Annotated in this window: 213 protein-coding genes, 3 tRNA genes and 1 riboswitch (2 of these 217 only partly in view); of the genes, 116 read left to right on the forward strand and 100 right to left on the reverse strand. The window is 67.8% G+C overall.

The features are described from left to right. A protein-coding gene (locus AVL48_RS05155) for an acyltransferase family protein (protein ID WP_061984764.1) crosses the window boundary here: on the reverse strand, positions 1-945 show its 5' portion. Its footprint begins 234 nt before the window's first position; 945 of the gene's 1179 nt are visible here — the first part of the coding sequence; its start codon is at positions 943-945; its stop codon lies beyond the left edge, outside the window. Positions 946-1041: 96 nt separating this feature from the next. Then, entirely contained in the window at positions 1042-2376 is a 1335-nt protein-coding gene (locus AVL48_RS05160) for an FAD-binding oxidoreductase (RefSeq protein ID WP_061984766.1), read from the reverse strand. Positions 2377-2446: 70 nt separating this feature from the next. On the opposite strand from AVL48_RS05160, the gene AVL48_RS05165 reads away from it, so the two are divergent. After that, complete coding sequence (locus AVL48_RS05165; RefSeq protein WP_061984768.1) at positions 2447-3331, forward strand: LysR family transcriptional regulator; 885 nt, start codon at positions 2447-2449, stop codon at positions 3329-3331. Here the strand turns inward: AVL48_RS05165 and AVL48_RS05170 are convergent. From AVL48_RS05170 to AVL48_RS05180, 3 genes are all read right to left on the reverse strand, one after another. Beyond that, positions 3300-4397 (reverse strand): methyltransferase, encoded by a 1098-nt coding sequence (locus AVL48_RS05170; protein WP_061984770.1) that lies wholly within the window; start codon positions 4395-4397, stop codon positions 3300-3302. The genes AVL48_RS05165 and AVL48_RS05170 overlap by 32 nt on opposite strands. Before the next feature lie 108 nt (positions 4398-4505). Continuing rightward, positions 4506-5345, reverse strand: a complete 840-nt coding sequence (locus AVL48_RS05175) for an NAD(P)H-binding protein (protein ID WP_061984772.1) — start codon at positions 5343-5345, stop codon at positions 4506-4508. Continuing rightward, complete coding sequence (locus tag AVL48_RS05180) at positions 5342-5956, reverse strand: antibiotic biosynthesis monooxygenase (protein WP_244162407.1); 615 nt, start codon at positions 5954-5956, stop codon at positions 5342-5344. The genes AVL48_RS05175 and AVL48_RS05180 overlap by 4 nt, the downstream gene beginning before the upstream one ends. Before the next feature lie 52 nt (positions 5957-6008). Here AVL48_RS05180 and soxR point away from each other — a divergent pair, with 52 nt between their 5' ends. Continuing rightward, complete coding sequence (soxR, locus tag AVL48_RS05185; protein WP_082857559.1) at positions 6009-6455, forward strand: redox-sensitive transcriptional activator SoxR; 447 nt, start codon at positions 6009-6011, stop codon at positions 6453-6455. Here the strand turns inward: soxR and AVL48_RS05190 are convergent. Then, positions 6445-7665 carry an RNA polymerase sigma factor gene (locus AVL48_RS05190; protein WP_061984776.1) on the reverse strand — a complete coding sequence of 407 codons (1221 nt, stop codon included), beginning with the start codon at positions 7663-7665 and terminating at the stop codon, positions 6445-6447. The two genes, soxR and AVL48_RS05190, sit on opposite strands and share 11 nt — an antisense overlap. Continuing rightward, the gene (locus AVL48_RS05195) at positions 7653-8021 is read right to left on the reverse strand and encodes a YciI family protein (protein WP_061984778.1); all 369 of its coding nucleotides are present in this window, start codon (positions 8019-8021) and stop codon (positions 7653-7655) included. The genes AVL48_RS05190 and AVL48_RS05195 overlap by 13 nt, the downstream gene beginning before the upstream one ends. 161 nt (positions 8022-8182) lie before the next feature. On the opposite strand from AVL48_RS05195, the gene AVL48_RS05200 reads away from it, so the two are divergent. The 3 genes from AVL48_RS05200 to AVL48_RS05210 are packed head-to-tail and all read left to right on the forward strand — an operon-like array spanning position 8183 to position 10004. Next, positions 8183-8515, forward strand: coding sequence for a PadR family transcriptional regulator (locus AVL48_RS05200; protein WP_061984904.1), 333 nt, complete (start codon positions 8183-8185; stop codon positions 8513-8515). Next, the gene (locus AVL48_RS05205) at positions 8512-9324 is read left to right on the forward strand and encodes an ATP-binding cassette domain-containing protein (protein WP_061984780.1); all 813 of its coding nucleotides are present in this window, start codon (positions 8512-8514) and stop codon (positions 9322-9324) included. Before AVL48_RS05200 ends, AVL48_RS05205 begins: the two co-directional genes overlap by 4 nt. Next, entirely contained in the window at positions 9321-10004 is a 684-nt protein-coding gene (locus AVL48_RS05210) for an ABC transporter permease (RefSeq protein ID WP_061984782.1), read from the forward strand. The genes AVL48_RS05205 and AVL48_RS05210 overlap by 4 nt, the downstream gene beginning before the upstream one ends. Here AVL48_RS05210 and AVL48_RS05215 read toward each other — a convergent pair. After that, positions 9991-10794, reverse strand: a complete 804-nt coding sequence (locus tag AVL48_RS05215) for an SDR family NAD(P)-dependent oxidoreductase (protein ID WP_061984784.1) — start codon at positions 10792-10794, stop codon at positions 9991-9993. The genes AVL48_RS05210 and AVL48_RS05215 overlap by 14 nt on opposite strands. Before the next feature lie 81 nt (positions 10795-10875). Here AVL48_RS05215 and AVL48_RS05220 point away from each other — a divergent pair, with 81 nt between their 5' ends. Together AVL48_RS05220 and AVL48_RS05225 are read left to right on the forward strand one after the other, a co-directional pair. After that, entirely contained in the window at positions 10876-11430 is a 555-nt protein-coding gene (locus tag AVL48_RS05220) for a TetR/AcrR family transcriptional regulator (protein ID WP_061984786.1), read from the forward strand. A gap of 111 nt (positions 11431-11541) precedes the next feature. Next, positions 11542-12309: an SDR family oxidoreductase gene (locus AVL48_RS05225; protein ID WP_061984788.1), complete on the forward strand. Its 768-nt coding sequence runs from the start codon at positions 11542-11544 to the stop codon at positions 12307-12309. On the opposite strand, the gene AVL48_RS05230 is transcribed toward AVL48_RS05225, so the two are convergent. Beyond that, a complete protein-coding gene (locus AVL48_RS05230; RefSeq protein ID WP_061984790.1) occupies positions 12300-12860 on the reverse strand; it encodes a TetR/AcrR family transcriptional regulator in 561 nt (186 codons plus the stop codon). The two genes, AVL48_RS05225 and AVL48_RS05230, sit on opposite strands and share 10 nt — an antisense overlap. An 84-nt stretch (positions 12861-12944) precedes the next feature. Here AVL48_RS05230 and AVL48_RS05235 point away from each other — a divergent pair, with 84 nt between their 5' ends. Continuing rightward, positions 12945-13427, forward strand: a complete 483-nt coding sequence (locus AVL48_RS05235; RefSeq protein WP_061984906.1) for a DoxX family protein — start codon at positions 12945-12947, stop codon at positions 13425-13427. Between the two features lie 51 nt (positions 13428-13478). After that, positions 13479-13640, forward strand: coding sequence for a hypothetical protein (locus AVL48_RS38900; protein WP_156515758.1), 162 nt, complete (start codon positions 13479-13481; stop codon positions 13638-13640). A 17-nt stretch (positions 13641-13657) separates the two neighbouring features. On the opposite strand, the gene AVL48_RS05240 is transcribed toward AVL48_RS38900, so the two are convergent. The 6 genes from AVL48_RS05240 to AVL48_RS05265 form a co-directional block, all read right to left on the reverse strand. Next, entirely contained in the window at positions 13658-14365 is a 708-nt protein-coding gene (locus AVL48_RS05240) for a hypothetical protein (protein WP_061984792.1), read from the reverse strand. A 291-nt stretch (positions 14366-14656) separates the two neighbouring features. Continuing rightward, a complete protein-coding gene (locus tag AVL48_RS05245; protein ID WP_061984908.1) occupies positions 14657-15889 on the reverse strand; it encodes an HNH endonuclease signature motif containing protein in 1233 nt (410 codons plus the stop codon). Positions 15890-16353: 464 nt separating this feature from the next. Then, positions 16354-20340 carry a TIGR02680 family protein gene (locus AVL48_RS05250; RefSeq protein WP_061984794.1) on the reverse strand — a complete coding sequence of 1329 codons (3987 nt, stop codon included), beginning with the start codon at positions 20338-20340 and terminating at the stop codon, positions 16354-16356. Continuing rightward, the gene (locus tag AVL48_RS05255; RefSeq protein ID WP_061984796.1) at positions 20337-21569 is read right to left on the reverse strand and encodes a TIGR02678 family protein; all 1233 of its coding nucleotides are present in this window, start codon (positions 21567-21569) and stop codon (positions 20337-20339) included. Before AVL48_RS05255 ends, AVL48_RS05250 begins: the two co-directional genes overlap by 4 nt. Then, entirely contained in the window at positions 21566-23059 is a 1494-nt protein-coding gene (locus tag AVL48_RS05260) for a TIGR02677 family protein (protein WP_061984798.1), read from the reverse strand. The genes AVL48_RS05255 and AVL48_RS05260 overlap by 4 nt, the downstream gene beginning before the upstream one ends. 87 nt (positions 23060-23146) lie before the next feature. After that, on the reverse strand, positions 23147-23473 hold the full coding sequence (locus AVL48_RS05265) for a hypothetical protein (protein WP_061984800.1): 327 nt from the start codon (positions 23471-23473) through the stop codon (positions 23147-23149). A 109-nt stretch (positions 23474-23582) separates the two neighbouring features. Between AVL48_RS05265 and msrA the strand changes: the two genes are divergently transcribed. Continuing rightward, positions 23583-24077 (forward strand): peptide-methionine (S)-S-oxide reductase MsrA, encoded by a 495-nt coding sequence (gene msrA, locus AVL48_RS05270; RefSeq protein ID WP_061984802.1) that lies wholly within the window; start codon positions 23583-23585, stop codon positions 24075-24077. Positions 24078-24535: 458 nt separating this feature from the next. On the opposite strand, the gene AVL48_RS05280 is transcribed toward msrA, so the two are convergent. Beyond that, positions 24536-26086, reverse strand: a complete 1551-nt coding sequence (locus AVL48_RS05280) for a DUF2075 domain-containing protein (RefSeq protein ID WP_341865668.1) — start codon at positions 26084-26086, stop codon at positions 24536-24538. Between the two features lie 84 nt (positions 26087-26170). Here AVL48_RS05280 and AVL48_RS39940 point away from each other — a divergent pair, with 84 nt between their 5' ends. Continuing rightward, on the forward strand, positions 26171-26485 hold the full coding sequence (locus AVL48_RS39940; RefSeq protein WP_244162423.1) for a hypothetical protein: 315 nt from the start codon (positions 26171-26173) through the stop codon (positions 26483-26485). A 219-nt stretch (positions 26486-26704) separates the two neighbouring features. Next, entirely contained in the window at positions 26705-28444 is a 1740-nt protein-coding gene (locus tag AVL48_RS05285) for a DNA/RNA helicase domain-containing protein (RefSeq protein ID WP_061984910.1), read from the forward strand. Between the two features lie 487 nt (positions 28445-28931). Here AVL48_RS05285 and AVL48_RS05290 read toward each other — a convergent pair. Continuing rightward, positions 28932-29004 (reverse strand) — tRNA-Arg (locus AVL48_RS05290). Between the two features lie 355 nt (positions 29005-29359). Between AVL48_RS05290 and AVL48_RS05295 the strand changes: the two genes are divergently transcribed. The 6 genes from AVL48_RS05295 to lspA all read left to right on the forward strand — a co-directional run bounded on the left by AVL48_RS05295 (position 29360) and on the right by lspA (position 33822). Further along, positions 29360-30013, forward strand: a complete 654-nt coding sequence (locus AVL48_RS05295; RefSeq protein ID WP_061984808.1) for a response regulator — start codon at positions 29360-29362, stop codon at positions 30011-30013. Next, a complete protein-coding gene (locus AVL48_RS05300) occupies positions 30013-30627 on the forward strand; it encodes a trimeric intracellular cation channel family protein (protein WP_037317604.1) in 615 nt (204 codons plus the stop codon). The genes AVL48_RS05295 and AVL48_RS05300 overlap by 1 nt, the downstream gene beginning before the upstream one ends. Positions 30628-30712: 85 nt before the next feature. Further along, complete coding sequence (locus AVL48_RS05305; protein ID WP_061984811.1) at positions 30713-31405, forward strand: response regulator transcription factor; 693 nt, start codon at positions 30713-30715, stop codon at positions 31403-31405. Then, entirely contained in the window at positions 31402-32826 is a 1425-nt protein-coding gene (locus tag AVL48_RS05310) for a HAMP domain-containing sensor histidine kinase (protein ID WP_061984813.1), read from the forward strand. The genes AVL48_RS05305 and AVL48_RS05310 overlap by 4 nt, the downstream gene beginning before the upstream one ends. After that, complete coding sequence (locus tag AVL48_RS05315) at positions 32826-33326, forward strand: carboxymuconolactone decarboxylase family protein (RefSeq protein WP_061984814.1); 501 nt, start codon at positions 32826-32828, stop codon at positions 33324-33326. The genes AVL48_RS05310 and AVL48_RS05315 overlap by 1 nt, the downstream gene beginning before the upstream one ends. Further along, positions 33304-33822, forward strand: coding sequence for a signal peptidase II (gene lspA / locus AVL48_RS05320; RefSeq protein WP_061984816.1), 519 nt, complete (start codon positions 33304-33306; stop codon positions 33820-33822). The genes AVL48_RS05315 and lspA overlap by 23 nt, the downstream gene beginning before the upstream one ends. On the opposite strand, the gene AVL48_RS05325 is transcribed toward lspA, so the two are convergent. Continuing rightward, positions 33800-34183 (reverse strand): VOC family protein, encoded by a 384-nt coding sequence (locus AVL48_RS05325; RefSeq protein WP_061984818.1) that lies wholly within the window; start codon positions 34181-34183, stop codon positions 33800-33802. The two genes, lspA and AVL48_RS05325, sit on opposite strands and share 23 nt — an antisense overlap. A gap of 82 nt (positions 34184-34265) precedes the next feature. Between AVL48_RS05325 and AVL48_RS05330 the strand changes: the two genes are divergently transcribed. The 3 genes from AVL48_RS05330 to AVL48_RS05340 all read left to right on the forward strand — a co-directional run bounded on the left by AVL48_RS05330 (position 34266) and on the right by AVL48_RS05340 (position 37660). Further along, a complete protein-coding gene (locus tag AVL48_RS05330; RefSeq protein ID WP_061984820.1) occupies positions 34266-35066 on the forward strand; it encodes a DeoR/GlpR family DNA-binding transcription regulator in 801 nt (266 codons plus the stop codon). Beyond that, positions 35063-36145, forward strand: a complete 1083-nt coding sequence (gene galT / locus AVL48_RS05335) for a galactose-1-phosphate uridylyltransferase (protein WP_061984822.1) — start codon at positions 35063-35065, stop codon at positions 36143-36145. Before AVL48_RS05330 ends, galT begins: the two co-directional genes overlap by 4 nt. A 72-nt stretch (positions 36146-36217) precedes the next feature. Continuing rightward, entirely contained in the window at positions 36218-37660 is a 1443-nt protein-coding gene (locus AVL48_RS05340) for a S1C family serine protease (protein ID WP_061984824.1), read from the forward strand. Positions 37661-37765: 105 nt separating this feature from the next. On the opposite strand, the gene AVL48_RS05345 is transcribed toward AVL48_RS05340, so the two are convergent. From AVL48_RS05345 to AVL48_RS05365, 5 genes are read right to left on the reverse strand one after another with little or no spacing between them, the layout of a single operon-like run. Further along, positions 37766-38182 carry a hypothetical protein gene (locus AVL48_RS05345; RefSeq protein ID WP_061984826.1) on the reverse strand — a complete coding sequence of 139 codons (417 nt, stop codon included), beginning with the start codon at positions 38180-38182 and terminating at the stop codon, positions 37766-37768. Next, positions 38179-39258 carry a molybdopterin-dependent oxidoreductase gene (locus AVL48_RS05350; RefSeq protein ID WP_061984828.1) on the reverse strand — a complete coding sequence of 360 codons (1080 nt, stop codon included), beginning with the start codon at positions 39256-39258 and terminating at the stop codon, positions 38179-38181. The genes AVL48_RS05345 and AVL48_RS05350 overlap by 4 nt, the downstream gene beginning before the upstream one ends. After that, a complete protein-coding gene (locus AVL48_RS05355) occupies positions 39255-39863 on the reverse strand; it encodes a class I SAM-dependent methyltransferase (protein WP_061984830.1) in 609 nt (202 codons plus the stop codon). Before AVL48_RS05355 ends, AVL48_RS05350 begins: the two co-directional genes overlap by 4 nt. Beyond that, positions 39860-40516 carry a TIGR04282 family arsenosugar biosynthesis glycosyltransferase gene (locus AVL48_RS05360; protein WP_061984832.1) on the reverse strand — a complete coding sequence of 219 codons (657 nt, stop codon included), beginning with the start codon at positions 40514-40516 and terminating at the stop codon, positions 39860-39862. Before AVL48_RS05360 ends, AVL48_RS05355 begins: the two co-directional genes overlap by 4 nt. After that, positions 40513-41169, reverse strand: coding sequence for a glycosyltransferase family 2 protein (locus tag AVL48_RS05365; RefSeq protein WP_061984912.1), 657 nt, complete (start codon positions 41167-41169; stop codon positions 40513-40515). Before AVL48_RS05365 ends, AVL48_RS05360 begins: the two co-directional genes overlap by 4 nt. A gap of 143 nt (positions 41170-41312) precedes the next feature. On the opposite strand from AVL48_RS05365, the gene AVL48_RS05370 reads away from it, so the two are divergent. From AVL48_RS05370 to AVL48_RS05385, 4 genes are read left to right on the forward strand one after another with little or no spacing between them, the layout of a single operon-like run. Then, positions 41313-42653 (forward strand): hypothetical protein, encoded by a 1341-nt coding sequence (locus AVL48_RS05370; RefSeq protein ID WP_061984834.1) that lies wholly within the window; start codon positions 41313-41315, stop codon positions 42651-42653. Positions 42654-42663: 10 nt separating this feature from the next. Then, positions 42664-43362 carry a response regulator transcription factor gene (locus AVL48_RS05375; protein WP_061984836.1) on the forward strand — a complete coding sequence of 233 codons (699 nt, stop codon included), beginning with the start codon at positions 42664-42666 and terminating at the stop codon, positions 43360-43362. Beyond that, a complete protein-coding gene (locus tag AVL48_RS05380; RefSeq protein ID WP_061984838.1) occupies positions 43359-44408 on the forward strand; it encodes a sensor histidine kinase in 1050 nt (349 codons plus the stop codon). Before AVL48_RS05375 ends, AVL48_RS05380 begins: the two co-directional genes overlap by 4 nt. A gap of 54 nt (positions 44409-44462) precedes the next feature. Beyond that, a complete protein-coding gene (locus AVL48_RS05385; RefSeq protein WP_061984840.1) occupies positions 44463-45653 on the forward strand; it encodes a serine hydrolase domain-containing protein in 1191 nt (396 codons plus the stop codon). 468 nt (positions 45654-46121) lie between these two features. Here AVL48_RS05385 and AVL48_RS05390 read toward each other — a convergent pair whose 3' ends face one another. Both AVL48_RS05390 and AVL48_RS05395 read right to left on the reverse strand, forming a co-directional pair. Beyond that, a complete protein-coding gene (locus AVL48_RS05390; protein WP_061984842.1) occupies positions 46122-46925 on the reverse strand; it encodes an MBL fold metallo-hydrolase in 804 nt (267 codons plus the stop codon). Positions 46926-46994: 69 nt separating this feature from the next. Beyond that, a complete protein-coding gene (locus AVL48_RS05395) occupies positions 46995-48056 on the reverse strand; it encodes an NAD-dependent epimerase/dehydratase family protein (RefSeq protein ID WP_061984844.1) in 1062 nt (353 codons plus the stop codon). A gap of 128 nt (positions 48057-48184) precedes the next feature. On the opposite strand from AVL48_RS05395, the gene AVL48_RS05400 reads away from it, so the two are divergent. Beyond that, entirely contained in the window at positions 48185-48685 is a 501-nt protein-coding gene (locus tag AVL48_RS05400; protein ID WP_005155592.1) for a MogA/MoaB family molybdenum cofactor biosynthesis protein, read from the forward strand. A gap of 209 nt (positions 48686-48894) precedes the next feature. Then, entirely contained in the window at positions 48895-49080 is a 186-nt protein-coding gene (locus tag AVL48_RS05405; RefSeq protein ID WP_061984845.1) for a hypothetical protein, read from the forward strand. A gap of 6 nt (positions 49081-49086) precedes the next feature. Here AVL48_RS05405 and mscL read toward each other — a convergent pair whose 3' ends face one another. From mscL to AVL48_RS38090, 3 genes are all read right to left on the reverse strand, one after another. Then, positions 49087-49491 (reverse strand): large-conductance mechanosensitive channel protein MscL, encoded by a 405-nt coding sequence (mscL, locus tag AVL48_RS05410; RefSeq protein WP_061984847.1) that lies wholly within the window; start codon positions 49489-49491, stop codon positions 49087-49089. 87 nt (positions 49492-49578) lie between these two features. Further along, on the reverse strand, positions 49579-50220 hold the full coding sequence (locus AVL48_RS05415) for an SAF domain-containing protein (RefSeq protein WP_061984849.1): 642 nt from the start codon (positions 50218-50220) through the stop codon (positions 49579-49581). A 117-nt stretch (positions 50221-50337) separates the two neighbouring features. Then, positions 50338-50649 carry an FmdB family zinc ribbon protein gene (locus tag AVL48_RS38090; RefSeq protein WP_061984851.1) on the reverse strand — a complete coding sequence of 104 codons (312 nt, stop codon included), beginning with the start codon at positions 50647-50649 and terminating at the stop codon, positions 50338-50340. A 256-nt stretch (positions 50650-50905) separates the two neighbouring features. On the opposite strand from AVL48_RS38090, the gene AVL48_RS05420 reads away from it, so the two are divergent. The 3 genes from AVL48_RS05420 to AVL48_RS05430 all read left to right on the forward strand — a co-directional run bounded on the left by AVL48_RS05420 (position 50906) and on the right by AVL48_RS05430 (position 53190). After that, a complete protein-coding gene (locus AVL48_RS05420; RefSeq protein WP_061984853.1) occupies positions 50906-51358 on the forward strand; it encodes a hypothetical protein in 453 nt (150 codons plus the stop codon). Positions 51359-51802: 444 nt separating this feature from the next. Next, on the forward strand, positions 51803-52609 hold the full coding sequence (locus AVL48_RS05425; RefSeq protein WP_061984855.1) for a hypothetical protein: 807 nt from the start codon (positions 51803-51805) through the stop codon (positions 52607-52609). A gap of 20 nt (positions 52610-52629) precedes the next feature. Further along, positions 52630-53190, forward strand: coding sequence for an HD domain-containing protein (locus tag AVL48_RS05430; RefSeq protein WP_061984857.1), 561 nt, complete (start codon positions 52630-52632; stop codon positions 53188-53190). Here the strand turns inward: AVL48_RS05430 and AVL48_RS05435 are convergent. Both AVL48_RS05435 and AVL48_RS05440 read right to left on the reverse strand, forming a co-directional pair. Then, a complete protein-coding gene (locus tag AVL48_RS05435; protein WP_061984859.1) occupies positions 53181-53651 on the reverse strand; it encodes an NUDIX hydrolase in 471 nt (156 codons plus the stop codon). The two genes, AVL48_RS05430 and AVL48_RS05435, sit on opposite strands and share 10 nt — an antisense overlap. Before the next feature lie 10 nt (positions 53652-53661). Continuing rightward, positions 53662-54546 carry a DUF5919 domain-containing protein gene (locus AVL48_RS05440; protein WP_074975811.1) on the reverse strand — a complete coding sequence of 295 codons (885 nt, stop codon included), beginning with the start codon at positions 54544-54546 and terminating at the stop codon, positions 53662-53664. Between the two features lie 161 nt (positions 54547-54707). Here AVL48_RS05440 and AVL48_RS05445 point away from each other — a divergent pair, with 161 nt between their 5' ends. The 9 genes from AVL48_RS05445 (at position 54708) to AVL48_RS05480 (ending at position 63260) form a co-directional block, all read left to right on the forward strand. Then, complete coding sequence (locus AVL48_RS05445) at positions 54708-55166, forward strand: hypothetical protein (RefSeq protein WP_061984863.1); 459 nt, start codon at positions 54708-54710, stop codon at positions 55164-55166. 295 nt (positions 55167-55461) lie between these two features. Further along, the gene (locus AVL48_RS05450; protein ID WP_085939640.1) at positions 55462-55731 is read left to right on the forward strand and encodes a hypothetical protein; all 270 of its coding nucleotides are present in this window, start codon (positions 55462-55464) and stop codon (positions 55729-55731) included. Next, positions 55709-55963 (forward strand): AMED_5909 family protein, encoded by a 255-nt coding sequence (locus AVL48_RS40490; RefSeq protein ID WP_061984865.1) that lies wholly within the window; start codon positions 55709-55711, stop codon positions 55961-55963. The genes AVL48_RS05450 and AVL48_RS40490 overlap by 23 nt, the downstream gene beginning before the upstream one ends. 179 nt (positions 55964-56142) lie before the next feature. Then, positions 56143-56271: a helix-turn-helix domain-containing protein gene (locus AVL48_RS40785; RefSeq protein ID WP_425266096.1), complete on the forward strand. Its 129-nt coding sequence runs from the start codon at positions 56143-56145 to the stop codon at positions 56269-56271. A gap of 348 nt (positions 56272-56619) precedes the next feature. Then, the gene (locus AVL48_RS05465) at positions 56620-58203 is read left to right on the forward strand and encodes an FtsK/SpoIIIE domain-containing protein (RefSeq protein WP_061984869.1); all 1584 of its coding nucleotides are present in this window, start codon (positions 56620-56622) and stop codon (positions 58201-58203) included. Next, complete coding sequence (locus AVL48_RS05470; protein ID WP_061984871.1) at positions 58200-59864, forward strand: replication initiator; 1665 nt, start codon at positions 58200-58202, stop codon at positions 59862-59864. The genes AVL48_RS05465 and AVL48_RS05470 overlap by 4 nt, the downstream gene beginning before the upstream one ends. A gap of 13 nt (positions 59865-59877) precedes the next feature. After that, positions 59878-60081 (forward strand): helix-turn-helix transcriptional regulator, encoded by a 204-nt coding sequence (locus tag AVL48_RS38095; protein ID WP_061984914.1) that lies wholly within the window; start codon positions 59878-59880, stop codon positions 60079-60081. After that, positions 60078-61466, forward strand: coding sequence for a tyrosine-type recombinase/integrase (locus tag AVL48_RS05475; RefSeq protein ID WP_061984872.1), 1389 nt, complete (start codon positions 60078-60080; stop codon positions 61464-61466). The genes AVL48_RS38095 and AVL48_RS05475 overlap by 4 nt, the downstream gene beginning before the upstream one ends. Before the next feature lie 423 nt (positions 61467-61889). Then, a complete protein-coding gene (locus AVL48_RS05480; protein ID WP_061984874.1) occupies positions 61890-63260 on the forward strand; it encodes a pyridoxal phosphate-dependent decarboxylase family protein in 1371 nt (456 codons plus the stop codon). Here the strand turns inward: AVL48_RS05480 and AVL48_RS05485 are convergent. Continuing rightward, positions 63224-64486 (reverse strand): FAD-binding protein, encoded by a 1263-nt coding sequence (locus AVL48_RS05485; RefSeq protein WP_061984876.1) that lies wholly within the window; start codon positions 64484-64486, stop codon positions 63224-63226. The two genes, AVL48_RS05480 and AVL48_RS05485, sit on opposite strands and share 37 nt — an antisense overlap. Positions 64487-64618: 132 nt before the next feature. After that, positions 64619-66037, reverse strand: a complete 1419-nt coding sequence (locus AVL48_RS05490; protein ID WP_244162408.1) for a (2,3-dihydroxybenzoyl)adenylate synthase — start codon at positions 66035-66037, stop codon at positions 64619-64621. A 212-nt stretch (positions 66038-66249) separates the two neighbouring features. Between AVL48_RS05490 and AVL48_RS05495 the strand changes: the two genes are divergently transcribed. The 11 genes from AVL48_RS05495 (at position 66250) to AVL48_RS05545 (ending at position 80553) form a co-directional block, all read left to right on the forward strand. Next, positions 66250-71541 (forward strand): type I polyketide synthase, encoded by a 5292-nt coding sequence (locus tag AVL48_RS05495; RefSeq protein WP_074038167.1) that lies wholly within the window; start codon positions 66250-66252, stop codon positions 71539-71541. 82 nt (positions 71542-71623) lie between these two features. Further along, positions 71624-72877 carry a cation:proton antiporter domain-containing protein gene (locus AVL48_RS05500; protein WP_061984878.1) on the forward strand — a complete coding sequence of 418 codons (1254 nt, stop codon included), beginning with the start codon at positions 71624-71626 and terminating at the stop codon, positions 72875-72877. Between the two features lie 87 nt (positions 72878-72964). Continuing rightward, positions 72965-73372 carry a VOC family protein gene (locus AVL48_RS05505; RefSeq protein ID WP_061984918.1) on the forward strand — a complete coding sequence of 136 codons (408 nt, stop codon included), beginning with the start codon at positions 72965-72967 and terminating at the stop codon, positions 73370-73372. Between the two features lie 293 nt (positions 73373-73665). Then, entirely contained in the window at positions 73666-74079 is a 414-nt protein-coding gene (locus AVL48_RS05510; protein ID WP_061989383.1) for an SgcJ/EcaC family oxidoreductase, read from the forward strand. A gap of 4 nt (positions 74080-74083) precedes the next feature. Continuing rightward, on the forward strand, positions 74084-74884 hold the full coding sequence (locus AVL48_RS05515) for a TIGR03084 family metal-binding protein (protein WP_061989384.1): 801 nt from the start codon (positions 74084-74086) through the stop codon (positions 74882-74884). 51 nt (positions 74885-74935) lie between these two features. Next, the gene (locus tag AVL48_RS05520) at positions 74936-75946 is read left to right on the forward strand and encodes a methyltransferase (protein WP_061989386.1); all 1011 of its coding nucleotides are present in this window, start codon (positions 74936-74938) and stop codon (positions 75944-75946) included. Next, on the forward strand, positions 75946-76887 hold the full coding sequence (locus AVL48_RS05525; protein WP_061989388.1) for a PDR/VanB family oxidoreductase: 942 nt from the start codon (positions 75946-75948) through the stop codon (positions 76885-76887). Before AVL48_RS05520 ends, AVL48_RS05525 begins: the two co-directional genes overlap by 1 nt. 16 nt (positions 76888-76903) lie before the next feature. After that, a complete protein-coding gene (locus AVL48_RS05530) occupies positions 76904-78139 on the forward strand; it encodes a cytochrome P450 (protein WP_061989390.1) in 1236 nt (411 codons plus the stop codon). Positions 78140-78288: 149 nt separating this feature from the next. Next, positions 78289-79785: an MFS transporter gene (locus tag AVL48_RS05535; RefSeq protein WP_061989391.1), complete on the forward strand. Its 1497-nt coding sequence runs from the start codon at positions 78289-78291 to the stop codon at positions 79783-79785. A 92-nt stretch (positions 79786-79877) separates the two neighbouring features. Further along, complete coding sequence (locus tag AVL48_RS05540) at positions 79878-80171, forward strand: DUF1905 domain-containing protein (RefSeq protein WP_061989393.1); 294 nt, start codon at positions 79878-79880, stop codon at positions 80169-80171. Positions 80172-80196: 25 nt separating this feature from the next. Further along, positions 80197-80553 carry a VOC family protein gene (locus AVL48_RS05545; protein ID WP_061989395.1) on the forward strand — a complete coding sequence of 119 codons (357 nt, stop codon included), beginning with the start codon at positions 80197-80199 and terminating at the stop codon, positions 80551-80553. 772 nt (positions 80554-81325) lie between these two features. Here AVL48_RS05545 and AVL48_RS05550 read toward each other — a convergent pair. Beyond that, on the reverse strand, positions 81326-82186 hold the full coding sequence (locus tag AVL48_RS05550) for an alpha/beta fold hydrolase (protein ID WP_061989397.1): 861 nt from the start codon (positions 82184-82186) through the stop codon (positions 81326-81328). 28 nt (positions 82187-82214) lie between these two features. After that, the gene (locus AVL48_RS05555; RefSeq protein ID WP_061989399.1) at positions 82215-83462 is read right to left on the reverse strand and encodes a cytochrome P450 family protein; all 1248 of its coding nucleotides are present in this window, start codon (positions 83460-83462) and stop codon (positions 82215-82217) included. Positions 83463-83707: 245 nt separating this feature from the next. Here AVL48_RS05555 and AVL48_RS05560 point away from each other — a divergent pair, with 245 nt between their 5' ends. From AVL48_RS05560 to AVL48_RS05570, 3 genes are all read left to right on the forward strand, one after another. Continuing rightward, positions 83708-84160 carry a VOC family protein gene (locus tag AVL48_RS05560; protein WP_061989402.1) on the forward strand — a complete coding sequence of 151 codons (453 nt, stop codon included), beginning with the start codon at positions 83708-83710 and terminating at the stop codon, positions 84158-84160. Between the two features lie 4 nt (positions 84161-84164). Next, the gene (locus AVL48_RS05565) at positions 84165-84959 is read left to right on the forward strand and encodes an SDR family NAD(P)-dependent oxidoreductase (RefSeq protein ID WP_061989403.1); all 795 of its coding nucleotides are present in this window, start codon (positions 84165-84167) and stop codon (positions 84957-84959) included. A 114-nt stretch (positions 84960-85073) separates the two neighbouring features. Next, a complete protein-coding gene (locus AVL48_RS05570) occupies positions 85074-85886 on the forward strand; it encodes an alpha/beta fold hydrolase (RefSeq protein WP_061989405.1) in 813 nt (270 codons plus the stop codon). A 70-nt stretch (positions 85887-85956) separates the two neighbouring features. Here the strand turns inward: AVL48_RS05570 and AVL48_RS05575 are convergent, their stop codons facing one another. Both AVL48_RS05575 and AVL48_RS05580 read right to left on the reverse strand, forming a co-directional pair. After that, positions 85957-86265 (reverse strand): hypothetical protein, encoded by a 309-nt coding sequence (locus AVL48_RS05575; RefSeq protein WP_061989408.1) that lies wholly within the window; start codon positions 86263-86265, stop codon positions 85957-85959. Between the two features lie 15 nt (positions 86266-86280). Beyond that, the gene (locus AVL48_RS05580) at positions 86281-87447 is read right to left on the reverse strand and encodes an epoxide hydrolase family protein (protein ID WP_061989410.1); all 1167 of its coding nucleotides are present in this window, start codon (positions 87445-87447) and stop codon (positions 86281-86283) included. A 237-nt stretch (positions 87448-87684) separates the two neighbouring features. Between AVL48_RS05580 and AVL48_RS05585 the strand changes: the two genes are divergently transcribed. Next, positions 87685-89118, forward strand: a complete 1434-nt coding sequence (locus tag AVL48_RS05585; protein WP_061989412.1) for an FAD-dependent oxidoreductase — start codon at positions 87685-87687, stop codon at positions 89116-89118. A gap of 113 nt (positions 89119-89231) precedes the next feature. Continuing rightward, positions 89232-90644, forward strand: coding sequence for an MFS transporter (locus tag AVL48_RS05590; RefSeq protein WP_244162410.1), 1413 nt, complete (start codon positions 89232-89234; stop codon positions 90642-90644). Between the two features lie 97 nt (positions 90645-90741). Here AVL48_RS05590 and AVL48_RS05595 read toward each other — a convergent pair whose 3' ends face one another. After that, complete coding sequence (locus AVL48_RS05595) at positions 90742-92322, reverse strand: tryptophan halogenase family protein (protein WP_061989416.1); 1581 nt, start codon at positions 92320-92322, stop codon at positions 90742-90744. A 209-nt stretch (positions 92323-92531) separates the two neighbouring features. Beyond that, positions 92532-94199, reverse strand: coding sequence for a (2,3-dihydroxybenzoyl)adenylate synthase (locus AVL48_RS05600; protein ID WP_061989417.1), 1668 nt, complete (start codon positions 94197-94199; stop codon positions 92532-92534). Positions 94200-94450: 251 nt separating this feature from the next. On the opposite strand from AVL48_RS05600, the gene AVL48_RS05605 reads away from it, so the two are divergent. After that, positions 94451-99772, forward strand: coding sequence for a type I polyketide synthase (locus AVL48_RS05605; RefSeq protein WP_074038169.1), 5322 nt, complete (start codon positions 94451-94453; stop codon positions 99770-99772). 187 nt (positions 99773-99959) lie between these two features. Here AVL48_RS05605 and asnB read toward each other — a convergent pair whose 3' ends face one another. Genes asnB through AVL48_RS39465 form a run of 7 tightly spaced genes read right to left on the reverse strand, consistent with a single transcriptional unit; the run spans position 99960 to position 107552 of the window. Then, positions 99960-101789 (reverse strand): asparagine synthase (glutamine-hydrolyzing), encoded by a 1830-nt coding sequence (gene asnB, locus AVL48_RS05610; protein ID WP_061989419.1) that lies wholly within the window; start codon positions 101787-101789, stop codon positions 99960-99962. Between the two features lie 3 nt (positions 101790-101792). Further along, positions 101793-102698 carry an LLM class flavin-dependent oxidoreductase gene (locus tag AVL48_RS05615; protein ID WP_061989420.1) on the reverse strand — a complete coding sequence of 302 codons (906 nt, stop codon included), beginning with the start codon at positions 102696-102698 and terminating at the stop codon, positions 101793-101795. A 1-nt stretch (position 102699) separates the two neighbouring features. After that, positions 102700-103941: an MFS transporter gene (locus tag AVL48_RS05620; RefSeq protein ID WP_061989422.1), complete on the reverse strand. Its 1242-nt coding sequence runs from the start codon at positions 103939-103941 to the stop codon at positions 102700-102702. Continuing rightward, complete coding sequence (locus AVL48_RS05625) at positions 103938-104513, reverse strand: thiamine pyrophosphate-dependent enzyme (protein WP_063054080.1); 576 nt, start codon at positions 104511-104513, stop codon at positions 103938-103940. The genes AVL48_RS05620 and AVL48_RS05625 overlap by 4 nt, the downstream gene beginning before the upstream one ends. Further along, positions 104510-105037 (reverse strand): thiamine pyrophosphate-binding protein, encoded by a 528-nt coding sequence (locus tag AVL48_RS38905; protein ID WP_061989426.1) that lies wholly within the window; start codon positions 105035-105037, stop codon positions 104510-104512. The genes AVL48_RS05625 and AVL48_RS38905 overlap by 4 nt, the downstream gene beginning before the upstream one ends. After that, positions 105034-106191 (reverse strand): GNAT family N-acetyltransferase, encoded by a 1158-nt coding sequence (locus AVL48_RS40700; RefSeq protein WP_061989428.1) that lies wholly within the window; start codon positions 106189-106191, stop codon positions 105034-105036. Before AVL48_RS40700 ends, AVL48_RS38905 begins: the two co-directional genes overlap by 4 nt. Continuing rightward, entirely contained in the window at positions 106191-107552 is a 1362-nt protein-coding gene (locus AVL48_RS39465; RefSeq protein WP_061989430.1) for a DUF6002 family protein, read from the reverse strand. The genes AVL48_RS40700 and AVL48_RS39465 overlap by 1 nt, the downstream gene beginning before the upstream one ends. 320 nt (positions 107553-107872) lie before the next feature. Here AVL48_RS39465 and AVL48_RS05645 point away from each other — a divergent pair, with 320 nt between their 5' ends. From AVL48_RS05645 to AVL48_RS05675, 6 genes are all read left to right on the forward strand, one after another. Further along, on the forward strand, positions 107873-108229 hold the full coding sequence (locus tag AVL48_RS05645; protein ID WP_061989432.1) for a hypothetical protein: 357 nt from the start codon (positions 107873-107875) through the stop codon (positions 108227-108229). Further along, positions 108226-109059, forward strand: a complete 834-nt coding sequence (locus AVL48_RS38105) for a hypothetical protein (RefSeq protein WP_244162412.1) — start codon at positions 108226-108228, stop codon at positions 109057-109059. The genes AVL48_RS05645 and AVL48_RS38105 overlap by 4 nt, the downstream gene beginning before the upstream one ends. A gap of 375 nt (positions 109060-109434) precedes the next feature. Next, positions 109435-112848 carry a helicase-related protein gene (locus AVL48_RS05655; protein WP_061989433.1) on the forward strand — a complete coding sequence of 1138 codons (3414 nt, stop codon included), beginning with the start codon at positions 109435-109437 and terminating at the stop codon, positions 112846-112848. After that, positions 112848-113441 (forward strand): DUF1643 domain-containing protein, encoded by a 594-nt coding sequence (locus tag AVL48_RS38915; RefSeq protein ID WP_061989435.1) that lies wholly within the window; start codon positions 112848-112850, stop codon positions 113439-113441. The genes AVL48_RS05655 and AVL48_RS38915 overlap by 1 nt, the downstream gene beginning before the upstream one ends. After that, the gene (locus AVL48_RS38110; protein ID WP_074038171.1) at positions 113419-116190 is read left to right on the forward strand and encodes a DUF1156 domain-containing protein; all 2772 of its coding nucleotides are present in this window, start codon (positions 113419-113421) and stop codon (positions 116188-116190) included. Before AVL48_RS38915 ends, AVL48_RS38110 begins: the two co-directional genes overlap by 23 nt. A 1-nt stretch (position 116191) precedes the next feature. Then, positions 116192-119530 carry a DUF499 family protein gene (locus tag AVL48_RS05675; RefSeq protein WP_061989441.1) on the forward strand — a complete coding sequence of 1113 codons (3339 nt, stop codon included), beginning with the start codon at positions 116192-116194 and terminating at the stop codon, positions 119528-119530. 476 nt (positions 119531-120006) lie between these two features. Here AVL48_RS05675 and AVL48_RS39950 read toward each other — a convergent pair whose 3' ends face one another. After that, positions 120007-120165 carry a hypothetical protein gene (locus AVL48_RS39950; RefSeq protein WP_248846470.1) on the reverse strand — a complete coding sequence of 53 codons (159 nt, stop codon included), beginning with the start codon at positions 120163-120165 and terminating at the stop codon, positions 120007-120009. Between the two features lie 161 nt (positions 120166-120326). Here AVL48_RS39950 and AVL48_RS39955 point away from each other — a divergent pair, with 161 nt between their 5' ends. From AVL48_RS39955 to AVL48_RS05690, 3 genes are all read left to right on the forward strand, one after another. After that, positions 120327-120794 (forward strand): tyrosine-type recombinase/integrase, encoded by a 468-nt coding sequence (locus tag AVL48_RS39955; protein ID WP_244162413.1) that lies wholly within the window; start codon positions 120327-120329, stop codon positions 120792-120794. Further along, positions 120791-121126 carry a helix-turn-helix domain-containing protein gene (locus AVL48_RS05685; protein WP_061989443.1) on the forward strand — a complete coding sequence of 112 codons (336 nt, stop codon included), beginning with the start codon at positions 120791-120793 and terminating at the stop codon, positions 121124-121126. Before AVL48_RS39955 ends, AVL48_RS05685 begins: the two co-directional genes overlap by 4 nt. Positions 121127-121407: 281 nt before the next feature. Then, positions 121408-122577: a site-specific integrase gene (locus tag AVL48_RS05690; RefSeq protein WP_061989445.1), complete on the forward strand. Its 1170-nt coding sequence runs from the start codon at positions 121408-121410 to the stop codon at positions 122575-122577. Between the two features lie 839 nt (positions 122578-123416). On the opposite strand, the gene AVL48_RS05695 is transcribed toward AVL48_RS05690, so the two are convergent. The 4 genes from AVL48_RS05695 to glp form a co-directional block, all read right to left on the reverse strand. Next, positions 123417-123489: transfer RNA gene (locus AVL48_RS05695), tRNA-Ala, on the reverse strand. Positions 123490-123559: 70 nt separating this feature from the next. After that, positions 123560-124369: a divisome protein SepX/GlpR gene (sepX, locus tag AVL48_RS05700; RefSeq protein ID WP_061989447.1), complete on the reverse strand. Its 810-nt coding sequence runs from the start codon at positions 124367-124369 to the stop codon at positions 123560-123562. A 161-nt stretch (positions 124370-124530) separates the two neighbouring features. After that, positions 124531-125202 (reverse strand): GNAT family N-acetyltransferase, encoded by a 672-nt coding sequence (locus AVL48_RS05705; RefSeq protein WP_061989450.1) that lies wholly within the window; start codon positions 125200-125202, stop codon positions 124531-124533. Further along, a complete protein-coding gene (glp, locus tag AVL48_RS05710; protein ID WP_061989452.1) occupies positions 125202-126473 on the reverse strand; it encodes a molybdotransferase-like divisome protein Glp in 1272 nt (423 codons plus the stop codon). Before glp ends, AVL48_RS05705 begins: the two co-directional genes overlap by 1 nt. A gap of 218 nt (positions 126474-126691) precedes the next feature. Here glp and AVL48_RS05715 point away from each other — a divergent pair, with 218 nt between their 5' ends. Beyond that, a complete protein-coding gene (locus tag AVL48_RS05715; RefSeq protein WP_061989488.1) occupies positions 126692-127261 on the forward strand; it encodes a 5-formyltetrahydrofolate cyclo-ligase in 570 nt (189 codons plus the stop codon). Here the strand turns inward: AVL48_RS05715 and AVL48_RS05720 are convergent. The 3 genes from AVL48_RS05720 to AVL48_RS05730 are packed head-to-tail and all read right to left on the reverse strand — an operon-like array spanning position 127258 to position 129749. Further along, positions 127258-128253: a mevalonate kinase family protein gene (locus tag AVL48_RS05720; RefSeq protein ID WP_061989454.1), complete on the reverse strand. Its 996-nt coding sequence runs from the start codon at positions 128251-128253 to the stop codon at positions 127258-127260. The genes AVL48_RS05715 and AVL48_RS05720 overlap by 4 nt on opposite strands. Further along, on the reverse strand, positions 128234-128620 hold the full coding sequence (locus tag AVL48_RS05725) for a cupin domain-containing protein (protein ID WP_061989456.1): 387 nt from the start codon (positions 128618-128620) through the stop codon (positions 128234-128236). Before AVL48_RS05725 ends, AVL48_RS05720 begins: the two co-directional genes overlap by 20 nt. A 13-nt stretch (positions 128621-128633) precedes the next feature. Next, on the reverse strand, positions 128634-129749 hold the full coding sequence (locus tag AVL48_RS05730) for a radical SAM protein (RefSeq protein WP_061989490.1): 1116 nt from the start codon (positions 129747-129749) through the stop codon (positions 128634-128636). Positions 129750-129854: 105 nt separating this feature from the next. On the opposite strand from AVL48_RS05730, the gene AVL48_RS05735 reads away from it, so the two are divergent. Then, positions 129855-131213 carry a UTP--glucose-1-phosphate uridylyltransferase gene (locus AVL48_RS05735; RefSeq protein ID WP_061989492.1) on the forward strand — a complete coding sequence of 453 codons (1359 nt, stop codon included), beginning with the start codon at positions 129855-129857 and terminating at the stop codon, positions 131211-131213. 1 nt (position 131214) lies between these two features. On the opposite strand, the gene AVL48_RS05740 is transcribed toward AVL48_RS05735, so the two are convergent. The 9 genes from AVL48_RS05740 to AVL48_RS05780 form a co-directional block, all read right to left on the reverse strand. Next, positions 131215-132672, reverse strand: a complete 1458-nt coding sequence (locus AVL48_RS05740) for an alpha/beta fold hydrolase (RefSeq protein ID WP_061989458.1) — start codon at positions 132670-132672, stop codon at positions 131215-131217. A 48-nt stretch (positions 132673-132720) separates the two neighbouring features. Continuing rightward, on the reverse strand, positions 132721-133446 hold the full coding sequence (locus AVL48_RS05745; RefSeq protein WP_061989460.1) for a class I SAM-dependent methyltransferase: 726 nt from the start codon (positions 133444-133446) through the stop codon (positions 132721-132723). Continuing rightward, the gene (locus AVL48_RS05750; RefSeq protein WP_061989462.1) at positions 133439-135646 is read right to left on the reverse strand and encodes an MMPL family transporter; all 2208 of its coding nucleotides are present in this window, start codon (positions 135644-135646) and stop codon (positions 133439-133441) included. Before AVL48_RS05750 ends, AVL48_RS05745 begins: the two co-directional genes overlap by 8 nt. Before the next feature lie 130 nt (positions 135647-135776). Then, on the reverse strand, positions 135777-136046 hold the full coding sequence (locus AVL48_RS05755; RefSeq protein ID WP_061989464.1) for a hypothetical protein: 270 nt from the start codon (positions 136044-136046) through the stop codon (positions 135777-135779). Next, complete coding sequence (locus AVL48_RS05760) at positions 136043-136393, reverse strand: ArsR/SmtB family transcription factor (RefSeq protein WP_061989494.1); 351 nt, start codon at positions 136391-136393, stop codon at positions 136043-136045. Before AVL48_RS05760 ends, AVL48_RS05755 begins: the two co-directional genes overlap by 4 nt. Positions 136394-136421: 28 nt before the next feature. Continuing rightward, positions 136422-137177 carry a GNAT family N-acetyltransferase gene (locus AVL48_RS05765; RefSeq protein ID WP_082857553.1) on the reverse strand — a complete coding sequence of 252 codons (756 nt, stop codon included), beginning with the start codon at positions 137175-137177 and terminating at the stop codon, positions 136422-136424. A gap of 105 nt (positions 137178-137282) precedes the next feature. Further along, positions 137283-138017 (reverse strand): DUF2786 domain-containing protein, encoded by a 735-nt coding sequence (locus AVL48_RS05770; protein WP_061989466.1) that lies wholly within the window; start codon positions 138015-138017, stop codon positions 137283-137285. A 132-nt stretch (positions 138018-138149) separates the two neighbouring features. Continuing rightward, positions 138150-138707, reverse strand: a complete 558-nt coding sequence (locus AVL48_RS05775) for a TetR/AcrR family transcriptional regulator (RefSeq protein ID WP_061989468.1) — start codon at positions 138705-138707, stop codon at positions 138150-138152. Continuing rightward, positions 138686-139486, reverse strand: coding sequence for an SGNH/GDSL hydrolase family protein (locus AVL48_RS05780; protein ID WP_061989470.1), 801 nt, complete (start codon positions 139484-139486; stop codon positions 138686-138688). Before AVL48_RS05780 ends, AVL48_RS05775 begins: the two co-directional genes overlap by 22 nt. A 91-nt stretch (positions 139487-139577) precedes the next feature. Here AVL48_RS05780 and AVL48_RS05785 point away from each other — a divergent pair, with 91 nt between their 5' ends. Beyond that, positions 139578-140177 (forward strand): DinB family protein, encoded by a 600-nt coding sequence (locus AVL48_RS05785; RefSeq protein WP_061989472.1) that lies wholly within the window; start codon positions 139578-139580, stop codon positions 140175-140177. Positions 140178-140189: 12 nt separating this feature from the next. On the opposite strand, the gene AVL48_RS05790 is transcribed toward AVL48_RS05785, so the two are convergent. After that, positions 140190-140774 (reverse strand): TIGR03086 family metal-binding protein, encoded by a 585-nt coding sequence (locus AVL48_RS05790; RefSeq protein WP_061989474.1) that lies wholly within the window; start codon positions 140772-140774, stop codon positions 140190-140192. Between the two features lie 39 nt (positions 140775-140813). Here AVL48_RS05790 and AVL48_RS05795 point away from each other — a divergent pair, with 39 nt between their 5' ends. Together AVL48_RS05795 and AVL48_RS05800 are read left to right on the forward strand one after the other, a co-directional pair. After that, positions 140814-141512, forward strand: coding sequence for an MOSC domain-containing protein (locus AVL48_RS05795; protein ID WP_061989476.1), 699 nt, complete (start codon positions 140814-140816; stop codon positions 141510-141512). Further along, on the forward strand, positions 141502-142113 hold the full coding sequence (locus tag AVL48_RS05800; protein WP_061989478.1) for a TetR/AcrR family transcriptional regulator: 612 nt from the start codon (positions 141502-141504) through the stop codon (positions 142111-142113). Before AVL48_RS05795 ends, AVL48_RS05800 begins: the two co-directional genes overlap by 11 nt. 58 nt (positions 142114-142171) lie before the next feature. Here AVL48_RS05800 and AVL48_RS05805 read toward each other — a convergent pair whose 3' ends face one another. Continuing rightward, positions 142172-143764, reverse strand: coding sequence for a beta-N-acetylhexosaminidase (locus AVL48_RS05805; RefSeq protein ID WP_061989480.1), 1593 nt, complete (start codon positions 143762-143764; stop codon positions 142172-142174). A gap of 109 nt (positions 143765-143873) precedes the next feature. After that, positions 143874-145745, reverse strand: coding sequence for a propionyl-CoA synthetase (locus AVL48_RS05810; protein ID WP_061989482.1), 1872 nt, complete (start codon positions 145743-145745; stop codon positions 143874-143876). Between the two features lie 184 nt (positions 145746-145929). Here AVL48_RS05810 and AVL48_RS05815 point away from each other — a divergent pair, with 184 nt between their 5' ends. After that, entirely contained in the window at positions 145930-147693 is a 1764-nt protein-coding gene (locus AVL48_RS05815; RefSeq protein WP_061989484.1) for a serine/threonine-protein kinase, read from the forward strand. An 88-nt stretch (positions 147694-147781) separates the two neighbouring features. Here the strand turns inward: AVL48_RS05815 and AVL48_RS05820 are convergent, their stop codons facing one another. Continuing rightward, a complete protein-coding gene (locus AVL48_RS05820; protein WP_061986349.1) occupies positions 147782-148090 on the reverse strand; it encodes a hypothetical protein in 309 nt (102 codons plus the stop codon). 22 nt (positions 148091-148112) lie between these two features. Between AVL48_RS05820 and AVL48_RS05825 the strand changes: the two genes are divergently transcribed. Then, a complete protein-coding gene (locus AVL48_RS05825; RefSeq protein WP_244162414.1) occupies positions 148113-148391 on the forward strand; it encodes a hypothetical protein in 279 nt (92 codons plus the stop codon). Between the two features lie 36 nt (positions 148392-148427). Here the strand turns inward: AVL48_RS05825 and AVL48_RS05830 are convergent, their stop codons facing one another. After that, positions 148428-149471: a DUF3558 family protein gene (locus tag AVL48_RS05830; protein ID WP_063054084.1), complete on the reverse strand. Its 1044-nt coding sequence runs from the start codon at positions 149469-149471 to the stop codon at positions 148428-148430. A gap of 84 nt (positions 149472-149555) precedes the next feature. Further along, positions 149556-151127 carry a dolichyl-phosphate-mannose--protein mannosyltransferase gene (locus AVL48_RS05835; RefSeq protein ID WP_061986345.1) on the reverse strand — a complete coding sequence of 524 codons (1572 nt, stop codon included), beginning with the start codon at positions 151125-151127 and terminating at the stop codon, positions 149556-149558. Between the two features lie 68 nt (positions 151128-151195). Here AVL48_RS05835 and rsmI point away from each other — a divergent pair, with 68 nt between their 5' ends. Beyond that, a complete protein-coding gene (rsmI, locus tag AVL48_RS05840; RefSeq protein WP_061986343.1) occupies positions 151196-152029 on the forward strand; it encodes a 16S rRNA (cytidine(1402)-2'-O)-methyltransferase in 834 nt (277 codons plus the stop codon). Between the two features lie 4 nt (positions 152030-152033). On the opposite strand, the gene AVL48_RS05845 is transcribed toward rsmI, so the two are convergent. Continuing rightward, positions 152034-152588 (reverse strand): QsdR family transcriptional regulator, encoded by a 555-nt coding sequence (locus AVL48_RS05845; RefSeq protein WP_061986341.1) that lies wholly within the window; start codon positions 152586-152588, stop codon positions 152034-152036. 100 nt (positions 152589-152688) lie between these two features. Between AVL48_RS05845 and AVL48_RS05850 the strand changes: the two genes are divergently transcribed. Next, a complete protein-coding gene (locus tag AVL48_RS05850; RefSeq protein WP_061986339.1) occupies positions 152689-153648 on the forward strand; it encodes a quinone oxidoreductase family protein in 960 nt (319 codons plus the stop codon). A 1-nt stretch (position 153649) separates the two neighbouring features. Here the strand turns inward: AVL48_RS05850 and AVL48_RS05855 are convergent, their stop codons facing one another. The 5 genes from AVL48_RS05855 to AVL48_RS05875 all read right to left on the reverse strand — a co-directional run bounded on the left by AVL48_RS05855 (position 153650) and on the right by AVL48_RS05875 (position 158194). Further along, a complete protein-coding gene (locus tag AVL48_RS05855; RefSeq protein ID WP_061986337.1) occupies positions 153650-154927 on the reverse strand; it encodes an aminodeoxychorismate synthase component I in 1278 nt (425 codons plus the stop codon). A 120-nt stretch (positions 154928-155047) separates the two neighbouring features. After that, on the reverse strand, positions 155048-155662 hold the full coding sequence (locus AVL48_RS05860; RefSeq protein WP_061986382.1) for a glycoside hydrolase family 25 protein: 615 nt from the start codon (positions 155660-155662) through the stop codon (positions 155048-155050). A gap of 92 nt (positions 155663-155754) precedes the next feature. Continuing rightward, positions 155755-156519, reverse strand: coding sequence for an ABC transporter permease (locus AVL48_RS05865; RefSeq protein ID WP_061986335.1), 765 nt, complete (start codon positions 156517-156519; stop codon positions 155755-155757). Then, positions 156509-157519: an ATP-binding cassette domain-containing protein gene (locus AVL48_RS05870; RefSeq protein ID WP_061986333.1), complete on the reverse strand. Its 1011-nt coding sequence runs from the start codon at positions 157517-157519 to the stop codon at positions 156509-156511. The genes AVL48_RS05865 and AVL48_RS05870 overlap by 11 nt, the downstream gene beginning before the upstream one ends. 87 nt (positions 157520-157606) lie before the next feature. After that, complete coding sequence (locus AVL48_RS05875; protein WP_061986331.1) at positions 157607-158194, reverse strand: PadR family transcriptional regulator; 588 nt, start codon at positions 158192-158194, stop codon at positions 157607-157609. A gap of 62 nt (positions 158195-158256) precedes the next feature. On the opposite strand from AVL48_RS05875, the gene metG reads away from it, so the two are divergent. From metG to AVL48_RS05890, 3 genes are all read left to right on the forward strand, one after another. Further along, entirely contained in the window at positions 158257-160050 is a 1794-nt protein-coding gene (gene metG / locus AVL48_RS05880) for a methionine--tRNA ligase (RefSeq protein WP_177242332.1), read from the forward strand. Between the two features lie 7 nt (positions 160051-160057). Next, positions 160058-160894, forward strand: a complete 837-nt coding sequence (locus AVL48_RS05885) for a TatD family hydrolase (protein ID WP_061986327.1) — start codon at positions 160058-160060, stop codon at positions 160892-160894. A gap of 412 nt (positions 160895-161306) precedes the next feature. After that, positions 161307-162683: a resuscitation-promoting factor gene (locus AVL48_RS05890; protein ID WP_061986325.1), complete on the forward strand. Its 1377-nt coding sequence runs from the start codon at positions 161307-161309 to the stop codon at positions 162681-162683. A gap of 59 nt (positions 162684-162742) precedes the next feature. Here AVL48_RS05890 and AVL48_RS05895 read toward each other — a convergent pair whose 3' ends face one another. Beyond that, positions 162743-163807: a DUF222 domain-containing protein gene (locus tag AVL48_RS05895; protein ID WP_061986323.1), complete on the reverse strand. Its 1065-nt coding sequence runs from the start codon at positions 163805-163807 to the stop codon at positions 162743-162745. 330 nt (positions 163808-164137) lie between these two features. On the opposite strand from AVL48_RS05895, the gene rsmA reads away from it, so the two are divergent. The 5 genes from rsmA to AVL48_RS05920 all read left to right on the forward strand — a co-directional run bounded on the left by rsmA (position 164138) and on the right by AVL48_RS05920 (position 171200). Next, positions 164138-164974, forward strand: coding sequence for a 16S rRNA (adenine(1518)-N(6)/adenine(1519)-N(6))-dimethyltransferase RsmA (gene rsmA / locus AVL48_RS05900; RefSeq protein WP_061986321.1), 837 nt, complete (start codon positions 164138-164140; stop codon positions 164972-164974). Between the two features lie 243 nt (positions 164975-165217). Continuing rightward, a riboswitch (SAM riboswitch) is annotated at positions 165218-165308 on the forward strand. A gap of 211 nt (positions 165309-165519) precedes the next feature. Next, positions 165520-166530, forward strand: a complete 1011-nt coding sequence (locus AVL48_RS05905) for a methionine ABC transporter ATP-binding protein (RefSeq protein ID WP_061986380.1) — start codon at positions 165520-165522, stop codon at positions 166528-166530. A 121-nt stretch (positions 166531-166651) separates the two neighbouring features. Continuing rightward, positions 166652-167617, forward strand: a complete 966-nt coding sequence (locus tag AVL48_RS05910) for a 4-(cytidine 5'-diphospho)-2-C-methyl-D-erythritol kinase (protein WP_061986319.1) — start codon at positions 166652-166654, stop codon at positions 167615-167617. A gap of 67 nt (positions 167618-167684) precedes the next feature. Beyond that, a complete protein-coding gene (locus AVL48_RS05915; RefSeq protein ID WP_061986317.1) occupies positions 167685-169457 on the forward strand; it encodes an ABC-F family ATP-binding cassette domain-containing protein in 1773 nt (590 codons plus the stop codon). 51 nt (positions 169458-169508) lie between these two features. Next, entirely contained in the window at positions 169509-171200 is a 1692-nt protein-coding gene (locus AVL48_RS05920; RefSeq protein WP_061986315.1) for a fatty acyl-AMP ligase, read from the forward strand. Between the two features lie 66 nt (positions 171201-171266). Here the strand turns inward: AVL48_RS05920 and AVL48_RS05925 are convergent, their stop codons facing one another. From AVL48_RS05925 to AVL48_RS05940, 4 genes are all read right to left on the reverse strand, one after another. Next, complete coding sequence (locus AVL48_RS05925) at positions 171267-171596, reverse strand: DivIVA domain-containing protein (protein WP_061986313.1); 330 nt, start codon at positions 171594-171596, stop codon at positions 171267-171269. Beyond that, complete coding sequence (locus AVL48_RS05930) at positions 171596-171955, reverse strand: DivIVA domain-containing protein (protein ID WP_061986311.1); 360 nt, start codon at positions 171953-171955, stop codon at positions 171596-171598. The genes AVL48_RS05925 and AVL48_RS05930 overlap by 1 nt, the downstream gene beginning before the upstream one ends. A gap of 158 nt (positions 171956-172113) precedes the next feature. Then, positions 172114-172710, reverse strand: a complete 597-nt coding sequence (pth, locus tag AVL48_RS05935; protein WP_061986309.1) for an aminoacyl-tRNA hydrolase — start codon at positions 172708-172710, stop codon at positions 172114-172116. A gap of 10 nt (positions 172711-172720) precedes the next feature. Beyond that, entirely contained in the window at positions 172721-173326 is a 606-nt protein-coding gene (locus AVL48_RS05940; RefSeq protein ID WP_061986378.1) for a 50S ribosomal protein L25/general stress protein Ctc, read from the reverse strand. Between the two features lie 340 nt (positions 173327-173666). Here AVL48_RS05940 and AVL48_RS05945 point away from each other — a divergent pair, with 340 nt between their 5' ends. Beyond that, complete coding sequence (locus AVL48_RS05945) at positions 173667-174788, forward strand: hypothetical protein (RefSeq protein ID WP_082857554.1); 1122 nt, start codon at positions 173667-173669, stop codon at positions 174786-174788. Between the two features lie 94 nt (positions 174789-174882). Beyond that, positions 174883-175500: an NAD(P)-dependent oxidoreductase gene (locus tag AVL48_RS05950; RefSeq protein ID WP_061986307.1), complete on the forward strand. Its 618-nt coding sequence runs from the start codon at positions 174883-174885 to the stop codon at positions 175498-175500. Here the strand turns inward: AVL48_RS05950 and AVL48_RS05955 are convergent. From AVL48_RS05955 to AVL48_RS05975, 5 genes are all read right to left on the reverse strand, one after another. After that, positions 175494-176363 carry a TIGR03621 family F420-dependent LLM class oxidoreductase gene (locus AVL48_RS05955; protein WP_061986305.1) on the reverse strand — a complete coding sequence of 290 codons (870 nt, stop codon included), beginning with the start codon at positions 176361-176363 and terminating at the stop codon, positions 175494-175496. The two genes, AVL48_RS05950 and AVL48_RS05955, sit on opposite strands and share 7 nt — an antisense overlap. A gap of 129 nt (positions 176364-176492) precedes the next feature. After that, positions 176493-177473 carry a ribose-phosphate diphosphokinase gene (locus AVL48_RS05960; protein WP_061986303.1) on the reverse strand — a complete coding sequence of 327 codons (981 nt, stop codon included), beginning with the start codon at positions 177471-177473 and terminating at the stop codon, positions 176493-176495. After that, positions 177470-178957, reverse strand: coding sequence for a bifunctional UDP-N-acetylglucosamine diphosphorylase/glucosamine-1-phosphate N-acetyltransferase GlmU (gene glmU, locus AVL48_RS05965; protein ID WP_061986301.1), 1488 nt, complete (start codon positions 178955-178957; stop codon positions 177470-177472). Before glmU ends, AVL48_RS05960 begins: the two co-directional genes overlap by 4 nt. A 44-nt stretch (positions 178958-179001) precedes the next feature. Then, entirely contained in the window at positions 179002-180759 is a 1758-nt protein-coding gene (locus AVL48_RS05970) for a GGDEF domain-containing protein (RefSeq protein WP_061986299.1), read from the reverse strand. Positions 180760-180802: 43 nt separating this feature from the next. Continuing rightward, positions 180803-180874 (reverse strand) — tRNA-Gln (locus AVL48_RS05975). A 174-nt stretch (positions 180875-181048) separates the two neighbouring features. Between AVL48_RS05975 and AVL48_RS05980 the strand changes: the two genes are divergently transcribed. From AVL48_RS05980 to AVL48_RS05990, 3 genes are all read left to right on the forward strand, one after another. Then, entirely contained in the window at positions 181049-181999 is a 951-nt protein-coding gene (locus tag AVL48_RS05980) for an acyl-CoA desaturase (protein WP_061986297.1), read from the forward strand. A 98-nt stretch (positions 182000-182097) separates the two neighbouring features. Then, positions 182098-182691, forward strand: coding sequence for a TetR/AcrR family transcriptional regulator (locus tag AVL48_RS05985; RefSeq protein ID WP_061986295.1), 594 nt, complete (start codon positions 182098-182100; stop codon positions 182689-182691). A gap of 82 nt (positions 182692-182773) precedes the next feature. Continuing rightward, entirely contained in the window at positions 182774-183406 is a 633-nt protein-coding gene (locus AVL48_RS05990) for an LppU/SCO3897 family protein (protein ID WP_061986293.1), read from the forward strand. Between the two features lie 4 nt (positions 183407-183410). On the opposite strand, the gene AVL48_RS05995 is transcribed toward AVL48_RS05990, so the two are convergent. Then, complete coding sequence (locus tag AVL48_RS05995) at positions 183411-183803, reverse strand: NUDIX hydrolase (protein ID WP_061986292.1); 393 nt, start codon at positions 183801-183803, stop codon at positions 183411-183413. Between the two features lie 3 nt (positions 183804-183806). Beyond that, positions 183807-184328 carry an isochorismatase family protein gene (locus tag AVL48_RS06000; RefSeq protein WP_061986290.1) on the reverse strand — a complete coding sequence of 174 codons (522 nt, stop codon included), beginning with the start codon at positions 184326-184328 and terminating at the stop codon, positions 183807-183809. A gap of 32 nt (positions 184329-184360) precedes the next feature. On the opposite strand from AVL48_RS06000, the gene AVL48_RS06005 reads away from it, so the two are divergent. Further along, positions 184361-185086 carry an SDR family NAD(P)-dependent oxidoreductase gene (locus tag AVL48_RS06005; protein WP_061986288.1) on the forward strand — a complete coding sequence of 242 codons (726 nt, stop codon included), beginning with the start codon at positions 184361-184363 and terminating at the stop codon, positions 185084-185086. On the opposite strand, the gene AVL48_RS06010 is transcribed toward AVL48_RS06005, so the two are convergent. Genes AVL48_RS06010 through AVL48_RS06020 form a run of 3 tightly spaced genes read right to left on the reverse strand, consistent with a single transcriptional unit; the run spans position 185083 to position 188108 of the window. Further along, positions 185083-186267, reverse strand: a complete 1185-nt coding sequence (locus AVL48_RS06010) for a PQQ-dependent sugar dehydrogenase (protein WP_061986286.1) — start codon at positions 186265-186267, stop codon at positions 185083-185085. The genes AVL48_RS06005 and AVL48_RS06010 overlap by 4 nt on opposite strands. Before the next feature lie 21 nt (positions 186268-186288). Beyond that, entirely contained in the window at positions 186289-186945 is a 657-nt protein-coding gene (locus AVL48_RS06015; RefSeq protein WP_061986284.1) for a response regulator, read from the reverse strand. Further along, the gene (locus tag AVL48_RS06020) at positions 186942-188108 is read right to left on the reverse strand and encodes a sensor histidine kinase (RefSeq protein WP_061986282.1); all 1167 of its coding nucleotides are present in this window, start codon (positions 188106-188108) and stop codon (positions 186942-186944) included. Before AVL48_RS06020 ends, AVL48_RS06015 begins: the two co-directional genes overlap by 4 nt. Before the next feature lie 131 nt (positions 188109-188239). Here AVL48_RS06020 and AVL48_RS06025 point away from each other — a divergent pair, with 131 nt between their 5' ends. Further along, a complete protein-coding gene (locus AVL48_RS06025; protein WP_061986280.1) occupies positions 188240-188842 on the forward strand; it encodes a class I SAM-dependent methyltransferase in 603 nt (200 codons plus the stop codon). 18 nt (positions 188843-188860) lie between these two features. Here AVL48_RS06025 and AVL48_RS40495 read toward each other — a convergent pair whose 3' ends face one another. Then, on the reverse strand, positions 188861-188989 hold the full coding sequence (locus tag AVL48_RS40495) for a hypothetical protein (RefSeq protein WP_279626629.1): 129 nt from the start codon (positions 188987-188989) through the stop codon (positions 188861-188863). A gap of 17 nt (positions 188990-189006) precedes the next feature. After that, a complete protein-coding gene (locus tag AVL48_RS06030; RefSeq protein ID WP_061986374.1) occupies positions 189007-189771 on the reverse strand; it encodes a helix-turn-helix transcriptional regulator in 765 nt (254 codons plus the stop codon). 86 nt (positions 189772-189857) lie between these two features. Here AVL48_RS06030 and AVL48_RS06035 point away from each other — a divergent pair, with 86 nt between their 5' ends. From AVL48_RS06035 to AVL48_RS06075, 9 genes are all read left to right on the forward strand, one after another. After that, the gene (locus AVL48_RS06035; protein ID WP_061986278.1) at positions 189858-190772 is read left to right on the forward strand and encodes an LLM class flavin-dependent oxidoreductase; all 915 of its coding nucleotides are present in this window, start codon (positions 189858-189860) and stop codon (positions 190770-190772) included. 56 nt (positions 190773-190828) lie between these two features. Then, complete coding sequence (gene mfd / locus AVL48_RS06040; RefSeq protein WP_061986276.1) at positions 190829-194383, forward strand: transcription-repair coupling factor; 3555 nt, start codon at positions 190829-190831, stop codon at positions 194381-194383. 67 nt (positions 194384-194450) lie between these two features. Continuing rightward, on the forward strand, positions 194451-195455 hold the full coding sequence (locus tag AVL48_RS06045) for a hypothetical protein (RefSeq protein ID WP_061986274.1): 1005 nt from the start codon (positions 194451-194453) through the stop codon (positions 195453-195455). Further along, entirely contained in the window at positions 195452-196378 is a 927-nt protein-coding gene (locus AVL48_RS06050; protein ID WP_061986272.1) for a nucleoside triphosphate pyrophosphohydrolase, read from the forward strand. The genes AVL48_RS06045 and AVL48_RS06050 overlap by 4 nt, the downstream gene beginning before the upstream one ends. A 201-nt stretch (positions 196379-196579) precedes the next feature. After that, positions 196580-197122, forward strand: a complete 543-nt coding sequence (locus tag AVL48_RS06055; protein ID WP_061986270.1) for an RNA polymerase sigma factor — start codon at positions 196580-196582, stop codon at positions 197120-197122. Beyond that, complete coding sequence (locus tag AVL48_RS06060; RefSeq protein ID WP_061986268.1) at positions 197119-197934, forward strand: zf-HC2 domain-containing protein; 816 nt, start codon at positions 197119-197121, stop codon at positions 197932-197934. The genes AVL48_RS06055 and AVL48_RS06060 overlap by 4 nt, the downstream gene beginning before the upstream one ends. Positions 197935-197951: 17 nt before the next feature. Next, positions 197952-198755 (forward strand): ABC transporter ATP-binding protein, encoded by an 804-nt coding sequence (locus AVL48_RS06065; protein WP_061986372.1) that lies wholly within the window; start codon positions 197952-197954, stop codon positions 198753-198755. Then, positions 198752-200128, forward strand: a complete 1377-nt coding sequence (locus tag AVL48_RS06070) for a hypothetical protein (RefSeq protein ID WP_061986266.1) — start codon at positions 198752-198754, stop codon at positions 200126-200128. The genes AVL48_RS06065 and AVL48_RS06070 overlap by 4 nt, the downstream gene beginning before the upstream one ends. Positions 200129-200139: 11 nt before the next feature. After that, a complete protein-coding gene (locus AVL48_RS06075) occupies positions 200140-200691 on the forward strand; it encodes a hypothetical protein (RefSeq protein ID WP_082857568.1) in 552 nt (183 codons plus the stop codon). 20 nt (positions 200692-200711) lie between these two features. Here AVL48_RS06075 and AVL48_RS06080 read toward each other — a convergent pair whose 3' ends face one another. Next, entirely contained in the window at positions 200712-201026 is a 315-nt protein-coding gene (locus AVL48_RS06080; RefSeq protein WP_061986262.1) for a putative quinol monooxygenase, read from the reverse strand. Between the two features lie 64 nt (positions 201027-201090). On the opposite strand from AVL48_RS06080, the gene AVL48_RS06085 reads away from it, so the two are divergent. After that, the gene (locus AVL48_RS06085) at positions 201091-201438 is read left to right on the forward strand and encodes a MerR family transcriptional regulator (protein WP_061986260.1); all 348 of its coding nucleotides are present in this window, start codon (positions 201091-201093) and stop codon (positions 201436-201438) included. A gap of 26 nt (positions 201439-201464) precedes the next feature. Here the strand turns inward: AVL48_RS06085 and AVL48_RS06090 are convergent, their stop codons facing one another. From AVL48_RS06090 to efeU, 4 genes are read right to left on the reverse strand one after another with little or no spacing between them, the layout of a single operon-like run. After that, positions 201465-201875 (reverse strand): PPOX class F420-dependent oxidoreductase, encoded by a 411-nt coding sequence (locus tag AVL48_RS06090; RefSeq protein ID WP_061986258.1) that lies wholly within the window; start codon positions 201873-201875, stop codon positions 201465-201467. 34 nt (positions 201876-201909) lie between these two features. Further along, a complete protein-coding gene (efeB, locus tag AVL48_RS06095) occupies positions 201910-203175 on the reverse strand; it encodes an iron uptake transporter deferrochelatase/peroxidase subunit (RefSeq protein WP_061986257.1) in 1266 nt (421 codons plus the stop codon). Beyond that, a complete protein-coding gene (gene efeO / locus AVL48_RS06100) occupies positions 203172-204302 on the reverse strand; it encodes an iron uptake system protein EfeO (RefSeq protein ID WP_082857569.1) in 1131 nt (376 codons plus the stop codon). Before efeO ends, efeB begins: the two co-directional genes overlap by 4 nt. Before the next feature lie 2 nt (positions 204303-204304). Beyond that, complete coding sequence (efeU, locus tag AVL48_RS06105; protein WP_061986253.1) at positions 204305-205147, reverse strand: iron uptake transporter permease EfeU; 843 nt, start codon at positions 205145-205147, stop codon at positions 204305-204307. Between the two features lie 273 nt (positions 205148-205420). Between efeU and AVL48_RS06110 the strand changes: the two genes are divergently transcribed. Then, positions 205421-206128, forward strand: coding sequence for a lysozyme family protein (locus tag AVL48_RS06110; protein WP_061986251.1), 708 nt, complete (start codon positions 205421-205423; stop codon positions 206126-206128). On the opposite strand, the gene AVL48_RS06115 is transcribed toward AVL48_RS06110, so the two are convergent. Then, positions 206101-207021: an NAD(P)/FAD-dependent oxidoreductase gene (locus tag AVL48_RS06115; RefSeq protein WP_061986249.1), complete on the reverse strand. Its 921-nt coding sequence runs from the start codon at positions 207019-207021 to the stop codon at positions 206101-206103. The two genes, AVL48_RS06110 and AVL48_RS06115, sit on opposite strands and share 28 nt — an antisense overlap. Positions 207022-207075: 54 nt before the next feature. Here AVL48_RS06115 and AVL48_RS06120 point away from each other — a divergent pair, with 54 nt between their 5' ends. Beyond that, the gene (locus tag AVL48_RS06120; RefSeq protein ID WP_061986247.1) at positions 207076-207645 is read left to right on the forward strand and encodes a helix-turn-helix domain-containing protein; all 570 of its coding nucleotides are present in this window, start codon (positions 207076-207078) and stop codon (positions 207643-207645) included. 45 nt (positions 207646-207690) lie between these two features. On the opposite strand, the gene AVL48_RS06125 is transcribed toward AVL48_RS06120, so the two are convergent. Beyond that, positions 207691-208104 (reverse strand): tetratricopeptide repeat protein, encoded by a 414-nt coding sequence (locus AVL48_RS06125; RefSeq protein ID WP_061986245.1) that lies wholly within the window; start codon positions 208102-208104, stop codon positions 207691-207693. Positions 208105-208176: 72 nt separating this feature from the next. On the opposite strand from AVL48_RS06125, the gene AVL48_RS06130 reads away from it, so the two are divergent. The 12 genes from AVL48_RS06130 (at position 208177) to AVL48_RS06185 (ending at position 221095) form a co-directional block, all read left to right on the forward strand. Then, on the forward strand, positions 208177-208665 hold the full coding sequence (locus AVL48_RS06130; RefSeq protein ID WP_061986370.1) for a VOC family protein: 489 nt from the start codon (positions 208177-208179) through the stop codon (positions 208663-208665). 91 nt (positions 208666-208756) lie between these two features. Beyond that, positions 208757-210043, forward strand: a complete 1287-nt coding sequence (gene eno, locus AVL48_RS06135; protein WP_061986243.1) for a phosphopyruvate hydratase — start codon at positions 208757-208759, stop codon at positions 210041-210043. Positions 210044-210232: 189 nt separating this feature from the next. Then, positions 210233-210592, forward strand: a complete 360-nt coding sequence (locus AVL48_RS06140) for a septum formation initiator family protein (protein ID WP_143104850.1) — start codon at positions 210233-210235, stop codon at positions 210590-210592. A 61-nt stretch (positions 210593-210653) separates the two neighbouring features. Beyond that, positions 210654-211130 carry a DUF501 domain-containing protein gene (locus tag AVL48_RS06145; protein ID WP_425266097.1) on the forward strand — a complete coding sequence of 159 codons (477 nt, stop codon included), beginning with the start codon at positions 210654-210656 and terminating at the stop codon, positions 211128-211130. 184 nt (positions 211131-211314) lie between these two features. Continuing rightward, positions 211315-212481: a lytic transglycosylase domain-containing protein gene (locus AVL48_RS06150; protein ID WP_061986237.1), complete on the forward strand. Its 1167-nt coding sequence runs from the start codon at positions 211315-211317 to the stop codon at positions 212479-212481. A gap of 9 nt (positions 212482-212490) precedes the next feature. Beyond that, entirely contained in the window at positions 212491-213444 is a 954-nt protein-coding gene (locus AVL48_RS06155; RefSeq protein WP_061986235.1) for a Ppx/GppA phosphatase family protein, read from the forward strand. 257 nt (positions 213445-213701) lie between these two features. Beyond that, entirely contained in the window at positions 213702-215318 is a 1617-nt protein-coding gene (locus tag AVL48_RS06160; RefSeq protein ID WP_061986368.1) for a peptide ABC transporter substrate-binding protein, read from the forward strand. 116 nt (positions 215319-215434) lie between these two features. Further along, positions 215435-216361, forward strand: a complete 927-nt coding sequence (locus AVL48_RS06165; RefSeq protein WP_061986233.1) for an ABC transporter permease — start codon at positions 215435-215437, stop codon at positions 216359-216361. After that, the gene (locus AVL48_RS06170; RefSeq protein WP_061986231.1) at positions 216354-217307 is read left to right on the forward strand and encodes an ABC transporter permease; all 954 of its coding nucleotides are present in this window, start codon (positions 216354-216356) and stop codon (positions 217305-217307) included. The genes AVL48_RS06165 and AVL48_RS06170 overlap by 8 nt, the downstream gene beginning before the upstream one ends. Before the next feature lie 6 nt (positions 217308-217313). Then, a complete protein-coding gene (locus AVL48_RS06175) occupies positions 217314-218306 on the forward strand; it encodes an ABC transporter ATP-binding protein (RefSeq protein WP_061986364.1) in 993 nt (330 codons plus the stop codon). Further along, a complete protein-coding gene (locus AVL48_RS06180; protein ID WP_061986366.1) occupies positions 218299-219303 on the forward strand; it encodes an ABC transporter ATP-binding protein in 1005 nt (334 codons plus the stop codon). The genes AVL48_RS06175 and AVL48_RS06180 overlap by 8 nt, the downstream gene beginning before the upstream one ends. A gap of 139 nt (positions 219304-219442) precedes the next feature. Further along, entirely contained in the window at positions 219443-221095 is a 1653-nt protein-coding gene (locus AVL48_RS06185) for a S8 family serine peptidase (protein WP_061986362.1), read from the forward strand. Between the two features lie 86 nt (positions 221096-221181). On the opposite strand, the gene AVL48_RS06190 is transcribed toward AVL48_RS06185, so the two are convergent. Together AVL48_RS06190 and AVL48_RS06195 are read right to left on the reverse strand one after the other, a co-directional pair. Next, a complete protein-coding gene (locus AVL48_RS06190; protein WP_061986229.1) occupies positions 221182-222150 on the reverse strand; it encodes a hypothetical protein in 969 nt (322 codons plus the stop codon). A 124-nt stretch (positions 222151-222274) separates the two neighbouring features. Further along, positions 222275-223771, reverse strand: coding sequence for a S10 family peptidase (locus AVL48_RS06195; protein ID WP_061986227.1), 1497 nt, complete (start codon positions 223769-223771; stop codon positions 222275-222277). A 28-nt stretch (positions 223772-223799) separates the two neighbouring features. Between AVL48_RS06195 and nfi the strand changes: the two genes are divergently transcribed. From nfi to AVL48_RS06210, 3 genes are all read left to right on the forward strand, one after another. After that, complete coding sequence (gene nfi / locus AVL48_RS06200; protein ID WP_061986224.1) at positions 223800-224480, forward strand: deoxyribonuclease V; 681 nt, start codon at positions 223800-223802, stop codon at positions 224478-224480. Continuing rightward, positions 224477-225169: a uracil-DNA glycosylase gene (locus AVL48_RS06205; RefSeq protein ID WP_061986222.1), complete on the forward strand. Its 693-nt coding sequence runs from the start codon at positions 224477-224479 to the stop codon at positions 225167-225169. Before nfi ends, AVL48_RS06205 begins: the two co-directional genes overlap by 4 nt. A gap of 84 nt (positions 225170-225253) precedes the next feature. Continuing rightward, positions 225254-225802, forward strand: partial view of an NAD(P)/FAD-dependent oxidoreductase gene (locus AVL48_RS06210; RefSeq protein WP_061986220.1) — the start only. Its footprint extends 780 nt past the window's final position; the window shows 549 of its 1329 coding nt (coding positions 1-549); the start codon lies at positions 225254-225256; its stop codon lies beyond the right edge, outside the window.

Below are 225802 nucleotides of genomic sequence, written 5' to 3' on the forward strand. Positions count from 1 at the left end.
GTGCACCGGGCCCTGCAGCAGGTAGAGCGAGTACGACCGTTCACCGACGAAGCGCATCGGCTTGGTCGCCAGCAGCCAGCGCAGCGGGCCCGGTGAGACCAGCACGACCAGCAACAATGCCGAAAGCAGACCGTAAGCGAGCAGCAGCCCGAGGTTGCTGCCGGTCTCCCGCCACAGGCTTTCCATGTTGACGTGCAGCACGGCGAACGCGCCGAACACCGGGATCGCCGCGAGCGGATGGGTCAGCGGTTTGACCACCGCGTAGGACCGGCGGTAGTGCATCGCGACCGCCAGCACGCAGCCGATCAGCAGGATCGCGTAGTGCACGGTCGACTCGTAGATCGGCGCGTTCGGCCCGGGGACCCAGCCGCCGGTGACCCCCACCAGCCCGGCCATCACGGCGAACGCGGCGAAGGCCAGCGCCAGTTTGCGCCAGGCCGCGGCCAGCCCGACGGCGCCCGCGACCACCAGCAGGAACGGCCACACCAGGTAGAACTTCTCCTCGATGCCCAGCGTCCACGAGCCGCTGAAGAAGTTGTCCGCGCCGTCCGGCTTGCTGCCGGGCAGGAACTCGTTGAAGAACGTCAAGTAGTACTTCAGCGAGTGCGGGAACTCGCGGGCGAAGAACTCGCCGCGCAGCCACACGAACACGATGATCCCGCCGAGGATCACCAGGTACGGCGGCAGGATCCGGAACACGCGGCGCAGATAGAACGCCGAAAGCGAGATCCGTCCTGTCCGGTCCTGCTCACGCAGCAGCAACGTCGTGATCAGGAACCCGGACAGCACGAAGAAGATGTAGACACCCACCCAGCCGGACAGCCAGCTCCACTTCGGACCCGCGAAGTGGAAGAGGATCACGGTGGTGGCCGCGATGGCGCGCAGCCCGTCAAGCGCGGGGAAGCGACGCATGGCGAGGAACTCGTCATGGCCCAATGTGCGCACAGTGCCCCTAATGGCGGTGTCGGCCCGGAAGTATACGGGGACCGCACACTGTGCCTTCGCCCCGGCTGGAGGCCTTCTACCTGCGGATTTCGGAGATCACCCAGCGTCACGCGCCGGTTTGACGTTATGCGTCAGCCGAAACCGGTTCGCCGGGTCGACGGCCGCCTTGACCTCGGCGAGGCGCCGCAGATCCGCCGGGGAGTACACCTTGGACACTTCCTCGCCCGCGTCGCTCTCGCCGTAGACGAAGGTCAGCAGCTTGCCGGTCGACCAGGCCTTCAGCGCGTCGAACAGCTTTCCGTGCGCGGCCTTGATCTCCGGCAGCGCCGCGTCATCCACTACGGACAGTGCGCGCACGGTGAAGGCGGCTTCGCGGTCCCAGCCGACGCCCGGGTGCTCGGGCGCGTCGGACAGCGCGCCGCCGAGCAGGTCCAGCAGGATGACCGTCGGCACCGCGGCGCCGGGACCGGCGTGTTCGAGGATCGCGTCGAGCATCGTGTCGTTCAGTTCGGACACGGTGACGTTGTCGGCGCGGTAGCCGTGCGGGAACGGCGGCTCGTTCGCGATCGAGCCGGATTCGGTGAACGGGATCTCGGCGATCGTGTCACCCAGCACGGGGGCGGCGGCGCGCAGCGGCGCGACGAGCCGTTCGCCCTCGGCGGCGTCGCCGAGGTAGGCGATCCGGATCTGGGCGACGTGCTCACCGCGCAGCGGCTCGGGCACCATCGGCAGATCCGGCATCGGGACCATGCCCAGCGACGACGTCATCTCGCGTGGCATCTCGGCCGCCCAGTCGCGCCAGGCGCGGAGCACCGTCGCGAGCGATTCGGTGCCGAACTGCAGGCTGCCGCCATACAGCCGGGTGACGGGGACGAGCCGGAATTCGAGCGCGGTGACGATCCCGAAGTTGTCGCGGCCGCCGCGCAGTGCCCAGAACAGGTCCTGTTCGGTGTCGGGGGTGGCGCGCCGGAGTTCGCCGTCGACGGTCACGACCTCGATCGCGGTGACGTGGTCGGCGGCGAGACCGTACTTGCGGCCGAGCAGGCTGAACCCGCCGCCGAGGGTGTAGCCGACGACGCCGACGCCGGGGAACGAACCGCTCAGCGGCGCGAGCCCGTGCTCGGCGGCCGCCTCGATGACCGCTCCCCAGCGCACGCCGGCGTCGACCCTGGCGATCTCGCCGTCGACGCGGATCCCGGTCATGCGGTGGGTGGTGACCAGCACGCCGCCTTCGAAGGGCACGCCCACCCCGTGCCCGGTCGAGTGGACGGCGACCGGGAGGTCGTGCTCGGCGGCGTAGCGGACCGCCTCCACGACGTCGGCGGCCGAAGCGGCGGCCACGATCACATCGGGGCGCCGGGGTACCGCGGTCTGGAAGCCGGAAAGTTCGTCGTCGTAGCCGGAGTCGCCGGGGCGGAGCATCGTGGTCATGAGACCAGCCTGATCTCGATCCGGCCAGAAGTCCAAGATCTAGTTGGTCTGACAACTAGAATCGTTGGTTATGGAACTGCGTCAGCTCGAATACTTCGTCGCGGTGGCCGAGGAAGCGAACTTCACTCGCGCGGCCGAGCGGCTGCACGTCGCCCAGCCCGGCGTCAGCGCCCAGATCCGTCGCCTCGAACGCGAACTCGGGCAGCCGCTGCTCGACCGGTCGGCCCGCGCGGTGCGGCTGACCGAGGTCGGCGCGGCCGCGCTGCCGCACGCGCGGGCCGCGCTCGCCGCCGTCGCGGGGGTGCGGCAGGCGGTCGACGAACTCACCGGGCTGGTCCGCGGCCAGGTCTCGATGGGCATGGTGTCCTCGCGCGGGCCGGTCAACCTGCCGGATCTGCTGGCGCGGTTCCACGAACGTCATCCCGCGGTGGACATCACGCTCGCCGAGGCGACCTCCGACATCCTGCTCGCGGGCGTCGCCGACGGCCGGTTCGACATCGCGCTGATCGGGCTGTCGGGCGAACCGCCGCCAGGGATCGGCTTCGAGGTCGTCCTCGACGAACCACTCGTCGCCATTTCCGGGCCGGACGATCCGCTCACCTCGCGTGCCTCGATCACCCTGTCGGAGCTGGAAAGCCGGTCCCTGGTGAGCCTGCCGAAGGGCACCGGGATGCGCGCGATCGTCGACGCGGCGTTCCTCGCCGACAGCGCGCAGCCGCGCGTGACGCTGGAGGCGGGCGACCCGAACGTCGTCGCCGAACTGGTCGGCCGCGGGCTCGGTGTCGCCGTGGTCCCGATGTCGCTGGCGACCCACTACACGGAACTGCACGCCATGGAGATCACCCGGCCCGCCGGGCTGCGGGCGAAACTGGCGCTGGCCTGGCGGACGGAGGGGCCGGTCAGCCCCGCCGCCCGCGTGTTCATCAGTCAGGCGCGGGCTCTGCTCGCGTTGTGAGCCGCCACAGCGAGGTCACCTCCTTCGCGCGCGCGGCGTGCAGCGGATCGCGTGGATCGGTGGCTCGCGGGTGCTTCGGCCGGGTGTCCTTTCGTCCGAGCACTTCGAGTCCGGAGCGCCGGAACGCCGCGAGCAGCTGGTCACGCGTGCGCAAGCCCAGTAGTTCGGCGAGATCGGACAGGATCAGCCAGGCCTCCCCGCCGGGGGTGAGATGCCGGGGCAGCCGGTCCAGGAAGGCGTGAAGCATCCGGCTGCCCGGGTCGTAGACGGCTCGTTCGAGCGGGGTGTGCGCGCGGGCCGGCAGCCAGGGCGGGTTGCAGACGATCAGCGGCGCGCGTCCTGGCGGGAACAAATCCGTCTCCAGGGTTTCGATCCCCGCGAAGCCCAGGCGCTCGAAATTCTCGCGTGCGCAGGCGAGCGCGCGCGGTTCCGTGTCCGTCGCCACGACTCGTTGGACCCCGCGACGGGCGAGAACCGCGGCGAGCACACCCGTCCCGGTGCCGATGTCGAAGGCCAGTTCCGTCGCGGGTAACGGGCTTTTCGCCACCAAGTCGACGTACTCGCCGCGGACGGGGGAGAAGACCCCGTGATGCGGGTGGATCTTCGCGCCGAGCGCCGGGATTTCGACGCCCTTGACCCGCCACTCGTGCGCGCCGACCACGCCGAGCAGTTCGGGCAAGGACACCAGCGACGCGGTTTCGGACGGTCCGTAGACCTCGGTGCAGGCCGCGCGGACATCCGGACCGCGACGCAGCGGCAGAACGTGTCCCGAGTCCAGCGGGACCAGCAGCCTGCCGAGGATCCGCGCGCGACGTGATTGATGGTTTCGCTTGTCCTGAAACGATTTCCCGGCCGCCGACGGGCAGCGGCGGCCCATCGCGGCGAGCAGGTTCCGTGCGTTCGGGAAATCGCCGTGCCAGGTGAGGCCGGTGCCCGACACGGCGAGCCGATACGCCTCGTCGGCGGTGAGTTCGTCGTCGACGTCGACGACGCGGCGTGGTGGATTCATGCCGGTGGTGGTCAGCCAGCGTCGACCACCACCATCCATTATGGACAGGGAGTTCATGGGGTCCGTTCCTGTAGTCCGCCCACGGCGAAGAGACCCGCGGGCGTTGTTCCGTCGGGCGTTTCAGGAACGGCGGCTAGTGAACGGCCGCGGCATGAACCGGTGTCGTCACGAATCCGATGCTACTCCGAAGGCGGCGGCGTGGTCGGCCGCCCAGACCTCGAAGTCCAGTGCCGGCCTGCCGGTGACCTCCTCGACGGTCGAGGTGACCTCGCCGGGCCGGTCCCCCAGTGCGCGGTATCCGGTCAGCATCGTGTCGACGATGAAGTCCGGCATTTTGGCGAGCATGGCCGCTCTGGCGTCGGCCAAGGGAATCTCCTCCCAGCGTGCCGGACGTCCGGCGGCCTCGCCGATGATCCGCACTTGTTCGATCTGGGTGAGCGGCCGCGTGCCCGTGAGGACGTACTTCGCTTGCGCGTGTCCGTCGCCCGTCAGCGCCTCGACGGCCACCGCGGCGATGTCGCGTTCGTGGATCAACGGCATCGCCGCCTCGCCGTACGCCCCGCGGACGACGCCGTCCGAGCGGATCGACGGCGCCCAGCCGAGGGTGTTGGCCGCGAATCCGTGCGGCCGGAGGAAGGTCCAGTCCACGCCGGAGTTTTCGATCGCCTCCTCGACCATCCGGTGCCAGGCGCCGATGGGATTCTCCTGTTCCGCCAAGGAATCGTCGACGGCGCCGGAGGACAGGAACACCACGCGTTTCACGCGTTCGCCCAGCAGCGACACCGTGGGCAGGAGCGCTTCGGCGGAGCCGGAGAGCATCAGGAACACCGTGTCGACGCCGTCGAGCACCGGGGCGATCGTTTCGGGTTTCGCCAGGTCGCCGCGGACGCTGTCGGGCGGCGGGTTCCGGCTCAACGCCCGGACCGGAATGTCCCTCGCCCGCAATCGGCCGACTATCCGCGCGCCGACGTTGCCCGTCGCACCGGTGACCAGGATCGGCTTCATGCCGCCACCGCCGAAACGAGCGGGCGGTACCGCTTGACCGACCCGCCCGACATCCCCGGGAAGGTCTGCACCTTCTTCCACACGTCGGTCGTGCCGATGCCGTCGGCGCCCGGTGCCGCGAGTGCGGCGAGGTGTGCTTCGGCGCTGATCCACTCGGCGTAGTTCAGCACGCGCGTCCCGTCGGTGCTCACATGGAAGTACCCCGAGAGCCCGCCTTCCGGCCGCGCGGGTTCCGAGGCCATCGCGGTGAAGACGAGGTCGATCCACTCCCGTTGCCGCTGTTCGTCGGGGCCTTCGAACTCGACCGAGACGACCACCAAGCAACCAGGCACGCCTTCACCACGCTGCCCGCGGTAGAGGTGGTACACGGGTGCGCCGTCGAGGTTCCGGATCGCGTCTTCGCTGGTCCACTGCTCGTAGGTGAAGGCGCCGTCGTGGTCGATTCCCTCGTAGGCGGTGAAGGAGACAAGCCCTTCGCCCTCGCGCTTTTCGAACGCCGCCCGCGCCGCTTCGGCACTCGGCCATTCCCGCGCCACCGCGACCATCCCGTCCGCCGGGGTCGGCCAATATCCCTTGTGGATGGTCATTTTCGCGATCCCCTGTTCTGTCATGCCTCCAGCTTCGAACTTAAACAAGGGTTTAAGTCAAGCTAAGATGGCGGACATGTCCGAACCGCCGGCCGAACTCACCATCGGCGAGCTGTCCCGGCGCAGTGGTGTCGCCACCTCCGCCCTGCGGTTCTACGAACGCCAGGGCCTCATCGGCAGCAGGCGTACCAGTGGGAATCAGCGCCGGTACCCGCGGGCGACCCTCCGCTTGGTCGCGTTCATCCGCGCGTCGCACCACCTCGGCATCCCCTTGGAGGTGATCGGCGACGTGCTCGCCTTCCTGCCGGAGGGCGCCGCACCGGACCAGGCGTTCTGGCAGCGCGCCTCCGAATGCTGGAGTGCCGAACTGAACAAGCGCATCGAGCAGCTGGAGTGCATGCGCGACCGGTTCACCGAATGCATCGGCTGCGGCTGCCTGTCCTTCGAGCAGTGCGTGCTGGTCAATCCCGGCGACTTCCTCGCGGCGAAGGGGCCGGGTCCGGCACGACTGCTCAAGGACTGATCGCGGCCAGTTTCCGTTCCAGCAGACGGCGTTCGGCGCTGTTCTCCGCTTGCCGGATCGCCGCCTCGTACGCCAGCGCCGATTCCGCCTCGCGGCCGAGCCGGTGCAGCAGATCGGCGCGGATGGCATGGTACAGATGGTATTTCTCCAGCGGCAGGCCGTCGACGACGTCGAGTGCCGCGCCGGGACCGGCCACTTCGGCCACCGCGACGGCCCGGTTGAGCGCGACGACCGGGGTCGGGTTCATCGTCAGCAGCAGGTCGTACAGCTGGACGATCTGCGACCAGTCCGTGCTTTCCGCGTCGGCGGCGTCGCTGTGGACGGCGTTGATCGCGGCCTGGACCTGGTACGGCCCCGGCTGATTCCGCCGCAGGCAGGCACGGACCAGCGTCTGCCCTTCGTCGATCAGCTCACGGTTCCATCGCGACCGATCCTGTTCGGCCAGCAGTACGACGTCACCGTCCGTGCCGGTGCGGGCGGCGCGCCGGGACTCGGTGAGCAGCATCAGCGCCAGCAGCCCGGTGACCTCGGGTTCGTCGGGCATGAGTTCGGCCAGCAGCCTGGCGAGCCGGATCGCTTCGGCGCACAGGTCCTCCCGCACCAGCGCCTCACCGGAACTCGCCGTGTAACCCTCGTTGAACACGAGGTACACCACGGCGAGCACCGAACGCAGCCGATCCGGCAGGTCGGCGTCTTCCGGGACGCGGTACGGGATCTTCGCGTCGCGGATCTTGCCCTTCGCCCGGACCAGCCGTTGCGCCATCGTCGTTTCGGGAGTGAAGAAGGCGTGCGCGATCTCGCCGGTGGTCAGCCCGCCCAGCAGTTTCAGCGTCAGCGCGACCTGCGCGGTGACGGCCAGCGCGGGGTGGCAGCAGGTGAAGATCAGCCTCAAGCGGTCGTCGCGCACGGGACCCTCCTCCTCTGCTTCGTCGCCCGCGTGGATCAGCGCGGCCTGGGCGTGCTTGTCCTCGCGCGCGGCCTCCCGGCGCAGTCTGTCGATCCCCTTGTTGCGGGCGGTCGTGATGATCCAGCCAGCCGGGCTCGGTGGCAGACCGGTGGACGGCCACCGGTCCACGGCCGCGGCGAAGGCGTCCTGGACCGCCTCTTCGGCGACGTCGATGCTGCCGAAGACGCGGACCAGGACCGCGACCGCGCGCCCGTACTCCTCGGTGAAGATCCGGCCGATGTCCTCGGTGCTCAGGGAACGCACGAAGGGTCTTCCTCGCCTTGGAACGGCCGGACCTCGATCGGCAGGTAGGTGATCTCGGCGATCCGGCGGCCCCATTCGAGCGCGGCGTCCAGATCCGGCGCCTCGACGATGGTGAACCCGCCGAGATGCTCCTTGCCCTCGACGTACGGGCCGTCCGTCATCACGATGTCGCCGCTCTCCTTGGCTTGGAGCACCGTCGCCGTGGTCGGCGGGTGCAGCCCGGCGGCGAACACCCAGGCACCCGCTTTCCGCATCTCTTCATTGAGCGCCTGGAGCTTGCGCGCGATCGGTTCGAGGAACTCCGGCGGCGGGGTGGGACCGTCGGGCTGGTAGAGGCTGATGAGGTATTGGGTCATGGCGTCCTCCTCGCTCGGAGCGGCTTGTCACCCCCTATACGAAGGGCGTCCCACCGATTCGACAGCGGGGGCGATACTTTTCCGGTTTTCGTCGTCGACGTATTGTCGCAGGTCAGACTAGCTTGTAGTGCTATCTAGATAGTGCTGCTACATTGCTCGTCGTGGATCAGGACCGGCGAGGCCAGTGGTTGCGAGGAGTGCTGGCGCCGTGCGTGCTGGCGCTGGTCGCCGAGCGCGAGTCCTACGGCTACGAGCTGGCACAGTCGCTCGACGCCGCCGGGCTCGGCCCCATCCAGGGCGGCACGCTCTATCCGGTGCTGTTGCGGTTGCAGCGGTTCGGCCTGGTCACCGCGAGCTGGCGGGACGGCACGGCCGGGCCCGCGCGCAAGTACTACCGGATCACCGCGGCAGGCCGGGAAACGCTGCGGCACGCCACCGCCGACTGGCAGGAGTTCTCCACCGGCGTGGCCTCGATCTTGCTGGAGGGAAAATGAACCACGACGCATGGCTTGCCGCGCTGGCGCACGAACTGCGCCGCCGCGGCGTCGGGGAGAACGCCGCGCGGCAGGTGGTCGCGGAGGCGTCGGTGCACCTGCGGGAAAGCGGCGGGGATCCGATGCGGGTCTTCGGCCCGCCGCCCGCGTACGCCTCGGCCGTGGCCGAAAGCGTGGGACGGCCACGGCGCCGTCCGGGTGAGGTGCTGCTGGAAGCGCGCGGCATCACGAAGAAGTACGGCCGCCAGACGGTGCTGGACGGGGTCGACCTCGTCGTGCGGTCGGGGGAGGTCGCCGCGGTGATCGGCGCGAACGGCTGCGGCAAGAGCACGTTCCTGAGCATCTGCGCCGGGCTGACCGGTGCGGACAGGGGCGAGGTCCGCGTCCGCGGTTCGCTCGGCTACTGCCCGCAGGACGGGGGCACGGCGGACTTCCTCGACGCGGGCGAGCATTTCGTCCTGATCGGCGCGGGCCGCGGGATGAGCCGCGAGGAGTCGGTCCGGATCGGCGGTGCCCGCGCCTCGGCCCTGGACTGGACGCCGGGACGGGGAAAACAGGCGCGACACCTTTCGGGCGGGACGCGGCAGAAACTGAACCTGGTGCTGGCCGGGCTCGGCGAACCGGACGTCCTCCTGCTCGACGAGCCCTATCAAGGGTTCGACAAAGGCACCTACCTCGACTTCTGGCATCAGGTCTGGCAATGGCGGGAGGCGGGCAAGGCCATCGTCGTGGTCACCCACCTGCTCAACCAGCTCGACCGGGTGGACACCGTGCTCGAACTCTCCCCGGCCCGGAAGGCGGTCGCGTGAAGAAGGTACTGACGGTCGCCGAAATGGCGCTGCGCGAACTTCTGCGCCGCCGGACGGTCCTGTTGATCCTCCTGCTGCTGCCGCTGGTGTTCTACCTGAGCAGGCGTGGTGACCACCTCGGCCAGTCGATCCGGTTCGTCTGCCTCGGCCTCGGCTGGGCGCTGAGCACCGCCGCGCTGTTCGCCGGCAGCGCGAGCCGTGCCATGGAACCCCGGCTGCGGCTTTCGGGCTACCGCTCCCATCATCTGTACCTCGGCCGGTTGAGTGCACTGTGGACGGTCGGACTGGTCTTGTCCGCGCCGTACTTCGTGCTGATCCTCGTCGACCAGCACGACGTCCGATACGGCTCGGTCGGCCTGATCATGCTGCTGACGCTCGCCGTGTCGGCGCCGTTCGGGCTCGCGCTCAGTTCGGTGCTGCCGCGCGAACTCGAAGGGACGCTGGTCCTGCTGGTGGTCGTCGGCCTGCAGATGATGGCCGATCCGTCGAGCCTGATCGCGCGGCTGCTGCCGTTCTGGTCGAGCCGGGAGATCGGGACCTACGCCATCGAACACACCGACTCCGGGTACCTGACCAGGGGGATCGCGCATGGCGTGATCTCGATGGCGGTGCTGCTCGCGGCGGTCGCGGTCGCTTCGGGATTCCGGCTGCGGCGCCGCTCGCATCTCAAGTTCGGTTAGCGGGTTTCTCCAGTAGCCGGGCGGTTTCCCGATGGAGCCGCTCGGCTTCTGCGGAGGTAGCGGTGTCGAGTTCGACGCGCTTGCCGCGTAGGTAGGCGCTCAGCGGTGTTTCCGGACGGTTCTCGATGAGGTCGAGCATCGGCCGGATGGCCTTCTCCGGTGGAGTGCCGAGGACCTTCGCAAGGATGCCGACCATCGCGCGCGACGTCTTGCCGAGCGCGCCTTGATGGCTCGTGCGGACGAAGCCGGGGTTGTAGAGCACGTACCGCACGTGGTCGGACGCCAGCCGGAGCGCGGACAACAGACCGAGCCGACGGCTCTGGAGATTCGCGATCTTCCAGGTATAGCCCCGTTCCAGCTGGAGATCGTCCCAGTGGACGGCGTCTTGCGGCGCGCCGGGGACGGTGGTGTCGAGGACCAGCGGTCGCTCGGCGGCGCCGAGGACTTCCTGGAGTCGCGACGCGAAGATGTGGCGGCTCAGGTAGTAGAGCGCGAAGTTGTGTTCGAAGCCTTCGCTGGTCACCTGGCGGTCTCGATGTACGTACGCGGCGCCGAGCACCAGCGTGTCGACAACGGGGAACCGTGCGGCGATCTCCTTGGTGACGCGCAGGTTTTCCGCGACTTCGCGAAGGTCGGCCTGGAAGAAGTGCGCGTCGCCGTTCCTTGCCAGCTCGCGGAATTTCGCTTCGCTGCGGCCCACCACGATGACGGTGTGGCCTGCCCCGAGCCGGTCGGCCGCCAGTGCGCGGCCGAGGCCGTCGGTTCCCCCGGTGATCACGATCGTGGACATGGTCTCCTCCTGTTCCGGAACCTGTGTTCCGGAACGCACTGTATCCGAAACATTCGTTCCGGAACAGCTAGGATCATCGACATGACCACTTCGCGACGTCAGCGCTGGGACGCGGCGCGGAACCGGGCACAGGTGCTGGACGCCGCGCGCGAGTCCTTCGCCGAACGCGGTCTCGCGACCGACGTCCGGGAGATCGCGCGGCGGGCGGGCGTCGGCGTCGCCACCCTGTACCGGCACTTCCCGACCAAGGACGACCTGGTCGAAGCCGTGCTGGCGGAGGACGTCGCCGAATGGACAGCCGTCTCCGAGCGCGCGAAGGCCGCCGAGGACGCGTGGGAAGGGATCGGCCTGTTCGTCGAGCGGACCCTGGCGATGATGGCCCGTCACCGCGCGTTCCTCGACGGGCTCACCGTCACCGAAGGCGCCCTCGAAGCCTGCCGGGCGCACCTCGCCGAGAGCCTCGATGGCCTGGTCGAACGCGCGCACCGGGAGGGCCGCCTGCGGGCCGGGATCACCTCCGCCGACATCGGCCTGCAGATCCTCGCGCTCGGCCGGATCGTCGAACTGACCTCGTCGCAGGGCGATGACGTCTGGCGCAAGCACGCCGCTCTCGTGCTGGGCGCGCTCGCGACCTGAGGTCCTGGCTGGTACTGCCGGACCTAGGTCGAACAGACCGTTCCACCTCTCCGCCCTAGCGGGTTTCCTGGACTCAGAACGCGACAACGAGTCCACTTAGGAGAGACAGAGATGACGAACTCCCCGGCACGGCACGCGAACAGGGTCGCCGTCGTCACCGGCGCGTCCAGCGGCATCGGCGAGGCGACCGCACGGCGGCTCGCCGCCTCCGGTGCGGCGGTCGCGCTCATCGCCCGCCGGGCCGACAAGCTCGAGACGCTCGCCAAGGAGATCGAGCAGGACGGCGGTACCGCGCTGGTGCTCGCGGCCGACGTCGCCGACGCCGACGCGATGCGGGCCGCGGCGGCCGAGGTCGAAGCGAAACTGGGCCGCGCGGACCTGCTGTTCGACAACGCCGGCGTGATGCTGGCCGCGCCGATCGACGAACTCGCGACCGGCGACTGGCAGCGCATGATCGACGTCAACATGTCGGGCCTGATGAACGCGATCGGTGCCTTCGTCCCACAGCTGGTCGCTTCGGCGGATGAAAAGGGCGTGGCCGACCTGGTGAACACCTCGTCCATCGGCGCGCAGGCCGTTTTCCCGTCCTTCGCCGTCTACGTCGCGTCGAAAGCTTTCGTCACGCACCTGTCGAAGAACCTTCGCGCGGACCTCGGCCCGAAGGGCGTGCGGGTCGCGGCGGTGGAGCCCGGACTGGTCAAGACCGAGCTGCAAGGCCACGTCACCGACGCCGGCGCGCTCGAATGGCTGGACGGCGTGCGCGAGACGCTGACCTGGCTGGAGCCGGACGACATCGCCGAGACCGTCGCGTTCCTGACCTCGCTTCCGGCGCGGGTGAACCTCCAGCAGGTCACCGTGATGCCCACCTGTCAGGTCTGAGCCGAGGGCCCGGGAAAGAGGATCCGGGCGATCGCGCGGGCGGCGGTGTCCGGATCCTCGAGATGCTCGGCGCGCAGGGCGCCGGTGAGCCACAGATTCGCGAAACCGTGCATCAGCGACCACGCGGCGACTCCCGCCATCGCGTCGTCGCTGACCGACGACGCGCCGCTGGTCAGCAGGTCACCCGCGCGGTCGCGGGCGGCGACCAGCGCCACGTCGTCCTCGCGGTGGAGTTCGGGCCGGAACATCACCTCGAAATGCGCGCGGTGCTTGATCGCGAACCGCACGTAGGTCACCCCGACCTCCACGAAGTCGCGCGTGCGCTCTTCGGCGGCGGCGAGGGCGTCCGCGAGGAGTCCGAACCCCTCGGCGGCCAGTGCGGTGAGCACTCCGGCCTTGTCGCCGAAGTGGTGCACCGGACCGGCATGGGAGACACCCGCGCGCCGCGCCAGGTCGCGGAGGCTGACCCCCGCCGGGCCGTGTTCGGTGATGGCCGCGATGGCGGCGTCGAGGACGGCCCGACGGAGGTCGCCATGGTGGTACGGACTCATGCCGACGAATCTAGTCATTGACAAGATAGGGTGCAACAACGCATCTTGTCAGTGGAAAGTTTCACCGTCAGGAAGGCTTCGGTCATGGATCCCGGTCTCGTTCCCGTCCTCATGTTGGTCGTCGTCACGGCGACGTTGTTCCTGCTCGGGGTGGCGGGCGTGCGACGTTTGCGGCCCTGGCCGGTGGCCGTGCGCGGCGGCGTCGCGGCACTTTTCGTCACCACCGGACTCGCGCATTTCATCGGCATGCGCGAAGAACTCGTCGCGATGGTGCCGCCCGCGTTGCCCGCACCCGAGTTGCTGGTCACCGTCACCGGTGTCCTCGAACTGGCGGGCGCCGCGGGAGTGCTGTGGTCGCGCACGGCGCCGTGGGCGGCAGGCGGGCTGACCGTCCTGCTGCTGGGGATGTTCCCGGCGAACGTGTACAAAGCCCTGAACGGGCCGGTGACTTCGACGATGGGCGAACTGGTGCCGCGGAGCCTGATGCAGGTCGTCTTCCTGGCCGCGACGGTATCGGTGGTCGCGCATTACGTGCCGAACAGTCCCTTTGCCCAAAGGAGACCTTAAGTCTTTCCCAAGTTCGGGCCCGGTACTGGAAAACGGCCCTACCATCTGGGAATGAAGATCTCATTGTGGATCGGATTCTGTGGGCTGTGCATCCTCGCCGGGCACATGCTTCTCGGTGCGGTCGGTCTCGTACTGCTGATGGGCTGTCTCCCGGCGGGGCACGATCACGAATCCGGTGACAGAAAAGAGAAAACGCCCGTACGGCTGGCCTGAAGGCCGCACGGGAGGTTTCACCCCATGGTGCTCGCGAAAGCGAGCGCGCCCAGTGCCGGAATGGCCAATGCCGTCAACCACACCGTCTTCCGGTTCGGTTTGGGACTTTCCAGTAATGCTCGGATGCCGGTCGGAACCAACGCGACACAAAGTCCGGCGGTGCCGATGATCGACATGGTTTCGGTTCCCTTCAGCACGCCCAGCGGCAGAAATCCCATCGTGGCCAGCGCTATCGACCGCACGATGCCGAGCACTTTCGCCCGATAGGCGGCGAAGGCGAGTAGATACCAGCCGAACAAGATGGTGAACGAAAGAAAACTGAACAGGTGCAGGTCCTGATACGACTCGCTGACCACGCTCTCGGCGAAGCCGGCGCCGCGACGTTCGGCGAGGCCCAACGCGGCCTGGTCGATCCCGGCGTGGAAGGTCCGCTCGAACAGTCCAATGAGGACAAAGACGCCGGCCCACGCGGCCAGCGCCGGTCTGCTCCGCCCGATCTTCGTGGCGAGCGCGACGATCGCGGGCCACAGCAGGACCGTGCCCGCCAGGAAACAGGTGTAGGCGGCGGTCATCAGCCCGGGGTGTTCGCTCATCGCCCTGAGCTGGCTGGGGAAGAAGAAGTCGAACCGCGCGCGCAGCAGCGTTCCGGTGAGCAGCAGAATCGGACCCAGCACCATCGAGACCGCGGCGACGCGGCGGCCGGGGAAGACGTAGTCGGTTTCCATACCGGGAAGCCTGCCGACTCGGGCGTCCGCGCGGATCGGCCCGCGGTCGGACTCCGGCGGCTCAGACCGTGGGTGGACTGGTGTCCGTCCGGTGGGGCTGTCGCCGTTTCCCGGCGACGGATACACCCGTTGGTCGAGAACCGACGCGTCTTCGAGCGCGCCGAAGCTGTCGTCGTTATCCGGCGACGGGACGCTCCCCCGGTGTCTTAGGAGAGGCCTATCTGGTCGGAAGCCGGCACCTCTAGTCACCAATGCCCTGTTGGAGCTGTCGCCGTTTCCCGGCGACGGGGCTCAGAACGGCGGCGGTTCGTCGGTCAAAGGGCTTTGCGTGCGGGGCTCGTGGAGCGGTGGTGGTGTGCTGTCGTAGCCGTGCCCGGTCGGGGTGGTGATGGTCAACGTCCCGTCAGCCGCGAGACGGTAGGTCCAGCCGGGTTCGTCTTTGAGCCGGTGATCGCGGCGGCACAGGTCGACCAGCTCCTCGGCGTTGGTGTGGCCGCCGAACTGCCACGGCACCACATGGTCCAGATCGCAGGCCTGCGCGGGACGATGGCAGCCGGGTCTTCGGCACTCCCGATCCCGCACCCGCACAAACTCACCCAACCCCGCCGACGGCCGATACCGATCCCGCCCCAAATCCAGCACCTGCCCCGACAACGGATCAGTGATGATCCGCCGCAACACCGTGTCCGGCCCCGTCGCGATCTGCCGTGCCAGCCCCGCCGGGATAGAGCCATGCCCGGCCAGTTCCGCCGGATCGTTGTTCATCCCGAGGTAGGTGAACAGGTCCATATAGAGGAACACCTCGGTGCGTTCATTCGCCCCGCCCTGTCCGCCGAGCAGCAGATCGAGTGCGATATCAGCACGCAGCTGGTCCAGCGTCCGGGTCTCCCCGCTTTTCCGCAGCGCACGGGCTTCGCGGTCGATCCGGCGGTAGGCGGCGGTGACTTTCTCCACCGGGCCGTCTTCGACCTCGATCGACGCCACCCCCATCTCGCCCTGCCGCAGGGTAAGACGGCGACCTTCCCGATGCCGCCGAGCACGCCTGTCCGCACCATCCCGGTCGACGGTGATCGCCGCGTGATTCGCCGCTTTCCGGATCTGATCGGCATTCCGGCCCGGCAACCGATCCTCCAACACCGCATCCGCGGCACGCGCGTTCTCCTCCGACAACCACGCCGTCGCCGCGACCACTTTCATCGCACCGAAACCACTTAGCTTCCCCTGATCCATCAACGCCAGCGTGCGAGGTAGCCGCGTCATCAACGCCTCAGCGGCGGCGACCATCGAACCCGCGTGACTGTCCACAAGAGACAACTCCAACGCGACCTCCTGCACGACACTTCCCGCACCCCCACGATGCCGGTTCAGCTGAGCCGGCGCCCGGAACCGGACCGCCTCCAGTCGCGCGATCCCCGCCGACGCCGCCTTCGCGACAGCCACGGAATCCTTGTCGTCCAACGAATCTACCGAAGCATTGACCAACTCCAAAAGATCAGGATCAGTGAGTTCTTCGAGAAGGGCCACCGGCGCAGCCTGATAAGTGTCCACGCCACGAACATACGATCGACCACCGACAATTTCCGATCACGCGGCCGCCGCGAAGCGTCGCCGATTTCCGGCAACGGGGAGTTGAGGGATGAGGCAACGTGGCGCGCGGCGGTAAGTCGCACCCTGTCGTGGTTTGTGGCCGCGGATTCCATCGCCATTCTGTGGCGACGGCAACGACGACACGGCCGGACCAGGTCGACCCGGCCTGTTCATGAAGGAATCGGGACACTCAACGTCCCGATTCCTTCATGCACACGGGCACCAACCGCGGCCCCAGCGGAAGCGGGTAGTCGACAGCACGTCGTCGTCGGCGCCGATGGCGAGCATCGCTCAGCACCTGCATCCACACTGCCGTGGGCGCCATCGGCGTGAACCCATCCTGCGCCGCACAAGGACGAAGCGCGGAAAGCCCTGCCGCGCCCGGCTTTCGACCGCTCAGGCTAACCCGGTTCGGCGGGGTGGAGGTCGTGCCCGTTCCAGGTGAACCGGGCAGTGGTCACCGCGTCGTCGCCGTCACCGCCGGTGATGAGCTGGTGAATCCCGACGCCGCTGAGTTCGGCGTAGGTGCACCATTCGTGGTCCGACGTCAGCATCAGGTCGAGGTCGAGCGCGGACAGCAGCCCGAACACCTGCCCCCGGTTGGTGGTGTCGACGCCGACGAACACCTCGTCGAGCAGGATCACCCTCGGTGCCTCGGGCACGGCCTGATAGTGCGCGGCGACGGCGGCGAACAGGGGCAGGTGCAACGCGATCGCTTTCTCCCCACCGGAAAGGGCGCCGTGCAGTTTCTTCGTCAGCAGCTGCCAGCCCGCCCCGTTGGCGCGGTCCACCTTGACCACGAACCGGTGCCACGAGGTGTAGTCGAAGACCTGCGCGAGTTGCTGCTCCCAGCTGGTGGCGGTGTCGTCCGCCTTCGCCTGTTCGACGCGTTCACGGAAGAACTTGTGCAGTGATTCGCGGTCCTCGGCCCTCAGCTGGTCCGGATCCTTCAGCAGCAGATCCCGCGCGGTCTTGGTGCCCGGCGGCAGATCCGGGGAGACCTGCCACACCAGCCGGACGGCGACCCGCGACGCGGTCCGCACCCGTTCCAGGCGCGCGTTCATGCCGTCGACGAGGTCGTTGGCCTGCCGGATGCGGGCCGCGAGATGACGGCGGGTGTCGCCGGTCAGCGTCTTGTCGAACAGGTCGCTCTCGCGGTCGGTGATCTCGTGCCTGCTCTGTTCCGCCTCCGCGTACAGGATCTTCAGCAGTTCGGCCGCGCCGACCCGCAGTCCGTCGACGACGGCGGTGAAGATCTGGACGTCTTCGTCGGTCTCCAGGTCGAGTTCCGCGCGCGAACTGAGCGTGTTCCGGCAGGTGTGTACGGCCTCGGAAAGGCGGTGCAACGCCTCGCCGAGGTTGCTCGGGGCGTGCGGCACGGACGGCCACGCCGCGGCGACGAGGCGGGCCGTATCGAGCGCGGACCGCACCCCTTCCGACGCGGACAGGGTGGCCTGGAACTTCGGCAGGTCCTCGATCCCGCCGTCCGCCGGGAAGACGCCGGTGGCGAGCTTCCGGAACCGGTGCGCGGCCGCGTCCTGCTTGGCGGCGGCGTCTTCGCGGGCCTGCGCGTCGGTCGTGCGCTGGACACCGAGCGCGCCCAGCCGCACGGCCAGCTCCGTGACCGTCCGGTTCGCGGTGCGCAGTTCGTCGCCGAGTTCCCGCAGTTTCGTGCGCAGGCCGTCGATTTCGGCGAGCACCTCGCGCTGGCCGGTGTCGGCGGTGCCTTCGATCGCTTCCAGCATCGCGGTGAGCTTGGTGCGCTCGGCCTCCGCCTCGGCGGCCTCCTTCTCGCGCCGGGCGGCGTTCGCCTCCGAGCGTGCCGCCTGTTCGGCGAACGTTTCGGCGCGCTGGGTCGCGGTGAGCAGGGCACCGTGTTCGTACAACCAGTTCTCGCCCTGGTCGGAGTAGGTGCGCAGCGCCGTGGCGAGCGCGGTCAGCGGTGCGCGTTCGGTCGGCAGCCCGCTTTCCGAAGCCTGTGCGGTCAACTCGTGCAGGGCGGTCTTGGCCTCGATCTCCAGTGCGGAGACGGTCGCCTCGCGCTGCCGGACGGCGGTGTCCGCGGCGGTCAGGTCGGCCTCCGCCCTGGTCAATTCTCCAGTCGCGGCAAGAAGATCTTCGTGACCGGGCCGAGCGGCGCGTTCGATCTTGATCAGCTCGCGCCTGCCGCGCAGCCCGGCCAGATCGCCTTCCAGCTCGGCGATCGTCTTCTCCCGGGCGGAAATCTCATCCCGCAGTTCGGCGATCCGGAGTTCTCGCGCGTGCAGCCGAGCCGGGGAACCGATGTAGGTGGCCCTCTTCTTCTCCCAGCTCCCGGCCAGGCTCCCCATCCGCCAGCTGCCGTCGGCGCCGATCGCGGCCGGCCCCGCGGGCAGCGTGTCGTCGAACGCGATCACCTCCAGCACCCGCCGGATCTTCGCCGGGGAGAGTTCGGCGTCAGGTTCCGGCACCAGGACGTCGGCGAGCGAACGACCCGAAACCACCGGCAGCGTCCCGGTTTCCGCGAGTACGTCATGTCCCTCGACGACGCCGTGGGAGTTGATCCAGGCGTCCAGCAGACCGGCGCCCTCGAGCGCGGCTTCGATGCCGGCGTGGGTGTCTTCGCCGACGGTGGCGGCGAAATCGACAAGCCGCCACAACGGCGCGCCGCTCATCTCGGCCCGGTCCGCCGTCCGGGTACGCGGCGACGCGGGGGCGAGGACGTCCTCCGTTTCGAGCGCACCGGCCTCGACGAGGAGTTCGTCGTGCTCGGTGCGCACGGTGGCCAGCGCGGCGCCGGTCGCCGCCTCCTGCCGGATGATGTCTTCGAGCACGGTCTCGGCGACCGCGCTGACCTTGTCCAGCAGCGCGGCTTCCGCTTCGGCCTCCCGCACGAGCGCTTCCACGTCGGGGAAGCGCAGCTCGCGGCAGCCGATCGCCCACTCGGCGAGCCTGGTGCGCAGATCGCTCAGCGCGAGTTCGCGAGTGGCCGTCGTGAGATCCAGTTTGTCCTGCGCTGCCGAGAACTCCGACCTCGCCTGGTCCAGATCCGCCTCGGCCTGGTGACGGCGGCCGACGGCGCGTTCGTGTTCGTCCAGCGTCTTCGCGACGGCCTCGACCTGGTCGCGTTTGCCGCGGATCGCGGCCTGCAGCAACGGACGGAGCCGGGCCGGTTCGTCCAGTCCCGCGACGAGTTCGTCGTGTACCCCCGCCAGATTCGCGCGGGTCGCGGCGGCACGGACCTCGGTCTCCTGCGAGCGGACGAGGTCCGCCTGCCGTTTCGCGACCTGCCGCGCGGCGCGCGACCGTTCCTCGTCGGCGTCCGCTTCGGCCCGGAGCCGGTCGGCGTCCGCGCGGAGCGTTTCCGCCTGTTCGCGCGCGGAACGGGTCCGCTGCCGCAGCTTGTCGAGTTCCTGACCCTTTTGGTACGACTCGGATTCGGTCAGCCCCGAAAGACGGGCCTCGGCTTCTTCGACGTCCTTTTCGAGCCGCGCCGCGCGTTTCTCGGCGGCCTCCTTCTTGGCGGCGACCTCGTCGTACTCCTCGGCCGAACGGCGGGCGGCCGCGGCCAGTTCGTCGAGTTCGGTGGTCACGGCGATGAGGTTCGCGGCACCCGCGCGAAGGACACGCTGGGCGTAGGTCTTCTGCCGCGCCGCGAGCGCGCGGGTCGCGTCGACCTCGGTCTCCAGCGAACCCAGCCGTTCGCGCTGCGCGTCGAGCCGTTCGAATCCTTCGGCCAGGTCCGCGATCTCCTGCTGCCCCAACGGCGGGAGCGCGCGGGACAGCAGGTTGGACAGCAGGCTCGGGTCGAGTCGCTGCGAGAGTTTCGGCATCCGTAGCTGGAGTAGCGCGGTGATCAACGCGTCGTAGCGCTGCTCGCTCAAGCCGGGGAACAGTTTCGTGCGGATCTCGGTGCGGTATTCGGCCGCGCCGGCGTGTACCGTGCCGCGTTCGCCGAGGTGCTCTTCGAGCGCATTCTTGGTCAGCGGCTGACCCGATTCGTTGACCAGCGGAAGACCGTCGCCGACGCGCTGCCCGGTGGTGAAGAAGTCGGCGTGCACCGTGCTGGTGTGCGTGCTCGCCTGCAGCCGCGCGCCGCAGGTGAACCACTTGTCCTCGCCCATCCGGAATTCGAGCCAGACGAACCCGACACGCGTGGCGCCGGATGCGCCTTCGCCCATCAGGTTCCAGTGCATGCTGCGCTCGCTGGTGCCGAAGGTCGACAGCCGGTTGGCGCGCAGGCTCGCGTCGAACAGGAACGGCAGCAGCAGCTCCAGCGCCTTGGACTTCCCGCTCCCGTTGGGGCCGCGCAACAGCAGGCGCCCGTCGTGGAATTCGAAGATCTCGTCGTAGTAGCGCCAGATGTTGAGGATGCCCGCGCGGGACGGGATCCACCTCGTCACGGTCACGTCGCCTCCTCTTTTCGGCCGGGGTCCCGGTCGGTGTATCTCGCGGCGGCCGGGAGCGGCCGGACGAGTTCGGCGTCGACGCGGACCAGCCCGAAACCGGTCAGCACCGCGAGCGCGTCCACGGTCAGCCGTCGCACGCCGTCCTTGCCGCGGTAGGTCTTGGCCCAGCGCGGGAACCGTTTCAGCAGTTTCGCGGTGGCCTTCTGCAGGTATTCGGTCGTTCTCGGCTCGTCGAGCGCGTCCAGCAGCAGGAGTGCGGCGACCTTGGCGTTGCTGCCGTCGTCCGGGAACTTCTCGTCGGTGGCCAGCCCGTCGACGTCGACGAGCAGCACCCCTTCGGCCCGCTCCTCCAGGACGAATCCGCCCTGTTCCGCGGCGCGCCGCAGCAACTGGCGTCCGGTCGGCGACGCGAGGTACGCGCGCTCCTCCGCGGTCAGCTCGGCGAAGTACAGCACGGGATCGTCGACGAGACGGCGAAAGACCGAATGCCGGAGCCATAGGTTCCGCTGGACGTCGGACGCGTTCGGCGTGTCCTCGTGGCGGCCCGAGGAGAGGCCGTAGCGCTGCTCGTGCGACACCGCGTCCAGCAGTTCCTCGAACCGCAGCGCGACGTCGTCGGCGGGCACGGCGAGCTGCGACGGCCCGACCGGGGCCGCGAGCATCCGCAGCAGCAACGTCGCGTCGACCCGGAACAGCACCTTAGCCGTCACTTCGTCCACAAAGGACTCCGGATCGCCGTCGGCGACGTCCAGGACCCCGAAGGACTCCAGCAGTTTGAGGACGTCCACGAACGCGATGCGCTCGGCCCTGGCGGCGACGTCGAACGTGGTGACGAGGTCGTCGGCGGCACTCGCGCGGCCGACGCGGTCGGCGAGCAGGCCGATGGTGGTCACCGGCACCGTGAGCAGTTCGGCCGCCACCACGCAGAGCAGGACGTAACGCCGCCGGTCGAACGGCGCGCGGCCGGACCGCAGCCGCCGGGCGGGACGGCTGGGATCGGTGGCCGCGCGGACCTTGACCAGCCGGGCGTAGCCGAGCCGGGGTTCGACGGTGAGCGTCCAGCCGCAGTAGTAGTCGAACCACTGCCGGATGGGCTCGCGACGGCGGCGGACGAGGTCGAAGGTCTCCGGGGAGCCGCGTTCGCCGATCAGCGGCGTGGCCAGCATCGCCCGGATCCCGCGGGCGACCTCTTCGCGCTCCGCGATGACCAGTTGGTTCGTCAGGCTCACGCACCGCCTCCGGCCGTGCTGATCTCGATCTCGTAGTCGGGTCCGCGGAAGACGCCGCTCGTCGTGGTCAGGCGCGCGACCGCGCCGTTCCGCGGCGGCCGCAGGATGATCTCGATCTGACCGTCGGACGTCGTGCTCCGCCGGGCGCCGCCGGTGCCGGGAGTGCTGCCGAGCGCCTGCCCCAGCAGATCCAGGAGGCGCTCGAAAACGGTGTGGTCCAGCTTCTCGAACGCCGAAAGCCGCACCACGCCGCCGGTGTCGAGCATGCTCCACGCCGCTTCGAGTTCGGCGCGTTCTTCCACCGCTCTTTCCGCTCTCGCCGCCCTGATCGCGGAGACGTCGCGGACCCTGCCGGTCCGGGTGAACCGCTCGGTGCGGCCCGCGGACCGGAGCAGCTCGGAGACCTCGACCGCAGGCGCGTCGAGCCACGACGCCGTCGTGCTGACCACCTCGGGGTCCGCGTGGGCGAGATGCGCGTGCCGCGCGGAGCTGAGCCCGAACATCGTCGACCACAGGCGATGCAGATCCTCCTGCGCCGGGACGACGGTGAACCACCGCGCCAGCTCCCGGAAATCGGCGACCGCGCTGCTCGCCCGCCGCCGCGATTCGGTGATCCGGTCCAGGACCTGGAGGAGCGTGATGATCGCCCGTCGCGCGACCTGATGCAGGTCCTCGACCCGCGGCGTCGCGCCGTCTTCGGACAGAAACCACGCGCGGAGCCCGTCCCAGCGGGCCTTGCGCACTTCGAGCCAGCGCTGATCCGGGCGCGGAAGGGCAGCGCCGTTGAGCGCGCGCCGGTGCAGCAGCGTGACGCCGTACTCGTCGATCTCCTTGATGTGGGTGGCGATGGCGTGCGTGTGGTGCTCCAGGTCGTTGAGGAACCCCTGGAGATACGCGACCGTGGAGGCCTTGACCTCGTGAAACGTCGAGAGGTCGGCTTCGGCGCGCAGCAGGCGTTGCAGGTCGCCGTTGAACCGCTTCGTGTTGTCGCGGAATGCTTCGAGGTGACTCTCGGCTTCGGACAACGTGCTGAAGACGCGCCTGTCGGTGCCGTCTTCGAGCTGCTTCACCAGCTCGCCGAGCCGCTCACCCAGCGCGTCGAGCGTCGCTGTCTGGAGCGCGCCGGTGGAGTTGAGCACTTCGTTCGCGCGAACGATCCCCGCGTACGCCGCCTCACCCTGGCGTGTGAGCGAATACTGAAGGTTCCGGCGCTCGTACTCGGAGGCCGTCCGGTAGTCGCCCGCGTGATTCTGGACGACGTCGAGCTGGCCGTGGCTCCGCAGCTGATCCAGCGTCTTGACCAGCTCGTCGTCGTCCAGCGTCTCCAGCCAGCCGACCGCGCGCAGCCTCGTGCGGAGGTCGTCGATGCCGAGGGCGGTCTCGAGCCGCTCGTTCGCCTCGCCGAAGGCGTGCAGAATCGCCAGGGGAAGCCCGGACCTGCTGCCGTCGGTGAAACGGAACATTTCGGGCGGTACACGGATCGGATCCATGCGGCCTCCGGCGGATGGTGCGTGGAGCTACACGTTAGGGGGTCACCCAGGCGAGTCCGAACGGACCGTCTTTTTCACGCAGCGTGCTCAGGTCGTGAAGAGTTCGAGGTGCACGGTCGTGCCGTCGACCTTCACCTTGCGGTAGACATGGCGACCGTTGACGAGCCGGTCGTCCTCCTGGACACCGGGGGCGAAGTTCGACGCCCGGAGCAGCTCGGGAACGTCCTCCGCCGGAAGCGTGAGGACGACCTGGTACCTCATGTCGATACCCCGGTCGGACTTCGTCTCCAGCACCTTCCCGCTCGCGGGCATCGAGATCCCGCCGAACCGGAAGGCCTCCTCGGGCGACGGGGCGGGCGTGGTCGTGGTGCAGCCGACCGACAGGAGGGCGAAAGCCGCGATGAGGAGCTTCACCTCCGGTGAGACGTGCGGGCCGACGTAAGCGTTCCGTCACACTTGGGCGGGGATGACAGCGGCGTCCTGGCGCGTTCTACTGGGTGTCAACGACCAGAGGAGATCTACAGTGACGGAAAAGGCTGTTCTCGCGGGCGGCTGCTTCTGGGGTATGCAGGACCTGTTCCGACGGCACCCCGGAGTCGTCTCCACCAGGGTCGGCTACACCGGTGGCGACGTGCCCAACGCGACCTACCGCAACCACGGCTCGCACGCCGAAGCGATCGAGATCGTCTTCGACCCGGCGAAGCTGTCGTACCGGCAGATCCTGGAGTTCTTCTTCCAGATCCACGACCCGACGACGCGCAACCGCCAGGGCAACGACATCGGCACCAGCTACCGCTCGGCGATCTTCTACACCGACGACACCCAGAAGCAGATCGCCGAACAGACGATCGCCGACGTCGACGCCTCCGGCAAGTGGCCCGGTAAGGTCGTCACCGAGGTGACCCAGGCCGGCGACTTCTGGGAAGCCGAGCCCGAGCACCAGGACTACCTGGAGCGCATCCCGAACGGCTACACCTGCCACTACGTGCGGCCGGAATGGCAGCTGGGCGAGCGCTGATCGTCGCGCTGCACGTCTCATCCGTGCACGCGTACGAGGGCCGTCCTTCTTCGGGGCCGCGCCCTGCTCCGGTCTCGCACGACCTCGTCGAGGTGCGCGCGGGGCTGGGGCTGGTGGGGGACCGGTACTTCAACCATCCCGCGCATCGCTCGGCCGCGGTGACGCTGTTCTCGGCTTCCGTACCCGGTGACCCGCTTTTGGCTCGGCGGAACATCGTGCTGTCGGGGTTTGACGTGGACGCTCTGCCGCGGGGTTCTGTCGTCACGCTGGACTCTGGCGATGGTCCGGTGCGGTTCGAGATCCATCGGCCCGCTAATCCGTGCGCTTGGATGGACGTTGTCTACCCGGCTGGGACTTTCCGGGCTTTGCGGGGGCGCGGCGGGAAGCGGTGCGTGCCGCTGGATGACGGGGTCCTACGGGTAGGGCCGGTAGAGATCTCCGTGGGCGACTGACAGAAGCTACCGAGTCATTTCTTCCAGGAACTCTTGAGTTTCGGGATCTTCCGAGAAGATGGCCGTACCGCGCATCCCGCGAGTGAGCAGAACCTTGTAGGTGTTCTTGATCAACGCGCCGAAATGCAGTTCGTCCGCCTTCTTGACCTCGGAGTCCCTGGAGTTCTCGCGCACCGGACACCACATGCCGTCACGGCGGACAAGGTCCTTGCCGAAGATCACGCCCGACCAGTCGTACTCGAAGCCCTGAGCGGTGTAGATGCACCCCACCTGCCCGAAACCACGTTCGTCCGTCGCCCAGTAGCTGGAACCGGGAACGTCAGGCACCGTCTTGTCGCCTTTGGCGTTCCACGGCCGTTTCCAGGCTCCGATCCGGACGTCGTCCACCAGGCGAAGACCATCGGAGGTCTCGACCGGATTGCTCCACGGCCAGCAGAAACCGGCCGCGAGCCGCCCGACCCCACCATGTCGCGCCTGCTGGTGCAGTACCCAGGATTCCAGCGCTTCGGGTGATGCGGCGGTGGTCAAGGTGATGCCTTCGTCGAGTGGCCCGGCCAGTTTGCTCCAAGGAATCGGCGGTTCGGCGGAACCGAGGCCGAGCAGTCTGGCGACCCAGGTGTCGTAGGAGACCGAGCCGCCGCACCGCAGCTGGTCGTGTAGCCGGACGACCTCCACTTCGCACCCGAGCGCGCGGGCAGCGGTGGAGATCTCCTTGAGAGAACCCATTTCCCCTGGGCGCACGACCTGGTGTTCGTCGAGAAGGAAAACGGGGACCGTTGCCACGTTGACGAGTTCGTTGACCTGGCGGTCGGCGCGTTCGCGGCGCTCCTTCTTCGTGAACCTGTCGACGCCCTTTTCCCGGATACGGTGCGCTTCATCGCAGATGAGGACGTCCAGCTCGCGAGGCTCGCTGCCTACGTAGGCGTTGAAGTACTTGAAAAGGCTCTGGACTCGAGTGTTGCCACGGCCCGCGTACTTGCGCATGGTCATGGTGAACGACTTCGAACCGGTCGCGTGATGTACCGCGAGACCTCGGCGAGCCAGTTCGCCGAGCAGGCTCAGCGCGATGACGCTTTTGCCCGAACCTGGGCCGCCTTCGACGATCACGACCGTGCGCGTCTGCGCCGCCCGGGACCGCTCGACGGCGTGCAACACCAGTTCGTACGCGACCTTCTGTTCGTCCAGCAGAACGAACTGCTCGCGATCCTTGATCTCGGCCGCGGCCAGCTCCAGCAACGGCTTGGTGGGACGGTGAGAGAAGCCGCTGAACTCGTCGCCGACCGCTACGTTGGCCCGCCTGGTGACCGAGGAATCGAGTACGGCGTTGAGGTGCGCGCCCATCGCCGCTTTGTCGTCCATGGTGAACACACGGTCGTCGGGACTGGGGTTGTGCTGCAGGAGGCCGGCCACGTCGGGTCGACGCGCGTTGTGCAGGTATGCCATGCCGTGCACCGCTTGGGGCCGATCCGCGAGCGCGGGGGTGTGGTCCACGAAGTACTGGCGGTATCCGTGGACCTGCTCGGCCGGATGAAGGGGCCGTCCGTCAAGCCCGGGCACATTGATCACCTCGGACAGGTATGACTCGGCCTTGGACCACTGTTTCAGTTCGATGAAGACGAATGAACTCTGGCCGGAACGAGGATGGATACCGCAAAGCACGACGTCGATGCGCTGCTTGCTGTGCGGCAACTGATGCTCGAGAAGGACTTCGACGTCGCCGAGGCCAGCGTCCGCAAGATCCGCCAACAGGATGGGCAGGCTTTTCCGCCAGGAAGCCACCTCGCTGGTCCCGACCCTGCTCTCAAGTACGAAGCCGGCCTGCTCCTGCAAACGGCTGTGCAGGTGTCCCGCGCGAGCTTCGATCAAGAGATCGGCCGCGCCGCCGCGCACAAGAGCCACTCGTCCCTCCCCTGGGCGTGCGGGTCGCTCGAATGCTTCCCCGGCTGTCGATCATAACCCGCTAGAGTGATGCTTGCCTTCACGCAACAGTGTGGAGGGCCAAGTGACGGGAACAGCCCTGGGGAGGGTGGCTTGCCGGTCAGCAAGACTGCGGATGACCTGCGGAAAGAACTTCAGCACGAACGCATTCTCCTGGAATTGGCCCGACATACAGGAGTCACCTACAAGGCGTCGGAACAGCGTGGTGAAGTCGGTTCATGGCGCCGGAGTCTTCCGGTGCTCGCCGATCTGTTGTGCGGCGCCGGCCTGGGGCATGTCCAGGTCTTGCTCGAATACCGGCTTCCGTACAGTCCGAAACGTGTGGACGCCATCCTCTGCGGAGTCCACCCGGAAACCAAGAGGCCTTCCTACGTACTCGTCGAACTGAAGCAATGGAGTGACGCGAAGACGGTGGGCGCCGGCCTGGTAAGGGTTCGCGGCGGAAGGCGTCAGCCTTACCTGCATCCTGCTGAACAGATCAGGCGGTACTGCCGCCAGTTGCTCGACTTCATCCCCGCCTTCGCCCGAGTTCCCGGTCAGGTCAAGGGGATCGCGTTTCTGCACAACGCCGTACGGGGCAAAGACTGGACGCTGGACGATTTCGAGTTCGACGATTTCGGCCAGCTCTACACGTCAGACCTGCAAGGAGATCTACTGGCCGATCTGTGGTCGGTACTCGACACGGATCCTCGCACTGCCGACGCCGCGATGGCGGCGGCTCACGAGTTGATCTCCGCGCCGCCGGCACCGGCTCGGAACCTGCTCAAGACAGCCGCGGACGCCTTCTTCGCGAGGGACGACTTCGTTCTGCTCGATGAGCAGCAGGTCGCTTACAAGACGGTGCTCGACGCGGTCGCGGACGCGGAGTCCGGCGACGGGAACAAACGGAAGAAGGTCGTCGTCGTCAGTGGGGGCCCGGGATCCGGCAAGAGCGCTATCGCGGTGACGCTCCTGGCCGCCCTCGCGAGGCAGAAGCGAAAGGCACTGCACGCGACCGGTTCGAAAGCCTTCACCGAAACCTTGCGGGAGAAGGTGACCGGCGACGACGAGCGATACGGCGAGATCTTCAAATACTTCAACGAGTTCGGTTCCGCTCCGGCGAACGCACTGGACGTGCTGATCTGCGATGAGGCCCACCGTGTCCGAGGTATGCCGGCCCGGCTGCACGGGCGGGTACGGAGTCAGATCGACGAATTGATCGAGGTGGCCAAGGTGCCGCTCTTCCTGCTGGACGAACACCAAGTGGTGCGTCCAGGGGAGATCGGGACCAAGGGTGACATTCTCGCCATCGCCGACATCAAGGGATGCGATGTGATCGAGATCAGCCTCGACGGCCAGTACCGGTGTGGTGGGTCGGCGAGCTTCGACGAATGGGTGGTCCGCCTGCTGGGCCTCGGGTCGGGGCCGCCGGTGGCCTGGTCGGAGCTGGTCGAGGGAAGCGAAGACGAATACGTGGTCGACTCGGTCGGATCGCCATATGAACTGGAGAACTGGCTTCTCCGGCAGGCGAAGACCTTCTCAGGCACGGCGAGGATGGCAGCCGGCTTCTGCTGGGATTGGCGCGATCCGATCGAGGTCGACGGAGAGCTGCGGCTGGTCGACGACGTTCAGATCGATGGATGGCGCCGTCCGTGGAACACCAAGCGAGGATTCGAGGTTCCCGGAGTTCCGTCGGCTTCTTTGTGGGCCTCGGAGCCCGAGGGATTCGGGCAGGTGGGGTGCATCTACACCGCTCAGGGCTTCGAATACGACTGGGCCGGTGTCATTTTCGGGGACGATCTGGTCATCCGCGGCGGGAAATGGGCCGCCCGTCGAGAGTTTTCTTTCGATCGTTCCGTGAAGGACGCCGAAGCGCCGAAATTCGACCGATTGGTACGGAACACCTACAAGGTGCTCATGACGCGTGGCATGCAAGGGGTCTGCGTCTACTCGAAGGACGATGAGACGAACGATTTCCTGCGGAAGTTCGCGAGATAGCCGAGATGGCCGAGGCTGGGGCGGCCGACCGTGTCAGGCTGCCCGGAAGGGGGAGAATTCCAGGCTCTGTGGCTCGGTGAGGCTATCAGCGTCGCGGGCGACCAACTGGCGAAGGTCACCGTCGTGATGTCGGTGTACTCCCGCCGCATCAGGCCCGGCCTTGCAGCACGGGCCCGACGTGGTCGATGAACTCGGCGAAACTGGTGGAAGCACCACATAGTGCAGATTGATGCCGTCCACCCCCACTCGCTGCCAGGCAGCGACGTCATCGGCGAGCTGTTCCGGGGTACCGGCGAACCTCGCACCGAATCAGATGCGAGGCAGGGGCAGGCGAGGAGTGGGTCACGCCTCGCGGTCGCCCGGGTGAGAGGTTTCACGGTCGCCGAAGAAGTAGCCCCTCATGCTGTTCGCCTCCACGGTCTAAGCCGGATATGAGAGGACTTGGGGATACGAACAGCAGGGAATATGTCGTATGAAGTCGATGAAGTGCCCCCGGCAGGATTCGAACCTGCGACACCCGCTTTAGGAGAGCGGTGCTCTATCCCCTGAGCTACGAGGGCATGTACTGCCACGCGCAGCTTACCGGGTGACTGCCCCCGGTCGAGCACGAGGGCTCAGTCACACCGGCAGGACAGAGCACCCGAACGGCGGTAGCGCTCAGGCGAGCGCCGAGCCCGGGCCCGTGAGCAGGCCGAACCCGGACACTGGCTGTCTAGTGACACTCGACCTGCGGATCCGCCAAGGAGCAGCGACACTCTCCAGCAGCGAATCAGGGACTGAATCGAGCCCTAGATCGACACAGATGACCCGCAGGGGTCACTCGTACGTGTCTGGTTTCGAAACCCTGAACAACAGTAGGTAATCTTCGTTAACGGGACGCGGTACCCACGCTCCCCCGGCTGCCGGAGGGCTTAGTTGATCAAGCTCATGTTCGCCGACGACGAGGAACTTGTCCGTTCGGGCCTGCGTGCCATGATGTCGGGCGCTGCCGACATCGAGATCGTGGGCGAGGCGAGCGACGGGAGATCAGCGGTCGAGGTCGCCCGGCGGTACCACCCTGACGTCGCACTGCTCGACATCAAGATGCGGTCGCCTGACGACGGTATCCGGGCGCTGAGGGCCATCCTCGCGTTGCCGGATCCGCCGACCGTGGCCATGTTGACCACGTTCGACATCGACGATTACGTCAGTCTCGCGCTCAGGCTCGGGGCCAACGGCTTCCTGCTGAAAGACATCGACCCGGCGGCTCTCCTCCGGGCAGTGAGGGACCTCGCTAGGGGCGGCGCGGTGCTGGATCCGGGGGTCGCGGCGCGCATGGTCCAGTCGCATCGGGACGAGCAGCGGGCCGCGCAGCCGGCGCGCAAGCTGCTCGCGTCGTTGTCCGATCGGGAGCGTGAGGTGGTCGGGCTGATCGGGCAGGGGCTGTCCAACGCGGAGATCGGTGGGCGGCTTCATCTGTCCGAGGCCACGGTCAAGGGTTACGTCTCGGCTGTCCTGTCCAAGATCGGCGCGGCGAACCGGGTGCAGGCCGCGCTGCTGGCCTATCGCGGTGGCCTGCTCGACCAGTAATGATCCTCACCGCGCTCGAGTTCCTCGGCTTGATCGCGTTCGCGGCTTCGGGTGCGCTCGCGGCGGTGCGGTCCAGGTTGGACGTGTTCGGAGTGGTCGTCGTGGGGCTCACGACGGCCCTCGGCGGCGGGATCATCCGTGACGTCCTGCTCGGGATCACGCCGCCGACCACCCTGCGGACGTGGCCGTACCTCGCGGTCTGTGGCGGGACGGCGCTGGTCGTGTTCGTCTTCCATCCGCAGATCGCGAAGCTGCGGCGTGGCGTGCTCCTCGCCGACGCGCTCGGGCTCGGGGTGTTCGCGACGGCGGGCACCACGATCGCGTTGAACGCGGGCGCCACTCCCTACGCGGCGTGCCTGATCGGGATGACGACGGGTATCGGCGGTGGCGCGGTGCGTGATCTTCTGCTGCGGGAAATCCCGCTCGTGCTGCGGAAGGAGATCTACGCGGTCGCGGCTCTGGCGGGGGCCGTGCTGGTCGTGATCGGTCACGCTCTGCGACTGCCCCCGGGACCGGTGACGGCCGTAGCAGCCGCGGCCGTCGTGGGGGTTCGCATGCTCGCTTTGTGGCGCAGATGGAACGCTCCCGTTGCAAAAGGGCCCGAGACCGGCTGAAACGTCTTGCGGACTGCCGGATTTCCTTTGTTTGTTCTGTGTGTGTTCTTAGGCGAGTCTCAGCACGCTGCGTAAGACTGTGGCCATGCGCATCCTCGTAGTGGACGACGACAGGGCCGTCCGTGAATCACTCAGGCGATCCCTTGAGTTCAACGGCTACCAGGTCGAACTGGCCGGGGACGGTGCGCAGGCCCTGGAAGCGATCATCGCCAACAGACCCGACGCGATGGTCCTCGACGTGATGATGCCGCGGCTCGACGGCCTGGAAGTCGCCCGGCGGTTGCGCAGCACCGGTGACGACCTGCCGATTCTCGTCCTCACCGCGCGGGACACCGTCTCCGACCGGGTGTCCGGTCTCGACGCCGGCGCCGACGACTATCTCCCGAAGCCCTTCGCGCTCGAAGAGCTCCTCGCTCGCCTTCGCGCGCTTCTGCGCCGTGCCATCCCGGATCCGCAGGCGGGGCAGAACGCCGAGCTTCTGTCGTTCGCGGACCTCACTTTGGACCCGGGGACGCGTGAGGTGCGCCGGGCGGGCCGGGAGATCAGTCTCACGAGGACCGAATTCGCGCTGCTGGAGCTGTTCCTCTCCTACCCGAAACACGTCCTGACTCGCAGCAGGATCCTGGAGGAAGTATGGGGATACGACTTCCCGACGTCGGGCAACGCGCTGGAGGTCTACGTCGGCTACTTGCGCCGAAAGACCGAGGCTGGGAACGAACCGAGGCTGATTCACACGGTCAGGGGAGTGGGGTACGTGCTGAGGGAAACCCCGCCGTGACCGATCCGGCCCAGGTCGCCGAGGGGTCCGAAAAGGATCCGCGCGGCGACCGGTGGGGCACGCGGCGCTTCTCGCTCCGCGGCCGGGTGACGCTGCTCGCGGCCGCCTCGGTGGCGGGCGCGGTGGCGTTGGTGTCGCTCGGCGCGTATCTCGTCGTGAAGGAGAACCTCTACCAGCAGGTCGACGACAACCTGCTCGCCCGCGCGCAGGCCGCGGTCGACTCACCGCAGGTACAGACCGAGCTGCAGCAGGTGCCCGGCGCCTTCCTGGCCAGCGCGGACCTGCAGATCGGCCAGCTGACGGTCGGGGAGAAGATCCGGCTGACCTATCCGCAGTCCGGAAGCCGCCCGCCCTACGGCGCGGACGAGATCGCGGTCGCTTCGGGGACTTCGCCGTTTTCGCTGCGCACTGACCCGAGGACCGACAGCCGGGTCGTCGCCCTCCCGCAGGGGCCCGGGCAGGCGATGGTGCTCGCCCAATCTTTGGGCCCGACCAAACGCACCCTGAACGAGCTTTCGGTGGTCCTGTTCCTGATCGGTGGCGCCGGCATCCTGGTCGCCGCGGTGGCGGGGACGGCCGTCGCGAGAGCCGGTTTGCGGCCGGTCGACAGGCTGACGTCGGCGGCGGAACGCGTCGCGAGCACGGGTGACCTGCGGCCGATCCCGGTCAGCGGCGACGACGAACTCGCCCGCCTCACCCAGAGTTTCAACACGATGCTGGGCACGGTCGCCGAGTCGCAGGAACGGCAGCGGCAGCTCGTCGCGGACGCCGGTCACGAACTCCGGACCCCGCTGACGTCGCTTCGCACGAACCTGGAACTCCTGCTGTCCGCCAGCAGGCCCGGTGCGCGGACACTGTCCGACGAGGACCGCAGCGACATCGAGGCCGACATCCGCGGCCAGCTCGACGAGCTGACCCAGCTGATCGGCGACCTCGTCGAGCTCGCCCGCCAGGACGAGCCGCGGATCGAGCACGAGCGGGTCGAGATGGTCGACGTCGTGGAGCGCGCGCTCGACCGGGCGCGCCGCCGCGCGGGCGAGATCGAATTCGACGTTTCGCTGCAGCCGTGGGTGCTGACCGGCGACACCAGCGCGCTGGAACGCGCGGTGCTGAACCTGCTGGACAACGCGGTCAAGTTCTCGCCGGAGGGCTCGACGGTCGGGGTCCGGCTGTACCCGGTCGGCGACGGCACCGCGGTGCTCGAGGTCGAGGACGCCGGGCCGGGGATCGCCGACGAGGACCTGCCGAAGGTGTTCGACCGCTTCTACCGTTCGTCCGAGGCCCGGACGTTGCCCGGTTCGGGGCTCGGCCTCGCCATCGTTCAGCACGCCGCGCAGCGGCACGGCGGCGACGTCTACGCGGGACGCGCTCCCGCGGGCGGTGCGCTCATGACCCTGCGACTTCCGGGAGCCCCTGCCTGATGGGTGATCACGACAAGGGACTGGAACTGCTGCGCCTGCTCGGCGGCGGCGAGGACCCGGCCGTGCTGGAGCTGTTCGAAAGCGTCGGTGCGACGGACTTCGGCGCGGAGGCCGTCGCTTTCGTCTACGGCGGCGTCTACCGGCGTCCGGGACTTTCGCTGGCGCAGCGGCAGCTGGTGACGGTCGCGGCGCTGGAAGCCCTGGGGTACGCGGAGGCGCAACTCCGGTTCCATCGGACCGCCGTGGCGAAGGTGGGCGGCGACCTGGACTCCGGCGACGAAACGACCCGGCGCCTCCAGCGGATCGCGGTGTACACGGCGAAGGGCGGGGTGGCGCCGGAGCTTGCCGACGTCCTCCGGGAAGCACGGGACGCGGGTGAGTTCGGAGAGGCTGTCGAAGCGATCCTGCATCTCGCCGTCTACGTGGGTTTCCCCGCCGCGCTCAACGCGTTGGGCATCGCCCGTACCCTGACGAGTGATGAGCACCGAGAACGCGCCTGAGCCGCCGCCCCGCCGTCTGCTTTGGACACTGCTGGTGGCCGCGGTGCTGCTGACGGCCGATCAGCTGACCAAGTGGTGGGCCGTCGACGCCCTGACCGACCGGGCGCCGATCCCGGTGATCGGCGACTTCATCCGCTTCCGGCTGCTTTACAACCCGGGTGCGGCCTTCTCGCTGGGCGCCGGTTCCACCTGGATCTTCGCGATCCTGGCCGCCGTCGCGGTGCTCGCGCTCCTGTGGATTTCGCGCAAGGTCCGCTCGGCGGGTTGGGCGATTTCGCTCGGGCTGCTGCTCGGTGGCGCGACGACGCATCTGGGAGACAGGCTGTTCCGTGAGCCGGGCTTCGCCCGTGGTCACGTCGTCGACTTCATCGACTACAACGGCTGGTTCGTCGGGAACGTCGCGGACATCGCGCTGTTCTTCGGCGCGGTTTCGCTGTTCGTGCTCAGCTTCCGCAATGTGCCGATCGACGGTGTCAAGCAGACGGCGTCGGAGTAGCCAGGCAGAACTCGTTTCCTTCGGGGTCGGCGAGTACGACAAGCCCGTCTTCGGGCTGTGTGAGCACCTTCGCGCCCAGTGCGACGAGCCGTTCGACATCGTCGCCGGTCAAGTCCAGGTGCACGCGGTTCTTGGCGACCTTCCCTTCGGGGACCAGGTTGAAGAACAGCCGCGGTCCCGTCGGTGCTTCGACGAGCACCGAAGGATCATCTTCTAGGCTAGAGAATCCCAGTGAGCGAAGCCGATCGAGCTCTTCTTCGTCGTAGGTTGCGACTTCGTAGCCGTCGAGTACCGCCGCCCAGAAGCGGGCCAGCGAAGCCGGATGGTGGCAGTCGAAGACGACGTCGCGAAGCAGGGCCATGGCCCCATGCTGGCAGGCGGTCCTGCTCGTCGCGCCATGTTTATTCGTGTAGGATTTTGTGCAGTTGATTCAGGGAGGATGCGTGCTCGCGCGGCAACGACAGGCGGTGATCCTCGAAGAGGCGCGCCGGACCGGGGCGGTCCGGGTCAGCGACCTCGTCACGAAGCTCGGTGTCTCCGACATGACGGTGCGCCGCGACCTCGACGTGCTCGCCGGTCGCGGCCTGGTCGAGAAGGTCTACGGCGGGGCCACCTCCATTGTCGGCAAGAGCACCGACGAGCCCGGTTTCGAGGCCAAATCCGTCCGTCAACGCGTGCAGAAGGAAGCCATCGCCGCCGTCGCGGCCGGGCTGGTCCGGCCGGGCACCGCGATCGGCATCTCCGCCGGCACCACCACCTGGACGCTGGCCAGGGCGCTCGACGGAATCCCGGGACTGACCATCGTCACCAACTCCATCCAGGTCGCCGACGTACTGCGCGGTGACAGTCAGCCGGAGCGCACGGTGGTCCTCACCGGCGGTGTCCGCACCCCGTCGGACGCGCTGGTCGGGCCGGTCGCCGTGCAGAGCCTGCGCTCGCTGCACCTGGACGTCGTCTTCCTCGGGGTGCACGGGATGGCCGACGGCCCGGGCTTCACCACGCCGAACCTCACCGAATCCGAGACCGACCGCGCCCTGGTCGAAGCGGGCCGCAGGCTGGTCGTGCTCGCCGACCACACCAAATGGGGGATCGTCGGGATCTCCACCATCGCCGGGCTCGAAGAGGCCGACGTCGTCGTCTCGGACGACGGTTTGTCCGACCAGGCAAGGGAAACGCTCACCGAACAGGCGGGTGAGCTGATGATCGCCGAAACGGCGGAGACGGCTGAGGCGGAAGAAGCGTGAAACGCACGGTAAGGCATCTGGCCGACGGCCGGGAAATCATCTACTTCGACTCACCCGGCGCGCCCGAGCGCACCGCCGAAGACACCCGTGCCCTGCCGCGGGTCGCGGCGGCGTCGGAGATCCGGCGCGATCCGCTGACCGGCGAGTGGGTGGCGATGGCCGCGCACCGGCAGACGCGGACCTACAAACCGCCTGCCGACCTGTGCCCGTTGTGTCCGACGAAACCCGGGAAGCCCAGCGAGATCCCGGAGCCGGACTACGACGTCGCGGTGTTCGAGAACCGCTTTCCCTCCTTCGCCCGCGACGTCATCGGCGACTCGTCCACAGTGGATGGGGCGGGTCTCGTGCCCATCGCGCCGGGGGTCGGCCGCTGCGAGGTCGTCTGCTTCACCAGTGATCACGACGGTTCTTTCGCCGGGCTGACGGCCAAGCAGGTCCGCGCGGTCGTCGACGCCTGGGCCGACCGCACCGCCGAACTGTCCGCGATGGACGGCGTCGAACAGGTCTTCCCGTTCGAGAACCGCGGTGAAGAGATCGGCGTGACGCTGCACCATCCGCACGGCCAGATCTACGGCTACCCGTTCGTCACGCCGAAGACCGAGAGGACGCTGGAAGTCGCCCGCGCGTACGAGGCCGAGCACGGCCGTCCGGTGATGGGCGACGTGCTGGCCGCCGAGCGGGCCTCCGGCATCCGGGTCGTGGTCGCGGGAGCGCACTGGACGGCGTTCGTGCCACCCGCCGCGCGCTGGCCGGTGCAGGTCCAGATCGTGCCGCATCGCCAGCTGCCCGACATCCCGGCGTTGTCGGACGAGGAGCGTGACGAGTTCGCCGACGTCTACCTCGAGGTCCTTCGTCGCTGCGACGGGCTCTACGACCGGCCCCTGCCCTACATCGCGGCCTGGAACCAGGCGCCCGCCAAACGCGATCGCGAACTCGGCTGGCTGTACCTGGAGGTGTTCTCGGTACTGAGGTCGAAGGACAAGCTGAAGTATCTGGCCGGTTCGGAGTCCGGGATGGCCGTGTGGATCAACGACGCCACCCCCGAGCAGATCGCCGAGAGGCTGCGCGCCACCCACTGATGAGGCCATACTCATGAGCGACGCACAGCTTCGGCTCAGGAACCTCTCAGGACCATCCCGCAAGGTAGAGACATGACCGAGAACGATCCCAGCGGCCAGAACGCCGAGCAGGCGCGGCCCGCCGGCGCTCAGCCGGACGCGGAACAGAGCGCGAGCTGGGCGGCTCAGCCCGCCTCTTCGCCGCCTGACGCGACCGGCCTCGGCGGCCACGCCGCTTCTCAAGGTGGACAGGCCTACCCCACGGAACAGCAGTACAACCCGTGGTCGCCCCAGGCGCAGCAGACCCAGACGCAGCAGGCGGCGACCTCCGAGCACCAGGCGCAGGGCACCTACACCCAGGGACATCAGATCCCGGGGCAGCAGACGCCCTATGGGCAGCACGCCCAGCCGGGCCCGTCGGTCTACGCGGTCCCGCAGCAGCGACAGGCGTCGAAGTCCACTTCGGGCAAGCTTCTCGCCGGTGTCGCGGCGATCGCGCTGGTCGTCGGCGGGGTCGCGGGCGGCACGGTCGGCTACCTGACCGGTGACGCCTCCGGCGGCAACTCCGTCAACGCGCTCGACGCGCCGAAGCCCGCCCAGCAGACGGGCAACGTCCCGGCGGGGTCGGTCGAGTCGGTGGCGCAGAAGCTGTCGCCGAGCGTGGTCGAGCTGCAGGTTTCCGGCCGGGCCGGTGCGGGTGAGGGCTCCGGCTTCGTGCTCAGCACCGACGGCTACGTGCTGACCAACAACCACGTCGTCGAGGTCGCCGCGGGCGGCGGGCAGATCCAGGCGGTGTTCCAGGACGGCAAGAAGGGCGCGGCGACGATCGTCGGGCGCGACCCCACGACGGACATCGCCGTGGTGAAGGTCAGCGGCGTCAGCGGGCTGACCCCGGTGGAGCTGGGCCGGTCCGACGACCTGCGGGTCGGGCAGCCGGTGGTCGCCATCGGTTCGCCGTTCGAACTCGCGGGCACGGTCACCTCGGGCATCGTCAGCGCGCTGAACCGGCCGGTGAGCGCCGGTGGCAACGGTGACCAGACCACGGTGATGTCGGCGGTGCAGACCGACGCGGCGATCAACCCCGGCAACTCCGGCGGCCCGCTCGCGAACATGTCCGGCCAGGTCATCGGGATCAACTCGGCGATCTACAGCCCGAAGTCCGCGCAAAGCCAGGGCGGCGAGAGCGGCGGCAACGTCGGCATCGGCTTCGCCATCCCGATCGACCAGGCGCGCCGCACGGCCGACGACATCATCAACACCGGCCGGGCGACGCAGACCTTCATCGGCGCGCGGGTACAGACAGTGCCGACAGGCGGAGCACAGCTCGGTGAGATCTCGCCCGGCAGCCCCGCGGAGAAGGCTGGTCTCAAATCCGGCGACGTCGTGACGAAGCTGGACGACCGGCCGATCCCGGACGCGGACGCGCTCGTCGCCGCGATCCGCACGCGGGCACCGAACGACAAGGTCAAGTTCACCCTCAGCGGTGACAGGGTGGTCGAGGTGACCCTCGGCGGCCAGCCGGTCACCCCGAACTAGCTCTCCCTCAACGCTCGGCCGCAGTGCGCGGCCGAGACCAAACCCCGGCTCGAACCCCCAGCGGGCCGGAACCAGAGGCCACGCGTGACCGGCTGCCAATCCCGGTCACGCGTGGCCCTCTTTGTGCGGGATCAGCGCGGCCACGAGCACGCCGAGCCAGACGACGCCCAGGGTCACCAGCAGCCCGGTGCCGGTGTCGGCATCGTGCAGCCCCGGATTCGAGGCCCCGCCGAAAGGTCGCCACAGCAACGGAACCGCGAGCAGCGCGAGCACGCCGGTGAGTGCCGCGCCCGTCTTCACCGGGGTCCTCCAACGTTCCGGCAGGAATTCGCTCAGCGCGAGCCCGACGGCGCCGACCAGTGGCGCGACCAGCAGGTCGTGCGACAGCGGACCGCCGACGAGCCAGGCGAACGTCCCGAAGACGTCGGGCCGTAAGGGGAACGCGTATTCGGCGAAGAGCACCGCGCCCCAGGCTAGTGCGCCCAGACCGGGCAGGAACAGCAGCAGCCGCAGCGTTTTCACAGCGTCTCCAAGCGGGTGACCCATTTGGTCTGCAGGACACCGGGCCGGTTCGGGGCGATGATCCGGCACGGGAAGCCGTGGTCGGCGTCGAGGATCTCGCCGTTGAGTTCCAAGGCCAGCAAGGTGAGTTCGTCCTCGGTGTGTCGGCCGGGCAGTTCGCTGATTCCGTAGATCCCGGTCTTCTCCAGCGAGAACACCCGAACCGGTGTTCCCGGTGAGCTTCCGGCGTGCCGTAACAACTCCGGCAGTGAGACACCGCTCCAGCGCGCGGACTGGCTCCAGCCCTCGACACAGGCGATCGGTAATCCGGCCGAGGTCTGGGGCAGGGAACGGAGTTGGTCCAGCGAATAGGTTTTCGTGCCGTTCGGCGTCACCACCGACAAGCGCCAGTTCGGATCACGGACGGCGTCGAGGACACCGGCCGCCGCGGCCGTCCGGTTCACGGGCAAGCCTTGCGGTCCCTTGCCGCTGCGCCAGGACAACCCGGAAACGTTACGCAGCAAAGGAACGGTCGCGCCCGCTGTCGCGACGACGGCGACGCCCGCGGTCAGCCAGGTCGTCCGGAGGAAGGCGCGTCGTGAGGGTTCGGGCTCCGTGGTGAGCGCGCGACGGACCACCGGCAGTTTCACCGCGACGTGTACCAGGATCGCGCCGATCGCCACCCACCCGACGGCGTAATGCAGCTGCGGGAAGTAGAACGTCCACGGGTAGTTCTGCGCGACGTTGAACAGGCCGGTGACGAGTTCGAAGAACGCGGCTGCGGACAGCACCAGGATCGAGAGGCGTTCCAAGGCGTGCGGCAGGCCGCGAAGCACCGGGCGCTCGAACAGTTTCGGGAAGACGCTCCACAGCTTGGCCAACAGCAAGGGAATCGACGCGATCCCGGAGAGCACGTGTGTGCCCTGCGTGACCCGGTACAGCCAGACCGGGCGGCTCGGCCAGCCGAACCACGACGGTGGATGCTGGATCAGATGGCTGATGAGGCCGGTGACGAAACACAGGGTGAACGTGACGGCGAGCGCGAGTCCGATCCGGGCCGTCACCCGGTCCGAATGCGCGGGGGAGCGGAACCTCATGATTTCTCCAGGCAGGCGAACCAGCGGTGGCCGCGGCGGGTGGCCCAGGTGACGCGGAACGCGGTCCTGGCGGCGAGTTCGGCGATGGCTTCGACGCCGACCCACGCCCAGGTGAACCAGGCGCCGTCGTCGGGACGCAGGCGGACCCGGTCCTGACGGACGCCACGGCCGGGTGGGTCGAGTTCGACGAGCACCGTCCCGCCGTCGGCGACCAGTTCGGCCGTTCGCGACAGCAGGCGCAGTGGGTCCCCGCCGATGCCGATGTTCCCGTCGGCGAGCAGGACATGCCTCCACCGGCCTTCGCCGGGGACGCGGTCGAAGACGTCCCGGCGGAGCGCGACGGCGCCCCTGGCGTGGGTGAGCCGTACGGCGGTCGCCGAGATGTCGACGCCGAGCGCGGCGATGCCTCGTCCGGTCAGCGCGGCGGTGAGCCTGCCCGGGCCGCAGCCGATGTCGAGGGTCGGGCCGGAGCAGGCGTCGAGGAGAACGTCGTCGCCGTCGCCAGGAACGGCCGTCCAGCGTTCCACCGGCAGCTCGACGCGTTCCCCGGTCGCCAATTCCAGCCAACAGCGGTGTCCGAGCAGACCGATGTCGAAGGCGGTCACCGGACTTCGACGACCGCTCGAGCGAACCGGCCGTGCGGATTCGCCGCCGCCACCCGGCGCGCGTCCGTGATGGTGTCCACATCGGACAGGGTGGGCAGGGCGCGGGGGCACAGGCCGACGTCGGTCAGCGCCCGCAGGGTTTCCCGGCCGGTGTCGTGCCGGGACATCGGCACCCCGGCGAGTGCCTTGGCGTGCGCGGGATCGGCCAGGCCGAGCGCCCACCAGCCACCGTCTTCCGCGAGTCCGAGGACGGAATCCCGGGTGGTCAGCGGTTCCGCGGCCGCGGCCAGTGAGTCCGGCGTGACCTGCGGGGTGTCCATGCCGATCTGCAGCACCGGAAACCCGGGATGGAGGGCGGCGGTGTCGGCATGCGCGTTGGCGAGACGGACGTCGAAGCCGTTGCCACGCTGCGGGATCACGTCCGTGTTTTCCAGGACCGCGGCGATCTCCTCGCCGCGCGCGGCATCGCCGAGTTCGCCGGTCAGCGCGACGACTATCCGCGCTCGGTGCGTCAGCAGCGCGGCGTCGAGGGTGTCGAGCAAGGAGGCGGCCGCGATCCCGGCGGCCTGTTCCGGCGTCGCGGGCGGGCAGAGCCGCGTCTTCGCGAAACCGGGTACGGGCGCCTTGGCGACGATCAGCAGGCAGAAGGTCATCGGCTCAGCACCCGCCCGAAATCCCGTGCGGCTCGCAGCGTTCCGCGCAGCGAACCGGAGACCTTCGACTTCGTGCCCTTGGCGCGTTCGCCGTAGGAGACGTCGAACTCGACGACCCGCCAGCCCGCGCGCCGGGCCTTGATCAGCAGTTCGAGCGGGTAACCGAAGGCGCGGTCGGTGACGCCGAGATCGAGGAGCGCCCGCCGCCGGACGGCCCGTAGCGGCGCGACGTCATGAACCGGAAGACCCTTGAGCCGCAACAAGGACGAGACCACCGTGTTGCCGGCTCTCGCGTGCCATGGCCAGACGCCCGAGCCGGTCGGCACCCGTCGTCCGACCGCCAGATCGGCTTCGGCGAGGCCGTCCACCAGCATCGGCAGCTCGGCGAGATCGAGGGAACCGTCGGCGTCGGCGAAGCAGACGACGTCGCTCGTCGCCGCTTCCAGCCCCGTGTGCACCGCGGCGCCGTAACCGCGCCGGGGTTCGTGGACGACCTTCGCCCCGAGCCCGGCCGCCACTTCGGCGGAACCGTCGCCGGAACCGTTGTCGACCACGATCGCCCGATAGCCTTCGGGCAGGGCCGCCAGCACCCCCGGGAGCGCGCCGGCCTCGTCGAGACAGGGAAGTACGACGTCAACTTCGTCATCGTTCACGAACAGCACGGTAAGTCCGGGGTGGACGGTCGAAAACCCTTGCCATGCTTACCGAATCATGACGTCGTCGAAGTTCTTACCGAGTTCTGACGGTTCTCTTCTTCAGCCCGTCGGACGTCGTGGACCCGGCTAGGGTGCCGGTGATGTCCACTGTCACCGCCCCCGCCCGTACGGGTCACCGGGCCGATCTGATCGCCGTCGGCCTGGCGATGCTCGTCGTCGGCGCGGCGATCGCCGTCGGTCTCCACTACAACCGTCCCGGTTCCGGCGTGGTGATCTATGCCTTCGCGCCGCCGCTGTTCGGGCTGTGGCTACCGCACGTCGGCCCCGGGACGGTCGCCGCCGTCGTGCTCGCGCTCGTGGTCGTCACCAAAGGTCCCTCGCTCGCCGCGCGGCTGCGCTGGCGTCCGCTGCTCGCGGCCGGTTACGCGGCGGCACTGGCGTGGACGTTCTCGCTGGCGATGATCGACGGCTGGGCCAGGGGGTTCACGGGCAGGCTCGCTACGGAACACGAGTACCTGCACGAGGTGCCCGGGATCACCGGCATCCCGCGGATGCTGAGTGAGTTCTCCTCGCGCATCCTCGATTTCCAGCCGAACTCGTGGACGACGCATGTCTCCGGGCATCCGCCGGGCGCGACGCTGGTCTTCGTCTGGCTCGACCGGCTCGGGTTGCACGGCGGCGCCTGGGCTTCGATGTTCGTCGTGCTGGTCGGCTGCCTGGTGGTCGTCGCCGTCCCGGTGACGCTCTCCGCGCTGGGCAGACAGGACGCGGCGCGGACGGTCCTGCCGTTCGCCGTTCTGACGCCCGGCGCGATCTGGATCGGTGTCTCGGCGGACGGCCTTTTCGCCGGGGTGACGGCCACCGGCGTCGCGCTCCTCGCTCTCGCGGTACGGCGGCGGATCCTCGCGCTCCCGGCCGGGCTGCTGCTCGGGTTCGGGTTGTTCCTGTCCTACGGGCTGGTGCTGCTGGGGTTGATCGCGCTGGCCGTCGTCGCGCTGACCCGTCAGTGGCGGATTCTGCTCCTCGCCACACTCGGGGTGGCCGCGGTCGTCGTGGTGTTCGCGTGGGCCGGGTTCTGGTGGCTCGACGGCTATCACCTGGTGGTCGAGCGCTACTACCAGGGGATCGCGACGCTGCGCCCGTACTCCTACTGGGTGTGGGCGGATATCGCGGCGCTCTTGATCGCGATCGGACCGGCCGTGATCGCCGGGACCCGGCGGGCGGGCGCGGAGTTCCTCGCCGGGCCGAAGAGGTCGTTCCGTGATCCGGTCACGCTGATCGTGACGGCCGCGGTCCTGACGATCGGGTTCGCCGACCTGTCCGGCCTGTCGAAGGCGGAGGTCGAGCGCATCTGGCTACCGTTCGCGGTGTGGCTGCTGCCCGCGGTCGCGCTGCTGCCGTCGCCGTCGCGGCGATGGTGGCTCGCCGCGCAGGCGGCCACGGCGCTGGTGGTGAACCATTTGGTGCTGACGAGCTGGTGAGGTGGATGTGATGGCCGAACAGGGCCGCGTACTCGTGGTCGACGACGACGAGACCGTCCGGGACGTCGTCCGGCGGTACCTGGAGGTCGCGGGCTTCGACGTCGACGTCGCCGGGGACGGCACCGAGGGGCTGCGGCTGTTCGCCGAGACCGGTCCGGACCTGGTGGTGCTGGACGTGATGATGCCCGGTCTCAACGGGCTCGAGGTGTGCCGTCGCCTGCGGCAGCTGAGCCAGGTGCCGATCGTCATGCTGACCGCGCTCGGCGAGGAGGAGAACCGGATCGCCGGGCTCCAGCTCGGCGCCGACGACTACGTCACGAAACCCTTCAGCCCCAAGGAACTCGCGTTGCGGGTGAGCTCGGTCCTGCGCCGGGCGCGGATGCCCCGCCCGGCCCCGGCGGCCACCGAACTAGCCGACGGTGACCTTTCGCTGCAGATGACCGCGCGGCAGGCGAGTATCGGAGGCGTGGAACTTCCCTTGACCAGCCGGGAATTCGACCTCCTCGCGTTCTTCCTCGCGCATCCGGGGGTGGCGTTTTCCCGGGCGGACCTGCTGGAAAAGGTGTGGGGCTGGGACTTCGGCGATCAGTCCACGGTGACCGTCCACGTGAGACGGTTGCGGGAGAAGATCGAGAAGGATCCGGCGAAACCCGTCCGGGTCGCCACGGTCTGGGGTGTCGGCTACCGGTACGACCCGGTGCGGCCGTGATCGGCGCGGGCGAGTCGTTCGCCGGGATGCTGGCGCACGCCTGGCACATCCTGCCGTTCGCGCTGCTGTTCACGCTGCCGGTGGTCCTGCTCGGCGGGCTGGCGTTGTACCTGCTCAGACGCGGTTCGCTGGCCAGCACGATGACGGTGCTCGTGCTGATCCCCGTGCTCGCGACCCTGGTCGCGGTGCTCGGCGTCAGCGGGTTCATGTTCACCCCCGCGCTGACCACGATGACCCTGGTCTGTCTGCTGGTCGCGCTGGTGACCGTGCCGGCGGCACTCGTGCTCGGCCGTTTGATCGCGCGCCGCAGTGTGTGGGAGCGCGAGGCGCGGGAACGGGAGCGCGCGGCCGAGGCGTCGCGACGCGAACTCGTCGCGTGGATCAGCCACGATCTGCGGAGCCCGCTGGCCGGGATCCAGGCGATGGCCGAGGCCGTCGCGGACGGCGTCGTCGCCGATTCCGGCGAGATCACGGACTACGCCCGGCGGATCAGCGGGGAGACGACGCGGCTTTCGGGCATGGTCGGCGACCTGTTCGAGCTGTCGCGGATCACCGCCGGCGCGCTGGAACTGACCATGGCCGCCGTGCCGCTGCGTGACGTGGTGAGCGACGCCGTCGCCGCGCAGGCGCCGCTCGCGGGGCGGAAACGGGTGCGGATGGTCGAGCAGGCGGACGCCTGGCCGGTCGTCTCCGGAAGCGACCCGGAGCTGGCGCGGATCGTCCGCAACCTGGTGTCCAACGCCGTCCGGCACACGCCGCCGGACGGGACGGTCGCGGTCCAGCTCGGTATCGACGGCGGCGAGGCGTTGCTGGCCGTCGACGACGGGTGCGGAGGGATCCCCGACGACGAGATAGGGCGCGTCTTCGACGTCGCGTTCCGCGGGACGCGGGCGCGGACGCCCGAGCGCGGTGGGCTGGCGAGCGGCGGCGGGCTCGGGCTGGCGATCGCGAAAGGGCTCGTCGAGGCCCATCGTGGCCGGATCGGCGTCCGCAACCACGGACCCGGTTGCCGCTTCGAAGTCCGGCTGCCCCTCTCGACGTCCTGACCGTGTCAGTGCCGTGTCACCGCCGTGTCAGCACGGACGGCGAGTGTTGCCGCCATGACGACTTCAGCGAGCACAGCCAGGAACGACAAGAGCCGGGCCTTCCGGCGAGTGGGGATCACGGCGTCGGCGGCGGCGTTGCTCGCCGGGGCGGCCATACCCGGCGTGGCCGCCGCGGAACCCGCCGGAAAGGATCGTCCGGACCTGCGGGCGATGGTCCAGGAGATCACCGGCTCCGGTTTCGCCGGGGTGCAGCTCCGGGTCCACGACCGACGGGGCGACTGGACCGGTAGCGCCGGGGTGCGCAAGCTGGGCGAGACCGCGAAGCCGCCGACGAACGGGCGGTTCCGCATCGGCAGCAACACCAAGACCTTCGTCGCCACCGTGGTGTTGCAGCTGGTCGGTGAGGGCAAGGTCGGCCTGGACGCACCGGTGGCCGGGTACCTGCCCGAATTCGGCCTTGACCGGCGGATCACCGTGCGGATGCTGCTGCAGCACACGAGCGGGTTGTTCGACTACACCGGCGGACTGCTGCCCGACGGCACGGTTGTGCCGGGAATCCCCTTGCAGGGCAAGGAATTCCTCGACAACCGGTACCACACCTACCAGTCGGAGGAGCTGGTGCGGTTCGGCCTGTCCAAGCCGCCGCTGTTCGCGCCGGGAACGGACTGGACGTACACGAACATCAACTACGTGCTGGCCGGGCTCTTGATCAAGAAGGTCACCGGCAACCACTACGGCGACGAGCTCCAGCGGCGGATCCTGCGGCCGCTCGGCCTGCGGGACACCGTGGTGCCGGGCACGCGGCCGGGCATCCCGGGGCCGCACGCCCACGGCTACTACCGATACGAGGAGGCAGGGCAGTGGAAGACCGTCGACATCACCGAGCAGAACCCGTCGTGGGCGTCGAGCGCCGGTGAGCTGATCTCGACGACCAAGGACCTGCACACGTTCTTCTCCGCGCTGCTGGGCGGAAAGCTCCTGCCCGCCCCGCTGCTGGCCGAGATGCGCAAACCGCATCCGAAGGGCGGTTACGGGCTCGGGTTGTACGTCCAGGAGGCGAGCTGCGGGACCGTCCTCAAGGGTATGGGCGGCTTCCACGGCTACGGGACGCTGATGGCCAGCACGCCCGACGGCAACAGGGCCTATGAGCTGTCCATGACCTATGGAGATTCCGCGGCGGACCTGGGGCAGGCGTACTTCAACGCGGACAAGCTGCTCACCGACAGGGTGCTCTGCGGCAAGTGACGCTTCGGTACAGCGGGTCGTGAGTGGCGATTCGGGTTACTGAGGGGTAAGGCAAACGTGGCGTGCCCCGGGGCGGGTTCGGCCTGGCTGACGGAAGCCGGGACGAGGGTCGAGTTGTCCGCAAAGGACACTTTTCGTAGGTCAAGTGTCCGACTTGGGCAGTATGTGTGGTTCGCGAGGGGTCGTGAGTGCTAAGTGGGGTTCTAACCCGAATCGTCACTCACGACCCCGCCCGAAACCGTGCAGGTAGGCATCAATCGGACACGGAGTTGGGTAACGGTATCCCTTATGGACAATCAAGGGTGCGCCATGTCTCAGCAGCGAGCCGATCACGCTGCGGCCAGGTAGTGAAGGCCCCGTTCACTACCTTCAGGGTAGCGAACGGGGCCTTCACGGCACTGAGCCGAGCACGCCATATTTGCCTTACCTATCAATAACCCGAATCGCCACTCACGACCGACCGGGCGATCAGAGGCGGCGGAACCCCATGTCCGGGAAGTGGGCGGGTGCGATGATCGCGCTGGTCTCTTCGGCCTCGGCGAGGAGCCGCTGCCGGGTGCGGAGCGCGAGGTCCGGGTCGAGGTCGCCGAGGAACCCGATCCTGGCGTCCGTCAGCTGCGCGGGCGTGTGCAGGACATCGCCGAGCAGCAGCAGGCGCTCGTCGTCCGCGGTGATGTCGAGGATGTAGTGACCCGGGGTGTGGCCGGGAGCGTGCCGCGCCACGATGCCGGGGGCGATCGGGACATCGTCGCCGCTGATCGCCTCGATCAGGCCCGCGCCGCGGGCGGTCTCCATGCCGACGCGGCCCCATTCGTCCGTCCCGGCGGGCGCGATCAGGGCTTCCCAGTCGAGTTGCCCGAAGACGACCCGCACGCCGGGGAAGGTCAGGTCGCCTTCGGGGGCGATCCAGCCGATGTGATCGTTGTGCAGGTGAGTGAGGAAGACGGTGTCGATCTCGCTCACCGGGCAGCCCGCCTTGTCCAGCGCGGCGGCGAGGTCGCCTCCCGTACCCATCGGCGGGGTGGGGTCGCCCTTCGCGGGTGTCATCCCCTTGGGGAAAGCGAACTCGCGCGGGCCGAGGCCGGTGTCGACGAGGATCGTGCGCCCGTTGCCGCGAATCAGGTACGCGCCGGTGGGGACGTGGACGGTGCCGTCTTCGTCGAACACCTCCGGGTGGGCGTCCGGGTCGAGGCCGGGGAAGAAGGCGAGTGGCAGCCTGATCAGCCCGTCGCCCAGTGCCTCGATCTCGATGTCGCCGACGGTGATGCCCACAAAACCCCCAAGGTCGTTTCACTTTGTCCGGGAACGACAACCTCGTGAGGGCCCGGTCTGTTCCCGATTTCAGAGACCCGCCGGTTCCCGCAGTTCAGCGGTGGCGAAGCCGGCGATGCCCTCGGCGAAACCGGTCTCCGCCGTGAACCCCAGCAGCCGTTCCGCCCGTGCCGGGTCGGCGACCACGTGCCGGACGTCGGCGGGCCTCGCGCCACCCGCGATCACCGGCGCCGGACCGGCGCAAGCCTTCGCGAGCTCTTCGGCCAGTTCGCCGACGGTGTGCGGCTGTCCGGAGCAGATGTTCAGTGGCGTGAGTTCGCCTTCGGGTCCTTCGGTGTGAAGCGCGAGGGCGTTCGCCCTGGCGACATCGTGGACGTGGACGAAGTCGCGTTGCTGCTTTCCGTCCTCCAGCACAGTGGGTGCTTCACCGCGCTGCAAGGACGAACGGAACAGCGACGCGACACCGGCGTACGGGGTGTTCTGCGGCATTCGGGGTCCGTAGACGTTGTGGTAGCGCATCGCCCAGACCGTTCCGCCGGTCTGCCGGGCCCACGCGGCCGCGAGATGTTCCTGAGCGAGCTTCGTTGCGGCGTAAGTGCTTCGCGGCTGTAGCGGCGCGTCCTCGGGGACGAGCCGCCAGCCGAGTTCGGCACCGCAGGCGGCGCAGGTGGGCTCGAAGTGTCCAGCGTCCAGATCGGACCGCGTTCGCGGCGACGGCGGCACGATCCCGTGTTCAGCGCACGCGTAGCGGCCCTCGCCGTAGACGACCATCGACGACGCGAGCACGAGTTTCCGCACCCCGGCGGCGTGCATCGCGGCGAGCAGCACGGCGGTGCCGTAGTCGTTGTTGAGCGCGTACGATGGTGCGTCGGACGGATCGATCCCATGTCCGACGACGGCGGCCTGGTGGCAGACCGCGTCGACGCCGTCCAGCAGTTCGGCGACCAGTTCCGGGTCGGTGACGTCGCCCCGCAGGAACCGGTGACGTCCGGTGTAGCCGGGAGGACGCGACGAGCCGTGCGCGGTCCGCAGGAGGTTGTCGAGGACGACGACCTCGTGGCCCTGATCGGACAGCAGATCGGCGATGTGGGAGCCGATGAATCCGGCCCCGCCGGTTACCAGTGTTCGCACCCTTCCGACGCTAGGGGCGATCTCCGCCGCCGGCCCCGGATCCGCCGCTCACGTCAGGGAATCGTCACAACTCGTGGCCCGTGCCACCGCGGGAGCGAAGATCAGCCGAAACCGGATACGGTGTGCGTATGGAACGGAGCGCACAACGGCTGGGCCGCGCACTGGTGGTCATCGTGGACGATCGTGTCGCCCACGGCGAACACGAGGACAACACGGGACCGCTGGTCACGGAGCTGCTCGAAGAGGCGGGCTTCATCGTCGACGGTGTCGTGGTGGTCGAGGCCGAGACGGCCGCGATCCGCAACGCGCTCAACACCGCGGTGATCGGCGGTGCCGACCTGGTGATCACCGTCGGCGGCACCGGGGTCTCCCCGCGCGACCGCACGCCCGACGCGACGGCCGGGGTACTCGACCGCCCGATCCCGGGCATCGGCGAGGCATTGCGCGCGTCCGGTCTCGCCGCCGGCGCGGTGGACGCGGGTATCTCCCGCGGGCTCGTCGGTGTCTCAGGCAGCACGCTGGTGGTCAACCTCGCGGGTTCGCGCGCGGCGGTCCGCGACGGCATGGCGACACTCTCGTCGCTGGTGCCGTACGTGATAGACGAGCTTTCCGGACTCGAAGAGGCCTAGCTCTTGGCGGCGGGTCCGGACTCCGTCCCGGGCTCGCCCTTTTTGTCCTGGTGCAGCACCCCTTCCACTTTTGCGGTGACCTTGCCGATCTTGTCTCGAAGCGGCCACCGGGGGCCTTCTCAGCCAGCCCCTTCGCTTTGTCGACAATGCTCATGCGTTGATGGTCCCACCGGTCGGTGTGCCCGGCGGCCGGTGCGAAAATGGACGTCATGCCAGGTGAAGACGAAGACAAGCGTCCGTCGGCGGCCTCTTCCGCGCGGAAGCGGCGCCGGGTCGACGAGATCTTCGGCGACGTCCTGCCGGACACGACCTCCGACGAGCGGGAGCCGGGCCGGCGCTCCCCGGACTCCGACTCGTGGTACCTGGAGAACCGGCCGCCTCATCACGACCGGTGACCCGGCTCAGCCATGGCGGTTCTGCTGCGCTCGAAGCAGGTCGCGGATCTCGGTGAGCAGTTCGACGTCGGTCGGCTCCGTCGGACCCGCCTCTTCACCGCGCTTGCGCCGCTCCTGGATGTGTTTGACCGGCAGCACGATCACGAAGTAGACGACGGCGGCGACGAGCACGAAGTTGATCGCCGCGTTGATCACGCCGCCGAAGTCGAGGAACGTGGCGTCGTTCGCGCTGAGGATGTTGAAGCCCAGCCCCTTGGCGGCGTCCGAACCGCCGATGGTGTTGATCAGCGGCTTGATCAGGCCGTTCGTGAACGCGGTGACGATCGACGTGAACGCGGCACCGATGACCACCGCGACCGCGAGATCGACGACGTTCCCGCGCATCAGGAAGTCCTTGAAACCCTTGAGCAAGACGCTCTCCTCTTCACCTGGGACGGTTGCCGACCGCCCCTTTTTCCGTACCAGGGGGACGCAGGCGCCCGCCGGGGCATGCGCGAGCTAGCGGAGGGTAACCGTTAAGGACCGTTCCAGCGAAGTGGCCGCCACCCGTGTCGCGATCGCGGTGGGCAGGGAGAGCAGCACCAAAGGTCCCTTGCTCCCCGCTCTGGGATGCTTCGCTTCGGCGGTCTCCTGCTCACCGACGGCGGCCACGACGGCCGTGCTGGCCAGCACAGACGCCTCACGGCCCGCTTCGGCCGCCGCGACGACGTCGACCCGCTGGCCCGGCCGCAGGAGTGCGGCGATCCCGGCGTCGGCGAGCCTCACCGGCACGGTCGAACTTTCCGGATCACCCGTTCCGGGGACGGCCGCGTTCACCACGCGGACGTCGGTCAGCGGCTCACCCGCCCGTGCGGCCCCGACGAGCAGCCGACCCTCGACCGAGGTGGCCTGGCCGGTGGCACCCTGTGGACGGACGTCCTCCGGGACGTCGACGAGTTTGAGGTCTCCGGTGCGCAGCAACGTCCCGGCGGGCAGGTCGCGGGCGGAAACCACCGTCGGGGTGCCGGGCGCGCCGCGGGCCGAGGCCGGCAGGAAGAGCGCGACCAGGCCGCCTAGCAGCAGGGAGAGGGCGAGCCAGCGGCGGAGCAGTCGCGCTGGCCTGCCGTGGAGTCTTCGCAGGACGGGCAGATCGTGGAACACGGGATTTCCCCCTCGTCGATCGGTGATGCTCTCGACGCTAGGGGCGGTGCCGAACCCGGGGAAAGAACGAAAACCCCCGGCTGTGGATAACCGGGGGCCTGTGGACAACTCGGGACGTCAGGAAGCGGCGGCGGCCGTTTTCGTCGTACCCGTGGAGGAGGATGCCGCGCTCTTGGTCTCCGACTTCGACTCGGTCTTCGACTCCGACTTGGTCTCGCTCTTGGCCGGCGCCGAGGTCGTGCTGGCCTTCGAGTCGCGCGAATCGGTGCGGTAGAAACCGCTGCCCTTGAAGACCACGCCGACCGAACTGAAGACCTTGCGAAGCGGACCCGAGCACTGGGGGCACACGGTCAAGCTGGCGTCGGAGAACGACTGCACGGCCTCGAAAGCGTGGTCGCATTCCTTGCAGGCGTACTGGTAGGTGGGCACTGCTGCTCCTTCGTGCATTGGCACTCAGCCGACAAGAGTGCTAACACAACACGGTACCGGGGCATTCCGGCGCAGGTCAAACAAGGTTTCCCAAGGTCACATGACGACCTGGTCACGCACTCTGTTCCGTACCTGTTCCGTGCCGGACCGAGATCGGCTCCGGTCCAGGGTACGAGCCGTCATGAGCTGGGCGGTCTCCGAGCGTGCCGCTTTGACCGGCCTGGAGACGGCCGACGTACGCGCCTAGGCTTCTTGGATGGACCTCGGTTGGGTTGGGCAGATTGCCCCCGTTGTCGTGCCACTGGCGACCGCCGCGTTTGCAACTGCGCGGGGACAGCAGCGCTTGCGAGCCAACCTTCGTCATGATGCTGAGACCGCCAAAGTGCTAGCCGAGGGCTCCTCTGCACAGGAGAAGCTTCTTGAGCACATCAACTGGCAGATCGATCAGCTTCGACGCACTGAGGGCAAAGGCAGGAGAGACGTAGCGGGGAGCGTCCTCGGCTTCACTCTCGCTGTCGGGTTCGGCTACCTCGCCTACTGGCTTCTGTCGCAGGACGGATGGTGGCGCTGGTTCGGCGTCGTCTCCATGGTGATCGCTATCACAGGGTTGTACGGCATCGCCGAATCGGTTGGCGTCGCGGAGAGAGATCACAAGGGCAGGCGGATTAAGGCCTCTGGGGGGTCTTCCGAGGAAGACGACCACAAGTGACCTCTTGTCGTGTGCCTGCTCTCTCTCCGCTTCCCTCGCCCCTGCCATCTCTAGCGCCGGTTCGGTCGCGTCAAGGTACGCTTTCCCGCCTTGATGCGGGCGGGCCGGTGTTAGACGCTGAGAAGCGAGGGACCTCTTGGTGACCACTGCGCGTCGGCCGGGTGGGTCGGGTGATCTGGCCGTGTGGCTCCTGGGTCTCCGTCGTCGGCGGCGCGCTGCGGGTGCTGCCCTGCGGCGGGCTCGCCCGGCGGCGCCTGCCGGAGCGGAGCGGGAGGCCGGCGTCGCCTCACGGGCGTAGCCTGCCGGACGGGTGGTGACCCGCGCGCCGCCGACGGCGGCGCCTTGATCCCATAGAGCCAAATTCGGCAACGGATGTCCCGCTCTTCTGCTGTTGCGGGACTGCAAGTCGACGTTCATGAATTTGGTGGCGCGTATCCTGATCGGATGGTGGACTCCCTACAAGGGGCTGATGACACGGCCGACGGTGAGGGCACAGCTACGAGTAGGCACGAAGCAGCGTCGGACTTTAGGTTCGTCGGCCGGTTTGCTGACCTGGCGGCGAATATGCCGAAGGTGAACTCGGCGGGGCTGTTGGCGGGCTTGGCGGGTGTGAACGCGGCTGGGCCGCTGGTGAACTTGCCGAAGGTGGATTCGGTCGGACTTCTGGCGAATATGCCGCCCGTGAACACAGTCGAGCTGATGATGAAGTTTGCTGGGCCAATTAGGACGTCGCATCTTTTTGCTGATTTATATGCGCCGTCTGCGATTGCGAAATTAAACACAGAGAAGCTCACAAGGGGCCTCGGTCCCCGCAATCTTGCGGTCGGCCTTCGTGTCGCTGAAGCCTTGGCAGGAATTGATGGGAACAAGATACTAGACGAGCACGCGGGTCATAGTGCGAGTGATCTGTCCGTCGAGCTTGCGGCGCCACAGAATGCGACCGCAGTTGTTGGCGCTTTGAGCGATTTGACGGCCGATGTCTCGGATAGGTCTGAGCTTGAGATTCTTGACTTGTTGGGTGCTAGGGCTGCGGAGGCCCTAGCGCGATTTGGTGACATGTTCGCGACCACGCTACGCGGGATCACATTTCGAAGTTCGCAAAGGTATATAGCGCTTGCGCTCTTGGCGGAGCTTCAATTGATCATGTTCATTAGTGATCGGAACTTGTTCGAATATATTAGCGACCACTTTGGCTTCCAAGCCAACATATTAGCAGTCTGGCTTTTTTTGCGGGCTGGGAAACGTTCTTAGTGGGCTTATGTGGTGAATGAATGGAGTTGACAAAGTGGGCCAACGGACTGGCGGATCTGCGGCTGGCTGAGCGGCTGCCGCTTCGTTGGAAGCATGTTCAAGGCGTTCGTAAGCGATTGCGAGTAACGGAGCAATTATTTTCCACTTACGATGTGGACCTGCTTGCGGCTGCTGGCATCCTTCATGACATCGGATATGCGCCCGAACTGGCAGGCGCGGGATTGCATGCTTTGGATGGCGCGCGGTACCTCCGTGAGGTCGAGGCTCCGGAGCGGCTGTGCGCGTTGGTCGCGCATCATTCTGCGGCTTATCTGGAGGCAGAACTACGGGGGCTGGCGGACGAACTCGGAGACTGGACCGACGAGAGGACGCCTCTGAGGGACGCCTTGTGGTGGGCTGATATGACCACTTCGCCAGATGGGGAAGTCGTCACCTTCGAGGAGCGAGCGGCAGAGATTCAGGAGCGGTACGGACCGGATGATGTCGTGTCGACATTCATCCAGCTAGCGCGGCCGGAGCTGGCGGGTGCCGTTGAGCGGACGGAAGCCCGGTTACGGGCGGCGGGCATCGATTATGTGTAGAACGGCTGGTCAGAACCGTCGAAGCCGCGGTCGATCCTGAGCCGGATGGCGGGATGGATATTGAGGCCGTCCAGCTTGGCTGGTTCGACCCACAAAACCTCTTTGCTCTCGCTGCTCGTGCGAAGGTCACCGGACAGGGGGCGGGCACGGAAGCAGAGCGAGAACTCCTGGCGGACCTCGCCGTCGTCATACTCGATGACGTAGTCGGGGTCGGAGAAGATTCCGATGAAGCCAGTGACGTCGACGGTCAGGCCTGTCTCTTCCTCGACCTCGCGGACCACGGCCTGTGCCACTGACTCGCCGAACTCCTGTCCGCCGCCGGGGATGGCGTACCGGTCGTTGTCGGTGCGCCGGATCATCAGCAGCCGGCCAGCCTCGTCGAGTATGAACGCGCTGACGGCGACCCGTAGTGAGTTCGCCTCCGGCGCGTTCGGTTCGTGGTAGTGGTCTCGGCGTGCCATAGCTCCTTGCCTACCAGGTCAGCGGCTTGGCGGCAGTCCAGACGGCCTGGAAGCTCTCCATGTACGTCTCGAACATGTCGCCCTCCGGCGTCTGCCGGAGGTGCAGAGCGGGGGCGTGTGCTCCTGGAAGGCCGTACACGTGGGTGTTGATGACCATCTCGTCGTCGAACCGGAACACCGAGTTGTACAGCGTGGTGGTGTGCAGCCGCGCCTCGACGCCGGGTACGCCATCAAGCGGGCGCAGGAACGCTAGTGCGTTGCGGATGCGAGCGGAAACGGTGCGTGCGTCGAGCCGTTCTTCTTCGCTGCGCTTGGTGGCCTCGTCTGCATCGGGATCGCCGAACAGAAGCCGAATTTTGGCCCCATCAATGGCTTTCTGCTTGATCTGCTTTGCAAACGTCGGTCGTTCAACGAGGAACAGGGCGGCCAGGCAAAGAATGTCGATGCGCTCCCCGCTGTCGTCCAGAAGCCGAGTCCACAGGTCGGCCGGGATCGCGCTCCGGTGCGAGAAGACTTCAACGACTTCCGGGTTGCTGCGCGGTTCCATCGCGGAGCTTGGCGGAATAATGGTTTGGCTCCTCGGCGACGCAGTCGGTTCGGGGACGAACTCGATTCCACCGTCGTGAAACTCGAAGAGTTGTTCGGCTTGCCAGCCGGGAAGCATTGCTTCAAGGATTCGGCAGTGGTCGGCGTAGGGCAGGCCGACGAGTTCGCCGGATAGCCATCGGTAGAACTGCGCTTTGCTGGGAAAGCTGCCCCGCAGGCTCTTGTCGACCTTCTCGGCCACCTTGTCGTACTCGCGGCAGAACGCGCGGTAGCTCTGCAAGTGTCGTCCTCTGAGCAGGACTTTGAGGACGATCGGCCGGGCTTCCTGAGCTGTGGTGTCGGGGCTCATGAGACCAACGTAGCACGGGAGACGAGACAAGACGAGACAAGGTGAGTGCGAGACGCTGTGAGGCGAGACCTAGACGGTGTCGTGACGGGACACTCATTTGGCCGATTGTTGTAGGTACGCCGGTAAAGGCGTATCCGACAAGCGGGAAGGTTCACTACGACATGGCGATCGAAAAGGGCATCCGATTCAGCGTTGACCACGATGACGCGTTTCCGCAGGGTCTTGTGATGGTGGGCGAGGTGTCGCCGGACAACGAATATCAGTCGCGTGAGGAGAGGGCGCAGGGGCGGCCGACGAGGCAGCGGGTGGACGAGGTGACCGGGAAGCGGCAGTGGAAGTTCATGGCGACCGACCCCGGTGAGACGAAAGCGAAGCGGGCTTCGTTCGAGATCACGTTGCTGGCCGATGTGCAGCCGGTGCCGACGACGGCTGAGGTGATGCCGGGTATGCGCCCGGTGGAGCTGGACGGGTTGACCGCTGAGCCGAAGGTGGCCGGGCAGGGTGAGTACAAGTACCTGTCCTACGTGTTCCGCGCTACCGGATTCAAGGCGGCGGGAAGTGGCGCGGGCGGGAAGGCGGCCCGGTCGACGGCGGGTGAGTCCTCGGCCAAGGCCGCGTGACGGCACTGACTTCTAGAGGGAAGTGGTGTCGTGACGTCGAAAAAGCAGGTGTCCGCGTGGGAGTCGGCGTATCGCGTTTATCGGGACGCGGCGGACGTGGATGCACGGTCGCGGGGCGCGAATCCGGTTGTTGCGCGAGAGATGGCGGCGGCGTCGCGGTTGGTCGCTCAGGCATGGCGAGCGCTGGGCAGTGATCCCGACCTGCCGTGGTGGGTGGTCGCCGCCGTGGGGTCCGCCGCGCAAGCCTTCGAGGACCAGGCACGGCAGTGGGAACGCAAGGCGGGAGGTGACGAGTATGCGGGAGGGGTTCGGCCCAACGTGGGTGATCAGCCCGTGGGACGAGGTGACGGTGGAGGAAACTGGTTCGGGTCCGGGGTCGCCCCCGGCGCTGGTGCTGTCGGGCACAGCGGGATCGCTGACGATCCGTCCTCCCGAACATCGGGGCGACTGGCTGAGCCGGGCCGTCTTCCTTCGCCGACTCCGCGATTGCGCGGACGAACTGGCGGCACTGCTCGAAAGCCGCGCACGGACCGGGGCCTGTGATGACGACTCCGGGCAGGAATGAGCCGCAAACACTCAAGGAGGCGCACGACGTCGCGGCGTCCACCCGTCCGTTGCCGGGTGCGAGTCTTGCAACGTGGCTGAAGTGGCGGCAGGCCAACGCAAGAATGTACCGCGCGGTGTCCGATGTGGACAGGTTTCATCATCACGAGCTGCGGTACTGGGTCTCACATGAGGAAGACAAGGCGGAGGAGCTGGCAGCGAGAATCGCGGAAGAGAAGGCGGAGACTCGCTGATGGTGCACGGTCCGGAAATTGCCGCTGAGCTCGCCGACCGCTACGCGAATGAAGGAAACACTATCGAGGGTTTGGCGGAGCGGTATCAGCTCAGCTATCGCGCGGTGCGTATCGCGCTCCTGCGGGAGGGTGTCACGCTCCGGCCCCCAAAGATCCCGCTGCCACCAACGCCTCCGGGAATGGTCAACGCCTACAACGGCGGTCGTTCGATCCGGCAACTGGCTGCCATACATGGCATGAGTTACTGCCAGACCCGGCGGGTTCTACTGGCTGAGGGGGTTCAGCTTCGCCCGCGCGGTAGGCAGTAGGAGCCGTCGGCACACAACAGACGAAAAATCGACATAGAAACAAGAAACGCGCGTGGGGACGTGCGAAATAGAAACACGTCCCCACGCGGCTAAAAATGTCCCTAAAACGCAGAACCGGCCCTTGGCTACCAACCTGTTCCGGTTCTGCGCCTGTCCACTGGAGCAGTGAACAATGAAGAAGATAAATGACGGCACACAGTGCGAGTCAACGGGGGTCACCCGAACGCGCTGTACGGAATGCAAGCGGTTCGCTCGGCTGCTGCCGGGTGAGGAGAAGTGCTCCCCGTGTATGGGGATGCTGCCGCTGCCGATCGTGGTTCCCGCTGCTGGTCTGCGGGGTGGTCGGTGATGAACACGCAGGAGATCATGACCACCCTTGCGGTCGGTGGTGGCCTGGCGGTGGTGTTGTGGGTGCTGGCCAAAGTCGGACGAGTGCTGGCGAGTGTGTTCGAGGCGCTGGCCGCGTTGGCGGTGCTCGGTGTGGCGCTGTGGGGTCTGCTGCGGGCGGTCGGCTGGATTGTTCGGCAACTCGTCGGGCACTGGCGTACCTGCCTGGCGCTGCTGGCGTTGTGGGCCTGGTGCACGGTGCTGGGCTGGGTGTCTCTCGTCGTCACGGTCGGCGTGCTTGCGGCGGTGCTGCTGATGTGGTGGCGCTGGGACGCGGTCGGCTACGACCTGTGGTGCGGGCGGTGGCTGCGGGCGTGGTGGCTGCGCTGGGCGCTCTATGGGCGCAAGCTCGCCGGTTGGCTGCACGCCTGCGGCCTGACGGTTCGCGATGACGCGATTCCCGTTGATGTGACGGTGAATCTGGTATCTCGTCGGCGCAAGCGTGAGGCGGTCGCGAAGGCTCGTCAGGCGTCCGGGGTGGCGGTGCCGAAACTGCTGTCGGTCCGCTCCGGCCCGTCGTGGGATGAGGTCCGGGTCCGGCTGGTTCCTGGGCAGAAGCCGGAAGACTTCGATGAGGTCGCGCGGGAGCTGGCGGTGGCGCGCAAGGTCCAGCGGTGCCAGGTGCGGGAGCTTGAGCCGGATGTGGTGTCCATCGACTTCATGCGCCGTGACCTGTTGGACACGGCGGTGACGTGCCTGCCGGTCCCGGAGATGGTCTCCGTGGACGGCTCGGGGGTGGACCTGCGGACTGTCTATGCGGGCTCGACCGAGTACGGCACGCCGTGGACGCTGCCGCTGGTCGGTGGTGGCGCGCACACGCTCGTTGCTGGTGCGTCGGGGTCGGGGAAGGGCTCGGTCCTGTGGGCTCCGCTGGTGTCGGCTGCGGCTCCGATCCGCGCCGGTCTCATCCGGGTGTCCGGGATCGACCCGAAGGCGGTCGAACTCGCCTACGGGCGCGGGATCTTCGCCCGCTACGGCGTGTCCGGTAAGGAAGCCCTGGAAGTCCTCGACGCGCTGATGGAGGAGCTGGAGAACCGGAAGCGCGTCTTCGCCGGGAACACTCGTCAGGTCCTGGTCTCGACGGAGTATCCGGTGGAGCTGCTGGAGTTCGACGAGATCGGCGCTCTGACCCGCTACACCGACCGCAAGACCCGTGACGCGATCGTGGAACGGGTCGCGATCCTGACCACCCAGGGGCGGGCGCTCGGGTTCGCGGTCCGTGGCTATGTCCAGGAGCCGACCAAGGAAACGGTTCCGGTGCGAGAGCTGTTCACCCGCCGTATCTGCCTGCGGGTAATCGCGAAGAGTCAGATCCCGATGGTCCTCGGGGACGGCGCCTATGAGCGTGGGGCGTGGGCGGACCGGATCCCGGAGTCGGCGGCCGGTGTCGGCTACGTCTGGGGCGAAGGCATCCGCGAACCCCTGCGCGTTCGGGCCGGGTGGGTTCCTGACCAGACGATCAAGCACCTGGAGCACTACGTCACCAACGGTGGCGCCTCGGTGATCCACCTGTCAGAGCGGCGCGGCGAGAGGGGGACGGCATGAACACGACAGATTCGCAGGTAGAAGCGGGTGCGGTCGCGCGGCCGGCACCCCCGAATGGAGTAGGGGTCAGAGTAAGCCGCGGGGCACTGTCTGCGGAGGTCGTGAAGGCCACTGCGGAGAAGCACGGTGTGTGTGTCCGGCCGTTCACGATGGAGGTGGGAGACACCGAAACCGGGGAGATTCGCTACGTCCCCGTGCCGTGTGGGTCCACTGTGGAATCGGTGTGTCTTCCTTGTGCGTGCAAGGCAAAGGCGCTTCGTCAGGCGCAGTGTCGTGAGGGCTGGCACCTGACTGAGGAACCCGTCATCGCCCGCGAGACACCGTCGGAGACGCAAACGGAGCTGGTGGCGTTCCGGGCTGATCTGGCGGCGGCCTACCGGGACGCGGTGGCGGTCGGTGATGAGGTGGAGGCGGAGGAGCTGCGGGCAGAGGTCGCCTCGGTGGATGAGGAGTTGCGGGCGTCCGGGATGACGGGTCGTCTGCCTGCGCTCGACGTTCCGGAGAAGCGTCCGGTGAAGCGGTCGACCAGGCGGCGGCAGGGCGCGCCGAACCTGCCACGTCGGAAGGTCGCCAAGACCACCGTGGGCCGTGAGTACGCGGGGAAGTTCCGGCCGTCGATGTTCGTCACGCTCACCTGCGACACCTACGGCGCGGTGCGGTCGGATGGTTCGCCGGTCAACCCATCGACCTATGACTACCGGCGGGCCGCTCGGGATGCGGTGCACTTCTCAGCGCTGGTGGATCGGTGGTGGCAGAACCTGCGGCGCGTGGTCGGCTGGGATGTGCAGTACTTCGCCACCGTGGAACCCCAACGGCGGGCGGCTCCGCACCTGCACACCGCGCTCCGTGGCTCCATCTCCCACGAAGTCATCCGGATGGTCACCGAGGCCACCTATCATCAGGTGTGGTGGCCCAACCATGACGAGATCGTCTACACGGACCGGGAACCGTTGTGGGACATGGATTCCCGCTCCTTCGTGGACCCGGATACCCGCGCTCCGCTGCCGTCGTGGGATGAGGCCGTGGAGGCGGTGGAGGAACCAGCGCACGTCGTCACGTTTGGTCGTCAGGTGCACTCCAAGGGGATCTTGGGCGGCACCGAGGAATCCGGACGTCACATCGGCTACCTCACCAAGTACCTGACCAAATCCACGGGTGAGGTGGTCGACGCCGATACTCCCGCACAGCGGGATCACCACGACCGGCTCCACGCTGAACTGTCGGTGACCCCGTGCTCACCTCGGTGCGCGGTGTGGCTGCTGTATGGCATCAACCCCAAGGGAGCCAACGGAAAGACCGTCCCCGGCCACTGCAAGGGACGCGCCCACCGCCGAACGACACTCGGGCTACCTGGTCGGCGGGTGCTGGTGTCCCGCAAGTGGTCGGGCAAGACCGTGGCCGATCACAAGGCGGACCGGAAGGGCTTCGTCCTCGACGCGCTGGCCGCTGTCGGGATCACCAAGGAACAACCTGCGCCGGATCGGTTCGTCTGGCGCAAGGTCGAGCCCGGAGACACGCACTGCCCGCCACGGGATCACCTCGTGATGCGCGCCATCTCCGAACGGATCACTTGGAGGGCGGAGTACGACCGAGCGCTACTCGCTGCACAAGGGCCACCCGGCGAACGTCCGGAAACTTCGGCAACTCCGCTAGCGGCCTGAATTGGGGGACAACATGAACAACAACGCGATTCGACTAGAAACTCTTCTCAGCACGCCGGAGCTGTGCGACTTCCTCGGCATCAGCCGGGACACGCTTTATGAGTGGCGGGAGATCAATACGGCACCTCCGGCTATCAAGCTGCCTAACGGTCACCTTCGCTTTTCGCTTACAGCGGTCCGCGAGTGGCTGAACGGCAGGCAGGAGCGTGCGGCATGAAACCGACGCGCCAGGTCCGGCTGTGGGAGATCAAGACCATGCCGCCGGACAAGAAGACAGGCAAGAAGCGTCGGCGGCCTTACGGTGTCCGCTGGATCACGGCAGGCAAAGAACACTCCGAATGGTTTGCTACCAAGGCATTGGCCAAGGCGGAGCTGTTTAAGCTTCAGCAGGCCATGAATCGCGGTGAAGCCTTCGATATCGAGACCGGGCTACCCGAATCGATCTACCGGGCGGAACGATCACCGACATTGCTGCGGGTGGCGCGTGAGTACCTTGAGCAGGTTTGGCCGGATATGTCGCCTCGGTCGCGTGATCGGCTCGTTGATGGGCTAGCTGTTGCAGTGCAAGGGTTTCTGGTCGATGACCCGAGTGCTGAACCGGCCTTGGTGCGGTGTGCGCTGACGACATTTGTGCTGCCGCCCGAGGTCTCCAAGGTTGAGCCGTCGGACGAGATTCGAGACGTTGCGGCCTGGCTTGAGGGTCACTCGCGGAAGGTGGGTGACCTTGCGAGTGAAGACGGGATCTTGGAGCTTGGGCGTGCGCTTCGACGGAAGCTCGATGGTCGGCAGGCGGCTACCCGGACAGTCGACACCCGTAAGAGCGCGGTGCTTCCGGCCCTCGACTTCGCCGAGCGGCGCGGCTACCTCGGAGGAAATCCACTGGCCGGGGTGAAGCTGGTCCACTTCGGTAGTGAGCGCGAGGTTGATCCTGGAGTTGTCGTGAACCCAGTCCAGGCCCGGGAGTTGCTGACTGCGGTCACGTATGTTCGCCCGCGCGGCGGGAACCGGTCCTGGTCGCCCTTCTTCGCCACGCTCTACTACGCCGCGCTTCGGCCCGGTGAGGCCCGTTTTCTTGCTGACGTGCATTGCAAGCTGCCTGAGTCGGGCTGGGGTGAGTTGGTCCTGCCGAGTTCCCTAGGGAGTTCCGCCGCGCGATACAGCGACGACGGACAGACGTACCAGGTTCGATCGTTGAAGCACCGTCCGGAAGAACACCGGCGAACCGTCCCGATCCCTCCGGTACTCGTTCGGATCTTGTCCGAGCACATCGACAGGGAGGGCCTGGCGGCGGATGGTCGGCTGTTCCGAACCAGCGAGGGCGGCCCGATCAGCCAGTCTTCTTACAGTGACATTTGGAGGTTGGTCCGGCCGCTGGCGTTGCTGCCGGGCGAGGTCGCCTCGCCGCTGGCCGCCCGACCCTACGACCTTCGCCATGCGGCGGTCTCGTCGTGGATCGCTGCGGGCGTCTCGCTGCCTGACGTCGCGAAGCGAGCTGGGCACACGGTCGACATGCTGACGAAGATCTACGCGAAGTTCGTCCACGGGACGCGAGACGCTGCGAATCGCCGGATTGAAGGCTTCCTGGACGATGGCGGCGTCTAGTCGAGCTAGAGTGGATATGCCCTCGGACAAACACCAGGTCCGGGGGCATATCCGCGTTCCGGATCTGTTCCGTGGCTGTTCCGTGAACGCCACCAAACCGCCGGAGACAGTCACAGACGGTGCCAGACGCTGATACTTCGGCAACGGGGTGCTTCTATTGCGAGACAAGGAAATGTGCCCTGAACCTGCCGGGCGGGCGGGCGCGGAGTGTAACCGGATTTTCGCCGGTACTCTGCCGACAAGAGTGCTAACGCCATACGGTACCGGCGCATTCCGGCGCTGGTCAAACAAGGTTTCCCAAGGTCACACGACGCCCTGGTCACACCCGTCGTCCCTGTCCTGGGCCTCCGCCGTAAAACGGGAAGCGCTGACGGCCCCCTTCGGTGAAGGATGGCGCCTGAGGACCGTCGAAAGGGAGTCACCGTGAGCGACCTTCGAGATCTCTTGGCCGACACCGTCGCCCGCGTGGCCGACTATCGCGAGCGCGTGTCCGATACGCCGGTCTTCCCGGACAGCACGGAAGGCGTCCGCGAGAAGCTCGGCGACCTGCCCGAGAAGCCCGCGCCGCCCGCGGAAGTGATCCGGCGGCTGGCCGACGCCGTCGAGCCCGCGCTGGTGGCGACCACCGGGCCGAGGTACTTCGGCTTCGTCGTCGGGGGCTCGCTCGACGCCGCGACGGCGGCCGACATGCTGACGACCGGCTGGGATCAGGGCGCGTTCAACCAGATCACCTCGCCTGCCGCCGCGATCGTCGAGGACGTCGCGGGTGGGTGGCTCAAGGACATCCTCGGCCTGCCGTCCGGCGCCTCCTTCGGGTTCGTGACCGGCGGCCAGGGCGCGAACACGGTCGGCCTGGCCGCGGCTCGCCATCACGTGCTGGCGCAGGCCGGGTGGGACGTCGAGCGCCGCGGGTTGAACGGGGCGCCACCGCTCCGGGTCGTCGCGAGCGAGGAGCGCCACGCCACGATCGACTGTTCCTTGCGCTTCCTCGGCTTGGGTACCGACGCCGTCGAGCCGGTGCGCGCGAACGCGCAGGGCGCCATCGACGTCGCCGATCTCGAACGGGTGCTTGACGGCCCCGCAATCGTTTGCCTCCAGGCGGGAAACGTGAACAGTGGTGCTTTCGACGACTTCGGGGCCGCGATCCGGATCGCCCACGAGCACGGCGCGTGGGTCCATGTCGACGGCGCGTTCGGGCTTTGGGCGGCGGCGAGTCCGGCGACCCGGCATCTCACCGAAGGGATCGAGGGCGCCGACTCGTGGGCTGTCGACGGGCACAAGTGGCTCAACGTCCCTTACGACTGCGGGTACGCCTTCTGCGCCCATCCCGACTCGCACAAGGCCGCGATGTCGGTCACGGCCGCGTACCTGACCGGGCAGGGAGACGGTGGCGTGCGCGCCCCGGGCGATTTCGTGCCGGAGTCCTCGCGCCGGGCGCGGGGCTTCGCGACGTGGGCGGCGATCGGCGAGCTGGGCCGCGCGGGGATCGCCGAGATGATCGAACGATGCTGCGCTCTGGCGCGAAGGTTCGCCGAGCAGCTCGACGCGTGTGAAGGCGTCACCGTCGTGAACGACGTGGTGCTGAACCAGGTTCTCGTGAGCTTCGGCGACGAAACGGATCGTGTGGTCGAAGCCGTGCAGCGGTCCGGTGAATGCTGGATGGGGGCGACCACCTGGCACGGTCAGCGGCTCATGCGGATCTCCGTGTCCAACTGGAGTACCACCGAAGCGGACGTCGACCGCGGTGTCGCCGCGATTCAAGCGGCTTGGGCCTCCGTGGTGGACAAGGGATAGGCGTAGCTCGCCCCGCCCAGCCGCCGTGCGGTCGCGTGCAAGGCGGCGTTGGCCTCGCGCATACGCCGCAGCGTCGCGAGATCTCCGGGCGGCGCGGTGCGCTGGACGCCGAACAGCACGGTATAGGGATCCCGGGCCTTCGGGACGTGAGGCGCGGCGACGCGCGCGGTCGGGAACAGGTACAGCAGCACGCTCCCGCCGACGCCGAGCAGATCGGGCGTCAACTCCGCCAGGGCGTCATCGAGGATCCGTTCGGCCTGAGTGCCGGGCAGCAGGACGTTCGCCCTCGGATGCGGGTGATACCACGAACCGGTCGACCGCAGGTGCGCCTCGATCGGCAGGATCCGGTCGACGAACTCCCGGTAGGTGGCCTCGGTGATCTGGGCGGAATCGTGCCGGAGGTCGTCGATCGGCCGCGGCTGCTGGGAAACCGCCTCCAGGACGAAACGCCAGTGCCCGTCCGCGTACTGTGCCTGGCCGTCGACGTGGTCGAAGCGGAGTTCGTCCACCAACCGCCGCTGATCGCCGAGGTACGCGCCGAGATCGTGATAGGTCAGGCGATGCCGTCGGACCGTCGAAGGCGCGCGGGTCAGCGCGACGGTGGCGCGCGTGATGATCCCGTGCCGCCCCTGCGTTCCGCGCACGGCGTCGAACAGTTCCGCGTTGCCGGTGGGTGAGCAGGTCACCAGCTCGCCGTCCGGAGTGACGACGTCGAGGTCGTGGACGTTGTCGGCCTGCGAACCGTACCGGTGGCTCGCGCCGCCGAAACCGCCGGTGGACAGCAAACCGCCGACGGAAAGTTCCAGGTAGTCCGGGAGTACCGGCGGGACGGTGCCGGTGCGCAGCGTCGCGTCGACGACCGCGCGCCAGGGTGCGCCGGCGTCGACGCTGATCCGGTCCGGGCCGAACGGGCGGACCCTGCCGAGGGTCGACATGTCGATCACGATTCCGGCGCTGACCAATGCCTGGCCGTCGACCGAATGCCCCGCACCGCGGGCCACCACCGGGATCCGGTGCCGCCGCCCGAACCGGACGAGTGCCGCCACGTCGACCGCGGTGGCCGGGAAGGCGACGGCGAGCGGCCGCCGGTGGACGTGGTCGCCGAAGTCCCGCTCGGCGTCCGTGAGGTCCCGGTCGCGGACGCTGAGCGTGCCGGCGAGTTCGGGCAGTGCCACGGCTCCGCGTCCGGGGACCGGCAGCCGGCGTTCGAAATCGTGGTGTGCCACGGGATACGACCTCCGGTCCGGGGAACAGCCCTCCCCGGTGAACGACGGTACTGGCCGCGGACGGTATCCGGCCTCTTCCCGATTGCGAGTGGTGTCCAGCCCGCGGGTAAGGGGGTGTGGGGTACGCCTTGGTCAGGCGGCGTTGGAAAGCCAACCCGCGGCCGCGTGCTCCGCGCCGGAGGGCTTCAGCGCGAACGGCTCGATCTCCTCGGCGTCCTTCTCGCGCCCGGAAACCACCAGATAGCCTTCGGGCGTCACCCGGACGATGTCGCCGGTGTCGTACCAGCCGCCGTCGACGAACGACCGCGCGTTCAGCTCCGGCGACCGATAATAGCCGCGAGTCGTGTACGGGCCGCGGACCAGCAGCAGTCCGGGTTCACCGGGCGCCACCGGAGCCCCTTCCTCGTCCACCAGGCGGATTTCGTCCCCTGGCGAGATCGGCTTGCCTTGGGTGTGCAGGATCAGCTCGTCCGGATCGTCGAGCCGGGTCAGGCACAGAAGTCCTTCATTCATCCCGAAAACCTGCTGTAGCGTGCAGCCGAGCTTCGGTCGCACCTGCGCCGCCAGCGAAGAATCCAGTTCGGCCGCGCCGATCTGGATCATTTCCAAAGTGGACAGATCAATGCCCGGTCCGGAGTCCAGGTAGTCGATCCAGCGACGCAGGATCGCGGGCACCGCGGACGTCGCCGTGATCCGCTCGCGTTCGATCAGCGGCAACGCGTGCCGCGGGGCCGGTGACGGCGCGATGACGACCCGGCCGCCGGACAGCAGTGCGCCCAGGATGCCCGGCCCGGTATTGGCGAAGCCGTGCCCCAGCGGCAGTACCACCAGGTACGAGGTGTCCGGGCCGAACCGGCAGATCTCCGACGCCGTCTTGATCATGTAGCTCAGGTCGTTGCCGCTGCGTGGGATCAGCTTCGGCGGCCCGGTTGTCCCGCCGGAGAGCAGGAAGGTCGCGACGGCGTCGCCGCTCGGGGCGGCCGCGTCGAGCGCTCGCGACACCTCGACGGGCTCGTCGGTGACGAACAACGCCCGGAGATCGATGTTGCCGGGATGGACATCCTCACCCGCCACGAACACGAGCCCCTCCGGCAGGACTTCACGGGCCAATGCCTGGTGATCGAATCCTTTGTGGACATCCGGCACGACGATCGCGCTCGCCTCGGCGCCGGCGAGGATGCCCCTGATCTCGTGCTCGCGGAGTCGCGGCATCGTCCACACCGGGACGGCGCCGAGCCGTAGACAGGCGACCGTGGTGACGACGAACTCCCAGCAGTTCGGCAACTGGATGACGACCCGGTCGTCGGCACCGATACCCGCCGCGCTCAGCCGGATCGCCGCGCCGTCGGCCTTCGCCAGCAGCTCACCGAAGGTCAGCCGCACCTCGCCGTCGACCAGGCAGACCTCGTCCGGGTACTCGCGTGCGGTCCCGGCCAGCTGCGTTCCCAGCGACCGGCCTTCCCAGTAGCCCTCGGCGAAATAGCGATCCGCGACGCTTCTCGGCCACGGCACGACTCCCGTCCCGGTCGACCGACCCGCTGGTGCCGGCATGACGCCTCCTCGATAGGGGTCCCGATCGGACACTCTCACGGGCCGCGCGTATGGGCGTCTCGAACCTTGCGCTCGCACTCGGGGATCGCTCGAGGATCACGCGCAAGCAGTCGAGGAGATGCCGGAGACAGCCGTCAGGGCAGAAGCTTTCCCTACATAGACGCGCCGGAATTCTGTCTCCGATCGGGCGACCTATTTCGAGGAGCGAGGACTTGAGCGAGTACAAAGCACCCGACGAAGCCATTGCGATCATCGGTATGAGTTGCAGGTTCGCTCCAGACCTCGACTCTCCGGAGAAGTTCTGGGAGTTTCTCGCCGACGGCAAGAGCACCGTCAGCGACATGCCCGAAAAGCGGTGGAAGGCTTACGCCGCAGGCAGTCCCCAGGCCACGGCCATCCTGAGGGGGACCACGATCCGCGGGTCCTTCCTCGACGACATCGAGGGGTTCGATGCCGACTTCTTCGGCATTTCCCCGCGTGAGGCGGACTTTCTCGATCCGCAGCAGCGATTCATCCTCGAACTGGCCTGGGAGGCGCTGGCGGACGCGGGTGTCCCGCCGCTTTCGCTGCGCGACTCCGACGCCGGTGTGTTCGTCGCCGCGAACTCGAACGACTACGGCCGCCGCCTCCTGGAGGACATCCCCCTCACCGGCGCGTACGCGGTCAACGGCACGACGTTCTACGGGATCGCGAACCGCGTTTCCTACTTCCTCGACGTCCGCGGCCCGAGTATGGCCGTCGACACCGCCTGCGCGGGTTCGCTGACGGCCCTGCACATCGCGGCGCAGAGCCTGCGTGCCGGCGAGACGTCGATCGCGCTCGTCGGTGGCGTCAACATCATGGCCACCCCGGCGCTGAACGTCGCGCTGGAAGGCGCGGGCGCGATGTCGCCGGACGGCACCAGCAAGGCCTTCGACAAGAACGCCGACGGCTACGGCCGCGGTGAGGGCGCCGGCGTCATCGTGCTGAAGCTTCTTTCGGAGGCGGTCCGCGACGGCGACCCGATCCAGGCCGTGATCCGCGGCAGCGGCGTTTTCCAGGATGGCCGCTCCGAGGGCATGATGGCGCCGAACGCCGACGCGCAGGCCCAGATGCTGCGCGAGGTCTACCAGCGGGCGGGCGTCGATCCGTCCACTGTGGACTACATCGAGGCCCACGGCACCGGCACCCCGACCGGTGACGGCGAAGAGGTGGAGGCGCTCGCCGCCGTCATCGGTGCCGTGCGGTCGGCGGACAACCCCTGCCTGGTCGGCTCGGTGAAGCCGAACATCGGGCACGTCGAGGGCGGTTCCGGCATCACCGGGGTGATCAAGACCGTGCTGGCGCTGCGCAACGAGCAGATCCCGCCGAGCCTGCACACCGAGCCCAACGACGCCATTTCGGATCCGGACTCAGGCCTGAAACTGGTCGGCGAGAACACGCCGTGGCCCGCGGGCGGCGACACCCGCCGTGCCGGTGTCTCCAGCTACGGCGTCGGCGGCACCATCGCCCATGTCGTCCTCGAAGAGGGCCCCGTGCCGGAGGAAACCCGGTCACGCAAGGACGGCGACGACGGCACGCGGAAGGTCTTCCCGATCTCCGCCATGTCGGAAGCGGGTCTCCGCGCACTGGCCGGTTCGGTCGCGGACTGGATCGACGCCAACCCCAGCGCGTCGCTGGGCTCGATCGGCTACACGCTTTCGCAGCGGCGTTCGCACCTTCCGCAGCGGGGCACGGTCATCGCCGCCTCCACCGGGCAACTGGCCGAGCGGCTCCGCGCGCTCGCCGTCGACGAACCCGCTCCGGGCATCCTGCTGGCCCGGGCGGGTGAGCAGAGTGACGGCGCCGTGTGGGTCTTCTCCGGGCACGGTTCGCAGTGGTCCGGCATGGGCCGTCAGCTGCTCGCCGAGCACGCCGGATTCGCCGCCACGATCGACTCGCTGGCCGGGGTCTTCCGTGCGGAGCTGGGCTGGACGCCGCGTGAGGCGCTACTGGACGGTGGCCCGTGGACCGCGGCACACGTCCAGGCGCTGACCTTCGCCATGCAGGTCGGTCTCGCCGAGGTGTGGCGCAGCCGGGGTGTCAAGCCGGGCGCGATCATCGGCCATTCGGTCGGCGAGATCGCCGCCGCGGTGGCCGCCGGGACGCTCGACGTGCTCGAAGCCGCCCGTTTCGCCTGCCGCCGCGCGGCCGCGTTGCAACGGCTGGAGGGTGACGGCGGCATGGTGCTGGCGAGCCTGTCCTTCGCCGAGGTCCAGGCCAAACTGGGTGACCGCCCCGACCTCGTCGCGGCGATCTCCGCCAGCCCGACGTCGACGGTCGTCTCCGGCGACAAGGGCGCGATCGCGGAACTCGTCACGCGCTGGCGTGAAGAAGACATCGACATGCGGGTCGTCGACACCGACATCGCCTTCCACAGCACCCACGTGGACGCGGTGCTCGAAGAGGTCGCGGCCGCGGCACGGCAGCTCAACCCGCGCACGCCGTCGGTCAGCCTTTACAGCACCGCGCTGACCGACCCGCGCTCCGCCGTCGCCCGCGACGGCGATTACTGGGCGGGCAACCTGCGCAACCCCGTCCGCTTCGCCGAAGCGGTCGAGGCCGCGTTCTCCGACGGGCACCGGGTGTTCGTCGAGATCTCGTCGCATCCGGTCGTCTCCCACTCCATCATCGAGACCGCCGAGAGCCTCGGCATCGACGATCTCGCGGGCTGCGCCACCTTGCGGCGCGACACCGACGAGGTCGGCACCCTCCTGCACAACCTCGCCAAGCTGCACGTCCAGGGCGTCGAGATCGACTGGACGTGCGACTTCCCCGAGGGTGAGCTGCTGGGCATCCCCGCGGCCGCGTGGCAGCACCGTCCTTATTGGATCTTCCCCGAGGGTGCCGGTTCGGCTGGTCTCGGCAGTGGGCATGACCCGGAGAGCCACAGTCTGCTGGGCGGCCGGATGACGGTGGCCGGTGCGCCGTCGCGGCAGGTCTGGCAGACCCGGCTCGACATGGACAGTCGTCCGTACCCGCAGAGCCACGGCCTGGTCGGGGTCGAGGTCACCCCGGCGGCGTCGATCATCAACACCTTCGCCCTCGCGGCGGAGGAAGAGGTCGCGCCGGCGCTGACCGACATCGTGCTGCGCACTCCGCTCGCCGTGCAGCCGCCCCGCATCGTCCAGATCATCAAGGAGGGCCGGTCGCTCACGCTCGCCACGCGGGTAGCGGACGAGACCAGCGCCGAAGACGACGAGTGGATCACGCACACCACCGCCTCGATCGACACGAGCGCGAAGGCGCCTGAGGGCCGGATCGACTTCGCGACGATCCGCGACCGCCTGCCCGACGGATCGCTCACCAAGGCCGACGAGATGTTCGGCCGGATGGGTGTCGAGGGCTACGCGTTCCCGTGGGACATGAGCGAGCTGTACTACGACGACGTCGAGCAGCTCGCCCTGATGGACTGCGTCGCGCCGCCCGCGAAGCTGGCGACGAGCTGGGCGCACGTGATCGACGCCGCGCTCACGATCAGCGCGATGGTGGTCTCGCCCGGCCACGCCACCGTGCTGTGGATGTCGCGCGGCATCGAGAAGGTCGCTTGGAAGGGTGAGCCGCCCGCGCGGATCATCGTGCACGCCGTGCGCTCGCCGAAGTCGCCGGAGGACACCGTCGACGTGCTGGTCGCCAACGAGCACGGCGACATCGTCAGCGAGGTCATCGGCCTGAAGTTCGCGGCCGTCGAGCACCTGGGCACCGCGGTCCTGCCGCGCGACCTGGTGCACGAGATCACCTGGCACGAACTGCCGGAGGCCACACTGGCTTCGGATCTCGACCAGATCGTCGTGGTGGGCCCGTCCGCCACGACCGGCACCCTGGTCGATCAGTTCACCGCGGCGGGGGTCACGGCCACCGCGGTCGACGTCGCCGTCGACGGCGAACCGCTCGACCTCACGGCCGAACTGTTCGCGAACCCGGGCGCGGTCGTCGTCGCGCCTTCGCGGGCGGCGGAAGGCGAGCGGCTGGAGGACGCGACCGAACGCGCGACGTGGTCGCTCATCCGCACCGCGCAGCGCATCGGAGAACTGCGGTCGACGTCGAAGGGCGAGGTCGCGACCCAGCGGATCTGGGCGCTGACCAGCAGCGTCCGCCAGGGCACCGACGAACGTTCCGTCGCGCACGGCCCGTTGTGGGGGGTCGGCCGCATCATCGCCGGAGAGCACCCGGAACTGTGGGGCGGCACGATCGACGTCGAGCACCCCACGGCGGCGGACCTCGGTGCGCGGCTGATCGAGGTCTTCCGCGGCCCGGCCGGTGACGAAGACGTCATCTCGCTGACCGGTGCCGGCGCGGAAGTGGCCCGGTTGAGCCAGATCACCCGCAGCGCGGACGGTTCCCCGCTGCACTGCTCGCCTTCGGGCACGGTGCTGATCACCGGTGGTCTCGGCGGGCTGGGGCTCGAGGTCGCCCGCTGGCTGGTCGACCGCGGCGCCCGCCGTCTGCTGCTGGCCGGCCGCCGTGGCCTGCCGCCGCGCGTGGAATGGCCTTCGGTGACCGACCCGGACGTGCGGCACCAGATCGACAGCGTCCTCGGGCTCGAAGCGCTGGGTGTCACGGTCGGCGTGCTGGCGCTCGACATCACCGACGAGGACGCGGTCGCGTCGGCGCTGGTACCGGGCGCGCTGGGCCTCCCGCCGGTGACCGGCGTCATCCACGCCGCCGGTGTGGTCAACGACGCGCTGGTGGACAAGGTCGACCAGGACGGGCTGCGCGACGTGTTCGCGCCGAAGGTCGGGGGTGCGCTGGTACTGCACCGGCTGTTCCCGCCCGCGTCGCTCGACTTCTTCGTCCTGTTCTCCTCGTGTGGCCAGTTCGCCCGCCTTTCCGGGCAGGCGAGCTACGCGGCGGCGAACTCGTTCCTCGACGCGCTGGCCACGCACCGCAACTCGGGCGGCGCCGGCGACACCATCAGCCTCGGCTGGACGGCGTGGCGCGGTGTCGGTCTGTCACAGGACATCGCGACGACCATGCTCGAAGCGAACTCCCGTGGCCTGGAAGCCGTTTCCGCGTCGGAAGCGTTCCGGGCGTGGGCGTTCGGTGACCGGTTCTCGTCCGCTTACCAGGCGGTGCTGCGGGTGCTGCCGACGCCGCCGCAGCAGCGGAAGCTGCCGATGTTCCGCGAACTCACGGTGGTCGACGAGAGTACCGAAGCCAAGGCGGGCAACGGGTTCGCCGTCGACTTCGCGAACCTGTCCGAAGAGGACACTCGCGAAAAGGTCACCGGTGACGTCCGCGAACAGGTGGCGGCGGAGCTGAACCTGGAGGCGGGCGACATCGAGCTGAAGCGGCCGCTGGTCGAACTCGGTGTCGACTCGGTGATGACGGTGGCGCTGCGGGTGCGGTTGCAGCGGCGTTACGGGGTGGACCTCCCGCCGACCATCCTGTGGGCCAGGCCCACCGTGGCCGCGGTGTCCGACCACATCCACACCGCCCTCGCCGAACTGGCCGGGGCGGGCGAAAACCAGGCCGAAGCGGCCTGATCTCCTCAGTCGAAGGGCGTGGGTGGCCGCGATGGCCGCCCACGCCCTTCGGTGTCCGTTGTTTCTCCGGGAAGGCGCGCTCATGGCCATCGAACCGATCACGCGGTTCCTGCTCGCCGTCGGGGCGATCCTGCTGGTGAGCCATTTCTGTGGGGAGGTCCTGCGCAGAATCGGGCAGCCGCCGGTGCTCGGCGAGATCGTCGGCGGTCTCCTGCTCGGCCCCTCGGTACTCGGGCTGATCTGGCCTTCGGCGGGGACATGGCTCTTTCCCGCCGACGTACTGTCCAGTTTGGACAGGGCGGCGCAGCTGGGCCTCGTGGTGTTCATGTTCCTGCTCGGCTGCGAACTGCGCACCGACCGGATCGAGCGGAAGTCCCTGGTCGGCGCGGTAATACTGGGCGGGATGGGCCTGCCGTTCGCCGCCGGGATCGGCGTCGCGTTCGCGGCGGCGTCCGTACTGGCGGGCGCGGACGCCCCGAAAGCCGGTTACGTACTGTTCTTCGCGCTCGCGCTGGCCATCACGGCGTTGCCGGTACTGGCCCGGATCCTGGTCGATCTCGACCTCGACCGGACCGGGCTGGGCGCGCTTTCCCTGACCAGCGCGGCGATCGGTGACGGCATCGCCTGGCTCACCCTCACCCTGATCCTGGTGGGCACCGGGCAGCACGGCGGCGGGAACGTCGTCATGACGGCGATCCTGGCCGTGGTGCTCGTGGTCTTCACGCAGCTGGTCGTGCGCCGGATACTCGGCAGACTGGTCACCAGGATCGAGTCCGACAAGGTGATGACCGTGCTGTTGCTCGTCGGCGCGATCGGGTTCGCCGTGCTGACCCAGCTGCTCGGACTGCACGCGTTACTCGGCGCTTTCCTGTTCGGGACCGCGGTTCCGCGCGATTGTCCCGTCGTCGAGCGGATCAGCGCGCAATTGCGGGGCTTCACCCTCGTCGTGCTCCTCCCGTTGTTCTTCGCGCTGGTCGGGCTGAGCACGTCGATCGGCCTGCTGGGGACGGATCTTTCGCATTGGCTGCTGTTCGCCGGGATCTTGCTGGTGGCCCAGCTGACCAAGTTCATCGGGGCCGGCGGCGCGGCCAGGCTGGCGGGATTGCCCGGCAGGCAGGCGATCCAGCTCGGCACGCTGATGAACTGCCGCGGCGTCACCGAACTCGTCGTCGCCACGATCGGGTTGAAATACGGGCTGATCAACCAGTTGGGGTTCACCATCCTGGTGCTGGTCGCCGTGGTCACCACGGCGGTCACGGGACCGTTGATGCGGTTCCTCACCCGCCGGGAAAAGGCGGCCGCGAAGCCGGAGATCTTCGAGATCGTCGGCAATTGAGCAGACGCCCCGCGACCGGCCGTCACGCTCGGTATCCGATCAGGAATCGAGAAGCGCCGGAACTCGACCTCACCTAGCGTGACCACCATGGACATCAGCATTCACGGGAGTTTCCTCCCGCAGAACGACCCCGAAGCCGCGCTGGCCTTCTACCGGGACCTCCTGGGCTTCGAGGTGCGCAACGACGTGGGCTACGACGGGATGCGCTGGATCACCGTCGGTCCGCCGGGGCAGCCGGTGTCGATCGTGCTGCACCCGCCCGCCGTCGACCCCGGCATCACCGACGAGGAACGCCGCGTCATCACCGAGATGATGGCCAAGGGCACCTACGCGAGCATCCTGTTCTCCTCGGACGACCTCGACGGCCTCTTCAAGCACCTCGCGGATGCTGGTGCCGAGGTCATCCAGGAGCCGACCGACCAGCCGTACGGCCTCCGTGACGGCGCCGTCCGCGACCCGGCGGGGAACCTGATCCGTATCCAGCAGCGCAGCTGAGGCGGCAAGTCCGTGAAGGCCTCCTTCCCTACCTTCAAAGTCAATGCCAGCAACTTAAGCCGCGGCACTAGAGATCCTCGGACNNAATACGGCTGAATCGCACCCGTCCTGCTGGCTTAAGTTCCTGGCGTCGACCTTCAGAGTAGGGAAGGAGGCCTTCGCGGCCAGCGGCACGGTCGTGAGGTTCACCGCGGGAACGGCGACCTGTAGCAGAATGGAAGAGGACACCTCCGGGGCGGGCTCGCGACACTGATGTGGACGGAAGAACCACCGGTGCGCGAGGAGAAACAGACGTGACCACGACTGAACGCCCCACTGCAACGCCCGCCGACCAGGCCGCCGTCGCGGCGCTGCCGCAGCGCATCGTCGCCGCGTGGGGTGCCCATGACGCCGATGCCTTCGCCTCCGTGTTCACCGACGACGCCACCATGATCATCACCGGTGTGCACGTCAAGGGGAAGAAGCAGATCCGCGACTTCATGGCGGGCGCCTTCGCCGGTCCCTACCAGGGGACCCAGGTCGTCGGCACGCCGTTCGAGCTGCGGCAGGTCGGTCCCGACACGATCCTGCTGCTGACCGAGGGCGGGGTCCGGAGCAAGACGGAGACCGAGGTCAAGCCGGAGAACGTCATCCGCGCTTCCTGGCTCGCCGTGCGCGAGGACGGCGAATGGCGGCTGGCCGCCTACCAGAACACCCCGCGGGACTGAAGCGATGAGCCACGAGGCCGTCATCGCCGATCTCTCGGCCGAGGCCGAGAGCTTCGAGGACCTGCTGACCGGACTGTCCGACGAGGACTGGGCCAAGGCCACCCCCGCGGTGGGCTGGTCCGTCGCGCACCAGGTCGGCCATCTCACCTTCGTGTACCGCATCGCGGCGCTGGCCGCGTCCGCCCCGGAGAAGTTCACCGCGATGACCTCGACGATCGGGGAGCGCGGTGGCTTCGACGCCGTCGTGGCGGCCACCGCCGCCGAGCATCTCGCCGAAGGCCCCGCGGCACTGCTGGGGCACTGGCAGTCGGCACGGAAAGCGGCGGTGGGCGCGCTCGCCGCCGTCCCCACCGAGTCCACCGTGCCGTGGCTGGTCAACCCGCTTCCGCCGACCGTGCTCTGCGCGGCCGGGATGATGGAGGCCTTCGCGCACGGTCAGGACATCGCCGACGCGCTGGGCATCCGCCGCGAGCGGACCGGCCGTCTTCGCCGCATCGTCGATTTCGTCGCGCTCACCTGGCAGTTCGGCTACGAGTCGAACGGACTGACGCCGCCGGCGAAGCCGTTCCGATTCGAGGTGTCCAGCCCGTCCGGGGAGACCTGGTACGCGGGTGCGGACGACGCGGAGACGGGGCTCATCACGGGCCCGGCCGAGGACTTGGTGCTGCTCGCGACCCGTCGTCGCCATCGCGACGACCTCGACCTCAAGGGCGACACGGCGGCGGCCGAAGAGTGGCTCGGAATCGCACAGGCCTATCGCGGCCCCAAGGGCGCCGGACGCGCTCCCGGCCAGTTCCGGCACTGAGGCCACCTGACGGTCGAGCCGGAAAACACCTACTACCGATGAGGAAGACGCATGTCGGACGATTCAGGCCGCGTCGGGCTCCGGGCACTGGCTGATCTGGCGTCCCCGATGGCGATCCGGGTGGCCGCGACACTGAGGGTCGCCGACCACGTCGCGGAGGGCCGGGACACCGCGGAGAAGATCGCGTCGTCGACCGGGACCAACACCGGTGCCATGGATCGGTTGCTGCGGCATCTGGTCACCATCGGGCTGTTCACCAGGGACGACGCGGGCACCTACGCGCTGACCCCGGCCGGTGAACCGCTGCGGGAGGACCACCCGAAGTCACGGCGGGCCTGGCTGGACATCGCGGGCGCGGTCGGCCGGGGTGACCTCGCGTTCGTCGAGCTCCTGCACACGGTCCGGACCGGTCAGCCCGCCTACGTGGAGCGCTACGGCACTCCCTTCTGGGAAGACCTCCGGTCCGACCAGGTGCTTTCGGCGTCGTTCGACGCATTGATGGGCCATCACATCGAGCTCGACAACGAAAAGATCGCGGTCTCGTACGACTGGGCGAAACTCGGTCACGTCATCGACGTCGGCGGCGGGAGCGGCGCGTTGCTCGCCACGCTGCTCCAGGCGCATCCCGGGCTCCGCGGCACGGTGGTGGATCAGCCGGGCCCGGTTTCGGGCGCACGCCGCACCTTCCGGGAGCGCGGGGTGCAGGATCGGGCATCGGCCGTGGAGGGCGACTTCTTCGAGCCGCTGCCTTCGGGTGCCGGGGGTTACGTCCTGTCGGCGATCATCCACGACTGGGACGACGAACCGGCCGTCGCGATCCTGCGCCGGTGCGCCACGGCGGCGGGCGCGGACGGTGTCGTGCTGGTGCTGGAGAACGTCGGCACCGACGGCGAATCGCCCAACACCGAGATGGACCTCCGCATGCTCACCTACATCGCGGGCAAGGAGCGCGGCCTCTCCGAACTCCGGTCGCTCGCGGAGCGCGCGGGCCTGGTGGTGCGCGGGGTGCATCCGGTCGGGGAGCGGCCGACCGTGTCGATCGTCGAGCTGGTCCGCGGCTGATGTCACGGGTACTGACGCTGTCGGTGACGGCCAAGGACGTCGTCGCCGACGACGTGGTCGTCCTCGGCCTGGAGCATCCCGGTGGGGAGCGCCTGCCCGACTGGACGCCCGGTGCGCACATCGACCTCGTGCTGCCGGGCGGGCTCACCCGCCAGTATTCGTTGTGCGGGGACCGCTGGGACGCTCACCGCTACCGGGTCGGGGTCCTGCGGAAGCCGGACGGGCGAGGCGGGTCGGCGTACGTGCACGACCGGCTCCGGCTCGGTGACAGCGTCGGCGTCGGCCGGCCACGCAACAACTTTCCTTTGGTACCCGCGGAAAGCTATCTGTTCTTCGCCGGCGGCATCGGTATCACGCCGCTACTGCCGATGATCCACCAGGCGGAACTGCTCGGCACGGACTGGCACCTGGTGTACGGCGGCCGTCGCCGGGCGTCGATGGCCTTCCTCGACGAACTCGCTCGCTACGGCGACCGCGTCCACCTTGTGCCCGAGGACGAACTCGGCAGGCCGGATCTGCACACCTGGCTGGGTGCGGCGCGCGACGGCGTCAAGGTGTACTGCTGTGGCCCGCCGGGACTCGTCGAAGCCGTCCGGATCGCGTGTGCCCACTGGCATCCGACGGCGTTGCGGGTCGAGCGGTTCTCGGCGAGGGAACAGGCACCGGTGCGGGACGCGCCGTTCGAGGTCGTGTTGTCCAGACAGGGAAAAAGCGTTGTCGTCTCGCCCGGCGTCACCGTGCTGGACGCCGTGCGCGTGGCGGGGGTGCACGTGCTGGCCTCCTGCATGGAGGGCACCTGCGGCACCTGCGAGACCGCCGTCGTCGACGGTGTGGTCGACCACCGTGACGCGCTGCTCACCGACCACGAGCGGGCGATGGGCGACTGCATGTTCCCGTGTGTGTCCCGCTCGTGCGGCGACCGGCTGGTGCTGGATCTCTGACACCGACGGAGGAATCGTGACCGCGACAACCGGCGTCAGGCCGTCGTTGCCGACGTTCGACATCGACCCGTTCAGCCACGAAGTGCTGGCGGACCCGCATCCGCACGAGGCACTCCTGCGCGACGCTGGGCCGCTGGTCTATCTGAGCACCTACGACGTGTACGCGATCGCGCGCCATGAACACGTGAACGCCGCTTTGCGGGACTGGCAAGGTTTTCAGTCCGGCGCGGGAGTGGGGCTGTCGAACTTTCGCACCGGCAAGATCTGGCGGCCGCTGAGCGTGGTGATCGAGGCCGACCCGCCGCATCACGACGCCCCGCGTCGCGTGCTGGCGGAGTTGCTCAGCGCGCGTTCACAACGGCGGTTGCGTACTGAGTGGACAGTCGCGGCGGAGTCCATGGTGGACAGTCTGCTGGGTGGCCGCCGGGTGGTGGAATTCGATGCCGTGCCGTCGCTCGCCGAGGCGTTCCCGCTGCGGGTATTCCCGGACGCCGTCGGCATTCCCGAGGCCGGACGCGAGCACCTGCTGCCCTTCAGTGACTTTCTGCTCAACGCCTTCGGCCCCCGTAACGACCTCGTGGTGGCGGGCGCGGTGGGAGCCCGGGAACGTTCGGTGTGGGTCAACGCCCACTGCGAACGGGAGGCACTCGCCGAGGGCGGCTTCGGGGCCCGGATCTGGGCGGCCGCCGACCGTGGGGACATCACCCACGAGCAGGCGCCGCTGGTGGTCCGTTCGCTCTTCGCGGCGGGCGTCAACACCACGGTTCACGCGCTCGCGTCGATGCTTTACGCCTTGGCGACGCACCCCGGACAGTGGGAGCGGCTGCGCGCCGAGCCCGAGCTGGTGCACGTCGCGCTGGACGAGGCGGTGCGCTGGGCGTCACCCGTCCAGTCGTTCTTCCGGACCACTACCGGTGATGTCCGGGTCGGCGACGCGACGATTCCCGACGGCGAGAAGGTCCTGTTGAGCGTCGGAGCCGCCAACCGTGACCCGCGGCGCTGGGCCGCTCCGGACGCGTTCGACCTGTCTCGTGATCCTTCAGGGCACGTTGGTTTCGGTTTCGGCGTCCACCAGTGCGTTGGCCAGCATCTCGCCCGGCTGGAGGCGGAATGCCTGCTCACCGCCCTGGTGGAGCGGGTCGCGAGCATCGAGCTCGTCGGGCCGGGACGGCGGCGGCTCAACAACACGATCCGGGCTTGGGACTCGCTGCCGGTGCGGGTCCGGACGGCCGGACCGGGGCACGCGGCATGAGGATCACACGTCGCACTCATGTCCTGTTCACTAGTGACGGAGAGTACCGGCTGCCACACTTTCAAGTGCCTGCCAGAGAGCCGGCGTGGCCGTGTCGGCCCGCTGAGCGTCGCGCCACGCGCCGGAAAAGATGAATTAGGGAGACGAGCGTGACCACAGTCAACTCGAGTTCGAGCCCGGAAGGGGTCGAGTCCCCCAAGGCGGCGGATCCGCGCCGATGGTGGGCCCTCATCCTCCTCTGCGGGCTGCAGGCCATGATCCTGCTGGACATGACCGTCGTGAACGTGGCCTTGCCGCGGATCCAGCAGGACCTCGGGTTCACCGAGTCCGGCCTGGCCTGGGTCGTCAACGGCTACGTGCTGATGGCAGGCGGGCTGCTGATCCTCGGCGGCAGGCTGGCCGACGTGTTCGGACGGCGTCGCCTGCTGCTGACCGGCGTGGCCATCTTCGCCATTTCCTCGGCGCTGTCCGGTTTCGCCGTCGCGCCGTGGATGATGGTCATCGGCCGGTTCGGGCAGGGCATCGCCGAGGCGATCGCCGCCCCCGCGGCACTCGGCCTGATCGCGCTGCTGTTCCACGACCCGAAGGAACGCACCAAGGCGCTCGGGCTGTGGGGCGGCATCATCGCTCTCGCCGGCACCTTGGGCTACGTCATCTCCGGTGTCCTGACCGACCTCGCGTCCTGGGAATGGCTGTTCTTCATCAACCTTCCGGTGGCGTTCGTGGTGCTGATTCTCCTGCCGCGGCTGGTCAATGAAAGCCGCATGGTGCGCGAGAACAACGCCGGGCTCGACATCGGTGGTGCGCTCACCCTGACGCTGGGTCTCGTCGGCGTCGTCTACGGCCTGCTGCACGCTGCCGAGCACCCCTGGGGCTCGACGCTGGTGATGGTGCCGCTCATCGGCGGGGTGGTGTTGCTGGTGGCGACGGTGCTCATCGAACGCAGGGCGAAGAACCCGCTTATCCCACTGGACTTCTTCGCCAACCGGACCCGCTCGGCCATCAACTTCGTGACGTTGTTCTTCATGGCGGCGTTCATTTCCTACACCTTCATGATGACGCTTTTCGCCCAGAAGATACTGGGGTATTCGCCGCTGCAAGGTGGGCTGGCATGGCTGCCGCTCGGCCTCGGGATCGGCGCGGGTATCGGCCTCGGCACCGGACTCATCCCGAAGCTCGGGGTCAAGGTGGTCGCGTCCGTCGGATACATCGGCGCGGGTGCGGGACTGTTCATCACCAGTATGGTCGACCTCGATTCCTCCTACGTGGGCGGGCTCATGCCAGGGATGATCGTGTTCGGGCTGTTCGCCGGGGCCACCATGCCCGCCGCGACCAACGCCGCGCTGCACGGCGTCACCGTCCAGGACTCCAGCCTGGCGTCGGGCGTGCAGAGCACCATGCAGCAGGTCGGTTCGGCACTCGGCCTCGCCGTGCTGGTGACGGTCGCCATCCGGTACGCCGGCGACGCGATCGCGACCGGCACCGACCCGCGGATCGCCGCGACCGAGGGCTACACGCTGGCGTTCCGTATCGGCGCCGGGCTGATGGTGCTCGGCGGTATCCTGATCGCGGTGCTGTTCGAAAAGGTCGCCACCGAACTGCGCGACCCGACGGCCGAGCGCCTCGAGGTCGAAGACGCGGCATGATGAATTCGTTGTAACCGGTCCTGCGGGGAGGTTCTCGACCTCCCCGCGGGCTTGTCCCGTTCAATGCCCGGAGAACAAGGAGACCGAACCCCATGCCGGCTGCACCCCAAAGCCCGGAGAAGATCGACCACCAATTCACCTTGCCGCTGATCAAAGAGAACGGAAGCGGCTGGATCTGTGTGGTGGTGCCCAAATCCGGCGAGATCTTCGGAACCAGGAAGGCCGTCAAGATCGGCGGTACCATCGACGGCCAGGACTTCCAGGCGACCATGCTGCCGCTCGGCGACGGGACGCACATGATGCCGGTCAAGGCCGCCCTGCGTAAATCCCTGAAGAAGGACGTCGGCGACGACGTCAAGGTCCACCTCAGCCAGCGTTTCAGCTGATCCTCTACGAAAGGTGTGAACAGTAATGACCGACGCTAGTGCCACTCCGGCCTGGTTCGACATCTCCACCCCGGATTCCGAGCGGGCGCGGAAGTTCTACAACGAAATGTTCGGGTGGAACGTCCACGCGCTGGACGGCACCTACGCGTTGGTGGGCGCCGAGAACAGCCCGCCCACGGGTGGCATCGGCCAGGCGGGGCCGGACAGCCCGTACCTCGGCGTGGTCGTCTACTTCCCGGTCGACGACGTCGACGCGGCGCTGGCGCGGGCCGAAAAGCTCGGCGCCAAGCGCACTCTGGAGCCGGTCGACACCCCCAACGGCCGGATCGCGGCGTTCACCGACCTCGACGGCTACAACATCGGTATCAAGAGCTCTTCCTGAACTTGTGGCGGCGGTGACCCGGTCTCCCGCCGGGTGATGCGCGTGAAGGCCTCCTTCCCTCGGCTCAGCCGAGGGAAGGAGGCCTTCACGCGTGGTCGTCGTGACTGGCGAGCCTGCTGGGACCGGAGGTGGGGTCCGCGGGCGGCCGGCATGGCCGTGGTGCAGGTCAGCGGCGAACGTGACGATCCCGTAGTCCGTGAAGGCCTCCTTCCCTACGGTGAGGGTCAGGGTTCCGGCGAAGTCGCAGAGCTGCTGTTCTGGTGGCGGGTTGCGAGTGGTGTTTTGGTTCTTGAGGGGTGGGAAGGGTGGCGTGTGCGTGGCGCAGGTCGGCTGTCTTGCGCGACGTGCGCCTCACGAGCGGTAACACTTACGTGCCACCGGCCGTAGCGAGTGACCATGCTCGGGTCGGCGGAAAGTGCCCTGAAGGGTCCCTACAGGACGCAGAGGCACGCCGGTCGCGAAGCTTGATCAACGGAAGATCCGGGACACTCAACGTCCCCGATCTTCCGTTGATCAAGCTCGTGCCGGTCACGACCGGTGGCGGACAACCGGGTGCGGAAGATTCCGGAAGTTCAACGGCCGCGGTCTTCCCCACGCCACTCACCTGCCCGGCGGCTATGTGACTACGCCAGAATTGCCTGCCCCCCGGCATCTGTCCCCTATGGACAGTCAAGAACGGCCGGCGGCTCGGTACTGAAAGCACCCATGACAGCCGGAAGGGCCACGGCGCCGGCAACCGGCACAGTGACCCTTCCGGAGTTCGCGGGCGTCGTCACGATTCGAAGTACTCCATCAAGGTCGGCGCCCATGCCTTCTGATCGAACAGGTGGTCGAACCCCTCCCGCGTAAGGAGTTCGCCGCGAGGTATCTCCTCGGCGATCCTCGCGCACGCGTCGTGGATCTCCTTGATCCCGTCGTCCCCTCGCATGAGCAGCGTGGGCACGGTGATCTTCCGGATCTCCTCGTACGGGATGTCCAGGTGGTCTTTGCTGATCATCGCGTCGTAGTACGTCGACGGCGCCATGGACTCGAACGCCTGCCAAGCCGGATGGCTCTTGAAGTGCTCGATGTTCTCGTCCTTGATGAATCCGACGACGTCCCGCGCGAAGATCGTGACGACCTCTTCACGACGGTCCTCGGCGATCAGCTGTTTGAGCTTCGCCACCTGCTCGGCCGTGGCCGTCTCGGACCAGTACGGGGGTTCGTACAGGGCGAGTTTGACCATCGGCGCCCCACCGGCCGCGGCCAGCAGCGCGATGACGCCGCCGGTGCAGTTGGCGAAGACGTGGCACGGCTCGCCGACGGCTTGGAGCACCGCGCGCAGGTCGTCGATCTCGAGCTGGATCGTCCACTGGTCCGGATCGCCGTTGCCGCTCTCGCCACGGCCGCGCCGGTCGTAGTTGAAGACGCGGAACCGTTCGGACATGGCCGTCGCGAGCGGCGTGAACATGGCGCGGTCGTTCAGTCCCGCACCGACCACCACCACGGCCGGGCCGGTGTCCCCGAACCGCTCGTACGCGATCAGCGTGCCGTCGGCCGACACCGCCTTTTCCAGCACGCTCTCGTGTGCCGCGTAGTCGAGGTTGAGGTCACCGAGGATCCCGCCTCCGCCCTCCGCCGTTTTGTCTGCCATGTTCGGACTCCTTCGACTGCGACGGGGGTCAGACAGCGACCGCGGACTTGCCCTTGAGCAGGACGGGCAGGCTCTCGTGGCCGTTGACCACGAAGCTGCCCTGTCCGACGAGCTCGGAGCGGTCGACCGCGAGTTCGATGTCGGGGAAACGGTCGAACAGGGCGGGGATGCCGGTCATCCACGCGCTCTTCGCCAGCCGGGCGCCGATGCAGTAGTGCACGCCGAAGCCGAACGAAAGGTGCGTCTTGTCCTCCCGCAGCGCGTTGAACTCGTCCGCCGTTTCCCCGTGGATCTTCGGGTCCCGGCCGACCCCGGCGAAGTCGACGAGCATCACGTCACCCTTGGCGATCTTGACGCCGCCGAGCTCGACGTCTTCGGTGGCGAAGCGGAACGGCAGGTGCGCGACCGGCGACTCCACCCGCAGTGTCTCCTCGAATACGTCCTCCCAGGAGATCTCCCCGGCCTTGACCTTCGTGAGCAGCTCACGGTCGGTCATCAACGCGACCGAAGCGTGCGCGAGCGCGTTGACCAGGGTCTCGGAACCGGCGCCCAGCAACAGGTGCAGGGTGCCGATCATCTCGGAGTCGCTCAGGCGCGAACCGTCCTCCTCCTTGGCCGCGATCATGCCGGTGGTGAGGTCGTCGCCCGGGTTTTCGCGCTTGTACTGCACCAGATTGGAAATCGCCACCTGCCAGTTCGCCAGGTTCGCCTCCGCGACCTCGGCGGTGATGCGGGTGTCGATGTTCTTGTGGCCGCCTTCGAGCACCTCCGCGCGGACGTCCACCGGAACGCCGAAAAGGTCGCACATCAGCCGGGTGGGCAGCTCCATGTGGAAGCGGCCCTTGATGTCCACGACCTCGTCGGGGGCAGTGGCGGCGAGGTCGTCGAGCAGCTCGTTGACCGTGGTGTCGATGTGCTCCTGCATGGCGTCGACCCGGCGCTGGGTGAACGCCTTCAGGAGCAGCTTGCGCAGCCGGGCGTGGTCGGCGCCGTCCTGTGTCGCCATGGTGTCCATGGCGGCCCAGGTGATCAGCGGCCAGCCATCCGAGATCTTGCCGTCGATGTAGTCGGGCCAGTTACGGCGCGGGTTCTTGGAGAACAGCGCCTCGTTGCCCATGATCTCCTTGGTGAGCTCGTAGTCGTGCACCGACCAGGCGAGCACGCCGTCCGGGAGCTCGACCCGAGCGATCGGGCCCTGCTCACGCAGACGAGCGGTCTCGCCGTGCGTGTCGGTGCCTTCGGGGTTGAGGACGTAGGGGCACACGGCGTCTGACATGAGACACGACCTCCAGTGGTGGTCCATTGTGGTGACCGATTGGCTTTTCAAGCTAAACCCGGTTTCGGCGGCTTTACGTCTTCGGAATTGCGGGCCTGTCATGGGCTTTCGCGCAGTTCCGCCGCCTGGCAGTCCTGGAGAAGAAATTCGGGGTCCACGCGCCGTAATCTCGCAAAAGATCACAAAACGGCGCGGTAGGCGTCAAAGAACCCTTTTCCGTCACGCCCGACTTCAGGAGAGCGCACATGGACATCGAACTCGTCCCGCCGCCGGCCACCCCGATCCCCGAAACGCCGCCGGGGCTGCCGGGTCTGCACCACGCCACCATCACCGTCACCGACGTGGACCGCAGTGTGGCCTGGTACAGCGAGATGCTCGGCATGGTGCTGTGGATGAAGGAGGAGTTCCCGGGTGGTCGCGCCGCGGGCCTGATGCGCCCCGGCACCCAGGTCTTCCTCGGGCTCGCTTCGCACGACCGCAACGAGGGTGAGTCGTTCAGCGCGCACCGCACCGGACTGGACCACCTCACGTTCGCGGCCACCGATCGCGAAGAACTCCGCGCCTGGCACGCCTTCCTGGTCGGCAAGGGCGTCGAGTGCAGCGACCTGCGTGAATACACCGAGCCGCTTCCGTTCGCGCTGTTCACCTTCACCGACCCGGACGGCGTCGCGCTCGAGATCTTCCACGTCGAGGGGTAGGACCATGACCGACGCACCACTTGCCGTCGTGACCGGGGCTTCCTCCGGTATCGGCGCGGAGTTCGCCCGGGTCCTGCTCGATCGCGGGTACCGGGTGCTGGCCGTGGCCCGTCGTGCGGACCGGCTCGACGCGCTCGCGGCGGGCACCGACGGGCGGCTGATACCCGAGGTCCAGGACCTCACCGCGGACGGTGCGATCGAGTGTGTCGCCGCCCGTGCCGAGGAACTCGGCGGTGCCGATCTGCTCATCTGCAACGCCGGCCGCGGGTTGCAGGGCCGGTTCGTCGAGACGGCCCGGTCCGAGACCCTCGAGATGTTGCGGCTCAACGTACTCGCGAGTGTCGACCTCGCATCCCAGGTGGTACCGCGGATGGTCGAGCGCGGCTCGGGCGGGGTGATCGTGGTGGCGTCGTCGCTGGGCTTCTTCGCGACACCGAACCTTGCCGCCTATGGCGCCAGCAAAGCGTTCCTGCTGTCCTTCGCCGAGTCGTTGTCCACCGAGCTGAGGGGCACCGGCGTCCAGGCCATGGCGCTGTGCCCGGGGCCGACCATCACGGAGTTCAGCGAGGTCGCCGGCCTCGGCGACGCGGTGGAAAAGACCCCCGGGCACACGACCGCCGCCGAAGTGGTGGCGGGCGCGCTCCGGGCCTGGGACGCCGGCCGGGTGGTCACCGTGCCCGGCACCGTCACCCGATTGATGACCGCGGCGCTCGACCACGCGCCGCGCGCCATCGCCCGCCGCGTGATGGAAAAGGTGTTCCGGTCCCCGGAAGAAGCGACGCAGCTTCCGGCGGCTTAGCGGAGCTGCTCGGGTCAGGGCCCGGTCCGGTGTCGCCGGACCGGGCTTTCCTGACATGTCAAGGCTTTTCGCCCGATCGGTACAGGTGTGCGACCTGTAGCAGAATGGCAGGTTATGACCACGACCCATACGCTTGACGTCCCGGGCGCACGCGTGCGCTATGAGGTTCGCGGCGCGGGACCGCTGTTGTTGCTCATGGGCTCGCCGATGGGCGCCGCGGCCTTCGAGCTGCTGGCCGACGAGCTCGCGAACGACCACACCGTGCTCACCCACGACCCGCGGGGCTTCTCGGGCAGTCCGGTCCACGACCCCGACGAGGACTCCACTCCCGAGAAGCGCGCGGACGACGTCGCCGCCCTCATCGACGCCGCCGGTGCCGAGTCCGCCGACGTGTTCGGCACCAGCGGCGGCGCGATGACCGTCCTCGCGCTGGCCGCGCGGCATCCCGGCCGGGTGCGGACGGTCATCGCACACGAGCCGCCGGTCCTGGAGTTCCTGCCCGACGCGGCCGAACAGCGGGCCGGGGTCGACGACATCGTCGACACCTTCCATCGGGACGGGCCGATGGCGGCGTTCGAGAAGTTCGCGGCCCACTCCGGCCTGGACACCGAAGAGCAGGGTTCACCCGGTGGCGCCGGCCCGTCCTCGGAGCAGGACGTCGCCGACAGCGCCCGGTTCTTCGCCCACGAGCTCCGCGCCACCACCCGGTATGTGCCCGACGTCGACGCACTGACCGCGTGCCCCGCCGGCGTGGTCGTCGGCATCGGGGCGGATTCCGGCGGCCTGCAGACGTTCCGCACGTCGCACGAGCTGGCCCGGCGCCTCGGCGAACCTCCGGTCGAGTTCCCCGGCGGGCACACTGGCTTCCTGCCCTACCCCGAAGAATTCGCCCGGGTCCTGCGCAAGGTCCTCAGCACAGGATCGTGATGCGCGTGAAGGCCTCCTTCCCCCCGGCTCAGCCGGGGGGAAGGAGGCCCTTACGCCGCGGTCGTCAGCGTCAGGCCTGGGCGCCGAAGCCGTAGGAGCCGACCAGGGCGCCGCCGGAGAAGACCGGGCCATCGGGGACGCGGGAGCGGAACTCGCGCTGGAACTCCTGGAACGCCGTCGACGCGTTCAGCGGATTGTCGTCACCGTCGACATAACCGACATGGAGGAAGCTCACTCCGTCGTCGAGCCGGAATGAGGCATAGCTGAGGCCGCCCGGTCGTTGTTCCGCCAGCTGGGCGAAGACCGCCTCCACCAGTTTCTGGTTCTCGTCGGCGGCTTCCGGTGTCGTCTCGTACCGGACGACGAACGCTGAACCCATTTTTCGTTCCCTTCCTTACCGCTGTGCCTGGGCGGCCCGCCGGAACGACCGCAGGTCGTCGACGAACAGATCTGGTTCCTCCATCGCGGCGAAGTGGCCACCACGGTCGAATTCGTTCCACTGCACGATGTTCGGCAGTGCCTGCTCGGCGATGCTCCGGATCGGCTGGGCGAGGTCGTGAGCGTACACGGCCACCCCGACCGGGCCCGGAATCGGCGGCAGCGGCTGCGGATCGCCCCCCGAGGTGGGCATGAATTCCACGTTGTCGCAGTAAATGTGCCCCGACGAGCCGGCCGTGCCGGTCAGCCAGTACAGCGTGGCGTGGGCGAGGAGCGTGTCGCGGTCGATGGCGTCCTCGGGGGTCTTGTCCGAATCGCTCCACTCCTTGAACTTCTCGACACTCCAGGCGAGCTGGCCCACCGGCGAGTCGGTCATGCCGTACCCGACGGTCTGCGGCCGCGTCGACAGCAGGCTCATGTAGGCCGAACCCTGGGAGCCGAAGTGCGCCAGGCGCTCCAGCCGGGCGAGGTCCGACGGCGGGAGCGAGCCGAGTTCGGCCGGGTCGCCGGTCGGTGGCGCGAACAGGAAGTTGACGTGGGTGCCGAGGACGTGCTCGGCGTCGATCAGGCCGAGCAGGAGCGTCACCGTCGCGCCGAGGTCGCCGCCTTGCGGGATGTACTTGTCGTAACCGAGCGAGGACATCAACCCGGCCCAAGCGCCCGCCACCCGGGGCAGCGTCCAGCCGTGTTGCTTGAGCGGGCTGGAGAAACCGAAACCGGGCAGCGACGGGATGACCACGTGGAAGGCGTCCGCCGGGTCGCCGCCGTGCGAGCGCGGGTCCGTCAGCGGGCCGATCACGCCGAGGAATTCGAGGAACGATCCCGGCCAGCCGTGGGTGAGCAGCAGCGGCACCGCGTCCGGCTCGGGGGAGCGCACGTGCAGAAAGTGGATGTCCTCGCCCTCGATGGTGGTGACGAACTGGGGGTAGGAGTTGATCCGGGCTTCCAGCGCTCGCCAGTCGAAGCCGCTGCGCCAGTACTCGGTCAGCTCACGCAGGTAACCCAGCGGGGTGCCACGGTCCCAGCCGACGTCAGGAGTTTCGGCGGGCCAGCGCGTGGCGGTGAGCCGTGCGTGGAGGTCGTCCAGGTCCTCCTGCGGGATTTCGACGCGGAACGGGCGCATCACGTGGTCCTCATTTCTGGCTCCGGGAAAAGGAAATGGGACACCCGGCGCGTGGAACGCGGTGGTCGTCCACATCGGAAGCTACAACCCTGGAGCGGATCGCCGCAGCTCCTTGCGTGCTCCGAGCAGGAACGGAGAACCGCGTGGACGTCGCAACGAAGGAGAAGAGGAGCGCCTTTCCCCGGTTCTAGCGTTGCGGCGTAACCGCTCACACCGCAGTCCAATGGGAGGACGTCCATGGGAACCAAGATCGGCGATCACGCCGTGGTGCTCGGGGGCAGCGTGGCGGGCATGCTCGCCGCCCGCATGCTTTCGGACTCCTATACCCGAGTGACCGTCATCGATCGCGACGACCTCACCGCCGCGGGCACCGGACTGCGCCCGGCGATCCCGTGGGCCGTCCACATCCACGCCCTGCTCGAACGCGGCCGCCAGATCATCGAGGACCTGTTCCCCGGGTTCGTCGAAGACATGCTCGCCGTCGGCGTGCCCGTCGGTGACTACGGGTCGACCTGCCACTACTGCTTCAACGGCCAGATGTTCGCCGAGACCGAGACGGGGATGGCTTGCGTGGCCGCCAATCGTCCGGTGATCGAGCACTTCCTCCGCGGCCGGACCCTGGTCCGTCCGGGAGTCTCGCTCCGGGAGAGCACCGACATCGTGGGTCTGGAAGCGTCCGAAGACCGGAGCCGGATCATCGGTGTCCGCGTCCAGGGCCGGAACAGTGGCGCCGAAGAGGTCATCACCGCCGACCTGGTCGTCGACGCCACTGGCCGCGGCTCGCGTTCTCCCCGCTGGCTCGAGGAACTCGGCTACGAGCGGGCACCGGAGGAGAAGGTCCAGATGGACCTGACCTATACGACCATGGATTTCGTCGGGCCGTTGGAGTACGACCCGCTCGGTGACGACATCGCACTCGTCCCGACCGCGACACCGGCGTTCCCGCGGGGGGCGATCTTCGCGCGGCTGGCCGACCGCTACGCGCTCACGCTCACCGGGATCAACGGTGACCGTGCGCCCACCGAACGCGAGGGATTCCTCGCCTACGCCAAGAGCTTGCCGCGGCCAGAGGTCTACGAAGCCGTTCGTGACGCGGAGCAGCGTTCCCCGGCGGGAAGCTTCCGTTTCCCCGCGAGCATTCGACGGCACTACGAGCGGCTCCGCCGGTTCCCGGCCGGGTACCTGATCATCGGCGACGCGGCGTGCATCTTCAACCCGGTCTACGCCCAGGGCATGACCGTCGCCGCGCTCGGCGCGACCGTGCTGGGCAAGCATCTCGCCAAGGGCGTCGAGCCGGTCCCCGCCGCCTACTTCCGTGACCTCGCGAGCGTCACCAACGCGCCGTGGACGATGTCCGCCGCCGCCGACCTCGGATATCCCGAAGTGCGCGGCAAGCGGACCATCGCCACCAAGATGGCGAACCTCTACATGCCACGCGTCCAGGCGGTGGCGGCGAACGACCCGGTGGTGGCGCGCGCGTTCATCCGCACGATCTCGCTGATCGACTCACCGCAGTCGCTGATGAAACCGTCGATGATCGGCAGAGTCCTTTTCGGACCCGGAGCGCGCGGCAAGCTCGAAAACCCGGCCAACGCGACGGTCTCGCCCGTGGTTTCGCTCCCGTCTTCGGAGAAGGCGGCGCGGAACGACGCCGAGCGGCCCGCCGCCTGACGCCTGCTCGTTCATTTCTTCATCCGAGGTTCGAGGAGTTCCCGGTGACCCAGTTGAGATCAGCCGGCCGGCAGTCGAGCACTGCCGGTACCGCTGTCACGAGATTTCCCTTGGTGGTGCTGGTCCTGTTGTGCGCCGCCAACTTCACGGTGCTCCTGGACTCGCAGAGTGTCATGCTCGCGCTTCCCTCGCTCACCGCCGACCTCGGCATGAGTGCCGGCACCGCGCAGTGGGTGCTCAGCGCCAAGCTGCTCACCTTCGGCGGTTTCCTGCTACTGGGTGGTCGCGCGGCCGACCGGCTGGGTCGCCGCCGGGTCTTCATGACCGGAACCGTGCTGTTCATGGTCAGTTCCGGCGTCTGCGGGTTCTCCTGGAACGGTGAGGTGATGATCATCGCGCGGGCACTGGGCGGCGCGGCGGCGGCCCTGATGGTGCCCACCGCGCTGTCGATCCTGATGAACGCGTTCCCGGAAGGCCGCAGCCGCAACATGGCGCTCGCGGGCTGGGCGGGCATCGGCGGGATCGGCGCCACCGCGGGTCTGCTGATCGGCGGCCTGCTCACGCAGTCGCTGGGCTGGCAGTGGGTGTTCATCATCAACGTGCCCATCCTCGCGCTCGTGGCGCTGTTCACCCCGATGTTCGTGCGGGAAAGCCGTGGCGCGGACCGGGAAGGCACCTACGATCTCGCCGGCGCGTTGACCAGTACCGTCGCGATGGTCGCGATCATCCTCGCGGTGAGCCAGGCGACCGATTCCGGCTGGGGCAGCGCGTCCACCCTCGGCCTGTTCGGCATCGCCGCGCTGCTGGTGGTGTTGTTCCTGGCCATCGAGCGGCGATCGTCCTCGCCGCTGTTGCCCCTTGCCTTGCTGCGCAAAGGTTCCATGGCCGGTGGCAACCTCGTGGCGCTGACCATGGGCATGACGGTGTTCGGGCTTTCGGTGACGATTTCCCAGTACGCGCAGATCGTGCTCGGATACGGGCCGCTGAAGTTCGGTGTGATGCAGTCCGTGATGCCGATGCTCGCCTTCGCCGGTGCCTACGTGGGACAGACCGTGGTGACCAGGATCGGTTTCCGCCCGGTGGTCGGAGCCTGTCTGGTGCTGATGGGCGCGGGTTGTTTCCTGCTCTCCTTCGTGCGTGCCGACGGCAGCTACGTGCCCGACATGCTCTGGGGCCTCGTCGTGTTCGGACCCGGCCTCGGCGCCGGCACGGCCGCTGCCTCGGTGGCCGCACTGGCCCGGGTGCCCGAACGCGCCAGCGGCGTCGCTTCCGGCCTCAACGTGGCCGCCTTGCAGGTCGGCGGGGCTTTCGGGGTAGCGGTGGTCACCTCGGTGACCACGATGTTCACCCCGGCGCCGGGCGGGCCCGCCGAGCTGGCGCAAGGGCTGGGCGCGGCGTTCGTCGCGTGCGTGGTGTTCGTCCTCATCGGACTGGTGGTGACGCTGACCATGTTGCGCGGCAAGGCGCGGGCCGCGACCGTCGAGCAGCTCCCGGTCAAGGAGCCGGACTTACCCCTCGCGAGTTGAGCCACGGTGAGTGCCCTCGAAGTACATGATGGCCCCCTTCCTTGCGCCTGGCGCAAGGAAGGGGGCCATCATGTACTGGGGCAGGGGAGGAACGCGCTCAGCCCTTGGCGCCCAAGGCGTGGAGTGCCTTCAGGTAGTCCATGTGGTTCGGGAGGCTGGCCGAGTAGATCTCGCGTTCCTTGTCGATCTGTTCGAACATCTCCCAGGCCGCGGCGTCGTTCATCAGCTCGACCGACGGGGGTGCCTTCTTGAAGTCGAAGTCCATTCCGGACAGGATCGCCCAAAGGCTTCGGGTTTCGAACAGGCGGAGCTGACTGCCGTCCGGGATGATCACGCTCTCCGCGTACTCCGTGAGTTTTTCCGCCAGGCTGTCCGGGATCGGGGCCTCGCGGACCGCGCGCCAGAACTCGGTGTCGTCGCGGTCGGTCAGGCAGTAGTGCATGACGATGAAGTCGCGGACGTCCTCGAAGGCGCTGACCATGGTTTCGTTGTAGCGCTTGGCGCGGCGCTCGTCGAGGTCACTGTCCGGGAAGTGCAGGACCAGCAGGGCGAGCTGGTATTCGATCAGCGCGATCGTCGTCGACTCGAGTGGTTCGACGAAGCAGCTGGACAGCCCGACGGCCACGCAGTTGTTCACCCAGGAGCGACGGTTGTGGCCGACGCGCATCTTGATGTGGTTGCCCTCCACGTCGTGGGCGCGGGTGCCGAGGAAGTCGCGCAGTTCCTTCTCCGCCTTGTCCGGTGTGGTCAACTGTCCTGAGTAGACATAACCGGAGCCCTCGCGGTTGAACAGCGGGATCTCCCAGATCCAGCCCTCGTTGCGCGCGGTCGCGGAGGTGTACGGCCGGAGTCCGTCGGGGTGGTGATCCGAGGACAGTGCGATCGCGGAGTCGCAGAGCAGCACGTCCTTCTCGCTGATGAACGGCTCGTTCAGCGTCTGGTTGATCAGCAGGCCGCGGAAGCCCGAGCAGTCGAGGAAGAGGTCGGCGGTGAGTTCGGCGCCGGTTTCGGTGACCACCTTTTCGATGTGGCCGCGAGGGTCGAGCGCCACCGATTCGACGTCGGCGATCACGTGGTGCACGCCGCGGCCGGTGGCGAGTTCCTTGAGGTAGCCGGCCATGAGTGCCGCGTCGAAGTGGTACGCGTAGCGGAACCCCGGATTCGGCCCGTCGGAACCGGGCATGGGTCTTGGCGCTTTGTTGAGCTCGCACAAGCCTTGCAACGGCATGCCCGCGTCACCGAAGGTTTCGCGCAGCCGCGTGTCGCCGGACAGCTTCTGCTTCAGCCAGAAGTGAGCCAGTGAGACGCCGCGGCCGAAGCGCTTGTGGAAGGGCTTCTCGTAATTCGGGACCGGCGGCTCGGGGACGGTGAAGAACGGGTGGAAGTAGGTGTGACTTTCCTTGCCGGGGTGAGGTTTACGCCAGTCGTTGAGCCGGACCGCGGATTTGAACGCCGCGTTGCAGCGCGGCATCCATTCTTCTTCCTTCATGCCCAGGAACGCGAACGTGGTCCGAAGTGTCGGCACGGTGGCTTCGCCGACGCCGATCCGGCCGATCCGGTCCGACTCGACGAGCGTGATGTCCACTTTCTCGCCGAAAGCGCGGTTCAAGTACGCGGCGGACAGCCAGCCGGCTGTACCACCGCCGACGATGACGACCTTCTCGACTGGACGTGCCACGGGGTGCTCCTTCGCGAGCGGCGGGAATGATGGTCTGGAATCATTCTCGGCAGCGGATCCGGGCTTGGCACCTTCTTCGATGCGCAGGGAAAACAGGGAAATCGGGGAATTTTTCCTGAAGTCCTGCGCATGTCAGATAAAAACATCTGGTGCCGTGGCCCGATCCGCGGCTCGGCGGCATTCGCGAGCGAGCTGACACGACGGGCCCGCTACCCTCCGGCCCGTGCGATGTCCGCGCGCAGGGCCTTCTTGTCCACCTTGCCGATCGGGGTGAGCGGCAGGGCGTCGATCGTGACGAGCCGGGCGGGGAGTTTGAACTTGGCGGATTCGGCCGCGATCATCACCGACCACACGTCGGCGAGCTCGACCTTCGTCCCCTCGGTCACCACGACGAAGAGGCAGACCTGCTCACCGAGTTCACGGTCCGGCATGGCGACCGCCGCCGCGTGGGTGACGCCGTCGAGCTGCAGCGCGAAGGTCTCGATCTCTTCGGCGCTGATCTTCTCGCCACCTCGGTTGATGAGGTCCTTCTCCCGGCCGGTGATGATCAGGTAGCCATCCGGTGTCCGCCGGACGATGTCCCCGGTGTGGTACCAGCCGTCGTCGACGAACGAGCGGGCGTCGATCTCCGGGGAGCGGTAGTAACTCCGGGGTGTGTACGGTCCGCGGACGAGCAGGACGCCGGGCTCACCCGGCGGCACCGGACGGCCCTCCTCGTCGATGACGCGGAGCTCGTCGTCCTCGCTGATCGGCCTGCCCTGAGTGTGGTTGACGATCTCCGGCGGGTCATCGAGCCGGGTGACGCACAGAAGTCCTTCGCCCATCCCGAAAACCTGCTGCAACCGGCAACCGAGTTTCGGCCCGATCTCCTCGGCGTCCTCGGCGGACAGCCGGGCCGCGCCGACCTGCACCACGTCCAGCGAGCTCAGGTCGGTACCGGGGTGCTCCTCGTGGTGCCGCATCCAGCGCTGCACGATCGCGGGCACCGCGGAAGTCGTCGTGACGCCTTCCTGTTCGATGAGTGCCAGCGCGAGTTCCGGCGCGGGGGACGACGCGATGACGACCCTGCCACCCGCCAGGAGCGCGCCGATGACGCCCGGCCCGGTGTTGGGGAACCCGTGGCCCAGCGGCAAAGTGGCCATGTACACGGTGTCCGGGCCGTACCCGCAGAGTTCGATCGCCCGCTTGATCATGTAGGTGAGGTCGTTATGCGTGCGGGCGACCAGCTTGGGCAGCCCGGTGGTCCCGCCCGAAAGCAGGAACATCGCGATGGCGTCCCCGGCGGGCGCGGCGGCGTCGAACGCCGTGGCGAGTTCACCCGGGTTTTCGGCAGGGGCGAGCAGGTCACGGAGGTTGACGCTGTCGTCACGGATATCGGTGCCGGTGACGAAGACGTGCTCGGCGCTCGGCACCAGGCCGACGACTTCGTGGGCCAGCGCCTGGTGGTCGAAACCCTTGTACGTGTCGGGGACGACGATCGCCCTGGCCTCCGCGTGCGCGACCACTCCGGAGAGTTCGTGCATCCGGTGCTGCGGCAGCGCCCACACCGGAAGCGCGCCGAGACGCAGGCAGGCCACCGAGATGACGACGTGTTCCCAGCAGTTCGGCAGCTGCACGACGACGCGGTCGTCGGGGCCGACGCCGAGCTCGCGCATGCGGGCGGCCGCGCCGTCCGCGCGTGCGAGCAGTTCGCCGAAGCTGATCCGGGTCTGCCCGTCGACGAGGCAGATCGCGTCCGGAGTCTTGCGGGCGGCGTCCGCGAGATGTGAGCCCAGCGATCGCCCCTCCCAGTAACCGTTCGCGACGTAGCGGGCGGCTGCCTCCGCGGGCCAGGGAGCGACTCCCGTCCGGCTCGGTTCTACCGCGGTCTTGGGCATGATGGCTCCCGGGTTCGAAGGACGACTCTGTCATCGACCGTAGGCAGGCCGGGCATCCGGGACGTCTTTGTGCTTGCGAAATGCGGAATCGGTCTGCTGGGGGTCGTGACGGCGCCGGCTCGCAAATCAGGAGTAGTCGCGGGCGACCCGCCGGGCCGAACCTGTCGTAGAGCGGGGGAGCTTGCCCTCGCGTTGGGTTCTTCGGTGAAGCACAGGAAAAGGGCCGGCGATCACCGGCCGGAAGCTTTGTCATGTCCGGTCGGTGCAGGATTAGGAGCGAGGACTTGAGCGAGAACGCAGCATCATCTGAAGAAGCGATTGCCATCATAGGTATGAGTTGCAGGTTCGCGCCCGACCTCGACTCGCCGGAGAAGTTCTGGGAGTTCCTCGCCGACGGCAAGAGCACGGTCTCCGACATGCCGGAGAAGCGCTGGAAGTCCTACGCCGCGAGCAGCCCGCAGGCGACCGCCATCATCCGGGACACCGTGCTGAAGGGCGCGTTCCTCGACGACATCGAGGGCTTCGACGCCGACTTCTTCGGGATTTCGCCGCGGGAAGCCGATTTCCTCGACCCGCAGCAGCGGTTCATGCTCGAACTCACCTGGGAGGCGCTGGCGGCCGCCGGGGTCCCGCCGCTTTCGCTGCGTGGCAGCGACGCGAGTGTGTACGTCGCCGCGAACTCCAACGACTACGGCAGGCGGCTGCTGGAGGACATCCCCAACACCGGTGCCTACGCGGTGAACGGGACGACGTTCTACGGCATCGCCAACCGGGTCTCGTACTTCCTCGACCTCCGCGGGCCGAGTATGGCGGTCGACACCGCGTGCGCGGGATCGCTGACCGCGCTGCACCTGGCGGCGCAGGCCCTGCGAGCGGGTGAGACACCGATCGCGCTGGTCGGCGGTCTCAACATCATGGCCACCCCGACGCTCAACGTGGCGCTCAACGGTGCCGGCGCGATGTCGAAGGACGGCCGGAGCAAGGCCTTCGACACCGACGCCGACGGGTACGGCAGAGGTGAGGGCGCCGGTGTCGTCGTGCTCAAGCTCCTCTCGGACGCGTTGCGCGACAACGACCCGATTCAGGCGGTCGTGCGCGGTGGCGGGATCTTCCAGGACGGCCGGTCCGACGGCATGATGGCCCCGAACGGCGAGGCGCAGGAGCACATGCTCCGGGAAGCCTACGCACGCGCGGGAATCGATCCCTCCACTGTGGACTATGTGGAGGCGCACGGTACCGGCACGCCGACCGGTGACGGCGAGGAGATCAAGGCGCTGGCCAAGGTCTTCGGCGCGGGCCGCGCGGCGGGTGACCCCTGCCTGATCGGTTCGGTGAAGCCGAACATCGGGCACGTCGAGGGCGGTTCCGGCATCACCGGCGTGATCAAGACCGTGCTCGCCCTGCGGCACGAACAGATCCCGCCCAGCCTCCACAACGAACCCAATCCCGCCTACGGCTGGGAGACCAACGGCCTGCGGCTGGTCGGCGAACTCCGGCCGTGGCCGGCGGGCGAGCAGCCCCGCCGCGCCGGGGTGTCCAGCTACGGCGTCGGCGGCACGATCGCCCACGTCATCCTGGAGGAGAGCCCCGCGCTCGGCTGGCAGGACGAGGTCGAGCAGGCGTTGCCCGCCGCGGACGCCGGGATCCGCGGGGTGTTCGGGGTATCCGCGATGTCGGAAGCCGGACTCCGCGCGCTGGCCGGTTCCGTGGCCGATTGGGTGACCGAGCACCCCGAAACCCCGCTGTCCGAGATCGGCCACACGCTGGCGCTGCACCGTTCGCACCTGTCTCAGCGCGGCGCTGTCGTGGCGGGATCCACCGGGCAACTGGCCGAACGGCTCCGTCAGCTGGCCGACGGCCAGACCGCGCCCGGTGTCTTCTCCGCGCGGACGGTGTCCGGCAACGCGGCCGACGTCGTCTGGGTGTTCTCCGGGCACGGCGCCCAGTGGTCCGGCATGGGCAGGCAACTGCTCGCGCAGGACGCCGCGTTCGCGTCCACTATGGACTCGCTGGCGGGCGTCTTTCGGGAGGAGCTGGGCTGGACGCCGCGTGAGGCGATCCTGGACGGCGGCCCGTGGACCGCGGCGCACGTCCAGGCGCTGACGTTCGCGATGCAGGTCGGTCTCGCCGAGGTGTGGCGCGGTCACGGCGTCGAGCCGGTGGCGGTCATCGGGCATTCGGTCGGCGAGATCGCCGCGGCGGTGGCCGCGGGCTCGCTCGGCCTGCAGGAGGCGGCCCGCTTCGCCTGCCGCCGCGCGGTCGCGTTGCAGCGTCTTGAGGGTGAAGGCGGGATGGCCATGGCCGCGCTGTCCTTCGAGGACACGCGTCGGCGGCTCGCGACGGAGACCGGCGTCGAGGCCGCGATCTCGGCCAGTCCTCATTCGACGGTCATCTCCGGTGACAAGGACGCGATCGCCCGGGTCGTGGAGCGGTGGCGCGAGGACGGCATCGAGATGCGCGTCGTCGACACGAACATCGCCTTCCACAGCGGCCACGTGGACGCGGTGCTCGCCGAGGTCGAAGCGGCGGCACAGGAGCTCGAGCCGCGGACACCGAAGATCAGCCTCTACAGCACCGCGATGACCGACCCCCGGTCCACCGTGGCCCGTGATGGTGCCTACTGGGCGGCGAACCTGCGTCAACCCGTGCGCTTCGCCGAAGCCATCGAGGCGGCGCTCGCGGACGGGCACCGCGGGTTCATCGAGATCTCCTCGCATCCGGTGGTCTCGCACTCGATCATCGAGACCTGCGACCACCTCGGGATCGAAGACACCGCCGGAACGGCCACGCTGCGACGCAACGCCGACGAGATCGAGACGCTGCTGAGCAACCTGGCCAGGATGCACTGCCTCGGCGCGGTGGTGGACTGGACGCTGGACTTCCCCGCCGGCCGCCCGCTCGACCTGCCTGCGGCGGCCTGGCAGCACCGTCCTTATTGGATCTTCCCCGAGGGTGCCAGTTCCGCCGGTCTCGGCAGCGGGCATGACCCGGAGAGCCACAGTCTGCTGGGCGGCCGGATGACGGTGAGTGGCGCGCCGTCGCGGCAGGTCTGGCAGACCCGGCTCGACATGGACACCCGCCCCTACCCGCAGAGCCACGGCCTCGTCGGCGTGGAGGTCACGCCGGCGGCGTCGATCATCAACACGTTCGCGGAGGCCGCCGGCGAGGATGATTCGCCTACCCTGACGGACATCGTGCTCCGCACCCCGCTCGCGGTCCAGCCGCCGCGCGTGGTCCAGATCGTCCGTGAGGGCAGGTCGCTTTCACTGGCGACCCGCATCGCGAACGACGGCGCGGCGGACGAAGGCGACGAGTGGATCACGCACACCACCGCCACCATCGACTCGTCGGCGAAGCGCCCGACCGGCCGCATCGACGACGCGGTGATCCGTGCCAGGCTGCCGGTCGGCTCGCTGACCAAGATCGACGACATGTTCGCCAACATGGGCGTCGAAGGTTACGCGTTCCCGTGGACACTCGACGAACTGCGCCGTGACCAGTACGAGCAGCTCGCCCTGATGGTCGTCGAGCCGGCCCCCGCGACGCGGGCGACCAGCTGGGCGCACGTCATCGACGGCGCGCTGACCATCAGCGCGGCGGTCGTCTCGCCCGGTGACGCGACGGTGCTGTGGATGTCACGCTCGATCGAAAAGGTGTCCTGGCACGGCGAACCACCCGCCAGGGTGATCGTGCACAGCACGCGTTCGCCGAAGTCGCCGCACGACACGGTCGACGTGTGGGTCGCCGACATGAACGGCGACATCGTCTGCGAGGTCCTCGGTCTGAAGTTCGCCGCCGTGGAGCACCTGGGTACCGAGGTCCTCGCGAGAGACCTGGTGCACGAGATCACCTGGCGGCCCGTCGAGCCCGCGGTGGGCAGTGAGCCGCTGGAGCAGCTCGTGCTGGTCGGCGACCCGGACGTGACGGCGCGGCTGGCGAGCCAGTTCGCGGACGCCGGGACGCCGAGTGTGCAGGTCGGCGCCGAACCCGACGAGCTGCGGCCGGAGTTGTTCGCCCGGCCCGGCGCCGTGCTCGTCGTGCCTTCGCTCGGGCAGCCGGGTGAGGATGTCGAGAAGGTGGCGGAGCGGGCATCGTGGACGCTCATCCGCACAGTGCAACGGGTCGCCGAGATCCAGGCCAGCGCGGCCGGACAGGTCGAGCCGCAGCGAGTGTGGGCGCTGACCCGCGGCGTGCGGCCGGCGTCCGAAGAGCGGTCGGTCGCACACGGCCCACTGTGGGGCATCTCCCGGATCACCGCGGGCGAGCACCCCGAGCTGTGGGGCGGTGCCGTCGACATCGACGACGTCACCGGCGACACCGGCTCGCGGCTGCTGGATCTCTTCCGGGGCTCGGCGGGCAGGGGCACCGAGGACGTCATTTCCCTGACCGCCGGCGCCACGGAAGTCGCCCGGCTGAGCCAGATCGAGCGCAGCGCGGACGGTTCGCCCCTGCAGTGCTCGCCGTCGGGCACCATCCTCATCACCGGCGGACTCGGGGCACTCGGCCTCGAAGTCGCCCGGTGGCTGGTCGACCGGGGAGCACGCAGGCTGCTGCTCGCCGGCCGCCGCGGCCTTCCGCCCCGGGCGGAATGGGACACCGTCAGCGATGCCGACGTCCGGCGTCAGATCGACAGTGTCCTCGGGCTCGAAGCGCTCGGGGTGACCGTCGGCGCGGTGGCGCTCGACATCACCGACGCCGACCAGGTCGCCGCGGCGCTGGCCCCGGGTGCCCACGGGCTCCCGCCGGTGCGGGGTGTCGTGCACGCCGCCGGTGTCGTCAACGACGCGCTGGTGGACAAGGTCGACCAGGACGGCCTGCGGGACGTGCTGGCCCCCAAGGCCAACGGCGCGATGGTCCTGCACCGGCTCTTCCCGCCGGGCGAGCTCGACTTCTTCGTGATGTTCTCCTCCTGCGGCCAGTTCGCCCGGCTCTCCGGGCAAACCAGCTACGCGGCCGCCAACTCGTTCCTCGACACGCTGGCCGCGCACCGCAACTCCGGCGGGCACACCGAGACGATCAGCCTCGGCTGGACGGCTTGGCGTGGAGTCGGTCTTTCGGAGGACATCGCGACCACGATGTTCGAGGCCAACTCTCGGGGTCTGGAGGCCGTCTCGGTGGCCGAAGCGTTCCGGGCATGGGCGTTCGCGGACCGGTTCCAGGCGGACTATCAGGCGGTGCTGCGCGTACTGCCGACCCCGCCGAACCTCCCGCGGGTCCCGATGTTCCGCGAACTCACGGCTCCCGACGAGGCCGTCGGCGACACCGGCGGCCAGGGACCGGGGCTCGACCTCGAAGGCCTTTCCGACAGCGAGGCCCTCGAACGTGTCACGGCGGACGTCCGTGAGCAGGTGGGCGCCGAGCTGAACCTCGACGCGGCCGATGTCGAGCTGAAGCGGCCACTGGTCGAACTCGGCGTCGACTCGGTGATGACGGTCGCGCTCCGCGTCCGGCTCCAGCGCCGCTACGGCCTGGACCTCCCGCCGACGATCCTGTGGGCCAGGCCCACCGTGGCGGCGCTGTCCGAGCACGTGACGGAAGCGCTTCGCCCGGCCGCGGAGGCGGAGGTGGCGTAGCCGGCCACCGACGGAAGAAAGGCCCTCGGTACCTGCTTCGGTACCGGGGGCCTTTCCCTGCCCGGTTGTCCGCCACCGGTCGTGACCGGCACGAGCAACCGGCGTGCCCCTGCGTCGATGAAGGAATCGGGACACTCAACGTCCCAATTCCTTCATCGACGGCCTTCACGGACCTCGATAGCAAGGACTACGCGATCGACAGCGCGTGGGTGCGCATCCAGGTGTCGACTTCCAGCAGGGGGATCAGCAGATGGGCGGTGCTGACATGGGTCATCGTCACGCTCTGGCCACCGGCCAGCTCGCGGACGCGCCGGTGGTCCAGCAGGCCGGCGAGCGGGGAGGCCGGGTCGTCGAGGAGACCCAGCACCGTGTCGCGGATCGCCGCCTCGTGCGCGGGGGCGTGCATGGCCGGGTAGCCGGACTTCGGACGGGTGAGGACTTCGGTGGGCAGGAGGTCCGCGGCGGCCATCCGCAGGAGGCTCTTCTCGCGGCCGTCGGCCGTCTTCATCGACCAGGGGACGTTCCACACGTACTCGAGCAGGCGGTGGTCGCAGAACGGTACGCGGACCTCCAGCCCGACCGCCATGCTCATCCGGTCCTTGCGGTCGAGCAGCATCGCGAGCGGGCCGTGGAGACTGAAGAACAGGACCTCCCGCATGCGCGCGTCGAGACGGCTTTCCCCGGCCACGTGTGGCACCTGGGCACGCAGGGTGGCGTAGCAATCCGCTTCGAATTCGGCTGGGCGTAAGGCTTTCCGCAGGTCCGGGTGGAGGCAGTCCGCGAGGCGGGGCGCGTCACCCAGCCACGGGAAGCGGTCACGCCAGACGGTCTGCTCGTCGTGGAACCAGGGATAGCCGCCGAACACCTCGTCCGCGGCCTCGCCGGACAGCGCGACCGTCGAACGCTCGCGCAGCGCGGCGAACATCAGGTACATCGACGCGTCGAAATGGCCGAGACCCGGGAGGTCGCGGGCGCGACGGCTGAGCGGGATCGCCTGCTCGACGGCCGCGGTGTCCATGACGACGTCGTAGTGATCGGTCCCGAGGTGTTTGGCCGCCAGCGCCGCGTAGGGCGCGTCACGCTCCGGCCGCAGCGCGGTGGGGCGGAAATCGTCCTCCTCGCCCTCGAACCGGACGGAGAAACTCGACAGGGGACCTTCGTCGGACCGGTTGAGGCTTCGCGCGGCGAGCGCGGTCACCGTGCTGGAGTCCAGGCCGCCGGACAGCATCGTGGCGCGCGGTACATCCGCGACCAGTTGACGGTCCACAATGTCCTCAAGCAGCTCGCGGACATTGTGGACGGTGGTGTCGAGGTCGTCCCGGTGCTCCCGGGCCGTCAGCCGCCAGTACGGGTACTCATGGCAGCCGCGCCGGTCGATCTTGACCACGTGGCCCGGCTTGACCTCGCGCAGCCCGTTCAGCGGGGTCTGGCCGGGCGCGGCGAGCCGCGGATTCAGCAGAATCGGCAGCGCGTCAGCGGACAGCGTCGCCCGGTAGGCCGGATTCGCCATGATGCCCTTCGGTTCCGAAGCGAACAGCACCCCGGACGGTTGCGGCGCGTAGTACAGCGGCTTCACGCCGAGCCGGTCGCGGGCGAGCACCATCTCGTCGCGCACGGAGTCCCACACCGCGAAGGCGAACATCCCGTTGAACCGTTCGACGCATCCGGCGCCCCACTCGAGGTAGGCGCGGAGCAGGACCTCCGTGTCCGACGCGGTGCGGAAAGTGTGCCCCAGAGCGGAAAGCTGAGTGCGCAGCTCGCGGAAGTTGTAGATTTCGCCCGAGTAGGCGAGGACGACGGGCGCACGATCCGGCCCCAGCTCCGCCTTCATCGGCTGGGCACCACCGGCGACGTCGATCACCGCGAGCCGACGGTGCCCGAGCGCGGCATGGGTGCCGAGCCAGGTGCCGCGGTCGTCGGGGCCCCGCTCGCGCAGCGTATCGGTCATCACGTCGAGGACGCGCTGTTCGGCGCGCAGATCCCTGGAGTAGTCAAGCCATCCGACGAAGCCGCACATCAGTCACTCGCTTTCGCACCGGGTGCCGCCGCACACCAGCGGCAGCACTGCCTTCTCGAACGCCCGCTGGTCGCCGGCGAAGATTCCGTCTTCCCGTGGATAGGGCACCACCACGTCGGTGAACCCCAGTTCGCCGCAGCGTCCGACGACGTCGGCCAGCCGGTCCGGGGAGGCGTAGGGGGCGTCCGTCACGCGGCTGAGGTGGACGAGCCTGCGCGGCGTCCGGCCCGATGTCGCGCAGGCCGCGGCCAGCCGGTCCAGTTGGCGTGCCCACGTCGCGAAGGCTTCGTCGTCGGTGCGCCAGCCCGGTCGCGCCGCGTCGCCGGTGGTGATCCAGATATCGCCGAGTTCCGCCGCGAGCCGCATCCCGCGCGGTCCCGCCGCCGCGATGGCCAGCGGGGACCGGGGCCGCCGAACACAACCAGGCGCGAGATTGACGTCTTCGGCGGTGTAGTACCGGCCGTGGAAGGTCGTCGAGTGGTTGCGCAGCAAGAGGTCCAGCAGTCTCGCGAACTCGCCGAATCGCTCACCACGCTCCACAGTGGAGGGAACCGGCGCGCCGAGTTCCGTGTTGTCCAGGTCCCTCGCGCCCGCGCCGACGCCGAGCACGAACCGTCCCTCGCTGAGCTGGTCCACCGCCATCGTCTGTTTGGCCAGCAACACCGGGTGCCGGAAGTTCGGCGACGCGACCAGCGTGCCCAGCCCGATCCGGTTCGTCACCGCCGCCGCGGCCGTCAGCGTCGTCAGCGCGTCGAACCACGGTTCGTCGCGCGGGGTCCGCCAGGTCAGGTGGTCCGGGACCCAGGCATGGGCGAAGCCGAGCCCCTCGGCCCGGCGCCATACTTCGAGCACCTTCCGGCCGGGATGCTCCGGCAGGATGAGCACGCCGAGCCGGGCGGTGGCCGCCATTTCAGGACTCCACCGATCGCCTGCTCAGCGCCCAGTCGCCCACCAGCTTCGTGCCGGCGCCCGCGACCAGGAAGACGACGGCGAGCGCGAACCAGCCCGTGACGCCCCACTCGACCAGCAGGACCGTCATGATGCCCGGCGCGAGCGCGATCGCCGCCGCCTGACCGGTGTTGAACAGGCCCTGATACTCACCGTGCGCGTCTTGCGGCGTCAGCCCGACCGAGAGCCCGAAGCCGCTGCCCATGAAGAAGAGTTCGCCGGCGACGTGGATGGCGGCCGCGACGATCAGCACGATCAGGACGAAGGTGCCCGTGGCGTGGTAGCTGGCCGCGAAGACCAGACAGGACGCCGTCAGCAGGATCCCGGCCCACAGGCCCAGCCGCCCGGCGCCGCGCACGGTCGCGCCCGCGCGCGAAACGCGGTTCTGGAACAGGACGATCATCACCGCGTTGAAGCCGATGAGCACCCCCATCACCCACGGCGGCGCCCCGGTGTGCGCGGCGATCCACAGTGGAACACCCGCGGTCAGCATGCCGAAGCACAGTGCCAGCAACCCGTTGAGACAGGTGATCAGCAGATACGGCCGGTCCTTCAGTACGAGTACCCCGCGCTTGATTTCGAGGTCGCGCAGCGAAGACACGTGCGGCACCCGCCGCAGAAGTGCCGCACAGCCGAGGTTCGCGATCCCGCAGAACACGATCAGCGCGAGATAGGCGGCCCGGGTGTCGATCGACAGCACGATCGCGCCGAACCCGGCGCCGACCACGATCCCGGCCTGCGTCATCACCCGGGTGGTGGAAATACTTTCGAGCCGCTCCTGGCCGGTGGTCAGCCCGGAGATCACGGCGATCCGGATCCCCGGTGCCGCGCGCTCGCACGCGACCATCACGCAGGTCACCAGCGCGATCGGCCAGAAGTCCCGCACGAACAAGTAACAGAGCATGGCGATGCCCTCGACCAGCTGAAGTCCGAAAAGGACTTCACGCGCGCCCACCCGGTCGGCCAGGTATCCGAACGGGCCACCGGCGAACATGCCGACCAGGCCCGCGGCCGTGATGCCGATACCGAACTCGGCCGTCGTCAGCCCCGCTGATTGCGTGAAGAACAGGGCCCAGCAGGTGAACCACGCGCCCTTGCCGACCGACAGCACCAGCGAGGCCAGGTAGATCGTGCCCACCGGCCGCCGCCACCAGTCCAGCGTCGTGTAGCCCGGCCTGGCCGGTGCCTGCTTGACCTTGGTCACCCTCGCTCCTTCGCCAGCTCTCGGATCTTGGCGCCGAACCGGGCGGCGTGGTCGCCGAGATCGGCCTTTACCCTCGGCGGCACCGGGGGTTCGGCACCCCGCAGCACACAGTGGATGAACACCGGCGAGGAACAGCGGGCCAGCACTCCGCGCAGCAGCTCCGACAGTTCGCCGGTGGTGTGGACCTGGTGGACCTCCAGGTAGCCACAGTCCTGGGCGAGCGCGCCTAGGTCGGGCCGCGACGGGACGGCCTGGCCGCCCGTCGAGGCATACTGGCCGTCGTCGAGCACGATGTGCGCCAGCGGCAGTGAATCGTGTGCCCCGGCGGTGATCAGGCCGACCGGGTTCATCAGCACGGCGCCGTCGCCGTCGACCACCACGGTCGCCAGCCCGCTCGCCCGCGCGATGCCGATCCCGACCGAGGACGCGAGGCCCATCGAACCGGTCATGTAGAAGTGGTTCGCCCGGTCGTCGAGCCCGCTGGCGATCCGGGACGAAAAGCCGGTGGTGAACACGATCGGCTGGACCGAGGTCGCGTCGAGGATCGCTTGGATGGCTTCGGTCTTGTTCATGCGTTCCACCCGAAGAGCGGCGGCGGCACCAGCAGCGCGGCCGTCCGGCCCTGCCGCTGGACGACATCCGCGGCCCAGCCGACCGGCTCCGCGAGGTTCTGGTCGCGCCCGAGTGTGGTGGTCGCGACCCCGAGACCCGCCAGCAACGGCTCGGTGAGCCTGCCCATCACCAGGTTCTCCTGCGTCGGGTCGGGGTCCACCCCGCGGAGGCTGACGATCAGCAGCATGCCGAGGCGGTAGGGCTCGACGAGGGACGCGAGCGCGTTGACCGACTGGCCGAGGCCGGAGTTCTGCATCAGCACCACCGGATGCCGCCCGGCGAGCACGGCACCCGCGGCGATGCCGACCGCGTTGTCCTCCCTGGCGACGGTGAGGAGCCCGGCATGGTCGTCCAGCGCGCGGTAGAGCGGCGCGAGAATCCCGCACGGCGTACCGAAGAACGGGCCGAAACCCGTGCTTGTCAGTTCGTGGCACAGGTGGTGTGCGACATCGACGGCTTCGAGAGCATGAGCTGTGGTCGTCATCGGCGGGTCCGTTCGGTAGGGGAAGTGACCGGCAGTCCGGCCAGGAACTCGTCCAGGTCGACCAGGCGGGTGGCGTGGACACCGGGGCCGTCGCCGCGGATGTTCTCCTTGGCGGGCCGGGCTCCGTCGAAGAAGTGGACCGCGACGAGGCGGTCCGCCCTGTCGACCGTGAGCATCGGGGTGGCGACCAGGAGATCGCGGACCAGTGACGTGTCCCTGGTCGCCCGCAGCTGCACCCGGTAGCCGCGGTAGTGATTTTCGGCGTGGACCAAAGTGGGGTGGAACCGGCGCTTGAACTGGAAGACACCCTTGCCGGGATAAGGGTCCGCGCTGGAGAAGTCGATGCGCGAGACCCGGTTGCCCGCCGCCCATTCCATCGCCAGGTAGTACACGGCCTTCACCGCGCCGCTGCGGTAGTGGGTTTCGTCCCCGTCCAGCACACCCAGCAGCCGCATGCGCATGACCTTGCCGCCGTCCTCCAATCTGGCCAGGACACCGGCGACCCGTTTGCCGCCCTCGGTCACGAACAACAACCGTCCTTTGTGGAAAAGCTCGTGCGTCGCCACATCGAGGTCGACACTGCGGGCGCTTCCACCGTGCCTCGAAGCCATGGTCGGCAGGTGCATACGCTCGTAGAAGAAGCGGAGATCCTCTTCGCCGGTGCCGACCTCGGCCGTCCATTCGTACTTCCGCCGCAGCTTCGCGAACTGCCGCCGCTCGTTGGCGGACACCGTCTTGTGCATGGCTTCGGCGTCACCGACGATGTCCAGCAGCTGGTGCACGCGGAAGGGGAGCAGCACCGAGTGCGCCGAGGGAAGGTCGAGCGCCCGTCGTCGCGAGCAGCCGAGGGCGACCAGGTCGGCGTCCGGTGAGCCATGGCGCAGCTGCCGCCAGGTGATCGCCGGTCCGGCCACTGTGGACACTCGTCCGGCCAGTGCCGACTGTTGTTCCGCCAGATACGGCAAGATGTAGGTCAGACCGGATGGCAACCCTTGGTAGGCCACGGACAGCGAGCGGTCGGGGACGGTGGACAGCACCGACGTGAACCGTCGTCCCGGCAGGCCCGCCCACAGTTGGTGACCGCGAGCCCAGGCTCCCGTACCGGCGGTCCACTGGTATTTCAGGCGGGCGTGGGTGGGCGAGAAGGAGACCATCAGGCGGCCTTGGTGATCGAGCTGACCGGTCTCACGGCTTCGGTGATCACCGCGGAGAGATCGGCGGCGTCGGCGACCGTGCGCACCGCGTGGTCCGGTAGCGGCCGGTAGTCCGTGGCACTGTAGGAACCGGAGCCGTGGACGAGGACCTCGTCGGCGTCGAGCAGTCCGCGGTCGATGGCGTTGAGGACCCCGGTCATCGCCATCACGAGCGACCATTCACGCACTACCCGCGGATCCGCGGGCAGGATGACCCCGGCGTTGCCGAGCAGCGCGCGAACCTCGGCGTAGCGGCCGAGGCATTCGTTCAGGGACACGACGATCCCGCCGCCGCCCTGACGCCGGATGAGTTCGTTCATGGCGGGCGATGTCGCGGGCGAGCTGGTGTAAAACGTCGTTTCGAGGTTCTCGGCGGGATCGAACGTCGTCCGCGGGTACCTCGTCGTCGTTTCCTGGTGGAACAGACCGGTTCCGGGGTCGGCGCGGTAGTCCGGCGGCGTCATGCCGTGCAGACTCAGCACCATGTCCGGAGTGGCCAAGTGCTGCACGAGGAAGTACTGCGAGGTCTCCGTGACGTCCGGCAGCAGCGTCGTCCCGAAGTGGTGGCCCAGCAGGCCGAAGGCACTGGACACCGAATGCGCGTGCGCCCTGGTGACCCCGGGGCGCACGGGCGCGGTGGCGTGCTCGGCGAACGCGCGGGCGGTGTCGGCGACCTGGTAGTTGGCGAGATCGAGGGTGTGCCAGAGCCGGATCCCGCTGGTGCGGAAGAGTTCTCGGGCACTGGTCCGCAGGGCCTGCTTGGCGATTTCCTTGACGTGCGAGGGCTGCCCGGGATCGAGCACGCACATCGGATTGCGCGCGGCCAGCCAGGCGTCGTCGGACAGCGCCGAGGCCCACAGCTTCGGCCGGGCCGTGTCGGGGACCAGCGTGACGATCTGGAGGTCGGCGGGCTGGGCCAGCCCGTACCGGTAGGCGCGCAGCACCGCGTCGCGCAGCGCGGTCGCCTTGTTCGCCGACGATGGCGTCAGGATCATCACCCGTTCGCCGGTCCGATCGATGTGCCGGACCGCCCTGGCCACGATCACCAGTGAAGCCAAGGTCTTGACCGTGCGGGTCCCCGGATTCGCCATCAGATCGAGCAACACGAGCCGCGCGGGGCCGGCGGTGCCGAGCTCCGCGAACCTGAGCTCCGCCACCGCAAAAAATTCGGTCAGTTCAGGCGTCAGATCCGGCAGGGCGAACTCGGGTTCGAAATCCTCGACCGCGGAACGGGACTGCCCGACCACGGCCATCGCCTGCCGTATCCCCTCGTAGAACGCGGCCGCGGGGACGGTCGTCGGTTGATTCCAGGCGACAGACATGGCCTCGTCCCTCGGCTCGACAATGGGCTGTGCCGAGAATCATCGTCCCGCCATGCGGACACGTGCGTCTCCGAAAATGCGCGGTGTCCTTCACGGACCCGTCCCAGGACACCGGACGGCAGAGCACGGCACACCGATCGAGCCTTTGCAGCGACCTGCTGCTGTATGGACAGTAAAAAGGCCCTTCCCATGTCCCTGGGAAGGGCCTTTGACCTGCTGTGGAGGTTAGGGGACCTTACTCGAACATAAAAGACCAGGTCAGAGCGCTGGAAGAGCTTCGCGAGAAGCTCCCCAGCCTCGATACTTCCGAACCGCCGTCGATGAAGCGCGACCGCCCCGGCCGCGCCCGGCAACTCGGCTCCGATCAGGTCGAACAGCTGATCGCCGACTACCAGGCCGGGGCAACGGTGTACGAACTCGGTGACCGATTCGGTATCGAACGGCGAACGGTCAGCAACATCCTCCACCGGCATGGCGTGCCGATGCGCCGCCGCGGCCTCACGTCCGACCAGGTCGACGACGCCATCCACCTCTACAACCTCGGCTGGTCTTTGGCCCGAGTCGGCGACCACCTCGGCGTCAACCACACCACCGTGCTGAACAAACTGCGCGAACGCGGCATCCCCACCCGAGACACCCGCGGACGACCCCGCGTCGAAGCAGGTGTTCCCCGATGACCAGGTCCACCGCCGAATTGCCCCGCTCATCAGGTTCGGGTGGAGCCACGGTCGCTCAGGCGGTCACCGTGATCATGGGCATCGTCGTCGGTCTCACCTTCAGGTTCGGGTTCGACAACGTCCTCAACCTCGGGCTCCGCTTGGGCATACCCGTCTGGGGCGCTCCACTCGTCGCGCAGGCTGTCGACCTCTCGGTACTCGGGCTTCGCCTCGGCATCCGACAACTGGCCCTGGCCGGGGCGACACTGGCACAACTGCGGCCAGCCCGCCGCCTGCTGATCTTCGCCAGCACGGTCGCCTTGGCGCTGAACGTGGCGGACCCGCTCCTCGCAGGCCAGTACGGCAAGGCTGTGTTCAACGTCGTCGGACCACTGCTGCTGATCGGGTGGGCGGAAGTCGGCCCGGACCTGCTCAGGGCGCTGACCATCACACTTCAGCCGGGCGATGCAACACTCGGGGACGCGAAGCGGTGCAGGCCGCCTTCGCAGGCGATCAGGCTGCTGTCAGGGAGACGGCGCCGGAGTCGTCCGGCGAGAACACCAAGCCCAAGGGCGCCCCAACGGGCGAGCAGCGCAGCCGTGATGCTTCCAACGTGGTTGACGACGATCTGCTGGCGCAAGCGAGGGCAGCCGATGCGTGTCATTGGCACGAGCATCGCCGGCCGATCTCCGCTGACACACTGCGCAGAGGCTCCGCATTGGCGCCGCCCGCTCCCGACCGATCGTCTCGATTGGTTCGGGCCGATTCCCAACAACGATCAGCTCCAGACGAGATGGCAGCCCGCGTTGAGAGCGAAGTCAGACGATCGACTGTCACCTCGAAGTCTGTGATATCAGGAGGCGGCAGCTGTCGACTCACCTGTCTGCGGATGTCGGTGGGGCGCATCGCCCGACCCGCCAGGCTGGTAGCTAGAGCCGGCGTAGCCAGCAGGTCGGCGGGTCCGTTTGAGGAGTGGCGTCGAGCTTCGCGGTCGAGGTGCTCCTCTCTGCCCGCTGACCAGGTATGACAGGACCAAGCGCACTGGTGCCCACTGCGAGCAACCGGCCCGCGACCGTCCAGAACTGCGGCCGTTCGTCCTGGCCCGTTACCCTCAAGGTCCGTCGCTGGTGCTGCGAAGACCGGCGAACCACACTACTGGGGGTCGTAACGCAAGGGCCGGGCCTCTCGATCGGAGGTAGGTGGACTGTGGGCGAGGAGGTCAATGGGTGCGGCTTGAGGACGTCAAGCCGGGGTTGCGGCTCGAAGGGCTCATTCCGGCTGAGGTCATCACCGTCATCGCGGTGCAGAGGCACGGCGCCGACGCTCTGGAACTGACCTACAAGACCACCGCAGGCGGGCTCGGGCAACAGGTCGTGTTCCGGAAGGACGAGGACACGCTTTCGATCGCCCAGGCTGGGACCCGCGCCTTTGACGCTCCGGCCAGCGAGTTCAAGCTCGTCGCCGAAGCCCAGCGGATCACGCTCGCTGGCCTATTCGACCCCATGCTCGCGGTGGCGACCAGCGACGTCCGACCGCTGCCGCACCAGATCCGCGCCGTCTACGGTGAACTGCTCCCACGCACGCCGCTGCGATTCCTCCTGGCCGATGACCCCGGCGCTGGCAAAACGATCATGGCGGGGCTCTACATCAAGGAGCTGATCCTTCGCGATGACGTCCAGCGGTGCCTCATCGTCGCGCCGGGCGGCCTGGTGGAGCAGTGGCAGGACGAGTTGTTCTTCAAGTTCGGCCTGCGCTTCGATCTGCTGACCAACCAGCTCATCGACGCGAACGTCAACTTCAACGTCTTCGAGACCAACTCGCTGTTGATCGCCAGGATGGACCAACTCAGCCGCAATGAGGAGTTGCGGGCGCGGTTGAAGGAGACCGAGTGGGACCTGATCATTGTCGACGAAGCCCACCGAATGGGGGCGCATTACTTCGGCAGCAAGCTGGAGAAGACAAAACGTTTTCAGCTCGGCGAGCTCCTAGGCGACCTCACCCGCCATCTGCTGCTGATGACTGCCACCCCCCATTCGGGCAAAGAGGAGGACTTTCAGCTCTTCCTTACCCTACTGGACCGCGACCGCTTCGAAGGCAAGCAGAAGATCAGCGCCGACACCAGCGGCATCATGCGCAGGATGGTCAAGGAAGACCTGCTCACCTTCGAGGGCAAGAAGCTGTTTCCCGAGCGGATCGCCGAAACTGTTCCCTACGAGCTCACGGCCAGCGAGTACCACCTCTATGAACAGGTCACCCAGTACGTCCGTACTGGGATGAATCGGGCAGACAAGCTCGACGGCAAACGCCGAAACACCGTCGGCTTTGCCCTCACGGTGCTCCAGCGCCGTCTCGCCTCCAGCCCTGAGGCGATCTACCAGAGCCTGATCCGCCGCTCACGGCGGCTCGAGCGCAAGAAGCACGAGATCCTCAACGGCACCTACCAGGAGTCAGAGCCCACGATCGACCTCGACGACCTCGACGCGGACGAATACAACGCCGAACAGGTTGAGGTGCTGGAGGAAGAACTCCTCGACGCGGCCACTGCGGCGCGCACCGTGAAAGAGCTTGACGCGGAGCTGGTCGAGCTGTCGGACCTGGCCGCGCTGGCCAAGCAAGTCCGCGACCTGGGTAAAGACCGCAAGTGGACCGAGCTGTCGACGATCCTGCAGGACAACGCCCTTACGACCGACCACGACGGCTGGCCACGGAAGTTCATCATCTTCACCGAACATCGTGACACCCTCGAATACCTCCGGGGCCGCATCAGCTCGCTGCTCGGCCGCCCGGATGCCGTCCGCACCATCCACGGTGGCGTGCGCCGCGGCGAGCGCCGCCAGATCACCGAGGAATTCACCAAGAGCCGCGACTGCCAGATCCTTATCGCCACTGACGCCGCGGGCGAGGGACTGAACCTTCAGGCCGCTCACCTGATGGTCAACTACGACCTGCCCTGGAACCCGAACCGGATTGAACAGCGCTTCGGCAGGATCCACCGCATCGGCCAGGAAGAGGTCTGCCGACTGTGGAACCTGGTCGCCTCCAACACGCGTGAGGGCGAGGTCTTCACCCGCCTGCTCGTGAAGCTTGAGGAGATGGGCAAGGCCTACGGCGGGAAGGTCTTCGACGTGCTCGGCGAAGCCTTCATCGAGACCCCGCTCCGGGACCTCTTGAAGGAGGCGATCCAGTACGGCGAGCGCCCCGATGTCCGAGCGAAGATGCACAAGATCATCGACGCCAGCGTCGGCGACGGCGTCAAGGAACTGCTGGAGGAACGGGCACTGGCCGCCGAACACCTCGCGGAGGCCGACCTCGCAGCACTGCGTGCCGCGATGGACGAGGCCCGCGCCCGCCGCCTGCAGCCGCACTACATCGAATTGGCCTTCAAGGCAGCGTTCACCCGCCTCGGTGGCCGGATCGCCCGGCGCGAACGCGGACGCTACGAGGTCGCCAACGTGCCGGCCCACCTCCGGGCCAGCAAGTACGGGCCGATCGCGACCCGCTACGACCGCGTCACCTTCGACCTGGCCCGGGTCGCCCCGGAAGACGGCCTCGTCCGCGCCGATCTCCTCGCCCCCGGTCACCCGCTGCACGACACGGTCATGGACGAGGCCATCAAACAGTTCGGGAGGGTCCTCAATTCGGGCACCGTGCTGGTGTCCTCGACCCTCGAGGAGCCGCATCTGCTGGTGGGCGTTATCGAGGAGGTCGCGGACGCGACCGGCGCCAGCGTAGCCCGTCGCTTCGAATATGCCTTCGTTGACAGTCTCGGCACCGTGACCACCGCCGGTCCCGCGCCCTACCTTGACTGTGTCGCCGCCCCCGACACGCCTGCCGTCGCGGCGGCTCGCGCCCTGCCGTGGCTCGCGGACGCGGAAGACAACGCAACGAGCTGGATCATCGCCCACCAGTTGCCGGAGCACCTGGCCGAGGTTCAGCCCCGGCGCTTGGCCGAGCTGACCAGGACACGGACGTTGGTCACCAAGCGGCTCTCGTCCGAAAACGAACGCCTGCTCCTCGAAGCTGCGGTTTCCGCCGAGAAGGAGCAGAAAGGCGAAAAGCCGAGGGAGTCCTCCGACAGTCTCAGCCGTAAGGCTGCTGAGCTCGAGGTGCGACTGCGTCGTCGACTCGCCCTACTGGACCAGCAGAGCCTCATGTCCACGAAGCCGCCGCTGATCGTCACCGCAGCGCTCGTCCTACCGATCAGCCTGCTCGAAGACGACCTCCCGGCCAGCGCCCCCATCCACGCCAAAGAGACCAAGGAAGTCGAACGACGCGGCGTCGACCTGGTGCTGGCCCGTGAGCGAGAACTCGATCGGCGACCGGTCGAGCAGCCGTTCAACAACAAGGGTTTCGATATCTTGTCTACGGCACCGAACGGCGACACCTACCGGATCGAGGTCAAAGCCCGCCTTGACGGAGCCACGGATTTCTTCGTCACCCACAACGAGGTGATGACCGGCAAGAACGCCGTGCCCCGCTACCGCCTGGCCCTAGTGCGAGTCGACCCGCGCGGGCCCCACCACGACGAGGTCCGCTACCTCGACAACCCCTTCGCCACCACCGACCTCGGCAATTTCGAGGCCACCGGAATTCGCGGCGACTGGGCCAAAATGTGGGCCAAAGGAACGGTGCCCTTCTGATGCCGACTGCTTCGAGAAGAACTCTGGTCGCGGTTCTGGCCAACCCGCCCCTGACCGATGGCAAGCGGACCCTGCGTCGGGTGGCGTTGGCGGTCGAGCTGCTCGGCTTCGACGACGTCGCGGTAGCGAACCTCTTCTCCGTGCCGTCACACCGGACCGATGCCATCACTGAACTGGGGGCCGCCGAGGACGGGTGGCTGGCGGCGAGAGAGTCGCTGGAGACCTGCCTCGGGGCGGGTGACGGCGTGCTACTCGCGTATGGAGCCACCTCGCCGTCCGGCGAGGCGCGAGTTCAGTTTCGCCAGCAGGTCGCGTGGCTTCAGCACCGAATCACTGCCCAGGACCTGCCGACCTGGCACGTCGGCGACGGGCCGAGACATCCGTCGCGCTGGCAACGATGGACCTATCGTGCACACCCTGACGTGCCTTTCGCTCAGGCTCTGCGCGACAGTCTTGTCCCGGTACAGGTCGATTACGTTTGGCCGGCCACTAGATTTGAACGAGCAAGTCGCGGTGACAAGACGCCGCTTGGTCGAGCCAACTCCAAGGCTCAGAGGGTCGAGAAGATAGATGTACAAGCGCAAGCTAATTGAGGTGGCCCTGCCACTGGAGGCCATCAACCGGGAGTCAGCCCGCGAAAAGTCGATCCGGCACGGACACCCGTCGACCCTGCATCTGTGGTGGGCACGCCGCCCACTCGCCGCGGCCCGCGCGGTGCTGTTCGCCCAACTCGTCGACGACCCATCATCGCGGCCAGACGAGTTTCCGACTGAGGAACTGCAGCGCAAAGAGCGCGAGCGGCTGCATAACCTCATCGAGCGGCTCGTCGTGTGGGAAAACGTCCGCGACGAGAAACTGCTCGCCGAGGCCCACGCCGAAATCCTGAAATCCACCAACGGCAACCCGCCACCGATCCTCGACCCCTTTGCTGGCGGCGGCACCATCCCTCTTGAAGCCCAACGACTCGGTCTCGAGGCACACGCTTCCGACCTTAATCCAGTTGCGGTCCTTATCAACAAAGCACTCATCGAGATCCCGCCGAAATTCCGCGATCAGCCACCGGTCTTCCCAGGCTTGGCTGACTCCCAGATTCGGCAGTGGCGGGGCGCTGAAGGCCTTGCTGCCGATGTCCGCGCTTATGGCGCATGGATGCGCGACGAGGCCGAGAACCGCATCGGCCACCTCTACCCCAAGGCCACCCTCCCAGACGGTACAAAAGCCACCGTCATCGCCTGGATCTGGGCCCGCACCGTCACCTGCCCCAACCCCGCTTGCGGCATCGAGATGCCGTTGGTCCGGTCGTGGTGGCTCGGCAAGAAAAAAGGCAAGGAGTCGTACATCGTCCCCTCCATCGTCGCCGACTCCACCCACCAGTCGGGGCAACGGGTGAAGTTCGAGATTGGCCACGACGTGGAACGCAACCTGCCGACTGCTGGTCAAGGAACCGTAGGACGGACCGGTGCCACATGTGTCTCTTGCGAAACCTCGGTGAAACTTGCCTATATTCGTGACGAAGGACGAGCCAACCGAGTTGGATCTCAGCTAATGGCTATCGCCGCTGAGGGGAGTCGCCGGCGCATCTACCTTCCGGCAGATCATGAACACAGCGATGCCGCCAACGTTGAGCCTCCTGTAGATACCATCAGCGGTTCGCTCGGCTACTACCCGCGCGATCTCAAGGCGCCGACTTACGGACTTACAGAATTCACCGACCTCTTCACGAACCGTCAACTCGTTGCGCTGACGACCTTCTCCGATCTGGTTTCCGACGCCCGCGTGCGTGTTCTCGCTGACGGCGGCACCGAAGCGTACGCCGACGCGATTGCAACCTACCTCGGAATGGGCGTTAGCAGATATGCGAACTTCATGAATGCTCTCTGCCAGTGGCGGCCAGATGCCGGGAAGGAACAGGTCGGCCATCTGTTCACGCGTCAAGCGATTCCGATGGTGTGGGACTTCGCAGAGTCGTGCGCGTTCAGCAACTCGGCTGGTGGATGGAGCCCAGCATTTCAATTCATCCCGAAGGCCCTTGAATACTTGCCATCCTCCGGTGACGGCGAAGGCAAGGTTAGCCAGGCTGACGCATCGGCGCGATCGTATGCCGGTGTCCTGATCAGCACTGATCCACCGTACTACGACAACATCGGCTACTCAGATCTCTCTGACTTCTTCTACGTGTGGCTACGTCGTTCTTTGCGTCCGACACATCCGGAGTTGCTCGCCACGATGCTTGTGCCGAAGGCGGAGGAACTCGTTGCGAACGCTTATCGTCACGGTGGCAAGGACGGGGCGCGGGCGTTTTTTGAGGATGGCTTCCGTCGCGTGTTCGCGCACGCTCGGGAGACCGCGCTCGACGACTATCCGATCATGGTCTGGTACGCGTTCAAACAGAGCGAAGACGACGATTCCGGTGAGGCATCGACAGGTTGGGAAACGCTCCTTGAAGGGATGATCCGCTCGGGCTGGAGGATCACGGCCACCTGGCCGAACCGCTCCGAGCTGGGCAACCGGATGATGGCGAAGGACATGAATGCGCTCGCCTCCTCCATCCTCCTGTCGCTCCGGCCGCGGCCGGAGGGAGCGCCAACGGCTGACCGTCGTGGGTTCATCGCGGCATTGGAGGACGAACTGCCCGACGCGTTGCGCAAGCTGCAGCAGGGGCAGATTGCGCCGGTGGATCTGCCGCAGGCAGCGATTGGGCCGGGGATGGCGGTGTTCAGCCGTTACAGCTCTGTGCTGGAACCGGATGGCAAGAAGATGACCGTCCGGTCAGCGCTTGCGCGGATCAACGAGAGCCTCGACCGGGTGCTCGCGGAGCAGGAAGGGGACTTCGACGCGGCGACACGGTTCGCGATCGCGTGGTACCGGCAGCATGGTTATGGCGTGGGAAGGTTCGGTGACGCGGATAGTCTTGCTCGGGCGCGGAACACCAGCGTGGACGTGATGGATCGGGATGCGATTTTGATGAGTCGAGCGGGCAAGGTTCAGCTCCTCAAGCCAGCGGATCTTCCGGAGGAGTATGACGTCCGCAAAGACAGCCACACCAGCAATTGGGAGGCGTTGCACCACCTGATCAAGATCGTGGAGCGCGATGGCATCGCCTACGCCGGTGGCTTCCTTCAGGCCGCGTTGAGCCGTCCCGACGGGGCCGTTGACGGTGATCTCGTCAAGGAACTCGCCCACTTGTTGTTCCGCATCGCCGAGGGAAATGGCTGGACCAAAGATGCCCTGAGCTTCAACAATCTCGTCACGAGCTGGCCCGAGGTTTTCGAGGTAGCGCGGGCGGTGCAGAAGCCGGCCCAGGAGCAGGGCGCATTCGACTTTACTGAGGGGGACGATTGACATGGCAGTGAGCAACCGCGACCGCATCGGCCAGATGTTCGACTTGCTTGCACCCAAGTTGGACGCGTTCCTGTCCCAGATCCTCGACCCGCAACTCGAGGCCGGTCGCACCTGGGTCGATATCATCACCGCGGTTGACAACAGCGATGGCAGGGAGGTCCACCGTGGTGACCCGTCGGTCCAGCTCAAGCTGATCACCCGGGACTACACCCACCGCTTTCGGCGTAACTGGCGTCCGTTGAACCCCCACTTGAACCGCACTCATCTGGCTTACGCCGCGGAACTCCTACAGGTGCGGCACACGTGGGCGCACATGAGGTCGTTCACCGATGACGACGCGTACCGGGCACTCGACACCGCTCAGCGTTTCGCGGTCGCGATCGGCGCCGTCGACACTGGTGAGGAGATCGCGCGGATTCGGCTCAACCTGCGTCGCGTCACTGCGGACAAGGATGACAAGAAGGTCCTCAAGTCCGCAGTCGACAACCCCGAGGCCTCCGGGCTCAAGCCGTGGCGTGAGGTGCTGCCACCGCACGATGACGTCGCAACCGGCAACTTCCACGCCTCCGAGTTCGCCGCCGACCTGTACAAGGTTGCTACGGGTGGCGAGGTGGACTTGGATTATGCAGACCCCGTGGAGTTCTTCAAGCGCACCTACCTGACCGAGGGCCTACGTGACCTCATCGGCCGCGCGGTGCGCCGACTGTCCGGTGACGACAACGCCGCACCGGTGATCAATCTGCAGACCAACTTCGGTGGCGGCAAGACCCACTCGATGCTGTCCCTGTGGCACATCGCCGCGGGGCTCCCGGTGGGCGACTTCCCGCAAGACACCCAGGAACTGCTGAGCGCCAGCGGCTATACCGGCGCCAAGGTCAACCGTGTCGCGATCGTCGGTAACCACCTCAGCCCGTCCGGTGCCATCAAGGACGACGGCACCCAGGTCAACACGATCTGGGGCGAACTCGCGTGGCAGCTCGGTGGCGCAGAGGGCTACGCGATCGTTGCCACCGCTGATAGTAATCGGACACACCCCGGCGACGCTCTCCACGAGTTACTGGCGAAGTACGCCCCGGCAGTGATCCTAATCGACGAGTGGGTCGCTTATGCCCGCTCGCTCGTTGGCCGTGACGATCTCGCTGGCGGCACCTTCGATGACCAATTCACCTTCGCCCAGTCGCTCACCGAGACGGCCAAGGGCACCTCGGGCATCCTGCTCGCGATCTCCATTCCCGCCTCCGAGAGCGGCGACGATGACTCGGAGTTCGCGGCTGGCAGCGCCGAGGAGGTCGGTGGCGCCCACGGTCTTGAGGCGCTGAAACGGCTGCAAAACGTCGTACGCCGTGTGGCCGATCAGTGGCGGCCGGCGTCCTCGGACGAGGCATATCACATCGTGAAACAGCGGCTGTTCAAGCAGCCCGACGCCGCCGGGCTCGCCGCGATCGGCGCGACAGCCCGGGCCTACGTGGAGATGTATCGCAAGTATATTGACGATTTTCCGCGGGAGGCGCGGGACCCGAAATACGAGAACCGAATCAAGGAAACCTACCCCATCCACCCGGAGCTGTTCGACACCCTCTACGAGGAGTGGTCCTCGCTAGAGCGGTTTCAGCGCACCCGTGGCGTGCTGCGATTGATGAGCACGGTGATTCACGCCCTGTGGACAGGCGAGGACGCCGCGCCGCTGATCATGCCTGCGTCGATTCCACTCGCCACGGCGAACGTGAACGCCGAGCTGACGCAGTACCTCCAGGATTCCTGGAAGACGATTATTGACGCCGATGTGGATGGTCCCAACTCCGAACCTGCCCGCATCGACCGGGAGAAGCCGCTGTATGGCCAGCGAGCTCTGACTAAACGTCTCGCCCGTGCGGTGTTTTTTGGTGCCGCGCCGACCATCGCCCCCGGCTCAGTCCACAAAGGGATCGGCACCCAGCGGGTTTTCCTTGGCACCGCCGTCCCCGGCGACGTGCCCGGCAACTTTCACTCCGCGCTCACCCAACTCAGTGATCGGGCGACCTACTTCTACACCGGCTCCGGAAAATACTGGTACGACCTCCAACCCAACATCACCCGCACCGCCAAAGACCAGGCCGAGCGCCTGCACAAGGAAGATATCTGGGCTGAGATCGTCCGCCGGCTGCAAAGCCAGGCCCGCACTCGTGGCGACTTCGCGGGCGTACACGTTTGCCCAGAGACCAACTCCGACATTCCTGACACGGACGAAGCCCGGCTTGTCATCCTCCACCCGAAGGTCGCTCACAAGCGCGGTACTGATTCAGCGGCGAAGGAATTCGCCCAAGAGGCGACCGAACAGCGCGGGAACGCCAACCGGACCCATCGCAACATGCTCGTCTACCTCGCGGCCGACGAGGCCCGGTTGGAGGAGCTCGACACGGCGACCCGTGACTACCTCGGCTGGCGCCATGTGCTCGACAACGAGGCAGACCTCGACCTGACCCAAAATCAGAAGAACCAAGCCGCGCAGCGCCAGACTCAGGCAGACCAGACGGTGACTGCGCGACTGCTCCAAACCTTCACCTGGGCGCTCATCCCCGACCAGCCCGACCCCGGAGCGCCCTTTATCCTCCGGGAAACCAAAGTAGAAGGACAGTCCGATGCGTTGGCTGAGCGGGTCTCGCGACGCCTCGGCAACGACGGTGACCTGTCCACTCGACAAGCTGCCGCGACGATCCGTCTGGCCCTGGGCAAAGTGCCGCAAATCTGGAAAGACGGCCACGTCGCCCTGGGCTCGCTCTGGGTGCTTTACAGTCAGTACCCGTACCTGCCGCGTGTTCGTGATCGTCGTGTCCTTGACGAGGGCGTGGTCGATCTGCCGATGATCTGGCAGACCGATGCTTTTGCCCTGGCGACGGGCTACGACGAGGTCGCTAACCGGTACATCGACCTTTGGATCCCGGGCGATGAGCGGCCAGCTCCCTCTACTTCGGATTCGCTGCTGCTCGTCCGTCCCGACGTTGCCACCCAACAGCGCGAGGCCGAAGCCGCTGCGACGCCGGGAATGCCAACTGGGGCTACCGAAAGCACTGCTGAGAAGCACTTCGAGCAGGATCCCGACCACCCCGGCGTCTACCACCGGAAGTTCAAGACCCGCTTCTACGGTGTCAAGACGCTGAACACTGAGAAGATCGCTATGGACTTCAAAAATATTGCCGAGGAGGTCATCGCCCCACTCCGAGCCGACCAGGGCACGAACCTGACTGTCCGCATCGAAATCGAAGCAACTGAAACCTTCGGCTTCGAGGAGGCCAAAGTGCGAACGGTCTCCGAGAACGCCCAAACCCTCAAATTCGACCAGGCCGGGTTTGAGGAGAGTTGAGTACGCAATTGCAGTTGAGTTCGAGCCGTTCCGTCGGTCGTTGCAGACTGCGGCTTCCGTGCTGGACATGGGCCTGCGGCGCGTCACCTGATCGAGGCACGGCCATTGAATCCGCATCACCGTTGCTGACAAGCTCGCTCTGAGCTTGACGAGTTTTCAGTGTGAGTGAAGTCCGAGGGGGCGGGTTTGTCTCTGGCCGTGGTGCGGTCGCTGCATGAGCGCCGCACGCCGCTGACCGAAGACGAGCTGGCCGACTTCGAGCTGGACGTGCTGGCGGAATACGTGTTGGCGCGGAACGCGGCGGGCTTGGTCGACAGCAGCATTCGCACGGACACCTCGAATCTCGACCAGGTGCGGGCCTGGTTCAGGCGTCCGTTGTGGGAGATGGAGCCGCGCGACGCCGACCGGTACTTCGGTCGCGTGCTGCGGGAGGCGTCGCCGTCGACGCGGGCGAGCCGAGCGCAAACGCTGGTGACCTACTTCGGGTTCCTGGAGCTGCGGTACTCGGCCGAGCTGCACCAGCTGACCGGGCGGGTGGTTGAGTGCCCGATCGACGAGATGAACCGGCCGCGGATGGCGGTCGAGGCGCAGGTGCGGATCCCGCCGACGGCGGCGGAGATGGAGCAGCTGTTCACCGGGTGGCGCGAAGAACTGGCGACGTGTCGGAAGTTCGCGCCGAACGCCCGCAACTACGCCGTGGCCCGGCTGCTGGCCGACGTCGGGCTACGGATCAACGAGTCCCGGATGCTCGATCTCGCCGACGTGCGGTGGGAGCTGGGCCGGTTCGGCAAGCTCAATGTCCGGCACGGCAAGGGATCGGGCAGGCGGGGGCCGAAGCAGCGTCTCGTGCCGCTGCTCAACGGCGCCGACACACTGCTGGTCTGGTACATCGAAGAGGTCTTGGGCCCAGTTCGACTGCAACTTCGATCTGCCCGGCGTTCCGCTGTTCCCGTCCGAGCGCCGCGCCGGCGACGACCCTGGCGCGCGGCTGGCCGACAACGTGGTTCGTCGAGCACTGACGGTGGCGGTCGAGAACCACCTGCCGAGCTGGACGGGGAAGGTCACTCCGCACGTGCTGCGGCACTACTGCGCCAGCCAGCTCTACGAGCTGGGCGTGGACATTCTCGCGATCCAGGAGCTGCTTGGACACTCGTGGATCGCCACGACGATGCACTACGTCCACGCTCGCAACACCCGTATCGAGGATGCAGTCGCTCGCGGCCAGGAACGCGCCGCCCAACGCTGGAAAGGACTGCTCGGATGAAGTGGAACCTGCGGCTGGCCGCAGCGAACCGGGGCATCTGGAAGGCCAGCGAGATGCGTCGGCTGCTGGCCGCGCGCGGTCTGGAGATGAGCACAGGGAAGATGTCCGGGCTGTGGTCCGGAACGCCCAGCGTGCTGCGCCCGGAAGAACTCGACGCGTTCTGCGCGGTGCTGGGCTGCGAGATCGCCGACCTGGTCACCGCCGAGCCGGAGACGGTGCCCGCGCCCGTCGAGGCCGAGGACATGACGCAGAAGGCGGCTGGTGGCGACGCGGTCGCGGGCCGCCGGATCACACCGAAGCCGCGCACCGGGCGGTCCCTCCCGCCCCGGTGACCGATCCGTTTGCGCCCGCGACGACAAGGATCTGCCGGGGCTGCGGCGAGCCGATCGAACCGGCCACGAGTCGCCGAGGTGGTCGTCCCCGCCAGTTCTGCCTGGCCTGCCGACCGTCCGCCGCCGCACGGCGCCGGAGCCTGCCCGAACCTCCGCTGCCGCGATCGTGCCGCCGTTGCGGCGGCACGATCGCACCGGTTCCTCATCCTGCCGGTCGTCCGCGCCTGTATTGCCAGACCTGCGAGCCGTCCCGTATTCGCTCCCGGGCCAAGCCCTCGCCGGTGTCCGTCGAGGACGCCCTGGCCGACCCCGCGCTGCCCACTCTGCACCGTGCCGCCTTGGCCGGTCTCGCGGAACGGGCCGCCGGGGCGGGCTGGCCACTGGTTACCGTCGAGCGGGCGGTTGCCGCGCTGTACCGCGTCCTCACCACGCCGGAAACCGGTGCCGCAGTGGCGCTCAGCCAGGTCCGGGCCGCGCTGCCCAGCTCTGCGGAGTGGCCGGTTGTCGCGGCCGTCCTGGCCGAGCACGACGTGCTGCGCGAGGACACAGTGCCGACGATGCACGCCTGGATCGATCGCAAGACCGCCGACCTGCCGGACGGATTCCGAGATCCCGTCCGGGCCTGGTTGCGGGAGCTGAACGACGGCGGCCCCAGGACGAAACCCCGAGCCCGCAACACCCTCTACGCCTACTTCGGCCGCGCGCACCCGCACCTGCAAACCTGGTCCCGCACCTACGAACACCTCCGGGAGGTCACCGAAGCCGACGTCCGCGCTGCGCTGGACGCCCAGCGCGGACACGAACAGCAGGGCACGTTCACGTCGCTGCGGTCTCTGTTCGCCTTCGCCCGTCGCGCAAGGGTCTCCTTCGCCGATCCGGCTCGCAGGGTCCATATCGGCAGCGCCCCGAAGCGCCAAACAGTGCCGCTGGACGAAGCCGAGGCTGCCACGATTCGGCAGGCCGCCGTTTCTCCGCTGCAACGGCTCGTCGTCGGCCTGGTCGCGGTCTACGCCGTCCGCGCGACGGCGGTCCGGACGCTCACCCTGGACGATCTGGACTTCGGATGGCAGCGCATCCGCATCAGCGGAACGACCCGCCCGATGCCCGATTTGGTGCATCGGCTGCTTCGGAACTGGCTTGTCCAGCGACGCCGGAAGTGGCCGCACACTGGCAACCGGCACGTTCTGCTCAGCCGCGTATCCGCTGCCGGGAACAAGCCGGTCAGCGACTACTACCTGTCCTGGCACCTGGCCATGCGCGACATACCGCTGGAGCGACTGCGCGCCGACCGCATCCTGTCCGAAGCCCTGGCCGTCGACGCCGATCCGCTACACCTCGCGGCCGCGTTCGGCCTCAGCATGCAGACGGCCATCGACTACTCCGAGATCGCCCGCGTCCTCGCTTCCCGGCCAATCGAACTGCGGGACGCACCCTCCACTCCGGACCGATGAGCGTCGTCCCTGCCGTCGTTGCACGACTGGGTTCGTCGCGAACCCAACGCCTTTTCCTTCCGCGCAGGCGAATGCTTGTTGGGTTCCCACTGAAGAAGCTTCATTGAGGCTAAACACGTCTGGTTCAGTTCAGCGAGATAGGAAGCAACCCGACGTACCGGCCACGCTATCGTCATGAAGGCGCATGGTCCGAAATCGACCGGCATGCCGACCGCCTGCCATCGTTTCGACCCTGGCGGCGGACCGGATGACGACGGGATGGCCGCTCGCACCAGGAGGCGGACGATGGCCGCGTTGGGTGTCGTCGAGATGTTCTGGTCACTGAGGAGACACCCATGCAGCTGGCGAACAGAAGCGGCCGAACACCAGCATGTTCCATGAAGCACACACGATCGAGTGAGTCTTCTCCTTGTAAGCCGCAGTTACGTCCTGGTCGGTGTCGGGTTGAGTACCTTGCGCAGAGCAATGGGCAGCGACCGGTTCCGGAACGCGTAGCCGTTCCAGGAACCTGGCCCTCTTCTAGAAAGTGGTGGGTGTGGACGTCAACACAGACCGGAAGCGACACGTGCGCCATTCCAACTCCCGACGGCTTCGTGTCAGTGACGAACGTCGTGATCCACCCGATGTCGAGAAGCTCGCCAAGGTTCTCATCGGTCTCGCGCGAAAGCAGAAGCCCAACCAGCCGCACGCTGCTACACAGAGTGGCCCCAAGCCGACACCTGAGGTGAGTTAGAACCGTCGAAATAGCACTCTGGCCTGGCATTCTGTCGAATGTCAGGCCAGAGTGCTGGAACTACGAAAAGTTAAAACCGCAGGTCAACAGTGATTAAACCCTTAAGTGGAGCTGAGGGGAATCGAACCCCTGACCTTCTCGATGCGAACGAGACGCGCTACCAACTGCGCTACAGCCCCTGGTGAAGCTTGCCCCTCGTTTGGAGCTCCATGAGCCTATCAGTGGCTCATGGAGCCCCGAAAAGGGGGGTCACTCTCCGGCGGCCCGGCGGAACGGCCTGGTCCCGGGCTCGTCGAGCTCGTGGAAGGCCGGGTCCTCGTCGTCGAGGTCGACGACGACGGCTTGGCGCCGGAGGCGGGACATCGGGGACGGTTTGCGTTCCACGACGTCCGGACGTCCGGCGGCGACGACCTCGACGTCCTCAGGGGACTCGTGGGTTTCGTCGTCGGTGATCGACGGGCGGCGCGGGGCGCGGGTGCTGTTGTAGCGGGCGAGGCGGCGTTGCCGGATCTCGTTCTCGATGCGCACCTGGCGGCGCAGGTAGGCGAGGTAGCCGATGAGGACGGCGTCGACGACACCGTTGGCCCACCAGACCATGGGCGTCAGGAAGCCGGCGACGGCCGCGGTGGTGACCACGAGTACCAGGAGGGCGATGACGACCCGTTGCCGGAACGCGTACTTGGCGCGTGCGGCGATGTCGGCAGCCTCGGGGTCGAACCCGCCCCGGCCGGGACGGTAGCCCGCGCTTTGGCGTTCTCTTTCGGTGCGGGACGCGCGCGAAGGCTGCGGAAGCGGTTCGGCTTCCGGCTCCTCGTCTTCGAGGTCGGCGTCGAGTTCCGCCTCGAGCTCGGCCAGGTCGTCTTCTACCGATGGTTCCGTGTTCTCCGCCATGGCGAACTCCTCCGGTCCCTCGTGGCGTGTGCTCCCGCTCCGCACGACTCGCGCCGCGAGGGCCGAGTCCGCCGTCCGTGCGACCTGCTGGCGCTTGCGGGCGACCATGGGCACGAGAACGACGAGCCATGCCGCTGCGAGCGCGACGATGATCACCGAACTGGGCATCTCCCGTCACCTCCCCCGATCCACTGCTGTAGTCACGCTAGCCACAACAGTCACACACGCCGCGCAGACTCGCCGGTTTCGATCACGGAAAATGCCTCACCAAATTAGGTGAATCTCACAGTTTGTGGTAACGCGGTCACCGGAACGGCCCCGTGATGGGGTCAAACCCGCTCCGCGAGGCCCTTCGCGACGAGCCGCGATACCAGTCCGTCACCGGTTTCTTCCTTGGTGACGGCGTAGCAGAAGTGGTCACGCCAGCCGCCCGCGACGTCGAGATAGCGCTCGAAAAGGCCCTCTTGCCGATATCCGGCTTTGGTGAGAACCCGCAGGCTGGCGGTGTTTTCGGGGCGGACGGTGGCCTCGAGCCGGTGCAGGCCGCCGAAGTCGAAGGCGTGGTCGGTGACGAGAGCGACAGCGCCGGTCGCGACGCCGCCGCGGACGATGTCCGACGACACCCAGTAACCGATCCAAGCCGACCGGAGCGACGCCCGGATGACGTTACCCACAGTGATCTGTCCGGCGAAGCGGCCGTCCACCGTGATGGTGAACGGGAGGCACTGCCCGCGCCGGGCGAGGCCGCGCAGAGCCAGCCACTGCGAAGGCCACGACCAGAACGCGTTCCGCTCCGGCCATGGTCCGACGCCGGTCGGTTCCCATCGCTCGAGATGTTCGCGGTCCCGCAGCCGGACGCGGCTCCACTCGCCGGCGTCCCGCAGCCGGACCGGCCGGACAGCCAGGATCCCGGCCGGTACCCGGAGCGGCCCGAGCTTCGCGGGCCAGCCGGGATGCCTGCTCTCGATCGGATAGGCGACGCCGGAAATCGGTGCGCCCATTACGCTCTCTGGGCCAGGAAGGTCACCTTGACCTGCTCGCCCGCCGCGACCTCGGTGAGATCCTCGTCGATGTTGATCAGGCAGTTGGCCTCGGCCAGCGATGCGAGCAGGTGCGCGCCGGAAGTGCCGAGTGGCTGCACCAGGTATTCGCCGTTGCCCTCGTCCCGCAGCAGTTGCCCGCGCAGGAAACCCTTGCGTCCCTTGGTGGAGGAGATCGGGGAGAGCAGCCGCGCGCCGACGATCCGGCGATGCGGGTTGCGGGTGCCGCGCGCGGCGCGGATCAGCGGACGGACCAGGACCTCGAACACGACCAGCGCGCTCATCGGGTTGCCGGGGATCAGGAAGGTCGGCACCGAATCGGGGCCGAGCCTGCCGAAACCCTGTACCGAGCCGGGGTGCATGGCGACGCGGGTCATGTCGATGTTGCCGAGGTCGGACAGCGCCGCGTGCACCTCGTCGCCCGCGCTCCCGCCGGCGCCGCCCGCGACGACGACGATCTCCGACATCAGCAGGCGGCCTTCGACGATCTCGCGCAGCCGCTTCGGATCACCGGGGACGATGCCGACACGGCTCACCTCGGCGCCCGCGTCCCGCGCGGCCGCGGACAGCGCGTAGGAGTTGACGTCGTAGACCTGCCCGACCGACGGGGTGCGGTCGATGTCGACCAGTTCGTCGCCGACGGACACGATCGAGACCCGCGGTCGCGGATAGACCAGCACCTTCGCGCGGCCGACCGCGGCGAGCAGGCCGACCTGGGCCGAGCCGATGGTGTCGCCCTTGCGCACGGCGACGTCACCGATCTGCACGTCCTCGCCGGTCCGGCGCACGTAACCGGCGGACGGCACCGACTTGTGCACGGTGACCTTGGCCTGGTGGCCGTCGGTGTAGGCGGTCGGGACGACGGCGTCGGCGAGGGTGGGCAGTGGCGCGCCGGTGTCGACGCGCACGGCCTGGCCGGGTTGCAGCCGTCGCGGCTGGCGTGAACCGGCGGCGATCTCGCCGACCACCGGCAACTGCACCGGCTCCTGACCGGCGGTGCGGACGTCGACGCTTCGCACGGCGTAACCGTCGACGGCGGCCTGGTCGAAACCGGGCAGCGCGTGTTCGGCGACGACCTCTTCGGCGCACAGGAGGCCTTGGGCCTCGGAGATGGCGACCCGGACCGGTCGCGGGCGTACCGCGGCGTCCAGGGTCAGCGCGATCTGATCCTCGACGGAACGGAACTGTCCCGCGTCTTCGGTCTCGGCCGCTTCGGCGATGGGCTCCGTCATGACTGGGGGATCTCGATCCGTTCGTTCGACCAGGCACGCGGTGAAGGCCCGTCGGTGAACTGAAGTTCACCACCGTTACCAGGAGTGATGCGGTCCGAAGCCGTGGAAATCGCCCGATCGGGCAAGCTCCTCGTGGTCCGTGCCGCCGGGGTGGTCGCTGCGCCTGTCATAGGCGTGAAGCCTAACCTGACCACGTGGGCAAGCCCGGCAATGAACACCTGAGCAAGGCGGAGTGGCGTTCCCGGATAACCGCCGAACGACGTTCGCTGGTGCCGGAAGCCCGGGCTCGCGAGGCGGTTTCACTGGCCGCCGCGGCCGTCCTCCTGCCGGGCGCGCTCGTCTGCGCGTACGTCCCGTTCGGGACCGAGCCGGGTTCGGCGTCACTCCTTGATCAACTTCGCGACCAGGGCAAACGGGTGCTGCTGCCGGTCGTCCCCGGCGAACCGGGGCCGCTCGGCTGGGCCGACTACGAAGGCCCGTCGAGTCTCGGGCCGGGCAGGCTACGAGGGCTGCTCGAACCGACCGGCCGCCGGCTCGGTCCCGACACGCTGAGGACGGCCGATCTGGTCCTGATCCCCGCGCTCGCCGTCGACGACGAAGGCGTCCGGCTCGGCCGGGGCGCCGGGTACTACGACCGGTCCCTCTCCTTCGCCGCGCCGGACGCCGCGCTGATCGCCGTCGTCCGCGACACCGAACTCGTCCGTCAGTTGCCCGCGGAACCGCATGACGTCCGCATGACCGGGGTACTGACCCCGGAGCACGGCCTGGTGCCGCGCCCGGTGCGTTAGCCCGGAACCACCCCGGCCATCGACACCTTCGTCAACGTCGCCGCGAACCCCTCGGCGAGCAGCGCACGCACGGCGCTCGCGGCAGTGTCCCCCAGGAAGACTCCGAAAACGCAACCGCCTCTCCCGGTCCCAGTGATCTTCGCGCCCAGGGCGCCGTGTCTCTTCAGCGCTTCTATGCAGTCGTCGGTCACGTCGTCGCTGACCCCCATGTCGTCCCGAAGCGTGTTTTGCGCCGCATCGAGCACTTCGCCTATCGAGACCGGATCCGGCGTTTCGTCTTCGAGGAGCGCGCGCAGCCTCTCGACGGCCTCATTCGTCCGACGGACATAGGCCGCGATCGCCGGGTCTCCGGCCTGGCTTCGCGCCCGCTTCCACCGGATGACCTCGCTGGTGTCCCGGGTGCGCCGGGTGTCCACCACGACGATCGCCAGGTCGCCCGGCCACGCCAGGTGTCCGACCGATTCGATACGCCCTCCGTGACAGAAGACCCGCACGACACCGCCCGCCGTGCAGGGCACGTAGTCCATCGGACCGACATCCCGGCCCGCCAGTTCTCGTTCCACGACCAGGCCTGCCTCGATCGGCTCGCCGGGATCAATCCGGTCCGCGGGGATCGCCAGTGCCGCCACACACAAAGCCGCGCTGCTCGCCAGCCCCGCCCCTGGCGGTATCGCCGAGACGATGGCCAGCTTGCTCGGCCACCGATCGTCGTCGCGGTCATGGTGGAAGCTCACGGCGAGCCGGGCGAGTTCCGCCCAGGCCGCGTCGGCCGGTGTCCAGACGTCGGCGGACACCGCCTGGCCGGTGAGCGTGCCCGAAGCGAGTATCTCGAACGAAGTCGGAGGAGGGGCCATGCTGAGCGCGCACCGGATCCGGAGATCGATCGCGGCTTGGAGGGACGACCCGCCGAGCCAGTCCAGATCTTCGCCGGCGAGACAGATCCGGGCCGGCGCCGATCTCGACGGTTCCGGCTCAGTCGAGTTGTTTGTCATTTCTGAAGATCTCCCGCTTGTCCACGCCGTCCAGTACCAGCTTGAAGACGATGAACCGGACCGGGTCGCCGGATCTGTTCTCCCAGGTATGCGGCGCGGTACCCAGTCGCGCGACATCGCCCGCGCCCAGTTCTTCCGTGCGCTCCTGGCCGTCCTCCCGCCAGTGCAGCAGCATGCGGCCCGCGACGACGTACACGGTCTCCTCGATCGTGTCGTGGTGATGCCATTGCTGCGTGACGCCGTCAGGAAGTTCGTTCCAATGGATCTCGTATTCGGGGAATAGGTGATAGCGGACCGCGGTGCCGTCGGGTTTGACGGCCTCCTTCCCGTCGGCCGCGCGGGAGATCAGCGGGGTCGTCGTACGCACAATCAAAACTCCGTCACAGGAAGGGGTCGTAATCGGGGACCGGTTCGAGGGGCTCGTCGCGCAGCCGGAACAGGGCGAGGTTCGAGCGGTGGCGGATGCAGTGGAAGCGGCAGTGTTCGTCGGGCCGGACCCCCTCGCGCACGCGGCGGCGGCGTTCACCGTTCCACATCCCGGCGAACGACTCGGTCGCGGGATCCCCGTACTGTGCCGCGGGATTACCGCGGTGATAGGGACAGAAGTAGGCGCCGGAGGTGGTGATCAGCGTGCGGAGATCGGCGATCGGACAGGAGGCGTAGTCCTTCACCTCGACGGCGGTCCCGCCCCCGACGGCGCCGAGCGTGGACGTGCTCAGCACCTCGAAGCCGTCGTGGTCCAGTTCGCGGATACGGGCGAGCTGTTCGGAAAGGACTTCCAGCAGGCTTCGATCCTGGCCGAGAATGAAATGCTCCAGATCGTATTCCGGTTTCACCTCGAAGTAGTCGCACCCGATCCGTGCCGCGAGGGCGGCGGCTTCGGCTATCTCGTGCGCGTTGGTTTCACGCAATGAGCCGTCTTCGGCTTTCCGTCCCATGACCAGAAAAGAAAAGCCGAGCTTCCCGCGTTTCCGGGAAGCGAGCATTTCCATATTGCGCACGACTTCGGCGAACCGGTTCCGCCCGCCGCGCCCCGGCCGGAACCGGCCGTAGGTTTCCGGGGTGGCCGCGTCGACCGAAACCCTGGTCCAGTTCGCCCGTTCGGCCAGTACGTCGATATGCCGGTGAATGGTGGTGCCGTTCGTGGTGATGCCGACGCTTATCCCGCCGTCGTGCAGGAGGGTGAGTACTCTCCCGATCGCCGAATGCAGCAGCGGTTCGCCGCCGCCGATGAGGATCACCGCCCGGACGCCTGCTTCGACGAGTTCGGCGGCGAGTCCGGTCAACCGTTCGCTGGAGAATCTCCCGTTGTTCAGAAGCCGCCCGCTGATGCATTCCGGGCAGGCGAGGTCGCAGAACGAGGTTGGGTCCAGCTCCACCACCAGCGGCGCGGCCGGTTGCACGCCGTTCGCCGCTTGGGAAACTTGCCGGTGCGCGAATTCCTGGTAAAGCTTCGAGGTGAGATCGAGTGGTCCGCCAAGAGGATCTGTCGACATCCGCGCCGCCTCCGCTTCGGTCGTCACCGCGGTGGGTCGCGCATGTGCACGACCCTGTCGGATACACTAACGTCTTGAGCAGTGTTGCAGAAAGGTCGCGTGAGCATGCCTGATCGTTTCACCAAAACGCTGTCGAAAATGCGTTCCGCCGGAGCGCACGCCATGGAGCTGGCGGCACTGCGACGGCGCTTGGAACAACTGGCCGAAGACGGCGCCGGTGAAATGCCGGGTTTGGAACTCGAGCCGCTCGAGGACATCAGCCGGCTGGTGGATCTGCCTGAGCCGGATGCCGATGCCGCGCGATACGCACTGGACCGGACAGCGGTACTCAAGCTGAACGGCGGCCTCGGCACCAGTATGGGGCTCACCGGCCCGAAATCGCTGCTCGAAATCAAACCGGGCAAGACGTTCCTCGACGTCATCGCGATGCAGGTGCTTTCGACGCGCAAGACGTACAACGCCCGGCTGCCGCTGGTGCTGATGAACTCGGCCGGCACCCGCGAGCCCTCGCTCGAGCTGTTGAAGAAATACCCCGACCTGGCCGACGACGTCATCCCGGCCGACTTCCTGCAGGGTCGCGAGCCGAAGATCGCCGCAGCGGACCTGCAGCCGGTCGACTGGCCGGCCAATCGGGAGCTCGAGTGGTGCCCGCCGGGCCACGGTGATATCTACATCGCGCTGGCGGTTAGTGGGATGCGCGACCAGCTGCTGGCCGAGGGCATCAAGTGGTGCTTCGTCTCCAACGCGGACAACCTCGGCGCGGTGCCGGACGCCAGGATCGCGGCTTGGCTCGCCGACCAGGATATCCCCTTCGCGATGGAGACCGTTCTCGGCACCCCGGCCGACCGCAAGGGCGGTCACCTGGCCCGGCGTGACGGACGGATCGTTCTGCGCGAATCCGCCCAGGTGCCCGAGGGTGACGATTCGTTCGGCGACGTGGCCAAGTGGCGCTACTTCAACACGAACAACATCTGGTTCGACCTGGAACGACTGAAGGAGTTGCAGGACGCCGACCCGGCCGCGCCGGAACTGCCGCTCATCGTGAACCGCAAGACCGTCGACCCGACCGATTCCGGCAGCACGCCGGTCATCCAACTCGAAACAGCGATGGGCGCGGCGGTCGCTTCGGTCGAGGGTGCGCGGGCCATCGAGATCCCGCGGACCCGGTTCGCGCCGGTCAAGACCACCGACGACCTGCTCGTCGTCCGCTCGGACGCCTACGTGCTGGCCACAAGCGGCGAGATGGTCCCGGAATTCACCACGAGCCCGCCCGTGGTGTCGCTGGGCAAGGAGCATTTCAAGCTACTGCGGGACTTCGACGCCCGGATCCCGCAAGCGCCGTCGCTCAAGGAATGCACCAGCCTGGTCGTGGAAGGGGACGTCACGTTCGGGAAGGACGTGGTGCTCCGGGGTGAGGTCAAGATCGTCGGTCCCAAAACCATTCCGGACGGCGAAATCCTCTGATTCAGTGGAGTCCGCCGGGCTCCCTGGCGTGGGATTGGACGGCGGCGAGGACCGTCTCGGTCTCGGTCTTCGTCCAGGTCGAAATGTGTACTTCCCACGTGTCGTCCGCACGCAGTTCCTGTCGCAGGGCGCGCCACATCCATTCGAAGCAGATAGCGGGGTCCAGGCCGCCCAGCCCGGCGCCGAACAGCGGGAGCAGCACCGATCGCAGCTCCATGCCTTCCTCCTCGCGCTCACGTCGGGCGAGCTCGAAGACGTTGTGCACGGCCTGGGCGACGGAAAGAGGGTTCACCTCGAAGCGGTCGGTGCCGAGGACGGGGATCCCGATCGCGGCGTGGTAGATCCGCTGGACACCACGGCGGATCATGGCGCCCGACGACGTGGCGGCCACCGTCCCCGGTTCGACGGGCAGGCCGAATCGGCCGTTCTTCCGCATCCAGTCGTCGAGTTCGGCTGCGGCGGTGTCTTCGATGATCTCCCCGGCGGGCCCCCGTTTCGCCGCCGCGCGGCGCAACCTGCCGGAAACCGACGGTTTGAAGGTCATCGCCATCTGCATGTAGATGTTTTCGGAAGTGCAGACGATGTCGACGTCGGAGATCTGGTCCACCGGGCCGGACCGGACAGCGATGGGAACGGGCTTTCCCGAGCCGCCTTCGATGTCGACCATGACCGGCCCGTGCAGGGTCATTTCGGAGTGATAGTCGTCGCTTTCCGAAGAGGCCATGCCGCTCTTCTGTTTCTGGGGCGACGGCATCGGCTCCGTAAGGGCGGTGATCAGTGCGGCGCGCAGTACCAGGAACGACGGGTGGGACAGGCTGTCCGGTTGGATGATCGTGGAGTGATCTCCTTGCAGCACACCGACTTCCGGGAACACGCTCCTCGCGGACGAGGCCCAGACGATGTTGTCCGTGTCGCCCGCGTAGCAGACGACCGGGATCGGGCATCGGCGGTCGTCGAGGTACGGCGCGTAGACGACGTCGGCGAGCACCCTGCGCTGTGTTTCGACCACCGATTCGGCGAGCGGGCGCAATTCCCGCTCCTGCGTGTGCCAACCGAGCAGTGAGCGCCGCAGAGTCAGCATGAACTCGGATCCGTTGTTAGGGCAAGCGAACAGCACGATCCGCCGGATCCGGGCGAGCCGTAGGCCATTGCCCTCGGCCAGCTGACGCATCAGGAACCGGAGCACGATCAGCCCGCCCTGGCTGTGCGCGACCAGGACGACGCGCTCGTACTTCCCGTGCTTGGCCTCGAGAACACCGGCGAGGCGATCCGCGAGCACCGTGAAGTCCGGAACCCGGCGAGCCAGGTTCACCCGCAGTTTCGGTGAGGAGTAACCGAAGCAGTCGAAGTCGTAGTTCTTCACCAACTCCCTGTCGGCCGAAAGGAGCGCCTGCATCGCGTTCCAAGTCGACTCGGTGGAAAAGAGTCCGTGAACGAACAGCGCAAGGGACTTCGCCACGATCAACTCCTCAGGCCGTGGGCTCACACGATACCCGGGAGAGGCGATTCAGGTCGTCCGCTGAGCGATGAACACGTACTCGCGTCCTGGACGATCCGGGGCGTCCCGGACGTCCAGGACGCGGAAACCGTGTTCGCTCAGCAGCGCCTCCAGGTCTTCACGCTCGCGGAACCACAGCTTCGAATCCGAGGTGACGACCTCGCCGTCGGAGAACCGGTAGCTGTACCGGAACGAGACGAACGGGAGGTTCACCTCGGTGACCTCGCGCCACTGCTCGACTTCGCCGACGCCCGGAACGTCGATGATCTCGTGCGCGGTGTCGGCGCTCCAGTCCTCCCATACGCGGCGATCCGGGCGCCGGATCTCGAACACCAGGTATCCGCCCGGCGTCAGCGCGGTGTGGATGCCTTCGAGAGTCCGGTCCCATTCGGCGTCGGTCAGGAAGACCTGGGCCACGTTGCCGGTCATCACGGCGAGATCGGCGTCCGCCTCACCCGCGGCTTTCGCTTCACCGTGGAGCCAGGTGATCTTTTTTTCCGGATCCTTGGCTTTCGCGATCTCCAGTGACGCCTCGGCCGGATCGACCCCCACGACCTCGATCCCGCGCTCGGCCAGGAGGACGGCGAGACAGCCGGTGCCGCAGCCGACGTCGAGCACTCTCTTCGCCCCGAGTTCGCCGATGAGGGCGAGGTAGTGGTCGAGATCGTCGCGAGCGCCGTCGAAGGCGTCGTAGATCGGTGCGAGCCGGGCGTGGGCGAAGAGCGCGTCAGGCATTCGGCGACGATAGTTCCGGTACGCGTTCGGAAGCCACGGATTTACGATCGGGCCGCCGGCCTCGATCTCCCAGCAGCGCGAGGAACGCGGGCAGCAGCACCCCGCGGACGAGGGTGGCGTCGATCAGCACGGCGACCGCCATCCCGACGCCCATCATCTTGTACTCGATCGCGCTCAGCGTCACGAAGACACTGAACACGCCGACCATGATCACCGCCGCGCCGCTCACCACTCCGGCGCTGGTGCCGGTGCCGCGGACGATCGCGGTGACGGCGCCCTCGGCCCGGTGTTCACGGATCCGGCTGAGGATGAATATGTGGTAGTCCATGCTCAACCCGAGCAACAGGACGAACATGAACATCGGCAACCACCCGACGACCCCGCCATACGGGGTGAAACCCAGCAGAGACGCGAAATGCCCGTCCTGGAAGATCCAGGTGAGCACGCCGTAGGCCGCGCCGATCGACAGCAGGTTGAGCACGAGCGACACGAGTGACACCGCCACGGACCGGAAAGCCAGCAGCAGCAACACGAACGCCGCCAGCAACACGAATCCGAAGACCAGCGGCATCCGCTCGATGACCCGGTCGGCGAAGTCACGGGCGTTCGCCGTCCGGCCGGATACGGCGAAGTCGACACCGTCCACCTCGCCGATCGTCGCGGGCAGCAACTCGGTGCGCAGCTTCGCCAGCGCGGCGTCGGATGCCGCGTCCCGGCCGGCGCCGGAGAGTGGAACCCGGACGACCACCGCTTCGTCGACGTTCGCCACCGCGATGGGTCTGTTCAGCACCCCACCGGTTTCGCCGATCCGCCGGTCGAGTTCCGTGATCGCCGACCGCAGTGCCGGACTGTCCACCGGGCCGCCGTTCTCGGCCGTCAGCACCACCGTCGCGGGATAGACCACGCCGGGAAAGGCTTCCTGGGTGCGGATGGCGGCGTCGATCGTCGCCGTCGATCGAGGCAGGCTCTCCGCCGGCGTCGGGTCCTGCAGGCGCATGCCGAGCGCGGGCAGCGTGAGCAGGATCAGCAACGCGGCCGCGAGCCCGCCCCACAGCGCGGGCCGCCGGGTGACCGCCCGTGCCGTCGCGGACCAGAACCGCGAACTCTCCGCGGCCGTGCGCCGCTTGCCCAGCCAGGGAATCCGGCCGCGGTCGACCTTGTCGCCCAGCAGGGAAAGCAGCGCGGGCAGAACGGTGACCGCGCCGAGTACGGCCAAACCGACCACGAACGCCGTACTGATCGCGAGGCCGCTGAAGTTGTCGAGTCCGGTGAACGCCAGCCCGCTCACGCACAGGACGACCGTGACGCCGGAGACGACCACGACGTGGCCGGACGTCCTCGCCGAGATCCGGATCGCGTCGTCGACGGAGTGGCCTCGCGCGCGTTCTTCTCGTTGCCGCCTGAGAAAGAACAGCGAGTAGTCGACGCCGACCGCCATCCCGATGAGGAGGGTGATCACCGTCGTCGCGCTGTTGATCGGGGTGAAGTCGTCGACGACGGAGAGGAACCCGAACGTCGCCGCGACACTCGCCCCCGCCAGCAGCAACGGGACCGACGCGGCGACCAGCGCGCCGAACACGATCAGCAGGATCACCAGCGTCATCGGCAGCGACAGGAACTCCGACCGCTTGACGTCCTCCCGGATGCCCTTGTCGACCACGGAAGAGAGACTGAGATCGCCGGACTGTCCCAGCCGGACCGCCGGATGCCGGGCCGCGACTGAGCTGATCCGCACCACCGCGGTCTCGAAGTTCGGGCGGATGTCCTTCTCCTCGCCCGCGATCGAAAAACCGACCAGACCGGACCTGCCATCAGCCGAGATCCGTTCCGCGCCCTCGGTGGCCAGCGGGGACCGGACGTCGGTGACGGCGCCGGACCGGGTGAGCGTGGTGACCAGGTCTTCGGTCGCCCGCCGGAGGTCCTCGTTGGCGGTGAACGGTGGAGCGTCAGGGGCCTTCGCCTCGACGAGAACGTTCTCGCGTAAGGGGTCGAAGGTGCGCTGGGCGTTCAAGGCGGTCTGAGCGCGACCGGATTCGCCAGGATCGGTGCTGCGACGGCTTTCACCGTCCAGCAGCGTCCCCGAAAGCAGGGCGATCAGCACCAGCGCGACCCAGCCGACGAGGGTCAGCGCGCGGTGCCGGATGGACCAGGCGGCGACGCGTTCGGTCACCGGTGTGCGCGATTGGGTTTCGGGCAGCATGAACTACAGTCCTTTGCGTGAAGGAGTGAGATGCCTCGGGCGAGGTTTTTGCTTCTTCTTTCCTGGGCCGTCGAGTTGCCGCTCGGCGGCCCAGGGCCTTTCGATCCGGTTCAAGCCGGGGAACGGGTGGTCAGTCGACCTCCTTGAGGATCCGCTCGACCGAGCCCACGCTCTTCCGGAGATCGGCGAGGCGTCCGTCGAGTTCGGTGAGTTTGCGCTCGGTCTCTTCCTGCGCCCGGACGGCCTTTTCGGCGAGCCTGCGGTATTCCTGTTCACGCGTGAGCGCGCCCCTGGCCCGGATGGTCGCGCCGAACTGCCAGACGACCACCGTGATCACCACGGTGAGGAACACGAAGATGCCGACCAGTCCGGCGACCTCTTGCCATTGATGCCACTTCACGGTCGTTCCCCCTCATCGCCCGGTGTACCCGCCGTTGATGTACTCAGCGTCGGCGCCGCGGCGGCGATGGCGTCCGGGCTCAGCTCGACCAGGAACGGTTTCACCTCGTAGAACTTCATCGCCTTCCCGTCCTCCGACAGCTCGAGAGTGGCCGACACGAGCCCAGCCGCCTCCAGTTTGCGCAGGTGGAGCTGCATGAGCGCCCGGCTGATGCCGAGTTCTCGCGCCAGCTGGCTCACGTACGCGCGCTCCGCGCGGAGCGCCGCGACGATCCGCAGCCGGTGCGGATTCGCCAGGGTCCCCAGCAGCCGCAGCAACTCGTCGCCGGTCGGTCCGGTGGCGGTCATCCCGAGCTCCAGCACATGCCAAAGAAATCTAGCAGGTGCTGGCTTCAGCTACCAGGTGCTCCAGCCAGACGTTCGGCTCCACGTAGACGCCGAGGTCCAGCGCCGAGGAGGCGAGTACCGGCGCGATCCCGCCCGGCACGGTCATGAGACCGTCCCGGAGTTCGACGCCGGTCCACGCCTTCCATTGGGCGAAGGTGCCCGTCACCGTCATCGCGAACGGCGCCACCTTCACGAACCGGGCACCGAGCCGCTCATGCGTGCGCAGCCATGGATCCTCGGGCAGCCCGTCGGGGCGACGGCGGGCGATATAGTCCTCAAAGGACAGTCCTGGTTCGTACTCCTTCCCGGCCGGGCGGACCGGCACGACGAGTTTGCGCATCCCTGTCGCCGAGGCGCGTTCTTTCAACGCTTCCAACGCTTTTGTGGCCAGGCCGCCACCTCGGCGGCCTGGGGCGACCATCACTTCGAGTGCGATCAGCGTATTCGTCTCACGGGTGCTCATCAGGTCTTCCGCGGCCCAGATAAGGGCGGCGTCCCAGCCGTGGTCCGGCAGTTCCCGCCGTTCGGCCGTCGGGAATCCGACCGGGACGGCGGCCGCTCTCGCCACCGGGACGTCGTCTTCCAGCAGGACGAGGAAGTACTCCGGCCAGCGGGCGGCCAGATGGGACGACTTCGCCAGCCGGGCGGTCTGGTCGTGCTGGAGGAATTCACCGCCGACGCCGCCGAGGCGGAGCGCGGGCTCGCGCAATTCGGGCCGGGTGGACAGGTCTTCGATCACGATCATGTCCTCAGTAGACCCGAGGACACGTGCTTGTCACGAGTGGTTTTCAGGTACGGCTTTCGGTTGCGCCGTGGCTGTTCACTGGGGGAGATTTCAGTGCGGTACGGGCTAACGGACCGGCAGCGCGCGGCGCCGTCCGGTGATGCCGGTGGTGTTGAGGTTCGCGCGCTCGCCCGCGGAGTGCCCGTCGAGGTAGCCGCTGCCGGAAAGCCGCCTCGGCGGGGCCGAACGCAGGTCGCCGTATCGCTCGTCGTAGGCCTGCTTGACCATCGTCGTCCGGTCCTGGATCACCAGTTCGGCGGAGCGATGCCCCGCGGTGGCGGTGTGGGTGCGGGCCGCGGTGTCCTCGCTGTTGCGGAGCCGTTCGTAGACCGCGCCGGAGAACCCGTGCAGCCAGGTGCGCCGGTACGCGGCCAGTGATTCGCCCGCGAACACGCGGTTCTCCGGGCGGACTCTGGTCAGCTGGGTGGTCGCCTGCAGCAACAGGCTCGTGTACAGCAGTTCGACCCGCTCCAGATCCGAGCGGAAACCGAAGACGGTCACCCCGGTGACGGACTGGCCGAGCCGGTGCAGCAGGGCCCGGCAGCGCAGCGGGTGGGCGATGTTGGTGAGCAGTCCCGCCTTGTCCCGGCTGTACGGGTTGTCGATCGGGATCAAGACCTGGGTGATCTCGTCGGCCGTCGCGACTGAAGCGGCCAGCAGCGCCTGATCGATGCCGTAACGGGCGATCAGTTCGGCGGCCTTGGTGTTGTACGACTCCGCTTCGGCCTCGGTGACCGCCGGGTCCTCCGCCTTGGCGAGAAGTTTCCGGACGCGTGCGAGCAGCGTGTCATGGTCGGGCATGGCTCCCCCTTCCTGATTGGGTTGGAGTGGATCAACCTAGGAGAGGGGTCCGACAATATTCGCCCAGATGTTCGGATCCCGGCAAGGGGGTGGCATGTCGGCCGAGGTGTCGGTGCCCGGACCCGCCAGGGGTCAGCCGAGGTAGGCGTCGAGGGTGACGGCCAGCGCGGTCTCCGGTGACGGCGCGAAACTGGCGCCCGCCAGCCCGCCCCAAAGCCACAGCTGGGCGAGACCGTGCAGCGACGCCCACAGTGAGGACGCGAGCAACCGCGGATCGGTGGCGGGATGCCAGTTTTCGTGCTGGAGGTCGGCGACCAGCGCGGCGAAGAAGTCGAACACCGCGCTGCTCACCCGGGTGAGTTCGGGATCGGCCGGATCGATGAGGTCGCGGCGGAACATCAGCTCGAACATCGCCGGATTGGCCAGCGCGAAGTCGAGATAGCCGTGGCAGGCCGCGATGAGCCGTTCTCGCGGTGTCGCGTCCGGTAGTCCGGTACCGCGGTCGAGCAGTTCGGTGTAGCCGCGGGTGGCGACGGCGGAGAGCAGGGCGGCGCGGCCGGTGAAGTGACGCAACGGCGCCCCGTGCGAGACGCCGGCCGCTTTCGCGATTCCGCGCAGGGTCACGGCTGCGACGCCTTCTTCGGCCAGCAGGTTCGCCGCGGTGTCGATCAAGCGGGTTCGGGCGCCCATGGACGGCTCTCCTCGAGGACGGGAAGGAGGTCGGGGCGTTTGGGCAGGAAGCCGTCGCCCGGCTGGCGGCCGATGAGCCGGTTGCGGAACCGGCTGACCGCGACCGGGAGCACCTCCCTGGTCACCCAGCGCAGGTCCGCCCGCAAGCCGGGGCGTCCGGCCGGCCCGGGAAGCGGTTCGAGCCAGGACGGGTCGTGCGCGACGCCGAGTTTGCCGAGCACGTGGCCCGCCAGTCGCCGGTGGCCCTGCTCGGACAGGTGCAGCCGGTCCGGACCGAAGTAGCGGGAATCGTGCGCCGCGTGATCCGGCCAGAGGTCGACGAGCGTCGCGCCGTAGCTGACGGATGCCTCGCGGACGGCGTCGTTCAACGCGGTGAGACGCGGGCGCATGCGTTGCCCCATCGGCATGCGGTGGGAGATGTCGCTGAGGGTGAAGGTGACGACGGTGGGCGCGATCTCGGTGCAGGCGCGGATGGCCGTGTCGACGCGGCGGGCTACCGTCCGCGCGTCCCAGCCGCGGCTCATCACGTCGTTCCCGCCGCCGAACAGCGCGATCAGATCCGGCTGGAGCTTGCTCGCCGCCGGGGTCTGTTCGGCGTGGATCTGATCGAGCCTGCGCCCGCGGACCGCGAGGTTGGCGTACCGGAACCCCGCCTCGTCCTCGGCGAGGCGTTCCGCGACGAAGTCGGCCCAGCCGCGGTAGTACCCGCCAGCCGGGTGAGGGTCGGCCAGCCCTTCGGCGCAGCTGTCGCCGAGCGCGACGAAACGTTGGTAGCCCATCCAGATCTCCGTAACCACGAGTTCACCTTGTAGACACTGTCTATCAAACTCGTGTAGACGCTGTCTACTCGGTGCGTGGCAGCCTGGCGCCATGATCGACGACGTCGCGAAAGAGTCTTTGCACAGTGATCTGCGAGAGATCCGCGAGGTGATGCTCTGGAAGCTGGAGGGCCTGGGGGAGTACGACATCCGCCGTCCCTTGACCCGGACCGGGACCAACCTTCTCGGGCTGGTCAAGCACCTGGCGCTCTGGGAGGCCCGGTATTTCGGCGAGGTCTTCGACCGGCCGTTTCCCGAGCCCTTGCCCCGATGGGACGACCTCGGGCAGCGAGGTGCCGACATGTGGGCCACCGAGCACGAGACGCGCGAGGAGATCGTCGGCCGCTACCGACGCGTCTGGGAACACACCGACGCGACGATCGCGGCTTTGGCCATCGACTCGCCCGGTCACGTGCCGTGGTGGCCACGACCGCACGTGATGCTGTTCGACATTCTGGTCCACCTCCTCACCGAAACCAGCCGGCACGCTGGCCATGCCGACATCTTGCGCGAACAACTGGACGGCTCGACCGGAACGGGTACCGACTACTCCACCCAGCGGCGCGACGAGGCCTTCTGGGAAACCCGGCATGACCAGATCGAGCAAGCCGCCAAGGCCGCCGCCCGGCCGGATCGCGGTCGTCGGCCCTGACAGCGAGCGAGGTCAGAGAATGTCCTTGTCCGAGGGCGTCGACGGAAGCGAACGGCCGAGCAACGCGATGAGCCGCTCGCCGGCGCCCGCGCCCGGTGGTGCCTCGACAGCGTGGTCGAAGGCACCGCCGGGCCCGCGCACCGGCGTACCGTCGGGGAAGCGGCTCGCCACGCCCAGCGCGACCGTCGCGAGCTCGTCGTCCCAGCGGTGTTCGCGGCCGAGCGCGGTGTTGAGGTCCCAGTCGTGGACGAGCGTGTCGGCGAAGAGCACGGCCAAGACGTTCTTGCCGGGCAGCGGGCCGAATTTGCCGAAGTCGAAGGTCTTCTTCAGCGCCTGGTCGTCGAAAGCGGCGAGGAACTCGGCGGAGCTTTCTTCGTAGGCCGCGGCGAGGTTGTCGACTGTTGTCGAGCGGGTCGTGCGGGGACGATCCGCCGCCCGCGCGGCGGCCCGCTCGTTGTTGTCGATCAGGTGTTCCACGATGTCGCGGACGGTCCACTCGGCGCAGGGGGTCGAGCGGTCCCAGTCGTCGGCGCCGATTCCGGTGATCGTGGTTCGGGTGGCGTGATGTGCGCGGGTGGTCAGGGCGAGAAAGTCCATGGACTCAAACTATACGAACGATCGTGCTATCTTCTAGGGGTGAGCACTCTCGAAGTGAACGAGGTCTTCGTAGGACGGCCGTCCGTGCTGGGGATCAAGCGTGACGTGCCGGTGTACAGCGCGATCGCGAAATCACGCGTGGAGTCGTCCTCGCTCGAACTCGGCGAGATCAATTTGGCCGGCGACGACCAGGCCGATCGCACTGTGCACGGCGGTGTCGACAAGGCGGTCTACGTCTATCCGGCCACGCACTACACGGCCTGGTCCGAGCAGGGTTTCCCGGTGGTCGCGGGCGATTTCGGGGAGAACGCGTCGGTCACGGGCGCCGACGAGTACGACGTCCGCGTCGGGGATGTCTGGGCGTGGGGAGACGCGCTGGTCCAGGTCTCGCAGCCGCGGACGCCGTGCTTCAAGCTCGCGATGAAGACCGGGCGCAAGGACGTCATTCCGGCGATGATCGATTCCGGCCGCAGCGGCTGGTACCTGCGGGTCCTCCGGACGGGCGAAGTAGTCCCCACTTCGGGGCACATGACCCTCGAAGAACGCGATCCGGTGAACCCGACGATCGCCGAGGTCTACGTCGCGTCGTTCACCAACGTCACCCAGTTGGACGACGATCGCCGGGCCGCGTACTGGGCGTTGCTGGATCGGGTCCTCGCGGCACCGGCGCTCTCCCGGCAGTACCGTGACGGCCTGGAATCGGCGAAACGGCGGCGGGAGGATCGGGATGCCGGTTGACGGCCGGGTTGCCCGAGGCGACGCGACGAGGCGGATCGTCCTGCGGCGCGCCGTCGACATCGCGTCGGTCGAAGGGCTTGACGGGTTGTCTCTCGGCAGGCTCGCCACCGAGCTGGAATTGAGCAAATCCGGGGTGTTCGCGTTGTTCGGTTCCAAGGAGGAACTGCAGCTCGCGGCGATCGAGACGGCGAGCGCGATCTTCGCGGAGAACGTCGTCACCCCGACGCTGGAGTTCGAGCAGGGGATCGCCCGGCTGCGCGCGCTCTGCGCGAACTGGCTGGACTACTCGGAACGCCGGGTGTTCCCCGGTGGCTGTTTCTTCTTCAACGCCGGCGCCGAGTTCGACGCGCGGACCGGGCGGGTCCACGACGCGGTGGCGAACGCGAGCCGCGCCTTCGCCAAGTTCATCCGGTCCACCGTCGTCGAAGCACGGAAAGCCGGGCATCTTCGCGAATCCGTCGACGTGGACAGACTGGCCTTCGAGCTGAACGCCCTCGGCCGCGCCGCGAACGCGGACTCGGTCATGTTCGACGGCAAGGAGCCGTACGCGCTGGCGCGGGCCGCCATCACCGCTCGCCTCGACGCCGCGACAGTGACATGAAAGGCCCCTTCATCGCAAAATTTGCGATGAAGGGGCCTTTCATGTCGTCCGCGAGGCGCTACTTCCAGTCGACCTGAGTAGATCGGTAGAAGTCGATTCCCTGCTGAACCCACCGCGGGCTCTGCTTCGCCAGCCGGAGCCGGTAGGCGTCCCACGTGCGGGAAGCCTTCGGCGACCAGCCGATCTCGGCGTAACCCGGCAGCCTCGGGAACGCCATGAATTCGATGTCGTCACTGGTGACGAGCGTTTCCGACCACAACGGTGCCTCGACCCCGGCGACGTTCTGCTCCGTCACGCCCTGCAGATAGGTGGCCGGATCCCAGTCGTAGCCGGTCTTGACCTCGATCAACCCGGCCCAGTCCTGGCCGAGCCGCGTCTGCGGGTGGTACTTCATGTCCAGGTAGGCCTTGTTGGCGGGCGACATCAGGATCTTGTTGCCGCGAGCCGCCGCTTCGGCCACGTGGGCGTCCGTGCCGGTCGTGCCCCAGAACTGCGGAACGGCCGAAACCGGCGGTTTCGTCTTGGCGATGTCGTGCCAGCCGGTGATCGTCTTGCCGTACTTTGTGACGATCGGATGCACCTTGGTGGCGAAGGTCTGGTAGTCCGCCGGGGTGGTCGAGTGGGCCTCGTCGCCGCCGATGTTGAGGTACTTCCCAGGGGTGATCGCCGACAGTTCGCGGATGACGTCGTCGACGAATTTGTAGGTGATGTCCTTGTTGATGCACAGTGAGCTGTAGCCGACCTCGATGTCCGTGCGCGGCGGCACCGCCACGCCGTCGCAGTTCAGTTCGGCGTAGGAGTGCTGGGCCGCGTTGGTGTGCCCCGGCATGTCGATTTCGGGAACGATCGTGATGTGCCGCGAAGCCGCGTAGCGCACCAGGTCCTTGTACTGCTCCTGGGTGTAGTAGCCGCCGGGCGCGCCGCCGACGGCGGTCTGCCCGCCGACGGTCGCCAGCTTCGGCCAGCTCTTGATCTCGATCCGCCAGCCCTGGTCGTCGGTCAAGTGCAGGTGGAGGGTGTTGATCTTGTACTGCGCGATCTGGTCGATGTAGAGCTTGACCTGCGCCGGGGTGAAGAAGTGCCGGGCGACGTCGAGCATCGCGCCGCGGTAACCGAAACGCGGATAGTCGAGCACCGTGCCGCCCGAGATCACCCAGGAGCGGTGCTGGACGGTCTTCGCGTCGATCGCCGACGGAAGCAGCTGGCGCAGCGTCTGCACGCCGAGGAAGAGGCCCTTGTCGGTGTTCGCCTTCAGTGTCACGCCGCCGGGGGAGACCTTGAGCTGATAGCCCTCGGTGCCGACCCTCCCGCCCGCGTGGCCGGTTTCGAGCGAGATGGCGGGCCGGCCGCCGCGGTGACCGCTGACGACGGGCAGCCGGTAGCCGGTGGCGGGCCGGAGCAGCCCGGCCAGGTAGTCGGCGACCTGCTTGCCGTCACGGTCGGTGCGGATGACGGTCGCGGGGTTGAGCCGGAAGTCGGCGCGCGGATCGGGTTTCGCTTCGACCGGCGCGGGGACGACGTCGGAGACGGTCCGCTCGGGCTTCGCGCGCTGTGCCGCCGCGGGGTCCGCGCTCGCCGTGGCGGGCAGCCCGAAGGTCACGAGACCCAGGACGGCCACGCCGAGCACGGTTCTGGACAGGCGTTTACTCATGGAGCACCTCCGGTCGGGGAACTGGAGACTCTCTTCTTCTAGAGGTATAGACCAATAGGGCAACCGCGACAACACCCGATCGGACTACGACGGCATACCGGTCACCGGTTCACTCGCCGCGTAGCACCGCTTTCAGCGCGTCGAGGACGCTCGCGTCTTCGATCGTCGAGGGCACCTGTTCGTCGCGTCCGTCGGCGATACCCCGCATGGTCTTCCGCAGGATCTTGCCGGATCGCGTCTTCGGCAGCGCGTCCACAATGGACACGTCGCGGAACGCGGCGACCGGGCCGATGTCGCGCCGCACCAGCGCGACCAATTCGGACTTGAGCGTTTCGGCGTCGGCATCGACACCCGATTTCAGCACCACGAAGCCGCGCGGCAGCTGCCCCTTGAGCTGGTCACGGACCCCGATCACCGCGCATTCGGCGACGGCGGGGTGCGAGGCCAGCACGGCCTCCATCGAACCGGTGGAAAGCCGGTGGCCCGCGACGTTGATGACGTCGTCGGTGCGGCCCATGACGAACAGGTAGCCGTCTTCGTCGACGTAGCCGGAATCACCCGTCAGGTAGTAGCCGTCGTACCGCGAAAGATACGCCTCTCGATACCGCTCGTCGTCCTGCCAGAGGGTCGGCAGCGAACCCGGCGGCAGGGGCAGCTTGATGGCGATCGCGCCTTCCTTCCCCGCCGGGAGCGGCTCGCCCGACTGGTCCAGGATCCGCACGTCCCAGCCCGGCACCGGCTTCGTCGCGGAACCGGGTTTGACCGGCATCGGCTCCAGCCCGCGCGGATTCGCCGCGATCGGCCAGCCGGTCTCGGTCTGCCACCAGTGGTCGATCACCGGGACGCCGAGCTTCTCGCGCGCCCAGTGATAGGTCTCCGGATCGAGTCGTTCCCCCGCCATGAACAACGTCTCGAACCGGCCGACGTCGTATTTCTTCACTTCGTTCGCGTCCGGATCGACCTTCTTGATCGCACGCAACGCCGTCGGCGCGGTGAACAACGCCTTCACTCCATGGTCGGCGATGGCCCGCCAGAACGCGCCCGCGTCCGGGGTCCCGATCGGTTTGCCCTCGTACATCAGCGACGTGGCCCCGATGAGCAGTGGCGCGTACACGATGTAGGAATGGCCGACCACCCAGCCGACGTCGGACGCCGTCCACCACACGTCGCCGGGATGGACGTCGTAGATCGCGCCCATCGACCAGGCCAGCGCCACCGCGTGGCCGCCGGTGTCGCGCACGACACCCTTCGGCTTCCCGGTGGTGCCGGAGGTGTACAGGATGTACAGCGGGTCGGTCGCCGCGACCGGGACCGGATCGGCCGGGGACGCCTTCGCGACCAGTTCGTCCCAGTCGACATCGCGTTCGCCGAGTTCGGCGCGGGCCCGTTCTCGCTGCAGTACGACGACCTTGTCCGGCTGGTGCGCCGTTCCCGCGAGCGCTTCGTCGATGATCGGTTTGTACTCGACGACCTGTGTCGGTTCGATCCCGCACGAGGCCGCCACGATCACCTTGGGTTTCGCGTCTTCGATCCGCGCCGCCAGCTCCTTCGGCGCGAAGCCACCGAAGACCACCGAGTGCACCGCGCCGAGCCTGGCGCAGGCGAGCATCGCGATCGCGGCTTCGGGCACCATAGGCAGGTAAATGATGACGCGATCACCCTTGCCGACGCCGAGCGAGACGAGCGCGCCGGCGAACCGGGCGACGTCGGCCAGCAATTCCGCGTAGGTGAACCGGCGGACCGAACCGGTGACCGGGGAATCCCAGATCAGCGCGAGCTGCTCACCGCGGCCGTTTCGCACGTGCCGGTCGAGCGCGTTGAACGCCGTGTTCAGCTCCCCGTCCGGGAACCAGCGGTAGAAGGGCGCTTTCGACGCGTCGAGGGCCCGCGTCGGCGGGCGGGTCCAGTCGATCGCCTGTGCGGCTTCGAGCCAGAAACCCTCCGGATCTTCGAGGCTCCGCTGGTACGACTCGGCGTACATCGAATGCTCCTTCGCGCTCGGGTACGGAACCCATCATGGACTTTCGCCCGCGCCGATGCCTGGTGGTAACGGCGGGGAGACGCCCGCGACAACCCGGCAACCCTGTAAGTGCGTAGAGCGTCCTAAGCTGAACTAGGGAAAAACCGGCCGGAAACGGCCTCGACTGGCGAGGGGAGCAGGGTCCATGGGACTAGCGAGCGCGCTGCTCTCGTTCGCGCACGGCCTGTTCGGACCAGGCATCTGGCCTGGGGACTGGGTGTGGGCGACGAGCACCGCGGGAGCGCTGGTCGCGCTGCTGCCCGCACTGGGGGCGATGGTCGTCGCGATCATCCGCAAAGGCACCGGCAACCGCTACGACGTGGTGACCCTGTCCATTTTCGGCGGGATCGGCGCGGTCGCCGTCTTCCTGCTGCCGTGGCTGCTGGCGACCGGGGTTTCGCAGACCTATCAAGAGGCGGCCTCGACGAAGTCTGGCGGTCAATCCGGCTTCTCCGCCAGCGACCTGTCGACGTTCAACACCGACTACAGCCCGCTGATCGGCAAGCAGAGCGAGTACCTCGGCCGCGGCCAAAACGTTTACGAGGTCCTGTTCTATCCGAGCGGGATGCAGCTGGGTTACGTCTTCTACTTGATCCTGCTGGTCGGGTTGCCCGCGCTGGCGCTGCTGTTCGTGATGCTGCAGGCCCGCACCGCGTTCCGGCGCGGCCCGAAGTGGCCTTCGCGGTTCTTCTGGATTCCGTTCGTGCTCATGGTGCTGGCGAGTGTCGGCATGGGCGCGAACACCGCCGTGCACTTCTGGCTCGGTTTCCTGCCGTTCAGCGTGCTGGGCCTGATCCCCGTGGCGCTGGTCGGCCCGCCTCCCTGGTCGGTGATCAACCGCCCGGAGCCGCAGCCGCGGCCGAAGATCGAGCCGTACCGCCCGGAGCCGCCCGCCCCGAAGCCGCAGCAGCAGTTGCCGCCCCCGCCGCCTGCCAAGCAGTACCCGGCGACGGCACTGGCGCAGGCGCCCGAACCGCCGGCGCTGGCCGCGATGCCGGGTCCGGTCCCGGCACCTCCTGGTTCCCGTAACTCCGGCGGCAGCCGTTACAAGCGTGTTCGCCGGCTCGGCCACGGTGGCTTCGGCACCGTATGGGAAGCGATCGACACGCAGCTCAACCGCACCGTCGCGCTGAAGATCGCGCACGCGCCGGACCGTGACACCGAGGAACGGATGCAGCGCGAGGCCCGTGCGCTGGCCGTCGTGAACCACCCCAACTGCGTCCGCGTGTACGACCTCGTCGAAGAGCCCGACGGACTCGCGCTGGTGATGGAGTACCTCGAAGGCAAGTCGCTGGCCGAGATCGTCGACTCGCAAGGCCCGCTCGACGACATCGCCGCCGGACGGCTCTGGTCGACCATGGCGGGCGCGCTCGCCGCGGCGCACGAGAAGGGTGTGCTGCACCGCGACCTCAAGCCGTCGAACATCATCCTCGACCGCAACGGCCTCGCCCATCTCATCGACTTCGGTATCGCCCGCAGCCAGGGCGACTCGAAGATGACCGCGACCGGGATGATGATCGGTACGCCGGACTTCGTCGCCCCCGAGCAGGCGATGGGTTCCCCGGCGAGCCCGGCGTCGGATGCCTGGCAGCTCGCGGCGACGGTCAGCTACGCGCTGTCCGGCCAACCGCCGCGCGGCACGCGCGAGACCCCGATGGCCGCGCTGATGGCCGCCGCCCGCGCCGAACCGGTGTCGAAGCTGCCGAACCGCAGCGCGCACGCCCGGATTCTCATCGCGTCGCTGGACCAGGAGCCTCGCCGCCGTCCGACGCTCGCCGCCGTGCGGCGCGACGTCGAAGGCTGGCTGGCCCGGGCGGGCAAGTCGCCGGACGGCCCGGTGACGCAGATCGTTCCGCGTCGCCCGCCGCAACGGCAACACCAGCCGCAGCCCCAGCGTCATCCCCGCTGACCCGGGCTGACCTGCGAAAAGAGAGCAAGGGACCTTTGCTAGCGTTAGTTAGTACGCTAACGAACGCTAGCAAAGGTCCCTTGCTCTCTCACTTGATGATGACCCAGGTCCCCTCGCGCCAGCCCATGGTGAAGATCTTGGGGTCGCCGTCCATGATCGTCGCCTTCGGCGCGATCGCCCCGGGCGGGACGATCACCTGGTCGGGCCCCTGGCTCTTCACCTTCGCCCGGTCGACCCGGGTGACTTTCAGGTTCTTCAGATCCGCGGGCGTGAACATCTCGAATTGAATCGGGGTGAGGCTGCGGCACTCCTTCATCCCGCCGTCGAACGCCGGCGCGGTGATGCGGCAAACGGTGTCGAGGTCCTTGTTGCCCAACGCGTGGTGATATTCCTCCATCACGGTCGCGGCCCCTTCCAGGGTGTGCGCCACCGCGCCGCCGGTGGCGGGTTTGGTGACCGTCGCGGCGCTCGCCGAAGGAACGGTCGCGCTGGGACTCGTAGTCGACGCAGGCGCGCTCGAGCTGCTGCTCGGCGCCACCGAAGTGCCCGGAATGGCCGAAGTCTGCGGTGCCGCGGTGCCCGGCGTCTGCTCTTCGCAGCCCGCGATCAAGAACAGCGCCGCGGCCGCGCAGGTCACTCCGAGCGGTCGGATTGTCATGGTGCCCCCTGTCGAACTGCTGCTGACCAGGGGAGAGTAACAACTATTGCCCAAGTGTCACAGTTGAACCGGGAAATCAGCCGTCACCGTTGATCAGGGCGAGCATCGACACCGACAAGACGAGCTGGGCGGATACGCAGGTCCGGCTCATCGCTTCCTTCTTCTTGCCGACGAAGTCGACCTGGACCACTTGGCCGTTGGTGAGCTGCACACTCACGGCACACGTCTCCTCGGTCTGTTCGTACCTGGCCTTCAACGTTCCGAACTTCCCGTTACGCACTTCCGCGCCGGGTTTCGGCGGGACGGCTTCGAGGCCGCCGGTGCCGGTGGTGTACATCCCGACGACCTTCGCGTAGGCGACTTCGTGGGTACAGGTCGGTCCGATCGGGCTCTCGCCCTTCTGCGCGCCCTCGCGGCCCCCGTTGACGCCCGCGTAATTCGCGTGGGTGAACTTGACGACCTCGCAGATGTCGGCGTTCTTCAGCGCCTCCGCCGACGGCTCCTGGACCGTGCTCGGCGCCGGCTTGCCGCCCGCGAGCGGGACGAACTTCTTCAACACCACTTCGGCGACCTTCTTCGCCAGTTCACAGTGCTCGGCGCGGACCCCTCCTTCGTCGCTGTTGACGTCATAGGCGTCGACGGCGATCGAGGCGTAGGCGCGAACGTCCATGTTGACCGAGCAGAAGGTCGCCGGTTCCGGGTCGAAGGCATAGGTCCGGCCCTTGATCCCGGCGATCTCCACCGGTTCCATCACCGGGGAGTCCTGCGTGATCCAGCTGTACGGGCTGTAGGCGTGCACCTGCGCGCCCTTGTTGCCCGGGAACACGAACTGGCAGCCGCTGAGCACGCCCTTGGTGCTGATCAGGCCGAGCGGTTGCAGATCGGGTTTGATCGAATCCAGCCAATCGCAGCCTTCTTCACCCTGTTTGGACGGCAGGGCCAGCGGCTGATCGAGCATCTGGTCGCTGAAACCCGATCCGTCGGCGGGCGGCTTGTACTTCGGATACTTCGCTTCGCTGGCGCCCGGTGCCGAACCTTCGGGGAAGGCCTTGCCGTCGACGGCGCTGGAGCATCCGGTGAGCAGAAGAGCGATGGCCACGAAATACGGCCAACGAGACATGGTGACCCCCAGTAGTCCTCAATTCGGACGGGAGTCTAAGTCGGTTTCAGCGGTCTCGCTGGGTCTTGGGTCAACCGATGGTGGTCATTTCCAGGACGGAAGCCACAACTCGGCGTTCCAGTGCTCGTTCGTGATCGCGTTGCCGTTCAGGATCGGCCACAACCAGGCGAAATTGGCCACGACGAGACCCACGTAGAGCGCGACGACGAGCATGCCGGTGCCCCGCCGTTCGAACCCGCGTTTCGCGCTGCCGAGGATCTGGCCGAGGACCAACGTCAACCCGAGTACCAGGAACGGCGCCAGCGGCGTCGCGTAGAAGTAGTACATCTGGCGGTCGAGGTTGGTGAACCAGGGCAGGAATCCGGCGAAGTAGCCGACGAGCACGGCGGCGTAGCGCCAGTCCGCGCGGAAGAACGACCGCCACAGGCTCCAGCCCAGCATCGGCAGGGCGAGCCACCACATCGCCGGTGTCCCGATCAGCATCGTCGCCCGCACACAGGTCGACTCGCCACAGCCGGTCGCCTCGGTGCCGCCCGCGTACGCGTAGAGCATCGGCCGCAGCCCCATCGGCCAGGTCCACGGCTTCGATTCCCACGGATGCGGTTTGTCCTTGGGCGTGACCAGGTTCGCGTGGAAGTCGAGGACGTTCATCGTGTAGTCGCCGAGGGACCGCAGAGCCGGTGGCATCCAGGCCCAGAAGCCGGGGTCGATGTCCTTGATCGCCACGTAGTTGCGGTCGGTCGCGGTCTCGCTCGCGAACCAGGCCCAGTAGCAGGCGAGATACACCAGGATCGGGATGACGACGATCGCCCACAGCGCGGGAAGCACGTCACGGCGCAGCGTGCCGAGCCACGGCCGCTGCACGCCCGCGGCGCGGCGCGCGGCGACGTCGAAGAAGACGGTGAGCAGCCCGAACGCGGCGATGTAGTACAGCGCCGACCACTTGACGCCGAAGGTCAGCCCGATCATCAGGCCGCCGGCGAACCGCCACCACCGGAATCCCAGCTTCGGGCCGAACCGCGACTCGTCGATCCAGCCTTCGCGGACGGCCACGGCCAGCCGCTGCCGCACCTGGTCGCGATCGCACAGCACGCAGGCGAACGCGGCGAGCACGAACACGGCGATGAAGATGTCGAGCATCCCCATCCGCGACTGCAGGTGCAGTACGCCGTCGCTGATGACCAGGATCCCGGCGACCGCGCCGAGCAGCGTCGAACGGGTGAGCCGCCGGGCGACCCGGATGGTGAGGAACACGATCAGCGTGCCCGCCAGCGCCGGCATGATCCGCCAGCCCCAGGCGTTGTAGCCGAACATCCACTCGCCGATCGCGATGAGGTGCTTGGCCAACGGCGGGTGCACGATGAGTTCGTAGCCGTAGTTGTCTTCGTAACCGCCGTTGCGCAACATCTGCCACGCCTGCGGGACGTAGTGCTTCTCGTCGAAGACGGGGGTGCCCTTGTCCGTGGGCGTGCCCAGGTTCTGGATCCGGACGATGCCGCCGATGAGCGTCAACACCAGCGTGACGATCCAGCCGCGGAGGCGGTCGGTCGGCATGCCGCGGCCGAGGAGGGTGGCCTCCCGGTCGCTCGGTGGCCGGAGCGCGTCGACCGGATCCGGCCGCATGCTCTCGTCGTCACGGGTCAGCAGCGCGGTCACGAGGCATGATCCTACGGGCGGAAGAGTGAACTCGGTGTCCGGATCCGTGAACCGGTTAACCTTCGGGAATGACCGAAGGACGCCTCGTGCTGGCAGCCACCCCGCTCGGAGACGTCCGCGACGCTTCGCCACGCCTTTCCGAGGCCCTCGCGACGGCCGATGTGATCGCCGCCGAGGACACCCGGCGCCTGCGCACCCTCACCGCCGCTCTCGACGTTTCCCCGGTCGGACGCGTGGTCAGCTTCTATGAGGACGTCGAGACCGCCCGCCTGCCGAAACTGCTCGAATCGCTCCGGTCGGGCGAAACGGTGGTGCTCGTGACCGACGCCGGGATGCCGAGTGTCTCGGATCCCGGGTTCCGCCTGGTCGCGGCGTGTGTCGAGGCGGATGTGCCGGTGACCTGTCTCCCCGGCCCGTCCGCGGTGACCACGGCGCTCGCGCTGTCCGGCCTGCCGTGCGACCGGTTCTGTTTCGAAGGATTCGCCCCGCGCAAGCCCGGCGAACGCGCGAAATGGCTCGGTTCGCTGAAGGACGAGCCCCGCACGGCCGTGTTCTTCGAGTCGCCGCACCGCCTGGCGAGCACGCTCTCCGATGCCGCTGAAGTTCTGGGCCCTGATCGCCGCGCCGCCGTCTGCCGCGAGCTGACCAAAACGTACGAAGAGGTCAAACGAGGCACCCTCCCGGAGTTGGCCGCGTGGGCCGCCGACGGGGTCAAGGGCGAGATCACCGTCGTTCTCGCGGGCGCGCCTCCGCGCGCGGTGAGCGTCGCGGATCTGGTTTCGGAAGTTTCGTCGCGGGTCGCGGCGGGCGAACGGCTCAAATCCGCCGCAGCGGAGGTCGCCGAAGCGACGGGAGTGTCGAAGAAGGAGCTTTACGACGCTGTCCTCGCGTCGCGGAAGTAGGGGTTCAACTCAGTAACGCGGCTGCGGCCGCATACGCCTTCGTGGCGTCGGGCTCGGCGCCGGTGATGACGTCGGTATAGATGAAGGACTCACTGATCCGCACGAGCAGGTAGGCCAGGTCTTCGACCGGCAGCGGCGGGGTAAGCCGTCCGGCCGCGACCTCTTCTTCGAGGAACCCGCGCATCTTCGCGATCGCGCGGCTCTGCACCACGCTGGCCTTCGTCGTCAGGATCCGCAGTGCCCGCTCGGGCTCGTTGCGCAGGAACTCCCGGAACGGCTTCGAGTCGTTCACGGTACGGACGAAAGTGCCGATGAGCTCCGCGATCCCTTTCGCGCCGCGGCCGAGCTTGCCGGAAGCCCGCGCTTCGAACATCTCCACGGTCATCGACCACAGGATCTCGCCGAGCAACTGATCGCGGCCGCCGACCCAGCGGTGCAGGGTGGCCCGGCTGATTCCCAGCTCGGCGGCGAGGTCGCCCATGTCGACGCGGCGGCCCTCCAAGAACCAGGCGCGCGCGATCGTGAACGCGCGCACGGCGTCCGGGCGCGGCGAGGTCAGCTGGCGTTCGAGTGCGGTTTCGATGAGTGAAACATATCACGCGATGTCTCAGAGATGAGACATATGCAAGAATGTCTCATCTCGACGAGGAGGAGTGCGGATGCGTGCAGTACAGGTGACCGAATTCGGCGGCCCCGAGGTCCTCAACCTCGTCGACTTGCCCGATCCCGTACCCGGCCCCGGCCAGCTGGTCATCGAGGTCGACCGGATCGGCGTCAACTACGCCGATACGCACCAAGCCGAAAACTCTTATCTCGCGCCTAGCAAGCTCCCGCTCGTGCCCGGCGGCGAGGTCGTCGGCCGCACCAGCGACGGCAAGCGTGTCGTCGCACTGCTCAACGGCGGTGGCGGCTACGCCGAGCGCGCGGTGGCGGACGAGGCCACCACCTTCGGCGTGCCCGACGGCGTCGACGACCTGACCGCGCTGTCCTTCATCGTGCAGGGCACCACCGCCGCGATCCTGCTCCGCAAGAACGCCCACCTGGAGCCCGGCGAATCCGTCGTCGTGCACGCGGCGGCGGGCGGGGTCGGCTCCATCGCCGTCCAGCTCGCGAAGGCCTGGGGAGCGAGCCGCGTCATCGCGACCGCCAGTAGTGATGAAAAGCGCGCACTCGCGCTCGACCTCGGCGCCGATGTCGCCATCGATTCGCGGGCCGAAAACATGACCGACGCGCTTCGCGAGGCGAACGGCGGCAAACGCGTCGACGTCGTTCTCGACATGGCCGGTGGGTCGGTCACCGACCAGAGCATCGCGGCGCTCGCGCCCTTCGGCCGACTCGCGTTCTACGGAATGGCCAGCCGTCAGCAGCCCAAGCCGATCGAGACCCGCAACCTCCTCGGGCACAGCACCACCGTGTCCGGGATGTGGCTGCCGCACGTTTTCAAGCTTCGCGGGAACGTCTTCGGCCGTGCGCTCGATGACCTCTTCTCGCTGGCGCTCGCCGGTCAGATCCGCGCTGTCGCCGGCGGCGAGTACGCGCTGTCGGACGCGCGTGCCGCCCATGAGGCCCTGCGTTCGCGCGGCACCTCCGGCAAGCTCCTGCTGGATCCCGGCAAGTAGGTCAGCCGAGCAACCGCTCCAGCGGAGCGGATTTGTGCAGGCACTCCTGCCATTCCGCTTCGCTGTCGGAGTCGGCGGTGATCCCGCCGCCGACTCCCAGCGCGATCGTGCCGTCGTGGATTTCGAAGGTCCTGATCGCGACGTTCAGCTCCAGGCCGGCGATCGGCGACGCGAGCCCGATCGCGCCCGTGTAGACACCACGCGGCGTGGGTTCCAGTTCGGCGATCAGATCCAGCGCCCGGATCTTCGGGGCACCGGTCACCGAACCCGGCGGGAACGTGGCCGCGAGCAGATCGGCGTCGTCGACCCCGTCGGCGAGCGAGCCCTCCACAGTGGACTCGAGATGCCAAACCCCCGGAGCGGGCCGCACCTTGAGCAGTTCCGGAACGCGAACGCTGCCGGTGGCACACACGCGGCCGAGGTCGTTGCGGACGAGGTCGGTGATCATCACGTTCTCGGCGACGTCCTTGGTGGATTCCCGCAGCAGCCGCGCGAAGTGCTCGTCGGCCGCGTCCCGCCGCGGGAGGGTCCCCTTGATCGGCGTCGACCGGACCCGCTGCCCATGCCTGGCAAGGAAAAGCTCAGGGGAGAACGAGACGATCGAGCCCCAGTCGCCGCCGAGGAACGCCGACCGCCGGGCCCGCAGACGGCGCACACCTTCGGCGAACAACGCGATCGGATCGCCCGTGAATTCTCCGGCGAAGCGAGCGCAAATGTTCGCTTGGAACAGCTCACCCGCCTCGATGGCGTGCACACACGCCTTGACCGCGTCGTAGTGCTCCGAGGGAAGCGGACGCGACAGCGGACCGGACTTCCAGGTTGTCTCTTCGAAGCGCCCCGCCAGCGACGACTCCATCGCGGATACCTCGTCGGCCGGGTCCGGATCGCCGTCGGGAAGCAGCGCCTCGAACCACCACGAACCGTGCTCGTCCAGGCGCAGCACCCGGTCGACCCAGCCCCAGGCAGCCGGCGGAAGGCCACCTGTACGTGCGGAAGGATCAGTCAGGTCATAACCGAGGTAACCGAACCAGCCGCCCCCGACAGCGCCGGGCACCGCGTCACGAATCAGGGGTAGCCGGGTGGGAATCGCGAACGCCTCGGCCACCTCCCGGACAGGAGACAGGGAAACGCCCGGTGCGATGACCGCGCGCGAGGAGAACCAGTCTCCGCAAAGCGCCGCAGGCGGTGCGAGTCCGAGCGCCTCGGCCCGTACGCCGAGGGCCGTCAGCGCCCGTTCGGGCGTGACGTCCGTCCGCAGCTTCCGGCACATCAACCGCACGCGACATTGTCGCTGTCCGAGCGGGCGAAAAGGCAACCCGCGTCCGTCGGAAAGTGACGTCCGCGACCACGGGCGCCGGCGATTGTCACCGCTCGCGCACCCATGGTGACCGGCGAATCGCTACAGGAGCACGTCCGCGAGCGTGAAGGGATAGACGACGGTGTCTTGGGCGATCGGCCCGGTCACCCCGGGTAATCCGGTACCGAAGCCGTGCTGATGCAGACCCAGCCGGGAGTGGAACCATCCCGGCCGTCCCGGGATCTCGTTGTGCCTGACCAGCCACAACACCACTTCGCTGTCCGCCCACTTGTCCGGGTGCAGGCGGTTCGTCCAGCAGTCGAGTCCGGCGTACACCAGGACGCGCTCGACGCGTGCCGCCTGCCGGACGTGTTTGATCCACGTTTTGATGAAACGGTCGTCGACGCTGGGCGCCTCCACTTCGAGCGCCGGCGCGAGAGAACCGGGCGCGAAGGCGCCGAGCGCGCTCGCCGTCCGCACGAAATGGTCGGCCTGATCGTGGACGGCACCGGGACGCGCGTAGTGGCGCGCGCCGGTGTGGATACCGGCGTGCTGCGCACCGGCCAGATTGCGTTCCGCGGCGACGTCCCGCCAGTTGGTGTTCTCGCTGACGGTGACCGAGGCGAACCGGATGTCGGCGCCACGCACCGCCGCCCAGTCCGTCACCGTCTCACGGTGGGACAGGGTGACGCCGTGCTCACCTTCCGGATCGATCAAAGTCACCTACCTCGCATTTCACCCCACTACGACGGAAAGGTCACCTTACGTCCGAGGAGCGGACATAAGGTGACCTTTCGGTACAGCGTGTCTCAGGCGTTTTCGCGTTGGAACGTCCGTGAGCCCCACCAGATGGCCAGCACCGCCATCACCAGCACCACGACGCCGCCGGTGAACAGCGCGTCCATCGAGAAGTCACCGCGGAAACTGTTCCGCTCGACATCCACCACATGCCGGAACGGATTGATGCGGGAAATCGTGTACAGCCACTCCGGCGCCGATCCCGCGGTGATCGGGATCAGGATTCCGGAAAGCAGCAGCAACGGCATGAGAACCGCGTTGAGCAAGGGGGGAAAAGCGTCCTCGCTCTTGAGGGTCAGCGCCAATGCGTAGGAGCACGACGCCAACGTGACCGCCAGCAGGAAGACGATCGCCAGGCTGAGCACGACCCCGCCGAACGGCGCGTTCAGGTCGAAGACCAGATACGCCAGCGCGATGATGAGCAAAGCCTGGACGACGGTCTGCAGCGCGTTGGCGAGCACTTTGCCCAGCAACAGCGCCACCCGGCTCACCGGGGTGACCCGCATCCGCTCGACCACGCCCGAGCGGTACTCCGCGAGGAGGCCGAAGCCGACGAACGAACTGCCGAACAGCGCGAGCTGCGCGATGATCGCCGGAGTGAAGATCATCCATCCGTCCACATCGGACAACCCTTGCGCGTTGAGCGCCTTCACCAGAAGCGGCCCGAAGAAGAACAAATAAAGCAGTGGCTGCATGATGCCGATGGCGAGCCAGGTCGGGTTGCGCAACGCCGCGAGTATGTCCCGGCGGAAGATCAACCAAGTGTCATGCAACATGTGTCGCCTCCTGCGCCGGAGCGTCGTCGACCGGCGCGCCTTCTTCGGCGTCACGCAGGCTTCGGCCCGTCAGGGTCAGGAAGACGTCGTCGAGCGTCGGCCGGTGTACCTGCATGGACGTCATCGTGATGGCACGCGCGTCCAGCGCACGCAGCAACTCAGGCATCGCGGTGTCCCCGCGCGGTACCCGGAACCGCACCGTACCGTCGGCGACGGTCATTTCGTGGGTCCCTTCGAGCCTGCCCGCGATCTCCGCGGTCTCCGCCGCCGATTCCGGTGAAACCCCGATGACGACGCTGTCACCGGAGACCCTCGCCTTCAGGGAGTCCGGCGTGCCTTCGGCGACGATCTTCCCGTCGTCGATGACGATCAGCCGGTCGGAGAGCGCGTCGGCCTCGTCGAGATAGTGCGTGGTCAGGAAGACCGTGACGCCCTGCTCGTCGCGCAGCCTGCGGATGTGGTCCCACAGGTTCGCGCGGCTCTGCGGGTCGAGCCCTGTCGACGGCTCGTCGAGGAAGACGAGGCCGGGCGAATGGATCAGCCCGAGCGCGATGTCGAGACGACGCCGCTGCCCGCCCGACAAGGTCGCGGTCGTCCGCTGGTCGAGCCCGGCCAGGTCCAGCTGTTCGGCGAGGACGGCCCCGCGCGCGAGCGCGTCCGCCTTGCTCATTCGGTACAACCTGCCCTGGAATTCGATCTCCTCGACGACCTTGCTCGCCGGCGCGGTGCCGCCACCCTGTGCGACGTAGCCGATTCGACGGCGGACCCCCAGCGGGTCGGTCAGTAGGTCGCAGCCGCCGACGGTCGCTTCGCCCGCCGTGGGCTTGAGCAGTGTGGTCAGCATGCGCAAGGTCGTGGTCTTGCCCGCGCCGTTCGGTCCGAGGAAGCCGACCAGTTCTCCGGCCGACACGTCGAGATCGACGCCCTTGACGGCGTGGACCTCGCCCCCATTGCGGCCCTTGCGGCGGAAGCGCCGCCCAAGGCCGCGTGCCTTGATCATGACTACTCCTTTCCGGATTCAACTAATCAAACTTGACTAGTTGCGGGACGCACTCTGCCCTAGGAGTCGATCCATAGTCAAATTTGATTACTTGGGCGGCGAGCCGAACTCCGCTTCGCCCTCGCCCGCCATCACGTACTCGCCCGCCTCAAGACGGCCGATCAGATCCTTCATCCAAGTCACGTTCGCCTCGGCATGGACGCTCCACAGGCGGTACAGCTCGCTGACGTGTGCCGGTTTTCCCAGGTCGGTCGCGTGCTCACGGGCGTAATGGGTCGACTTGGCGTGCGCCTCCATATTCGCCAGCTGCTGTTTCAACAGGGCCAGCACCTGCGCTCGCGGCAGACTCGGCATGAACGTGACCGCCGCGGACAGCGAGTACCCGGTCGCGTCATCGCTCGACAACGCCCTGCCGAGTTGCACGAGGAACTCGGTCTCGCCGTCGTCGGTCAGCCTGTACGCGGTCCGGTCGGGCCCGCCGCCCGCCTCGATGTCCTCGACCTGTTCCAGGAGGCCTTCGGCGGTCATCTTCTTCAGCGCGTGATAGATCGAGCCCGGCTGGACATTGCCCCACTTGTCGGCCGCCCACGAGAGAAGCTCACGCCGGACCTGGTAGCCGTGTGCCTTCCCGTGCATGCGCACGACACCCAGCACCAGCAGACGCGTGGCGGACACCGAGGCCTCCGATCCTCTCCCGGACAACAATGCCTTGGACGACGTCCGTAGGCTAAACAAGCATGAGCACCCCAGTGTTGACTGCGGTGGCCTGGCCCTACGCCAACGGCCCCCGCCACATCGGCCACGTGTCCGGATTCGGCGTCCCGTCCGACGTCTTCTCCCGTTACCAGCGAATGGCCGGCAACCGGGTGCTCATGGTGTCCGGTACCGACGAACACGGCACCCCGATCACCGTCCAGGCCGACAAGGAAGGCCTGACCTCCCAGCAGACGGCGGACAAGTACACCCGTCAGATCGGCCAGGACCTGCAGGGGCTGGGCCTCACCTACGACCTGTTCACCCGCACCACCACCGGTAACCACGCCGAGGTCACGCAGCAGATCTTCCTCGCGCTGCACCGCAACGGCTACGTGGTCCCCAAGACCGCGCGCGGCGCGATCAGCCCCTCGACCGGCCGCACTCTGCCCGACCGGTACATCGAGGGCACGTGCCCGATCTGTGGTTACGACGGCGCGCGCGGTGACCAGTGCGACAACTGCGGCAATCAGCTCGACGCCGCCGAGCTGATCAACCCGAAGTCCCGCATCAACGGTGAAACGCCGAAGTTCGTCGAGACCGAGCACTACTTCCTCGACCTCACTGCGTTCGTCGACACCTTGGGCAAGTGGCTGTCCAGCAAGACCGACTGGCGCCCGAACGTCCTCAACTTCACCAAGAACCTGATCGACGACATGCGGCCGCGGCCGATCACCCGCGATCTCGACTGGGGCGTGAAGATTCCGCTGGAAGGCTGGCGCGACCAGCCGCTCAAGCGGTTCTACGTCTGGTTCGACGCGGTCATCGGCTACTTCTCGGCGAGCGTCGAATGGGCGCGCCGATCCGGCAACCCGGACGCCTGGCAGGAGTGGTGGAGTAACCCGGAGGCCCGCGCCTACTACTTCATGGGCAAGGACAACATCACCTTCCATGCCCAGATCTGGCCGGCGCTGCTGTTCGGTCACAACGGCGAGGGCGACCGAGGCGGAGAGCCCGGTAAATACGGCAAGCTGCACCTGCCGGACGAAATCGTCTCCAGCGAGTTCCTCACGATGAGCGGCTCGAAGTTCTCGACCTCGCGTGGCACGGTCATCTACGTCCACGACTTCCTGCGCGACTTCGGTCCGGACACCCTGCGCTACTTCATCTCGGTCGCGGGCCCCGAGACCCAGGACACCGACTTCACCTGGGACGAATTCGTCCGCCGGACCAACTTCGAGCTGGCCAACGAATGGGGCAACCTCGTCAACCGGTCCATCTCGATGGCGCACAAGAACGTCGGCGCCATTCCGCGTCCGGACGCACCCATGGCCGCGGACGAGGAACTCAAGGAACTTTCCCGCAAGGCGTTCGACACCGCCGGTGCCCACCTCCAGCGGTCCAGGTTCAAAGCGGCGGCGAGCGAGGCCATGCGCGTCGTCACCGCCGCGAACCGCTACCTCTCGGACCAGGAGCCCTGGAAACTCAAGGACGACCCGGCCCGCCGCGACAGCGTCCTGCACACCGCTCTGCAGGTCGTTTCGGACGCCAACACCCTCCTGACCCCCTTCCTACCCCACTCGGCTCAGAAGGTGCACGAGGCACTCGGCGGTTCCGGAGTCTGGGCGGCCCAGCCCGAACTGCAGGACGTCGAGGACCTCGACATTCCCGGCCGGATCAACCCCATCCTGACCGGGGACTACAAGGCCGAGCAGGCGCGCTGGAAGTCCGTGCCGATCGAGGTCGGCAAGCCGCTCGAAAAGCCGACCCCGTTGTTCGCCAAGCTGGACCCGGAGCTGGGCGAGACCGGTCCCGAATGGGCGCCGATCTCGAAGTGATCAGCTGATGAGCGCAGAAAAGAAGGAACTGCCGCCGATCCCGGACAGGCTGCCGGTTTCGGTGGTGGACGCGCACACCCACCTTGACGCGTGCGGCGCGGTCACCGCGGCGGATGTCACCGCCATGGTCGACCGCGCCGAACACGCCGGTGTCTCGCGGGTGATCACCGTCGCGGACGATCTCGCGGCCGCTCGCTGGGCCGCGCAGGCGTCCACTTGGGACTCTCGGGTCTGGGCCGCCATCGCGATCCATCCGACCCGCACCAAGGATTTCGGCGAGGCCGAGAAATCCGAAGTGGAGAGTCTCGCGAAGGAGTCCAGAGTGGTCGCGGTCGGCGAGACCGGCCTCGACTACTACTGGGACTACTCACCCCACGATGTGCAGCAGGACGCCTTCCGGTGGCATATCGACCTCGCGAAGCGGATCGGTAAGCCGCTGATGATCCATGATCGAGACGCTCACGACGACGTCCTCCGGATCCTCGAGGAAGAGGGAGCGCCCGAGCAGGTCGTATTCCACTGCTTCTCAGGGGACGAACACATCGCGCGCCGCTGCATCGACGCGGGATATGTGCTCTCGTTCGCCGGTACGGTCAGTTTTCGCAACGCGCGCGGACTTCACGAAGCGGCACGAATCGTTCCGGCGGGCCAGTACCTCGTCGAGACGGACGCGCCGTTCCTGACCCCTCATCCGTTCCGTGGGCGACCTAACGAGCCCTACTGCGCCGCCTACACCGTTCGTCACCTCGCCTCGTTCAGGGGCGAGGCGGTGCACGAGGTGGCCGAATCGGTGCGAGTCACCGCTGAACGGGTCTTCCGTTTGCCGACAGTCACCCCCAGTTGAACGGATTGCGACATTAGTGATCACCGATGGGCCACTCTGCTGAGTGACCAACGTCACGACACTCCGGGCGGTGTTTGCGCAACCCGCCGAGGTTCGTTACTGTCCCGTGATCGTGCCGGTCGGTGCTGCTCATGCGGTCTCCGGCTGTACGCCCACAGTCACGTCAGTGCACGTCGGGGAAGCGGAACCAGGAGAGGTACGGCCTGGAACCGTGACGATGGCGCTGGCTGCGGGTGTCGGACTTCTATGAGGTGTGCCGAAGCGCGCATCGAGACGAAGGACGTTGTGGAGAGGTTGTCGAGCTCCTTGACGTCTTGGGAAAGGGAACGACCCAGTGACTGGTAGCAGTAGGCAGGATGCCTCGCGCCTCGGCGCAGAGACGAACACCTTCGCTTCCGCCGGTTCGGTTGCCGTGCTCGACCGCGATACCCACTACGGCGAGCTGGACTACTCCGACGATCCGCGCATCACGCATCAGGACGTCCTGGCCGCCCTCGGCCCCGACGCCGATGCCCTGATGGCCGAGATCGACGTCGACGTCGACGAGCTGATTCGCCTCATCAGCGCCGAGACCACCATGCTCCCGCCGATCGTCATTCCGGACGAGGTGGCCGAGGACCGCACCGCGGGCGCGCCGATGAGGGCCGCGACCAAGGACGAGGTCATCTCGCACTCGACCCGCGTGTGGAAGAAGCGTTTCCTCAAGGGAACCGTCATGGCGGTGCTGCTCACCCTCGGTGGTGGCGGCGCGGCCGCGATGGCGATGAACAAGAGCGTCACGCTCGACATCGACGGCCAACAGCGCACCGTTCACAGCTTCGGCGACACGGTCGGCGAGGTCCTCGAAGACGCCGGCCTTTCCGTCGGCGCGCACGACTCGCTCTCGCCCTCTCCTCAGGCCGAGGTCGGCGACGGCGGAGTCATCAAGCTTGAGCGCGGCCGCAAGCTGAACCTGGTCGTCGACGGCGTAGCGCAGGAATCCTGGGTTCGCGCGACCAACCTCGGCGAGGCTTTGAACCAGCTCGGCCGCGCCGACCTCGCGAAGTCCGGTACCTGGACCTCGATGCCGCAGAACGGCGAACTCCCGCTCGAGGGCGCCACTGTCGAGGTCAAGACCCTCAAGAACATCACCCTCTACGACGGCGCGAACGAACCCCGGAAGGTCCAGACCAACTCGGTCACCACCAAGGAATTCCTCGGCGAGCTGCGGATGACCCTCGGCCCGGACGACGAGACTGTCGGCGGCCTCGACGTCAAGCTGGTCGACGGCGCCGAGGTCCACGTCAGCCGGACCGGCGTCACCATGGTCAAGCAGAACGAGGAAATCGCGCCGCCCGAGCAGAAGGTCGACGACCCGGAGCTCGAAAAGGGCAAGACCAAGGTCGAAGACCCGGGCACCCCTGGCCAGAAGACCGTGACCTACAAGGTCACCCAGCGCAACGGCAAAGAGGTCGGCCGCGAGAAGGTCTCCGAAGAGGTCATCACCGAGGCCAAGCCCAAGATCATCAAGGTCGGTACGAAGAAGCCCGCGGACCCGGTCATCGGGGACGCCGGCGCCTGGGACCGCATTGCGCAGTGCGAGTCGACCGGGAACTGGGCCGCCAACACCGGCAACGGCTACTACGGTGGCCTGCAGTTCAACAAGAGCACCTGGGATGCCTACGGCGGCTCGCAGTACGCCGCTTACCCCCACCAGGCCAGCAAGGCCCAGCAGATCGCTGTCGCCGAGAAGGTCCGCGACGACCGCGGTGGCTACGGCGCTTGGCCGCACTGTGGCAAGAAGGCCTGACGCCAGATCATTCTCCTTTCCTGAAGGCCATCGTGTGGGTTTCTCCCGCAGGGTGGCCTTCAGGCCGTTTTTCGCCCTTGAGAGTGCGTAGCGTTTTCGTCGGAGATTTGCACAACTGATCGGCCATGCGTCGGCGATGGGGTTTCGGCGCCGGGTCTTGATCTCGACAGCCGGAACCACCAGCGCGGCGGTCGTATGTGGGCTACATCGCGAGCCTTGCCCGACCGCACGCTGTCGCTGCCGCTGTACGGACTTTGGCGGCCCTGTTCCTGCGGCTGGGCCGTCCTGGAGCTGTCCGTCGATTTCCCGACTGACTCCGCAAGCTCAGGCTGCTCGGTGGCTGGCTCTGACGCCTGCCGGGGCATTGGAACGGCCGGACCGCTCTCCGCAAGGTCGACGATCTCCGCGAAAGCGTCGCCGCGTCTTTCCGCAGGGGTACGGTCGTCGGCTTTCCCGTTGGGGGCCGGTTGTGCCAGCGGCACGAGAAGCGCGTTCAGGCGAGCGCCTGTCTCAGGGTCGAGGTTGCCGCGCAGATCCCAACGACCGGTGCGTTTCTGACGCAACCAGAACTCGCTTCGCGGAGCTCTCGGGGTCGGGTCGTGGGTGTCATTGCCGTCCGGGTCGAGACGCGCGAGCAGGTCTGTCCCGGCGATCGTGACGTCGCGCGGTCTTGCGACGCTGGCGAGATCGACCAGGACTTTCTCCGCGTCGAGCCGCGCGCTCGCGGCGACGTGCTCTGGCAGCTTGCTCATGACCGTGACGATTCGGTCGATGCCGGCCTCGGCCAGTACACCGGTGGCGGCTGCGGCTCCGGTCATAGGCGCGACGGGCGGAGTGGTGGTCCCGTCGCGCGTCCGTCTTGAGTTAAGGGCCAGCGCTCGACCGGCCACCTTCTTCGCCTCGGCTCGGGAAACCCGGGCCACATGCTCGTAGAAGACGGCGATCGAGTTGTACCCGTAGAGGTCTCGGACACCGCGGGCTTCGATCTCAGCCAGGATCTGGCCGACTTCGGCGAAAAGGCGTCGCCCTTCGCGCAATCGTGTCTGCAACTCATGGAGAAGCAGCTCGGGGTCACCTTCCGGCAGGTTCAGCGGGAAGGTCTTAGGGGTGTTTTTGCTGGTCATCCCTCGATTGTGGAGCCAAATTCGAACTAGTGCACGGTATCGATCGGGTGGATGATCATCACGCTCCGGCAGCCCGAACTTGCACGCATCACTCCGACGTAGGACCCCGATCGCCTCGGAAACGCTTAAGGATGATGCGGTCGAGTTCCGGGGGAACGAGGCCTGACGTCATTCATGCGCGCCCACTCCTCATGGAGCCCTCGCCTGGTGCGGGGCTCGGGCGGTCCCCATTAGGCCGAGGCGAGTTCGAGCGCCGTGGCTTTCTCGCCTCCGAGGGTGACGTCGTCCACCGGCCGATCGCGGCCCACCGGGGCTGGCTACGATCGTCAGGTGACTGAACTGCTCGGGCCTGCGGAGATCAGGGCGTTGGCGGCCGAGCTGGACGTACGTCCGACCAAGAAGCTCGGCCAGAATTTCGTGCACGACCCGAACACCGTGCGCCGTATCGTCGACCTCTCGGGAGTCGGCGAAGAGGATGTCGTGCTGGAAGTCGGACCGGGGCTGGGCTCGTTGACGCTCGGTCTGCTCGCGACCGGTGCCAAGGTCGTCGCGGTCGAGATCGATCCCGTCCTGGCCGGGCGGCTGCCGCACACGGTGGCGGAGCGAGGTGGGGCCGACAGGCTGACGGTCGTCGGGGCGGACGCTCTGCGGATCAAGGCGGAGGACCTGCCCGAACGGCCGACGGCGCTTGTCGCGAATCTGCCGTACAACGTCGCCGTTCCTGTCGTTCTTCACCTGCTCGCCGAGCTGCCCTCGCTGACCAGCGGTCTCGTGATGGTCCAGACCGAGGTCGCGGACCGGATGGCCGCAGGGCCGGGAAGCCGGACTTACGGCGTGCCCAGCGTCAAGCTGGCGTGGTACGGGAAGGCGCGCAAAGTCGCCGCGGTGCCGCGATCGGTGTTCTGGCCTGTGCCGAATGTGGATTCCGCATTGGTCGCCTTCGAACGTGGCGACTTGGTGTGGTCCGTGGATCGGCAGCGGCTGTTCGCGGTCGTCGACGCCGCCTTCTCGCAGCGGCGAAAGACTTTGCGCGCGGCGTTGGCGTCATGGGCCGGTTCCGCCGAACGCGCGGGGGAGTTGCTCGAGAAGGCGGGTGTCGACCCCAAAGCTCGCGGCGAGCAGTTGGATGTTCACCAATTCGCTCGTATCGCTGCCGCGGCCGAGTGACCAGCGGCTGGGCATGAGGGGTGCCGCCGGCGGATGCCGGCCAAGGTCAGCACGATGGCATAAACCCTCTTCTCGATCTGCGCTGCTCTAACCTGTCTTAGCAGGCAGAGACCTTGGCGCAGATCTGGGGAAACTACTGCTGTCTCATAATATGGACAGCCAATCCTGTAGTATGGACGCGACCAGACGTGTGATCTGCGCCTACGCGCTTGCTTTCATCCAGTGGGATCGGTTTTACTCAGTGAGCCATCCCGAGCGACTGAGAGACCTGGCTCGCCGAAGTCGCAGCAACCACCCTCCACAGGGCAGGTGCTACCGCCAGGACCGATGGAGGCTGTGCCTAATGAACAGGGTCACCCACCCGCTCCTGCTGACCAGGCGACGTGTCGTCGATGAAGGTCGCCGCACGGTAAGTGCGTGTCGACGCTCCACCGTTACTGCCTGAGTCTTTCCCTTACCTCTGAAACCCGTCCGGGTCTGGACGGGTAATCGGTGACGGTTGGCGCGCTCGAAAGAAGCGGCGCCCCATTCGCATGGAGCCTTTCGTGATCACTGTCGAAAACTTGTCCAAGTCCTTCCCCCTCAACGGAAATCCCGTCGTCGCCCTGCGCGACGTCAGCGTGGACATCCAAGCCGGCTCGCTGTTCGGAGTCGTCGGTCCGGCCGGCTCCGGCAAGTCCACCCTCGCTCGTTGCATCGGGCTGCAGGAGCGCCCTGACCGGGGTGTCGTCCGGCTCGACGGCCTCAACACCGGGACCCTGGACGGACGCCGCTTGCGCGAGATCCGTCGTCAGGTCGGTGTCGTGAGCACCAAGCCGGAGCTGCTCGCGGAGCGCACCATCGCCGGAAACATCGCGTCACCGCTCGAACAGCTCGGCCTCGACGGACCGCAGCGCCGGAACCGAGTGGGCAATCTGCTCGACCTGGTCGGCCTCACGCCGCGAGCAGGGCAACGGCCGGGTGAACTGTCCGAGGGGCAGCTGCGCCGAGTGGCGATCGCCAAGGCCTTGGCCGCCGGGCCGTCCGTGCTCCTGGCCGACGATCCGACCGCAGGTGTGCGGCCCGAGGAGTCCGGCGCGGTGTTGACCGTGCTCGACCGTGCGCGCGCCGAGCTCGGCGTGACCGTGCTGCTCACCACGCCTGACGCCGGAGTGGTGCGCCGTGTCTGCGATGACGTGGCGGTTCTCGAAGCCGGTGCGATCATCGAGCGGGGGACCGTGCTCGACTTGGTCTCCGACCCGAACAGCCGGACCGCGCAGGCGCTGCTTCCTCCGATCGAGACCAGCCGGGCTCAGGCCTCGAAGTACGACCGCGCGGTGGACGTCGTGCTTGTCGGCTTCGCTTCGGTCGGCGCCCTGCTGCCCGAGGCCGCCGGTCGCTTCGACGTCGAACTCGCCACGATCGGGGGCGGTCTGACCCGCATCGGTGACACGCCGGTCGGCCGGTTCCGCCTCGGCGTGCGCGGTGAGCACGCGGACGCCGCGCTCGCCTGGATCGCCGAACGCGGTGGCCACGTGACCCACCCGGTTCGCGGACCGCAGGGCGTCGCCGCCTGATTTCTCCACGAACGGGCCGCCCTGGACGAGATCCGTCCAGGGCGGCCCGTTCATGTCTGACTCGTCCTGTTCTCTTTCTCCTGGTGGCAGCACAAGTCGGGCGGCCACGTAGGCTTGACTCGTGCTCGCCGTCGTACCGCCTCCAGTCACCGTCAGGGTTCCCGCCAAGGTCAACCTGCACTTGTCGGTCGGTGACGTACGTCCGGACGGCTACCACGAGCTGGTGACCGTGTTCCAGGCGCTTTCCCTGACCGATGAGGTGACCGTGGCGGTCACCGAAGACCCGGGTGTCGAGGTCTATGGCGAGGGGGAAGGTGCCGTACCGACCGGCGCCAACAACCTGGCGTGGAAGGCCGCGCAGGCCCTGGCGGCTCATGTGGGCAAGGCGGACGGTGAATCCAAGGTTCGCGTGGTGCTCCGCAAAGGCATCCCGGTCGCCGGCGGGATGGCGGGGGGCAGCGCTGACGCGGCCGCGACCCTGGTCGGACTCGCGTCGCTGTGGAAACTCGACATCTCCCGCGACGAACTGGCCGGTATCGCCGCCAAGCTCGGCAGCGACGTTCCCTTCGCGCTTTACGGCGGGACCGCGCTGGGGACAGGCCGAGGTGAGCAACTGGTTCCGGTCCTGTCGCGGCACACCTTCCACTGGGTATTGGCGTTCGACCAGCGTGGTCTTTCGACTCCGCGTGTGTTCGGCGAATTGGACAGGTTGCGGGAAGAGGGCAACCCGCCGCGGATCGGTTCCCACACTCCGGTGGTCGAAGCGCTGGCGTCGGGTGACCCTCGGCAGCTGGCCCTTCTCCTCGGCAACGACCTGCAGGCGGCCGCCGTCTCGTTGCGTCCTGGACTGCGGCGCACCTTGCGGGCGGGGGTCAACGCGGGGGCACTCGCGGGTACCGTCTCCGGATCCGGGCCGACCTGCGCGTTCCTCTGCGCGGACGCCCAGTCGGCGGTCGAGGTCGCCGCGGAGTTGTCCGGTGCGGGAGTGTGCCGGACGGTTCGCGTCGCGCACGGGCCGGTTCCCGGCGCCCGGCTGGTCGGCGGGGATGACGCGCCGCGACCGGCGCCGCCTCGAGTACATGCGTGAGGGTGTCCGAACGGACGTCTGTCAATTTCTTTGTGGTGCAAGCTTTTTGGAAAGGATCGGCTGAGGCATGGCCAACTTGGTCAACCTGGAGTCGGTGAGCAAGTCCTACGGGGTGCGCCCGCTGCTCGACGGTGTTTCGCTTGGTGTGGCGGAAGGACAGCGCGTCGGCGTCGTCGGTCTCAACGGAGGCGGGAAGACGACCTTGCTGGAAGTCCTAGCGGGGCTCAGTGAGCCGGACGCGGGGCGGGTGAGTCACGTCCGTGGCCTGCGGATGGCCGTCGTCACTCAGAGGACCGAACTTCCCGGTGGTAGCACAATCGGCGACGTCGTGCTGGAGCGATACGGCGCGGAGCACGAATGGGCCGCCGACGCGCGAGTCAGGTCCATTATGGACGGTCTGGGAATCACCGCGCTGGGTGTCGACACTCCGACGGCGAACCTGTCCGGCGGTGAACGGCGCCGAGTCGCGCTGGCCGCGGCTCTCACCGGTGAACTGGACCTCGTGGTCCTCGACGAGCCGACGAACCACTTGGACGTCGAAGGTGTGCGCTGGCTGGCGGACCACCTGCTCAACCGCAAGATCGCGGTCGTGGTCGTCACCCACGACCGGTGGTTCCTCGACACGGTCGCGAGTGTGACCTGGGAGGTCGCCAACGGTCGCGTCGAACAGTACGAAGGTGGCTACGCGGACTGGATCTTCGCGCGGGCCGAGCGGGCGAGGTTGGCGGCGACGGCCGAGGAGAAGCGGCAGAATCTCGCGCGCAAGGAACTCGCGTGGCTGCGGCGCGGTCCACAGGCCAGGACTTCGAAGCCGCGTTACCGAGTCGAAGCGGCAGAGGCGCTGATCTCCGATGTCCCGGAGCCGCGTGACTCGGTCGAACTGCAGGCGTTCGCGCGGCGACGGCTGGGGAAGACCGTCCTGGAAATCGAGGACGCCACCCTGACCGTCGGCGACCGCACCCTGCTCGACCACGTCACGTGGCGGATCGGACCCGGCGACCGGATCGGGCTGGTCGGCGTCAACGGGTCGGGAAAGACGACGTTGCTCAAGCTGCTCGGCGGTGACAAGGAGCCCGAGACGGGGCGCCGCATCGAGGGGAAGACGGTCAGCCTCGCGCACCTTCGGCAGGAACTCGACGACCTGCCGGGTGACCTGCGCGTCCTGCAGGCGATCGAAGAGGTCTCCGGACGCGTCGTGTTCGGCAAGCAGGAGCTTTCCGCTTCGCAGCTGGCCGAAAAGCTGGGATTTCCCGCGGCGAGGCAGTGGACACCGGTCGAAGACCTTTCCGGTGGTGAACGCCGTCGGCTGCAGCTGTGCCGGCTCCTGATGGCCGAACCCAACGTGCTGCTCCTCGACGAACCGACGAACGACCTCGACATCGATACTTTGCAGCAGCTGGAAGACCTGCTCGATTCATGGCCGGGCAGCCTCGTCGTCGTTTCGCACGACCGGTATCTGGTGGAACGTGTTTGCGACACCATCGTCGCCTTGTTCGGCGACGGGCACGTGACCCATCTGCCGGGCGGTATCGAGGAGTACCTCGAACGGCGGGTGAAGAGTCTGGCGAAGGCCAGTGCCGACAGGAAGTCGGGCAGTGGGCAGGCATCCGAGCCCAAGAAGAGCGCCGCGGAACAGCGAGCGGCGCAGAAGGAGCTGTCCCGCCTCGAGCGCAAGCTCGACCAGTTGCACGCCAAGGAAGAGAAGCTGCACGCGGCACTGCTCGCCGCGGCGACCGATCCGACGAAGCTCATCGAGCTCAACACTGAGCTGAAATCCGTCGAAACGGAGAAGGCGGAGGTCGAAGCCCAGTGGCTCGAGACCTCCGAAGCGATCGAGTGAGTTCACTCGACAGTGAGCGGGCGTTCCGGGGCGGACAGTAATGTGACGCGCATGAGTCGGTTCGTGGACACGCTCGTCGCCACCGCGGCGGGGCGAGGTCAGCAGCGGGGAATGGTCACTGGCGAGCCCAAGGAGCCGGTTCGGCGTACCTGGGCCGAAATTCACGAGCAGGCCAAGCGAGTGGCCGGTGGCCTGGTCGCCGGCGGGCTGGAGCCGGGCAAGGCGGTCGCGGTCCTGGCGGCGGCGCCGTCGTTGATCGCGCCGACGGTGCAGGCCGTATGGCTCGCCGGTGGCAGCGTGACGATGCTGCACCAGCCCACCCAGCGCACCGACCTCGCCGAATGGGCCGAGGACACCGTTCGCGTGCTGAGGATGATCGGATCCGGTCTGGTTCTGCTCGGTGAGCCGTTCGATCAGCTGGCGCCGGTGCTCACCGAGCATGGCATCGCCTTCCAGGTGATCACCGAGCTGCTTGCGGCCGAACCGCTGGCGGAGCCTGTTCCGACGGCCGAATCCGACACCGCGCTCTTGCAGCTGACCAGTGGGTCGACGGCCGACCCGAAAGCCGTTCAGATCACCTACGGAAACCTCTACTCGAACGTCAAGGCGATGGTCGACCGCGCCGAGTTCGATTTCGACGTCGATGTGATGGTTTCCTGGCTGCCCACCTTCCACGACATGGGGATGGTCGGCTTCCTGACCGTTCCGATGACCTTCGGCGTCGAACTGGTCAAGATCACGCCGCTCGAGTTCCTGTCGGGGCCGTTGATCTGGCCGCAGCTGATCAGCAAGTACAACGGGACGACCACGGCCGCGCCGAACTTCGCTTACGCGATCGTGGGAAGGCGGATGGCACGTGTCGACGATGACGACGCCTACGACCTCTCGAAGCTTCGGATCGCACTGAACGGTGCCGAGCCGATCGATGAGACGGCTGTGCAGACGTTCGTGGAGGCCGGAGCACGGTTCAAAATGCCCGCCGAATGTGTTTTCCCCGCCTACGGCATGGCGGAGGCGACTCTCGCGGTTTCGTTCGCGCCGTTGTTCACCGGGCTGACTCTCGACGTCGTCGAAGCCGATGCGCTCGAAACGGACAACCGCGCGGTGCCGGTGCCCGAGGGCGACCCGCGGCGCGGAACCGACGCCGTCCGCTCGTTCGCGATCCTGGGGCCGCCGCTCGACGGGCTCGAGGCCGAGATCGTCGACGACAAGGGCACGGTTCTCGGAGAGCGGCAGGTCGGGGAGATTCGCCTGCGTGGTGAGGCCGTCACGCCGGGGTACCTGACGATGGACGGTCCGCTCGCGACACAGGACGAGAACGGCTGGCTGCTCACCGGCGACCTCGGTTACCTGGTCGACGGCATGATCGTGATCTGTGGTCGCCGCAAGGACGTCATCATCATGGGCGGCCGGAACCTGTATCCGACCGATATCGAACGTGCTGCCACGTCGGTCGAGGGGGTTCGCGCGGGGAACGCGGTGGCCGTGCGGATCGACGCCGGCAGCCGTCGGGAGCGGTTCGCCGTCGTCGTCGAGTCGAAGCTCGCCGGGGATCCCGGCACCGAGAAGGCGCTGGCGAAAGAGGTCGCGGCCAGGGTGCGCGACGCGGTCGACATGCGGCCGTTCGCGGTCGTCGTGCTTCCGGCCGGAAGCCTGCCCAAGACGCCGTCGGGCAAGGTGAAGCGGGCCGCCACGGCCACCCAGTTCGCGGACAAGATCGCCAAGAACGCGGCTACCACCTGACTCGAAGGGGCCGGGGCCGGTGAACGAACGTCACCGGCCCCGGCCCCTCGCGGCACCTCCCGTGGGTCAGCGGCGCCGCCAGAGCGGCTTACGGGTGTGGGTGTGTTCCAAAGCCGGCGCTATGTAGTAGTCGGTGGACTGGGAGAGTCCGGCAAGCGTGCCTTCGACATCTCGGAGGAACGCGTCGACGGCTGCCGGGTCATAGCCTCGTTTCGAGAGCGGCGCTTTGGCGAACGCCACGTTGTGGACGTCCGAAACCGAGAGGTCGTCGTCGCCGTCGAGGGTCGCCGCGACGCGTTCGAGGAAGGCGTCGACCGCGGGTTCGTGGTATCCCCGGGCGCCGATGGGCGCCCGGTCGAACTGCCGGGTCCTCGCCTCGAACGCGGTGACGGGCACTAGCGCTCCTGGAGGAACTCGACGGGACCGCGGTCCGGAACGGCGCGTTCGGCGGTCGTCTGGCCTTCTTCACGTGCGCCGGGCACTCCGAGTACCTGCTGGCCGGTTCGGTGAGCGAGTTGCGCCTCGACCTTGTCGAGGAACTCGTCGACTTCGCGTTCGTCGTAGCCGCGCTTCCCGATCAGCGGGCGCGAGAACATGACGTGGTGGACTTCGGCCGCCGTCAGGTCGTCCCGGTCCGAGATCGTGTCCGCGATCCGCTCCAGGAACGCGTCGACCTCGTGTTTGGCGTATCCGCGCCGCCCGATCGGGGCGTTCGGAAAAGTGGCGCCGGTGATGTCTTCGGCCGTAAACGACATGAAACTCTCTCCGGTTTCGGTGGGGAATGCGATCTCCGCATTCCGTCCTAACGGGTTTGAGAGTTTCCTGGAAGAGTCGCGCAATTCCACGACTCGATCAGGGGTCTGGTGAAACGCCTTCGAGTGATGAGAGGTAACGCACCGCCATGTGAGCGGGTTCACCCAGCGTGGAAGGTGTTCTGGGCCGCCGCGAGTCCAGTGCTGATAAGCGCTTCAACGGCGTCGGCGCAACGATCGATCTCGAAAGCGAGCTCTTTGCGTTCGACCGTCGAGAAGTCCTTCAGCACGAAATCCGCCGGATCCTGCCGCCCAGGCGGGCGTCCGACACCGAAACGGACGCGGTAGTAGTCCTTCGTGCCGAGAGATTTGGTGATCGAGCGAAGACCGTTGTGGCCGTTGTCGCCGCCGCCCAGCTTCATCTTGAGCGCGCCGAAATCGACGTCGAGCTCGTCGTGGACGACCACGAGACCCGCCGGGGGGATCTTGTAGAACCGCGCTACGCCCACCACAGGACCGCCAGAGAGGTTCATGTACGAGCGCGGCTTGGCCAGGACCACTCGCTGCCCGGCGAGCCTGCCCTCGAGGACTTCAGCGCCGCTCTTGTGGGCTTTGAACTTCCCGCCGACGCGGGCGGCGAGCTCGTCGAGCACCATGAAGCCGACGTTGTGCCGGTTGCCTGCGTACTGGGGCCCGGGATTGCCGAGGCCGGCGAGCAGAATCTGCTCGCCGGCCCCGGGAAGTACTGCTTCGGTCACAAGAGTGACTTTATTCGGCGGCCTCGGCGGTGGTCTCCTCCGCCTCGGCTTCTTCGCCCTCGAGCGCGGACTCGGACGGCGCCTCGTTCACGGCGACGACCAGCGCGTCGGGGTCGGTGACCAGGGTTGCGCCCTTCGGCAGGGTGACGTCCGAGGCGTTGATCTGGGTGCCGGCGACGACGCCCTCGACCGAGACCTCGACCTGCTCGGGAATGTGCAGCGCCTCGACCTCGATCTGGATGGCGTCGAGGTCGGTGGTGACCAGGGTGCCGGGGCCGGGGGTGCCGGTGACGACGACCGGGATGTCGACGGTGACCTTCTCGCCGCGGATGACGACCAGCAGGTCGACGTGCTCGATGTAGTTCTTCAGCGGGTGGACGACGATGGTCTTCGTCAGCGCCAGCTCGCTCTTGCCCTCGAGGTCGAGGGTGATGACGGCGTTGCTGCCGTTCTCACGCACGACGCGGGCGAACTCGATGGCGGGCAGGGCGTAGTGACGGGGCTCCGAGCCGTGCCCGTACAGCACCGCGGGGATCTTGCCGGCGCGACGCGTGCGGCGCGCGGCACCCTTGCCGAATTCGGTGCGGGGCTCGACGGACAGGCGTACCTCGGACACGGTGTAGCACTCCTTCAATTCACCAACATGTTCAGCGAAATCATGCTGAGGTGGGGATGGTTCGGGGCGGTTCTGGTGTTCGGCGGCGAATTCCACAGGCGTGCTCGACCGCGTGTGGCCACTCAAGCCGCCGCGTCGATCACGTCGGGCACCAGGTGCTCACGGAACCCGCCTCGCCGAGACCGGGAAAGTGTAGACCAACCGGTCGCACCGGGGTCCCGCCGGGTGGCTCGTTCAGGTGACAAGTCGGTGACAGCTGCTTCCAGGACCCGCGGATGCGGTGGTGCGCGACCCCTTTTCTAAGGTGTGATCTCTTCGCACGCGAGACACAGGGGGCGGAATGCCGGCACGACGGTTGAGGATCGGCGCTGTCGCCGTCTTGTGCTGCCTTGTGGCCGGCTGCGACGTCGCGATCGACGGTGCGGCGGGGATCTCGCCCGCCGAACAGCAGCGGGTGGACCGGCGCGCGGAGCAGCGTGGTGCTGTCGAGAGCGCGTTGAAGGTGCTCGAGCAGACGCCTGCGGTTGTCTACAAGTCGACAATCAAGGATGCTTCGGGTAACCCCGCCGAATTGCTGTTCCGGATCACTCGCAACGGGAGCGCGCTCGGCGCGCTGCCGGTGGACGGCCAGGCCATCCAGGTGATCTCGGCCGACAAGCAGCTGTACCTCTCGGCGACGCCGGAGTACTGGAAGGCGCACGGGCTCGGCAACAGCGACCAGTACGGCACCAGCTGGGTCCGCACCGACAGCACCGACCTGCCGGTGAACGCCGTCGAGGTGCTTAACCCGCGCAAGGCGGCTTCGACGCTTCGTACCGCGGTTTCCGCGATGAACCGGCTGATCGATCCGGTTCGTTCCAAGTTGCCCGACGGGACCGAGGTCTACGACGTCGGGAGCGGAATCGGGATGCTGCGGGTGACCACGGCGGCGCCGCATCGCGTGATCAGTTTCGCGCCTTCCCTCATCGACGCGGCGGGCGGCAAGACACTCGGCGCCGAGATGCGGGTCGAGCCGCTCGCCGGGGACACGCTCAAAAAACTCCAGACGGATCTGGACGCCACGATCGGCGGGATCGGCCAGCCGTTCGACGCGCTCACCCAGGTCAGTGTCAGCGTGGTCAACGACAAACTGGACTGCACGGATTTCGTCGGGACCTGCCGGGCGACCATCGACGTCGCCAACACCGTCATCGGTGACGTGGGCGGGACGCCCGTGCATCTGACGCTGAGCGTCGAGTTCACGGCCCAAACGCTCGGCGCCCAGACCTGCACGGCGGACGCCAACGCGGCGCCGGACACCACGACGCCCATGAGCTGCGAGGTCAAGTTCAAGCTTCCGAATCGGAACGCCAGCTATCAGGTGCAGGCCAAGCCGTCGGCTCGCGGCGAGGTCCGTGCCCCGGTCGACGTCAACGGCGTACGCGAGAAGCTCAAGGCCGAGTTCACCGCTCTGGGTGGCTGACCTGCACACTCACCCCGGGGTGCGTTGCATACGTTGAAGTAGCCGATCTTGCGTTCTTAGCATCGGTGCCATCACCGAGATAAGGGAGAACGTGATGGCGAAGCTGGTTGTGTTCGGAGGAACCGGGTACGCGGGCGGGAAGATCACCGCCGAAGCGCGCGGCCGCGGACACGAGGTCCTGGCGGTGTCGAGGAACGCCGAAGGCGAGGGCACCCGGGCGGGGTCGCTGTACGACGAGGCCTTCTTGACCGAGGTCGCCAAGGGCGCCGACGTCCTGGTCATCGCGGTTCACGGGCAGAGCGGCTTGCTGGACGCGGTGCCCTCGATCGCCCGGGTCGCGAAGGACAACGGCGCTCGGATCGGCGTGGTCGGCGGTGCCGGGAGCCTGCACGTGGCCGAGGGTGGCCCGCGGCTGATCGACACCCCCGAGTTCCCGGACGAGTACAAGGGCGAAGCGGGGTCGCACGCGAAGGTGCTGGAAGCGTTCCGGGCGCTCCCCGAGGACGTCGACTGGTTCTACCTCAGCCCGGCCGCCGAGTTCGGCGCGTGGGCCGAGGGCGAGCGGACCGGCGAATTCCGGCTCGGGAGCGACGTGCTCCTGACCGACGAGAACGGCGGTTCGAAGATCAGCGGCGCCGACTACGCGATCGCGTTCGTCGACGAGATCGAGAAGCCGCGGCACCGCCGTCAGCGTTTCTGCGTCGCCTACTGACCGGACAATTGCTTCACGACCGGCGCGAATGTTTCCAGCATCGGTTCGAACACCGTGATGTAGGAGAAGCCGTACCGCTCACGACGCTCCTGGAGTTGCCGGACGATCTCGTCGACGGTCCCGAACAGCAATTGTGGTGTTTCGAGCAGCCTGTCCACGTCGAGACCGTCTTCGTTCTCTTCATGCCAGGTCCCGGCGGCCGCGCGCCGGTCGTCCGTGACGACGACGCGCTGGACGAGCATGTTCAGTTCGGGATCCCGGCCGTTGGCGTGGGAGCGGAAGAAGGCGACGCGTTCGTCCATGCGCTCGGCGTCGTCCAGCCGGAAGGTGCCCGGCGGCTTTCCCTGTGCTTGGCGAAGACCCGCGAAGCCGGCGATGTCGGCTTCGCGGGCTGCGAGGGAAAGCACGCCGTCGCTGTTGCCTGCGAGGAGCAGCGGGGGTGGCGTGATCTTCTCGTCGGCGAAGTGTTCCCGCAGGTGGTCGAGGCTCTTCGTGAGGTATTCGATGCGTTCCTTGGCGGGAGTCCACGGCAGGCCGGCTCCGTCGAATTCCGACTTCATGTGGCCGGAGCCGAGGCCGAGGTCCAGCCGGTCGCCGGTCATCTTCACCGTCGTCGCGACTTCGCGGGCGAAGAGCGCGAGGTTGTAGAAGGGGACGTTGGAGACCAGGGTGCCTACGCGCGGCCGCTGGGTGACCGCGGCGGCCATGGTCAAAGCCGGGAAAGGCGCGTTCCGTCCTGGGCCGAGGTGGTCGGGCACGGAGATGACGTCGTAGCCGAGGGCCTCGACGCGGTGGCACTTCCTGACCCAGTCTTCGCGGTTCTCGGCGCCCCAAAGGTTCACGCCGAACTTGAATTTCCCCATGAACGGCAACCTAGCCAGGTGGGGTGGCTGGGCGCGCCCTGTTTCGCGAGGAGCCGAAAACGAAGCAAGGGACCTTTGCTGTCACTCTCCGGGAAAGAGCGATAGCAAAGGTCCCTTGCTTCGATGGGATCAGGCGTTGCCGTCGAAGAGGGACGTGACCGACCCGTCCTCGAAGACCTGCTGGATCGCCTGCGCCAGGAGCGGGGCGATGGACAGCACGGTCAGGCCCGGAAACCGCTTCTCCTCCGGGATCGGCAGCGTATTGGTGACGATCACCTCGCGCGCCTTGCAGTTCGACAGCCGCTCGGTGGCGGGGTCGGACAGGATGCCGTGGGTCGAGGCGATGACGACATCGGCCGCGCCTTCGTCGAGCAGGGCCTCGGTCGCCTTCACGATCGTTCCACCGGTGTCGATCATGTCGTCGATCAGCACACACAGCTGACCGCGGACCTTGCCGACGACGCGGTTCGCGACGGCCTGGTTCGGCTTGTCCGGGTCGCGGGTCTTGTGGATGAACGCGATCGGCCGGTCGCCCAGCTGAGCCGCCCACTTCTCGGCGAGCCGCACGCGGCCCGAGTCCGGCGAGACGACGGTGATGTTCTCACCGTGGTAGGTCTTGTTGATGTGCGCGGCTAGCACGTTCTGCGCGAGCAGGTGGTCGACCGGGCCGTCGAAGAAGCCCTGGATCTGCGCGGTGTGCAGATCGACCGTCATGATCCGGTCGGCGCCCGCGGTCTTGAACAGGTCCGCGATCAGGCGCGCGGAGATCGGCTCGCGGCCCTTGTGCTTCTTGTCCTGCCGCGCGTACGGGTAGAACGGCATGATCACGGTGATCCGCTTGGCGCTCGCCCGCTTCAGGGCGTCCACCATGATCAGCTGCTCCATCACCCATTCGTTGATGGGCGCCGGGTGGCTCTGGATCACGAACGCGTCGGTCCCGCGCACCGATTCGTTGAACCGGACGAAGATCTCCCCGTTGGCGAAGTTGTGCGCGGTCTGCGGGACAACCGACACGTTGAGGTGCTTGGCCACCTCCTCCGCGAGCTCCGGGTGCGCGCGCCCGGAAAAGAGCATCAGGTTCTTCTTCGGTGTGCCGGACTTCGAACTCATGCTGGCGACTCCCCGTCGTTTCCCTTATTTGAATCGGACACGGCGGTGGTGTCCTGCTTCGCGGCGGAAGCTGCTTCCGCCGCGGGTGTGCCCGGCCTGCGCCGGGACACCCAGTCTTCGATGTTGCGCTGCGGCCCGGTCGACACGGCGAGCGCGCCCGGGGGCACGTCCTGCCTGATCACGGTGCCTGCCCCACTGTAAGCGCCATCGCCGATGGTCACCGGGGCGACGAACGTGTTGTCCGCGCCGAGCCGCACATGGGAGCCGATCGTGGTGTGGTGCTTGTTCACCCCGTCGTAGTTGACGAAGACGCTGGAACAACCGATGTTGCTGTTTTCGCCGATGGTCGCGTCGCCGACGTAGGTCAGGTGCGGAACCTTCGTCCCGGCCCCGATGTCCGCGTTCTTCGTCTCGACGAACGCGCCGAGTTTGCCCTTGGTCCCCAGCTTCGTGCCGGGTCGCAGGTAGGTGAACGGGCCGACCTTCACGCCGTCGCCGAGTTCCGAATCGGAACCGTGCGTCCGCACCACCGACGCGCCCGCACCGACGGAGACGTTCTCCAGCGTGCTGTCCGGGCCGATCTGCGCGCCTTCGCCGACCGACGTCGAACCCTTCAGCTGCACACCGGGCTCGATGACTACGTCGCGCGAGAGGGTCACTCCCGCGTCGATCCAGGTGCTCGACGGGTCGACGATGGTGACGCCCGCCCGCTGCCAGCCGCGGACGATCCGGCGGTTCAGCTCGGCGCCGAGGACTGAGAGCTGCACGCGGTCGTTGACGCCTTCGGTCACCCACGGGTCGTCGATGACCAGCGCGCCGACACCCTTGCCGTCGCCGCGGGCGATGCCGAGGACGTCGGTGAGGTAGAGCTCGCCTTGCGCGTTGTCGGTCGAAAGCTTCGAGAGCCCGTCGACCAGTACCGAAGCGTCGAAGGCGTAGACGCCGGAGTTGATTTCGGCGATTTCGCGCTGCTCCGGGGTGGCGTCCTTCTGCTCGACGATCGAGGTGACGACGCCGTTCGCGTCACGGACGATCCGGCCGTAGCCGGTCGGGTCCGCGACGACCGCGGTCAGCACGGTGACCGCGTTGCCCGTCGAGGTGTGCTCGGCGACCAGGGAACCGAGCGTTTCGGTGTCGAGCAGCGGGACGTCGCCGTAGCTGACGACGACGGTGCCGGTCAGTCCGCCAGGCAGCGCCGAGAGCGCGCACGAGACGGCGTGCCCGGTGCCCTTCTGCTCCTCCTGGACGGCGGTGACGACCTCGCGGCCGAGCGCCTCGCCGACCTTCGCCAGCTTCGCGCCGACCGAGTCGCGACCGTGGCCGATGACCACGACCAGGTGTTCCGGGTTCAGCCCCGCGGCGGCCCGCACCGCGTGCTCGACCAGAGGACGGCCGGCGATGGGGTGCAGCACCTTCGGGGTGGACGAACGCATGCGGGTGCCCTCACCCGCGGCGAGGATCAACGTGCTCAGCGGGCCGGTCACGGCACTCCCAACATTTCACCAACGGTGGTTGTCGGGCATTGATCCTACGTGGGGTGCTCGGAGTCCCACGCGGGGTCGGTCGGAGCATCCTCGCCGGGCCATCCGGTCACCGGATCGACGGCCATCGAGTTCACCGACGAAACCTGGTTCCCACCGCCGCGTTTTGCCTGGTACATGGCCGCGTCGGCACGCGCGAGGACCTGTTCGGCCCGTTCCTGCGGGCGGAGCGAGACGAGGCCGACGGAGAGGGTGACCCCGTGCGAAAGGTGGTGTGGCAGAGATGCGACGGCATTCACAGAGCGGCCAAGGGCCTGCTTCGCCGCCGACGCCGGAGCCCCAGGTAGAAGCACGATGAACTCGTCGCCGCCGTATCGGGCGACGACGTCGTCGCCGCGCAGGGCGTCGCGCAGCGTGCTCGCGATGACACGGAGCACGTTGTCGCCCTCGGCGTGCGACTGCTTGTCGTTGACGTCCTTGAACCCGTCGAGGTCGACCAGCGCGACCGCGAGCGGCTGGGCGTCCGCGGACGACGCCAGCGAACGCAGCTTTTCGTCGAGCGCGCGCCGGTTCGGCAGCCCGGTGAGCGGATCCTGCAAAGCCTGCTGGGTGATGGCGCCGTGCTCGGCGGACAGGCGTTCGTGCTCGCGGCGCGCGTTCAGCGTGGCGATCTGCGATTCCCGCAGCGACCACATCTCCGATTCCAGGATGGTCGCGTAGTCGATCAGCGATTGGCTCGCCCCGGACGCGTAGTCGGGGGTGGTGTCGAGCCTGGCCAGCTCGCGGGCGAGATTCAGCCGCATCGAAGGCAGCGAGCCGTCCTCGTTGTCTTCGCGGACCTCCTTGAGGACCTGCAGCGCTTCCTCGCGGCGGCCGGTGTTGTCCAGGCAACGGGCCAGCGCGATGGCGATGATCTCGCGTTCGTGCGGGAACACCAGCTCCGGATGCAGCAGGGAGTTCAACCGTTCGATATGCGACGAATCGGGCGACGCCAGCGCGGCGGCCGCGGCGAGGACGCCGACCTGGTCGATCGCGGGCACCCCGGCCTTGCGCGGGAACAACGACTCGGTGAACGGGCCCTCGGCGGCCTGCGCCATCGAGGCCGCGGTGCGGAACTTGTCCGCTCCCTCGTCGTAGCGTTCGATGCGTTCGAGCCGCAGACCCCAGCCCAGCAGCATCTTGACCCGGTTGATCAGCTGGAGTGCGATCTCGTGCGGGCTCGCGCTGTCGCGGATCGCCTGCGCGGCACGGGCGATGGCCTCCTCGGCCGCCTCGTAGACGCCCAGCTGGTTCAGCACGAGCCAGCAGTCGACCAGTGTCGAGGACAGCATCCGGTCCCAGTTGCGCCTGCCGACCTGACGGTCCGGGACCGCGGAGTCGTCGAGGATGGCCAGCGCCCTGGCGATCTCGGTGAGGGCGGCGTCCTCCTGTTTGGCGATCACCAGCCGACGTCCGCGCAGGGCGTGCGCGTCGGCCCGCATCAGCGCGAGACCGTGCCGCCTGGTGTGCGCGAGCATCTCGTCGAGCCTGGGTTCGGCTTCGGCCGCGAGGCCGCGGGTGACCAGCCTGGCCACCGCGGAGTAGCGCAGCAGCTGCGCGACCAGCAGCGGTTCGCCGCGGCGCTGCGTCTCGTCGAGGAGTTCGTCGAGGCTGGTCACGATGTCCAGCTGCTCGGCGAAGCCGACGCGCTGGATGGCCGCACCGAGTTCGCGCGCGCGACCGTACAGCCAGGCGTCGGACATCTCCGCAAGCGCCGGCCGCCTGCTACTGGTCGTCGGGTCGATCGCGTCCTCGGTCAGCCGCACACACCCCCACCGTTGAAAACGCCGCTGGTCATCTGTTCGTCTGCTCCGCCGCCAGGATTCGAACCTGAACTGTCAGAACCAAAATCTGAAGTGCTGCCGATTACACTACGGCGGATCGATCCTGGTCAGGATAGCCATGCCGGAGACGCCCGCGTGCGCCCGGGGGTTACCTCACGGCCGCGGCCTCTCCCCAGCGGGCGAAACCTCCTGTACCGTAACTTACGGCATCGTAGGTAAGGACACCCTTAGGGTCGCCCCCAAGGGTTGCACGGAGAAAAGAAGTGACTGCATGACGGCTACCCTCGACCGTTCCCAGACGCCCGCGAAGGGCCCCAAGCCGGTACTGGAAGGACACCGATCGAGCGGCGTGCAGCTCTCGGTCTACCTCGGGGTCATCTTCCCGCTCGCCGCGTTGCTCGCGGCTGTCCCGTTCGCCTGGGGCTGGGGACTGACGTGGGTCGACGTCGGCCTGTTCGTGGTCTTCTACGCGATCAGCGGACTCGGTATCACCGTCTCGTACCACCGGTACTTCACGCACGGCTCGTTCAAGGCCAAGCCGTGGCTGCGCGTCGCGATGGCGATCGCCGGCAGCATGGCCGTCCAGGGCCCCGTGATCACCTGGGTCGCCGACCACCGGCGCCACCACGCCTTCTCCGACCGTGACGGCGACCCGCATTCGCCGTGGCTGTTCGGGACGTCCCCGGTCGCCATCGCCAAGGGTTTCTGGCACGCGCACATGGGCTGGCTGTTCGACCGCGACCAGACCAACGCGGAGCGTTTCGCGCCGGACCTGGTGAAGGATCCGGCCATCAAGAAGGTCGACGACCTGTTCTGGCTGTGGAGCCTGCTCACCCTCGTGCTGCCCGGCATCCTTGGCGGGTTGATCACCTGGTCGTTCTGGGGCGCGGTGACCGCGTTCTTCTGGGCCGGGCTCGTCCGTGTCTGCGTGCTGCACCACGTGACCTGGTCGGTCAACTCGGTCTGCCACATGATCGGTGAGCGCCCGTTCGCCGCCCGTGACAAGTCGGCCAACTTCTGGCCGCTGGCGATCTTCTCCTTCGGCGAGTCGTGGCACAACCTGCACCACGCCGACCCGACCTCGGCGCGGCACGGCGTGCAGCGCGGTCAGATCGACATTTCCGCGCGGCTCATTTGGATCTTCGAGAAGTTCGGCTGGGCCCATGACGTGCGGTGGCCGACTCCGCAGCGCCTCGCGCGCATCGCCGCCGAAAGCAAATAGCGAGGTCGCGTTAGTCTTCTCGAATGGCGGGGAGACGGCGAAGCAAACGTGAAGCGGTCACCGGGGCGCGTCCAGTCGCCCCGGTGGCCCGGGTGCGCATGACGGGGACCGAGCGCAGGCAGCAGCTGCTCAACGTCGCCAGAGCCCTTTTCGCGGAGAAGGGTTTCGAAGGCACTTCCATCGAGGAGATCGCGCATCGCGCGAACGTCTCCAAACCGGTGGTGTACGAACACTTCGGTGGCAAGGAAGGCATCTACGCCGTCGTCGTCGACCGCGAGACGCAGTTGCTGCTCGACCGGATGGTCTCCACTCTCCACGGCGGGCACCCGAGGGTGATGCTGGAGCAGGCGGCGATCGCGTTGCTCTCCTACGTCGAGGATTCGCACGACGGTTTCCGCATCCTGGTGCGGGATTCACCGGTCGCGAGTTCGACGGGCACGTTCTCCACGGTGCTGAACGACATCGCCAGTCAGGTCGAGCACATCCTCGCGCAGCAGTTCGCCGCGCGGGGTTATGACGAGAAGCTGGCCGCGCTGTACGCGCAGGCGCTCGTCGGGATGGTCGCGCTGACCGGGCAATGGTGGCTCGACGCGCGGAAACCGAAGCGGGACGAGGTCGCCGCGCATCTGGTGAACCTCGCCTGGAACGGTCTGTCCAATTTGGAGCACAAGCCCAAGCTGCGGGTGTACTGAGATCTGCGTCGCGCGGCAGTAACGTTTGCCCGGCGATGAGCGCTAGGACCCCCATAGAGATCATCTAGCTGGGGGAACCACCGTGGAAAACCATCCCGCGCCCGCCGTGGAACAGTTGGTGCCGAAGAAGAGAACCTGGCTCAAACCGGTCATCCGGCTGGGCATCTTCGGTGTCGTCGCCTTGATCGCGTTCTTCTTCGCGAATCCGTTCACGGCGTCGAGCACCGAAGTCGGCTCCTGCCTCAAGGGTGACATCGACAACGCGGACAGTGTCAAGAACGCCGAATGTGGCACACCGGACGCGAACTTCAAGGTCGTCGGGAAGCAGAACGGCAAGTCGGAAATCGCGCTTCGCATTTCGGGGGGATTGGAATGCGACGAATACGCCAATGTCGACGCCTACCTCTTCCAGGGGAAGAAGGCGGCCACTGACGGCGTGCTGCTGTGCCTGGAAGATCTCAAGAACCCTGGTCAGCGACCGCCGGTCGTCGGCGACTGCCTTCCCGGCGACGCCGATGAAGCGAAGAAGCTCGCGACGGTCGACTGTGGGTCGGCTGGTTACAAAGTGCTCGCCGTCGAGAAGAAGCCCGCGGTTGCTTTCGAGGACACCACCTGCGCGCAGGTTCCGTCCACCGATGCGAAGCTCTCTTGGCAACGAGCCGGTGGCGCGTTGCCACAGGAGCGGGTGCTGTGCCTGGACAAGATCGAGCAGTAGCTCGTCAGCGCAGGAGGCCGGTCTCCCGCAGGTGGTCGAAGATGATCTTGTCCACCGCGGAGACCCGGTCCCTGTCGGCGTAATCGAGCCAGGCGACTTCGTCGATTTCGCTGTCGGCCGCGAGTGTCCCGGTGAAATCGGCGGTGTAGCACGTCATCCGGACCACGACGCCCGCCATGTGCCCATCGGCCTGTGCCTCGAAGACCCCGGCGGGCTCGACGCTCGCCGGGACGATCTCGACGGTCAGTTCCTCGCGGATCTCCCGGATCAGCGCCTCGGCGTCGTTTTCGCCGGGTTCGCGTTTGCCGCCGGGCAGGTAGAACACGGACTTGCCGCGTGAGCGCGTGCTCAGGATCCGGCCGTCCCGCAGGTGGAGCCAGGCGATCTTGTCGATCATGGCTCAGCCCAGCGCCGCGGCGGTCTCGGCGGTCGTGAGCACTTCGCCCAGCCGCGGGAACACCTTCGTGAGCGCCGATTCGTGGGAGATCGCGGCGATACCCGCCATCGCGTCCGAAACGGCGATGGTCTCGTAGCCGTGGTCGATCGCGGCGCGCAAAGTCGATTCGACGCCGTACTCCGTGGCGATCCCGCCGAGCACCAGTGTCTTCACGCCGAGTCCGCGCAGGAGTTCGTGGAGTCCGGTGCGGTAGAACGCGCCGATCGTGTGCTTCGTGATCAGGTGTTCGCCGTCGCGGGGAGTCAGTTCGGCGACCAGTTCACTGCCGGGCGGCTGTTCGTCGACGTCCGGCCGATGCGCCCGCACATGGACGATCGGTGCGCCTGCCGCGCTGAAGGCGTCGCGCAGCAAGACGGCGTTCGACACGACTTCGGCACCTTCGATCGGCACGGTTTCGAGTGCGACGATCCGCGTCTGGAGGTCGATCAGCACGAGCGCGGTCGTCACCGGGTCGATCTTCGTCATGCGCGAGAGCCTAGTGTCCCTATGCTGGAGTCATGGGGAAGCCCAGGGAAGTCGTGATCACCGGCGGTGGAACGGGAATCGGGTACGCGGTCGCGGCGGCGTTCTCCGCGCAGGGCGAACGGGTCACGATCGCCGGCCGCCGCGAGCAGGTCCTCACCGAGGCCGCCACGTTGCTCGGCGCGAACCCGGTCCCGTTCGACGCGGCCGATCCGGACGCGGTGGAGCGGGCGCTGACGGAACTGCCGGAACACGTCGATGTCCTGGTCAACAACGCGGGCGGCAACACCGATTTCCAGAACGGATCGGCCGAAGACCTCAAAGCGTTCGCCGCGAACTGGCAGGCCAATCTGGACGCGAACGTGTTCAGTGCCGTCCTGGTCACGCGTGCCCTGCGGGACAGGCTCGCCGACGACGCGCGGATCGTCACCATCGGTTCCATCGCCGCGCACACCGGAGCCGGTTCCTACGGTGCCGCCAAGGCCGCGTTGGAGGCCTGGAACGTCGACGTGGCAAGGGAATTCGGGCCGCGCGGGATCACCGCGAACATCGTCGCGCCCGGTCTGGTCGGGGACACCGAGTTCTTCCACGGCAACCTCTCCGACGAACGCCGCGCGACGCTGATCGGCAACACGCTGACCAAACGCGCCGGTGAGCCCGCCGACGTCGCCGAAGTGGTGACGTTCCTGGCGAGCCCGGCCGCGCGGCACGTCACCGGCCAGGTCGTCCACGTCAACGGCGGTGCTTACTTCGGTCGTTAGGCGCCCGGCGTGACACGCAGCAGTTTGTCGTCCTCGCCTTCCGAGGTCGTCACGTAGAGGGAGCCGTCCGGCGCGCCGCGGACAGCGCGCAGCCTGCCGAACTTGTCGTCGAACTCGGGCGGCAGCGTCACTTCGGTGACGGCGCCGGCGTCGTCGAGGCGGAACAGCAGCAGCTTCTGGCCTTTGAGCGCGGTGACGGCGAGGGCGCCTTCGAGCGCGCCCCACTGCGATCCGGTGAGGAATTCGGCGCCACAGATCGCCTCGGTGATCTCCCCGGTCGTCCACAAAGGACGGACAGCGTCCGGGAACCGTCGCGTGTCGGTCATCGGCACGCTTTCGTCGTAGCTGGTCTCGGTGCCGCCCTTCGACGGGTCCCAACCGTAGTTCCCGCCCGGCCGTTCCAGGTTGACCTCGTCGTCGATGGTCGGCCCGTGCTCGGCCGTGAACACCTGACCGGAGCCGGGCCGCACCGTCACGCCCTGGACGTTGCGGTGTCCGTAGGTGAACACACGCTGTTCGTTCGGGTTCGCCGAGGTGATGAACGGGTTGTCCGGCAACGGGTTGCCGGTCTTCGCGTCGACCCGCAGCACCTTGCCGCCGAGGCTGGTGCGGTCTTGCGGATGCTGTGGGCGGGCGGTGTCGCCGGTGCCGACCAGCAGCGCTCCGTCCGCGCCGAACGTGGGACGGCAGCCCGAGTGGCGGCCGCTGGGGTTCACCGGCAGGCCGGTCAGCAGGTCCTTGACCTTCGTGGCGTTCGCGCCGTCCTCGGAAAGCCGCCAGGTGACCAGCCGGATGTCGACGGCGTTGTCGCCCTCCTTGTGGGTCTGGCAGGTGATGAACTCACGCGACGTCGCGAAGTCCTTGCTGATCACCATCCCCATCAGGCCGCCTTCGCCGCGCACGTGGACGTCGGAGAAGTCGGCGGTGACGTCGCGTTTCGTGCCTCCGTCGACCAGGGCCAGCTTTCCGGGGCGCTGGGTGACGAGGATCTTCCCGTCGGGTAGGAAACCGACGTCCCAGCCGTGTTCGAGGCCTGCCGTCACCTGCTCGACCTTCAGTTTCGACACGGCGGGTTTCGAGGTGACCGGCGGCGCGCTCTGCACCGTCTCGCTCGACGCCCCCGAACAGGCCGTGACCAGCAAGGACAAGGACGTGAACGCGACGACAGCCGTTGAGCGCATGGCATCAGCATGCCACCGCTTTCACCCTCCGGCGCGGACCAAACCGCTTTCGTAGGCGAACACCACGGCGTGGACCCGGTCGCGGAGCGACAGTTTCGCGAGGATCCGGCCGACGTGGGTCTTCACGGTCGTCTCCCCGATGTAGAGCTTCGCGGCGATCTCGGCGTTCGCCAGACCGCGCGCGATGAGCGAGAGGACGTCCTTCTCGCGTTCCGTCAGTGTCTCGAGCCGCGCGCTCGCGCCGGAGTCCCGTTCGTCGTGCAGGTAGCGGTCGAGCAGCCGTTTCGTCACCGAAGGGGAGACCATCGAGTCGCCGCGAAGGACACCTCGGATCGCGACGAGGATCTCGTCGGCGGGGGCGTCTTTGACGAGAAAGCCGCTGGCGCCGGCACGCAACGCGGCATACGCGTATTCGTCGAGGTCAAATGTGGTGATCATCAGGACGCGGGTGTCCGGAAGCGCTTCGCAGATCCGCTCGGTCGCCGCGACGCCGTCGAGCACGGGCATCCGGACGTCCATCAGGACCAGATCCGGGCGCAGCTTCTCAGCGGCTTCGACCGCTTCGGCGCCGTTGGTGGCCTCGCCCGCGACGGTCAGGTCGTCCTGGCTCGTGACGATCATTCCCATCCCGACCCGGACAAGCTCCTGGTCGTCGCAGATCAGTACCTTCGTGGTCATCCCGCCTCCACCACCAGGCTCGCGGCGACCCGGTAGCCGCCGTCGCGTGTCGGTCCGGTGTCGAGGGTGCCGTGGAACAGCTCGACGCGCTGGGTCATACCGGCGATTCCCCGGCCGGACGACGGGAGCCGCGGCGCGACGGGTTCGGTCCCGCCCGTGTTCGTCACCTCGATCCGGACGTTCCGGCGGTGGCCTTCGTGACCGAAATCGATCTCGACCTGCCCGCTCGCGTCGCCGGGAGCGTGTTTAATCATGTTGGTCAGCGACTCCTGGACGATGCGGTACGTCTGCAGCACGGCGCTCGGCGGCAGCCCCTCGGCGTCCCCGGTGACCTGCAGATCCACCTCCCGTCCGCTCGCGCTGACCTGCGCGACCAGGCCGCGCAGCTCCGCGACGGTCGGCTGCGGACTCCGGGCGGCCTCGCCGGCATGGAGGACTTCCAGCAGGCGGCGCAGCTCGGCGAGGGCGTCGCGACCCGCCTTGCCGATCGTGTCGAGTGTCCGGTCGACGACGTCGGGATCCTTGTCGCGCATGAGTTTCGCCCCCTCGGCGTTGACCACGATGACGCTCACGCTGTGCGCGAGGACGTCGTGCAGTTCGCGGGCGATGCGGGTGCGTTCCTCGGCGACGGCGGCACGGGCACGGGCCTCCTGCTCGGACGCGGCCAACTCTGCCTTCGACGTCTCCTCCGCCGAAAGCCGTTGCCGCGCGCGGAAGAACTCACCGAGCGCCCACGCCGCGACATGCAGCGGGAGCGTCACGACGATCGCGAGACCGGCTCCCTGGTCGGTGGTCACTCCCCAGGCGAGACCCCACGCGATGTCCAGCGCGACGATCCAGACGGCGATCAGCGCGGCGAACCGGCGGTTTCCCGCCCGGACCAGCGTGTAGAGCGCGACGGCCATCGCCAGCTCGCCCCGGCCGCGGTCGTAGGCCCAGAGCTCCGTGGCGTACTGCGCGGTCACCCCGGCGACGATCAGCACGGCGACGATCTCGGGGTGACGCCGCCGCCACAGCAACGGGACGAGGAAGAGATACGGCACCAGCAGGACGGCCTTGGGCACCGGTGACGACCCGGTCGGCGCGAGGAACACGAACCACGCGTACAGGGGAAGGTCGGTCACCCACGGGTGGGCGCGGAACCGGTCGAACAGCCTTTGCACCGTTCGAACGTAACTCCGGCCGGTACGAACGCGCGTCGTCCTGGAGTACCGCCGGGGTCCTCCCCGGGGAGTACGGACCCGGCCGACGTGGCCGACGCGAGGCCACGACGATCGTTCCTAGCGTCGGGAACATGTCGATCACCAGGGAATTCTTCCGCCATCCCCTCCTGACCGGAGCGGTCGCGGCCAGTTCACCGAAACTCGCGGAGGCCATGACCGCCGGCCTCGGACTGGAAAGCGCCGGGCTCGTCGTCGAGCTGGGCCCCGGGACGGGCGTGTTCACCGACGCCGTCGTCCGCCGACTGCCCCCGGGCGCGCGGCTGATCGCGGTCGAGATCAATCCGCGGCTGGCGCGGGAACTGCGGTCCCGGCATCGAGACGTCGAGGTCGTCGAGGGCTCCGCCGAGAACCTGCGTTCGTACGTCGACGAGGCCGCCGACGTCGTGGTGTCCGGGCTGCCGTGGACGGTCATGCCCGCCGAACGGCAGCTGCGGATCCTCGACCAGGTCACGGAAATCCTCGCCCCGCACGGACGGTTCACCACGTTCGCCTACGCGCACGCGGCGTGGACCTCGCCCGCCCGCCGGTTCGCCGCGGCGCTGCGGGACCGGTTCGCGGTGACCGGCCGGACCCCACTGGTCTGGCCGAACCTGCCGCCCGCCTTCGTGCACCGCGCGGCCTTGCCGCAGAGGACGGGGAGGCGTAGTGGACAGCCTGTTGCGGCCGCTTCTTGAGGCGCCGCCCGTGCTCGTCTACCTCGTTTGCGGCACGCTGATCTTCCTGAAAACCGCGCTGTTGGCGAGGACCAGCTCGCCTTCCTGAGGGCCGGGAGCGGCCGAGATGCCGTACCGGCGGTTCGTGCCGAGCTGCTCTTGGGTCACGCCGGCGCCGCCTTGGGCTAACGGGTCAGGATCTCGGCGGTTTCGGCGTCGGCGGGCAGGAACGTCTCCAGTTTCAGTTCCGACACCGTGACGTCGGCGGCGGTCGCGAACGTCGTGATGGCCGTGATCAGCCGCAGCTCCCCGGCCGAAGTGGACAGGCGCATCGGGACGGCGAACCCGAGGTGATCCGGCCCTGGCGGCCCGGGCTCCGGAACGTAGCCTTCGAGTTCGGCCAGCAGTTCCGTGAGCCGCTCGTCGGGGGCGTGCGCGATCTCCTGCGTCAACCGCTCCAGGATGTGCCGGGCCCAGTCCGCGAGGTTGCGCACCCGCGGCGCCATCCCCTTCGGATGCAGCGCGAGCCGCAAGGTGTTGACCGGTTCTTCCAGCAGTTCCGGCGCCACGTCCTCGAAGAGCAGGTCGAGCGCGTCGTTGCGGGCGACGAGGACGCCGTAGCGGTCGACCACGATGGCCGGATACGGCCGGTGCCCGTCGAGCAGCCGCCGCATGCCGTCGAGGACCGGCCGCAGCCTCGGATCGTCCAATTCGGTTTCGGGGAAACCGGGCGCGAACCCGGCCGCGAGCAGCAGACCGTTGCGTTCGCGGAGCGGGAGTTCGAGCGATTCGGCGACGCGCAGCACCAGACCGCGGCCGGGGATCGACCGGCCGCCTTCCAGGAAACTCACGTGCCGCTGGGTGGTACCGGCCCGGAGCGCCAGTTCCAGCTGGGACAACCGCCGACGCTCACGCCAGCCCCGGAGCGCCGGGCCGAATCCGGAAACCATGGTCGTCATCTTGGCCGAGTCGCGCGCGGCGCCGCCATTCCCTCGAAGGAATTGAGGTGATTCCCGGCCGCGGCGATGCTTCCGGCATGAAATTCGGTCTGGTCGTCCCCACCTATCGGTCCATCCTCGACGCCGGGCGCACCGCGCCGGAAATGGTCGCCATCGCGGTCGAAGCCGAACGCCTCGGTTTCGATTCGGTCTGGGTCGGCGACACCCTCGCGAAGGCGCCCATCGATCCCCTGACGTTGCTCGGCGCGTTCGCCGCCAGAACCGAACGTGTCACGCTCGGTACCGCCGCGCTGCTTCCGGCGCTACGGGATCCGCTGCTTTCCGCGAACGCGATCCTTTCCCTCGATCTGCTCAGCCAGGGCCGGATCACGCTGGGTGTCGGCGCCGGGTTCGCGGGCCGCAGCGAACCCGAATTCGCGTTCACCCGGGTGCCTTGGGAACGCCGACGTGCCCGGCTCGACGACATCGTCGCGTTGTGGCGGCACGTCTGGAGCGGGAAGAGCGGCCCGTTCCACGGCGAAGTCCTGCGTTACGACACTCTTCCGGAGTACCCGGAGCCGTACCGTCCCGGTGGCCCGCCGGTGTGGCTGGCCGCGTTCACGCCGGGTGCGCTGGAGCGCGCGGGGCGGCTCTACGACGGTTGGCTGCCGTACCCGCCCGACGTCGCGGACTACTCCGACGGGCTCGCGAAGATTCGCGAAGCAGCCGTACGGCCGGTGACACCCGCGTTGTTCGCGACGGTCCTCATCGAGGATGACCCGATCAGGGCACGCGAGCGGCTGGAGGACTACGCGCAGCGGAACTACGGCGTCCCGCTGGACTTCGTCGAGAAGATCCAGGTGCAGATCGCGGGCAGCCGGGACGAGGTCGCCGCGAGGCTTCGCGAATACACGGACGTGGGCGCCGAACACGTGCTGATCCGCATCGCCACGCAGGAACCAGCCGAATTCGACGAGCAGCTTCCGAAAGTGGCCGAGGCACTGACCAGGTAATCGCGCGGCGGACTGTCGGTGGCCCCACGTAGGCTGGGACGGTGACAAACGCTCCATTGTCCGGACTCCTTCATTCCATCCTTCCCGATCCGGCTCTGCGCGGGGTCGTCGAGCGGGCCGGTGCCCCCTTGCTCGAACTGCAGGGCGCGATCGCGACCCGGCAGCTGGTCGCGGCCGCCCTCGCCGCGGACGAGGGCGCCGGCCGCCCCGTGCTCGCGGTGACGGCCACCGGCCGCGAGGCCGACGAACTGACCGCTTCGCTGACGTCGTTCCTCGGCGAAGGCGCCGTCGCCGACTTCCCGTCCTGGGAGACGCTGCCGCACGAGCGGCTGTCCCCGCGGGCGGACACCGTCGGACGGCGGCTGGAGGTGCTGCACCGGCTCAAGACCGGTGACGACGACCTGCGCGTCGTCGTCGCGACCGTGCGCAGCCTGATCCAGCCGATGGCGCCCGGGCTGGGTTCACTCGCGCCGATCGACCTGGTCGTCGGCGAGGAGCAGAGTTTTGAAGGCCTGCTGGACCGGCTGGTCGAACTGGCCTACACGCGGGTGGACATGGTCGAGAAGCGCGGCGAGTTCGCCGTGCGCGGCGGCATCCTCGACCTGTTCGGGCCGACGGCGCAGCATCCGGTGCGGGTCGAGTTCTGGGGTGACGAGGTCAGCGAGATCCGCGCGTTCGCGGTCTCCGACCAGCGGTCGCTGCCGGGGGAGATCCGGCACGTCAGCGCGCCGCCGTGCCGTGAGCTGCTGCTCACCGAGCCGGTACGGGCGAAGGCGGCCGAGCTGGCGACGACCTACGAAGCGGACGCCCAGCTCACCGAGATGCTCACCAAGCTGTCCGGCGGGATCCCCGTCGAGGGGATGGAAGCGCTCATCCCCGTGCTGTGCGAAGACGACCTGGAGCTGCTCACCGACGCGATGCCCCAGGGCACGCACGTGCTGCTGGCCGATCCGGAAAAGATCCGCGCCCGCGCGGCCGACCTGGTCCGCACCGGGCAGGAGTTCCTCGAAGCGTCCTGGACCACGGCCGCCGCGGGCGGTCAGGCGCCGATCGACCTCGGCGCCTCCGCGTACCGGGGCCTCGCGGAGGTCGCGAAGCACGCTCAGGAGACGAAGCGGCCCTGGTGGACGCTGACGCAGCTGGCCAGCGACGACCCCGACGTCTACCGAGTCTCGATCGAGGCCGCGCCGAACTACCGCGGCGAGGTCGAGCGCGCGACGACCGACCTGCGCGCGCATACGGCCGCGGGCGGGACGGCCGTGCTCGTCGTCGCCGGGCACGGCACCGCGGCACGCGCGGTCGAGCAGCTGTCGGCCGGTGACGTGCCCGCGACGCTGGCGGAAGGACTCACCGGCCCGCCCACGGCCGGTGTCGTGACGGTGACCTGTGGCGGTCTGTCGGACGGCTTCGTGTCGCCGGAGCGCGCGCTGGTCGTGCTGTCCGAGTCGGATCTGACCGGGCGGGGCTCCGGCGCCGGAACGTCCACAAAGGACTTCAGCACCAAGATGCCGTCGCGGCGCCGCAACGCCGTCGACCCGCTCGCCCTCAAGGCGGGCGACTACGTCGTGCACGACCAGCACGGCATCGGGCGGTTCGTCGAGATGGTGCAGCGCACCGTCGCCGGAGCCACCCGCGAATACCTGTTGCTGGAGTACGCCTCCTCCAAACGCGGACATCCCGGCGACCGGCTGTTCGTGCCGACCGACCAGCTCGACGAGGTCTCCCGCTACGTCGGCGGCGAGCTGCCGACGCTGAACAAGCTCGGCGGCTCCGACTGGAAGAACACCAAGGCCAAGGCGAAGAAGGCGGTCAAGGAGATCGCCGCCGAACTGGTGCAGCTCTACGCCGCGCGGCAGGCCGCGCCCGGGCACGCGTTCGGGCCGGACACCCCGTGGCAGAACGAACTCGAGGACGCCTTCCCGTTCACCGAGACCAACGATCAGCTCGCCGCGATCGACGAGGTCAAGGCGGATATGGAACGCGGCGTCCCGATGGACCGGGTCATCTGCGGCGACGTCGGCTACGGCAAGACCGAGATCGCGGTGCGCGCGGCGTTCAAGGCGGTGCAGGACGGCAAGCAGGTCGCGGTGCTCGTGCCCACGACGCTGCTCGCGCAGCAGCACCTCAACACCTTCACCGAACGGATGAGCTCGTTCCCGGTGAAGATCAGGGGCCTTTCGCGGTTCACCAACAAGACCGAGTCGGACGCGATCCTGGAGCAGCTGGCCTCCGGCGACGTCGACATCGTGATCGGCACGCATCGCCTGCTGCAGACCGGGATCCGGTACAAGGATCTCGGCCTGGTGATCGTCGACGAGGAGCAGCGGTTCGGTGTCGAGCACAAGGAGCACATCAAGGCGCTGCGGACGCACGTCGACGTTCTGACGATGTCGGCGACCCCGATCCCGCGGACGCTGGAGATGTCGCTCGCCGGAATTCGTGAGATGTCCACGATCCTGACCCCGCCCGAGGACAGGCACCCGATCCTGACCTACGTCGGCGCGTACGACGACAAGCAGGTCGGTGCGGCGATCCGGCGTGAACTGCTGCGCGACGGCCAGGTCTTCTATGTCCACAACAGGGTTTCCTCGATCGAGAAGGCCGCGAAGCGCCTTCGCGAGCTGGTGCCGGAGGCGCGTGTCGTCACCGCGCACGGGCAGATGAACGAGGACAAACTCGAGAAGATCATCGAGGGGTTCTGGGAGAACGAGTACGACGTGCTCGTCTGCACCACGATCGTCGAGACCGGGCTGGACATCTCGAACGCCAACACGCTGCTGGTGGAACGCGGCGACCTGCTGGGGCTCGCGCAGCTGCACCAGCTGCGCGGCCGGGTCGGGCGAGGACGCGAGCGCGGGTACGCGTACTTCCTGTATCCGCCGGAGGCACCGCTCACCGAGACGGCGCACGACCGGCTGGCGACCATCGCGCAGAACACCGAACTCGGCGCGGGAATGGCCGTCGCGATGAAGGACCTCGAAATCCGCGGCGCGGGCAACATCCTCGGCGCGGAGCAGTCCGGGCATATCGCGGGCGTCGGGTTCGATCTGTACGTGCGGCTCGTCGGCGAAGCGGTCGACGCGTTCCGGCGGCACGCGGGCGCGGACACGCCGGAGGAGGAAGAGCTCGCCGACGTCCGGGTCGACCTCCCGGTGGACGCGCATATCCCGCACGACTACGTCCCGGGGGAGCGGCTGCGGCTGGAGGCGTACCGCAAGATCGCGGCCGCGCCCGACCAGGCCGGGCTCGACGCGGTGCGCGAAGAACTGATCGACCGCTACGGCCAGCCGCCCGCCCCGGTGCGGCGGCTGCTCGCCGTCGCCGCGTTCCGGCACCACTGCCGGGCGGCGGGCGTCACCGAGGTCGCCGTACAGGGCACGTCGATCCGGTTCGCGCCGCTGCCGCTGGCGGATTCGCAGCTGGTTCGGCTGAAGCGCTTGTACCCCAAGGCTCTCTTCAAGGCCGTGACGAACACGGTTTCCGTGCCGAAGCCGACCGAGGGCGCGGCCGGTGGCCGCATCGGCGCGCCGGCGCTGCGGGACGAAGAGCTATTGGACTGGTGCGCGAAACTGCTGACGAATCTGATGAAGTCACCGGCGCCCGTCGCGTGACCGACCGAAATCCCGAGCCACGACCTGGTTCTCTCACCGAGGCCGGTATGAGAGGGTATGCGCTGTGATGCGGATCATGGGGCGCCGTCGCGCGCTGGTCGGGGTTCTTGCCGGTTCTCTCCTCCTCGCCGGATGCAATGCCGGACCGGGGCAGGTCGGCGCGGCGGTGATCATCGACGGCGCGTCCGTCCCGGTGGATCGCGTGCAGCAGATGATCGACAAGGCCGTCCGTGAACATCCGTACGGGCAGCAGCTCGCCAAGGAGCACAAGCTCGATCTGGTCGGCCGGGAGATCGTGCGGCAGGAGATCCTCCACAAGCTGACCGAGCGCGCGGCGCGGCGTGAGGGCATCCGGGTCGACGAGTCCCTCGTCATGGCCGCGCTGCAGAAGGATCCACTGGCGACGCCGATGGAGGCCAAGCAGCAGGACGCGCCCGAGACCAGCGTCGAGCAGCTCGTCGCCCGCGTGCGGGATCATCGCGAAGCCCTGATCGACGCCGCGTTGCAGAGCCAGCTCGGGCTGAAGTACCTGGACAAGCTTTCCGTCACGTTCGATTTCAGCTCGGTCTCTTCGACCGACGCCACCGGCGGCGACGCGGACAAGCTGCGTGAGCAGGCGATCGAGAAGGCGCGGCGATTCGCCGCCTCGCCGAACGCCGCCGCGGAGCTGATCGCGCAGGACCAGCAGACGAGCGACACGCAGGCCGGTGCCGGCCAGAAGCTGCCGGCGATGCAGTCGCCCGCGACCGCGGCCACCGTCCTGTTCGGTATCCAGCCGAACACCGTCGCCGCGTTCCAGCCGTCGCCTCAGCAGCCGTTGTGGGTCGTCGTCGTGATGCGTGAGCGGACCGCCGACAAACCCGTCGCTTCGGATCAGGCCACCCAGCCCAGTGCTCAGCAGCTGGCCAAGGTCGGTGTCCGGCTCCTCCAGCCGTACCTCGACCAGGTCGACCTCAAGGTGAACCCGCGTTACGGCGTGTGGGATGTTGTGGAAATGAACCTCGCGGCCAACGAAGCTTCGAAGAAGGGCATCGTGCTGCCTGTGCACGGTGCCGCCCCGCAACAGCGGTGAGCGCTGCCGTAGTCGTGATCGCCCGCGGGGCGACTCTGCCCGCCGCGGCACTCCCGATCCTGCGAAGCAGCGAAGCCGTGTATGCGGCATCCGACGTCGATCCCGCCGTTTTCGGGGTGCCTCCGCTCGGTGACGCGCAGGTGCGCGACCTCGTGCTCATCGCCGGTTCGCGAAGGGAACCGAAGGCCGCGGCGTTGATCAGGTCGGGCGCGCGGGTACTCGAAGCGCCCGTTCCGCCGCTGGTCGAGGCCGCCGAGGTGATGGACCGTCTTCGGTCGCCGGGTGGCTGCCCGTGGGACGCGGTCCAGACGCACGAGTCGCTGCGCCAGTACCTGGTGGAGGAGACCTATGAGCTGCTCGACGCCATCGAAGAAGGCGATCGGGCCGCTCTGCGCGAGGAACTCGGCGACGTCCTGCTGCAGGTGCTGTTCCACGCGCGTGTCGCTGCCGAGGACGCGGGAGATCCGTTCGGGATCGACGAGGTCGCCGCCGACCTGGTCGCGAAACTCGTCGGACGCCACCCGCACGTATTCACCGACGCCCCACGGGTCGAGAGCGTCGATCACCAGAACCTCAAATGGGAAGAACTGAAACAGGCGGAGAAGAGCAGGCAGTCCATTGTGGATGGCGTCGCGCTCGGTCAGCCCGCCGTGGCGCTGGCCGGGAAGCTCGGCCAGCGCAGCGGCCGCGCCGGGATCCCGCTCGACCTGTTCCCCGAAGGTTCCGAAGCCGCGGCCCAGTTGTTCCGGGTGGCCGCGATCGCTCGCCGAGCGGGCGTCGACCCCGAAGGTGAGCTTCGCGCCGTCGCGAAACGGTTCGCGCGCGACATCCGCGACGCGGAGCAGGCCGCCCGCGACGCCGGTCTCGAACCGACGACGCTCGAAGCCGACGGCTGGCGCAAGTTCTGGCCGAGGATGTTTTAGATACCTACGCCGAGGAACTCGACCTTCCCACCTTCCCCCAGTACATGATGGCCCCCTTCCTTGCGCCAGGCGCAAGGAAGGGGGCCATCATGTACTTCACGCGAGCAAGCCGTAGGCGACGAAGTGGCCCAGAGCTTGCCGCTGTGATGCGGAACACAATCGAGTGAGAACCGTTTCCATGATCCCGGCGTCTTGCTGGTTGTGAAGGGAACGGAACCGGACGAAGAGCAACTCGTCCGCCGCACGGCGAAGGGTGACCGAGCGGCGTTCGAGGAGCTTTACCGCCGCACGTCACCGTGGCTGGCCGTACGCCTGCGTCGTCGCTGCGCCGACGAGCAGATCGTCGCCGAGGTGATGCAGGAGACCTATCTCGCCGTTTGGCGGGCGGCCGGGGCGTTCGCCGGTTCGGCCGTCGGCGGGAGTGCCGTCGGCTGGTTGTGGACGATCGCCGCGCGGCGGCTCGTCGACGCTTTCCGCCGCCGGGCGCGGCACACGCAGCCGCTGCCGGTCGCGGAAACCACCGTCGCGCCGGCCGCCGAGGACGAGGCGCTGGCCGGGTCGGTCGGCGACCACGTCGGCGACGCGTTGCGCCGGCTCGCTCCCGAACTACGTCAGGTCCTGCAGGCCATGGTGCTCGACGGGCTGACCGTCCGCGAGACCGCGGTCCTGCTCGGGCTGCCGGAAGGAACCGTCAAAACCCGCGCCAGGCGGGCTCGGATCGCGATGCGGGAGGCGCTGTCGTGAACAAGGAACACGTGTCCCCACAGCTCCTGACCGGTTACGTTCGCGGGGACGCCGGTCTGGCGGGCGACGACGTCTGGGCGGTCGAAGCCCATCTGGAGTCGTGTGCGGAGTGCCGGGGACGGCTCGCCGCGCTCAGCCTGCCCGCGGTGTCGACGCTGGTGGACGACGTCTGGGCCGGACTCGGCCCGAAACTGGCCGAAGCGGGGCCGCAGCCGATGCGAAGCCGGTGGGCCGGGCGGCTGCACACCTGGGTGACGCCGGTGATGCTGCCGTGGCTGCTGATGATCCTGCTGATCCCGGGAATCGGCTTCGCGCTGGACTGGCTCGGCTTCACCAAGAACGAGGACTTCTCGTTCGTCCAGCTCTTTTCACCGGTGTTGCCGGTGCTCGGCGTCGCGGTTTCGTGGTCCAAGGGCCTCGATCCCGCCTACGAAATCGTCACTTCCTCGCCGAGGGGTGGCCTCTACCTGGTGCTGCGCCGCACGACGGCGGTCCTCGCCGTCGTCCTGCCGACCCAGGCCCTCACGGGCTGGCTCAGCGGTGCCGGCTTCGGGCTCGGCCTCCTGCCGAGCCTGGCCTTCACCACCGGGACGCTCGCGCTCGGCGGGCTGATCGGGGTGACACGGGCGGCGTACGTCCTCGCCGGGATCTGGGTGGCGGTGATCCTGGCTCCCGCGGTGGTTTCGGAAGGGCAGGTCGCCGCACTCGAACCCCGGCTTCTTCCGGCGTGGGGCGCGGTCTTCGCGCTGACCGCGGCCGTGGTGGCGTTCCGGCGGAACGCCTTCGGTGTGCTCACCGGAACCGAACGATGAACGAAGGAGAGAACATGATGCGTGCTGTCGGGGCCGCGGAGGTCGCGCCGACGACCTACGCGTGGCAGATCAAGGCGGAGGGGCTGAAGGTCCGGGTCGGCAAGCGCAAGTTCGCCGTGAACGGCCTCGACCTGGAACTGGGGACGGGGGTGCACGGTCTGCTCGGCCCGAACGGGGCCGGGAAGACCACGCTGATCCGGGCGCTGGCGACGGTACTCCGGCCGGCGGAGGGAGGGCTGGCGCTGCTCGGTGCTTCTGTCGGGGGACTCACCGATCAGCGCCGCCTGCGCCGCCGGATCGGTTATCTGCCGCAGAATTTCGGTTTCTACAAGCGGTTCACCGTCCGCGAGTTCGTCGAGTACATCGCTTGGCTCAAGGAGATGGCACGAGAGGACATCCCGGGCGCGGTGCAGCGGTCGATCGAACGGGTCGGTCTCGCCGATCGCGCCGACGACAAGATGAAGACGTTGTCGGGCGGGATGGTACGGCGGGTCGGGATCGCGCAGGCGATCGTGAACGATCCGGATATCCTCCTGCTGGACGAGCCGACCGCCGGGCTCGACCCGGCGCAGCGCGTGCGGTTCCGGGAGCTCATGCAGGAACTGGGGCGCGACGCCTGCGTCGTCGTCTCGACGCATCTCGTCGAGGACGTCGCGACAGCCTGCACCGACGTCGTCCTGTTCGAAGACGGGAAGCTCGTTTTCCAGGGGACTCCGGACGAGCTGGCCGCGGCCGGGAGCGAGGAGTACGTCGGCGACAGCCCGATCGAGCGCGGCTATTCGGCGTTGCTGGGGCACGAGCCGGGGAAGGGGAACTGGTGAACACGCGTGTGTTGCGGACCGAACTCCGCCGTTCCATCGCCCCTTGGGCGACGCTCGCGATCCTCGTGGTCGCGTTCGGCTTCCTGGTTTCGTTCTCCGGGCCGTGGTCGAAGGGACCGCTCGCCTGGGACGAGCACTGGACGCTGGCCGCGGAGTGGAGCCGGTTCCTGCTGGTGTTCCTGTGGCCGATCGCGATCGGCGCCGGCGTCATCCAGGGGATGCGCGACAGCCGGTCCGGCATGGTCGAACTCCTGACCACGACGCCGCGTCCAGGATGGCACCGGGCGGCGAAACTCGCCGCCGCCTTGGGTGGGCTGCTGGTGCTGGGCTATCTGCTGATCTTCGCCGTCGGCGCCGTACAAGTGCTCTTCAGTGGCGCGTTCTTCACCTTCGGCTGGCTGCCGATCGTGGGGGTCGGGGTACTCGCGATGCTCGCCGGCGCCTGGATCGGACTGGGAATCGGCCGGTTGCTGCCGCATCCGCTGACCGCGCCCGCGGTGGCCGTCGCCGCTTTGGTGGTCGTGATCGTGTTCCAGGTCGTCCCGTCGGCGGGCAGTGCGTTCGAAGGGGCCCTGCCGCTCCGGCTCGTGCTGCTTTCTCCCGCGATGGACGTCTTCAAGGATCCGTTTCTGACCACCTCGGGCCGGATGAATCTCGGACAGGCGGTCTGGCTCACCGGACTGGCGGTGACCGGCTTCCTGTTCCTGGCGACGCGCTCGAAACGAACGAAGGCGCTCGCCGTCGTGCCCGCGCTGGTGGCGGCCGCGATTGCGATTCCCGTTCTGCCGGGGACCACGGCCGAAGCCAAAGTCGTCGATCCCCTGGCGACGGCGAAGGTCTGCGATGGCCCGGTCTGCGTCACCCGCATGCACGAGGCCGAACTCGCCCGTATCGCGGGCCCCGGCAAGGAAGCGTTGCGGCTACTGAGCACACTGCCGGACGCGCCGGTCAAGATCGTTCAGCTGGACCGGCGGCTGGAGCCCGACGAGGTTCCGCCGCGTGCCGCCGACACGATCTACGCCGACCTGATGGATTGGCCGCTGCGCGTGGCCATCGAGCCGAGAGACGTGACACGCGTGCTGGTCGGCGGAGCCGGGACCCCCTCCTGCTATTCCTCTCGCGGTTACGACAAGTCCTTTTTGGACGAAATCGTCGCACGGACGATCGCGGCGAGCTGGTTGCTCGGTGAGTGGAAACTGGTCAACGGGGAAAGTGCCTGGTTGAGCGAGCAGTCCGAGGGAGAGGTCGCCGGGAAGTGGGAGGCCTTCCGTGCCCTGCCACCCGACGTCCAGCGCGCCCGGATCATCGCGCAGCGACAGGCGGGGCTGACCTGCCAGGGCAAGCAGCTCGACATCCTCCTCGGCGGCGCTTGATGAGGTGGGCGGTGCTGTACGCCCGTTCGCGCGCCGTGCCCGCCTCCCTCGCGGCACTGGTGGTGAGCATGGCGGTGCTGTGGTCACTGGCGAGGGATTCCTGGTCCCTGACCCCGGTTTCGCTGGCGCTCACGGTGGCGGTCGCGGTACCCGCCATCGGCCTGAGCGGACAGGACGCCGACCTCGACCGGACCGCCGCGATCCGCTGGCGGCCGCGGCGAGGACTGCATCTCCTGCTGATCGGCGGCCTCGCCTTCGGCGCCGCGCTCCTGCCGCGGCTGTGGGAGACGGAGCGGGTGCCGGTGGAGATCATCGCGCGGAACGCGGGCGGGTTGCTCGGCCTCGTCGGGATCGCCGCGATGCTGTTCGGCGGGGCCTACGGGTGGACGTTGCCGCTGCTCGCGTTCGCGGTCGCGTTCTTCACCCCGCCGGGGACCGACACCGGGACGCTGGTGGCGACCTGGCTCCTGCAACCCGCCGACGTGGCCGCGGCCACGTGGACCGCGGTGGTGCTCGCCGTCGCCGGATTCGGGACCTACGCGGTCTTCGGTGGCCGTCGCTGACCGCGCCACGGTCCCGTCGATCACGCCGGATAGGGACTTTTCATCGTGCCGAAATAGGCCTCGGGTGCTCCGTCGATGTGCTCGGGCAGTTCGGCCATGAAGGCGCGCAGCAGCGGAGTCGCGTTGTGCCGGTCGAGGTCCTCCTGCGAACGCCAAACCTCGTAAAGAAAGAACCGGCCGTCTTCCTGTTCGTGGAGGTGGTACTGAAGGCTGCCTTCGTGCCCTCGCGACGGTTCGACGAGGTCCATCAGGAGCTTCCTGAGTTCGTCGGCGTGTCCGGGCTTGGGGGTCAGGAAGCCGTAGAGGGAAACCGGCGCGGTCGAAATAGTCGTCATGCGATCGACGTTAGGAGCTGACACCAGTGTGAGATTCAAGGCGCGGTCCTGTGAGGTGGGTCATATGAAGATCGGGGAGTTGTCCCGCGAAACAGGCGTGGCCGTACGTCTTCTCCGCTACTACGAGGCTCAGGGGCTGCTCACCTCCCGTCGCAGCGAAGGCGGGCACCGCCTTTACGACGCCGCGGCCCCCGCCACCGTCGCCCGCATCCGCACCCTGCTCGCCGCCGGACTCCCCACCAAGGTCATCCACGAACTCATGCCCTGTTTCGTCGGTGACGGCACCGAACTCCAGGCCTGCGTTCTCGACCACCTCAGAACCCAGTACGCCGAGCTGGATTCCCGGATCGCCGACCTCACCCGAGCCCGCGCCGCTCTGGGAGGCATCCTCGAAACCTCCGTTCGCGCCTGAACCGGCTTCACGTGACAGCGTCTCCGTCACACGTTCCGGTTGTGCGGAACGAGATCGAGCGGGTCGTGGTCCGGGTCGTCGACGCCGAGGCTGATGATCCGCGAGGGATGGATCCGGATCACCGCGCCGTCGAGGTGGCCGTCCGGGGTGCGGGCGCCGGTCAGCGCCTCGGCGCGGCCGCGGATTTCGAGGCACCGGATCCTCGGCGGGTCCTGCGAAGGCATGTCGTCCACCACGAACGCGGCTTGCCCGTTGGCGGCCACGTTCCGGAACTTCTTGCTCTTCGCCAGTTCGTAGCCGGTGATGTCGATCGTGCGGGTTTCGGGGTTGTAGACGTAGCCGACCGGGCTGACCTGCAGGGTGCCGTTCGGCTGCGCCGTCGCGAGCCGCCCCAGTCCCTGGCCGGCGAGGTAGTCGAGTTCCGCTTCACTGAACATGGCGTTCAGTGTGCGACCTCCACTTTACTGGAGGTCAAGAGAACAGGCCTTCGCCCCAGAAACCACCTTCGCGCACGCCTGGAGGAACGGCGAAATGGGCGGATCCGGTGTGCTGCAGATACTCCATCATCGCGTCCTTCGACGACAACGCCTGCTGCATCGGCACGAACTGCTTGCGCGTATCCCGGTTGAACGCGAGGAAGAACAAGCCCGCTTCGAGGTGTCCGACACCGTCGGACCCGTCGACGAAGTTGTAACCGCGGCGCAGGATCCGCGCCCCGTTCAGGTTCTCGTGCGAGGCCAGCCGGACGTGCGAGTCCGCCGGGATCAGCTTCTCGCCGCCGGCGCCGCCCACGTGGAAATCGGGCTCGTCGAACTCGGCGGCCTGGCCGAGCGGGGCACCGACGCCCTTCGACCGGCCGACGATGCCTTCCTGGCCCTGCAACGATTCCCGATCCCAGGTTTCGATGTGCATCCGGATCCGGCGGGCCACCAGGAACGTCCCGCCCGCCATCCACGGCTGTCCGTCTTCGGCCGCCGCCCACACCTGGTCGCGCAGGACGTCGGTCTCCTCGGCCTTGATGTTGCGCGTCCCGTCCTTGAACCCGAACAGGTTCCGCGGCGTGGATTGCGCCCGCGACGTCGACGAGCTGCGGCCGAACCCGAGCTGTGACCAGCGCACCGCGGTGACGCCGAAGCCCAGTCGCACCAGATTCCGGATCGCGTGCACCGCGACCTGCGGATCGTCCGCGCACGCCTGGACGCAGATGTCCCCGCCGCCACGCGCGGGGTCTAGTTTGTCCTGCGGGAACAGGGGGAGGTCGATCAGCGCGGCCGGACGTTTGGCCGCCAGGCCGAACCGGTCGTCGAACAGCGAGGGGCCGAAACCGATGGTCAGCGTCAGCGAAGACGCCGCCAGATCGAGCGCCTCGCCGGTGTCGCTCGGCGGGGCGGCGGGGGCGCCACCGACGGCGCCGCCCGTTCCGACCTCCTGGCCCGCGGTCATCCGCCGGGCGGCGTCCGTCCACGTCCGCAGCAGTTTGACCAGCTTTTCGCGGTCCTTCGTCGTCACGTCCAGCGCGACGAAGTGCAGGTTTTCCTGCACCGGCGTGACGATCCCGGCCTGATGCTCGCCGTGGAACTCGACGACGTTCTGCGCCGCCTGCGCCGGGTTGTCGCCGCCGAGGAGCCTGTCGGCGCCGTATGCGGCCGCCGCGCCGGTCCCGACGAGAGCGGCACCCGCTCCCGCCATGCCGAACAGCTTCCGGCGGGAGACGCGGGTGTGCTCCGCCTCGCTCATTGCGCCGCGACCTCCGCCACCTTGCTCAGCGGTTCGCTCAGCGCGTCGACCGCCGACGCGAATTCCTTGATCTGGTCCTGGCTCAGCGCCGTGTACAGCTTGAAGCCGTCACCTTCGCGCTGCTTGTCCAGCAGCACCTGCACGTTGCCGAACTCCTTGTCCAAAGTAGACACCAGTGCCGGGTCCTTCGCTTGCAGCAGCGGGCGCAGCGAGTTGATCGCGGCCTTCGAGCCGTCGAGGTTGCCCTGGAAGTCCGAGAGGTCGGTGTGCGAGAACGCCTCCTCCTCGCCGGTGATCTTGCCGGTGGCGATCTCGTCGAGCAGTTCCTTGGCGCCGTTGGCCAGGTCGAGCGCGTTCAATTCGAGCGCCGCCGACTTGGTGACCAGTTCCTTGACGTCGGCGAGCAACTGGTCGGCGATCTGGGCGGTGTCCGGCTGGAGCCCGGTCACCCAAAGGTCCTTCTCCAGGCGGTGGAACCCGGTGAACTTCTGGCCCGGTTCGAGGTCGGCCTCACGCGCGTCGATCTTCGGGTCCAGGTCACCGAACTTCTCGGCCACCGGTTCGACCCGTTCGAAGTAGACACGGGTGCGGGCGTACGCGGCCTTCGCCTCGTCGACCTTGCCCGCCTTCACGACGGCGACGAACTTGGTGGTCTCCTCCTCGAGCGCCTTCGTGTTGTTCGCGACGTACTCCGCGTAGCTCTTGACCGCCTGCGCCTTCTGCGAGTTCGGGTCGGCCTGCTTCGCGGCGCCGCCGGTGACGGTGAACTCGCCCCGGATGCCGCCGCCGGTCATGCCCGGCTTGCACGCGGTCTGGTACTTGCCGGCCTCGGCGACCTCGACGATGAGCCGCCGGTTCAGCCCCGGCGCGATGTTCTCGACCTCGCCCATGATCCGGTCGCCCTCGGCGTAGAGGTAGAACTCGGTGACCTTGCTGCCCTTGTTCGTGATCTCGAAGGTCACCGGGCCCGCGTTCGCGGTGGTGGCCGAGACGGCGCACGCGGTGTCCGAGGCTTCGACCTTGATCGGCCCGCCCGCGGCGGCGGGCTTCTCCTCGCCGCCGCCACAGGCGGTGAGCACCAAGGCACCGACGCCGGCGAAGGCGGCGAGAGGGAATCGACGAGACACGGTCACTCCTTGACTGCGGCCGCGGCGGGAGCCGCCACGACCTTCTTCTTGGGCCTGAGGAACAAAGGCAGCACGATGGCCACGTACGCGAGCCACGCGACGGCCTGGAGCACCGTCGTCTGCTGCGAATAGTTGAAGATCCCCTTGAGCAGCGCGCCGTACCAGCTCGTCTCCGGCAGTACGGCCGACGCGTCGAACGCGAGCACGGTCAAACCGGGCAGGAAGGCGGCTTCCTGCAGGTCGTGCAGGCCGTAGCCGAGCACGCCCGCCGCGACGAACACCAGCAGGACACCGGTGACGGTGAAGAACCTGCCGAGGTCGAACCGGACGGCGCCGCGGTAGATCAGGTACGCCAGCACGATCGCGACGAGGATGCCGCTGGTGAAGCCGATCAACGGCTCGGTCGTCCCGCCCTGCGCGGTCTGCACCGTCGAGTAAAAGAACACCGCCGTCTCCAGGCCTTCCCGGCCGACGGCGAAGAAGGACAGGACGAGGACGGCGAGCGGGCCGACGTCGAGCGCTTCGTCCAGTTTCCCCCGCAGTTCGGCGGCGATCGTCCTCGATGCCTTGCGCATCCAGAAGATCATCGCCGTCACGAAGCCGACCGCGACGATCGACAGGGTGCCGCCGAGCAGTTCCTGCTGTTCGAAGGACAGCTGCGCGGTGGAGTAGGTGAGGATCGCGCCGATCCCGACCGACAGCAGGACCGCCACGCCGACACCGAGCCACACCCAGCGAAGCGCGTGCCGCCGTTCGGTCTTGACCAGGAACGCGACGAGGATGCTGACGACGAGGGCGGCCTCCAGACCTTCGCGCAGGCCGATGAGCGCACTCGCGAACCACACGTCGTTCTCCCTGGTCGTCTGACTGAACCTCCTGGTTTTAGGTAAGGCTTCCCTGAAAGTCCAGCGGGAGTGACGTGACCCGTAAGCGGACGAAACGCTTGAAGAGACCTTGATCGGACACGGCTGTCGCAAGCATCCCCAGGTCAGGGTGGCCGGAGCTCGGCACATAACGAATCGGCCGCCGAGGACCGATCATCGATCCGGTTTACCGACAGTTGGCTTCGTAGCCCGAACGGGGCACCGCTCGGCGGTGCGGCGAAGTAACCTGACCGCGTGGCCGAAACCACCCAGTCGAGCGCCGACACCCCCGAGTACTTTTCGCGTCCTCTGCCGCCGTACGTTTCCAGGCTCGCTTTCGCCGGTGGTCTCGTGCTCACCGGCGTGGTGCTGATCATGACCGTCGGGGTGCAGCGGCCGGGCGGCGAGGAGCCGCCCCCGCCGCCGCAACCCCAGCCCGCGCTCGCGGTGCCCGACCAGAAGCCGCAGCCCGGGGTGGCGACGCCGCGGGCCGGGCTCGCCGCGCCGCCCGACCGGCCCACCGTTTCCGACGCCGCCGAACTCGAGACCTGGGCGAAACGGGTGGCCTCGAAGACCCGGCTCCCCGTCGCCGATCTGTCCGCTTACGGCCGGGCCGAGATGTGGCTCCGGCGTCAGAAACCGGGCTGTCACCTTTCGTGGGCGACCCTCGCCGGGATCTCCCACGTCGAGGCGGCGCAGGGCAGGCCGGGCCCGATCACGCTGGCGCCCGACGTCTGGGCCAAGCACTCCATGCGCGCCACCGGCGACGGGAAGCGGCCGGATACGAAGAACCTCGACGACGCCGCCTTCGCCACCGCTCGCTACCTGTGCGCCGACGGCGACGACATCGCCACTCCGGCGGGCTGGTGGAAGGCGATGCGGGTCTTCAACCCGGCCGTCCCCTACGTCCAGGAAGTCTTCAGCGCGGCCGACGCCTACGCGGACGCCAGCGTCGCGCCCTGATCTTCCAGGACCAGATCGAAGTTGAGCGCCGACGCCATCTTGTAGGCCTCCCCGGCCGCGACGACCAGCTGCGCCATCGGATCGACGACGTTGCCCGCCGCCCAGAAGCCGTCCACCTTCGTCCGGCCCTGCGCGTCCACCGCGACGAAACCGTCTTGGGTGCGCTCGCAGCCGATTTGGGCGAGAAGCTTGTCGTGCGGGACGAACTTCGGGCCGACGAACACGACATCGCGTTCGACGAGTTCGCCGTCGACGAGCCGGACCCCGGTCAGCCGGTCGTTTTCGACGGCGAGTTCGGACACCTTCCCGTCGACGATCCGGATGCCCAGCCCGGTCAGTTTCTCCCGGTCCTCGGCCGAGATCTGCTGTGTGTGCGTGAAGAACGTCAGGTCCTTGCTCCACTGCCAGACGATCAGTGCCTGGTGGACCGACTTCTCGGAGGTGGCCAGCACGCCGAAGCGCTGATCGCGCACTTCCCACCCGTGGCAGTACGGGCAGTGCAGCACGTCGGTGCCGAAGCGCTCCGCGACGCCGGGGACGTCCGGCAGTTCGTCCGCCAGTCCGGTCGTCACCACGATCCGGCGTCCGCTGACGACCCGCCCGCTCGCCAGTTCCACCGCCTTGTCGCGCCTTAGCCGGTGGACCACGTCCTCGACGATCTCGACGCCGTAGCCGCGGACTTCGTCACGGCCTATCGCCAGCAGTTCTTTGGGTGGAATGCCGTCCCTGGTCAGGAAACCGTGCGCGTGCGCGGCGGGCGTGTTGCGCGGGGTGCCGGCGTCGATCACGACGACCTCGCGCCGCGCCCGGCCGAGGACCAGCGCCGCGCTGAGCCCCGCCACGCCGCCACCGATGATCACTACGTCGAATTCGTTGTTCATGGTCCCGAGCATCCGGATTCCGCGGAAGTGTGGCAAAGTTCTTTGCCGATTTGGCAAACTGGGTTCATGCAGGACATCGAACGGCGGCTCGCCGAGGTCGGCCCGAGGCTCAAGCAGCTTCGCAAGGAACGCGGCACCACCCTCTCCGCGCTCTCGGAGGCGACGGGGATCTCCGCCAGCACGCTCTCCCGGCTCGAATCGGGCTCGCGCAAGGCCACCCTGGAACTGCTGCTGACGTTGTCGGAGGCGCATCAGGTCCCGCTCGACGAACTGGTCGGCGAACCCGAGCCCAGCGACCCGCGGATCCGGATGAAGCCGCAGAAATTCGGCCGGTTCACCGCCTGGCCGCTCAGCGCGCAGCCAGGGCAGCCGCAGGCGTTCAAACTGCTGATCCCGGTCGAGGACATCGAACCGGTGCAACGGACGCACGAGGGCTACGAGTGGATGTACGTCCTCAGCGGCCGTTTGCGGGCGGTGCTCGGCGACCGTGACTTCACGATGGGGCCGGGCGAGGCCGCCGAATTCGACACGCGGGTGCCGCACTGGTTCGGCAGTGCGGGGCCGGGGCCGGTGGAACTGCTGGTGCTGTTCGGCAAACAGGGCGAGCGCGCCCACCTGCGGGCCAAGTCGAAATGAGAGCAAAGGTCCCTTGCTCCCGCGACGACGGCGGCGGGGCCTGGGTCAGTCCCGCAGCGCGATCCGCGCGCTGACCTCGCTGATCGCTTCCAGGTATTCCGGGATCGGATGCATCGCCGACGCGATCCGCATCTGCGCGAGCGCCTCGGTCAACCGGCCGAGGCGCTGGAGGGTCCGACCCAGCACGAACCGCGCGTAATGATCGGTGGGGTCCAGTTCCAGCACCCGGGTGAAGGCGCGTTCGGCCCGGCGCAACTGTGCGGAGTGGAAGTACGCGCGACCGGCCAGCAACTGCACGCTCGGTTTGTCGGTTTCGTCCTCCAGCAGCGGCTCGAGGGCCTTGAGGGCGTCGAGCGGCCTGCGGCTTTCGACCAGCGCCTCCGCCTGTCGGAAGGCGCGGAACCGGGATTCGCCGGACGAGTCCGGACCGGTTTCTGGGGCGGGTTCGGCATCCATCATGGTCCGCTCCACGATACGCCGGGGCAGGGTCGTTCACGAGGCGCTGAAACGGTCATGGTGGACTGTCTCGCCATGAGCAGTGCCGAAGCGGATAGGCCCGAGAACGAGTCCGGCTACGTCGGGCTCGCGCCGTACCTCTACTACACCGACGCGACCGAAGCGGTCGAGTGGCTGGTCAGAGTGTTCGGGTTCACCGAGGAGGTGCGCTTCGCCGACGCCTCCGGTGAAGTGTTCCAGGCCACGCTGTGCGCCGGTCCGGCGAAGATCCAGCTGGCCGGGGTCGGTCCCGGATACTGGGAGGCCAAGGGTGTCGACGGCCCGGTCGGCCAGCTGAACATCGTCTACGTCCCCGACGCCGACGCCCAGTACGAGCGGGTCCGCGCCGCGTTGGGCGACGACGCCGACCTCGACGCTCCGCAAGATCAGCCCTACGGTGCCCGCGTGTTCACCGTCTCCGACATCGGCGGCAACAGCTGGACGTTCTGGCAGCAGTTCTCCGACACCGTCGAGCTCCCCTCGGGCTGGCGGGAGATCCGGGCGCACGAACCGCCTTCGGAGTGAGCGCTGTGGCGCGTGCCTCCAACGGGTGAACAGCGCCGACGGCTAGGCTGGGGCCCGTCACCGCAGGCACAACCCACATGAGGAGCATGGCGTGGCGCTCATCGAGCAGGTAGGCGCTCGCGAGATTCTGGACTCGCGAGGCAACCCGACGGTCGAAGTGGAGGTGGCTCTCGACGACGGCACGCTCGCGCGGGCCGCGGTCCCCTCGGGTGCCTCCACCGGCGAACACGAAGCCGTCGAGCTGCGTGACGGCGACACCGGCCGGTACAACGGCAAGGGTGTCGAGCGCGCGGTCGCGGCCGTCCTGGACGAGATCGGCCCGGACCTCGTCGGCACCGACGCCGTGGACCAGCGCATCGTCGACCAGAAGCTGGTCGACCTCGACGGCACCCCGGCGAAGTCCCGTCTCGGCGCGAACGCCATCCTCGGCGTCTCGCTCGCCGTCGCGAAGGCCGCCGCCGAATCGGCCGAGCTGGAACTGTTCCGCTACCTCGGCGGGCCGAACGCGCACGTGCTGCCGGTGCCGATGCTCAACATCCTCAACGGTGGCGCGCACGCCGACACCGATGTGGACATCCAGGAGTTCATGATCGCGCCGATCGGCGCCGAGTCGTTCCGCGAGGCCCTGCGCTGGGGCACCGAGGTCTACCACTCGCTGAAGTCGGTGCTGAAGGGCCGCGGCCTGGCCACCGGTCTCGGCGACGAAGGCGGCTTCGCGCCCAGCCTGAAGAACAACCGCGAGGCGCTCGACCTGATCCTTCAGGCGATCGAGAAGGCCGGATACGCCCCGGGCCGCGACGTCGCGCTGGCGCTCGACGTCGCCGCGACGGAGTTCTTCTCCGACGGCGCGTACACCTTCGAAGGTGCGAAGAAGAGCGCCGAGCAGATGTCGGCCTACTACGCCGAACTGCTGCGCGACTACCCGCTCGTGTCCATCGAGGACCCGCTGAGCGAGGACGACTGGGACGGCTGGGTCCAGCTGACCGCCGAGGTCGGCGAGAAGGTCCAGATCGTCGGCGACGATCTGTTCGTCACCAACCCGGACCGTCTCGAAGAGGGCATCACCCGCCGCGCCGCCAACGCGCTGCTGGTGAAGGTCAACCAGATCGGCACGCTGTCGGAGACCCTCGACGCGATCTCGCTGGCCACCTCCTACGGCTACAAGTCGATGATGAGCCACCGGTCCGGCGAGACCGAGGACACCTTCATCGCCGACCTCGCCGTCGCCACCGGTGTCGGCCAGATCAAGACCGGCGCCCCGGCACGCGGCGAGCGCATCGCCAAGTACAACCAGCTGCTGCGGATCGAGGAGACCCTCGCCGACGCGGCCCGGTACGCCGGCGACCTCGCGTTCCCGCGGTTCAGCCCGGAGGGGTAAGCAGGCATGGCGGACCGGGGGAGGGCGCGGACCCGTCGTAGCGGGCGCGCGGGTGGCGGAGGCGGCTCCAGCAGGGGCCGCCGACCGGAGCGCGCCCGGCGGACCACGACGACGGAGGTCCGCGCCCGAACCCGGCTGCGCCGCAGCCTCGCGGCGAAACGCGCGTCGGGCGCCGCGAAGGTGCTCGGCATGTCCACCACCCGCCGGGCCGCGGTGGTGGCGATCGTGGTGTGCGCGCTCGCGTTCACCATCGCCGTCCCGCTGCGCACGTACCTCAGCCAGAAGTCCGAGGTGAGCGAGCAGCAGCAGTTGCAGTCCGAACTGCAGCGGAGCGTCGCCCAGCTGGAGGGCCGCAAGGCCGAGCTGAGCGACCCGGCGCAGATCGAGGCCGAGGCCCGCAAGCGGTTCGGTTTCGTGAAACCCGGTGAGACGCCGTACATCGTGCAGCTGCCCGAAGACAAGGCGCCCGAGCAGGGCGAGCAAGGCCAGCAGCCGGTGCCCGCGGGCTCCTGGTACGAGAAGCTGTGGGATCAGGTCGCGGGCGGCTGAGCTCGGGGCCCCGGTTAGCCTTGGTGGCGTGAACAGCACGGAAAAGTCTTCTTATGAGCCTGTGACCGACGCCGACCGCGAGATCATCGCGGAACAGCTCGGCCGGGCACCCCGTGCGCTGCGCGCCGTCGCCGCGCGCTGCCCGAGCGGCCACCCGTCGGTCGTGCAGACCAGCCCCCGCCTCGACGACGGCACTCCCTTCCCGACGCTCTACTACTTGACCTGCCCGAAGCTGACCTCGATGGTCGGCACCCTCGAGGCGTCCGGGCTGATGAAGGAAATGACCGACCGGCTCTCGGAAGACCCCGAGCTGGCCGCCGCCTACCAGCGGACCCACGAGAGCTACCTCGCCGAACGCGACGCCATCGATTCGCTCGGCCACGAGGTCAGCGCGGGCGGGATGCCCGGTCGCGTCAAGTGCCTGCACGTCCACCTGGCGCACACGCTCGCCGTCGGTCCTGGAGTGAACCCGTTCGGGGACGAGACCCTCGCGCTGCTCAAAGCGAATGGGTGGCCGTCGGGCGACTGTCAGGGGTAACACCCGCCCCGCGGGTACAGATAGTTCCTCCAGGTGGGTTAATTCACCCGTTGAAGACCGACTGGTCTCCCCTTTAGGGTGAAACCGGTCACCGCATGCGGCAGGCTGGGCACCAGGTGCGGGTTTTCTGGGTGGGCAAGGAACGGATTCGCCGGATCGCGATCCGCCGGGAGGGTTCTGAGGTATGCGCGTGAGGCACGTGCCAGGCGCGGTGACCGGTCATGTCCGGAGACTGTGTCTCCGGCACCGCACGATCGCCGCGGTGGCCGGGGGTGTCCTCGCCATCGTCCCGGCCGGTGCCGCGGTCGTCGGGGCCGGCAGCTGGGCCGCGACGGCGAGCACGATCCATTCCGACGACGTCGCCCTTGTCGGCGGCTATGACCCGAAGAACCCGCTCGTCCAGCAGATCGGTGTCGACGGCAGCCTGCCGAACGCGCCGACCCCGCTCCCGCTCCCCGCGGACGAACTCCCCAACGGACCGCTTGGCATCCCCGTGACCGCGCTCGCCGCGTATCGCAAGGCCGCCGACATCCTCATCGCCGAACAGCCCGGTTGTCACATCGACTGGGCGCTGATCGCGAGTATCGGCCGGATCGAGTCCAATCACGCGCGCGGCGGTTTCGTCGACGCGAAGGGCAACACTCTCGAACCGATTCTGGGCCCGCAGCTCAACGGTGCCGGTCCGTTCGCGGCCATCCCGGACACCGACGGCGGCAAATACGACGGTGACGCCGTCTGGGATCGCGCCGTCGGCCCGACGCAGTTCATCCCGTCCACGTGGGCCGCTTACGCCTCCGACGGCAACGATGACGGCGAGTCCGATCCGAACAACATCTTCGACGCGGCGCTGGGCACCGGCCGGTACCTGTGCTCGGGCGGGCTCGATCTGTCCAAACCGGACCAGTTGCGCGCGGCCGTGTTCCGCTACAACAACTCCGACACGTATGTGAACACGGTCATCATCTGGGCCGAGGCCTACCGCACGGGCGTGCTGCCGACGCCGGACAGCAAGGTGCCGATCGGCGCGCCGAACGCCGCGGCCGCTCCGCCGCCTGCTTCGGTGCCGCCGCCTCCGGTGCCGCCGACGCCGCCCGGTTCGGTGACGCCGCCGCCTTCGAGTTCAGCGCCGCCGACGATCTCGAAATCGTCCACGTCTCCGTCGAAGCCGGGAACCACCTCGAATACCTCGACTTCGCCGACCACGACGCCGCTTCCGCCCTGTCCGACTCCGACAGCGTCGACGACGCCGTCCAGCTCGTCCAGCCCGACGACTACCCCGGCGCCGACTTGCACCCCGTCACCACCGGCGGGCAACTCGTCCGGCGAGAATTCGGTGAAGCCGACTGGCTAGGCTGAACGTATGCCTCGTGTTGCCGCGATCGACTGTGGGACCAACTCCATCCGTCTGCTCGTCGCCGAGCTGACCCCCCGCCACGACGGGACGGTCGACCTGCGCGACCTGCACCGCGAGATGCGGATCGTCCGCCTCGGCCAGGGTGTGGACGCCACCGGCAGGCTGGCCCCCGAGGCGCTCGAACGCACCCGTAAGGCGCTGGCGGACTACACGATCGCCGCGCGCCGCAAAGGTGTCGAGAAGGTCCGCATGGTCGCGACGTCGGCGACCCGCGACGCGAGCAATCGTGATGAGTTCTTCGCGATGACGCGTGAGGTGCTGGGCACCGAGGCCGAAGTCATCAGCGGCGACGAAGAGGCCCGGCTGTCCTTCACCGGCGCCGTCGGCGAGCAGGACCCCGACGACGGCCCGTTCGTGGTGGTCGACGTCGGCGGCGGCTCGACCGAACTCGTCGTCGGCACCTGGGACGGCCGCCAGGCCGAGGTCATCGCCGCGAAGTCGGTCGACATCGGCTGCGTGCGGATCACCGAACGCGCGCTGAAGTCCGACCCGCCCTCCGCCGCCGAGATCGCCGAAGCCCGCGAGCTGGCCGCCAAGGTGCTCTCCGAAGCCTTCGACGTCGTGGACGTGTCCACGGCCAAGACATGGATCGGTGTCGCCGGTACGGTCACCACCCTGACCGCGGTGGCACAGGGCCTCTCGGAGTACGACTCCGAACGCACCCACCTCTCGAAGCTCTCCCACGCCGACATCGACCGGGTCGCGCGATCGCTTCTCACGGCCGACCACGCGACCCGTGCCGCGAACCCGGTGATCCACCCCGGCCGGGTCGACGTGATCGGCGGCGGATCGGTCATCGTGCAGGTGCTGGCCGAACAGTTCGCCACGCGCAGTGGTCCCGACGAGTTGGTGGTCTCCGAGCACGACATCCTCGACGGGATCGCGCTCTCCCTGGCCTGAGAATGTCGATTTCTCTTATGTGACGCCATTTCTTTCGGTGATCACTCGGTGACCTCCTGTCCGGGTTGGGCCGTTCGGCGCAGCACGGCTCCTACCAACGTTGTGCTCTGACCGGGTGGTCGGGGAGACCGTCACACATTTGCAACACCAACGCACTGTGATCGGCTTCACGTGTCCCATAGCGTCGTCTCACCTTCTGGACGGCAGGGCGCGACCAGCGCTCGCCGGACGATCCGACGACGAGAGTTGGAGTGGACATGCGGGCTTCACGCGGGTTCTGGGGAGCGACGGCGGTGGTGGCCACGGCGGCCATGCTGCTGACGGCCTGTGGAGGTGGTGGATCCAGCGAAGACAAGGGCTCCGGCGCCACCGACGCCAACGCGGCGGTCTCGGTCTACGGCACCGAGCCGGAGAACACGCTGATCCCCGCCAACACCAACGAACTCGGCGGCTCCAAAGCCCTCAAGCCGGTCTTCTCGGCGTTGGTCGGCTACAAATCCGACACGGCCGAACCGTACAACCTGATGGCCGAATCGATCACCACGACCGATTCGAAGGTCTTCGACATCAAGATCAAAAAGGGCTGGAAGTTCCACGACGGGACCGAAGTCAAGGCGAAGAACTTCGTCGACGCGTGGAACTACAGCGCGAACGGCAAGAACGGCATGCAGAACGCGTCGTTCTTCGAGCAGATCCAGGGCTACGACGAAATCAGCGCCAAAGAGCCGACGGTCAAGGAGATGTCCGGGCTCAAGGTCGTGAACGACTACGAGTTCCAGGTCACCCTCAAGGGCCCGTTCTCGGTGTTCGCCACCAAGATCGGCTACCTCGCCTTCGCGCCGCTCCCGGACAAGTTCTTCGCCGACCCGGAGGCGTTCGCCAAGGCACCCATCGGAAACGGGCCGCTGAAGTTCGTTTCACGCACGCCCAACCAGAACATGAAGCTCACTCGGTTCGACGAGTACCAGGGCGAGGACAAGGTCAAGTTCAAGGACCTCGAAGTCCGCATCTACACCAGCCAGGAAACCGCGTACCAGGACCTGCTGAGCAACCGCCTCGACTTCATGGAGGCGCTCCCGCCGGCGGCGAAGGCCGGCGGCAAGTACAAGACCGACCTCGGTGAGCGGCTGGTCGAAGGAAACCTGCTCGGCATCAGCGCGCTCGCCATCCCCTACTACGTCCCGGGTTACAACAACCTGGACCTGCGTAAGGCGATCTCGCTGGCCATCGACCGCGAGCAGATCGTCAAGACCGTCATGAACGACACCTACGCGCCCGCCGACGGTTACGTTTCGCGCGGTATCGAGGGCTACCGGCCCGGTGTTTGCGAGTTCTGCAAGTTCGATCCGGTGAAGGCCAAGGAGTTCTGGGCGAAGTCCGGGTACACCGGCAAGCTGACCATCGCCTCGAACGCGGACGGCGGCCGTAAGGAACCGCTGGTCGCGGCGTGCAACAGCATCAAGAACGCGCTCGGCGTCGAATGCGACTTCGTCCCGGCGACCGACTTCGGCCAGTGGCGCAGCATCGTCAACGGCAGGAAGCTGACCGGCATGGGCCGCTCCGACTGGTCGGCCGACTACCCGTCGATCGAGAACTACCTGAACCCGCGCTACAAGAGCACCGGTTCCTCCAACGACTCGACGTACAACAACCCGGCCGTCGACGCGCTGCTGAACCAGGCGGACCAGACCGCCGACAAGGCGGCCGCGATCAAGCTGTACCAGCAGGCCGAGGACCTGATCGCGAAGGACCTGCCGCAGATCCCGGTGTGGGAGGAAAAGGGCGTCGGTGGCAAGTCGAACCGGCTGAAGGTCGCGAAGCTCGACTTCGGCCGCCTCGCGGACTACTCGTCCATTGAGGTCGCCGCGAAGTAGAGCACCGCGCGGGACTCCGTGCGTCGTGAGGGGCGATTCGGGTCAGAACCCGAATCGCCACTCACGACCCGCCGGTCCCACAGCTCCCACCACGCGATCTCCAGGACGGCACGCCCATGTCCCAGTACATCCTCCGTCGCCTACTTCAACTGATCCCGGTCTTCTTCGGCACCACGTTCCTCATCTACGCCCTCGTGTGGGCGGTGCCCGGTGACCCGTTCGCGGGCAAATGCGGTCAGGTCGCCTGCCCGCCCGCCTACATCGAGATGATGACCGCGAAGTTCAACCTCGATGATTCGATCTTCGTCCAGTACTTCAAATACCTCGGCAACCTGTTCACCGGTGACTGGGGTGAGACCTTCAACGGCGTCTCGGTCGGCGAGCTGATCGGGAACGCCTATCCGGTGACCGTCCGGCTCGCGCTCATCGCGGTGGCCATCGAGGCGATCATCGGACTCGCCGCCGGCATCCTGACCGGGCTGCGCGGCAAGGGTTTCCTCGACAACCTCGTGCTGATGTCGACCACGTTCCTGATCTCGATCCCGGTGTTCGTCACCGCGATCGTGCTCCAGATCATCCTGGGTTCGGAACTGGGCCTCATCGAGGCGAGCGTGTCCGAGGACGCGACAGTCGGCGAACTCATCGTGCCCGGGATAGCGCTGGGCAGTCTCTCGATGGCCTACATCGCCCGGCTGACCCGGACGAGTATCGCCGAGAACCGGCACGCCGACTACGTCCGCACGGCCATCGCGAAAGGGCAGCCGCGCAGCCGCGTCGTCGGTGTCCACCTGCTGCGCAACTCGGTGATCCCGGTACTGACCTTCATCGGCACCGACATCGGCGCGCTCATGGGCGGGGCCATCGTCACCGAAGGCGTGTTCAACATCAACGGCATCGGCGGGCTCATCTTCCGCGGTATCCAGAACCGGGAGGGCGCCACCGTCACCGGCGTCGTCGTCCTGCTGGTGATGGTCTACCTGCTGGTGAGTCTCACCGTCGACCTGCTCTATGCCGTTCTCGACCCGAGGATCCGTTATGACTGACCCCAACGTGGCCGGTGGCGTGTCCTCTGTGGACGTCGCCGCCGCCGGCGTCGCCGACGACTCCGCACTGGCGTACAAGCCGCGCAGCCTCGGCGGTGACGCCTGGCGGATGCTGCGCCGCAAGCCGTCCTTCCTCATCTCCTCCGTCATCATCGTGCTGATCGTGCTGATCGCCATCGCGCCGGACCTGTTCAGTTCGCGTCCGGCCGGTTTCAGCGATCTGACGCACGCCAACGAAGGCCCGTCCGCGGACGCCTGGTTCGGCTACGACAACCAGGGCTACGACATCTACGCGCGGACCATCCACGGCGCGCGGGCGTCGTTGCTGGTGGGGGTCTTCGCGACGGTGCTGACGATCCTGATCGGTTCGCTCGTCGGGATCGTCGCCGGGTATTACGGCCGTCTCGTCGACAGCCTGTTCTCCCGGGTCGGCGACATCTTCGCGGCGCTGCCGTTCGTGCTCGGCGCGATCGTCATCCTCACGACGTTCAACGCACCCGGCACGAACCCCGGTGCGGTCACCATCATCGTGCAGGTGGTGTTCTCGATCGCGGCGCTGAGCTGGCCGGTGGCGATGCGCATCATGCGGTCGGCGACGCTGGTGGCCAAGCAACTCGACTACGTCAAGGCCGCTCGCGGTCTCGGTGCGAGCACGCCACGCATCGTGCTCCGGCACCTGCTGCCCAACACCGTCGCGCCGGTGCTGGTCTACGGGACCATCGCGCTCGGTGCCTTCATCGGGGCGGAGGCGACGTTGGCTTACCTCGGCGTTGGCGTGCGGCCGCCGGTCGTTTCGTGGGGTGTGATGATCAGCGACGCGCGGGACTACTTCCGGGTCATCCCGCACATGTTGCTGTTCCCCGCCGGATTCGTGACCGTCACCGTGCTCGCGTTCGTCATGCTCGGTGACGGGATCCGCGACGCACTCGACCCGAAGGCCCGGTGAGTGGTCGTGGACAACGAATTGCTGCTGGAAGTGGAAGACCTCCACGTCGAGTTCCGGACCTCGGACGGCGTCGCGACCGTGCTCAACGGCGTCGACTACTCCGTGCACGCCGGGGAAACCCTTGCCGTGCTGGGAGAATCCGGTTCGGGCAAGAGCGTGACCGCGCAGACGGTGATGGGAATCCTCGACAGCCCGCCCGCCGTCGTCACCGGCGGCGCCGTCCGGTACCGCGGCGAGGATCTGCTCACCGCCACCGAAGAACGGCGGCGTGAGGTGCGGGGCGCGGGGATCGCGATGATCTTCCAGGACGCGCTTTCCGCGCTGAACCCGGTCTTCACCGTCGGATTCCAGATCGAGGAGCAGTTGCGCGTCCGGCTTGGGATGTCCAAAAAGGACGCTCGCAAGCGGGCGATCGAACTGCTCGACATCGTGCGCATCCCGGCCGCCGCGCGCCGGGTCCGCGAGTACCCGCACCAGTTCTCCGGTGGGATGCGGCAGCGCGCGATGATCGCCATGTCGCTGGCGCTCGACCCGGATCTGCTGATCGCGGACGAGCCGACGACCGCGCTGGACGTCACCGTGCAGGCCCAGATCATGGACCTGCTGGCGGAGATCCAGGCCGAGCGGCGGATGGGGCTGATCCTCATCACCCACGACCTGGCGGTGGTCGCCGAGGTCGCCGACCGGATCGCGGTGATGTACGCGGGCCGGATCGTCGAACAGGCCGACGTCACCGAGTTGTTCCGCTCGCCGGGGCATCCCTACACCGAGGCACTGATGGCCTCTCTGCCACGGCTGGACCTCAAAGGACAGACGCTGAAGACCATCACGGGTCTGCCGCCGAGTCTTCTGCACGTCCCGCCGGGTTGCCCGTTCCATCCGCGTTGCCCCCGGGCGGTGGACCGGTGCGAGACCGAACGGCCCGCGCTGCACAGTCTCGGGTTCGGCAGGGTCAGCGCCTGTCACTTCGCCGAAGAGGTGGTGAGTGAGCGTGTCTGAGCCCATTTTGCGGGTCGAGAACCTGGTGAAGTACTTCCCGGTGCGAGCGGGGATCCTCGTCAAACGCACGATCGGTCAGGTGAAGGCTGTCGACGGGGTCTCGTTCGACCTCATGCCCGGTGAGACCCTCGGTGTGGTGGGGGAATCCGGTTGTGGCAAGTCCACGTTGGCCCAGGTGTTGATGCGGCTGGAAGAGCCCACGGGCGGAATCGCGACCTTCGAAGGCCGTGACATCTTCGCGTTGCGGGGCGCCGAGCTCAGGAAAATGCGGCGTGAGATCCAGATCGTGTTGCAGGATCCGTACACGTCGCTGAACCCGAGGATGACGGTCGGTGACATCGTCGGTGAGCCCTTCGAGATCCACACCGACGTGGCCCCGAAGGGCTCACGGGCGGCGAAGGTGCGGGACCTGCTCGACGTCGTCGGCCTGAACCCCGAGCACATCAACCGCTATCCGCACCAGTTCTCCGGTGGGCAGCGGCAGCGCATCGGGATCGCGCGGGCCCTGGCGTTGCGGCCGAAGGTCATCATCTGCGACGAACCGGTGTCCGCGCTGGACGTCTCCATCCAGGCGCAGGTGATGAACCTGCTCGGTGAACTGCAGAACGAATTCGGCCTTTCCTATGTGTTCATCGCACATGATTTGTCCGTTGTCCGTCACCTTTCCACGCGGGTCGCGGTGATGTATCTCGGCAAGATCGTGGAAATGGGGACGGAAGAGGAGATCTACGAGCATCCCTCGCACCCCTACACGCAGGCGCTGCTGTCCGCGGTGCCGGTCGCCGACCCGGCGTTGCGGGGGCAGCGGCAGGTGATTCGCCTGGAAGGCGACGTGCCGAGCCCGCTGGATCCGCCGTCGGGCTGCCGGTTCCGTACCCGGTGCTGGAAGGCGCAGGACATTTGCGCCGACCAGGAACCCGAATTGATCACCCGGACCGGTGGACATTTGTCGGCCTGTCATTTCGCGGAGGAAAAAACCGTCGTGCCCGGACTTTAGTAGGGACTTCGTTGAAGCCCGACGGTCAGTGACGTAGTTTGCACGAATCGTTTTCTTCAGGAGGCATGAAGTGAAAAGATCTAGATCTCTCATCATCGCCTTGGCGGTACCGTTGTCCGGCGCGATCGTCGCGGCGCCGATGGCGTCCGCGCAGCCACAGCTTTCCGGCGCGCCGACGGAATTCTCCGTTCTGGCCCGCGAGGGGCAGAGCGTCGCTTCGGTGGAGCGCGCGATCCGTGCCGCCGGAGGCACCGTCGTGACCAGCAACGTCGCGGTCGGCCTGATCACCGCGACCGCGCCCGCCAACGGTTTCGCCGAGCGGGTCTCCGCCGACCGGTCGGTTTTCGGTGCGGCCAAAGCGAAGCCGATCGGCTCCGCGCCGAAGAGCAACAAGGCGAAGGTCAAGCCGAACGTCGTCGAGAAGGAAAGCCACGGGTCGGCTTCGAAGCCGAAGGCGGCTTCGGCCCAGTCCGCCGGGCTCGACCCGCTCGACAGTCAGCTCTGGGGCCTCAAGTCCGTCCGTTCGGACCTTTCGCGCACCGTGCAGCCGGGCGACAAGCGCGTGAAGGTCGGCATCATCGACACCGGTGTCGACGCGAGTCACCCGGACATCGCCCCCAACTTCGACCGGGCGTTGTCGCAGAACTTCACCAAGGACATCGTCGCGGACGTGAAGGGTGAACCCGTCGACGGACCGTGCGAGTACCGCGGCTGTGTCGACCCCGCCGACGTCGACGACAACGGGCACGGCACGCACGTCGCCGGCACCATCGGCGCCGCCGCGAACGGTTTCGGCGTCTCGGGCGTCGCGCCGAACGTGACGCTGGTGAACCTCCGCGCCGGCCAGGACTCGGGCTTCTTCTTCCTGCAGCCGACCGTGGACGCGATCACCTACGCCGGTGACGCCGGTGTGGACGTCGTCAACATGAGCTTCTACACGGACCCTTGGCTCTACAACTGCACCTCCAACCCGGCGGACTCGGCCGCGGAGCAGGCGGAACAGCGGACCGTCATCGAGGCGACGACCCGTGCGCTGAACTACGCGCACCGCAAGGGCGTCACCCAGGTCGTCTCGCTGGGCAACCAGCACACTGACCTCGGCGCCCCGCAGCCGGACGCTTCGAGCCCGGACTACCCGTCGAACAGCACGCACCCGCGGCAGATCGACAACGCGAGCTGCCTCTCGCTGCCCGTCGAGGGCCCGCACACGATCGGCGTCTCGTCCTTCGGTCCTTCGCAGGCGAAGGCGGACTACTCGAACTACGGCCTCGAGCAGATCTCTGTCTCCGCGCCCGGCGGATACTTCCGTGACGGCTTCGGCACCCCGTGGTTCCGCGCCATCGAGAACCAGATCCTCTCGACCTACCCGCGCAACGTCGGCGTCGCGGAAGGCAAAATCGACGCCGCCGGGAACATCACGCCCGACGGTCTCGACGACGGCGTCCAGAAGGCGACCACCGCCGACGGCCGCGTCGGCTACTACCAGTGGCTACAGGGAACGTCGATGGCGTCGCCGCACGCGACCGGTGTCGCCGCGCTCATCGTTTCGCAGTACGGCAAGGGCTCGCGCGACTTCGGCATGAACCCGGACGCGGTGCAGCGGGTGCTCGAGGGCACGGCCTCCGACATCGCGTGCCCGGTGCCGCGGACCGTCGACTACCTGGACGAAGGCCGGGACGCGTCGTACACCGCAACCTGCGTCGGTGACGCTTCGTTCAACGGCTTCTACGGTCATGGTGCCGTTGACGCCTGGTCGGCCGTTACGCGGGGCTCACAGTTCCTGCGAGGCTGACTCTTCTGCCGAGAAGTGCTATGAAAGGTCCTTTCCTTGCAAATTTTGCAAGGAAAGGACCTTTCATAGCGTTACGGGCTGGAGTGTCAGGCGGCCCGATCGGTGCGGACCACGGAGACGGCCGGTCTCGGACGTCGTGCTGCCGCTTCGGCTGCGGCCCGGAGTTCTGCAATGACCTTGTCAGGCTCATCGCGAATCCGGGACGGCAACGTCTGCACGACGACGATTCCGGCTGCCGCGTAACGATTGTTACGGTGGAGGGTCTTGCGGTAGGCATCCCTTCCGAAGTGGAAGGCATACGAATCGATTTCCCATGCCAAGGCGAGTTCGTCGCACCAGGAATCGGGCTTGCCGACGTAATTTCCGGAAGCGTCGAGGATCCTTACGTTCCGTTCGGCCGGTGGCAGCCCCGCCCTCTTCCAGATCGCCAGTGCGGCGGCCTCGGGAACCGACTTGACCTCGGCCGCGAGCTCTCGAAGTACGGCGCGAGGAAGTGCGGTTCCCCGCCTGCTGCCGGATTCGAGTTCGGCGCTCAGTTCATCGACCGTGCACAGGCCTGCCTCGACGGTTTCGATCAGCAAGGCACGTACGGGGTCGAGGTCACGGATGCGCCGTACGCCGTCCAAGACGGCTCGAGCCGGAGTGGCCAGCGGAACCCCTTCGACTATGCGATGGTCCGGCATGACGATCGTTCTTTCGAAGATCGCGAACTTGACGCTTCGCACTTTGCGCTGTTGGGGAATGAGCACGTGGACGGTTCCGTGCGGCCCGGCTTGCCGTAGCCCGTATCGGCGCGCGGCCTCGAAGCCGCTAACGACCCCACGGCCGCCGGTGAGCATCAAGGAGGCTTCGACTCGTTGTCGCGCGGTCGGTTGTTCCTTCGAGAGCAGGACGATGCCTGGCAGTAGATGAGTCCACCTTCCACCAGGCTGGCATCTTCGGTACGCCGTGCTTTGTGTGACCCCTAATTTCTCTAAGGACGCCACCCGGATGACGCCATGCCTGCTGTGTTGTCGTAGGTACGAGTCCGTAAGCGGAGTTTTGGATAGATACATGCCGATATGGTCAGGGACGGGTCCGACAGAACTTGGTACCTGAGTGCTATGAAAGGTCCTTTCCTTGCAAAATTTGCAAGGAAAGGACCTTTCATAGCACTTGCCGGTCTGGGCACAGGCTCCCCTACTGTCCCGAAGCGCTCTTCACGAACTTCGCCAGGTCCTTTGACTGCCGCACCCGAGACTCCTCGTGCACGTACATCATGTGCCCCGCCGGATAGTACGCCGTGTCGATGTTCTCCCGCAGCTCCTCGGGAATCTGCAGGCGCGCCAACACGTGCTCCGAAGCGAAGTAAGGCGTAGCGCCATCATAGTGACCGAAAGCGACATGGACGCGAAGATGCGGATTCGCCCGCATGGCGGAGGCGAGAGAGTCCACAGAGGACACCGAACGGCCCTCGAAGTCGGAGTACGACCAGGCCTTGAAGACGTCCATCGACAAGACCTCGTACGGAAGGTCGTTCTCGTAACCAAGCTCGGCGCGCACGTAGTGGTTGAGGCCGCTCGCGTAGGCGCCGATGATCCGTGAGATCGACGGGTCGTCGCTCATGTGCTCGCGCCCGCCGTCGGGTTCCCAGGTGGTGAACCGGCCATCCATCCGCCCGACGGTGAGACCCTTGTCCCGCAGCAGTTCCGTGAAAAACCGGACGTGTTCGATCCGCAGGTTCACCCGGTCCACATAGGACTCGCTGAGACCGGTGAGCGAAGCCAGTGTCGCCACCGCTTCGGCGCGGTCCTGTGTGGACAGACGGGCGCCGCGCGCGAGTGCCCAGGGGAGTTCCTTGGCCGCGAAATCCTCGGCGTCCGCGAGGACGTCGTCGAGCGGGCGTTCGCCGTGGAGACCATGGTAGTGCGCGATCGCCGCGTATGTCGGCACGTAGAGCGTGTACGGCAGGTCGTTGCCTTCGGTGAACCGCAGAGTGCCCAGGTCGAGCACGGAGGAGATCAGGAGCAGCCCGTTGAGGTACATCCCGTGACGTTCCTGCAGATGGGCCGCCAGGCCTGCCGCCCGGAGCGTGCCGTACGACTCGCCCGCCAGGAACTTCGGCGAGAGCCAGCGCTGTTTGCGCGAGACCCACAGTCGGATGATCTCGCCGATGGACTCGATGTCGGCGGTGTAACCGTGGTACTCCTTGGCCTTTTCGCCGTCCACGGCGCGCGAGTAGCCGGTCGACACCGGGTCGATGAACACCAGGTCACTGTGCGCGAGCAAAGTTTCCTGGTTGTCGGTCAGGCCGTAGGGCGGCGCGACCGGGTCGTCGACGTCGCCGGACAGCACGCGCCGCGGGCCGAGCAGGCCCATGTGCAGCCAGATGCTCGCCGAACCCGGGCCGCCGTTGAACGCGAACGTGACCGGGCGAGTGCCGGGCTCCGCGTCGTCGAGGGTGTAAGCGGTCAGGAACACCTCGGCCTTGGCCTTGTGGCCTTCGGACTTGCCGTCGGTGATGACCTCCTTCCTCAGCACGATCCGCCCGGTCTGGGCCGTGTACGCGAGCTTCCGCCGTTTGAGCGTCAGCGTGTGCTTCGTGGTGACCAGGTCGTCGATCGGCTCGACCTTGGTGTCCGCCGACGGGGTGTCCTTCTCGTCGGCGGCCTTCTCATCGGGATTGGTGTCCGGCATGGTCCCAACTTACTGGCAGTCTGTACGAGTGGACATCGTCACGGCGCATGATCGCCCGAACACCGTCGCCGAAGCGATCGAAATCCAGGAAACCCTGCGTGGCCTGGTCGATCGCGGGGATCGTTGTCCACAAGAGATCGTCACGGTCACCGGTCTGGACGTCGCCTACGACGAGGAGAGAGGCCTGATCGCGGCCGCCGCGGTCACTCTCGAGGCCTCCGGATTCCGCGTCGTGGAAAAGCGAACCGTCGTTTCCGGGATCTCGTTCCCGTACGAACCCGGCCTTTTCGCCTTCCGGGAGCTGCCGCCACTGCTCGACGCCCTCCGCGCGCTCGAACACACTCCCGATCTCCTGGTCTGCGACGGCCACGGGTTGGCTCACCCACGCCGCTTCGGACTGGCGTGCCATGTGGGCGTTGTGACCGGCTTGCCTGCCATCGGGGTCGGCAAGACCAGGTTCATCGGCGAACACGACGAGCCGGGCCGGGAGCGCGGCGCCCGGACACCGCTGGTGGACGACGGCGAGGTCGTCGGCGCCGTCGTGCGTACCCAAGACGGCGTGAAGCCCGTTTACGTCTCCGTCGGGCACAAGATCTCGCTGGACAACGCGTGCCGCCAGGTCCTGCGGCTGTGCCCGGCGTTCCGGCAGCCCGAGACGACCCGTCTCGCCGACCGCCTCTGCCGTGACGCCTTGAAGGAGTCGCTATGAGGTTCCAGTCGATCGCCGAGCTCGACGCCGAGGTCGTCGGTTGCCGCGCCTGCCCGCGGCTGGTCGCGTGGCGCGAGGAGATCGCCGTGGTCAAGCGGGCGGCCTTCGCCGACGAGACCTATTGGGCCCGGCCGGTGCCCGGCTTCGGCCCACCGGACGCGTCACTGGCGATCGTGGGGCTCGCCCCGTCAGCCCATGGAGCGAACCGGACCGGTCGCATGTTCACCGGCGACCCTTCCGGTGACGTTCTCTTCAAGGCGCTTCACCAGGTCGGGGTCGCCTCGCAACCGACGTCTACCCATATGGGTGACGGTCTCGGGCTCCGAGGGACCCGGATCGTCTCCCCGGTGAGATGCGCGCCACCCGCGAACAAACCCACACCTGAGGAACGGGAAACCTGCCGATCGTGGCTCGCCGCCGAGCTCGCGTTGCTGAGGCCGACGCTGAAGGCCGTCGTGGTCCTGGGCGCGTTCGGCTGGCAGGCGCTGCTGCCGGTCCTCGCGGAGGCGGGCTGGCCGGTGCCCGCGCCACGCCCGAAATTCGGCCACGGCGTCGAGGTGAGCCTCGGCGACCTGCGCCTTTTCGGCTGTTACCACGTATCGCAGCGCAATGTCCAGACCGGCCGCCTGACGCTTGACATGGTGTGCGACGTCCTGGCCGCCGCGACCTCGGTGGCCGGCCTGAACTGAATCGGTGCGGAAGCCGTGGCGACGCTGGTCACAGCCGGATGGGGTCTACGAGCGATCTCAGCAGATGGGTGCGACTATAGAAATATGGCTGGTGTTAAGTCGGAACCGACACGGATCCTCGTCCTTGGTGGTGGATACGTCGGGCTCTACACGGCGTACGGGCTCCAGAAGATGCTCCGGGCCAACGAAGCGTCCGTGACGGTCGTTGACCCGCAGCCGCACATGACCTATGCCCCCTTCCTGCCCGAGGCGGCGGCCGGTGCGATCGAACCGCGGCACGTGGTCGTGCCGCTGCGGCGCGTGCTCAAGCGCTGCCACGTGCTCACCGCGCGCGTGACGAAGATCGAGCACGAGCGCAAGGCCGTCACGGTCGAAGCCGCCGACGGGCACGTCGAGCAGCTGAACTACGACGTCCTCGTGGTCGCGCTCGGCGCCGTCGCGCGCATCCTGCCGATTCCGGGCCTGGTCGAGGAAGGCATCGCCTTCAAGACCATCGGTGAGGCGATCTACCTGCGCAACCACGTCATGACGAAGCTGGACGAGGCCGCCAGCACGCTCGACCCCGAGCAGCGCAAGCGCCTGCTGACCTTCACCGTCGTCGGTGGCGGGTTCGCCGGTATCGAAGCGCTCGCC

Source organism: Amycolatopsis regifaucium (genome assembly GCF_001613935.1).
Lineage (GTDB): Bacteria > Actinomycetota > Actinomycetes > Mycobacteriales > Pseudonocardiaceae > Amycolatopsis > Amycolatopsis regifaucium.

What these genes read in the sequence shown, in the direction of transcription:
- AVL48_RS05160 (WP_061984766.1), bottom strand. Translation starts at nt 2,376, where the DNA reads ATGACCACGATGCTCCGCCCCGGCGACTCCGGCTACGACGACGAACTT.
- AVL48_RS05165 (WP_061984768.1), top strand. Translation starts at nt 2,447, where the DNA reads ATGGAACTGCGTCAGCTCGAATACTTCGTCGCGGTGGCCGAGGAAGCG.
- AVL48_RS05170 (WP_061984770.1), bottom strand. Translation starts at nt 4,397, where the DNA reads ATGAACTCCCTGTCCATAATGGATGGTGGTGGTCGACGCTGGCTGACC.
- AVL48_RS05175 (WP_061984772.1), bottom strand. Translation starts at nt 5,345, where the DNA reads ATGAAGCCGATCCTGGTCACCGGTGCGACGGGCAACGTCGGCGCGCGG.
- AVL48_RS05180 (WP_244162407.1), bottom strand. Translation starts at nt 5,956, where the DNA reads ATGACAGAACAGGGGATCGCGAAAATGACCATCCACAAGGGATATTGG.
- soxR (WP_082857559.1), top strand. Translation starts at nt 6,009, where the DNA reads ATGTCCGAACCGCCGGCCGAACTCACCATCGGCGAGCTGTCCCGGCGC.
- AVL48_RS05195 (WP_061984778.1), bottom strand. Translation starts at nt 8,021, where the DNA reads ATGACCCAATACCTCATCAGCCTCTACCAGCCCGACGGTCCCACCCCG.
- AVL48_RS05205 (WP_061984780.1), top strand. Translation starts at nt 8,512, where the DNA reads ATGAACCACGACGCATGGCTTGCCGCGCTGGCGCACGAACTGCGCCGC.
- AVL48_RS05215 (WP_061984784.1), bottom strand. Translation starts at nt 10,794, where the DNA reads ATGTCCACGATCGTGATCACCGGGGGAACCGACGGCCTCGGCCGCGCA.
- AVL48_RS05220 (WP_061984786.1), top strand. Translation starts at nt 10,876, where the DNA reads ATGACCACTTCGCGACGTCAGCGCTGGGACGCGGCGCGGAACCGGGCA.
- AVL48_RS05225 (WP_061984788.1), top strand. Translation starts at nt 11,542, where the DNA reads ATGACGAACTCCCCGGCACGGCACGCGAACAGGGTCGCCGTCGTCACC.
- AVL48_RS05230 (WP_061984790.1), bottom strand. Translation starts at nt 12,860, where the DNA reads ATGAGTCCGTACCACCATGGCGACCTCCGTCGGGCCGTCCTCGACGCC.
- AVL48_RS05235 (WP_061984906.1), top strand. Translation starts at nt 12,945, where the DNA reads ATGGATCCCGGTCTCGTTCCCGTCCTCATGTTGGTCGTCGTCACGGCG.
- AVL48_RS38900 (WP_156515758.1), top strand. Translation starts at nt 13,479, where the DNA reads ATGAAGATCTCATTGTGGATCGGATTCTGTGGGCTGTGCATCCTCGCC.
- AVL48_RS05240 (WP_061984792.1), bottom strand. Translation starts at nt 14,365, where the DNA reads ATGGAAACCGACTACGTCTTCCCCGGCCGCCGCGTCGCCGCGGTCTCG.
- AVL48_RS05260 (WP_061984798.1), bottom strand. Translation starts at nt 23,059, where the DNA reads ATGGATCCGATCCGTGTACCGCCCGAAATGTTCCGTTTCACCGACGGC.
- AVL48_RS39940 (WP_244162423.1), top strand. Translation starts at nt 26,171, where the DNA reads ATGGATACCGCAAAGCACGACGTCGATGCGCTGCTTGCTGTGCGGCAA.
- AVL48_RS05300 (WP_037317604.1), top strand. Translation starts at nt 30,013, where the DNA reads ATGATCCTCACCGCGCTCGAGTTCCTCGGCTTGATCGCGTTCGCGGCT.
- AVL48_RS05305 (WP_061984811.1), top strand. Translation starts at nt 30,713, where the DNA reads ATGCGCATCCTCGTAGTGGACGACGACAGGGCCGTCCGTGAATCACTC.
- AVL48_RS05315 (WP_061984814.1), top strand. Translation starts at nt 32,826, where the DNA reads ATGGGTGATCACGACAAGGGACTGGAACTGCTGCGCCTGCTCGGCGGC.
- lspA (WP_061984816.1), top strand. Translation starts at nt 33,304, where the DNA reads ATGAGCACCGAGAACGCGCCTGAGCCGCCGCCCCGCCGTCTGCTTTGG.
- AVL48_RS05325 (WP_061984818.1), bottom strand. Translation starts at nt 34,183, where the DNA reads ATGGCCCTGCTTCGCGACGTCGTCTTCGACTGCCACCATCCGGCTTCG.
- AVL48_RS05340 (WP_061984824.1), top strand. Translation starts at nt 36,218, where the DNA reads ATGACCGAGAACGATCCCAGCGGCCAGAACGCCGAGCAGGCGCGGCCC.
- AVL48_RS05350 (WP_061984828.1), bottom strand. Translation starts at nt 39,258, where the DNA reads ATGAGGTTCCGCTCCCCCGCGCATTCGGACCGGGTGACGGCCCGGATC.
- AVL48_RS05360 (WP_061984832.1), bottom strand. Translation starts at nt 40,516, where the DNA reads ATGACCTTCTGCCTGCTGATCGTCGCCAAGGCGCCCGTACCCGGTTTC.
- AVL48_RS05370 (WP_061984834.1), top strand. Translation starts at nt 41,313, where the DNA reads ATGTCCACTGTCACCGCCCCCGCCCGTACGGGTCACCGGGCCGATCTG.
- AVL48_RS05375 (WP_061984836.1), top strand. Translation starts at nt 42,664, where the DNA reads ATGGCCGAACAGGGCCGCGTACTCGTGGTCGACGACGACGAGACCGTC.
- AVL48_RS05385 (WP_061984840.1), top strand. Translation starts at nt 44,463, where the DNA reads ATGACGACTTCAGCGAGCACAGCCAGGAACGACAAGAGCCGGGCCTTC.
- AVL48_RS05400 (WP_005155592.1), top strand. Translation starts at nt 48,185, where the DNA reads ATGGAACGGAGCGCACAACGGCTGGGCCGCGCACTGGTGGTCATCGTG.
- AVL48_RS05405 (WP_061984845.1), top strand. Translation starts at nt 48,895, where the DNA reads ATGCCAGGTGAAGACGAAGACAAGCGTCCGTCGGCGGCCTCTTCCGCG.
- AVL48_RS05420 (WP_061984853.1), top strand. Translation starts at nt 50,906, where the DNA reads ATGGACCTCGGTTGGGTTGGGCAGATTGCCCCCGTTGTCGTGCCACTG.
- AVL48_RS05425 (WP_061984855.1), top strand. Translation starts at nt 51,803, where the DNA reads ATGGTGGACTCCCTACAAGGGGCTGATGACACGGCCGACGGTGAGGGC.
- AVL48_RS05430 (WP_061984857.1), top strand. Translation starts at nt 52,630, where the DNA reads ATGGAGTTGACAAAGTGGGCCAACGGACTGGCGGATCTGCGGCTGGCT.
- AVL48_RS05435 (WP_061984859.1), bottom strand. Translation starts at nt 53,651, where the DNA reads ATGGCACGCCGAGACCACTACCACGAACCGAACGCGCCGGAGGCGAAC.
- AVL48_RS05440 (WP_074975811.1), bottom strand. Translation starts at nt 54,546, where the DNA reads ATGAGCCCCGACACCACAGCTCAGGAAGCCCGGCCGATCGTCCTCAAA.
- AVL48_RS05445 (WP_061984863.1), top strand. Translation starts at nt 54,708, where the DNA reads ATGGCGATCGAAAAGGGCATCCGATTCAGCGTTGACCACGATGACGCG.
- AVL48_RS05450 (WP_085939640.1), top strand. Translation starts at nt 55,462, where the DNA reads ATGCGGGAGGGGTTCGGCCCAACGTGGGTGATCAGCCCGTGGGACGAG.
- AVL48_RS40490 (WP_061984865.1), top strand. Translation starts at nt 55,709, where the DNA reads ATGACGACTCCGGGCAGGAATGAGCCGCAAACACTCAAGGAGGCGCAC.
- AVL48_RS40785 (WP_425266096.1), top strand. Translation starts at nt 56,143, where the DNA reads ATGGTCAACGCCTACAACGGCGGTCGTTCGATCCGGCAACTGGCTGCC.
- AVL48_RS05465 (WP_061984869.1), top strand. Translation starts at nt 56,620, where the DNA reads ATGAACACGCAGGAGATCATGACCACCCTTGCGGTCGGTGGTGGCCTG.
- AVL48_RS05470 (WP_061984871.1), top strand. Translation starts at nt 58,200, where the DNA reads ATGAACACGACAGATTCGCAGGTAGAAGCGGGTGCGGTCGCGCGGCCG.
- AVL48_RS38095 (WP_061984914.1), top strand. Translation starts at nt 59,878, where the DNA reads ATGAACAACAACGCGATTCGACTAGAAACTCTTCTCAGCACGCCGGAG.
- AVL48_RS05475 (WP_061984872.1), top strand. Translation starts at nt 60,078, where the DNA reads ATGAAACCGACGCGCCAGGTCCGGCTGTGGGAGATCAAGACCATGCCG.
- AVL48_RS05490 (WP_244162408.1), bottom strand. Translation starts at nt 66,037, where the DNA reads ATGCCGGCACCAGCGGGTCGGTCGACCGGGACGGGAGTCGTGCCGTGG.
- AVL48_RS05500 (WP_061984878.1), top strand. Translation starts at nt 71,624, where the DNA reads ATGGCCATCGAACCGATCACGCGGTTCCTGCTCGCCGTCGGGGCGATC.
- AVL48_RS05505 (WP_061984918.1), top strand. Translation starts at nt 72,965, where the DNA reads ATGGACATCAGCATTCACGGGAGTTTCCTCCCGCAGAACGACCCCGAA.
- AVL48_RS05515 (WP_061989384.1), top strand. Translation starts at nt 74,084, where the DNA reads ATGAGCCACGAGGCCGTCATCGCCGATCTCTCGGCCGAGGCCGAGAGC.
- AVL48_RS05520 (WP_061989386.1), top strand. Translation starts at nt 74,936, where the DNA reads ATGTCGGACGATTCAGGCCGCGTCGGGCTCCGGGCACTGGCTGATCTG.
- AVL48_RS05525 (WP_061989388.1), top strand. Translation starts at nt 75,946, where the DNA reads ATGTCACGGGTACTGACGCTGTCGGTGACGGCCAAGGACGTCGTCGCC.
- AVL48_RS05540 (WP_061989393.1), top strand. Translation starts at nt 79,878, where the DNA reads ATGCCGGCTGCACCCCAAAGCCCGGAGAAGATCGACCACCAATTCACC.
- AVL48_RS05545 (WP_061989395.1), top strand. Translation starts at nt 80,197, where the DNA reads ATGACCGACGCTAGTGCCACTCCGGCCTGGTTCGACATCTCCACCCCG.
- AVL48_RS05550 (WP_061989397.1), bottom strand. Translation starts at nt 82,186, where the DNA reads ATGGCAGACAAAACGGCGGAGGGCGGAGGCGGGATCCTCGGTGACCTC.
- AVL48_RS05555 (WP_061989399.1), bottom strand. Translation starts at nt 83,462, where the DNA reads ATGTCAGACGCCGTGTGCCCCTACGTCCTCAACCCCGAAGGCACCGAC.
- AVL48_RS05560 (WP_061989402.1), top strand. Translation starts at nt 83,708, where the DNA reads ATGGACATCGAACTCGTCCCGCCGCCGGCCACCCCGATCCCCGAAACG.
- AVL48_RS05565 (WP_061989403.1), top strand. Translation starts at nt 84,165, where the DNA reads ATGACCGACGCACCACTTGCCGTCGTGACCGGGGCTTCCTCCGGTATC.
- AVL48_RS05570 (WP_061989405.1), top strand. Translation starts at nt 85,074, where the DNA reads ATGACCACGACCCATACGCTTGACGTCCCGGGCGCACGCGTGCGCTAT.
- AVL48_RS05575 (WP_061989408.1), bottom strand. Translation starts at nt 86,265, where the DNA reads ATGGGTTCAGCGTTCGTCGTCCGGTACGAGACGACACCGGAAGCCGCC.
- AVL48_RS05580 (WP_061989410.1), bottom strand. Translation starts at nt 87,447, where the DNA reads ATGCGCCCGTTCCGCGTCGAAATCCCGCAGGAGGACCTGGACGACCTC.
- AVL48_RS05585 (WP_061989412.1), top strand. Translation starts at nt 87,685, where the DNA reads ATGGGAACCAAGATCGGCGATCACGCCGTGGTGCTCGGGGGCAGCGTG.
- AVL48_RS05600 (WP_061989417.1), bottom strand. Translation starts at nt 94,199, where the DNA reads ATGCCCAAGACCGCGGTAGAACCGAGCCGGACGGGAGTCGCTCCCTGG.
- AVL48_RS05605 (WP_074038169.1), top strand. Translation starts at nt 94,451, where the DNA reads ATGTCCGGTCGGTGCAGGATTAGGAGCGAGGACTTGAGCGAGAACGCA.
- asnB (WP_061989419.1), bottom strand. Translation starts at nt 101,789, where the DNA reads ATGTGCGGCTTCGTCGGATGGCTTGACTACTCCAGGGATCTGCGCGCC.
- AVL48_RS05615 (WP_061989420.1), bottom strand. Translation starts at nt 102,698, where the DNA reads ATGGCGGCCACCGCCCGGCTCGGCGTGCTCATCCTGCCGGAGCATCCC.
- AVL48_RS05625 (WP_063054080.1), bottom strand. Translation starts at nt 104,513, where the DNA reads ATGAACAAGACCGAAGCCATCCAAGCGATCCTCGACGCGACCTCGGTC.
- AVL48_RS38905 (WP_061989426.1), bottom strand. Translation starts at nt 105,037, where the DNA reads ATGACGACCACAGCTCATGCTCTCGAAGCCGTCGATGTCGCACACCAC.
- AVL48_RS40700 (WP_061989428.1), bottom strand. Translation starts at nt 106,191, where the DNA reads ATGGTCTCCTTCTCGCCCACCCACGCCCGCCTGAAATACCAGTGGACC.
- AVL48_RS39465 (WP_061989430.1), bottom strand. Translation starts at nt 107,552, where the DNA reads ATGTCTGTCGCCTGGAATCAACCGACGACCGTCCCCGCGGCCGCGTTC.
- AVL48_RS05645 (WP_061989432.1), top strand. Translation starts at nt 107,873, where the DNA reads ATGAAGCGCGACCGCCCCGGCCGCGCCCGGCAACTCGGCTCCGATCAG.
- AVL48_RS38105 (WP_244162412.1), top strand. Translation starts at nt 108,226, where the DNA reads ATGACCAGGTCCACCGCCGAATTGCCCCGCTCATCAGGTTCGGGTGGA.
- AVL48_RS38915 (WP_061989435.1), top strand. Translation starts at nt 112,848, where the DNA reads ATGCCGACTGCTTCGAGAAGAACTCTGGTCGCGGTTCTGGCCAACCCG.
- AVL48_RS38110 (WP_074038171.1), top strand. Translation starts at nt 113,419, where the DNA reads ATGTACAAGCGCAAGCTAATTGAGGTGGCCCTGCCACTGGAGGCCATC.
- AVL48_RS05675 (WP_061989441.1), top strand. Translation starts at nt 116,192, where the DNA reads ATGGCAGTGAGCAACCGCGACCGCATCGGCCAGATGTTCGACTTGCTT.
- AVL48_RS39955 (WP_244162413.1), top strand. Translation starts at nt 120,327, where the DNA reads ATGTCCGGCACGGCAAGGGATCGGGCAGGCGGGGGCCGAAGCAGCGTC.
- AVL48_RS05685 (WP_061989443.1), top strand. Translation starts at nt 120,791, where the DNA reads ATGAAGTGGAACCTGCGGCTGGCCGCAGCGAACCGGGGCATCTGGAAG.
- sepX (WP_061989447.1), bottom strand. Translation starts at nt 124,369, where the DNA reads ATGCCCAGTTCGGTGATCATCGTCGCGCTCGCAGCGGCATGGCTCGTC.
- AVL48_RS05705 (WP_061989450.1), bottom strand. Translation starts at nt 125,202, where the DNA reads ATGGGCGCACCGATTTCCGGCGTCGCCTATCCGATCGAGAGCAGGCAT.
- glp (WP_061989452.1), bottom strand. Translation starts at nt 126,473, where the DNA reads ATGACGGAGCCCATCGCCGAAGCGGCCGAGACCGAAGACGCGGGACAG.
- AVL48_RS05720 (WP_061989454.1), bottom strand. Translation starts at nt 128,253, where the DNA reads ATGACAAACAACTCGACTGAGCCGGAACCGTCGAGATCGGCGCCGGCC.
- AVL48_RS05730 (WP_061989490.1), bottom strand. Translation starts at nt 129,749, where the DNA reads ATGTCGACAGATCCTCTTGGCGGACCACTCGATCTCACCTCGAAGCTT.
- AVL48_RS05735 (WP_061989492.1), top strand. Translation starts at nt 129,855, where the DNA reads ATGCCTGATCGTTTCACCAAAACGCTGTCGAAAATGCGTTCCGCCGGA.
- AVL48_RS05745 (WP_061989460.1), bottom strand. Translation starts at nt 133,446, where the DNA reads ATGCCTGACGCGCTCTTCGCCCACGCCCGGCTCGCACCGATCTACGAC.
- AVL48_RS05750 (WP_061989462.1), bottom strand. Translation starts at nt 135,646, where the DNA reads ATGCTGCCCGAAACCCAATCGCGCACACCGGTGACCGAACGCGTCGCC.
- AVL48_RS05760 (WP_061989494.1), bottom strand. Translation starts at nt 136,393, where the DNA reads ATGACCGCCACCGGACCGACCGGCGACGAGTTGCTGCGGCTGCTGGGG.
- AVL48_RS05765 (WP_082857553.1), bottom strand. Translation starts at nt 137,177, where the DNA reads ATGATCGTGATCGAAGACCTGTCCACCCGGCCCGAATTGCGCGAGCCC.
- AVL48_RS05770 (WP_061989466.1), bottom strand. Translation starts at nt 138,017, where the DNA reads ATGCCCGACCATGACACGCTGCTCGCACGCGTCCGGAAACTTCTCGCC.
- AVL48_RS05775 (WP_061989468.1), bottom strand. Translation starts at nt 138,707, where the DNA reads ATGGGCGCCCGAACCCGCTTGATCGACACCGCGGCGAACCTGCTGGCC.
- AVL48_RS05780 (WP_061989470.1), bottom strand. Translation starts at nt 139,486, where the DNA reads ATGGGCTACCAACGTTTCGTCGCGCTCGGCGACAGCTGCGCCGAAGGG.
- AVL48_RS05785 (WP_061989472.1), top strand. Translation starts at nt 139,578, where the DNA reads ATGATCGACGACGTCGCGAAAGAGTCTTTGCACAGTGATCTGCGAGAG.
- AVL48_RS05790 (WP_061989474.1), bottom strand. Translation starts at nt 140,774, where the DNA reads ATGGACTTTCTCGCCCTGACCACCCGCGCACATCACGCCACCCGAACC.
- AVL48_RS05800 (WP_061989478.1), top strand. Translation starts at nt 141,502, where the DNA reads ATGCCGGTTGACGGCCGGGTTGCCCGAGGCGACGCGACGAGGCGGATC.
- AVL48_RS05805 (WP_061989480.1), bottom strand. Translation starts at nt 143,764, where the DNA reads ATGAGTAAACGCCTGTCCAGAACCGTGCTCGGCGTGGCCGTCCTGGGT.
- AVL48_RS05810 (WP_061989482.1), bottom strand. Translation starts at nt 145,745, where the DNA reads ATGTACGCCGAGTCGTACCAGCGGAGCCTCGAAGATCCGGAGGGTTTC.
- AVL48_RS05815 (WP_061989484.1), top strand. Translation starts at nt 145,930, where the DNA reads ATGGGACTAGCGAGCGCGCTGCTCTCGTTCGCGCACGGCCTGTTCGGA.
- AVL48_RS05820 (WP_061986349.1), bottom strand. Translation starts at nt 148,090, where the DNA reads ATGGAGGAATATCACCACGCGTTGGGCAACAAGGACCTCGACACCGTT.
- AVL48_RS05830 (WP_063054084.1), bottom strand. Translation starts at nt 149,471, where the DNA reads ATGTCTCGTTGGCCGTATTTCGTGGCCATCGCTCTTCTGCTCACCGGA.
- rsmI (WP_061986343.1), top strand. Translation starts at nt 151,196, where the DNA reads ATGACCGAAGGACGCCTCGTGCTGGCAGCCACCCCGCTCGGAGACGTC.
- AVL48_RS05850 (WP_061986339.1), top strand. Translation starts at nt 152,689, where the DNA reads ATGCGTGCAGTACAGGTGACCGAATTCGGCGGCCCCGAGGTCCTCAAC.
- AVL48_RS05865 (WP_061986335.1), bottom strand. Translation starts at nt 156,519, where the DNA reads ATGTTGCATGACACTTGGTTGATCTTCCGCCGGGACATACTCGCGGCG.
- AVL48_RS05870 (WP_061986333.1), bottom strand. Translation starts at nt 157,519, where the DNA reads ATGATCAAGGCACGCGGCCTTGGGCGGCGCTTCCGCCGCAAGGGCCGC.
- metG (WP_177242332.1), top strand. Translation starts at nt 158,257, where the DNA reads ATGAGCACCCCAGTGTTGACTGCGGTGGCCTGGCCCTACGCCAACGGC.
- AVL48_RS05885 (WP_061986327.1), top strand. Translation starts at nt 160,058, where the DNA reads ATGAGCGCAGAAAAGAAGGAACTGCCGCCGATCCCGGACAGGCTGCCG.
- AVL48_RS05895 (WP_061986323.1), bottom strand. Translation starts at nt 163,807, where the DNA reads ATGACCAGCAAAAACACCCCTAAGACCTTCCCGCTGAACCTGCCGGAA.
- AVL48_RS05915 (WP_061986317.1), top strand. Translation starts at nt 167,685, where the DNA reads ATGGCCAACTTGGTCAACCTGGAGTCGGTGAGCAAGTCCTACGGGGTG.
- AVL48_RS05920 (WP_061986315.1), top strand. Translation starts at nt 169,509, where the DNA reads ATGAGTCGGTTCGTGGACACGCTCGTCGCCACCGCGGCGGGGCGAGGT.
- AVL48_RS05930 (WP_061986311.1), bottom strand. Translation starts at nt 171,955, where the DNA reads ATGTCGTTTACGGCCGAAGACATCACCGGCGCCACTTTTCCGAACGCC.
- AVL48_RS05945 (WP_082857554.1), top strand. Translation starts at nt 173,667, where the DNA reads ATGCCGGCACGACGGTTGAGGATCGGCGCTGTCGCCGTCTTGTGCTGC.
- AVL48_RS05950 (WP_061986307.1), top strand. Translation starts at nt 174,883, where the DNA reads ATGGCGAAGCTGGTTGTGTTCGGAGGAACCGGGTACGCGGGCGGGAAG.
- AVL48_RS05955 (WP_061986305.1), bottom strand. Translation starts at nt 176,363, where the DNA reads ATGGGGAAATTCAAGTTCGGCGTGAACCTTTGGGGCGCCGAGAACCGC.
- AVL48_RS05960 (WP_061986303.1), bottom strand. Translation starts at nt 177,473, where the DNA reads ATGAGTTCGAAGTCCGGCACACCGAAGAAGAACCTGATGCTCTTTTCC.
- AVL48_RS05980 (WP_061986297.1), top strand. Translation starts at nt 181,049, where the DNA reads ATGACGGCTACCCTCGACCGTTCCCAGACGCCCGCGAAGGGCCCCAAG.
- AVL48_RS05985 (WP_061986295.1), top strand. Translation starts at nt 182,098, where the DNA reads ATGACGGGGACCGAGCGCAGGCAGCAGCTGCTCAACGTCGCCAGAGCC.
- AVL48_RS05995 (WP_061986292.1), bottom strand. Translation starts at nt 183,803, where the DNA reads ATGATCGACAAGATCGCCTGGCTCCACCTGCGGGACGGCCGGATCCTG.
- AVL48_RS06000 (WP_061986290.1), bottom strand. Translation starts at nt 184,328, where the DNA reads ATGACGAAGATCGACCCGGTGACGACCGCGCTCGTGCTGATCGACCTC.
- AVL48_RS06005 (WP_061986288.1), top strand. Translation starts at nt 184,361, where the DNA reads ATGGGGAAGCCCAGGGAAGTCGTGATCACCGGCGGTGGAACGGGAATC.
- AVL48_RS06010 (WP_061986286.1), bottom strand. Translation starts at nt 186,267, where the DNA reads ATGCGCTCAACGGCTGTCGTCGCGTTCACGTCCTTGTCCTTGCTGGTC.
- AVL48_RS06015 (WP_061986284.1), bottom strand. Translation starts at nt 186,945, where the DNA reads ATGACCACGAAGGTACTGATCTGCGACGACCAGGAGCTTGTCCGGGTC.
- AVL48_RS06025 (WP_061986280.1), top strand. Translation starts at nt 188,240, where the DNA reads ATGTCGATCACCAGGGAATTCTTCCGCCATCCCCTCCTGACCGGAGCG.
- AVL48_RS06030 (WP_061986374.1), bottom strand. Translation starts at nt 189,771, where the DNA reads ATGGTTTCCGGATTCGGCCCGGCGCTCCGGGGCTGGCGTGAGCGTCGG.
- AVL48_RS06035 (WP_061986278.1), top strand. Translation starts at nt 189,858, where the DNA reads ATGAAATTCGGTCTGGTCGTCCCCACCTATCGGTCCATCCTCGACGCC.
- AVL48_RS06045 (WP_061986274.1), top strand. Translation starts at nt 194,451, where the DNA reads ATGCGGATCATGGGGCGCCGTCGCGCGCTGGTCGGGGTTCTTGCCGGT.
- AVL48_RS06065 (WP_061986372.1), top strand. Translation starts at nt 197,952, where the DNA reads ATGCGTGCTGTCGGGGCCGCGGAGGTCGCGCCGACGACCTACGCGTGG.
- AVL48_RS06080 (WP_061986262.1), bottom strand. Translation starts at nt 201,026, where the DNA reads ATGACGACTATTTCGACCGCGCCGGTTTCCCTCTACGGCTTCCTGACC.
- AVL48_RS06085 (WP_061986260.1), top strand. Translation starts at nt 201,091, where the DNA reads ATGAAGATCGGGGAGTTGTCCCGCGAAACAGGCGTGGCCGTACGTCTT.
- AVL48_RS06090 (WP_061986258.1), bottom strand. Translation starts at nt 201,875, where the DNA reads ATGTTCAGTGAAGCGGAACTCGACTACCTCGCCGGCCAGGGACTGGGG.
- efeB (WP_061986257.1), bottom strand. Translation starts at nt 203,175, where the DNA reads ATGAGCGAGGCGGAGCACACCCGCGTCTCCCGCCGGAAGCTGTTCGGC.
- AVL48_RS06115 (WP_061986249.1), bottom strand. Translation starts at nt 207,021, where the DNA reads ATGCTCGGGACCATGAACAACGAATTCGACGTAGTGATCATCGGTGGC.
- AVL48_RS06120 (WP_061986247.1), top strand. Translation starts at nt 207,076, where the DNA reads ATGCAGGACATCGAACGGCGGCTCGCCGAGGTCGGCCCGAGGCTCAAG.
- AVL48_RS06125 (WP_061986245.1), bottom strand. Translation starts at nt 208,104, where the DNA reads ATGATGGATGCCGAACCCGCCCCAGAAACCGGTCCGGACTCGTCCGGC.
- AVL48_RS06130 (WP_061986370.1), top strand. Translation starts at nt 208,177, where the DNA reads ATGAGCAGTGCCGAAGCGGATAGGCCCGAGAACGAGTCCGGCTACGTC.
- AVL48_RS06140 (WP_143104850.1), top strand. Translation starts at nt 210,233, where the DNA reads ATGTCCACCACCCGCCGGGCCGCGGTGGTGGCGATCGTGGTGTGCGCG.
- AVL48_RS06150 (WP_061986237.1), top strand. Translation starts at nt 211,315, where the DNA reads ATGCGCGTGAGGCACGTGCCAGGCGCGGTGACCGGTCATGTCCGGAGA.
- AVL48_RS06155 (WP_061986235.1), top strand. Translation starts at nt 212,491, where the DNA reads ATGCCTCGTGTTGCCGCGATCGACTGTGGGACCAACTCCATCCGTCTG.
- AVL48_RS06160 (WP_061986368.1), top strand. Translation starts at nt 213,702, where the DNA reads ATGCGGGCTTCACGCGGGTTCTGGGGAGCGACGGCGGTGGTGGCCACG.
- AVL48_RS06165 (WP_061986233.1), top strand. Translation starts at nt 215,435, where the DNA reads ATGTCCCAGTACATCCTCCGTCGCCTACTTCAACTGATCCCGGTCTTC.
- AVL48_RS06170 (WP_061986231.1), top strand. Translation starts at nt 216,354, where the DNA reads ATGACTGACCCCAACGTGGCCGGTGGCGTGTCCTCTGTGGACGTCGCC.
- AVL48_RS06185 (WP_061986362.1), top strand. Translation starts at nt 219,443, where the DNA reads ATGGCGTCCGCGCAGCCACAGCTTTCCGGCGCGCCGACGGAATTCTCC.
- AVL48_RS06190 (WP_061986229.1), bottom strand. Translation starts at nt 222,150, where the DNA reads ATGTATCTATCCAAAACTCCGCTTACGGACTCGTACCTACGACAACAC.
- AVL48_RS06195 (WP_061986227.1), bottom strand. Translation starts at nt 223,771, where the DNA reads ATGCCGGACACCAATCCCGATGAGAAGGCCGCCGACGAGAAGGACACC.
- AVL48_RS06205 (WP_061986222.1), top strand. Translation starts at nt 224,477, where the DNA reads ATGAGGTTCCAGTCGATCGCCGAGCTCGACGCCGAGGTCGTCGGTTGC.